General features: G+C 62.0%; 180 protein-coding genes. 99 read left to right on the top strand and 81 right to left on the bottom strand.

Annotation, left to right across the window (positions count from 1 at the left end; genetic code table 11):
- Positions 1–160: 160 nt before the first annotated feature.
- From HX814_RS31620 to HX814_RS11280, 3 genes are all read right to left on the bottom strand, one after another.
- A complete protein-coding gene (locus HX814_RS31620; RefSeq protein WP_043224664.1) occupies positions 161–1,861 on the bottom strand; it encodes an aspartate:alanine exchanger family transporter in 1,701 nt (566 codons plus the stop codon).
- Between the two features lie 69 nt (positions 1,862–1,930).
- Positions 1,931–3,361, bottom strand: coding sequence for a glutamate decarboxylase (locus tag HX814_RS11285; protein WP_008436222.1), 1,431 nt, complete (start codon positions 3,359–3,361; stop codon positions 1,931–1,933).
- Between the two features lie 189 nt (positions 3,362–3,550).
- A complete protein-coding gene (locus HX814_RS11280) occupies positions 3,551–4,573 on the bottom strand; it encodes an AraC family transcriptional regulator (protein WP_177009401.1) in 1,023 nt (340 codons plus the stop codon).
- Between the two features lie 168 nt (positions 4,574–4,741).
- On the opposite strand from HX814_RS11280, the gene efeU reads away from it, so the two are divergent.
- From efeU to efeO (HX814_RS11260), 4 genes are read left to right on the top strand one after another with little or no spacing between them, the layout of a single operon-like run.
- Positions 4,742–5,590, top strand: a complete 849-nt coding sequence (gene efeU / locus HX814_RS11275; RefSeq protein WP_003218412.1) for an iron uptake transporter permease EfeU — start codon at positions 4,742–4,744, stop codon at positions 5,588–5,590.
- A gap of 10 nt (positions 5,591–5,600) precedes the next feature.
- The gene (efeO, locus tag HX814_RS11270) at positions 5,601–6,803 is read left to right on the top strand and encodes an iron uptake system protein EfeO (RefSeq protein ID WP_102604984.1); all 1,203 of its coding nucleotides are present in this window, start codon (positions 5,601–5,603) and stop codon (positions 6,801–6,803) included.
- 14 nt (positions 6,804–6,817) lie between these two features.
- Positions 6,818–8,125 (top strand): iron uptake transporter deferrochelatase/peroxidase subunit, encoded by a 1,308-nt coding sequence (gene efeB, locus HX814_RS11265; protein WP_177009402.1) that lies wholly within the window; start codon positions 6,818–6,820, stop codon positions 8,123–8,125.
- 27 nt (positions 8,126–8,152) lie between these two features.
- A complete protein-coding gene (gene efeO / locus HX814_RS11260) occupies positions 8,153–8,971 on the top strand; it encodes an iron uptake system protein EfeO (RefSeq protein ID WP_003218415.1) in 819 nt (272 codons plus the stop codon).
- A gap of 47 nt (positions 8,972–9,018) precedes the next feature.
- On the opposite strand, the gene HX814_RS11255 is transcribed toward efeO (HX814_RS11260), so the two are convergent.
- From HX814_RS11255 to HX814_RS11215, 9 genes are read right to left on the bottom strand one after another with little or no spacing between them, the layout of a single operon-like run.
- Entirely contained in the window at positions 9,019–10,428 is a 1,410-nt protein-coding gene (locus HX814_RS11255; RefSeq protein WP_177009403.1) for an isochorismate synthase, read from the bottom strand.
- Positions 10,421–10,735, bottom strand: coding sequence for an isochorismate lyase (locus HX814_RS11250; RefSeq protein ID WP_003218417.1), 315 nt, complete (start codon positions 10,733–10,735; stop codon positions 10,421–10,423). The genes HX814_RS11255 and HX814_RS11250 overlap by 8 nt, the downstream gene beginning before the upstream one ends.
- A 12-nt stretch (positions 10,736–10,747) precedes the next feature.
- Entirely contained in the window at positions 10,748–11,527 is a 780-nt protein-coding gene (locus HX814_RS11245; protein WP_003218418.1) for a thioesterase II family protein, read from the bottom strand.
- A complete protein-coding gene (locus tag HX814_RS11240) occupies positions 11,524–12,612 on the bottom strand; it encodes a saccharopine dehydrogenase NADP-binding domain-containing protein (protein WP_177009404.1) in 1,089 nt (362 codons plus the stop codon). Before HX814_RS11240 ends, HX814_RS11245 begins: the two co-directional genes overlap by 4 nt.
- On the bottom strand, positions 12,609–18,032 hold the full coding sequence (locus tag HX814_RS11235) for a non-ribosomal peptide synthetase (RefSeq protein ID WP_177009405.1): 5,424 nt from the start codon (positions 18,030–18,032) through the stop codon (positions 12,609–12,611). The genes HX814_RS11240 and HX814_RS11235 overlap by 4 nt, the downstream gene beginning before the upstream one ends.
- Positions 18,029–21,436, bottom strand: a complete 3,408-nt coding sequence (locus HX814_RS11230; protein ID WP_008436209.1) for a non-ribosomal peptide synthetase — start codon at positions 21,434–21,436, stop codon at positions 18,029–18,031. The genes HX814_RS11235 and HX814_RS11230 overlap by 4 nt, the downstream gene beginning before the upstream one ends.
- On the bottom strand, positions 21,426–23,183 hold the full coding sequence (locus HX814_RS11225; protein WP_003218423.1) for an ABC transporter ATP-binding protein: 1,758 nt from the start codon (positions 23,181–23,183) through the stop codon (positions 21,426–21,428). Before HX814_RS11225 ends, HX814_RS11230 begins: the two co-directional genes overlap by 11 nt.
- Positions 23,180–24,928: an ABC transporter ATP-binding protein gene (locus tag HX814_RS11220; RefSeq protein ID WP_003218426.1), complete on the bottom strand. Its 1,749-nt coding sequence runs from the start codon at positions 24,926–24,928 to the stop codon at positions 23,180–23,182. The genes HX814_RS11225 and HX814_RS11220 overlap by 4 nt, the downstream gene beginning before the upstream one ends.
- On the bottom strand, positions 24,921–26,573 hold the full coding sequence (locus tag HX814_RS11215; protein ID WP_003218428.1) for a (2,3-dihydroxybenzoyl)adenylate synthase: 1,653 nt from the start codon (positions 26,571–26,573) through the stop codon (positions 24,921–24,923). Before HX814_RS11215 ends, HX814_RS11220 begins: the two co-directional genes overlap by 8 nt.
- A 352-nt stretch (positions 26,574–26,925) precedes the next feature.
- Here HX814_RS11215 and HX814_RS11210 point away from each other — a divergent pair, with 352 nt between their 5' ends.
- From HX814_RS11210 to HX814_RS11175, 8 genes are all read left to right on the top strand, one after another.
- The gene (locus HX814_RS11210; protein ID WP_003218429.1) at positions 26,926–27,828 is read left to right on the top strand and encodes an AraC family transcriptional regulator; all 903 of its coding nucleotides are present in this window, start codon (positions 26,926–26,928) and stop codon (positions 27,826–27,828) included.
- Positions 27,829–27,961: 133 nt separating this feature from the next.
- Positions 27,962–30,190: a TonB-dependent siderophore receptor gene (locus tag HX814_RS11205; RefSeq protein ID WP_003218431.1), complete on the top strand. Its 2,229-nt coding sequence runs from the start codon at positions 27,962–27,964 to the stop codon at positions 30,188–30,190.
- Positions 30,191–30,195: 5 nt separating this feature from the next.
- Positions 30,196–31,047 carry a PepSY domain-containing protein gene (locus tag HX814_RS11200; protein WP_003218433.1) on the top strand — a complete coding sequence of 284 codons (852 nt, stop codon included), beginning with the start codon at positions 30,196–30,198 and terminating at the stop codon, positions 31,045–31,047.
- A complete protein-coding gene (locus HX814_RS11195) occupies positions 31,044–32,159 on the top strand; it encodes an ABC transporter substrate-binding protein (protein ID WP_003218435.1) in 1,116 nt (371 codons plus the stop codon). The genes HX814_RS11200 and HX814_RS11195 overlap by 4 nt, the downstream gene beginning before the upstream one ends.
- Positions 32,156–33,223 carry an iron ABC transporter permease gene (locus HX814_RS11190; protein WP_023658859.1) on the top strand — a complete coding sequence of 356 codons (1,068 nt, stop codon included), beginning with the start codon at positions 32,156–32,158 and terminating at the stop codon, positions 33,221–33,223. Before HX814_RS11195 ends, HX814_RS11190 begins: the two co-directional genes overlap by 4 nt.
- Before the next feature lie 26 nt (positions 33,224–33,249).
- The gene (locus HX814_RS11185; RefSeq protein ID WP_003218440.1) at positions 33,250–34,029 is read left to right on the top strand and encodes an ABC transporter ATP-binding protein; all 780 of its coding nucleotides are present in this window, start codon (positions 33,250–33,252) and stop codon (positions 34,027–34,029) included.
- A 3-nt stretch (positions 34,030–34,032) separates the two neighbouring features.
- Positions 34,033–35,253, top strand: coding sequence for an MFS transporter (locus HX814_RS11180; protein ID WP_003218442.1), 1,221 nt, complete (start codon positions 34,033–34,035; stop codon positions 35,251–35,253).
- 107 nt (positions 35,254–35,360) lie between these two features.
- On the top strand, positions 35,361–35,804 hold the full coding sequence (locus tag HX814_RS11175) for a hypothetical protein (RefSeq protein ID WP_008436193.1): 444 nt from the start codon (positions 35,361–35,363) through the stop codon (positions 35,802–35,804).
- Positions 35,805–35,822: 18 nt separating this feature from the next.
- Here the strand turns inward: HX814_RS11175 and pssA are convergent, their stop codons facing one another.
- Positions 35,823–37,166 carry a CDP-diacylglycerol--serine O-phosphatidyltransferase gene (pssA, locus tag HX814_RS11170; protein ID WP_177009406.1) on the bottom strand — a complete coding sequence of 448 codons (1,344 nt, stop codon included), beginning with the start codon at positions 37,164–37,166 and terminating at the stop codon, positions 35,823–35,825.
- Between the two features lie 125 nt (positions 37,167–37,291).
- On the opposite strand from pssA, the gene HX814_RS11165 reads away from it, so the two are divergent.
- Both HX814_RS11165 and HX814_RS11160 read left to right on the top strand, forming a co-directional pair.
- Positions 37,292–37,843: a TetR/AcrR family transcriptional regulator gene (locus tag HX814_RS11165; protein WP_177009407.1), complete on the top strand. Its 552-nt coding sequence runs from the start codon at positions 37,292–37,294 to the stop codon at positions 37,841–37,843.
- A 32-nt stretch (positions 37,844–37,875) separates the two neighbouring features.
- Entirely contained in the window at positions 37,876–38,355 is a 480-nt protein-coding gene (locus HX814_RS11160) for a nuclear transport factor 2 family protein (RefSeq protein WP_177009408.1), read from the top strand.
- A 126-nt stretch (positions 38,356–38,481) separates the two neighbouring features.
- On the opposite strand, the gene HX814_RS11155 is transcribed toward HX814_RS11160, so the two are convergent.
- Complete coding sequence (locus HX814_RS11155) at positions 38,482–39,642, bottom strand: PQQ-dependent sugar dehydrogenase (protein ID WP_177009409.1); 1,161 nt, start codon at positions 39,640–39,642, stop codon at positions 38,482–38,484.
- A 30-nt stretch (positions 39,643–39,672) separates the two neighbouring features.
- Positions 39,673–39,993, bottom strand: coding sequence for a hypothetical protein (locus tag HX814_RS11150; RefSeq protein WP_177009410.1), 321 nt, complete (start codon positions 39,991–39,993; stop codon positions 39,673–39,675).
- A 196-nt stretch (positions 39,994–40,189) separates the two neighbouring features.
- Between HX814_RS11150 and HX814_RS11145 the strand changes: the two genes are divergently transcribed.
- On the top strand, positions 40,190–41,038 hold the full coding sequence (locus tag HX814_RS11145) for a Ku protein (protein WP_003218456.1): 849 nt from the start codon (positions 40,190–40,192) through the stop codon (positions 41,036–41,038).
- An 11-nt stretch (positions 41,039–41,049) separates the two neighbouring features.
- Complete coding sequence (gene ligD / locus HX814_RS11140) at positions 41,050–43,548, top strand: DNA ligase D (RefSeq protein ID WP_008436179.1); 2,499 nt, start codon at positions 41,050–41,052, stop codon at positions 43,546–43,548.
- Positions 43,549–43,566: 18 nt separating this feature from the next.
- Here the strand turns inward: ligD and lpxO are convergent, their stop codons facing one another.
- Positions 43,567–44,466, bottom strand: a complete 900-nt coding sequence (lpxO, locus tag HX814_RS11135; RefSeq protein ID WP_008436177.1) for a lipid A hydroxylase LpxO — start codon at positions 44,464–44,466, stop codon at positions 43,567–43,569.
- 262 nt (positions 44,467–44,728) lie between these two features.
- Positions 44,729–46,069, bottom strand: coding sequence for an LPS O-antigen chain length determinant protein WzzB (locus HX814_RS11130; protein WP_087692674.1), 1,341 nt, complete (start codon positions 46,067–46,069; stop codon positions 44,729–44,731).
- 401 nt (positions 46,070–46,470) lie between these two features.
- On the opposite strand from HX814_RS11130, the gene HX814_RS11125 reads away from it, so the two are divergent.
- From HX814_RS11125 to HX814_RS11110, 4 genes are all read left to right on the top strand, one after another.
- Complete coding sequence (locus HX814_RS11125) at positions 46,471–46,857, top strand: TIGR03067 domain-containing protein (RefSeq protein ID WP_177009474.1); 387 nt, start codon at positions 46,471–46,473, stop codon at positions 46,855–46,857.
- A 541-nt stretch (positions 46,858–47,398) separates the two neighbouring features.
- The gene (locus HX814_RS11120; RefSeq protein WP_087692676.1) at positions 47,399–48,637 is read left to right on the top strand and encodes an MFS transporter; all 1,239 of its coding nucleotides are present in this window, start codon (positions 47,399–47,401) and stop codon (positions 48,635–48,637) included.
- A gap of 162 nt (positions 48,638–48,799) precedes the next feature.
- Positions 48,800–50,389 (top strand): ABC-F family ATPase, encoded by a 1,590-nt coding sequence (locus HX814_RS11115; RefSeq protein ID WP_008436174.1) that lies wholly within the window; start codon positions 48,800–48,802, stop codon positions 50,387–50,389.
- A gap of 347 nt (positions 50,390–50,736) precedes the next feature.
- A complete protein-coding gene (locus HX814_RS11110; protein WP_102369155.1) occupies positions 50,737–51,921 on the top strand; it encodes an MFS transporter in 1,185 nt (394 codons plus the stop codon).
- On the opposite strand, the gene HX814_RS11105 is transcribed toward HX814_RS11110, so the two are convergent.
- Both HX814_RS11105 and HX814_RS11100 read right to left on the bottom strand, forming a co-directional pair.
- Positions 51,915–52,952, bottom strand: a complete 1,038-nt coding sequence (locus HX814_RS11105; RefSeq protein ID WP_008436172.1) for a dienelactone hydrolase — start codon at positions 52,950–52,952, stop codon at positions 51,915–51,917. The genes HX814_RS11110 and HX814_RS11105 overlap by 7 nt on opposite strands.
- A gap of 227 nt (positions 52,953–53,179) precedes the next feature.
- A complete protein-coding gene (locus HX814_RS11100; protein WP_177015418.1) occupies positions 53,180–53,791 on the bottom strand; it encodes an FMN-dependent NADH-azoreductase in 612 nt (203 codons plus the stop codon).
- 125 nt (positions 53,792–53,916) lie between these two features.
- On the opposite strand from HX814_RS11100, the gene HX814_RS11095 reads away from it, so the two are divergent.
- Both HX814_RS11095 and HX814_RS11090 read left to right on the top strand, forming a co-directional pair.
- Positions 53,917–54,825: a LysR substrate-binding domain-containing protein gene (locus HX814_RS11095; RefSeq protein WP_003215364.1), complete on the top strand. Its 909-nt coding sequence runs from the start codon at positions 53,917–53,919 to the stop codon at positions 54,823–54,825.
- Positions 54,822–55,184, top strand: a complete 363-nt coding sequence (locus tag HX814_RS11090; RefSeq protein WP_177009412.1) for an MmcQ/YjbR family DNA-binding protein — start codon at positions 54,822–54,824, stop codon at positions 55,182–55,184. Before HX814_RS11095 ends, HX814_RS11090 begins: the two co-directional genes overlap by 4 nt.
- Here HX814_RS11090 and HX814_RS11085 read toward each other — a convergent pair.
- Positions 55,167–55,550: a DUF1294 domain-containing protein gene (locus tag HX814_RS11085; RefSeq protein WP_003215359.1), complete on the bottom strand. Its 384-nt coding sequence runs from the start codon at positions 55,548–55,550 to the stop codon at positions 55,167–55,169. The two genes, HX814_RS11090 and HX814_RS11085, sit on opposite strands and share 18 nt — an antisense overlap.
- Entirely contained in the window at positions 55,547–56,377 is an 831-nt protein-coding gene (locus tag HX814_RS11080) for an undecaprenyl-diphosphate phosphatase (protein WP_003215357.1), read from the bottom strand. The genes HX814_RS11085 and HX814_RS11080 overlap by 4 nt, the downstream gene beginning before the upstream one ends.
- A gap of 229 nt (positions 56,378–56,606) precedes the next feature.
- Here HX814_RS11080 and HX814_RS11075 point away from each other — a divergent pair, with 229 nt between their 5' ends.
- From HX814_RS11075 to HX814_RS11060, 4 genes are all read left to right on the top strand, one after another.
- Entirely contained in the window at positions 56,607–58,241 is a 1,635-nt protein-coding gene (locus tag HX814_RS11075; RefSeq protein ID WP_177009413.1) for a methyl-accepting chemotaxis protein, read from the top strand.
- Positions 58,242–58,432: 191 nt separating this feature from the next.
- On the top strand, positions 58,433–58,996 hold the full coding sequence (gene pnuC / locus HX814_RS11070) for a nicotinamide riboside transporter PnuC (protein ID WP_003215352.1): 564 nt from the start codon (positions 58,433–58,435) through the stop codon (positions 58,994–58,996).
- A complete protein-coding gene (locus tag HX814_RS11065; protein WP_177009475.1) occupies positions 58,993–59,514 on the top strand; it encodes an AAA family ATPase in 522 nt (173 codons plus the stop codon). Before pnuC ends, HX814_RS11065 begins: the two co-directional genes overlap by 4 nt.
- A gap of 141 nt (positions 59,515–59,655) precedes the next feature.
- Positions 59,656–61,173, top strand: coding sequence for an FAD-dependent oxidoreductase (locus HX814_RS11060; RefSeq protein ID WP_177009414.1), 1,518 nt, complete (start codon positions 59,656–59,658; stop codon positions 61,171–61,173).
- On the opposite strand, the gene ggt is transcribed toward HX814_RS11060, so the two are convergent.
- Positions 61,170–62,894, bottom strand: coding sequence for a gamma-glutamyltransferase (gene ggt, locus HX814_RS11055; protein ID WP_003215346.1), 1,725 nt, complete (start codon positions 62,892–62,894; stop codon positions 61,170–61,172). The genes HX814_RS11060 and ggt overlap by 4 nt on opposite strands.
- 153 nt (positions 62,895–63,047) lie before the next feature.
- Here ggt and HX814_RS11050 point away from each other — a divergent pair, with 153 nt between their 5' ends.
- Entirely contained in the window at positions 63,048–63,704 is a 657-nt protein-coding gene (locus tag HX814_RS11050; RefSeq protein WP_003215344.1) for a TetR/AcrR family transcriptional regulator, read from the top strand.
- Between the two features lie 121 nt (positions 63,705–63,825).
- Here HX814_RS11050 and HX814_RS11045 read toward each other — a convergent pair whose 3' ends face one another.
- From HX814_RS11045 to HX814_RS11030, 4 genes are all read right to left on the bottom strand, one after another.
- Positions 63,826–67,362: a molybdopterin cofactor-binding domain-containing protein gene (locus tag HX814_RS11045; RefSeq protein ID WP_177009415.1), complete on the bottom strand. Its 3,537-nt coding sequence runs from the start codon at positions 67,360–67,362 to the stop codon at positions 63,826–63,828.
- Positions 67,363–67,378: 16 nt separating this feature from the next.
- A complete protein-coding gene (locus HX814_RS11040) occupies positions 67,379–67,855 on the bottom strand; it encodes a (2Fe-2S)-binding protein (protein ID WP_008436149.1) in 477 nt (158 codons plus the stop codon).
- A gap of 256 nt (positions 67,856–68,111) precedes the next feature.
- A complete protein-coding gene (locus HX814_RS11035) occupies positions 68,112–68,546 on the bottom strand; it encodes a MarR family winged helix-turn-helix transcriptional regulator (RefSeq protein ID WP_003215338.1) in 435 nt (144 codons plus the stop codon).
- Between the two features lie 189 nt (positions 68,547–68,735).
- A complete protein-coding gene (locus tag HX814_RS11030; protein WP_003215335.1) occupies positions 68,736–69,788 on the bottom strand; it encodes a 2,5-dihydroxypyridine 5,6-dioxygenase in 1,053 nt (350 codons plus the stop codon).
- Positions 69,789–70,096: 308 nt separating this feature from the next.
- Between HX814_RS11030 and HX814_RS11025 the strand changes: the two genes are divergently transcribed.
- From HX814_RS11025 to HX814_RS10955, 15 genes are all read left to right on the top strand, one after another.
- Positions 70,097–71,230, top strand: coding sequence for an FAD-dependent monooxygenase (locus HX814_RS11025; RefSeq protein ID WP_003215332.1), 1,134 nt, complete (start codon positions 70,097–70,099; stop codon positions 71,228–71,230).
- Positions 71,227–72,036, top strand: a complete 810-nt coding sequence (locus HX814_RS11020) for an alpha/beta fold hydrolase (protein ID WP_177009416.1) — start codon at positions 71,227–71,229, stop codon at positions 72,034–72,036. Before HX814_RS11025 ends, HX814_RS11020 begins: the two co-directional genes overlap by 4 nt.
- 11 nt (positions 72,037–72,047) lie before the next feature.
- The gene (locus HX814_RS11015; protein WP_177009417.1) at positions 72,048–72,800 is read left to right on the top strand and encodes an Asp/Glu racemase; all 753 of its coding nucleotides are present in this window, start codon (positions 72,048–72,050) and stop codon (positions 72,798–72,800) included.
- Positions 72,801–72,938: 138 nt separating this feature from the next.
- The gene (locus HX814_RS11010; RefSeq protein WP_003215327.1) at positions 72,939–73,571 is read left to right on the top strand and encodes an N-carbamoylsarcosine amidohydrolase; all 633 of its coding nucleotides are present in this window, start codon (positions 72,939–72,941) and stop codon (positions 73,569–73,571) included.
- Between the two features lie 223 nt (positions 73,572–73,794).
- Positions 73,795–75,105 carry an MFS transporter gene (locus HX814_RS11005; RefSeq protein WP_010169608.1) on the top strand — a complete coding sequence of 437 codons (1,311 nt, stop codon included), beginning with the start codon at positions 73,795–73,797 and terminating at the stop codon, positions 75,103–75,105.
- A gap of 27 nt (positions 75,106–75,132) precedes the next feature.
- Positions 75,133–76,215 carry a nucleoside hydrolase gene (locus tag HX814_RS11000; RefSeq protein WP_008436139.1) on the top strand — a complete coding sequence of 361 codons (1,083 nt, stop codon included), beginning with the start codon at positions 75,133–75,135 and terminating at the stop codon, positions 76,213–76,215.
- Positions 76,216–76,286: 71 nt separating this feature from the next.
- Positions 76,287–77,570, top strand: coding sequence for a glycosyltransferase (locus tag HX814_RS10995; protein WP_177009418.1), 1,284 nt, complete (start codon positions 76,287–76,289; stop codon positions 77,568–77,570).
- A gap of 71 nt (positions 77,571–77,641) precedes the next feature.
- A complete protein-coding gene (locus tag HX814_RS10990; RefSeq protein WP_003215319.1) occupies positions 77,642–78,547 on the top strand; it encodes an AraC family transcriptional regulator in 906 nt (301 codons plus the stop codon).
- Positions 78,548–78,883: 336 nt separating this feature from the next.
- Positions 78,884–80,194, top strand: coding sequence for a sugar ABC transporter substrate-binding protein (locus HX814_RS10985; protein WP_003215317.1), 1,311 nt, complete (start codon positions 78,884–78,886; stop codon positions 80,192–80,194).
- 178 nt (positions 80,195–80,372) lie between these two features.
- Entirely contained in the window at positions 80,373–81,299 is a 927-nt protein-coding gene (locus HX814_RS10980; RefSeq protein WP_003215314.1) for a carbohydrate ABC transporter permease, read from the top strand.
- Between the two features lie 10 nt (positions 81,300–81,309).
- On the top strand, positions 81,310–82,140 hold the full coding sequence (locus HX814_RS10975) for a carbohydrate ABC transporter permease (protein ID WP_003215312.1): 831 nt from the start codon (positions 81,310–81,312) through the stop codon (positions 82,138–82,140).
- Positions 82,141–82,177: 37 nt separating this feature from the next.
- Positions 82,178–83,281 (top strand): ABC transporter ATP-binding protein, encoded by a 1,104-nt coding sequence (locus tag HX814_RS10970; RefSeq protein WP_102606106.1) that lies wholly within the window; start codon positions 82,178–82,180, stop codon positions 83,279–83,281.
- 18 nt (positions 83,282–83,299) lie between these two features.
- Positions 83,300–84,781, top strand: a complete 1,482-nt coding sequence (locus tag HX814_RS10965; protein WP_177009419.1) for a mannitol dehydrogenase family protein — start codon at positions 83,300–83,302, stop codon at positions 84,779–84,781.
- Between the two features lie 146 nt (positions 84,782–84,927).
- Complete coding sequence (gene xylB, locus HX814_RS10960; RefSeq protein WP_177009420.1) at positions 84,928–86,409, top strand: xylulokinase; 1,482 nt, start codon at positions 84,928–84,930, stop codon at positions 86,407–86,409.
- A 12-nt stretch (positions 86,410–86,421) separates the two neighbouring features.
- The gene (locus tag HX814_RS10955) at positions 86,422–87,360 is read left to right on the top strand and encodes a carbohydrate kinase (RefSeq protein ID WP_177009421.1); all 939 of its coding nucleotides are present in this window, start codon (positions 86,422–86,424) and stop codon (positions 87,358–87,360) included.
- Between the two features lie 643 nt (positions 87,361–88,003).
- Here HX814_RS10955 and aqpZ read toward each other — a convergent pair.
- Positions 88,004–88,696 (bottom strand): aquaporin Z, encoded by a 693-nt coding sequence (gene aqpZ, locus HX814_RS10950; protein WP_008436121.1) that lies wholly within the window; start codon positions 88,694–88,696, stop codon positions 88,004–88,006.
- Positions 88,697–88,808: 112 nt separating this feature from the next.
- Positions 88,809–90,050 (bottom strand): hypothetical protein, encoded by a 1,242-nt coding sequence (locus tag HX814_RS10945; protein WP_008436119.1) that lies wholly within the window; start codon positions 90,048–90,050, stop codon positions 88,809–88,811.
- Positions 90,051–90,380: 330 nt separating this feature from the next.
- Here HX814_RS10945 and HX814_RS10940 point away from each other — a divergent pair, with 330 nt between their 5' ends.
- Together HX814_RS10940 and HX814_RS10935 are read left to right on the top strand one after the other, a co-directional pair.
- Positions 90,381–90,641, top strand: coding sequence for a DUF2790 domain-containing protein (locus HX814_RS10940; RefSeq protein ID WP_008436118.1), 261 nt, complete (start codon positions 90,381–90,383; stop codon positions 90,639–90,641).
- 153 nt (positions 90,642–90,794) lie between these two features.
- Entirely contained in the window at positions 90,795–91,193 is a 399-nt protein-coding gene (locus HX814_RS10935) for a hypothetical protein (RefSeq protein WP_102369172.1), read from the top strand.
- An 11-nt stretch (positions 91,194–91,204) separates the two neighbouring features.
- Here the strand turns inward: HX814_RS10935 and HX814_RS10930 are convergent, their stop codons facing one another.
- Both HX814_RS10930 and ilvA read right to left on the bottom strand, forming a co-directional pair.
- Positions 91,205–91,480, bottom strand: a complete 276-nt coding sequence (locus tag HX814_RS10930; protein WP_063029815.1) for a DUF1652 domain-containing protein — start codon at positions 91,478–91,480, stop codon at positions 91,205–91,207.
- 512 nt (positions 91,481–91,992) lie between these two features.
- Positions 91,993–93,012, bottom strand: a complete 1,020-nt coding sequence (gene ilvA / locus HX814_RS10925; protein ID WP_177009422.1) for a threonine ammonia-lyase, biosynthetic — start codon at positions 93,010–93,012, stop codon at positions 91,993–91,995.
- Positions 93,013–93,270: 258 nt separating this feature from the next.
- Here ilvA and HX814_RS10920 point away from each other — a divergent pair, with 258 nt between their 5' ends.
- Both HX814_RS10920 and map read left to right on the top strand, forming a co-directional pair.
- A complete protein-coding gene (locus HX814_RS10920; RefSeq protein ID WP_017475587.1) occupies positions 93,271–93,474 on the top strand; it encodes a ParD-like family protein in 204 nt (67 codons plus the stop codon).
- On the top strand, positions 93,471–94,226 hold the full coding sequence (gene map / locus HX814_RS10915; RefSeq protein ID WP_102369174.1) for a type I methionyl aminopeptidase: 756 nt from the start codon (positions 93,471–93,473) through the stop codon (positions 94,224–94,226). Before HX814_RS10920 ends, map begins: the two co-directional genes overlap by 4 nt.
- 135 nt (positions 94,227–94,361) lie before the next feature.
- Here the strand turns inward: map and HX814_RS10910 are convergent, their stop codons facing one another.
- Together HX814_RS10910 and HX814_RS10905 are read right to left on the bottom strand one after the other, a co-directional pair.
- On the bottom strand, positions 94,362–95,303 hold the full coding sequence (locus HX814_RS10910; protein WP_177009423.1) for a magnesium transporter CorA family protein: 942 nt from the start codon (positions 95,301–95,303) through the stop codon (positions 94,362–94,364).
- Between the two features lie 6 nt (positions 95,304–95,309).
- Positions 95,310–96,896 carry a RimK family protein gene (locus HX814_RS10905; protein WP_003215278.1) on the bottom strand — a complete coding sequence of 529 codons (1,587 nt, stop codon included), beginning with the start codon at positions 96,894–96,896 and terminating at the stop codon, positions 95,310–95,312.
- Positions 96,897–96,990: 94 nt separating this feature from the next.
- Here HX814_RS10905 and HX814_RS10900 point away from each other — a divergent pair, with 94 nt between their 5' ends.
- Complete coding sequence (locus HX814_RS10900) at positions 96,991–98,091, top strand: GNAT family N-acetyltransferase/peptidase C39 family protein (protein ID WP_177009424.1); 1,101 nt, start codon at positions 96,991–96,993, stop codon at positions 98,089–98,091.
- On the opposite strand, the gene sfnG is transcribed toward HX814_RS10900, so the two are convergent.
- The gene (sfnG, locus tag HX814_RS10895) at positions 98,075–99,166 is read right to left on the bottom strand and encodes a dimethylsulfone monooxygenase SfnG (RefSeq protein WP_177009425.1); all 1,092 of its coding nucleotides are present in this window, start codon (positions 99,164–99,166) and stop codon (positions 98,075–98,077) included. The genes HX814_RS10900 and sfnG overlap by 17 nt on opposite strands.
- Before the next feature lie 263 nt (positions 99,167–99,429).
- Here sfnG and HX814_RS10890 point away from each other — a divergent pair, with 263 nt between their 5' ends.
- Entirely contained in the window at positions 99,430–100,665 is a 1,236-nt protein-coding gene (locus HX814_RS10890; protein WP_177009426.1) for an acyl-CoA dehydrogenase family protein, read from the top strand.
- Here HX814_RS10890 and HX814_RS10885 read toward each other — a convergent pair.
- Both HX814_RS10885 and HX814_RS10880 read right to left on the bottom strand, forming a co-directional pair.
- A complete protein-coding gene (locus tag HX814_RS10885) occupies positions 100,662–101,447 on the bottom strand; it encodes a sulfite exporter TauE/SafE family protein (RefSeq protein ID WP_008430805.1) in 786 nt (261 codons plus the stop codon). The two genes, HX814_RS10890 and HX814_RS10885, sit on opposite strands and share 4 nt — an antisense overlap.
- Before the next feature lie 82 nt (positions 101,448–101,529).
- A complete protein-coding gene (locus HX814_RS10880; protein ID WP_087692698.1) occupies positions 101,530–102,309 on the bottom strand; it encodes a class I SAM-dependent methyltransferase in 780 nt (259 codons plus the stop codon).
- Positions 102,310–102,446: 137 nt separating this feature from the next.
- Here HX814_RS10880 and HX814_RS10875 point away from each other — a divergent pair, with 137 nt between their 5' ends.
- The 5 genes from HX814_RS10875 to HX814_RS10855 all read left to right on the top strand — a co-directional run bounded on the left by HX814_RS10875 (position 102,447) and on the right by HX814_RS10855 (position 106,256).
- Complete coding sequence (locus HX814_RS10875; protein WP_003215266.1) at positions 102,447–102,968, top strand: DUF3455 domain-containing protein; 522 nt, start codon at positions 102,447–102,449, stop codon at positions 102,966–102,968.
- A gap of 70 nt (positions 102,969–103,038) precedes the next feature.
- Positions 103,039–103,566: a sigma-70 family RNA polymerase sigma factor gene (locus HX814_RS10870; protein ID WP_177009427.1), complete on the top strand. Its 528-nt coding sequence runs from the start codon at positions 103,039–103,041 to the stop codon at positions 103,564–103,566.
- Positions 103,563–104,246: an anti-sigma factor domain-containing protein gene (locus HX814_RS10865; RefSeq protein WP_177009428.1), complete on the top strand. Its 684-nt coding sequence runs from the start codon at positions 103,563–103,565 to the stop codon at positions 104,244–104,246. The genes HX814_RS10870 and HX814_RS10865 overlap by 4 nt, the downstream gene beginning before the upstream one ends.
- A 114-nt stretch (positions 104,247–104,360) precedes the next feature.
- Complete coding sequence (locus HX814_RS10860) at positions 104,361–105,614, top strand: chloride channel protein (protein ID WP_177015417.1); 1,254 nt, start codon at positions 104,361–104,363, stop codon at positions 105,612–105,614.
- An 87-nt stretch (positions 105,615–105,701) separates the two neighbouring features.
- Complete coding sequence (locus HX814_RS10855; RefSeq protein WP_008430812.1) at positions 105,702–106,256, top strand: UPF0149 family protein; 555 nt, start codon at positions 105,702–105,704, stop codon at positions 106,254–106,256.
- 135 nt (positions 106,257–106,391) lie between these two features.
- Here HX814_RS10855 and HX814_RS10850 read toward each other — a convergent pair whose 3' ends face one another.
- Positions 106,392–107,021 (bottom strand): lytic polysaccharide monooxygenase auxiliary activity family 9 protein, encoded by a 630-nt coding sequence (locus tag HX814_RS10850; RefSeq protein WP_102605856.1) that lies wholly within the window; start codon positions 107,019–107,021, stop codon positions 106,392–106,394.
- A 212-nt stretch (positions 107,022–107,233) separates the two neighbouring features.
- Positions 107,234–107,587 carry a DUF1428 domain-containing protein gene (locus HX814_RS10845; protein ID WP_177009430.1) on the bottom strand — a complete coding sequence of 118 codons (354 nt, stop codon included), beginning with the start codon at positions 107,585–107,587 and terminating at the stop codon, positions 107,234–107,236.
- Positions 107,588–107,830: 243 nt separating this feature from the next.
- Between HX814_RS10845 and aroA the strand changes: the two genes are divergently transcribed.
- Both aroA and HX814_RS10835 read left to right on the top strand, forming a co-directional pair.
- Positions 107,831–109,087 carry a 3-phosphoshikimate 1-carboxyvinyltransferase gene (gene aroA / locus HX814_RS10840; protein WP_177009431.1) on the top strand — a complete coding sequence of 419 codons (1,257 nt, stop codon included), beginning with the start codon at positions 107,831–107,833 and terminating at the stop codon, positions 109,085–109,087.
- A gap of 32 nt (positions 109,088–109,119) precedes the next feature.
- Complete coding sequence (locus tag HX814_RS10835) at positions 109,120–109,509, top strand: hypothetical protein (RefSeq protein ID WP_177009432.1); 390 nt, start codon at positions 109,120–109,122, stop codon at positions 109,507–109,509.
- 528 nt (positions 109,510–110,037) lie between these two features.
- On the opposite strand, the gene HX814_RS10830 is transcribed toward HX814_RS10835, so the two are convergent.
- The 3 genes from HX814_RS10830 to HX814_RS10820 all read right to left on the bottom strand — a co-directional run bounded on the left by HX814_RS10830 (position 110,038) and on the right by HX814_RS10820 (position 111,067).
- Positions 110,038–110,256, bottom strand: a complete 219-nt coding sequence (locus HX814_RS10830; protein ID WP_177009433.1) for a hypothetical protein — start codon at positions 110,254–110,256, stop codon at positions 110,038–110,040.
- A gap of 122 nt (positions 110,257–110,378) precedes the next feature.
- A complete protein-coding gene (locus HX814_RS10825; RefSeq protein ID WP_177009434.1) occupies positions 110,379–110,783 on the bottom strand; it encodes a tautomerase family protein in 405 nt (134 codons plus the stop codon).
- 5 nt (positions 110,784–110,788) lie between these two features.
- Positions 110,789–111,067, bottom strand: coding sequence for a carboxymuconolactone decarboxylase family protein (locus tag HX814_RS10820; protein WP_008436391.1), 279 nt, complete (start codon positions 111,065–111,067; stop codon positions 110,789–110,791).
- Positions 111,068–111,174: 107 nt separating this feature from the next.
- Between HX814_RS10820 and HX814_RS10815 the strand changes: the two genes are divergently transcribed.
- Complete coding sequence (locus HX814_RS10815; RefSeq protein ID WP_177009435.1) at positions 111,175–112,032, top strand: LysR substrate-binding domain-containing protein; 858 nt, start codon at positions 111,175–111,177, stop codon at positions 112,030–112,032.
- On the opposite strand, the gene HX814_RS10810 is transcribed toward HX814_RS10815, so the two are convergent.
- Positions 112,029–112,634, bottom strand: coding sequence for an NAD(P)H-dependent oxidoreductase (locus HX814_RS10810; RefSeq protein WP_177009436.1), 606 nt, complete (start codon positions 112,632–112,634; stop codon positions 112,029–112,031). The two genes, HX814_RS10815 and HX814_RS10810, sit on opposite strands and share 4 nt — an antisense overlap.
- 92 nt (positions 112,635–112,726) lie before the next feature.
- Here HX814_RS10810 and HX814_RS10805 point away from each other — a divergent pair, with 92 nt between their 5' ends.
- On the top strand, positions 112,727–113,329 hold the full coding sequence (locus HX814_RS10805) for a TetR/AcrR family transcriptional regulator (protein ID WP_032899501.1): 603 nt from the start codon (positions 112,727–112,729) through the stop codon (positions 113,327–113,329).
- Here HX814_RS10805 and HX814_RS10800 read toward each other — a convergent pair.
- Positions 113,326–114,000, bottom strand: coding sequence for a GNAT family N-acetyltransferase (locus HX814_RS10800; protein ID WP_003215223.1), 675 nt, complete (start codon positions 113,998–114,000; stop codon positions 113,326–113,328). The two genes, HX814_RS10805 and HX814_RS10800, sit on opposite strands and share 4 nt — an antisense overlap.
- 236 nt (positions 114,001–114,236) lie before the next feature.
- Positions 114,237–115,127, bottom strand: a complete 891-nt coding sequence (locus tag HX814_RS10795) for a LysR family transcriptional regulator (RefSeq protein WP_003215222.1) — start codon at positions 115,125–115,127, stop codon at positions 114,237–114,239.
- A gap of 111 nt (positions 115,128–115,238) precedes the next feature.
- On the opposite strand from HX814_RS10795, the gene HX814_RS10790 reads away from it, so the two are divergent.
- The 7 genes from HX814_RS10790 to HX814_RS10760 all read left to right on the top strand — a co-directional run bounded on the left by HX814_RS10790 (position 115,239) and on the right by HX814_RS10760 (position 123,221).
- Entirely contained in the window at positions 115,239–116,465 is a 1,227-nt protein-coding gene (locus tag HX814_RS10790) for an MFS transporter (protein WP_177009437.1), read from the top strand.
- 46 nt (positions 116,466–116,511) lie between these two features.
- Positions 116,512–117,222, top strand: a complete 711-nt coding sequence (locus HX814_RS10785; protein ID WP_008436372.1) for a FadR/GntR family transcriptional regulator — start codon at positions 116,512–116,514, stop codon at positions 117,220–117,222.
- 106 nt (positions 117,223–117,328) lie between these two features.
- Positions 117,329–118,522, top strand: a complete 1,194-nt coding sequence (gene lhgO / locus HX814_RS10780) for an L-2-hydroxyglutarate oxidase (protein ID WP_003215216.1) — start codon at positions 117,329–117,331, stop codon at positions 118,520–118,522.
- 58 nt (positions 118,523–118,580) lie between these two features.
- Positions 118,581–119,906, top strand: coding sequence for an MFS transporter (locus HX814_RS10775; RefSeq protein WP_008436370.1), 1,326 nt, complete (start codon positions 118,581–118,583; stop codon positions 119,904–119,906).
- A gap of 81 nt (positions 119,907–119,987) precedes the next feature.
- Positions 119,988–120,845 (top strand): CAP domain-containing protein, encoded by an 858-nt coding sequence (locus HX814_RS10770; protein WP_003215212.1) that lies wholly within the window; start codon positions 119,988–119,990, stop codon positions 120,843–120,845.
- A 139-nt stretch (positions 120,846–120,984) separates the two neighbouring features.
- Positions 120,985–121,404 carry an organic hydroperoxide resistance protein gene (locus HX814_RS10765; protein WP_087695064.1) on the top strand — a complete coding sequence of 140 codons (420 nt, stop codon included), beginning with the start codon at positions 120,985–120,987 and terminating at the stop codon, positions 121,402–121,404.
- 140 nt (positions 121,405–121,544) lie between these two features.
- A complete protein-coding gene (locus HX814_RS10760) occupies positions 121,545–123,221 on the top strand; it encodes an ATP-binding protein (RefSeq protein WP_177009438.1) in 1,677 nt (558 codons plus the stop codon).
- A 3-nt stretch (positions 123,222–123,224) separates the two neighbouring features.
- Here the strand turns inward: HX814_RS10760 and HX814_RS10755 are convergent, their stop codons facing one another.
- Entirely contained in the window at positions 123,225–124,352 is a 1,128-nt protein-coding gene (locus HX814_RS10755) for a sensor domain-containing diguanylate cyclase (RefSeq protein ID WP_177009439.1), read from the bottom strand.
- Between the two features lie 150 nt (positions 124,353–124,502).
- Between HX814_RS10755 and HX814_RS10750 the strand changes: the two genes are divergently transcribed.
- The 3 genes from HX814_RS10750 to HX814_RS10740 all read left to right on the top strand — a co-directional run bounded on the left by HX814_RS10750 (position 124,503) and on the right by HX814_RS10740 (position 126,713).
- On the top strand, positions 124,503–125,030 hold the full coding sequence (locus HX814_RS10750) for a GNAT family N-acetyltransferase (RefSeq protein ID WP_177009440.1): 528 nt from the start codon (positions 124,503–124,505) through the stop codon (positions 125,028–125,030).
- A 133-nt stretch (positions 125,031–125,163) separates the two neighbouring features.
- A complete protein-coding gene (locus HX814_RS10745) occupies positions 125,164–126,204 on the top strand; it encodes an alpha/beta fold hydrolase (RefSeq protein WP_003215199.1) in 1,041 nt (346 codons plus the stop codon).
- Entirely contained in the window at positions 126,204–126,713 is a 510-nt protein-coding gene (locus tag HX814_RS10740; RefSeq protein ID WP_003215197.1) for a cytochrome P460 family protein, read from the top strand. The genes HX814_RS10745 and HX814_RS10740 overlap by 1 nt, the downstream gene beginning before the upstream one ends.
- Here HX814_RS10740 and HX814_RS10735 read toward each other — a convergent pair.
- The 4 genes from HX814_RS10735 to HX814_RS10720 form a co-directional block, all read right to left on the bottom strand.
- The gene (locus HX814_RS10735; RefSeq protein ID WP_003215195.1) at positions 126,694–126,927 is read right to left on the bottom strand and encodes a molybdopterin-binding protein; all 234 of its coding nucleotides are present in this window, start codon (positions 126,925–126,927) and stop codon (positions 126,694–126,696) included. The two genes, HX814_RS10740 and HX814_RS10735, sit on opposite strands and share 20 nt — an antisense overlap.
- 164 nt (positions 126,928–127,091) lie before the next feature.
- On the bottom strand, positions 127,092–128,501 hold the full coding sequence (locus HX814_RS10730; protein WP_177009441.1) for an OprD family outer membrane porin: 1,410 nt from the start codon (positions 128,499–128,501) through the stop codon (positions 127,092–127,094).
- A 204-nt stretch (positions 128,502–128,705) separates the two neighbouring features.
- Positions 128,706–130,115, bottom strand: coding sequence for an amino acid permease (locus HX814_RS10725; protein ID WP_003215190.1), 1,410 nt, complete (start codon positions 130,113–130,115; stop codon positions 128,706–128,708).
- Between the two features lie 77 nt (positions 130,116–130,192).
- A complete protein-coding gene (locus HX814_RS10720) occupies positions 130,193–131,227 on the bottom strand; it encodes a histone deacetylase family protein (RefSeq protein WP_177009442.1) in 1,035 nt (344 codons plus the stop codon).
- A 118-nt stretch (positions 131,228–131,345) separates the two neighbouring features.
- Here HX814_RS10720 and HX814_RS10715 point away from each other — a divergent pair, with 118 nt between their 5' ends.
- Positions 131,346–131,846 carry an Lrp/AsnC family transcriptional regulator gene (locus HX814_RS10715; RefSeq protein WP_008436349.1) on the top strand — a complete coding sequence of 167 codons (501 nt, stop codon included), beginning with the start codon at positions 131,346–131,348 and terminating at the stop codon, positions 131,844–131,846.
- Between the two features lie 140 nt (positions 131,847–131,986).
- Here the strand turns inward: HX814_RS10715 and HX814_RS10710 are convergent, their stop codons facing one another.
- Positions 131,987–133,024, bottom strand: coding sequence for an alpha/beta fold hydrolase (locus tag HX814_RS10710; RefSeq protein ID WP_177009443.1), 1,038 nt, complete (start codon positions 133,022–133,024; stop codon positions 131,987–131,989).
- 153 nt (positions 133,025–133,177) lie between these two features.
- Here HX814_RS10710 and HX814_RS10705 point away from each other — a divergent pair, with 153 nt between their 5' ends.
- A complete protein-coding gene (locus HX814_RS10705; protein WP_102604928.1) occupies positions 133,178–134,809 on the top strand; it encodes a sensor domain-containing diguanylate cyclase in 1,632 nt (543 codons plus the stop codon).
- A 119-nt stretch (positions 134,810–134,928) separates the two neighbouring features.
- On the opposite strand, the gene HX814_RS10700 is transcribed toward HX814_RS10705, so the two are convergent.
- Positions 134,929–135,126 carry a hypothetical protein gene (locus tag HX814_RS10700; RefSeq protein WP_177009444.1) on the bottom strand — a complete coding sequence of 66 codons (198 nt, stop codon included), beginning with the start codon at positions 135,124–135,126 and terminating at the stop codon, positions 134,929–134,931.
- On the opposite strand from HX814_RS10700, the gene HX814_RS10695 reads away from it, so the two are divergent.
- The gene (locus tag HX814_RS10695; protein ID WP_177009445.1) at positions 135,125–135,745 is read left to right on the top strand and encodes a LysE family translocator; all 621 of its coding nucleotides are present in this window, start codon (positions 135,125–135,127) and stop codon (positions 135,743–135,745) included. The two genes, HX814_RS10700 and HX814_RS10695, sit on opposite strands and share 2 nt — an antisense overlap.
- A gap of 2 nt (positions 135,746–135,747) precedes the next feature.
- Here HX814_RS10695 and HX814_RS10690 read toward each other — a convergent pair whose 3' ends face one another.
- Positions 135,748–136,452 carry a CerR family C-terminal domain-containing protein gene (locus HX814_RS10690; protein WP_177009446.1) on the bottom strand — a complete coding sequence of 235 codons (705 nt, stop codon included), beginning with the start codon at positions 136,450–136,452 and terminating at the stop codon, positions 135,748–135,750.
- 99 nt (positions 136,453–136,551) lie between these two features.
- Between HX814_RS10690 and HX814_RS10685 the strand changes: the two genes are divergently transcribed.
- From HX814_RS10685 to HX814_RS10675, 3 genes are read left to right on the top strand one after another with little or no spacing between them, the layout of a single operon-like run.
- The gene (locus HX814_RS10685; protein ID WP_008436342.1) at positions 136,552–137,664 is read left to right on the top strand and encodes an HlyD family secretion protein; all 1,113 of its coding nucleotides are present in this window, start codon (positions 136,552–136,554) and stop codon (positions 137,662–137,664) included.
- Positions 137,657–139,237, top strand: coding sequence for a DHA2 family efflux MFS transporter permease subunit (locus tag HX814_RS10680; RefSeq protein WP_003215162.1), 1,581 nt, complete (start codon positions 137,657–137,659; stop codon positions 139,235–139,237). Before HX814_RS10685 ends, HX814_RS10680 begins: the two co-directional genes overlap by 8 nt.
- Complete coding sequence (locus HX814_RS10675; protein ID WP_008436338.1) at positions 139,234–140,655, top strand: efflux transporter outer membrane subunit; 1,422 nt, start codon at positions 139,234–139,236, stop codon at positions 140,653–140,655. Before HX814_RS10680 ends, HX814_RS10675 begins: the two co-directional genes overlap by 4 nt.
- 155 nt (positions 140,656–140,810) lie before the next feature.
- Here HX814_RS10675 and HX814_RS10670 read toward each other — a convergent pair whose 3' ends face one another.
- From HX814_RS10670 to HX814_RS10660, 3 genes are all read right to left on the bottom strand, one after another.
- Positions 140,811–143,006, bottom strand: a complete 2,196-nt coding sequence (locus tag HX814_RS10670) for an OsmC domain/YcaO domain-containing protein (protein ID WP_177009447.1) — start codon at positions 143,004–143,006, stop codon at positions 140,811–140,813.
- A gap of 101 nt (positions 143,007–143,107) precedes the next feature.
- Entirely contained in the window at positions 143,108–143,902 is a 795-nt protein-coding gene (locus HX814_RS10665; protein WP_177009448.1) for an alpha/beta fold hydrolase, read from the bottom strand.
- 128 nt (positions 143,903–144,030) lie between these two features.
- Positions 144,031–144,915, bottom strand: coding sequence for a LysR family transcriptional regulator (locus tag HX814_RS10660; RefSeq protein ID WP_177009449.1), 885 nt, complete (start codon positions 144,913–144,915; stop codon positions 144,031–144,033).
- Between the two features lie 112 nt (positions 144,916–145,027).
- On the opposite strand from HX814_RS10660, the gene argC reads away from it, so the two are divergent.
- A complete protein-coding gene (gene argC / locus HX814_RS10655; protein ID WP_177009450.1) occupies positions 145,028–145,960 on the top strand; it encodes an N-acetyl-gamma-glutamyl-phosphate reductase in 933 nt (310 codons plus the stop codon).
- Here the strand turns inward: argC and HX814_RS10650 are convergent.
- The gene (locus HX814_RS10650; RefSeq protein WP_003215148.1) at positions 145,944–147,074 is read right to left on the bottom strand and encodes an epoxide hydrolase family protein; all 1,131 of its coding nucleotides are present in this window, start codon (positions 147,072–147,074) and stop codon (positions 145,944–145,946) included. The two genes, argC and HX814_RS10650, sit on opposite strands and share 17 nt — an antisense overlap.
- Before the next feature lie 122 nt (positions 147,075–147,196).
- Here HX814_RS10650 and HX814_RS10645 point away from each other — a divergent pair, with 122 nt between their 5' ends.
- A complete protein-coding gene (locus HX814_RS10645; RefSeq protein WP_003215146.1) occupies positions 147,197–148,078 on the top strand; it encodes a LysR family transcriptional regulator in 882 nt (293 codons plus the stop codon).
- Positions 148,079–148,094: 16 nt separating this feature from the next.
- On the opposite strand, the gene HX814_RS10640 is transcribed toward HX814_RS10645, so the two are convergent.
- Positions 148,095–148,463, bottom strand: a complete 369-nt coding sequence (locus HX814_RS10640) for a hypothetical protein (protein ID WP_008436319.1) — start codon at positions 148,461–148,463, stop codon at positions 148,095–148,097.
- Between the two features lie 121 nt (positions 148,464–148,584).
- Between HX814_RS10640 and HX814_RS10635 the strand changes: the two genes are divergently transcribed.
- Positions 148,585–149,121, top strand: coding sequence for an AAA family ATPase (locus tag HX814_RS10635; protein WP_134326741.1), 537 nt, complete (start codon positions 148,585–148,587; stop codon positions 149,119–149,121).
- A gap of 158 nt (positions 149,122–149,279) precedes the next feature.
- Here HX814_RS10635 and HX814_RS10630 read toward each other — a convergent pair whose 3' ends face one another.
- Positions 149,280–149,843 carry a recombinase family protein gene (locus HX814_RS10630; protein ID WP_177009451.1) on the bottom strand — a complete coding sequence of 188 codons (564 nt, stop codon included), beginning with the start codon at positions 149,841–149,843 and terminating at the stop codon, positions 149,280–149,282.
- A gap of 315 nt (positions 149,844–150,158) precedes the next feature.
- Here HX814_RS10630 and HX814_RS10625 point away from each other — a divergent pair, with 315 nt between their 5' ends.
- Positions 150,159–151,226 (top strand): fatty acid desaturase, encoded by a 1,068-nt coding sequence (locus HX814_RS10625; protein ID WP_177009452.1) that lies wholly within the window; start codon positions 150,159–150,161, stop codon positions 151,224–151,226.
- 71 nt (positions 151,227–151,297) lie between these two features.
- Positions 151,298–152,443 carry an EstA family serine hydrolase gene (locus HX814_RS10620; protein WP_008436310.1) on the top strand — a complete coding sequence of 382 codons (1,146 nt, stop codon included), beginning with the start codon at positions 151,298–151,300 and terminating at the stop codon, positions 152,441–152,443.
- 177 nt (positions 152,444–152,620) lie between these two features.
- On the opposite strand, the gene HX814_RS10615 is transcribed toward HX814_RS10620, so the two are convergent.
- Entirely contained in the window at positions 152,621–153,187 is a 567-nt protein-coding gene (locus HX814_RS10615; protein WP_177009453.1) for a hypothetical protein, read from the bottom strand.
- A 241-nt stretch (positions 153,188–153,428) separates the two neighbouring features.
- On the opposite strand from HX814_RS10615, the gene HX814_RS10610 reads away from it, so the two are divergent.
- Positions 153,429–154,049, top strand: a complete 621-nt coding sequence (locus tag HX814_RS10610; RefSeq protein ID WP_177009454.1) for a LysE family translocator — start codon at positions 153,429–153,431, stop codon at positions 154,047–154,049.
- Positions 154,050–154,119: 70 nt separating this feature from the next.
- Positions 154,120–155,283: a GGDEF domain-containing protein gene (locus HX814_RS10605; RefSeq protein ID WP_177009455.1), complete on the top strand. Its 1,164-nt coding sequence runs from the start codon at positions 154,120–154,122 to the stop codon at positions 155,281–155,283.
- 13 nt (positions 155,284–155,296) lie between these two features.
- Here the strand turns inward: HX814_RS10605 and HX814_RS10600 are convergent, their stop codons facing one another.
- Complete coding sequence (locus HX814_RS10600) at positions 155,297–155,776, bottom strand: VOC family protein (protein ID WP_087695027.1); 480 nt, start codon at positions 155,774–155,776, stop codon at positions 155,297–155,299.
- A 96-nt stretch (positions 155,777–155,872) separates the two neighbouring features.
- Here HX814_RS10600 and HX814_RS10595 point away from each other — a divergent pair, with 96 nt between their 5' ends.
- Entirely contained in the window at positions 155,873–156,841 is a 969-nt protein-coding gene (locus HX814_RS10595) for an alpha/beta hydrolase (RefSeq protein ID WP_177009456.1), read from the top strand.
- A gap of 292 nt (positions 156,842–157,133) precedes the next feature.
- A complete protein-coding gene (gene dapA, locus HX814_RS10590; RefSeq protein ID WP_177009457.1) occupies positions 157,134–157,997 on the top strand; it encodes a 4-hydroxy-tetrahydrodipicolinate synthase in 864 nt (287 codons plus the stop codon).
- 165 nt (positions 157,998–158,162) lie between these two features.
- Here the strand turns inward: dapA and HX814_RS10585 are convergent, their stop codons facing one another.
- The gene (locus HX814_RS10585) at positions 158,163–158,849 is read right to left on the bottom strand and encodes a GntR family transcriptional regulator (protein WP_177009458.1); all 687 of its coding nucleotides are present in this window, start codon (positions 158,847–158,849) and stop codon (positions 158,163–158,165) included.
- Positions 158,850–158,851: 2 nt separating this feature from the next.
- Complete coding sequence (gene atzF, locus HX814_RS10580; RefSeq protein WP_177009459.1) at positions 158,852–160,651, bottom strand: allophanate hydrolase; 1,800 nt, start codon at positions 160,649–160,651, stop codon at positions 158,852–158,854.
- Positions 160,652–160,915: 264 nt separating this feature from the next.
- Here atzF and HX814_RS10575 point away from each other — a divergent pair, with 264 nt between their 5' ends.
- Together HX814_RS10575 and HX814_RS10570 are read left to right on the top strand one after the other, a co-directional pair.
- Entirely contained in the window at positions 160,916–162,292 is a 1,377-nt protein-coding gene (locus HX814_RS10575) for a cystathionine beta-synthase (protein ID WP_003215116.1), read from the top strand.
- Positions 162,289–163,455 carry a cystathionine gamma-synthase gene (locus HX814_RS10570; RefSeq protein WP_177009460.1) on the top strand — a complete coding sequence of 389 codons (1,167 nt, stop codon included), beginning with the start codon at positions 162,289–162,291 and terminating at the stop codon, positions 163,453–163,455. Before HX814_RS10575 ends, HX814_RS10570 begins: the two co-directional genes overlap by 4 nt.
- Positions 163,456–163,497: 42 nt before the next feature.
- Here the strand turns inward: HX814_RS10570 and iolG are convergent, their stop codons facing one another.
- Both iolG and HX814_RS10560 read right to left on the bottom strand, forming a co-directional pair.
- Positions 163,498–164,502: an inositol 2-dehydrogenase gene (gene iolG, locus HX814_RS10565; RefSeq protein WP_003215113.1), complete on the bottom strand. Its 1,005-nt coding sequence runs from the start codon at positions 164,500–164,502 to the stop codon at positions 163,498–163,500.
- A 36-nt stretch (positions 164,503–164,538) separates the two neighbouring features.
- The gene (locus tag HX814_RS10560; RefSeq protein WP_003215111.1) at positions 164,539–165,564 is read right to left on the bottom strand and encodes a LacI family DNA-binding transcriptional regulator; all 1,026 of its coding nucleotides are present in this window, start codon (positions 165,562–165,564) and stop codon (positions 164,539–164,541) included.
- 123 nt (positions 165,565–165,687) lie between these two features.
- On the opposite strand from HX814_RS10560, the gene HX814_RS10555 reads away from it, so the two are divergent.
- Genes HX814_RS10555 through HX814_RS10545 form a run of 3 tightly spaced genes read left to right on the top strand, consistent with a single transcriptional unit; the run spans position 165,688 to position 168,647 of the window.
- Positions 165,688–166,533, top strand: a complete 846-nt coding sequence (locus HX814_RS10555; RefSeq protein WP_063029668.1) for an SDR family oxidoreductase — start codon at positions 165,688–165,690, stop codon at positions 166,531–166,533.
- The gene (locus HX814_RS10550) at positions 166,533–167,675 is read left to right on the top strand and encodes a phytanoyl-CoA dioxygenase family protein (RefSeq protein WP_003215107.1); all 1,143 of its coding nucleotides are present in this window, start codon (positions 166,533–166,535) and stop codon (positions 167,673–167,675) included. Before HX814_RS10555 ends, HX814_RS10550 begins: the two co-directional genes overlap by 1 nt.
- 48 nt (positions 167,676–167,723) lie before the next feature.
- The gene (locus tag HX814_RS10545) at positions 167,724–168,647 is read left to right on the top strand and encodes a sugar ABC transporter substrate-binding protein (protein WP_008436286.1); all 924 of its coding nucleotides are present in this window, start codon (positions 167,724–167,726) and stop codon (positions 168,645–168,647) included.
- On the opposite strand, the gene HX814_RS10540 is transcribed toward HX814_RS10545, so the two are convergent.
- Together HX814_RS10540 and HX814_RS10535 are read right to left on the bottom strand one after the other, a co-directional pair.
- The gene (locus HX814_RS10540) at positions 168,637–169,059 is read right to left on the bottom strand and encodes an MAPEG family protein (protein ID WP_003215104.1); all 423 of its coding nucleotides are present in this window, start codon (positions 169,057–169,059) and stop codon (positions 168,637–168,639) included. The two genes, HX814_RS10545 and HX814_RS10540, sit on opposite strands and share 11 nt — an antisense overlap.
- Positions 169,059–169,376 carry a DUF2834 domain-containing protein gene (locus HX814_RS10535; RefSeq protein ID WP_003215101.1) on the bottom strand — a complete coding sequence of 106 codons (318 nt, stop codon included), beginning with the start codon at positions 169,374–169,376 and terminating at the stop codon, positions 169,059–169,061. Before HX814_RS10535 ends, HX814_RS10540 begins: the two co-directional genes overlap by 1 nt.
- Before the next feature lie 116 nt (positions 169,377–169,492).
- On the opposite strand from HX814_RS10535, the gene HX814_RS10530 reads away from it, so the two are divergent.
- The gene (locus tag HX814_RS10530) at positions 169,493–170,302 is read left to right on the top strand and encodes a helix-turn-helix domain-containing protein (RefSeq protein ID WP_174717786.1); all 810 of its coding nucleotides are present in this window, start codon (positions 169,493–169,495) and stop codon (positions 170,300–170,302) included.
- 18 nt (positions 170,303–170,320) lie between these two features.
- Here HX814_RS10530 and HX814_RS10525 read toward each other — a convergent pair whose 3' ends face one another.
- Complete coding sequence (locus tag HX814_RS10525; RefSeq protein WP_003215097.1) at positions 170,321–170,737, bottom strand: hypothetical protein; 417 nt, start codon at positions 170,735–170,737, stop codon at positions 170,321–170,323.
- Between the two features lie 288 nt (positions 170,738–171,025).
- Between HX814_RS10525 and HX814_RS10520 the strand changes: the two genes are divergently transcribed.
- Positions 171,026–171,391, top strand: coding sequence for a hypothetical protein (locus HX814_RS10520; RefSeq protein ID WP_177009461.1), 366 nt, complete (start codon positions 171,026–171,028; stop codon positions 171,389–171,391).
- A 6-nt stretch (positions 171,392–171,397) separates the two neighbouring features.
- Here HX814_RS10520 and HX814_RS10515 read toward each other — a convergent pair whose 3' ends face one another.
- The gene (locus HX814_RS10515) at positions 171,398–172,132 is read right to left on the bottom strand and encodes a CPBP family intramembrane glutamic endopeptidase (protein ID WP_177009462.1); all 735 of its coding nucleotides are present in this window, start codon (positions 172,130–172,132) and stop codon (positions 171,398–171,400) included.
- A gap of 6 nt (positions 172,133–172,138) precedes the next feature.
- Positions 172,139–172,609 carry a RidA family protein gene (locus tag HX814_RS10510; protein ID WP_177009463.1) on the bottom strand — a complete coding sequence of 157 codons (471 nt, stop codon included), beginning with the start codon at positions 172,607–172,609 and terminating at the stop codon, positions 172,139–172,141.
- Between the two features lie 255 nt (positions 172,610–172,864).
- Between HX814_RS10510 and HX814_RS10505 the strand changes: the two genes are divergently transcribed.
- Positions 172,865–173,296 (top strand): nuclear transport factor 2 family protein, encoded by a 432-nt coding sequence (locus HX814_RS10505; protein WP_177009464.1) that lies wholly within the window; start codon positions 172,865–172,867, stop codon positions 173,294–173,296.
- A 138-nt stretch (positions 173,297–173,434) separates the two neighbouring features.
- Here the strand turns inward: HX814_RS10505 and HX814_RS10500 are convergent, their stop codons facing one another.
- A complete protein-coding gene (locus HX814_RS10500) occupies positions 173,435–174,763 on the bottom strand; it encodes a PLP-dependent aminotransferase family protein (RefSeq protein WP_177015416.1) in 1,329 nt (442 codons plus the stop codon).
- A gap of 91 nt (positions 174,764–174,854) precedes the next feature.
- Here HX814_RS10500 and HX814_RS10495 point away from each other — a divergent pair, with 91 nt between their 5' ends.
- The gene (locus HX814_RS10495; RefSeq protein WP_102369215.1) at positions 174,855–175,745 is read left to right on the top strand and encodes a DMT family transporter; all 891 of its coding nucleotides are present in this window, start codon (positions 174,855–174,857) and stop codon (positions 175,743–175,745) included.
- A 3-nt stretch (positions 175,746–175,748) separates the two neighbouring features.
- Here HX814_RS10495 and HX814_RS10490 read toward each other — a convergent pair whose 3' ends face one another.
- Positions 175,749–176,303 carry a YceI family protein gene (locus HX814_RS10490; RefSeq protein ID WP_177009466.1) on the bottom strand — a complete coding sequence of 185 codons (555 nt, stop codon included), beginning with the start codon at positions 176,301–176,303 and terminating at the stop codon, positions 175,749–175,751.
- A gap of 118 nt (positions 176,304–176,421) precedes the next feature.
- Between HX814_RS10490 and HX814_RS10485 the strand changes: the two genes are divergently transcribed.
- Together HX814_RS10485 and yghX are read left to right on the top strand one after the other, a co-directional pair.
- Positions 176,422–176,916, top strand: coding sequence for a PaaI family thioesterase (locus HX814_RS10485; protein ID WP_087695007.1), 495 nt, complete (start codon positions 176,422–176,424; stop codon positions 176,914–176,916).
- Positions 176,917–176,960: 44 nt separating this feature from the next.
- Entirely contained in the window at positions 176,961–177,848 is an 888-nt protein-coding gene (gene yghX, locus HX814_RS10480) for a YghX family hydrolase (RefSeq protein WP_003215079.1), read from the top strand.
- 140 nt (positions 177,849–177,988) lie between these two features.
- Here the strand turns inward: yghX and HX814_RS10475 are convergent, their stop codons facing one another.
- Positions 177,989–179,173: a DUF2252 family protein gene (locus HX814_RS10475; protein WP_102369218.1), complete on the bottom strand. Its 1,185-nt coding sequence runs from the start codon at positions 179,171–179,173 to the stop codon at positions 177,989–177,991.
- A gap of 224 nt (positions 179,174–179,397) precedes the next feature.
- Here HX814_RS10475 and HX814_RS10470 point away from each other — a divergent pair, with 224 nt between their 5' ends.
- The 3 genes from HX814_RS10470 (at position 179,398) to HX814_RS10460 (ending at position 182,807) form a co-directional block, all read left to right on the top strand.
- A complete protein-coding gene (locus HX814_RS10470; RefSeq protein WP_087695004.1) occupies positions 179,398–180,660 on the top strand; it encodes an aspartate aminotransferase family protein in 1,263 nt (420 codons plus the stop codon).
- Positions 180,657–182,159, top strand: coding sequence for an APC family permease (locus HX814_RS10465; protein ID WP_177009467.1), 1,503 nt, complete (start codon positions 180,657–180,659; stop codon positions 182,157–182,159). Before HX814_RS10470 ends, HX814_RS10465 begins: the two co-directional genes overlap by 4 nt.
- Before the next feature lie 72 nt (positions 182,160–182,231).
- Entirely contained in the window at positions 182,232–182,807 is a 576-nt protein-coding gene (locus tag HX814_RS10460; protein WP_177015415.1) for a DUF1349 domain-containing protein, read from the top strand.
- Here the strand turns inward: HX814_RS10460 and HX814_RS10455 are convergent, their stop codons facing one another.
- On the bottom strand, positions 182,808–183,701 hold the full coding sequence (locus tag HX814_RS10455) for a LysR family transcriptional regulator (RefSeq protein WP_087694998.1): 894 nt from the start codon (positions 183,699–183,701) through the stop codon (positions 182,808–182,810). It lies immediately after the preceding gene.
- Between the two features lie 191 nt (positions 183,702–183,892).
- Complete coding sequence (locus HX814_RS10450; RefSeq protein WP_177009468.1) at positions 183,893–184,768, bottom strand: LysR family transcriptional regulator; 876 nt, start codon at positions 184,766–184,768, stop codon at positions 183,893–183,895.
- A 133-nt stretch (positions 184,769–184,901) separates the two neighbouring features.
- Between HX814_RS10450 and ampC the strand changes: the two genes are divergently transcribed.
- Positions 184,902–186,056: a class C beta-lactamase gene (ampC, locus tag HX814_RS10445; protein ID WP_177009469.1), complete on the top strand. Its 1,155-nt coding sequence runs from the start codon at positions 184,902–184,904 to the stop codon at positions 186,054–186,056.
- A gap of 74 nt (positions 186,057–186,130) precedes the next feature.
- Here ampC and dctM read toward each other — a convergent pair whose 3' ends face one another.
- From dctM to HX814_RS10405, 8 genes are all read right to left on the bottom strand, one after another.
- A complete protein-coding gene (gene dctM / locus HX814_RS10440; protein WP_177009470.1) occupies positions 186,131–187,411 on the bottom strand; it encodes a C4-dicarboxylate TRAP transporter large permease protein DctM in 1,281 nt (426 codons plus the stop codon).
- Positions 187,411–188,043: a TRAP transporter small permease gene (locus tag HX814_RS10435; RefSeq protein ID WP_003215060.1), complete on the bottom strand. Its 633-nt coding sequence runs from the start codon at positions 188,041–188,043 to the stop codon at positions 187,411–187,413. Before HX814_RS10435 ends, dctM begins: the two co-directional genes overlap by 1 nt.
- A 190-nt stretch (positions 188,044–188,233) precedes the next feature.
- Complete coding sequence (dctP, locus tag HX814_RS10430) at positions 188,234–189,217, bottom strand: C4-dicarboxylate TRAP substrate-binding protein DctP (RefSeq protein WP_003215057.1); 984 nt, start codon at positions 189,215–189,217, stop codon at positions 188,234–188,236.
- A 222-nt stretch (positions 189,218–189,439) separates the two neighbouring features.
- A complete protein-coding gene (locus tag HX814_RS10425; protein WP_003215055.1) occupies positions 189,440–190,255 on the bottom strand; it encodes a CoA ester lyase in 816 nt (271 codons plus the stop codon).
- 14 nt (positions 190,256–190,269) lie between these two features.
- A complete protein-coding gene (locus HX814_RS10420) occupies positions 190,270–191,466 on the bottom strand; it encodes a CaiB/BaiF CoA-transferase family protein (RefSeq protein WP_087694990.1) in 1,197 nt (398 codons plus the stop codon).
- Positions 191,467–191,475: 9 nt separating this feature from the next.
- Complete coding sequence (locus tag HX814_RS10415; RefSeq protein ID WP_177009471.1) at positions 191,476–192,825, bottom strand: MmgE/PrpD family protein; 1,350 nt, start codon at positions 192,823–192,825, stop codon at positions 191,476–191,478.
- 10 nt (positions 192,826–192,835) lie between these two features.
- Positions 192,836–193,999, bottom strand: a complete 1,164-nt coding sequence (locus HX814_RS10410) for an acyl-CoA dehydrogenase family protein (protein ID WP_003215048.1) — start codon at positions 193,997–193,999, stop codon at positions 192,836–192,838.
- Positions 194,000–194,030: 31 nt separating this feature from the next.
- Positions 194,031–194,849 (bottom strand): MaoC family dehydratase N-terminal domain-containing protein, encoded by an 819-nt coding sequence (locus tag HX814_RS10405; protein ID WP_177009472.1) that lies wholly within the window; start codon positions 194,847–194,849, stop codon positions 194,031–194,033.
- Between the two features lie 202 nt (positions 194,850–195,051).
- Between HX814_RS10405 and HX814_RS10400 the strand changes: the two genes are divergently transcribed.
- Together HX814_RS10400 and HX814_RS10395 are read left to right on the top strand one after the other, a co-directional pair.
- A complete protein-coding gene (locus tag HX814_RS10400) occupies positions 195,052–195,963 on the top strand; it encodes a LysR family transcriptional regulator (protein ID WP_008436234.1) in 912 nt (303 codons plus the stop codon).
- 34 nt (positions 195,964–195,997) lie between these two features.
- Positions 195,998–196,483, top strand: coding sequence for a GFA family protein (locus HX814_RS10395; RefSeq protein WP_177009473.1), 486 nt, complete (start codon positions 195,998–196,000; stop codon positions 196,481–196,483).
- Positions 196,484–196,549: the final 66 nt, after the last annotated feature.

Below are 196,549 nucleotides of genomic sequence, written 5' to 3'. Positions count from 1 at the left end.
GAACCGGGCCGGAGTGCGGGCATGCCGAGCCTAGGCGAGGCACCGAGTGGTGGGGCAAAGACCTTTTGGTTACTTTTGGGGCGTTTGCCAAAAGTGACCCGCTGTAAGAGCGGAACCATAAGTGGCCGTTACCGCAGCAACGGATATGTACCCAATACAGCTACCGCGCAAGCACCATGGCAAAATACCCAAACACCGTGAGCAAAATCCCCGACACCGCATACGCCACCGGAAACCCAATCCACGGCACCGTACTATCAATTTCCTTGGCCGCCTCCCGCGCCGGCCCCGAGTGACTCCGCGCCCCCGCAACACCGCCCATGAGAATCGCCGGGTTGATCTTGAACACATGAAAACCCACAGCCCAAACAATAAACGGTGGAATCGTACAAGCCACGAACCCAAGCAAAAAGATCTTCAACGCAATGATCGCGCTAATCTGCGAAACCAAGTTAGCCCCCGCATTCACCCCCACAATCGCGACAAAGAATATCAACCCCATGTCCTCCAGAATGTTGCGCGCCGCATTCGGGGTATTCCCAAAAAAACGCACCCGCGACACCAGCGACGAGACGATAATCCCCGATACCAGCAACCCGCCCGCATTGCCCAGCCCCACCGCCGCACCGAACGCCGGCACCTGAATCAGCCCGATCAACAACCCCAGCACCATACCCAGCGACAGCGTCAGCAAATCCGTCGCCGTACTCGCCCGCCCCGCCTTGCCCAGCAACGCCGTGGCCTTGTCGATGGCACTGCGCAAGCCAATCAAGTGCATCACATCCAGGCGCTGCAACCGCGTTTCCAGCCCCACCGGAATCGGCGCACCACCCCGCTCAATCCCCACCAACTGCACCTGCCCGGCAATCGGCGACTGGCTGAATTCCTTGAGCGCCCTGCCCACGGCATCCTTGTGGGTCACCAGAATCACCGCCTCATCCAGCGGTATATTCAACGCCCGGGCATCCGGTACTTCCGGCCCGATCAGGCCCATGTGATCGGTCAGCGCATCCAGGCTGCCGCCCAGGGCGATCACATCGCCCAGCTGCAACACCAGCGTCGGATCAGCCCCCAGCAACTCTTCACCACGCTCGACGTTCTCGATCTGGTACAACGCAAAGCGCTGGCGAAACTGCGCGATGCTCTGCCCCACCAGCTCCGGGTTCACCAGGCGATAGGCCCGCAGGTCAAACGGCCGATACCCACTGAGCCCGGCATCGTCGACGTTCGGCACACCGTGCTCCACCTCGAATGCCTTGGCCGCCTTGCGCGCATCCACACCCCACCAGCGCGGCAGATACTTGCAGATCAGGATGATGCCGACCGTGCCCCAGATATAGGTGATGCCGTAAGACAGCGCGATCATCGCGGTGGCCGCCGCCGCCGTGGTGCCCGGTGGCAGCGGCACCACGCCCGAGGTAATCGCCTGTTCGGCGGAGCCAATCGCCGCCGACATGGTTTGCGAACCGGCAAGAATCCCGCCCGCCGCGCCCACCGGCAGGGATAACAGCCGCACGCCGAGCACCACGATACCCAGCCCGAGGAACGAGGACAGGATCGCCAGGAAGGTGAATTTCAGGCCATCACCCTTGAGACTGTTGATGAACGAAGGCCCGACCCGCAGCCCGACGCCGTACATGAACAGGTAATAAAACAGGCTCTTGGTAAAGTTATCGAGTTCGAAATGCACGCCGTAGTAAGACGCCCACGTCGCAATCGCGCAGCCGATCACGATGGCCCCGGCCACCGCGCCCAGGCCATAACCCTTGATGGTGCCGCGCCCGACCCAGACGGACAGGCCAACCACCAGGAACAGCAGGATGTAGGGGTTGTCGTGCAGGAAAGTAAAGAAGGCAGTCACGATGATTCGTACCTGGCGATGCAACGCTAAAGGCACCGGGCCTCGAGGCCCGGTGAGTGTTCAGTGCGTTCAGTCGAGGTTCGGGGTGTCGGCCGGGATGACCGGGTCGGCGATGGCGCCATGGCTGAAGCTGGGGCCTGCGTCGGAATGCTCCACCGGGTTTTTCTGCAGGTGGGCAACGGCCTTGCGCAGGTCTTCCAGCAGCAACGCCACCAGGTCACGGCTCACGCCATGCCGTACCAGGATGCGCTGTACCACGACGTTCTGCCGATCGGACGGCAACGGGTATGACGCGATCTGCCAGCCGCGCATGCGCACGCGCTCCGACAGGTCGTAAAGGCTGAAGCCGTGGTCGACGCCGTCCTTGAGCTTGTAGCAGACCGCCGGCAGCCCATCCTTGCCGTCGTACACCAGTTCCAGCGGGGCAAACTTGGTGATTTCCGAGGCCAGCCATTGCGCCGTGTCGGAGCACGCTTGTTGAATCCGCGTGTAGCCGTCGCGCCCCAGCCGCAGGAAGTTGTAGTACTGGGCAATGATTTCCCCGCCGGGCCGGCTGAAGTTCAGGGCAAAGGTCGCCATGTTGCCGCCCAGGTAGTCGACGTAGAAGATCAACTCTTCCGGCAGGTCTTCGGTGGAGCGCCAGATAACCCAGCCGACGCCCAGCGGCGCCAGGCCGTACTTGTGGCCGGAAGCGTTGATGGACTTGACGCGCTCGATCACAAAATCCCATTGCAGCTCTTGCTGGATGAACGGGGCGATAAACCCGCCGCTCGCCGCGTCGACATGGATCGGGATATCCAGGCCGAGGTCACGTTGCATCGAGTCCAGCTCGGCCGCCAGGGCTGCGACCGGTTCGTAGATCCCGGTGAAGGTCACGCCCAGGGTCGCGACGACACCGATGGTGTTTTCGTCGCAATATTCCCGCAGGTCGGCCGGGCGCAGGCCCAATGCGTCACCGCGCAACGGCACTTCGCGAATTTCCACATCGAAATAACGGGCGAATTTTTTCCAGCAGATCTGCACCGGGCCGCACACGAAATTCGGTTTGTCGGTGGGCAGCCCCGCCGCTTCCCGGCGTTTCTTCCAGCTCCACTTCAGTGCCAGGCCGCCAAGCATCGCCGCTTCGCTGGAACCGGTGGTGGAGCAACCCACGGTTTGCCACGATTTCGGCGCGTGCCACAGGTCGGCAATGATGTGCACGCAACGGTTTTCGATCTCGGCCGTCTGCGGGTACTCATCCTTGTCGATCATGTTTTTGTCGAGGGCATCGGCCATCAACTGCTGCACTTCGGGCTCGACCCAGGTGGTGCAGAAAGTCGCCAGGTTTTGCCGGGAATTGCCGTCCAGCAGCAGTTCGTCGCGCACCAGGTTGTAGGCGGCCGACGGCGTGGTCGAGTGGTCCGGGAGGCGGTATTTGGGCAGTTTGTGCTGGGCGGAGCCACTCGAATAGACGTCTTCGATGGCTTGGTCCTGGGTCTCTACGGTTCTGTGAAGTGCCATGAAATCCTGCTCTTGAATGAGGGAAATGGCGTAGACGTTGATCGCGACAAATGCCGATCAGGCTGCGTCAGGAAACGAACGATGGAGCGGTGGCGCCGAATATCACACGCACGGCGGCGCAGGAAAGTGACCCAGATCATTAAAGGCGTGGATAAGCAGGCAAACGTGCCGGGGGTGCCTGGCAGTGACCTACTGGCTCAGTGCTTCGTTCAATATCAGGCTGCGATAGTGCCCGGGGTTGGAGCCCGACCACTTGCGAAACGCCTTGTAGAACGAGCTGGCATCGGCAAACCCCAGGCGGGTGGCGATCTCGGCAAAGCTGATGTCGGAATCGGCCAGCCAGACGATCGCCAGCTCTTTGCGCACGCTGTCCTTGAGGCCCTGGTAGGTCTGCCCTTCTTCCGTCAGGCGCCGGCGCAGGGTCGAGGCCGAGATGCACAGGGATGCGGCCAGGCCTTCGGTTTCCGGCCAGGTGTCGGCGGGCATGTGCCGCAGGTCGGTCTTGATGCGGGTGGCAAGGCTGTCCGGGTCGCGGTATTTGACCAGGATGTTGGCGGGCGCATGGGCCAGGAAGCGCTTGAGCTCCTCCGGGCTGCGCTTGATCGGCAGGTCGAGGCAGTCGGCGGAATAGATCATCCGGGTACGCGGCCGGTCAAAGCGCAAGTTGTCGGAAAACATCACCTGGTAATCGTCGCAGAAGTCCGGCTGCGGGCAACGCAGTTCAATCGCCAGGATCGGGATCCGGCGCCCCGCCAGCCAGCAGGCGACGCCGTGGACGATCATCCAGTAGGCGAAATAGGTGAAGGCGCGCCTGGGTGCGGGCTCCGGCTCCAACAGTACGATTTCCGCCAGGCTCTGCTGGCGCACCAGTTGCGCCGGCATGCGCTCGAGCATCAGCGACAGGAACCCCAGGCCGGTTTCCAGCGCAGTGGCCAGGCTCGGTTGTGCCATGGAGGCCCGGCAGAGGAACTCCAGGCTGCCGGATTTGAGCTTGCGCGGGTCCATGCCAAAGAATTCATCGTCCATTCGCCGTGCCAGCAAGCGCCATAAGCGTGCGTAAGCGGTTGCCGGGACGCGTGCGGTTGGCTGGCCCAGCAGTGCTGGATCAATCCCGACCTTGGTCAACACTTCATCGCTCGCCACACCCGGCGCACAGCTCTGCAACAGGGCTTCGCGGACCAGTTGGATGGAAATCGTGTCTTTTTCCGACATGGGGAATGGCGCAATCCGGTGGCTGGGACGATGCCGCGCATTCTAGTGTCGGATGCGGTTTGCCACCACCGTTCAGTCAAGGTTCAGTAAAGGTCAATATTCCCTGTTTAGTAATGAGTATCATTATGTTACAACTTAGCATCCTATCTAGTGACGATTCGGTGCCGAATGCTTGTTCCCTTTTTAATCATGCTGCGCGAAGGCATAGAAGCCGCCTTGATCGTTGGCATTATTGCCAGCTATCTCAAGCAAACTGGCCGTGGCCAGTACATGCCCGCAGTGTGGATCGGCGTATTTCTGGCAGCGGCCCTCGCGCTGCTGGTCGGCGGTGGCCTGGAACTGGTGAGTGCCGAATTCCCGCAGAAACAACAGGAACTGTTCGAAGGCATCGTCGGCCTGGTGGCCGTGGGCATTCTCAGCTCCATGGTGTTCTGGATGCGCAAGGTCGCGCGCTCCATCAAGCATTCCCTGCATGAATCCCTCGATCATGCCCTGGCCGGCTCCAAACACCAGGTCACCGCACTGATTGCCATGGTGTTTTTCGCCGTGGCCCGTGAAGGCCTGGAAACCGTGTTCTTCCTGCTGGCCGTGTTCCAGCAAAGCGAAGGTCCGGGCGCGCCGATTGGCGCCCTGCTCGGCCTGATCCTGGCGATCATCGTCGGCTTCCTGATCTACACCGGCAGCATGCGCCTGAACCTCGGTGCGTTCTTCCGCTGGACCGGCCTGTTCATCCTGGTGGTGGCCGCCGGCATCCTCGCCAACTCGGTACAAGCCCTGCACGAAGCCGGGGTATGGAACCACCTGCAAACCGTACTGTTCGATTTCAGCGCGACGCTGCCGATGGATGGCCCGCTGGGCTCGGTGCTGGCCGGCATGTTCGGCTATCAGGACGCCCCGACCATCAGCACCCTCGGTGCCTACCTGATTTACTTGGTGGTGGCCCTGGTGATGTTCTTCCTGCCGGCGCCGCCGAGCAAGCCGGCTACCCGCACAACCTCTTCCGTTTCCAGCCAGTAAGGACCGCCTCTTGTCCAACCAAACCCCTCAACCGGCTCCGCCCTCCCGCGCCTTGCGCTGGGCGGTGGGCGGCTCGGTGGTCGTGATGATCGCCGCCGGTGGCCTGTTCTACTACGCCTCGCAACTGGCCGCCTCCAAGCGCCAGGCCAACCACAATGAAATCGCGGTGACGATCCACGCCCATAGCTGCGAACCGAATGCGCTGACGGTACCGGCCGGACGCGCCAGCTTCCGCATCATCAACCGCTCGGACCGTGCCGTGGAGTGGGAAATCCTCGACGGCGTGCTGGTGGTCGAAGAGCGCGAAAACATCGCCCCCGGCCTGAGCCAGGTGATCAACGCCAACCTGCTGCCCGGCGACTACCAGATCACCTGCGGCCTGCTGAGCAACCCGCGTGGCACCTTGAAGGTGACACCGACTGCCGAGTCTGACGCCCAAGCCAAGGCCAAGCCGTCGATGGTCGCGTTTATCGGCCCGCTGTCGGAATTCCGCGTGTACCTGAGCAGCCAGGGTAGCGCCCTGGTCAAGGCCGTTACCGCGCTGGACCAAGCCATCGAAGCCGGCGACCTCGCCCAGGCCCAGGCGCTTTACGTACCGGCCCGCGAGGCTTACCAGCGCCTGGCCCCGGCTTCGCAACGCCTGGCGGAACTGGACAACGCGATCAACGCCCGCGCCGACTACTTTGAAAAGCGCGAGCAGGACCCGGCCTTCAGCGGCTTCCACCGTCTCGAATACGGCCTGTTCCAGCAACGCAATCTCGACGGCCTGGCGCCGATTGCCCAGCGCCTGGTCACCGACGTCACCAGCCTCAAGCAACAGCTGCTGGCCCAGTCGCTGCCGCCGGAGCAACTGGTGAGCATCGTGGTGCGCAACCTCAACAGCCTGGCCGACGTACGTGCCGCCAGCGGTGAGGAAGAACGCTACAGCCATACCGACCTCAACGGCTTCGCCGCCAACCTGGACGCCGCCCGCAAAGTGGTCGACCTGATGCGCCCGCTGCTGACCAAATCTGCCGCGCAATTGCTGCCGGGGATCGACAGCGCGATCAACGCCCTCGATGCCGAACTCAACGGTTTGAAAGTCGATGGCCGCTACGCCTCGTATGACAGCGTTACCGCCGATCAGCGCAAGCAGATCGCCGACAAGGCCAAGGCTCTGGCCGTTGCACTCGATGGAATCGACCCCGCCCTTGGCCTTTCCGGCCTGAAGTGAAGACGACCGTAGACATGAGTGATTCAGAACAATTTTCCGCCCAGCGTCGTCGTGTATTGCTGGGTATGGCCGCCACTGGCGCGGCCATTGCCGGCAGCAGCCTGAGCTGCCCGGCAATGGCTGCCAACGCGGCGGCACAGGTGACCACCGCGCCAAGCAGTGAAAAGACCCAGGACCACCACGATTTCCATGGCAAGCACCAGACCGGCATCGTCACTCCGCGCCCGGCCTGCGGCATGTTGGTGTCATTCGACGTGTTGGCCAGCGACCGCGAGGACCTGGAGCGGCTGTTCCGCACCCTGAACGAGCGCATCGCATTCCTGATGACCGGCGGCACCGTGGTGCAAGTCGACCCGAAACTGCCCCCCACCGACTCCGGCATCCTCGGCCCGGTGGTGACACCGGACAACCTGACCATCACCGTATCGGTGGGCGAGTCGCTGTTCGACGAACGCTTCGGCCTGGCCGCGGCCAAGCCCAAGCGCCTGATCCGCATGGTCGGTTTCCCCAACGATGCACTGGAACCGGCGCAGTGCCACGGCGACCTGAGCCTGCAGTTCAGCTCCAACACCCCGGACACCAATATCCACGCCCTGCGCGATATCGTGAAAAACCTGCCGGACCTGCTGCTGGTGCGCTGGAAGCAGGAAGGCAGCGTGCCGCCCCAGGCCCCTGCCCGCCCCGGCGAGCCGGCGCAAAGCGCGCGCAACTTCCTCGGTTTTCGCGACGGTTCGGCCAACCCGAACTCCAACGACAACAAGGCGATGGATCAGATTGTGTGGGTCCAGCCAGGCAGCGACGAACCGGCCTGGGCCGCCAATGGCAGCTACCAGGCGGTGCGGATCATCCGCAACTTCGTCGAACGCTGGGACCGCACCCCGCTGCAAGAGCAAGAAAGCATCATTGGCCGGATCAAGACCAGTGGCGCGCCCATGGACGGCCAGAAAGAAACCCAGGTCCCGGACTACAGCAAGGACCCGGAAGGCAAGTTGACCAAGCTCGATGCCCACATCCGCCTGGCCAACCCGCGTACTGCACAGACCCAGGTCAACCTGATCCTGCGCCGGCCGTTCAACTACTCCAACGGCGTCAACAAAAACGGTCAGCTGGACATGGGGCTGTTGTTCATCTGCTACCAGGCTGACCTGGAGAAAGGCTTTATCAGCGTGCAAACCCGGCTCAACGGCGAGCCTCTGGAGGAATACCTGAAGCCGGTTGGCGGCGGTTACTTCTTCACCTTGCCAGGCGTCACCGGGGCCCAGGATTTCATCGGGCGCACGCTGCTTGATGCGACACATCCACAAACCACTGCCAAAACCTAAAACAAACCCCAGAGCGGAAATCGTCCCATGAAGAAGTCGTCTCTCGCATTGTCGTTGTTAATGAGCCTTTCGCCGCTGGCCGCCTTCGCCGCCACCGCGCCGCTGGACCTGGTAGGGCCGGTGTCGGACTACAAGATTTACGTCACCGAAGAAATCGGCGAGCTGGTCACCCAGACCCAGGCGTTCACCGACGCCGTGAAAAAAGGCGACCTGGCGACCGCCAAGAAGCTGTACGCGCCAACCCGCGTGCACTATGAGTCGATCGAGCCGATCGCCGAACTGTTCAGCGACCTCGACGCCTCCATCGACTCCCGTGTGGACGACCACGAGAAAGGCGTGAAAGCCGAAGACTTCACCGGCTTCCACCGCATCGAGTACAGCCTGTTCTCCGAGAACACCACCAAAGGCCTCGACGCCCTGGCGGACAAGCTCAACAGCGACGTACTGGACCTGAAAACCCGCGTGGACGGCCTGACCTTCCCGCCGGAAAAAGTCGTGGGTGGTGCTGCTGCCCTGCTGGAAGAAGTGGCCGCGACGAAGATCTCCGGTGAAGAAGATCGCTACAGCCACACCGACCTGTATGACTTCCAGGGCAACATCGACGGCGCGAAGAAAATCGTCGACCTGTTCCGTCCGCAGATCGAGAAGCAGGACAAGGCCTTCGTCGCCAAAGTCGACAAGAACTTCGCCACCGTGGACAAGATCCTGGCCAAGTACAAAACCAAGGATGGCGGTTTCGAGACCTACGACAAGGTCAAGGAAGCCGACCGCAAAGCCCTGGTTGGCCCGGTCAATACCCTGGCGGAAGACCTGTCCACACTGCGTGGCAAGCTTGGCTTGAACTGATCCAGACGCTGCATGCTCTCGCCCGGCCTGCCGGGCGAGAGCCTTCCTCAGGCTGACGCCACCTGCACTCCGTCCGAAGGCCGCAAGGCATCGCGGATAGTCCGCAGCTTCAAGCACGTTTCCTCGTACTCACTCCCGGGATCCGACTCGGCGACAATGCCGCAGCCGGCGAACAGGTGCGCCTCACAGCCTCTGATCAACGCCGAGCGCAACGCCACGGCAAATTCACCATCACCCTGCGCATTCATCCAGCCCACTGGCGCTGCGTACCAGCCACGGTCGAGCTGCTCGTGCTCTCGGATATAGGCCATCGCCTCACGTCGCGGCAAGCCACCCACCGCCGGCGTCGGGTGCAGGGCCTGCACCAGTTGCAGCAATTGCACCTGGGGATGCAAGCGGCCCATCACCGGCGTCAACAGGTGCTGCACGTTGGCCAGCCGGTGCAACTGCGGCTGGCTGGCAATGTCGAGCATCGCGCAATAGGGCTGCAATGCTTCGCGCAGGGTTTGAACCACCAGGGTGTGTTCGTGGCGGTCCTTGGGGCTGTCCATCAAGGCCTGGCCAAGTTCGGCATCGTGCTGCTCGTGACGACCACGCGGGCAAGTACCGGCCAACGCCACCGTGTTCAGCGTGCCACGAGTCACCCGCACCAGCCGCTCCGGCGTTGCGCCGAGAAAGCAGCTGTCACCACGGCTGAACGCAAACAGGTACGCCTGGGGATAGGCCGCCTTGAGGTTTTCCAGCAGCGGGCCACAGGGGATCGTCCGTGAGGTGGTCAACCGCACTTCGCGGGCCAGCACCACCTTGCGCAGGTCGCCGGCGTTGATGCGCTGCACGGCCGTCGCCACGGTGTCTTGCCATTGCTGCGCGCTGATGGTGTTTTCGTCGCTCGGTGTGCCGAGGGGAATCTCCTGGCGTGGCGCACTGGCGTAGCGGGACAGAAGCAACGTCCACTGGGTTTCCAGGCTCTGGGCGCAACGCACCGCGTCCGCCCCGGGCTCCAGCCACTGGCTGAAGATCACATGATGTTGCTCGGCTTCCCGCAGCAGCAGGATGCGCGGCAGCACCAGGGAGGTGGCGGCGAATGACTGCCATTTGAGCGAGCGTGGGCCCTTCGGGTCAAACGCAAAGCCGCCACACAGCAACGGCTGGCGCGGCCCCACCTGATGGGCCTGGCTGAGCAACGCCTGCCACGCCAGGGCACTGGCGTTGAAGCGGTCATCGGCCCCGGGGCTGATTTCCTCGGTACAACCAAAGCCGGCCATGGCCAGTGCGCCCCGGTCACTTGACCAGAACAGGCTTTGCCCGAGTACCTGGCGGTTGGCGGCAAATAACTGCAGCGGGTCCAGGCGCTCCGAGGCAAGGCTGAACACCACCAGCACTGCGCCGCCCTTCTCGCGCGCCAGGCGTTCGCCCTCGGTCAGCGCCTGAAGCAATCCCGGCAGACGTTCACTCATGCTCCGCTCCTTGATGCTGCTGGCGCCAGTGGCGCACTTGCTGGTCGATATTCCATTGGATGATCTGCGCAAACAGCGGGACCACGAACATCGGGTCCAACCCTTCGCGCTCGGCCCAGCGGCGGCGATGGGGCAGCATGGCGGCCACCCGCTCGGGGGCGGCGATGCTGGCTTCGTCAGGCTTGAACTGCGCCGCAGCTTTCACATAGGCCAACCGCTGGCCGAGAGCGCGGATGATCTGTTCGTCCAACGTGTCGATACCCAGGCGGACGTCTTCCAGCCCGCTGCACTGCTCAGGTGTTTTCATAGGATTCTCCGGTCATGGGGTCGACGGCCAGCACTGCCACGCCGGTTCGGCGGGGCTGCCCAGCAACAGTTCCAGGTGCTCGATCAGGTCGGCCTGGCTGTCGCGCAGGTAAAAATGCCCGCCGTTGAAGGTTCGAAAGTCGGTGACCTGGCGCGTCACTTCCGACCAGGCATGGGCTTCCTCCCGATCGACTTCGCGGTCGGTGCTGCCCAGGCATACGCTCACGGGCACGTCCAGCAGCTCGCTGATATCGCCGCAGTAGTTTTCGATCAGGCGGTAATCATTGCGCAATGCGGGCAGGTAAAGTGCCTGCATCTCGGGTTCGTCCAGGGGTGATGGCGCACCACCCGACAGGCGCCGCACATCCGCCAGCAGACCGGCATCCGGGCCTTGGTGCAATTGGCTGTGACGTTGCCGGTGAGGGGCCGGATGGGCGGAGACGATCAGCCGTTGCAGGTCCTTGCCCTGGCGGTTCAGGCGCCGCGTCACCTCATAGGCCAGCGCCGCACCCATGCTGTGGCCGAACAGCACCAGCGGCCGGTCGGACAGGTCCCACAGCGCCCGGGTAATAGTGCCCGCCATCCATTCCAGGCTGCCGGGCCAGGTTTCACTCAGGCGCTCTTCGCGGCCGGGGTATTGCACGCTGACCAGTTCGATGTCAGCCGGCAACAGTGCCTGCCAACCGCTGAAAAATCCCGCGCTGCCGCCGGCGTGGGGCAGGCAGACCAATCGGCAACGCGGCGTTTGATGCTGCGGGTAACGTCGCAGCCATGGGCTGGGGATTTTCTTCATAACACGCCCTCCTCCAGTTCAGTGGTGACGTGGATCCGGGTCTGCGGCAACCAGCGCAGCACCTGGCGCAAGCAGTCATCGGCGTCCATCACCTGGGCAGCGTAGTGCGTGCCTTCGGGCAGTTTGGCCAGTTGCAGGGCGCAGATTGCCGCCACTGTGCCGGTCAACGCCGAGCCGTCGGCGGCACGCAACCAGGCGGTGGCCTGCTGCGGTTCGCCGTGTTGCAGGCCTGCCATTTCGACTGCGAGCAACTGGTAAGGCGTGCGCCCTGCCAGGTCCAGCGCACTGGCCTGTACCAGGACGGCAATGTTCTCTGCCGTGTGTCGCAGAGCCGGTGGCGAGCCCTGAATGCGCCCGAGTGCGGCCCGCAGGTGGCCGCCGTCGAACAGGTTGTAGGCCTGGGCTTCGCGCACCCGCAAGTCAGTAAACAAGCGCTGTTGCTCAGTGGTTAGATACGGGTGGGCCGTTACGGGACCGCCCACCAGCCAGGGCCGCTCGAAGTGTTCATCGACGAGTACGGCGGACTTGATTGCACGGCCATCGCACCAGCCCATCGAGGCCTGGCCATAGCCGTTGCCGAGGCTCAATAGAAAGTCCTCGGCCGCCGTTGTCGACAACCGCCCAAGTCCGACGGCATAGCAATGCACGGCATCGACGCGCTCGAACGACGCCGCAAGCACCTTGGGAAACAACCCCGACAGCCCGGGCAACATGCCGGCTGATAACACCACACGACGACCCGGCGGCAACTGAGCGGGCAGCAGCTGATGCAGCGGATCATCGCCGCCGACATCGATGTAATCGGCGCCACTGGCCAAAGCGGCCAGCGCCACCCGGTCGAGCACCTGGTAGCTGGGGCCCGCGCAATTGATCAGCAGGTCGCAGCCGCTGCAAAACGCCGCCAGGCTTTGGGCGTCCCACAGGTCCACTTCACGGATCTCGGCCTGCCCGTTCAACTCGCCGTCGTTAAAACGCTGCCCTTGCCCAGGGTCGCGACCGCCCAGGCGCAAGCGGCAATGACCGACCAGCACCCGCGCAACCTGCCGACCGACATGCCCATAGCCGCCTACAATCCCGACTCTCACGCCGCCACCTGCGCCAGCCGTTCGAACGCGCGGGCCACGGCTTCGACCTGGGGGCTCTGCATGCAGCTGAAGTGGTCGCCCGGCACGTCCACCACCTGCAATTCGCCAAGGCACAGGGCTTGCCAGTATTGGCTCATGTCGCGGTGCATGCCGGGCAGTACCTGGACTTCACCGCACTGGCGGATAAACACCATGTCACCGTCGTAAGGCGTGGCTTGATGCAAGGCGACGGCGGCCAGGCTGTGGCGCAGCACCTGCAATTGCTCGCGCAGCCAGTCCAGGTCGCTCAGTTGCGAGCCGGCGTGGCGCATCGCGTCTGCAATTGCCTGCAAGCGCTCATCTGCCGACTTGGATGCCAGGGCCCGCAGGCAGGCCAGGGCCGTGGCGCAGTCGGGCTCATCTCGCAGCGCCAGCAATGCACCTTGGGGCACGCGGCCCGGGGTTTGGCGCAGCACCTTCGCAATCGCCCGCTCCATTGCCTGTTCATCTACCGGGTAACCCAGGGTGTGCGGGTCGGCCTGCATCACGCGGGCAAACACGTACTCCGCCAGCAGGTCATCCTCGATCATGAACGGCACGCGGTAGCTGCTGATCACTGTCAGTTGCAGCACCTCGATGTCCCTCGCCGCGAGGCATGACGCCAGCTCCGTCGCCAGCAACCCGCCGAGGCAATAACCGACGATGCTCACCTGGCGCCGGCCTTCGGCGTGCAAGGTGTCGGCATAACGCTCGGCCAGTTCACGAATCGCCGTAGCCGGTGCCAGAGCCAGGTAACCCGGTACATCATTGAGCACCAGTCCCTCCAGTGGTGCTTCTTCCCCGAGTGCAGCAAACAGCGCGCGATACGGTGCCAGGGTGCCGCTGCCATCATGGACAAAGATCCGCGCCGGGCCTTGCGCCTCCTCACGAATCCGCACCAGCGGCGACAGGCTCTCGCTGCCCTGCCCCCGCAGGTAATCCGCCAGGGCCGCAACGGTGGGCTGGTTGATCAACTGGCGCAGCAAATCCCCCCAGGGCACGTTACGGGCCTGGGGCAGGCTTTCCCGCAGGCGACCAACCACCTGCGCCACCAGCAATGAATCACCGCCCAACTCAAAGAAGCCCTGTTCACGGCCCACATTGGGCACCCGCAACAGGGTTTGCCAGACCTCTGCGATACTGCGCTCCAGCGCATCCAGCGGTGCAGCCCCGCTGTTGGCCTGTTGCGTGGCCTGGGCCATGCCGAGGTTGGCCAACGCCTGGCGGTCGACTTTGCCGTTGGCCGTCAGCGGCATTTCATCCAGTACCCGCCACTCGGTGGGTACCATGTAATCCGGCAGGCGCTGGCCCAGATGCGCGCGCAACGCCTCCGGCTCAAGGGTCTGGCGCTCGGTCTTGAAGCGCGTGATGAACAGGTGCTGGCCGATCTGTGACATCGCATCGTCAGCTGCCGGCATGCACAGCGGCGTCTGCGCGCCGGCTTCCTGTAACAGTTGCTGCCACTGCTCGCGGCGGATGAACGTGGTGTCCTGCTCGGCGCGGAAATCCTCGAACGCGGTCAGGCCCTCCTTGAACTCCATGGACGCCATGATCTGGTAGGTGTCGCGGGTGGCTTCGATAAAGATCAGCCAGCCGCCGGGGGCGAGCATTTCCCGCAGCCGGGCGAGTACCTGGCTGGCATGCCGCGAGTTGTGCAGCACGTTGGCACACAGAATCACATCCAGGGAGTTGGCGGCGATGCCTTGGGCCCAGTGGTCGAGGTTCAGGTCAAACAGCCCGTAGCTGACCCACGGAAACTCGACGAAATGCTCCCGCGCTTCGTTGAGGAAAAACTGCGACAGGTCGGTGAACTGGTAGTCCACCGCCAAGCCGTCCAGGGCCGGAATCAGGTCGGCACTGGTGCCGCCCACGCCTGCGCCGATTTCCAGCAACTGCAGACGCCAGCCCGCCGGTTGCAGTGCGGCGATTTCCTGCACCGCCGCACACACCGCCTGGTTCAGGTACTGGCTGATCAGGTTCTTGCGATAGGCGCCTTCGGCGGTGTCGGTACGGCCTTCGGGAAACAGCAAGTGCAACGGGTCGAGCCGGTCGCTCATCAGGGCAGGCAATTGCTCCTGGCTTTCCCGCAGGTAGCGCAGCACTTCACCGCCCCAGCCCACACTCGGTTCCAGCGCCTCGATGCGCTGCCACAGCTGACGGTATTCAGCACCCGAGACCCGCAGTGACGAATAGGCGCCGGTGCCTGGGTTGCGGTCTACCAGTTGTTCGCGATGCAGCGCTTGCAGCCAGCGGCGGATCAGCCGTTCGTTGCGTGGCGCCACTTCGCACAGGCTCATGATCTGGGCCAGGTCGTGCTCGACGCCCGGTTGATCAAACAGCCCCGGGCGTTGCAGGGCCAGGCCCATGGAGAGCAACGCGGCACGCTCGACGCAATCGGACATCTGCGTAATCAGCGCTTCCGTCAGTTGGCCTTTCACGCCGTTGGCCGCCGCCAAGGCGTTGGGTGCCAACCGGGTCGGCCAAGGCAATGGAGTATCACGCAAAGTCCCGCGCACGCAGGCCTGCAAACGCCGCTCGAACGCGCCCTCGCCCGCAGCGACCACCACGGCCGATTCGACATGAGGATGACTGAGCAAGGCACTTTCGACTTCCGCCAACTCGATGCGATGCCCGCGAACCTTGACCTGGAAATCCTCACGGCCAAGGAACTCAATCAACCCGCTTTCAAGGTAGCGCCCCAGGTCGCCGGTGCGGTACAGCCGCTCGCCGCTGTGGGCATGCTCGATAAAACGCTCGGCGGTTTTCTCCGCGTCCCCCAGGTACCCCATCGCCAACCCCGTGCCGGCGATGAACAGCTCACCGGCAACGCCTTGCGGGCGATCGCGGCCTTGTTCGTCGAGCACCATGAAGCGTTGATTGGCCAGCGGCGCGCCGTAGGGAATGCTGCGCCATTGTGCGTCCACCTCGGTGATTGGATAGGCAATCGACCAGATCGCCGCTTCTGTGGCGCCGCCCAGGCTGATCAGTTGGAGCTCAGGCAACAACGCAGCGATTTCGGCGGGCAGGTTCAGCGGGATCCAGTCGCCGGACAGCAAGGCCAGGCGCAGGCTCTGAGGTGCCGCGGCCGGCACGGCTTGCAGGTAATGGGCAAGCATCTGCAACTGCGCGGGCACCGAGTTCCACAGGGTCACACCGTGCTCGCGGGCGCATTCGGCCCAGTGGGACGGGTCGGCGCGGCGTCCGGCGTCGGGCAACACCAGGGCGCCACCTACGGCCAGCAGGCCGAAGATGTCGTACACCGAGAGGTCGAAGCCCAGGCTGGCCAAGGCGAGTACCCGGTCTTCGGCGCCGATGGCGAAGCGCTGATTGATATCCACCACCGTGTTGAGGGCCGCCTGGTGACTGATCATCACACCCTTCGGAATCCCGGTGGAGCCGGAGGTGTAGATCACGTAGGCAAGTTGTTGCGGTGTCACCTGCGGCGCCGGCAGTTCACGTCCGGCACTGGCTGCGGCCTGATCAACGGGTATGCACTGGGTCACCTGGGCGGGCCAGGCCACGTCCTCGCTCAACCACGACTGGCTGAGCACCCGGCTGACCTCGGCGTTCTCAAGAATCAACGCGCGCCGCGCCATCGGCTGATTAGTGTCCAGCGGCAGGTACGCCGCGCCGGCCCGCAAGATCCCGAGTACACCGACCACCTGGTCGATGCCTTTTTCCATGCATACCGCGACCCGCTCGCCGGGCTGGCAACCGCCATCCAGTAACTGCTCGGCAATCGCCTCGGCACGGGCGGCGAGTTGCGCGTAAGTGAGCTGTCGCGCGCCCTGGATCAGGGCGACACGTTGGGGTTGCGCCCGGGCCTGGCGAAAGAACGGTTCATGCAGCAAGCCTGGGGGAATCGGCTGCGCCGTCTGGTTGATCAACTCCCGCACCAGTCGCTGGGGTGCCGGCAGTTCAAGGCAATCGTCCAGGGTCCAGGCCGAAGGCTCCCGCGCCAAGCGCTTGAGCAGACGTTCGAAGGTGTCGAACATCGCTTCCAGCATGGCCTCATTGAACACGCCCTGGCGAATGTCCCAATTGATGAACAGGCCGTTGTCGCGCTCGCTGACCTGGCAATCAATCAACACTTGCGGGGTCTGGCTGATGCCGTGCACCAGTTCTGCGCCGGGCATAAATGCCCCGCCGCCACTTTCGCCACCGGCGCCCAGGGTGCTGGTGAAGGCATAGGGCATCAAGGCCGCATCACGGCCTTTGCGCCGCGCCAGTTCGCGCAGTACTTCAATGCCGGAACACAGGCGGTGGTCCATGTCTTGCCACAGTCGCTCCTGCAACTGCTGGCTGCGTTCACCAAAGCTGCCGCCTTGCAGGGTCTGGACTTCCAGCAATTCCACCGAGCTGAAATCCCCCACCAGCCGATCGACCTGCGGGTGCAGCGACAGGCGATTGAGCAAGGTCAGGCTCAAGCAGAAATGCCCCTTGCGGCTCCAGCGCCCCAGGGTTTCGGCATAGCAGGAAAGAATCGCCGCCGACGCACCCACGCCGGCCGCCGCTGCATTCAGGCGCAGGGCGTTGAAATCCCGGGCCTCCAGGTTCAGGGCGCGGCGCTCGAAACGCGGTCCGCTGGGAGCGCCCTGCATGGGCAATTCCGGAGCACCGGGCAGGCTGTCGACCCGCGCCCACCAGTACTGGCGGTCACGCTGGTAACGCGGCTGTTCCCGCAACCGGCGCTCGCCCAGTACGTAGTCGCGAAAACTGATGGGCGCCGCCGGCGGCAAGGCTTCGCCACGATAGACCTGCTGCAACTCGGCCAACAGCATGCGCACGCTCTGGTAGTCGCACACCAGCAGATCCACTGAGAGATGCAGGCGCGCATGTTCACGGCCCTGGCTGACGCACAACTCGATCAGCGGCCACTGCTGGGGCGACGCCAGGCGAATTTCCATGCGTTCGCGCAGAGCGGCCAGTGCACGGCCGTCGTCTTCGCGCAGGTCATGCCGGGCGATCAGGTAATGCGGCACCTGGGGCAGGATTTGTTGGTAGCCGTCTTCCAGCACCACCGCCCGCAGCATGTCGTGACGCGCAATCAGATGGTTCCATGCCTGCTCCAGGCGCGCCGGGTCCAGTTCCCTGAGTTCAAATTCCAGGTAACCGTGGCACGCCACCCCGCCGTAGCTGAATGCCTGGGTGCGGCCCATCAGGTAAGCGGCCTGCACGTCGGTCAGCGGAAACGGTTCGCTGCGGGCAGCCAGGTCGGCCGAGACGGTGGGCATCACCGGTTCCATCAATTGCTGCAACAACGCGTCCTTGTGTTCGCGCAATTGTTGCAGGCGGCCTTCATCCATCACCCCGGCGGGCGCCCGGTAGCGCAGGCGGCCCTGCTCTTCCCAGAGTTCCACACCCAGTGCTTCGAGGTCCTGTTGCAGTTGCTGCAGTGTCATAGCGCACCCTCCACCATTGCGTTCCGGTTGACGTGGTCCTGTTCTCGTCGGGCGACAAGCCATTGGGCCTGGCGGGCGACGGTGGCCGCGTTGAAAAAGTCCTTCAGCGACAGTTCGACGTCGAACTGTCGGGCGATACGTTCGATCAGGCGAGCGGCCAACAGACTGTTGCCGCCGAGGGCGAAAAAGCCCTGGTTGCGTCCCACCAGGGGAATGTCGAGCAATTCGCGCCAGAGCCCGGCCAACAGTTGTTCGGCTTCGCCTTGAGGCGCGTCTTCATGCTCGGGTCTGGCGCCCTGGCGTTGCTCCTGCACCAGCCACAGCAGTGCGGCGCGGTCGACCTTGCCGTTGGCGCTCAGGGGCAGTTCGGTGAGGTTCAGCCAGTGGTCCGGCAACATGTGTTCCGGCAACCATTGGCAGAGCCACTGGCGCATGGCTTCGGCATCCGGCAGCGCGTCGCCCATCAGGGTTGCTGCCAACTGCGGGTTGGCCCCGGGCAACACCAGGGTGACGGCACGACTGACGGCCGGATGGCGTTCCAGGGCCACGTCGATCTCACTGAGTTCGATGCGGAAGCCACGGACCTTGACCTGCTGGTCCATACGCCCGAGAAATTCGAGGCTGCCGTCGGGCCAATAACGGCCCTGATCGCCGGTGCGGTACCAGCGTTGCCCGGCGTGCTCGACGAAGCGTTGGGCGCTGAGATGCGGCAGGCCACGATAGCCCTGGGCAACCCCGGCGCCGCCGATCCACAACTCCCCCGCCACCCAGTCCGGGCAATCGCGGCCCTGGCTGTCGACGACTCGAAAGCTTTGGTTATCCAGGGGTTTGCCGTAGGGAATCGAGAGCCAGTGAGCCGGCACTTCGTCGACGTCCTGGACGTTGGACCAGATGGCCGCTTCAGTGGCGCCGCCGAGAGCGGCGAACCGGGCGCTTTCGCCGGCTGCCAATCGCAGGCGGCGTGGCAGGTCCAGCCCGACCCAGTCACCCGAGACCATCGCCAGGCGTAATCCGCTCAGGGCATTCGGCTCGCGGGCCTTGAGGGTCAGCATGTCGAGCAACGCCGGTACCGAGTTCCACAGGGTCACGCGCTGCTGGCGGATCAGCCGCAACCATTCGGACGGCTCCTTGCGCCGCGCATCCGCTGGCAGCACCACGGCGCCACCGACACTCAGCAGGCCAAACAGGTCGTACACCGACAGGTCGAAATCGAGGGCGGAAACCCCGAGCACACGGTCATCCGCGCCCACCTGATAACGCCGGTTGATCGCGGCGACGGTGTTCAGCGCCGCCTGGTGGGAAACCTCGACGCCCTTGGGTTCGCCGGTAGTGCCAGAGGTAAAAATCACATAGGCCAGTGCGTCCGGCGCCACCTCGATCGGTTGTTTCAGGGCCCTGGCCGAACGCGCCTGGGCCAGGTCCACCACTTGCAAGTCCGCCAGCCATACACCGCGATCACGGTGGGCCGTATCGGTGATCACCACCTTGGCTCCGGCGCGTTGATAGATCATGTCGCGACGGGCTGCCGGCTGTTCGATACCCACCGGCACGTACACCGCGCCCGCCGCCAATATGCCGAGCACCGCAACGATTTGCGCCTGGCCTTTGGGCAAGGTGATCGCCACCGTATCACCCGGTTCAATCCCCCACTGGCGCAGGGCACCTGCCACTTGCAGGGCCTGGGCCGCCAGCTCGGCGTAACTCAACTCAGCGTCCTCGGTGATCAATGCCACCCGCTGCGGGTGCACCTGCGCCTGTTGGAAAAAGCCATCGTGCAGCAAGCCTTTGTCATAGGCCCAGGGCGTGTGGTTGACCGCTGCACGGACCTCTTGCTGGCCTTGGGGCAACGGCAGCGGCGCGGGTTGGCGCCAGTCACCGGTACACAGCCACGCCAGCAGGTCGCCATAGGCGGTGAACATTTCGTCCAGCAGGCCTTCGGGGAACAGCGCATCTACCCCGTCCCAGTTGAGCAACAGGCCATCGGGCAGCGGATAGCTCTGGTGGTCAAGCCACACTTGGGGCGTTTGCGACAAGGCCCAGCCCGGTTCGCCCAGGTGCTGCCGGCAAGTGGCGTCGACAAACGCTTCGCCAAGGTTGCAGGCAAACACTACGGGGGCGCCGCCTTGCCGGGTGCGGGACAACTCACGCAGCACTTCCACACCAGGCCAGGCGCTGTGGGCGATGTCGCGGTGCAGTTGGCGTTGCAGGGCTTGCGCCTGCTGCGCGAAAGAACCCGCCTGGCGCTGGTCGATCTCCAGCAGCACCAGGTTGGAAAAATCCGCCAGCAGATGCGGGACGCAGGGGTGCAGCTCCTGGCGGTTGAACAGCGGCACGTTCAACAGGAAATGCTGGCTGGCGCTCCAGCGGCCCAGCACTTGGGTATAGGCGCAGCACAGCACGCTGGCCAGGGTCAGGCCGTGTTGGCGGGCCTGGTCTTCCAGGGCTCGCAACTGCGCGCGGCCGAGGCGCATCGCCAGGCGACGAAAACGCGGCGGCCCGAGGGATTGCGGCTCGTGTGCCAAGGGGAGTTGCGGGCCGTCGGGCAGGTCATCCAGACGTTGCAGCCAGTAGTCCCGCGCGCCGGCATCGCTGGTTCGGGTGGCGCCCAGGTAGTGGGCAAAATCCCATTCCAGACGTGGCAGCTGCGCCTCTTGCCCGCTGTAGATCAGCGCCAGATCCCGCAGCAGTACGCTGATACTCAGGACGTCCGCCACCAGCAAATCGATGTTCAGGTGCACCCGGCTGCGGCCGTCGGGCAAGCGGCTGAGTTGCACATCAAACACCTCGCCCTGGCGCACATCCAGGCATCGGTGGGCCAGGCGCTCACGCAAGGCCAACTCATCCGGCCGTTCATGCACGGTCAACCCAGGCCACGGGCTGGTCGGCAGCACGCGCTGGCAAGTGGCGTTCGGGAAACAGGCGCGCAGCATGGGATGGCGGTGAGTCAGGCGCATCACCGCGCTTTCCAGGCGTTGAGCGTCGACCTGATACCCGTCCAGCTCCTGATACAGGTGACAGCCAACGCCCCCCAGCGGCATGGCCGGGTCGCGACCAAACCAATAAGCCTGCTGCAACGGTGTGAGGGCGAAATCGTTGTCGGCGGCGACGGGCTTGAGGTGCGTCGCCTGCCCGCGACGGCGGTCGATCAGCAACCACCAGGCCTCAAGGGTCGGCTGCTCAATCAGTTCGGCAAAGCTCACCTGCACACCTTCGCGGGCGAGCAAGGCCGGCAGGCGCATCATGCTCACCGAGTCCAGGCCCTGCTCGATCAGCGAGGCATCGGGCTCCAGGTCCTGGGGGGCATAGTCGAGCAACTGCGCGACACCGGCGCACAGCGCCTCGGGGCTGTGTGCGAGGCCGCCGGGTGCAGGATGAACGCATGCCAGTGATGGGTTATCGGTCATGGGGGACGGTCCTTTGGGGAACGGTAGGGTCTGGGCGCAAGCGCCAGCGATTGATCGCTTCGCGCTCGTGGAACAACTCGCGGTAACGGCCGGGCGTGGCCATCAACGCGTCATGGCGGCCGACCTGGGCCAACTGGCCGTGGTCGAGCAGCAGAATCTGGTCGGCATGGGGCGCCAAGGTCGGTTTGTGGGTGACCAGCACCACCGTGTGCCGGCGGGCCAGTTGCAACAGGGTCCGATTGACCCGCGCCTCGCTGATGGCATCGAGGGCGGCGGTCGGCTCGTCCAGCAGGATCAGCGACGCGTCCTTGAGCAACACCCGCGACAACGCCAGGCATTGGCGCTCGCCGCCGGACAGGCTGACGCCCTGCTCGCCCAGCACGGTGTGCCAGCCCTGGGGCAGGCGCTCGGCGAGGCGGTCGAGGCCGGTGGCGCGGGCGGCGTGCTGCCATTGCTCTTCGCTGGCGTCGGGGCGGCCCAGCAGCAGGTTGTCCAGCAGGCTGCCCGGCAACAGCGGGCTGTCCTGGAACATCAAAGCGACCTGGGTATCTCGGGCCAGGGCCGACAGTTGCCGCAGGTCGACACCGCCGAGGTGAATCGCGCCACTGCTTACATCGCTGAAGCGCGCCAGCAGGCGCAACAGGCTGGACTTGCCGGAGCCGGACGCCCCCACCACCAGGTTCAGCGAACGCTCCTGCAACGTGAAGTCGATGCCTTGCAAGATCGCCTGGCCCTGGCGGACCAGTCCTACGTCCCGCACTTGCACGTCGTAACCCAGGGCAGGTTGGGGTTCGAGAGGCTCAGGCAACCCCGGCATCTGCAGCAGGTGGCGCAGGCGATTCAAGCCGTGGCGGGTCTGGCGCAACGTGGTACCGAGGTTGACCAGCGCGCCCATTGGCTCCACCAGGCAGGTGGCGAGAATCGCCAGCGCCAGGAACTTCGCCGCATCGAGGGTGCCACCCAACACGGCATACAGGCCGCATAACAGGATGGCGCTGTAGCCGGCCTGCAACACCACCGCCAAACCCAGCGCGGCGGGAAAAGTGCGCCAGTGGGCGTGACGCTGTGCCTGTTGCTGCTGGGCCAGGGCCTCGGTGAGCAGGTCGAAACCTTGCTCGGTGCGCCCGCTGGAGCGCAGCAACGGTTGCTGGCGCAGAAACTCCATCACCCGGGCCGCCGCTTCATTGGCTGCGGCTTCGCTCAGTGCTTCAGCTTGCCCGCCCCAGCGCACGCCCCAGTGGTACACCAGCACCAGCAACGGCAACGCGGCCAGTGCCGCCAACGCCATGGAGCGGTCGTAGAAAAACAGCGCCAGCAGGAGTGCCAAAGGCGTCAACAGCGCATTGGCCATTGGCTGCAAAAGGTGCGCCGGGGTGCTCATGATTTGCAGCACGGTGTGAGTCACCAGGCGATTCAGTTCAGCGCTGCGCCGCTCCACAAACCATTCCAGCGGCAGTTGCACCAGCTTGTCACCAATGCGTCGGTTCAACGCCTGGGCTGCTTCGGCACCGGCGCGATAGCCCGCCAGCTGGGCATACCGGCGCAGCCAGAGGCACAACAAGGCCATGCCGGTGAAACCGATGGCCCAGGCCCAAGGCGTGGTGTTGCCGAACCACTGGGCAAAGGCCATCGGCAACAACGCCAACGCTGCGCCCTGGGCCAACGCACTCAACGCCATCGCCATCAGCGCACGCCGCAACAAGCCGGCTTCACGGGGTTGCAGGCTGCGTAACAGCGCGCGAATCATGCCCGTGCCCTCTTCAGTGCGGCCGCCGAAAACTGCTCAGCGGCCCACAGCCCGGCGTAAGTGCCCTGCTGGTCCAGCAAGCCGTGATGCGTACCGCGCTCGACAATCCGCCCGCCTTGCAGCACGACGATCTGGTCGGCGTCCTGGATGCTGCTCAAGCGGTGGGCGATTACCAGCACCGTGCGGGCACGGGCCAGGCGAGACAGCGCCTGCTGGATCGCGGCTTCGGATTCAGGATCACTGGCGGCGGTGGCTTCATCGAGAATCAGGATCGGCGCTTCACTGAGCATCGCCCGGGCAATGCCCAGGCGTTGCACTTCACCGCCGGACAGTTGCACGCCGGCTCCGAGGACGGTGTGATACCCCTGGGGCAGCGCGAGGATGCGCTGGTGAATCTGCGCGGCCCGGGCGGCGGCTTCCACCTCGATTTGCGTGGCGTCGGGGCGCGCCAGGCGCAGGTTGTCGAGGACGCTGGTGCGCAGCAGGCGCACATCCTGGAACACAAAGGCGACCTGGCGATACAAGGTGGCGCTGTGCATGTCCCGCAGGTCGACGTCGCCGATGCGGATCGCCCCGGCACTCACATCGGCAAAGCGCGCAAGCAAAGTGGCTAGGGTGGATTTGCCGGCGCCCGAGTCGCCCACCAATGCGGTCAGCGTGCCGGGCGGTAGATCCAGGTCAATGTCATGCAGCACCTGCGTGCCGTCGGGGTAGCGAAAGTCCACGCCTTCAAAGCTCACCTGGCGGCCCTTGGGCTCGCGGGATTCGCGAGGTTGCGTCAACGTCGCGCTGTTGAGCACGGTGGCGATACGGCTGGCGGCCATGCGGCCCTGCACCAGTGCATCCGCACCATGCCCGACGGCCGCGACCGGCGCTGCCAGGGCCGGCCCCAGCAGCAGGAACGGCAGCAGTTGCACCGGCATCAGCCAACCGCCAGCCACCAGCGACGCACCGCCCAACAGCACCAGGGCCAGCACCAGCAACGGCGAAAGCAGCACCTCGACACTCGCCCCAAGCCCGGCCCAGCGTTGGGCCCAGCAGGAAAAGAAACTGGCGAAACGTTCCACCGCACCGAAGAACTTTGACTGCACCCGATCGGCCCGGCCGAATGACTTGACCATGGCGATGCTCTGCACAAACTGCTGGGTGGCCAGGGACAGGTTGCCCAGCGCGGCGCCCAGTGCCTTCTGGTCATCCCGATAAGCCTGGGAGCGCAAGGCTCGCAGTCGCCACAGCGCCAGCGCTGGAGGCAGCAGCACCACAACGGTCATCGGCACACTTACCGTCAGCAGGTACAACAGGCACGCCAGGGGCGCCACCAATGCGGCGGCGAGGTTGTTTGGCAAGTGCGCCACCAGTTGATGCAGCGCACCTACGTCGTCGAGCAAAACACGGTCGACTTTTTGCCCACCACGGGCGCTGAACCAAGCCAGCGGAACCCGCGCCAAATGCGCGGCCAGCCGTTGGCGAACCTGGCGTTGCAGGTCGCTGTCGGCCAGGTGGGTCATCTGCAAGGCGGCAGCCAGCCCGAGCATGCGCAACAGCAAAGCGCCCGCACCGGCCAACAACCACCAGAACCCATCGTGCAGATCGAGTTTTCCGTCCAGCAACGACGGCGCCAACTCCGCCACCGCGATCAACGGCAGCAGGCCGATCAGGGTCGCCAGGGCTTGCAGCAGCATGGCGCAGATCAACCGGCCACGTACAGGCGCGAGCAGTTCACGCAGCGAGTCTTGATCAGCCACGGGCGGCGCTTCCCTCAGGTTGTTTTGCCCCGAAATACAGCTGCTGGATAGCCTCCCGCAGGTGCTTGCGGCTGACCTTGCCCACGCCGGTTTGCGGGAAACCGGGGATAAATTCGAAGCGGTCCGGCAGCTTGAAGGCCGCCAACCCTTGCTCACGCAGATGGCGCAGCAGTTCCGGCGGGCGCGGTGCCGTGCCACGGGGAATCACGAAGGCGCAGGTGCGTTCGCCGAGGTAGGCGTCCGGCATCGCCACCAAGGCCACATCGGCGACGGCAGGATGGCTGAGCAGGAGGTTTTCGACTTCTTCGGCGGCGATCTTTTCGCCGCCACGGTTGATCACGTCCTTGTCGCGACCTTCGACCATCAGGTAGCCGTCGTCGGTGAGCATTACCCGGTCGCCGGTGCGGTAGAAACCGTCAGTGGTAAACGCCTGGGCGTTGTGCGCAGGGTGGCGGTAGTAACCGCGAATCGTGTACGGACCACGGGTCAGCAATTGGCCGACCTGGCCCTGTATCACGTCCTGTTCGTTGTCGTCCACCACCCGGATTTCGTCGCCCGGGGACATGGGTTTGCCCTGGGTGTGCAGGACTCGTTGCGGTGGGTCGTTGGGGTCGGTATAGCAAATCAGCCCCTCGGCCATGCCGAACACTTGCTGCAAGCGGCAGCCGAGGGTGGGTTCCACGCGGCGGGCAGCCTCGAAGCTCAGTTTGGCGCCGCCGACTTGCAGCAGTTGCAATCCTGGCAGGCCCTGCCCGCGCGCCTGGGCGGCATCCAGCCAGACCAGCACCAGTGGCGGCACCAGCGCGGTATGGGTCACGCGTTCATGCTCGATCAGGGCGAAGCAGGTTTCGGCGCTTGGCGAGCCGCTCAGCACCACACGGCCGCCCATCAGCAAGGTGCCCATGAACCCCGGGCAGCACATGGGAAAGTTATGGGCCATGGGCAGCGCGGCGAGGTACACCGTGGCGTCGGTCAGGCCGCAACGTTCGGCGCTGGTCCGCACGTTGTAGAGGTATTCATTGTGGCGACGCGGGATCAGTTTCGGCACGCCGGTGGAGCCACCGGACAACTGGAAACACGCGACGGCATCCGCGGGCGGCGCAGAAAAGGTTGGCTGCGGGTCGTCCAGATAAAGGTCTTCGAGCGCGATGAATTCTTCAGCCTCACCGGCCACGATCACCCACGCAAGGTCGCCATGGGCCGCCTTCAAGCCACGGGCCATGCCCCGATAATCAAAACCTGCCGTGACGTCAGCGCAGAGGTATGCCCTGGCCTGGGCAAACTCGCAGAAGCGGCCGATTTCCAGATGACGATGGGCCGGTAACGCAAAGATTGGCCGTACGCCGAGGCGATACAGGGCGAAGCACACTTCGACAAAACCCACGCAGTTCGGCAGTTGCACCACTACGTTGTCCCCTGCCACCAACCCCAGCCGGGAGAACCCGCCGGCCAGTTGATCGACCCGTTGATCCAGTTGGCGATAGCTCACCCGCAGCGTTCCATCGGTGATCGCTTCACGCTCGCCAAAGGTGCGGGCGGCGTTGCGCAGCAGGTCGCCAAAGGTCTCGTCGCGCCAATAGCCTGCGTCGCGATAGCGTTGGGCAAACGCTTCGGGCCAATCGGGGCAGTCGTCAATGATAGTCATGGGGTCTCCAGAGTTTTTTTCGGCAATAAGGGGCCGATGCCGTGAACAAAAGGCCTGCGGGGCAAGGGTGAAAAGGGCTAGGGAGAATGGGTCATTGAGCGGTTCATCCATGAGTCGCCAAGGGCTGCGGAAATGAGAGTGATTATTAATAGGCAAAAGCCGCAGCACGGCAACCGGCAGGACATTCGTTTGCGCGGCTTTTTCTTTTGATTGCGCTACAGCGTGAGTTTCTGCGGCCTGCAGCGATGAGGCGTGGTCCGGGCTTTCGGCTAAAGGATAATCATTCTTAATTACAGGTAAGAAATTTCCTGCTAGCGTATGCCCCTCTTTTCCGGTTCACAGGGAGTCCGCCATGCTCAGCCCACACGCTGCGCCGCTACCGACCCAAAGGGATTTCACCCTCAATTTTCCCAACACTTTGAACACGGGTGCCGCCACCGTCGTGCCGGAAATCACCCTGTCCGCCGGGACTGTGTTGATGGACAGCCAGATGTGGATGCAAGAGCCGCTGTGGCAAGGTTTGAAGATCATCCTGGTGCTCAGCGGCCAGCTCAATTGCCGGGTCGAAGGCCAGCAGGAAGTGGAGATTCGCGGGCCGACCCTGTGCGCCGTGGCCAACCAGGGTGAACATTGTGGCGATCACCTGTTCGCCAGTGGTGTGCCGGTGCGCTACACCACCGTGCAGCTGGATTTCCCGTCGATCCGCAGCGTCGGCCTTGAGCCTGAGCGCCTGCTGGATAAACGCGGCGGCGGGCCGATGATGTTCTGCCAGCCCGCGAGCAAACCGTTGCTCGCCCTTGCCCAACAGATTTTCACCTGCCCGTTGCAGGGCCCTGCCCGCTCCTTCTATCTGGGCGGCAAGGCCCTGGAGCTGACAGCGCTGGGGGTGGAGGGAATTCTCGCGCAAACCGAGTCGCGCCCGGTGCAGGACGCCCATTGCAACTCAGCGGACATCGAACGCATTCATGCCGCCCGCGACCTGTTGCTCGGTTCGTTGCAGGCTTCGCCGTCATTGGCCGAGCTGTCTCGCGCAGTCGGCCTCAACCCGCGCAAATTGACCGCGGGCTTTCGTCAGGTATTCGGCACCAGTGTCTATGTGTACTTGCAGGAACAGCGCCTGGCCGAAGCCTATCGCCTGCTCGCCAGCGGTGAGACCAATGTGTCCAGCGCCGCGTACCGCGTGGGTTACAGCCCGGCGCATTTCTCCACGGCGTTTCGCAAGCGTTTCGGGGTTTCGCCCAAGGCGTTGCGCTGACGGGTTGTGAAAGTTCCGCCCTGCCCCGCAAACGAAAGAAATGATCGCTCGACCCAAAGCAATAGCCCTGCGTCACAACGCCTGGATGAGATACGTTTGCATTCGCATTGAACACCTCATCATGGAGTGAAGCATGGGCACCCGCGTTCTGTACCGAGACACCCCAGGTTTGCCAATCGATACCGCAGTCCCGCACTTGAAAACCAGTCGCAAGCCCTTGGCAACCCTGATCCATGGCGTTGCCCTGGGCCTGTCGCTGACCCAGATGAACCTTGTGCAGGCCGCCGAGGCGGACACCGATCACGCCCTGGTGCTCGACAGCAGCGTGGTCACCGGGACCCAAGCCGACAGCCCCACCGGACAACAGGCCGGCTACGTGGCCAAGCGTAGCCTCAGCGGGACCAAGACCGACACCGCGCTCAATGAAATCCCCCAGTCGATCTCCGTAGTGACCCGCGACCAGATGGACGCGCAGCAAGTGCAATCGGTGAGCGAAGCGTTGCGCTACACGGCCGGCGTGCAGGCCAACACTACCGCCGCCAGCCAGCGCTTCGACAACCTCTCGATTCGCGGCTTCGACGTGACCAGCACCGGCATGTTGCGCGACGGCTTACGTGGCACCACCACCCAGGCCTGGCCAAAAGCCGAAGCCTATGGCCTGGAACGCATCGACGTGCTCAAGGGCCCGGCCTCGGTGTTGTTCGGCCAGAACGCACCGGGCGGTGTGGTCAACCAGATCAGCAAGCGGCCACTGGACCAGTCGTTCCATGAAGTGCAGCTCCAGGGCGGCAGTTTCGACCGCGCCCAGGGCCAGTTCGACTTCAGCGGGCCACTGGATGACCAGAGGCAATTCCTCTATCGGCTGGTGGGCCTGGAGCGCAGCAGCGGCACCCAGTTCGATCACATCAAGGACGACAAAACCTTCATCGCGCCGTCGTTTACCTGGCGGCCGAACGACGACACCAGCCTGACCGTACTGGCCGATTACTCGGAGGATGAATTCGGCGCGCCCCGGGTGTTCCTGCCGACGGTGGGCACGCTCAAGCCGAACCCGAATGGCAAGGTCAAACACAACGTCTTTCTCGACGAACCCGGCCTGGACAACGGCCGCACGCAATACTCGCTGGGCTACCTGTTGGAGCACCGGATCAACGATGTGTGGAGCCTGAATTCCAGCGCACGTTATGGCCACGTCAACCTGCTGACCAACACCGCCAGCGGCATGTCCCTGGCGCCGGACCTGCGCACCTTGAACCGGTCGGCCTACCGCTTCCGCATCGTCGGCGACGTGTACTCCCTGGACAACAATGCCCAGGCCCGCTGGAACCTTGGCGAGGTGCAGATGGTGTCGCTGCTGGGGGTCGATTACCGGCGCACCCGTGAAGACTATTACCTCAACGGCGGCGCGGCATCGTCGATCGACATCTACAACCCGGTGCACGGGGGTGTGTTCGCGCCGAACACCCCGTTCGCCAGCACCTTGCAGCGCGCCGACCAGACCGGGCTCTACGCCCAGCAGCAGATGACGTTCAACGACCGTTGGGTACTGACCGTCGGCGGTCGCCAGGATCATTCGAGTGCGCGCACCGACAACCGCCTGACCGACACCGGGCAGAAGCAGGACGACAACAAGTTCACCTACCGTGCAGGCCTCGTTTACCTGGCCGACAACGGCCTGTCGCCGTACATCAGCTACGCCACCTCGTTCGACCCGGTGCTCGGCACTGATTTCTACGGCACCAGCTTCAAACCGAGCACCGCCAAGCAGTCGGAAGTCGGCATCAAGTACCAGCCGCCCGGGATCGACAGCTACATCACCCTGTCGCTGTTCGACCTGACCCAGCAGAACGTCAAGACCACCGACCCGAGCAACCCGCTGAACAGCGTGCAGACCGGTGAGGTCAACGTGCGCGGCGTGGAGCTGGAAGGCAAGGCCAGCCTCGCCAAGGGCCTGGACCTGCTGGCAACCCTGACCTACAACGACGCCGAAGTCAGCAAGAGCAACAACCCGCTGGAAAAAGGCAACCGCCCCACCGACACCCCGGAAAAAATGGCGTCGTTGTGGGCTGACTACACCCTGCCCTTTGGCCCGCTCACCGGGCTCGGATTTGGCGTCGGCGTACGCTATATCGGTTCCACCGAGGCCGATGCTGCCAACACTGTGAGCGTGCCCTCCTACACCTTGCTCGACGCGGCGGTGCACTACGATTTCGACAAGCTGATCCCGGCGGCCAAGGGCCTGCGCCTGGCGGTGAATGCCACCAACCTGACCGACAAGCACTATTACGAAGGCTGCTCCCTCTCCAGCTGCAGTGCCGGGTATGACCGCAGTGTCATCGCCAGCCTGCGCTATCGCTGGTAACTGCCATGCGTGGGTGGTGGCTTCGTGTGCATCGATGGCTGGCGCTGAGCGTCGGCCTGCTGCTGGCGCTGATTGGCTTGAGCGGTGCGCTGCTGGAACTCAAGGGGCCGATCCTGCGCTGGGAGGTCGGCAGCCAGGCCTTGGACCTGGCTCCGGTTGAACACGGCGCACTGCTGGATGACGCGCAGTGGATCAGCGCGGCACTGGGTGCCTACCCGCAATTTCAGAAAGTCTTTGGCGCCGCAAAACCGCGCCAGGGTTTCCTGGAATCGGACAACGCGATCGTCTTCGGAGCCCTGGAGGATCGGCCCGGCATCGGCATTGCGATGATCGATCCCTACAGTGCCGAGCCACGGGCATTTTTTGTGTTCGATGACCTGTGGCTGGCGAAGCTGGTGGCGCTGCACCGGGCACTGCTGTTGCCGCCGCCCATTGGCGCCGTCGCCCTGTTTGCCTGTGGCCTGGTGCTGCTGGGCTCGGTGGGCAGCGGCCTGTACCTGTGGTGGCCGGGGCGGCGCAGCTGGTGGAAAGCCGCCAGCTTGCGCCCGGGCAGCCAGGGCCTGCGCCGCCTGCGGGAATGGCACAACGTCGCAGCCGCCTGGCTGTGCCTGCCGTTGGCGGTGATTGCCGGCAGCGGCGCCTGGCTGGCCCGGCCCGACTGGTTCTTCGCCAACCCCGCCGCGATCAAACCGCTGTTCTCCGCCGCCCACGGCCACCTGTTGCTCGGGTTGCCCGGCGCGGCCCTGGCCTTTCTTTGCGGCCTGGCATTGCCGCTGCTCTATCTCACCGGGCTGTTGTTGTGGTGGCGCAAACGCGTCCGCCACGTGCGCCCAACTGTTCAAGGAAATTGTTCATGAAACACCCTCTGTTGTTGCAACGCGGCCTGCTGCTCGGTCTTGGCCTGTTAATGAGCGGCCTGGCCTGCGCCCACACCGTCACCGACCTGGCGGGGCGCAAGGTCGACGTACCGGACAAGGTCTCGCATATCCTGCTGGGTGAAGGCCGGATGATCTACTCGCTGTCGCTCCTTGAAGGCAAGAACCCGTTTACCCGCATCGCCGGCTGGCAAGGGGATTTTCGCGGCCTGGACGTGCAGGGTTACGCCGCGTTCCAGAAGCACTTTCCCGAAGCCGACAACGTACCGTTGGTAGGCGGCACCTCCGCCGAAACCTTCAGTGTGGAAAAGGCCCTGGCGGTACACCCGGACCTGGCGATCATGGCCTTGAGCGGGGGCCATGGCCCGAGCCCCGACAGCGAGGCGGTCAAGCAGCTGGAAGCGGCCGGCGTGGCGGTGATTTTCGTCGACTTCAGCGACCATCCGCTGAGCAACACGGTGCCGAGCATGCGCCTGCTGGGCAAGGCTCTGGACCGTAATCAACAAGCCGAGGACTACATCGCGTTTTACCAGGCCTCGCTGGCCAAGGTCACCGATACCCTGGCCAAGGCCGGGACGGTAAAACGGCCGAAGATCTTCATCGACATGCTCGCCGGCCTGCAGGATTGCTGTGGTTCGCCGGGCACCGGCAACTTCGGGGAAATGATCAAGCTCGCGGGTGGCCGGAACATCGCCGACGGGCGCATTCCCGGCCCGATCGGCACATTGAACGTCGAATACATTCTGTCCAGCGATCCGGATGTGTACGTCGCCACCGGCGTATTCGGCCACGGCCAGGGCGGTGTGACCCTCGGCTATTCGGCCACGCCGCAGCAGGCCAACGACAGCCTCAAGCAAGTGTCCCAGCGCGCGCCGCTGAATGAACTGCGGGCGGTACGTGAAGGCAACGTGCATGGCCTCTGGCATATTTTCTATGACTCGCCGGAACACTTGATCGCAGTGCAGGCCCTGGCCAAGTGGCTGCATCCTGAGTTGTTCGCCGACCTGGATCCGGAACAGACCCGAGCCGAATTGTACCGGCGCTTTATGCCAATTCCGGCCAGCGGCGTATTCACCACGAGCCTTGTGCCGTGACGCAGGTGCAAGCCTGTGCGAGCGCCGATGGCGCAGGTGAGCGCTATCGCCACCGCCATGGACGACGGGTATTGCTGTTGTCGGCGCTGGCGTTGGCATTGGTGGTTTCCCTGGCGGTGGACATCACCACCGGGCCTTCCGGCATGAGCCTGACGCGCCTGTTGCAAGTGCTGTGGGACCCGGCTTCGATGCCGCGGGTGGAGGCGGTGATCGTATGGAATGTGCGCCTGCCTTACGCGTTGATGGCGGTACTGGTGGGCGCGGCACTGGCCCTGGCCGGCGCCGAAATGCAGACGGTGCTGGATAACCCGCTGGCCAGCCCGTTCACCCTCGGCGTTTCCGCCGCCGCCGCCTTCGGTGCAGCCCTGGCCATTGTGCTCGGGATGGGCATTCCTGGCGTGCCGGCGCAGTACCTGATTTCGGCCAACGCCTTTCTGTTCGCACTGGCATCGGTGGCATTGCTGTATCTGTTGGCACGCTGGCGTGGGTTTGGTGTGGAGAGCCTGGTGCTGTTCGGGATTGCCCTGGTGTTTGCGTTCAATGCGCTGGTGGCACTGCTGCAGTTTGTGGCGAGCCAGGACAGCCTTCAGCAACTGGTGTTCTGGACCCTGGGCAGCCTGGCCCGGGCGTCCTGGGAAAAGCTCGCGATCCTCGCTGCGGCGTTGCTGCTGTGCCTGCCGTTTTCCCTGCGTCAGAGTTGGGCGTTGACTGCCCTGACCCTGGGCGAGGAACGCGCCCGCAGTTTCGGGATTGATGTCGGCCGCCTGCGGGTGCTGTCGTTGCTGCGCATCAGCCTGCTGTCGGCGCTGGCGGTTTCGTTTGTCGGCACAATCGGTTTTATCGGGCTGATTGCTCCGCATATCGCGCGGCTGTTGGTGGGTGAAGATCACCGCTTGTTCCTGCCAGCGAGCGTGCTCAGCGGTGGCTTGATCCTGTCGATGGCGTCGATTGCCAGCAAGGCATTGATGCCCGGCGTGTTGATTCCGGTGGGGATTGTCACCGCACTGGTGGGAATTCCGTTTTTCATGGCGATTGTGATGCGTAACCGCCGAGGTGCTCTGTGACCGGATTAAGCACACAAGCATTGAGCATGCACTACGGCAGTCGCAGCGTGCTGCAGGACATTCATCTGCCGGCGTTGCTGCCCGGCACCATCACCGCGCTGATCGGCCCCAACGCTGCCGGCAAGTCGACCTTGTTGCGTGGCATCGCCGGACTGCACAAGGCGCACGGCCAGATCTGGCTGGAGGGTGTCGATCTCAATCGCCTGCCGCAAGTCGAGCGCGCGCAACAAGTGGTGTACCTGCCTCAGAGCCTGCCGGAGCGTACGCGCCTGTGCGCCTTCGAAGCGGTACTGAGTGCGGCCATGGCCGGCCATCGCGGCGCGGGTTTTGCGCCTGGGCGGCCGAGCCCGACGGTGCTCAAGGGCGTGGAAAAAATCCTCGCCGACCTCGACCTGACCGCCCTCGCCGACCGCCCGATCGATGCACTTTCCGGTGGCCAGCGCCAACTGGTGGGCCTGGCCCAGGCCCTGGTGCGCCAGCCTCGGGTGTTGCTGCTGGACGAACCCACCAGCGCCCTGGACCTGTATCACCAGTGCCAGGTGGTGGAAGCCATCACCCAGGCCACCCGCGAACGCAACCTGATCACCCTGGTGGTGGTGCACGACATCAACCTCGCCCTGGGCTTCAGTGATCAGGTGGTGGTGTTGCACAACGGTCAGTTGGCCGCTGCCGGGCCACCGCAAGTGGTGATCAATCAGGCGTTGCTGAAAAACGTCTATGGTGTGAGTGGCCGCCTGGAACAGGTGCATGGCCGCCCGCTGGTGATGGTGGATGCACGACTGCCCTTTTCTCCTGCCCTTGGATAACCGATGAACAGCTCCCAAGACGCTGCACTCGCGACTTTGCACACTGACCGCCCATTCAACCTGAGGCCGCTGCTGTTGGCCAACATGGCCTGCACCATGGCGATGATGGCATTTGTCTCGCTGATTGGCCCGATCGCTCGGGTGCTTGGCCTGGCCACCTGGCAGGCAGGTGCGGCGGTCACCGTGTCCGGGGTGATCTGGATGCTTCTGGCTCGTCCATGGGGCCAGGCCAGTGACCGACTGGGCCGGCGCCGTGTGCTGCTGCTGGGCACCGGTGGTTTCACCCTGGCCTACTGGGCGCTGTGCGTGTTTATCGATGCGTCCCTGCAACTGCTGCCATCGGCCATGTTGGCGTTTATCGGGCTGATTCTGGGTCGTGGCCTGATCGGCGTGTTCTACGCTGCGATACCGGTGGGCGGCTATGCGCTGGTGGCCGACAACATTGAGCCTGAGCACCGCGCCAAGGCCATGGCTTCCCTGGGCGCCGCCAACGCCTGCGGCCTGGTGCTGGGCCCGGCGATTGCTGCGCTGTTGGCGCGTCACAGCCTGAGCCTGCCGTTTTATGCGATGGCGGTGTTACCGCTGTTGGGATTCTTGTTGCTGCTGGCCAAATTGCCGCGCCAGGAGCTGCACCTCAAGCAGCCGCCCAAGCCGGTCAACCTCTCGGACCCACGCCTGCGTCGACCGTTGGTGGTGGCGTTTGTCGCGATGCTGTGTGTGTCGATCGCGCAGATAACCGTGGGTTTTTTCGCGTTGGATCGCTTGAAGATGAACCCGGCCGATGCGGCACAAACTGCCGGTATCGCCCTGACCATGGTCGGGCTGGCGTTGATCTGTTCGCAACTGGTAGTGCGCAAACTGGAGTGGCCGCCGCTGCGGATGATTCGCATCGGTGCGGTGGTGTCAGCCCTGGGATTTGCCGGCAGCATGTTCGCTGATACGGCCTGGATCCTGTGGCTGTGCTTTTTTGTGTCCGCGGCCGGCATGGGCTGGATCTTCCCGTCTTTCGCGGCGCTGGCGGCGAATGCGGTGGATGCGTCGGAGCAAGGCGCCACGGCAGGTTCGGTGGGTGCGGCCCAAGGCCTGGGCGTGGTGGTCGGGCCGTTGGCCGGGACCTTGATCTACGCGATCGAACCTCGCCTGCCCTACTTGGTGGCGGCGGCGCTGCTGCTATTGATCGCGTGCTGGCCGGCGGCACGGCAACCAGGTAACACCCCAGGTTGAGCTACCTGTTATTTCTGACAGTAGACGTCCATCCCTGAAAAGCCTCTGATAAAGCGCGTGGCCACAGCATTAGCTGAGGCCACCTACCTTTTCTGGAGACAAGCACCATGAGCGACGACCTGAATGACTTGACGACATTTACTGACAGAAATTGGAATGGCTGGCACCCGGACCGCCCAGACACCGCAAAGCTTGAGCCACGGACGCCTGGGAACGATCACGAGTTCTACCTCACCAATGCATCCGATGCGGTTCATGAGATGGGTATCTCCAAGTCCTACTCATTCATAAAGGGCACTGAATACACAGTGATCTTTGAATACCGGACCCTATCGGAAACGGACATCATCGTGTTGGCGGGAGGCTTGGAGCAAGCATACGGGCCACATCCACCGTCTCCCGGCTGGACGCGCCTGACTGTCCCTCTTCCGTACGTGAAAGAGGACGGAGGCACTCACCCAATCTCAATCAGACTCTGGTCAAGAAGTGCAGGCAGCGAACCCCATCGCTACGACTTGGACAACATTCTTGTCAGGTCGATTCCGGATTAACCTGCAAGGTCACGGGCCCTACAAAATCCGATACAGCAAACGCTCGATCCGCACCCGGCTGACCCGGCGCAAGAACTTGCCGACGGCCGCCGGGTACTCCACCAGGGTTTCCAGCTGCTGGTAGCGTTCAATACGCGAGGTGTGCTGGAAAATCTCGGCAAGCTCGGTGCGCCGTGGCCCTACCCACTCACCCTTGGGATCATCGATCAGCAAGGCGTTTTCCAGGTCGAGGCGAAACGCTCGTGGGTTGATGTTGTTGCCGGTCAGCAAGGTGTAGCGCTGGTCGACCCACATGCCCTTGAGGTGGTAGGTGTTGTCGCCGTCGCGCCACAGGTGCAGGTTCAGCTGGCCGCTGTCGATCATGCGCTGGTGGCGCTTGGCGAAGCGACGCAGGCTTATTTCGTAGAGATACGGTAGCGCGGCGATGACCTTGAACGGCTCGCTCGGCGGGATGTAGAAGTCGTTGGCAGTCTTGTCGCCAACAATGATGTCAATCTTCACCCCGCGGGCCAGGGCGCGGTTGATTTCCCGGGTCACCGGCAGCGGCAGGTTGAAGTACGGCGTACAGATAGTCAGCTGGTGCTGGGCGCTGGCAATCAGCTCGCAGATCACCCGGCTCAGGGGGTTGTTCTTGCACACGCCCAGCAACGGACTGACCGTCAGGCTGCCGTTGGGCAACTGCCCCGCCGTGGTGTCATACACCGCGTGTTTCAGGCGGCTGCGCAGGTCGCCGATGTCGTTGCGCAGGCTGCGGGTGGTCGGCGGGTTGGGCAGGTCCAGGCGATGCACCGCCTTGGCGGCCACCAGGCCGTGCTCCACCAGGTGCTGCATCGAGTCGGCCAGCGCCTTGTTGTGGATCAGGTGATAACGGTCATAGCGGTACTTGTCGAACTTGTGCAGGTACACGTTATTCAGGCTGGCGCCGCTGTACAGCACGCTGTCATCGATCACGAAGCCCTTGAGGTGCAGCACGCCGAACAGTTCGCGGGTTTGCACCGGCACCCCATACACCGGCACTTCGGTGCTGTGGGACTCGGTCATGGCCTGGTACCAGGCGCTGTTGCCCGGCTGCTTGCCGGCGCCGATCAAACCACGCTGGGCCCGCAGCGAGTCGACCACCACCACGATATCCAGCCCGGGCCGGGCGGCCTTGGCAGCATGCAGCGCGTCGTAGATCTCTTGTCCCGCCTCATCCTGCTGCAGGTATAACGCCACGATGTAGATGCGCTGGATGGCCTGGGAAATTTTCTCCAGCAGGCAACGGCGGTACTCGGCGGCGCCGGACAGCACCTCGATCGCGTCGGGCGTGAGGGGAAAACCGCGCAGCTTGGGCAACAGGGAGCGTTTGAATAACGACGGCATAGGGCTCGCAATGGGTCGAATCCGAAGGACTCCAGAGCTTACACCATGGGCTGGCTCAGGTCTTCCCGCCCAGGGTTAAAAATAATTAATTGACCAAGGAGAACGATCGTTCTACTGTAATCTCCATGAACGATATCACTCGCGACATTATCCTCGACGTCACCGAAAAGTTGATCTACCGAAATGGCATCGCTGCCACCGGCATGGATCTTCTGGTGAAAACCGCCGGCGTCTCCAGAAAGAGCGTTTACCGCTACTTCGCCAACAAGGACGAACTGGTGATTGCCGCCCTGCAACGCCGCGACGAGCGCTGGATGCAGTGGCTGCGCAACGAAGTTGAACACCACTCCACCACAGGCGAGCGCCTGCTGGGTGTGTTCAGCGCGTTGAAAACCTGGTTCGGCTCCGATGACTTTCGCGGCTGCGCCTTCATCAACACCAGCGGCGAGACCGGCGACCCGCAAGACCCGGTCCGCCTGCTGGCCAAGGCCCATAAACAGAAACTGTTCGAGTACGCCCTTGAACTGTGTCAAGCACATGGCACCCCCGACCCGGAACGCCAGGCCGCGCACCTGCTGATCCTGATTGATGGCGCCATTACCGTTGCCCTGGTGATGGGCGACACCACCGCTGCCGATAATGCGCAATCCATGGCGCGAACCCTATTGCAACTTTGACCTGACTTTTAAACCTGTTAAGGAGCCGTCCCATGTCATCCAACTCAGAAATACGCCCGCCGTTGCCGCCGTTTACCCGTGAGTCGGCGATTGAGAAAGTTCGCCTGGCCGAAGACGGCTGGAACTCCCGGGACCCGCAACGGGTGTCCCTGGCCTATACCCTGGATACCCAATGGCGCAACCGTGCCGAGTTCGCCCACAACCGCGAAGAGGCCAAGGCCTTCCTGACCCGCAAATGGGCCAAAGAGCTGGAATATCGGTTGATCAAGGAGTTGTGGGCGTTTTCCGGCAACCGCATTGCGGTGCGCTATGCCTATGAATGGCATGACGACTCCGGCAACTGGTTCCGCTCCTACGGCAACGAGAACTGGGAGTTTGACGAGAACGGCTTGATGGCGAACCGGTTTGCCTGCATCAACGACATGCCGATCAAGGAAAGCGAGCGCAAGTTCCACTGGCCGCTGGGGCGGCGTCCGGATGAGCATCCGGGGTTGTCGGAGCTTGGGTTGTAGGCTCGACGCTACACAACTGTGGGAGCGGGCTTGCTCGCGAAGGCAATGGCTCAGCCAACATGTCCAGCGACTGACCCACCGCTTTCGCGAGCAAGCCCGCTCCCACAGTGGTATTTGCCGTATCCGTCAGTCCTGGTTCAAACCCACCCGATACAACACGCCGTTATCTTCATCCGTGAGCACATACAGGTAACCATCCGGGCCCTGGCGCACATCGCGGATCCGCGCTTTCAGGCCACCCAGCAGTCGCTCTTCGTGGATGACCTTGTCCCCATCGAACTGCAAGCGAATCAACTCCTGGCTGACCAATGCCCCGATAAACACGTTGTGCTGCCAGGCCTTGAACCGGTCAGCGTCGTAGAACGCCATGCCGCTCACACCCGGGGATTTTTCCCAGACGTGGTGCGGTGCAACGGTGCCTTCGACTGTCTTGCCCTTGGCCTCGGGAATCGGCGTCAGGGAATAGTTGATGCCATGGGTCGCCAGCGGCCAGCCGTAGTTTTTCCCTCGTTCAATGATATTGATCTCATCCCCGCCGCGCGGGCCATGTTCGTTTTCCCAGAGTGTGCCGCTCCACGGGTTGAGTGCCGCACCCTGGGGGTTACGCTGGCCGTAGGACCAGATTTCCGGCCTCACGCCCTCCTGGCCGACAAAGGGGTTGTCTTCCGGTATACGACCGTCCGGGAAGATCCGCACCACTTTGCCTTGCAGCTTGTCGAGGTCCTGGGCGGTGGGGCGGTCGTTGTTTTCCCCGAGGGTCACGAACAGGTAACCATCGCGGTCAAACACCAGCCGCGAGCCGAAGTGGTTGCCCGTGGACAGCTTGGGCTCCTGACGCAGGATCACCTTGAAGTCTTGCAGGCCGCTCAGGTCATCGCTCAAGCGCCCACGCCCGACTGCGGTGCCTGCAGTGCCATTCGTGCCGCCGCCCTCGGCGTAGGACAGGTACACCAGGCGGTCCTCCTTGAAGTCCGGTGACAGCACCACGTCCAGCAGGCCGCCCTGCCCTTTGGCAAACACCTTCGGCACGCCACTCAGGGGCGCGGACAGTTTGCCGTCCGGGCTGACAAACCGCAGGTTGCCGGGACGTTCGGTGACCAGGAAGCCTTGCTTGTCCGGCAGGAACGCCACCGCCCACGGGTGATCGAGGCCCTTGGCAATCGGGGTGACGGTGATACTCCCTTGCTCGCTGGGAAACTGTTGGGGGGCGGCCGCCGAGACAGGCAGCGCCAGGGGCAGCAAGGCAGCGGCGCAGAAGGTGGCTAGAAGGGTTTTGCGTAACAGCATACGGTGGGTTTCCTTGTCGTCTTTACACACTCAATCGCCGCGATTGCCATTGGCGTCACGGGTGGGAGTCTTGGGCTGGATAGCCGGCGGGGTCTGCGCGCCGTCACGGCGCTGGACGCTGTTGCCGATACCGCCGTTTTGCAGGGTCGGCGGCCGCTGTGCCGGCGGAATATAGGTGCCTCGCGCTGCCGGCGCGTTGGGCTGGGTGCCCTGCATGCTGTTGGGATTGGCCTGGTGGATGGGGCCGTTGTAGGGGTTGTTGCTGCTGCCGGGCAGGTTTTGCGCCTGTGCCAACGAACTCAAGGCCAGGCCCAACGCCAATACGGCAAGGTTGCGCAAACGGGTGTTCATGACAAAGCCTCTCTGGGCGCAAGTAATACGTGCTTTCGATAACACGCTACGCCTTGGGTTCGGCTTTGGTAACTAAATAGTTTCTCATCAGGTGTAACACGATCTGTCTGAAACCCTGGTGCCAGCCGGCTGGCCAGGGAAACTTTTGCCGAATCCGCCCTGTCACCTGAAGACCACACACTTCAGGAATACCGACATGCCACGGGCTATCTGGAAAGGCGCAATCAGTTTTGGCTTGGTGCACATCCCCGTGTCACTGGTCTCGGCCACGTCCTCCCAGGGCGTCGACTTCGACTGGCTGGACAAACGCAGCATGGACCCGGTGGGTTACAAGCGCATCAACAAGACCACCGGCAAGGAAGTCACCAAGGAGAATATCGTCAAGGGCGTGGCCTACGAGAAAGGTCGCTACGTGATCCTCAGCGAAGACGAAATCCGCTCGGCCCACCCCAAGTCCACCCAGACCATCGAAATCATCGCGTTTGTGGCCAGCGACCAGATCCCGTTGCAGAACATCGACACGCCCTACTTCCTGGCCCCCGACAAGCGCGGCGGCAAGGTGTATGCCCTGCTGCGCGAAACCCTGAAGAAAACCCGCAAGGTCGCCCTGGCCAACGTGGTGCTGCACACCAAGCAGCACCTGGCGGCACTGATGCCGCTGGAGTCGGCGCTGGTGCTGGTGATGCTGCGCTGGCCTGCCGAAGTGCGTGGCCTGGACGAGTTGGAATTGGGCAGCGACGTGACCAAACCGACATTGGCCAAGGGCGAACTCGACATGGCCAAGCGTCTGGTGGAAGACATGAGTGCCGACTGGCAGCCGGACGAATACCGCGACAGCTTCCAGGAAAAGATCATGGCGCTGGTGGCGAAGAAGGCCAAGGCCGGCAAGATCGAAGACGTGGAATCCAGCGAAGGTGTCGACGAGCGCAAATCTGCGGACGTGATCGACCTGACGGAGTTGCTCAAGCGCAGCCTGGCCGGCAAGCCCGCGACCAAGGCTGCAGCCAAGAAACCTGCCGCGAAAAAGACCAGCAAGGCTTCATGAGGTAGACCGCCATGGCCAAGCCCCTGAGTGAATACAACGCCAAGCGCGACTTCGACGTGACCGCCGAACCCGCCGGCAGTGCGCCTCGCGCCAGGAACCGGGCGCATGCCCTGTCATTCGTGATTCAAAAGCACGATGCGCGCAACCTGCATTATGACTTTCGCCTGGAGCTCGACGGCGTCCTCAAAAGCTGGGCGGTGCCCAAGGGCCCAAGCCTCGACCCGAGCCAGAAGCGCCTCGCGGTGCATGTGGAAGATCATCCATTGGGCTACGGCAGTTTCGAGGGCAGCATTCCGGCAGGCCAATACGGCGCTGGCGATGTGATCGTGTGGGATCGCGGTGTATGGCAGCCCCACGATGACCCGCACAAGGCCTACGCGGCCGGCAAGCTGAAGTTCAGCCTGATCGGCGAAAAACTGGCAGGCGACTGGACGCTGGTGCGCACCCGACTCAAGGGCAGCGGCGACAAGGAGCAGTGGTTGTTGATCAAGGAGAACGATCAGCAGGCACGCCCGGTGGCTGACTACGATGTGGTTCAGGCTGAACCGAAAAGCGTGCTGAGCGACGCAACGGTGGGGGCTGCGAAAAAGCCCGCAGCGCCGAAGAAAGCCCGGCGCAAGCCCTCAACCGACCTGCCCGATCAACTCGCGCCACAGCTGGCGACACTGGTGGACCGTGCACCGGAAGGCGATTGGGTGTACGAGATCAAATTCGACGGCTATCGCATCCTCGCGCGGATTCGCGATGGCGAAGTTCGGCTGTTCACCCGCAATGGCCATGACTGGACCGATCGCCTGCCACGCCAGGCCAAGGCCCTGGAAGCCCTGAAGCTCAAGGACAGTTGGCTCGACGGTGAGGTGGTCAGCCTGAACGCCGACGGGCTGCCGGATTTCCAGGCGCTGCAAAACGCCTTTGATATCGGCCGCAGCCTGGACATTGTCTATTACCTGTTCGATGCGCCGTTCCTGGACGGCCGCGACCAGCGCGAAGCCGCTGTCGAAGAGCGCCGCACCGCGCTGAAGGACGCGGTTAGCCGCAGCAAGAGCAAGCTGCTGCGCTTCTCCGAGTCCTTTGCTGCCAACCAGCGGGATATCTTCGAAAGTGCCTGCGACCTGGCGCTGGAGGGCGTGATCGGCAAACGTGCCGGCAGCCCCTACGTTTCCAGGCGCAGCCCGGACTGGATCAAGCTCAAGTGCCGGCTGCGCCAGGAATTCGTGATCGTAGGGTTCACCCGCCCGCAAGGTTCGCGCAGCGGGTTTGGCGCGCTGTTGCTGGCGGTCAATGATGACAGCGACCTGGTGTATGCCGGGCGCGTAGGTACCGGATTCGATCAGGCCGCGCTGAAAAAGATCAGTGCACAGTTGAAGGCGCTGGAACGCCAGACTTCACCGCTGGCCAAGCCCCTGACCAGTGCCCAGGCACGCGGCGTGCACTGGGTCGAGCCGCAGCTGGTGGGCGAAGTGCAATTTGCCGAATGGACCCGAGAAGGTGTGGTGCGCCAGGCGGCGTTTGTCGGGCTGCGCACCGACAAGCCGGCGGAGCAGATTGTGCATGAGCAGCCGCGGACGGCCAAATCGCTGAAGGAAAAACCCCGTAAAAAGACGGCGGGCACCGGCGCCGTGGCTGGGGTCAGGATTACCCATCCGGACCGAGTCATCGATGCCCAGAGCGCTACACAGAAACTGCAACTGGCACAGTTCTATGAGGGCATCAGCGAATGGCTCCTGCCCTTTCTGCGCAACCGGCCGGTGTCCTTGCTCAGGGCACCGGAAGGCATTGCCGGCGAACAGTTTTTCCAGAAGCACTCCGAGCGCCTGGCGATCCCGAATATCAAGCAACTGGACCAGGCCCTGGACCCGGGCCATGCGCGGCTGATGGAAATCGACAGCCCGGCCGCGCTCATCGGTGCCGTGCAGATGGGTACCGTCGAGTTGCATACCTGGGGCGCTACCGCTGACAAGATTGAAACCCCGGACCTCTTTGTGCTCGACCTCGACCCAGACCCGGCACTGCCGTGGAAAAGCATGCTTGAAGCGGCGCAACTGACCTTGTCGGTACTCGATGAACTGGGGCTTGAAGCGTTCGTCAAGACCAGCGGCGGCAAAGGCCTGCACCTGGTGGTGCCGCTGGCGCGCCGCGATGGCTGGGACTCGGTAAAAGCCTTCGCCAAGGCCATCGCCCAGTTCATGACGCTGCAGTTGCCTGAACGCTTTACCGCGACTTCGGGCCCGAAGAATCGCGTGGGCAAGATCTTCATCGACTACCTGCGCAACGCCCGGGGCGCCAGCACGGTAGCCGCCTACTCGGTGCGGGCGCGGCCCGGCCTGCCGGTATCGGTACCGGTGAGTCGTGATGAGTTGAAGAGTTTGCACAGCGCCCAACAATGGACGGTGGCTAACCTGCACGAGCGTTTGCAGGGTTTGAAGAAGGACCCGTGGGCGGGTTATGCCAATCGGCAGAAGATCAGCAAGAAGATGTGGGAGAAGCTGGGAGCGCATCCGCCAGGCTGATGCGCTCCGCAGCCCGGTTCAGATGAGGATGAAGATCGCGGCCAGGCCGGCAAAGATCGCCCACTTTTCCAGGTAGTAACGGGTGCGGTTGCGTTTCTTCAACTCCTTGCCCCGCAGGCGAATCTTGTACAGGCGGGTAAACGCACGGTTCAGGCCGCCGGTCTTGTCACCGGCATCGTTGGGCGAACCGGCCGCAGCCATCACATTGCGGCTGAACCAACGGTTGAACGCGGCCGCCCAGCGGTACTTCATCGGCCGTTCGATATCGCAGAACAGAATGATCCGGTTCTGCTCGGTGGTGTTTTCGGCGTAGTGGATAAAGGTCTCGTCAAACATCACCGGTTCACCGTCGCGCCAGTAGTAGTTTTCACCGTCCACGTTGATGTAGCAGCCCGGAGAGTTGGGCGTGTCCAGGCCCAGGTGGTAACGGTAGGAACCGGCATACGGGTCACGATGGCGTACCAGCTTTGAGCCCGGTGGCAGCTCGGCAAACATCGCGGCCTTGATCGAGCCGATGCTTTGCACCAGCTCGGTGGTGCGCGGGCACAGCTTCATCGCCGAAGGATGGCTGTCGCCGTACCACTTCAAATAGAAACGCTTCCAGCCCGACTTGAAGAACGAATTGAAACCCACGTCATTGTACTGGTCGGAGCGCTTGATCTCGCCTGCGCGCAGCAGGTTCTGACCTTCCTCGCGGATCTCTTGCCAATGCTCCTGAAGCGGGCTCAGGTCGGGAAAGTCGCTGGGGGACAGGTACGGTCGGCTGGGCAGTTTGGAAAAGAGGTAGAGAAAGCAGTTCACCGGAGCCAGGAAGGTCGAGTGATCACTGAGCTGGCGCCCCAGCTTGTGGCGCACCCGGCCACGCAGGTGGACATACGCAATAGAGGCAACGTAGAGAGCAACAATGATGAGTTTCAAGGTATTCGTCACAAGTCAGAAGAGAACAGGCTGCTCCCGCGTGCCCACAACGGCCGAGGATTGAAGATGCAGCACCTGAAATCACAATTCACAAAACCGGCAACACGAACGGCTGGGTGACAATCCGGTCGTGGCCATTGGCAGCTATTTTAGCCACACTTTGTAACCAAAGGTTAATCAAGATTTGTGAAAAGGTGTCCAGTGAGTGTGCCAGGAAGAGCAGCAGCGGGCTTGCCGGGCGGCCTGCCCGCTACTGAAGGCGTCAGCTTTTCGGTTCGTCATCCTTGCGTGTACGCAGAGAAAGCCGATATTCATCCAACTCCGAGTAGGGTACGGCTTCGCGTCGTGCCAGCAGATGGCGGCCCAGCGCAATCAGTACACCCACGGTCAACCCTGCCAGCAGGCTCAGTATCATAACCAGGGCTTTCTTGGGCTTGATCGGGCTCAGTGGCTCTTGGGCACGACGGTCAATGGTTACCAGCTTGAGGCCACTCATGTCGATATTGAGGCCTCGCAAACGCGCGACTTCCGCTCGTAACGGTTCAACATCCTGCAAGAAAATGTCTTCATTCCCGCGATTTTTCAGCACCTCCACTTCACGGTTGACCTCCAGCATCTGCAACTCTTTGCCAATCTGTGCAATGCGGCTGTTGGTAAAGTCGTCGCTGGTACGCGCCTGCAACGCGGCACGTTCCGCCTCAAGCGCCTCTGTACCGAGGAAGTACAGCGGGATTTTCTGGTTGTTGACCTCGGTGCGCATTACTTGATTCGAGCCGCTACGCGAGGCATCTGCCATGGACGAAGGAGTGGTCGGGGTCTTGATGCCCATCGACTTGGCGATGGAAATGGCCTCCGCCAGCTCTGCCAGCCGGTCCGTGCGCTCCATTTTCATCTGTAAGCGCAGGGCACCCAGTTCGTCCTCCAGCTTGGCCCGTTTGAGCCTGTCGGCTTCAAGCAGCTTGGCAATCTTCGATTCCTTATCGGTTTCGTAATTGGAGCGCGCCGCGTCGATTTTGCCCTTGAGTTCGTTCAAGCGGTTATTGACGATCACTTTAAGGTCAGCACCGACCTGGGCACGTTCCGAATCAATTGCGTAGTCTACAAAGCCGTTGAGAATCGCTACCCCGTCGATGTCTGCCGGGTATTCCAGCTCAAGCTTGATATAGCTGCTCAGGGAGTCGGACTTCTTGGGATCGGGCAGGCTCAGGTTGATGGAGTTTCGATTGAATTCTTCGAAACTCTGCTCGAGGCTTTGCCCGGTTTTCTGGAACGCCTTGAACAGGTCCTCATGGGACTTGAAAAACCCCAGACGCGCTTCGTATGAGTCCAGTTGCGCCCCCACTTTGTTCAGGGCGTCGGCCGGCGGCAACTTATAGACTTCGGAGCGGTTCAGAGCATCCAGCTCATTGATGGCAGCCGGGCGCAGCACACTGCTGACCTGATACTCCCGCGGGGCCAGAAAAGCGTAGCCCGCCCCCAGCACCCCCGCCAGAATCGTACACCCCAGCACCAACTTCTTTTGCCGCCAGATACCATGACACAGTTCAAACAGATCAATTTCGTCCGATGCCGCATGAGCGTGGAGCCGAGGAGTTTTATTCAAAACTGATGCACCTTAAAAAGTCGACAGTCAGCGGTCACACATATTCATCAAATACTGAATGGCCGCTTGAAAATCAGGGACAACGCCCTGTACACAAGACACGAACGGTCTACCGATGGTCATCGGACCACCTCGATCATGGAAAAATCCCACATCACCGTAGATTGTTTTCGTTCAGATTACGCAGGAGCCCCTACCCTGGTGCTGAGCGTAGACGAACTTGCAAAGAACCGTTTCCGAATCAACGCACAAAATGGCGCTAAATACCCGTGAATACTGGGAAAATTCGTACGCAACAAAGAGAAACCAGACAATTCTCACAAAATCGATTCAGCTTATCCGTCAGGCATCTACGCACCAAGGTATTGACTGCTCGTTTTTTAACCAAAAAAGGAATTTATATGACACCTGCTTCAAATACGGATTTCCAGGCGCTCCAGGGCGCATGGGAACAAACGGCGCTGGAAGACAATGGTGTGCTCAATCCCACGGATGAACACAGCGCGCCAGGCGCGATCACGACAATCTCGGGCGATCAATTCCAGGTGGTGACGGTCGACGGCGAGGTTTTACTGGCAGGCAGCTTCACGCTCGATGCCAGCACGGCACCCAAAAGCATTACCTGGGTTGACTCGATGGGAGAGGATGCCGGCAAGCAGTTACCCGCGAGTTACCGGCTGGAAGGTGATCACTTCGTGTTTATTGCGGCAGATGAAGGCATGCCCCGCCCTACCCGCTTCAGTACCGGCCCAGGGCAAACCATGCGCACGTTCGTGCGCAAACCCTGACACGGATATACATCCGTTCCTGCGACATGGTTTTCACATGGCCTTCACGTGTTGACCTATAGGGTGAAGGCTACCTACTCCAGTGAACACCTTGGCCCGTCTACCCCACGGGCCTTTTTTTGCCTGCACGGCAGCCAATCAGCACGGGCGCTTGATGGCGGTGAGGGTGTAGCACGGGGCAGTTGAGCGGGCTGGTTTTGATACCTGGGCTGACAGCATATCCATTGCGTCTCCAATATGTTCCGGTCATTGCGACAAAAGAAGTCCGCCCTACACCGAAAGCCTCGCCATCCTTGAACCGGTAAAGAGCCTTCACTGTAGGGCGAACGGACGGAAAATAAGCCAGGCTTATTGGATGTTCAACTGTTAACAATAAAAAGCCCTGAAAAAGCCTCGATCAGCGCTATTTTTCGATGCAAATGGCCCCACTTTGTAAATGTTTTTGCTTGTATTGCCATACGAGTGCAACGCCACCTTCAGAAACTATACCTTCACGCCATGGGTCACTACTGCTACCGACCTCTTGCCTGAAGACCGTGCCATGGCCACTCGCTCTGACCTGCGCAACACCCTGTCCCTGGACAGCCTGAACTTCTTCCTGGCGGACGTGCGTGACGGACTGGGGCCGTACCTGGCGATTTATCTGCTGGCCGTGCACCACTGGGACCCCGCCAGCATCGGCGTAGTCATGACCCTGGCCGGCATCGCGGCCCTGCTGACCCAGACGCCGGCCGGCGCATTGATTGACCGAACCCGCAGCAAACGGGCAGTGATCGTGATCGCCGCGCTGCTGGTGACTGCCAGTTGCCTGCTCCTGCCCTTCGTCAGCTCCTTCAGCCTGGTGGCGCTGACCCAGGCGGCCAGTGCAGCGGCGGCCTCGGTGTTTGCGCCGGCCATCTCGGCGATTTCCCTCGGGATCACCGGGCCGCGCGCTTTTACCCGGCGCACCGGCCGCAATGAAACCTTCAACCACGCCGGCAACGCGGTGGCGGCCCTCCTCGCCGGTGGATTTGCCTACCTGTTCGGCCCGGTGGCGGTGTTCTATCTGATGGCAGTCATGGCTGCGGCGAGTGTCATCGCGGTCAGCTGCGTGTCAGCCCAGGCAATCGACCACGAAGTCGCACGGGGTTTCGACCCTGCGCATGGCACCGGCCATGAACAACCGTCGGGGTTGGCCGTGCTTCTGGCGAACAGGCCCTTGATGCTGTTTGCCATCTGCTGCGCGCTGTTTCACCTGGCCAATGCGGCCATGCTGCCGCTGGTCAGCCAGAAGCTGTCGCAGATCAACCTGCAGATGGCCACGCCGCTGACCTCGGCCTGCATCGTCGCGGCCCAGTTGGTGATGGTGCCGGTGGCCTGGCTGGTGGGCGTGAAGGCCGACGTGTGGGGGCGCAAGCCGTTGCTGCTCGCCGGTTTCATGATCCTGCCGCTGCGGGGCGTGTTGTATACGCTGTCCAGTGATCCTTATTGGCTGGTGGCAGTGCAGATGCTTGACGGGGTCGGCGCCGGGGTGTTCGGCGCGCTGTTTCCGGTGATCGTCAAAGACCTCACCCAGGGCACCGGACGCTTCAATGTCAGCCTGGGCGCGCTGTCCACGGCATTCGGCCTCGGGGCGGCCTTGAGCAGCAGCCTGGCAGGTTTTGTCGTGCAGTGGGCGGGTTACAACGCCGCGTTCCTGACCCTGGCCGGCGTGGCGGCCGTCGCATTGGGGCTGGTGTGGGTGGCAATGCCGGAGACTCGGGCGAATCCATCCGTGCAGCGCCATACAACTCCCGCCTGACATATGCGACAATGCGCGCCAAATTCCAACATGCACCCATTTTTCTGCTCAGCGACTGGGCCCCAAGCCTTGATGTCGCTGCCGACGTATGCCCGTTGGCCTGGGCCACAAAATGGGCCCGGCTCAAATTAGCGCACTCCAAGCTATTGATAGGTAAAGTAATTGATCTCCACAGCTAACATCACCATGCAGTTCGGCGCCAAGCCGCTATTTGAGAACGTTTCGGTCAAGTTCGGCGCAGGCAACCGTTATGGCCTGATCGGTGCCAACGGTTGCGGCAAGTCGACTTTCATGAAAATCCTCGGTGGCGACCTCGACCCGTCGGGCGGCCAGGTCATGCTGGAGCCGAACGTGCGCCTGGGTAAACTGCGCCAGGACCAGTTCGCCTACGAAGAATTCACCGTACTCGACACCGTGATCATGGGTCACGAAGAGCTGTGGAAGGTCAAGGCCGAGCGCGACCGCATCTACTCGCTGCCGGAAATGACCGAAGACGACGGCATGGCCGTGGCCGAGCTGGAAACCGACTTCGCCGAGATGGACGGCTACACCGCCGAATCCCGCGCCGGTGAGTTGTTGCTGGGCCTGGGTATCGGCATCGAGCAGCACAACGGCCCGATGAGTGAAGTGTCACCAGGCTGGAAGCTGCGTGTATTGCTGGCCCAGGCGCTGTTTTCCGATCCGGAAGTGTTGCTGCTCGACGAGCCGACCAACCACCTGGACATCAACACCATCCGCTGGCTGGAAAACATCCTGACCCAGCGTAACAGCCTGATGATCATCATCTCTCACGACCGTCACTTCCTGAACAGCGTCTGCACCCACATGGCCGACCTGGACTACGGCGAGCTGCGCCTGTTCCCGGGCAACTACGACGAATACATGACCGTGGCGACCCAGTCCCGCGAGCAGTTGCTGTCGGACAACGCCAAGAAGAAAGCGCAGATCTCCGAGCTGCAATCCTTCGTCAGCCGCTTCTCGGCCAACGCCTCGAAAGCCAAGCAGGCCACTTCCCGTGCCAAGGCGATCGACAAGATCCAGCTGGCCGAAGTCAAGCCATCGAGCCGCGTCAGCCCGTTCATCCGCTTCGACCAGACCAAGAAGCTGCACCGCCAGGCGGTCATCGTCGATCGCATGGCCAAGGGCTTTGACGGCAAGACGCTGTTCAAGGACTTCAGCTTCCAGGTTGAAGCCGGCGAGCGCGTGGCGATCATTGGCCCGAACGGTATCGGCAAGACCACCCTGCTGCGTACCCTGGTCAACGAACTGACCCCGGATGCCGGTACGGTCAAGTGGACCGACGCGGCTGAACTGGGCTATTACGCCCAGGACCATGCTTCGGACTTCGAAGACGAGTCCAACCTGTTCGACTGGATGGGCCGCTGGACCAAGGAAGGCGAGCAAGTGGTTCGCGGTACCCTGGGCCGCATGCTGTTCTCCAACGACGAGATCCTGAAGTCGGTGAAGGTGATTTCCGGTGGCGAGCAAGGTCGCATGCTGTTCGGCAAGCTGATCCTGCAAAAGCCGAACGTGCTGATCATGGACGAGCCGACCAACCACTTGGACATGGAGTCCATCGAGGCGCTGAACCTGGCGTTGGAGAACTACCCGGGTACGCTGATCTTTGTCAGCCATGACCGGGAGTTTGTGTCGTCCCTGGCCACCCGCATCATCGAGCTGAGCCCGAGTGGGGTGATCGACTTCAGCGGGACTTATGACGATTACCTGCGTAGTCAGGGTGTGGTTTTCTAAGAGCCGCCGGTAGTTTGAAATGCGAAAGCCCCGTCCAGTGTGATGGGGCTTTTTTTTGGGGTATGGCTCTGCTTTTCTGTGGGAGCCGTCGAGCTTTAGCGAGGCCGCGATAGCGGTGTGCCAGGCAACATCTTTATTGACCATGCCGCCGCCTTCGCAGCCTCGCTAAAGCTCGACAGCTCCCACACTTTACCCCGTCCGCTTTAGTCGTCCCGGGCCAGGGAGGCCCCATGGATCCAAAGCCGGATAGGCACGGGCCGCAATATCATCAAATATAGTTAGCCTGCTTCCTTTTACCCCAAGCCCTTGCCATGATGCCCTCACCGCCCGCCCGCGAACGAGTCCCCATGCCTGCCACACAGCCTGCCACCCCCAGCTCCTTGTCGATCACCCTGCAGATCGTTTCCATCGTTTTCTACACGTTTATCGCGTTTATCTGTATCGGCCTGCCGATTGCCGTCATCCCCGGCTATGTCCACGGTGAGCTGGGTTTCAGCGCGGTGGTCGCCGGGATAACCATCGGCTCGCAATACCTGGCCACGCTGCTCAGCCGCCCCATGGCGGGGCGCATGTCGGACAACGTGGGCACCAAGCGCGCTATCGTGCTGGGCCTGAGCGGGATTCTGCTGAGCGGGGTGCTGACGTTCATCGCCACGCTGGTGCAAAGCCTGCCGTTGCTGAGCCTCGGCATATTGATTGTCGGCCGGCTGTTACTCGGCGTCGCGCAGGGCCTGATCGGCGTCGGCACCATCAGTTGGTGCATGGGCGCGGTCGGTGCCGAACATACGGCACGATCGATCTCGTGGAACGGCATCGCCTCCTACGGCGCGATTGCCATTGGTGCACCGCTTGGGGTGGTGATGGTTGCCGACTACGGCTACACCAGCCTCGGAATCGCCCTCACGGCACTTTCCGCCCTGGGCCTGCTGCTGATTCGCAACAAACCTTCGGTGCCCGTGGTGCGCGGCGAGCGGCTGCCCTTCTGGGCGGTATTCGGGCGTATCGCGCCGTTCGGCGCCAGCCTGTGTCTGGCATCGATTGGCTACGGCACCCTCACCACGTTTATCACCCTCTACTACTTGAGCCGTGGCTGGACGGGCGCAGCCTGGTGCCTGACGGTATTTGGCGTGTGTTTCATCCTGTCACGGCTGGTGTTTATCTCCGCCATCAACCGCTTCGGCGGCTTCACCGCGGCGATTGCCTGCATGACCATCGAAACCCTGGGCCTGACGCTGCTGTGGCTGGCACCGTCCACCGGCGTGGCCTTGATCGGCGCCGGGCTGACCGGCTTTGGTTTGTCGCTGGTGTACCCGGCGCTGGGCGTGGAGGCGATCAAGCAGGTGCCCAACAGCAGCCGGGGCGCCGGGTTGAGTGCATATGCGGTGTTTTTTGACCTGGCGCTGGCCATTGCCGGGCCGGTGATGGGTGCGGTGGCGCTGAACCTGGGCTACTCGTGGATCTTCTTCTGCGCCGCCCTGCTTTCCATCAGCGGCCTGGGCCTGACGTTACTGCTCAAGCGCCGCGCTTACTGATCAGCCGTCTGCAAGCCCGCCCGGGTGGATTGCCCGAGGGTGTGATTAAAGAACCGCCCGGCCTCGGAAATCAGGTCGCGGTGGATGCTTTCACGGTCAACCCCGTCGGCATCGGTGCACATGGCGGGCATCGCGGCCAGTTGGCTCTCGTCGCAAGGCGCCATGAACACAAAGTGCCCTGCCCCGGCCAGCAGCTTGAAGTCCGGCGGCTCCGGCAGTTTGCGCGCCAGGGCCTCGGCGTTCTTGTCCACGGCCACCAGCTTGTCGCCGTCGCCGCTGTAGAGCAGCACCGGTACATGCACGTCCGCCAGGGTGTGGCGGCCAAACATCAGGCTCAACGGCGCCATCAACATCAAGGCATGGATGCGCGGGTCGGCCTGCGGTTGCAGGTCGTCGCGGTCGACGATCAACTCGCCCTTGGTGGTGCAGGCGTCGCGATCTTCCGGGCGTTGCTGGCAGTAGCGGCGCAGGCGGTCGAGGTCCGGCTTGGCGCCGGCGAGGATCAGCGCGGTTTCGCCACCGGCCGAATAACCGATGACGCCTACCTGGTCGACGTTGACGAATGGCGACAGCATCGGGTCGCCGAGGGTGGCGGTGATCGCTTCGGAAATCTGGATCGGGCGCCCGTACAGGTTGCTCAAGGTGCCCAGCCGGCTGTGATCCTTGTAGTTGTCGCCAGGGTGCAGCACCGCCACCACCACAAACCCCTTGCGCGCCAGGGAGGTGGCGAGGTCGTGCAGGGCCAGGGGCGTGCCGGTATTGCCGTGGGACAGCATCAGCATTGGAAAGCGGCCGATGGCGATTTTCGAGTCTTCAGTGGCGGCGATGTGATAAGCGCCCACCTGGGTGGTGTGTTCCAGGCCGGTGGACGGGTAGAACGCGACGGCTTTCATCGGCTGCAGATCCAGCGGGTCGAGAAAAGTCATGCGGTGGAAGCCCACACTCCAATGGGGGTGCGGCGCGGGCGCGGCTTGCACTGAAATCAGGCCGCCGAGCAGGGAGAGAACCAAGACTGCACAAAGACGCATCATGGGGATGTCCACCTTTGTTGCGTAAGCCCGCGTAGCTGTTGAAGTATCCATGGTTCAGGCGCTCGGACTGGCAGGGTTTACCCATGCGTGCATAACCTGGGCCAAAGTAGTGACAGCGGGTAAACGAAAAAACTCCGTACTCCGATCGCTTTTCAGGCGAGCAGAATACAGAGTTTAGGCGCCTCGAATCAGATTGATATCGAGGAACAGCAAAATTTACACAAGTCTTACGCTGCAGCGAACAATTGTTCGCTGATCACTGCGTTGGCGTCGCTGATCGCCTTGCTGCGCACTTCATCGCCATAGCCCAGGCCGTGGGCGCGGACGATTTCGATGTCGGTGATGCCGAGGAAGCCCAGCAGTACTTTCAGGTAGTCTTCGTGAGCCACACCGGTCGGCTGGCCAACGTGCAGGCCGCCGGAGGTCGACACGATGATGACTTTCTTGCCACCGGCCAGGCCTTCAGGACCGTTTTCGGTGTAGCGGAATGTCTGGCCGGCGACGGCGATACGGTCGATCCAAGCCTTGAGTTGGGTCGGGATGGTGAAGTTGTACATCGGCGCAGCCAGGACGATGGCGTCGGCCGCGAGGAATTCGGCGAGGGTGTTGGCGCTCAGCTCGGCTTCATGTTTCTGTACGGCATCACGCAGCTCGGCAGCGGTGCCCAGTGCACCCAGGGTCACGCCGGAAAAGTGGTTGATGCCTTCGCTGGCCAGGTCACGGTAGGTCACTTCAACGCCTGGCTCGGCCGCCTGCCAGGTCTTGACGACACCTGCGCTCAACTGACGGGAAACCGAGTTGTCGCCGAGGATGCTGGAATCGATATGCAACAGTTTCATGGTTAATCTCCAAGTAGGCATCGCCAAGGGCGACGGAATGGAAATAAGCCTACAGATGAAACCAATCAGCGATTAGTCAGGCAATATGCGATTATTCGTCCCACTGACAGGACAGTAGGCCCACCATGCAAGATCTGAATGACCTCTACTACTTCGCCAAGGTGGTGGAAGCCGGCGGTTTCGCCGCTGCCGGACGGCTGCTGGGGATTCCCAAGTCGCGGCTGTCGCGGCGCATTGCCGAGCTGGAAGAACGCCTCGGCGCCCGCTTGCTGCAACGTACCACCCGCCAACTGACCCTCACTGCCGTGGGTGAACGCTACCTGCGCCACTGCCAGGCAATGCTGCTGGAGGCGGAAATGGCCGACGAGGCAGTGGCCAGCATGTCCAGCGAACCCCGCGGTCGGCTGCGGGTCAGCAGCCCCGTGGGCCTGGCTCACCAATTCCTGCAGACCGTGGTGGCGGAGTTTCTCACCGCCAACCCGCTGGTGCAGTTGGAGATGAACCTGGTCAACCGCCGCGTCGACCTGGTGGCCGAAGGCATTGATGTGGCCTTGCGCGTGCGCGAGCTTGGGGATGAAGACCCGCTGCTGGTAACCAAGCGCCTGCGCCAGGCCCAGACCGCGATTGTCGCCAGCCCCGACTTTGTGCGTGAGCGGCAGATCGACACCCTGGAAGACCTCAAGCAACTGCCGGTGCTGGGCGCCCTGGAAGCAGACCGCATGGTGCACTTCCGCATGCTCAGCCCGGAGGGCAGCAGCCACGACCTGGTGATGGAAGCGCGGCTGGGGATCGATGATTTCCTGGTACGCAAGGCCTGCGCCCTCGCCGGCCTGGGGTTTACCGTGCTGCCGATGATGTATTGCGAGGAGGAATTGGCCAACGGCCAATTGGTGCAGCTCTTGCCGCAATGGTCATTGCCGGGTGGCTGGTTGCAGGCGGTGTACCCACATCGGCGCGGCGTGTTGCCGGCCGTGCGGGCCTGGATCGACCACCTGGATAACGCCTTCAAAGGTTGCGGAGACCGTTTGCTATGAGAATGACCGAAGAACAAGTCGCCACGTTTTGCCTGGGCTTGCCCGGCGCGCGGGAAGATTACAAATGGGGCGGCGTGCGGGTGTTTTCGATTGCCGGCAACAAGATGTTTGCCTTGCAGAACCTGCGGGGCGACTCGCTGGCGTTCAAGGTCGACAAGGAGCTGTTCCTGGGCCATGTGGATCGCCCCGGCATCCACCCGGCGCCGTACCTGGCGCGGGCGCAGTGGATCATCATGGAAACGCCCTACCCGCTGGGCGCCGAGGAACTGCGTGGCCTGTTGCAGCGCTCCCACCGGTTGGTGGTGAGCAAGCTGCCCAAGCGCACGCAGGTCGGCTTGTTGCTAGAAGATCGAGAGTAGCGTGCCACCCAGGAACAGCTGATCAATCCAGAACACCTGGTGCAGCAACACGATCAGCCAGAACACCACCTGATAAGACACCTTGCGCGTCTTGTGGCGGAACACCTGCTGGGCAATCAACGCCCCCGGCCAACCGCCTGCCAGCTCCACCGCGTGCAGGACGTTTTCCGGGGTGCGCCAGCTGTCTTCGCGAGCCTTGCGCTTGTCGCTCCAGTACAACAGGAACGCCACCACGCTGACCACGCCATAGGCCACCAGCGGGATCAGCGAAACCCCGCGGTACCCCAGCAGCGCCGCACCAAACAGCGGCGCGGCGCACAACAGTGCAAACACCAACGCCTTGAAGCGCGGATGCTGGATGATCATGGCTTGACGGCCGACCAGTCGATCCAGCCGAACTGCCAGGTGGCCAGGATCACCAGGCCGAAGGCGATCCGGTACCAGGCGAACGCCGCGTAGCTGTGGCTGGCGATGAACTTGAGCAGCGCCTTGACCGCGATCATCGCGAAGATGAACGAGGTGACAAAGCCGATGGCAAACACCGGCAGGTCATCCGGCTGGAACAGGTGACGGTACTTGTAGCCCGAATACACCGCTGCGCCGACCATGGTCGGCATCGCCAGGAAGAACGAGAACTCGGTGGCGGTCTTGCGTGACAGGCCGAACAACAGGCCGCCAATGATGGTAGCGCCCGAGCGCGAGGTGCCCGGGATCATGGCCAGGCACTGGGCGAAGCCGACTTTGATCGCGTCCTTCCAGGTGATGTCGTCGACGGTTTCGGCGTGCACTTCATGCTGGCGGCGCTCGGCCCACAACATGATGACGCCGCCCACCACCAACGCCGCCGCAACGGTGATCGGGTTGAACAGGTAGTGTTTGATCAGGTCGGCGAAAATCACCCCCAGTACCACCGCCGGCAATACGGCAATGATCAGGTTGACGGTGAAACGCTGGGCATTGCGCTGGGTCGGCAAGCCAATGACCACGTCGAGGATCTTGCGTCGAAACTCCCACACCACCGCCAGGATCGCGCCCAGCTGAATGATGATATTGAACGCTTCAAAGCGTTCGCCACCGAAGTTGATCAAGTCGGCCACGATAATCTGGTGCCCGGTACTGGAGATCGGCAAAAACTCCGTCAGCCCCTCTACAACGCCGAGTATCAGTGCCTGTACGGCGGTCCAAAGATCCATCGATTCCCCCAAAGGTCATGCCCACGGCATGCCTCGTTGATATTTTTTAGACGTTCACTAACGAAGAGTGCGCTGCAAGCACAGCGCAAATAATCAAGGCCGAACTGCGAAAATTCCGTGAAAAATCAGGCAGGACTCAGGTTTTTTGATTCTGGGCCGAAAGCCTATCAGACAAGCCGGAAATGTCGATGCAGCACCCAAAATTATAAGAACACGGAGTGACAGGACCATGAACAGTTTGCGCAATATGTCTATCAGCCGGCGCCTCTGGCTGATCCTGATCGTCGCCGTGCTGATGCTGCTAACCCTCGGCCTGCTTATGCTCAAGCAGATTCATGGCGACCTGTACCAGGCCAAGAGTGAGCAGACCCAGCGCGTGGTGCAAACCGCCAGCGGGATCCTGACTTATTATCACAGCCTCGAAACCAGCGGCGTCCTGAGCCGTGAAGCGGCGCAGAAGCAAGCCTTGAGCGCGGTACGTGGCCTGCGTTACGGAAAGGACGACTACTTCTGGATCAACGACCTCACCCCCGTGATGATCATGCACGCGGCCAACCCCAAGCTCGACGGCCAGAACCTGTCGGCCATCCGTGATCCGGACGGCTTTGCGGTGTTCAACGAGTTCGTGATCCTGGCCAAGGCCAAGGGCGCGGGGATGGTGAATTACCGCTGGCCCAAGCCCGGCGCCGATGCGCCGGTGGCCAAGACCTCCTATATACAGCTGTTTGAACCCTGGGGCTGGATCATCGGTTCCGGCGTGTATGTCGATGACGTGCAAGGCGAGTTCCGCGGCCAGGTGTGGAAAGCCTCGGTGGTTGGCCTGGTGATCGCGCTGATCATGGCCCTGCTGGTGGTGCTGATCGCCCGCAGCATCGTGCGCCCGTTGCAGCAGGCAGTGAATGCGATGGCCAATATCGCCAGTGGCGAAAGCGACCTGACCCGCACCCTCGACACCCATGGCCAGGATGAAGTCACTCAATTGTCGCGGCACTTCAACAGCTTTACCGCCAAGCTGCGGCAGGTAGTAGGCCAGTTGCAGACCTGCGCCAACGCCTTGGGCCAGTCGTCCACCGAGCTGGGCAGCAACGCCAGCGATGCCCATGACCGCAGCCAACAGCAATCGCAGCAGATGGAACTGGTGGCGACGGCGATCAATGAAGTCACCTATGGCGTACAGGACGTGGCCAAAAATGCCGAGCATGCCGCCAGCGAAATGCGCGATGCCCAGGTGCAGGCCGAACAGGGCCAGCTCAATATCGATGGCAGCCTGCAACGGATCGACCAGCTCTCCGGCACCATCAGCCAGGCCGTGGAGGTGATCCGGACGCTGTCGACTGAAAGCACGCAGATTGGCGGCGTGCTGGAAGTGATCCGCTCGATTGCCGACCAGACCAACTTGCTGGCCCTCAACGCCGCCATCGAAGCGGCCCGCGCCGGGGAGCAAGGCCGTGGTTTTGCGGTGGTGGCCGACGAAGTACGGCTGCTGGCCCAGCGCACGCAAAAATCCACGGCAGAGATCCAGGCGATGATCGAGCGCCTGCAAGGCCATTCGGAGGCAGCGGTCAAGGTCATCAGTGACAGCCACCAGGCCTCGCAACTGACCATTGAACAAGCAGGCCAGGCGGGCGCGAGCCTGACTGCCATCGGCCAGGCGCTGCGTAATCTCAACGGGCTGAACGCCTCGATTGCCAGTGCCACGTTGCAGCAGGCGCATGTGGTGGAAGACATCAACCAGAACGTCACCCAGGCAGCCGGCTTGTCCCACAGCACCGCGCTGGCGGCGCAGCAGTCCAGCGTCGCGAGCGCGCACTTGAAAGGCCTGAGCGAACAACTCGACAGCCTTCTGCGCCAGTTCAAGGTCTGACGCCGATGATCGTTCCCACGCTCTGCGTGGGAACGCATCCTGTGACGCTCTGCGTCACCGTTGCGCAGAGCCGGGACGCGGAGCGTCCGGAACTGCATTCCCACGCAGAGCGTGGGAACGATCTATCGTCGCACCGCCGCTCCCACATTGGTTACAATCAGCGCCCTCTTCGACTCCCCCAAGGAACCGCCATGTCCGGGCTTGAACTGTTTGCCGCCGCCCTGGGGGTGATCGCTGTCTGGTTGACGGTTAAACAGAACCCGTGGTGCTGGCCCATCGGCCTGGTGATGGTGCTGCTGTACACCTGGATCTTCTTCGATGTGAAGCTCTACTCCGACATGCTCCTGCAAGTGATCTACGCCGCCCTGCAACTCTACGGCTGGTGGCAGTGGACCCGCGCCGGTGAGGTCAAGCAAGGCCGGCAAGTCACCAGCCTGGGCCTGCAACCGATCCTGCAAGGCCTGGCTGTGGGTGCTGTGGGCAGCCTGTTGCTGGGCGCAGCCATGGCCCACTGGACCGACGCCGCCCAACCCTGGCTGGACGCGGCCCTGACCGGCTTCAGCCTGGTGGCGCAGATGTGGATGGCGCAAAAACGCGTGCAGTGCTGGCCGTTGTGGATCACCGTGGATGTGATCTTCGTCGGGCTGTTCCTCTACAAAGGCCTGTACCTCACCGCCGCGCTCTACGCCTTGTTCACCGTGATCGCCGTGCAGGGCTGGCGTGAATGGCGCGCCGACCCGGCGTTGCACGCATGAAGGTGGTGGTACTGGCCGGCCCGGAATCCAGCGGTAAAAGCTGGCTGGCCGCCCAGTTGCAGGCACATTTTGGCGGGGTAATGGTGGGCGAATACGTGCGTTATTTCATCGACCACCACCAGCGCGATACCACCCTGGCGGATATCCCGGAGATCGCCCGGGGCCAGTTGGCCTGGGAAGATGCCGCCCGCGCCGCGCAGCCGGCGTTGCTGATCCTCGACACCAACCTGCTGACCAACAAGCTGTGGAGCCAGACCCTGTTTGGCGACTACCCGGCGTGGCTCGACAGCGAACTGCTCGCCCGCCACTACGACCTGCACCTGCTGCTGTCGCCGGAAGACGTGGAGTGGACCGCCGATGGCCAGCGCTGCCAGCCGGAGTTTGCCGATCGCCTGGCGTTTTTTCAGGCCAGTCGTGACTGGCTGGAGCAACATCATCTACCGCTACGGGTCATCCGTGGGGATTGGCAAGCACGCCAGGACCAGGCCTTTTCAGCTGTGGAACAACTGCTGGATTGACCGGCGGGGACGGTTTTCATGCACCGCTCGTTACGCATGGCCCACTTTCAACGCTCTGGCACGCAGGGCTGAAGACCGGTTATCGGGTCAACGCAGTCCTCTACCCGGGGCACAGGTCAATCCTTAAAAGGAGATTGGCCTATGAACATGCGCATCGTTGCCCGCTTGATCAACTTGCCCGAAGACCGTGGCGTTCGTGTTGAAACCGCCGCCCATCACATCCTGCTGGTGCGTTCGGGTAGCGAGGTTCGTGCCTATCAGGCGGATTGCCCCCACGCCGGGGCGCCCCTGGAGCAAGGCGTGGTCTGTGACGGGAGGATCATTTGCCCGTGGCACAAGGCGGCCTTCCGGGTGGATGACGGCCAGGTCTGCGAGCCGCCCGCGCTGTTGCAGCTCAAGCAGTACCCGGTGGAGATTCACGACGGCGTGGTCAGTGTGGGCGACGAGGCACTGCCCTCGCCCGCTGCCCCGCACACCAACGATTCGCGCTGCTTTATCGTGATTGGCGCCGGTGCAGCCGGTTCGGCGGCCGTGGCCACGCTGCGCCGCAAGGGTTTCAGCGGCCGGTTGTTGTGGATCGACCAGGAACAGGACCCCGCCTACGACCGCACCGCCCTGAGCAAATTCGTCATCTGCGGCGAGATGCCGCCGCAGGAAACACCGCCCTTGCTGGACGAGGCCACCTGCCACGCGTCGCGGATCCACGGCGAAGTGCGCCATCTCGACCCTCAAGCCAAGCGCCTCGAGCTTGCGGACGGTCGCCATTTCGACTACGACGCCGCACTGCTGGCCACCGGCGGCGAAGCCAGGCCGCTGGATGTTCCGGGCACCGTACTCAACAACGTGTTCGTGTTGCGCTCCCGGGACGATGCGGCGCGTATCGTCAAGGCGGCTCAACCGGGCACATGTGCAGTGATCATCGGCGACAGTTTTATCGGCCTGGAAGCCGCGTCCGCCTTACGCAAGCGCGGGTTGACGGTGCAGGTGGTGGGCCGTCACGAGATTCCGCTGGCGGCCCAACTGGGCAAGCGCATCGGTGCCTCACTGCGCCAATTGCATGAAGCCAACGGCGTGATATTCCACACCGCCAGCGAGCCTGCACGCCTGGAAGGCCACATGGACGTGACGACGGTGGTGCTGAAAAACGGCCACAGATTGGCCGCAGACCTCGTACTGATAGGCGTCGGCGTCACGCCTGCCACGGGGTTTGTCGAGGGGCTGGAAAAAGCCGAGGACCAGTCGCTCAAAACCGATGCCGGTTTGTCCGTCGCGCCCGGACTATGGGCGGCGGGCGATATGGTGACCTTTCCATGGAACGGCCAACCCGTGCGCATCGAACACTGGCGTGTGGCGCAGCAACTCGGGGTGCTGGCGGCGCGCAATATGCTGGGCGCACAACAGGTGTTTGCCGATGTGCCATTCTTCTGGACGTATCACTTCGGCAAGACCTTTGAACTGCTGGGCCACCCCCGCCACTGGAATCAGCTCCACGTGGAAGGCGACCTGCAGCGCCACGACTTCATCGCCCTGCTCTGCCAGGGCGACGAAGTGGAAGCGGTAGTTGCCTGTGAACATCAGCGGGCCATGGCGCTGCTCTCGCAACGCCTGAAGCACCCGCTGAAGAAGGCCGAGGTGCTGGAGCTGATCCGCGGGCTTTAGTAGCCCAGCGACAACCCGGTATTGCGCCGAGGGTCGTTGGCCCCATAGAAACGGTTATTGCCAACCGGCTTGCCGTCCAGGGACGGCGCGCCTACCAGGATCGCCGCCAGGTGGTTGGCGTCCTGCGGGCCGGCAAACTTGTGGCCCCAGCCTTCGAGGATTTTCTGGGTGTCGGGGCTCAGGGCAAAGCGTTCGATATTGGTCGCCTCAGGCAGCCATTGCTGGTGGAAACGCGGGGCGTCCACGGCTTCCTGGATGTTCATCTTGTAGTCGATCACGTTGAGGATGGTCAGCAAGGTGGCCGTGATGATACGGCTGCCACCCGGCGTACCCACCACCATCACCGCCTTGCCATCCTTGGTGACGATGGTCGGGCTCATGGACGACAGCGGCGTCTTGCCCGGAGCAATGGCGTTGGCTTCGCCCTGCACCAGGCCGTACATGTTCGGCACGCCGATCTTGGAGGTGAAGTCGTCCATTTCGTCGTTAAGGATCACCCCGGTCTTGCTCGCCATCACGCCCGCGCCGAACCAGTCGTTGAGGGTGTAGGTCACCGAGACCGCGTTGCCCCACTTGTCGACGATGGAGTAGTGGGTGGTGTTATTGCCTTCGTGGGGCGAAACGCCCGGCTTGATGTCCTGGGAGATCCCGGCTTTCTGCGGGTCGATGGCGGCGCGCAGTTTGGCGGCGTAATCCTTGTCCAGCAGGTGCTCGACCGGGTTCTGCACGAAGTCCGGGTCGCCGAGGTAGCTGTTGCGGTCGACGTACGCGTGGCGCATGGCTTCGATCTGGTAGTGCAGGCCCTGGGCCGAGTGATAGCCGAGGTCGGCCATCGGGTAGCCTTCGAGGATGTTCATGATTTCGCAGATGACCACCCCGCCCGAGCTCGGTGGTGGTGCGGACACCACGTGGTAGCCACGGTAGTCACACTCGATGGGCGCCAGTTCGCGGGTCTTGTATTTGTCCAGGTCGGCTTGGGTGATGATGCCTTTGCCCGATTGGCTGGAATCCACAATCGCCTTGGCTACCCAGCCTTTGTAGAAGCCATCGGTGCCCTTGGCGGAGATTTCCCGCAGGGTTTTCGCCAGGTCTTTCTGCACCAGCTTCTGGCCCACCAGCATCGGCTCGCCTCCGTGCAGGAAGATGCCGCGCAGGTCTTTGTCTTTCTTGAATTCGTCAGTAGCGGTGTGCAGCAGGTCGACATCGCCCTGCTCCAGGGCAAAACCGTCTTCGGCCAGCTTGATCGCCGGGGCGATGACCTGGGCGCGCTTGAGGGTGCCGTATTTGCTCAGCGCCAGTTCCATGCCCGACACAGTGCCGGGAACGCCGACCGCCAGGTGGCCCTTGGAGCTGAGGTCCGGGACCACGTTGCCGTCCTTGTCCAGGTACATGTCGGCGGTCGCGGCCAGCGGGGCTTTTTCGCGGAAGTCGAGGAAGGTCTTGCGGCCGTCGGCCAGTTGCACGGTCATGAACCCACCGCCGCCCAGGTTGCCGGCCGCCGGGTACACCACGGCCAGGGCGTAGCCCACCGCCACCGCCGCATCCACGGCGTTGCCGCCGGCCTTGAGCACATCCACGCCCACATGGGTCGCCAGATGCTGGGCGGTGACCACCATGCCATTTTCGCCAGCCACCGGGGCCTGGGAGGCCGCCTGCACGCCGCTGACAGTCAGCACCAGCGCGGTGGCAATCAAAGTTCGGGTAAACGGTTGGTATTTCATCCCTGGCTACTCTGTTTATTAGAAGAACTCGAAAGTAATACGTTTCCGATCCAAGCCCCAGCGTTATGCCGCGTTTGTGACAGAGCCTGTCGGTAACGGAATAATGCCCATGCTATATTCCGGGCCTTTACGCCGCGCAGTAGAGGCTTTTCGATGGTGATCAAGAAGACCGGTATCCGCGCCCAGCAAGCCGACCAGACCCGCGCGCGGATTCTCCAGGCGGCGGTCAAGGTCTTCACCCGCGACGGCTATTCCGGCGGGCGTGTGGAAAGCATTTCCCGCGAGGCCGACTCCAACGACCGCATGCTGTATTACTACTTCGGCAGCAAGGAGCACCTGTTTGTGTGTGTGCTGGAGCACACCTATGAACAGTTCAACAAGGCCGAAAGCAAGCTCAAGCTCGACCTGACTGCACCGGTGCAAGCGTTGCAGGCGCTGGTGGGGTTTATCTGGAATTACTACGTCAAGCATCCCGAGTTTGTGGCGATCCTGAGCATCGAGAACCTGCACCAGGGCAAGCATGCGAAGCAGTCGGGTGAACTGCGGCGGTTGTCCGGGGAGGCGGTTGGGGTGTTGCGGCCGATCATTGAGGCGGGCCAGGCCCAAGGGCTGTTTCGTGAAGATGTGGACATCAAGCATGTGTACTTGATGATTGCTTCGTTGTGCTACTTCTATAACTCCAACCAGCACACGCTGAGTTCGTTTTTGGGGGAGGATTTGGCGGATAAGACCCAGCAGCGGGATTGGCTGGGGTTTATCAGTGATCTGGTGTTGCGCGGGGTATGCGTGACACCGCCCATCCAACGGTAGAACCTGGATCTAAATGTGGGAGCGGGCTTGCTCGCGAATGCGGTGTATCAGTCAATATATTTGGCGACTGACGAACCGCTTTCGCGAGCAAGCCCGCTCCCACATTTTTTGACCGTGTGAATCAATGGGTACCGGGATTGGCTCGCAGGTGTGCCACGGTTTGCTCCAGGCCTTCCCACTGCGGTGCATGGGGTGCGAAGCGCCCGCGCAGGTAGGCGGCCAACTCCGCCACTTGGGTGTTCGACAAACTGTCCTTGAACGCCGGCATGTAACCCAGATCCCGGGTAGCCGGGGTGCTGATGCCCTGCAAAATCACCTTGATCAGGTTGTCCGGTTGATCGCTGTGCACATTGGTATTGGTCGCCAGTGACGGGCTGACGCCGAACAGCTTCGGGCCCTGTCCGTCGGCATGGCAGGCCTTGCATGAACCTTCGAATACCCGTCGCCCATTGGCATTGGGCACCGTCGCAGCTGCCACCACCTGCGCTTCGGCGGCGCCGCTGTCGTTCAGCGAAGCCAGGTACACCGCCATCGCGCGGATGTCGGTCTTGGGCAGTTTCGCCAGTTCAGTCACGACCGGTCCCATCGGCCCAGTTGCCACGCCATGGGCATCGGAATAACCAGTGCTCAGGTAGCTGAACAATTGGTCTTCGGTCCACGGCGTCGGCGCCTTGGACAAGCCATTCAAGGCCGGCGCTTCCCAACCGTCCACCCTGCCGCCCGCGAGGAACGCCTTGCCGCCCTTCTCCGCCCCCATCAGGTTGCGCGGCGAATGGCACGCCGCGCAGTGCCCCAAACCGTTGACCAGGTAAGCGCCACGATTCCATTGCTCGCTGCGCTGGGGCTGCACGCTGATTTCCCCACGGCGCAGGAACAGCGCATTCCAGCCGGCCATCAACGGCCGGATATTGAATGGAAAACTCATCGCGTTCGGCACCGGTGCCTGGCTCACCGGCGCCTGGGACATCAGGTAGGCATACAGCGCCTGCATGTCGGCATCGTTGATATTGCGAAACGCCGTATAGGGAAACGCCGGGTACAGGTTGCGCCCGTCGCGGCCAATGCCGTCGCGCATCGCCCGCTCGAACGCCGGGTAGGACCAGTTGCCAATCCCGGTTTTCTCATCCGGGGTGATGTTGCTGCTGTAAAGGGTGCCGAACGGCGTATGCATCGCCAGCCCGCCGGCATTGGTGGCACCGCCCGGTGCCGTGTGGCACACCGCGCAATCCCCCACGGCGGCCAGCAAGCGCCCGCGCTCCAGGATGGCCTTGGACCAGGTGCCTGCACTGGGCGGTGCAATCGGGGCAATTTCGCTGTGAAACGGCCACGCGGTAGCAGCCATGCCCAGCACCGCGCCAAAGGCGGCGAACAATGAGCCGAACAACCATTTGCGGCGCTTTTCCGGGGCCTTCGCCGGCTCGCCCAGTGTGCCTGCATTCAGCGCCGCCAATACCCGCTCGGGAGTAATCGGCAGCTCGCGAAAACGGATGCCGGTGGCGTCATAGATCGCATTGGCAATCGCCGCCGCGCTGGGCACCGAGGCCGACTCACCGGCGCCCATCGGGGGCTGGTCCTGGCGCGGCATCATCAGTACGTCGATCTGCGGCACTTCCGGGAAGGTCAGGATCGGATAACCGCCCCACTCCTTGCTCGCCACGGTCGACTCTTCAAAGGTCACGCGTTCCTTGAGCACACGGCTGGTGGACTGGATCACATTGCCGTGGATCTGATGCTGCACCCCTGCGGGGTTGATCATCATCCCCGAGTCATGCCCGATCACCACCCGCGTCACCGAGACATCGCCGGTCTGCTTGTCGATGGCCACGTCCGCGACCCAGGCCGCCCACGCCGCGCCGAAGCCGGGAAACTTGCTGTGGATGTAGCGCGCGTAGGCAAAGCCCCGACCACGCAGCAGGTGGTCCTCATTCGCGGTTTGCATCGGCGCGGTACGCGGTGCCCAGTTGGCGCGTTCGGCGGTGGATTTCACCAGGTCGATGGCGCGCTCGTCCTTCAGGTAACGCAGGCGGTACTCCACCGGGTCGACCCCGGCGGCAAACGCCAGTTCGTCGATATAGGATTCATGGGCGAAGGTGTTGGGCAACGCCGACACACCGCGCATCCACGAGGCGCGAACGATCGGCGCCATGTCGTTGATGGTGACGCGCATGTTCGCGATGTCGTAGGGCGGGATCGAGGTGCGGTCGCCCATCTCGAACATCGCCGCCACCGGCTCGACCCGGCCGGTCAACAGCAGCGCCAGGGTGGGCGCGCCGTTGGACGGGTAGCTGGTTTCAAAGTCATAGGCGGCGATGCTGCCGTCGGCGTTCAGGCCGCCGTCGACATCCATCAATTGCGCGGTGCCCTTGGGCTCCCACAGGTGCTCCTGTTCGCGGGTCAGTTGCACCCGCACCGGCTTGCCCACCGCACGCGACAGCAGCAAGGCGTCGGCGCATACATCATCGGCGCAGTTGCGGCCGTAGCAGCCGGCGGCCTCCATGCGAATCACGTCGATGGACGCTTCCGGGCATTCCAGCAACCAGGCCAGGTCGGCCCGCAGCAGGTGCGGGTTCTGGCTGCCCGACCAGACGCGGCTGCCACCGGGCTGATAATCCGCCACGCCACAGGACGGGCCGATGGAGCCGTGCATCTGGTATGGCCACAGGTAGGTGCGCGGCATGCGCTGGCTGGCGGCGGCCAGGGCTGCGTCGACGTTGCCCTGGTCGAGCACGGTGCGGCGTACCCGCGGGTTGTCGCGGATTGCCTGCTCCACATCGCTCATGTCCGGCAGTGGGTGGTTCCAGGGTTTCCAGTGCACCTGCAGTTCCTGGGCGGCCTTGATTGCCTGCTCTTCGCGCAAGGCCACCACGCCGACAAAATCACGGATCACCACCACCGCAACAATGCCCGGGATATGGGCGATGGAAGACTCGTCGACCTTCAGCAGGCTGTTGCCGACAAAGTCACCGCAATCCAGGCCCGCATACGGTGGGCGGATCACCCGACCGTGGAGCATGTCCGGCACGCGCATGTCGTGCACGTACGTCAGTTCGCCGGTGGCCTTGCCCGGGATATCCACCCGGGCTGCGCCCTTGCCCACCAGGCGGTAATCGGCGGTGGCCTTGAGCGGTGCATCGCCGCTGATGCGCAGTTGGTCATGCTCGCCCGTCACCAGTTCGCCATAAGTGATGGTGCGCCCGTCTTCGCCGCGGATAACGCCTGCGTCGACCTTGAGACTTTGAGCATTTACGGACCAGCGTTGCGCCGCCCGCGCCAGCAGGAAACGCCGGGCTTCGGCGGCGGCATTGCGCAGCGGAATCGCGGAGATCTGCAAGGTTGCGCTGGCAATGGTCGCGCCCTGGTTCGGCGCACGCTCGGTGTCGCCCAGCACCATGCGCACCTGGTCCATGGTCAGGTCCAGTTCTTCAGCGACGATCTGCGCCAGGGAGGTGCGAATGCCGGTGCCCAGGTCCACGTGCCCGTTGAAGGCGTACACCAGCCCATCATCGTTCACTGCGATAAACAGCCCCAGCTCCTTGGGCTTGACCGTCGGTGTGCCGCCTTTGGCCACCGGCCCCGAAGGTGGCAGCACATCGTCGACGATCAGCAGGACGCCGGCCTTGGCCAGCCATTGGTCGCGGGAAGGGATTGCGTCAGTCATGGTCATCGATCCACGTTCAAGGCGTTTGGCGGGCGGCACGCAGCACCGCGCGGAGGATTTCGATATGGGTGCCACAGCGGCAGAGGTTGCCAGACAGTTCGCTGCGCACCTCGGCTTCGCTGGGGTTGGGATTGCGGTCGAGCAAGGCCTTGGCGGTCATGATCATGCCGTTGAGGCAGTAGCCGCACTGGGCGGCCTGTTCATCGATGAAGGCCTGCTGCACCGGGTGCGGGGTCTGGCGGGTGCCGAGGCCTTCGAGGGTGACGATGTTGCGGCCCACGGCACCCGACAGGGGGAAGACGCAGGAGCGTGCAGCCACGCCGTCGATGATCACCGTGCAGGCGCCGCACTCCCCCAGGCCGCAGCCGTATTTGGGGCCGTTGAGTTGCAGGTCATTGCGCAGGATCAACAACAGCGGGGTGTCGGCCATTGCGCTGACCTCGCTGGTGTGGCCGTTGACCTCAAGCGTTACCGTGATGTTCTGGCTGGTCATTCGCTTCGCCCGTTGGATTTGGTGAAGTGTCCACTACATAAAACAGTCAAAAAAAAGCGTCGCGTACCTGGGGTCTCGCGACACACTTGACGGGTGAAGTGGTTACTACATCAACGTAGAGCAAAAACGGTGCCAGAAGATGGATGAATACCTGTGGCGAGGGAGCTTGCTCCCGCTGGGTTGCGAAGCGACCCTAGAAGATGGGCCTGCTGCGCAGTCCAGCGGGAGCAAGCTCCCTCACCACAGGGGATCGGGGTCAGGTTTGGGGGTCTTCGATCATTTTACGTAGCAGGAAGAGTACGGCGACGCGTTCGGCGGGGTTTAGGTTGCTCAGGGTCAGTTCGGTGATGGTGGCGGCGCAGGGCACGGTTTGCTGCACCAGGGCGGCGCCGGAGTCGGATAGGTTGACCACGACTTTGCGTTTGTCCTGCGGGTCGGGTTCGAGGGTGATCAGTTCGCGGGCCTTGAGGCGTTCGACGATGCCACGGATGGTCGCCTGGTCGACGGCGGTGGCCTTGACCAGTTCGGTGAGCGAACTTGCACCGTGATCGCGCAGGGCGCACAGGGTGACGAACTGCACGGCGGTGAGCTGCGAGTCGCCGACGTTCTGCTGGAAGATCGCCAGGTGACGCTGGTAGGCCTTGCGCAGCAGGTGGCCGACTTGTTCGGAGAAAACGTAGGAATCAGGCACGGCGGGCTCGGGAAGGCGGTGGTCGATGGGGTGGCATGATGGCGGGGTTGTGGAAATGACTCAAGGATCTCATTGCCGGAACGCGGTTGAAATGTGGGAGCGGGCTTGCTCGCGAATGCGGTGTGTCAGGTGGCGCATGTGTGACTGACGTACCGCATTCGCGAGCAAGCCCGCTCCCACATTGGATGTTTAGTGGGCCAGGGAGGCCTTGGGGGCTACGACGTCGCCGGCGATGACTACGGCCTCATCATCGAGGTAGACGTCGCAATTGCGCAGCGGGATGTCCATGTGGCACGGCGTCTTGCGGGTGCCGCCGACTTCGGTGTTCGGGCCGGTGGAGAACAGGAAGTTGCCGTAGAACGCGCGGGCGTCCATGCACATGCCGTCGTTCTTGTCGTGCAGGCCCATGGCCGTCCATTGCGCCCGTGGCTGCAGGCCCCAGCCGATGTGGGAGATGCCATATACCTCGGGGTCGTTGAAGTATTTCATGTAGTCGCGCAGGTATTCGGCCTCGAAACCACCGTGGATTCTGGTGATGAAGCCCTTCTCGATCTCCAGGGTGATTTTCTCCCGGGTGTAGGTCTTGAACGGCAGCAGGATGTCGCCGATATCCAGCACCAGCACGCCCTCTGCAGTTTCCTCATTGGGCCAGGAGAACAGGAAGCCGCTCGGCCAGTGGTCCCAGCGTCCCGGTTCGTCGGCAAAGCCGTATTCGGTGACGGACGGGTATTGCCCCAGCGCCGCCCGGAAATCACTGCCGGCGCGGGATTTGACGTGGATCGAGCGGGCTTTTTTCAGCAGTTCTTCAGCGGCCAGCACGCGCACTTTGTCCTCTTCGGTCGGCAGCATGCGCGCCAGCACTTCCGGGGGTTCCACCGCCAGCAGGATGCGCGTGCCGGTCTTTAGGATCTGTTCCTGCTCCGGCGAGTGCAACAGCATCATGGTGTCGACGATCAGGTCTGCCGCTTCCAGCGCCCGCTGCGCCGCGATATTACCGGTCAGGGCGGTGTCGCCACAGTAGGCGGTCATGTCATTGCCCATCGCCCGGGGATGGTTGAACGACGGCAACTCCACCGCATACACCTTGGCCCCCAGGCGCTGCGCCGCGTCCATCGCGGCGCGCACGGTGCGCGGGTCGGAGTAATGGCTCTTGAGCACGGCGACGCTCTGGGTCGGGTCGACCTTCGAGAGCTTCAACACGTGCTCAAACATCTGGGTCAGTTCGCAATCACTTACCGGCATTTCCTGTCTCCTCAGCTGCTGCACCAAGATCTTGCAGGGCGCTTCACTCTAGTGCGTTTTTATAGCGTATACGCCAATTAATCACGATAAGAACTGATTTCAGCATGGACTGCAAGCACCACGCCAAAACGTTACGAACCCACACAAACCCCGTGATATATGGAGATAACAGGTTACAGGGGATCGATATGGCCAAAAAAACAATTTTTCAGGCGTGGGCTTTTCATTTGAAAAAATGAGCGTATACACTTTAAAAACCTTGCGGACAGACGCCGCCGGCCATTATTCGAAAAAGAGGACCACGCCCCATGGGAAGCACACAAAAAATCGCAATCGTCGGCGCCGGCCTTGGCGGTGCCGCCGCTGCCACCCTGCTGCAACAGGCAGGGTTCGACGTGGACATCTACGAGCAGGCGCCGGAGTTTTCCCGCCTGGGTGCCGGGATCCACATGGGCCCCAACATCATGAAAATCTTCCGCCGCATGGGCATCGAAAAACAGCTGGACCTGATGGGTTCGCACCCCGAGCACTGGTTCAGCCGCGATGGTGAAACCGGCGACTACCTGTCACGCATTCCCCTGACTGGCTACGGCGCGTCCTACATCACCGTGCACCGCGGCGATCTGCACGCGCTGCAGATGTCCACCCTCAAGCCCGGCACCCTGCACTTCAACAAGCGCCTGGAAACCCTTGAAGAAACCGATACCCAGGTGCGCCTGACTTTCGCCGACGGCGAGGTAACCTACGCCGACATCGTGATCGGTGCCGACGGCATCAACTCGCGCATTCGTGAAGAGCTGCTGGGTGCCGAAAAACCGCTGTACAGCGGCTGGGTCGCGCACCGTGCGCTGATCCGTGGCGACCAGTTGGCCAAGTACGACCTGAAGTTCGAAGACTGCATCAAGTGGTGGACCGAGGACCGGCACATGATGGTCTACTACACCACCGGCAAGCGCGACGAGTACTACTACGTCACCGGCGTGCCGCACCCGGAATGGGACTTCCAGGGCGCCTTCGTCGACAGCAGCCGGGAGGAGATGTTCGACGCCTTCAAGGGCTACCACCCGACCGTCCAGGCCCTGATCGAATCCACCGAAAGCGTGACCAAATGGCCGTTGCGCAACCGCAACCCGCTGCCGTTGTGGAGCCGTGGTCGCCTGGTATTGCTGGGCGATGCCTGCCACCCGATGAAACCCCATATGGCTCAGGGCGCCGGCATGGCCATCGAAGACGCCGCGATGCTGACGCGCTGCCTGCAGGAAACAGGGATCGGCGACTACCGCACCGCGTTCGAGCTGTATGAAGCCAACCGCAAGGAACGCGCGTCCCGGGTGCAGGCCGTGTCCAACGCCAACACCTGGCTGCGCACCCAGGAAGATCCGGACTGGGTCTACGGCTACGACCTCTACGCCCAGCAATTGAAATCGGGGGTGGCGGCGTGAGCAGCTTTCTCTATGGCGGCAACGTCCAGGCCAATGGTATCCGCCAGCATTACCTGCGTTACGGCGGCAAGGGCCCGGCACTGATCCTGATTCCCGGCATCACCAGCCCGGCGATTACCTGGGGTTTTGTCGCCGAACGCCTGGGTTTGCACTTCGACACCTACGTGCTGGACGTGCGCGGTCGCGGCCTGTCGTCCACCGGCCCGGAGCTGGACTACAGCGCCGACACCTGCGCCGATGACATTGGCGCGTTTGCCGACGCCCTGAAGCTCGACAGCTATCACCTGGTCGGCCACTCCATGGGCGCGCGGTTTGCCGTACGCAGTGCGGTGCGCCATCCACAAGGTGTCAACCGCATGGTGTTGATCGACCCGCCGATGTCCGGCCCGGGTCGCCGCGAATACCCAAGTAAACTGCCGTGGTACGTCGATTCGATTCGTCAATCCCAGGTCGGCATGGATGCAGAGGCGATGCGCGCCTTCTGCGCCACCTGGACCGACGAACAACTGCAACTGCGCGCCGAATGGCTGCACACCTGCTACGAGCCGGCGATCGTGCGTGCGTTCAATGACTTCCATACCGTCGACTTTCATCAGGACCTGCCGCACCTGGGGGCTCCTGCCCTGCTGATTGTTGCCGGACGCGGCGGTGTAATTCAGGCCGAAGATGTCGCGGAAGTCCGACAGTTACAGCCGACCCTACAGGTCGCCCATGTGCCAAATGCAGGACACATGATCCCCTGGGACGACCTTGAAGGCTTTTTCGCTGCCTTCGGCGACTTCCTCGGCCAGCCCCTGATTGCATAACGGAGACCATCATGCTCAAGCCTTATCGCATCGGCCAGATTGTGCCGAGCTCCAACACCACCATGGAAACCGAGATCCCGGCGATGCTTAACGCGCGCCAGGCGATCCGCCCGGAACGTTTCACCTTTCACTCCAGCCGCATGCGCATGAAGCAAGTGCGCAAGGAAGAACTGGCGGCCATGGACGGTGAGTCCGACCGTTGCGCCATCGAACTGTCCGACGCCAAGGTCGACGTGCTGGGCTACGCCTGCCTGGTAGCGATCATGGCCATGGGGCTGGGTTACCACCGCAAGTCCGAGCAACGCCTGCGCAAGGCCACCGCCGACAACGACGCCAACGCCCCGGTGATCACCAGCGCCGGCGCCCTGATCGAAGGCTTGAAAGTCATGGGCGCCAAACGCATCGCCATTGTTGCGCCGTACATGAAACCGCTGACCGAACTGGTGGTGAACTACATCCGCGAAGAAGGCTTTGAAGTGGTGGACTGGCGCGCCCTGGAAATCCCCGACAACCTTGCAGTGGCCCGCCACGACCCGGCCAACCTGCCGGCGATTGTTGCCGGGATGAACCTGGAAGGTGTCGACGTAATCGTGCTGTCGGCCTGCGTACAAATGCAGTCGCTGCCCGTGGTCGCGAAGGTCGAAACCCAGACCGGCCTGCCGGTACTCACCGCCGCCATCGCCACCACCTACGCCATGCTCAAGGCCCTGGACCTGGAACCCATCGTCCCCGGCGCCGGCGCCCTCCTGTCGGGAGCCTACTAAAAACGCTTTTGTGGCGAGGGAGCTTGCTCCCGCTGGGGTGCGAAGCGCCCCCAAAAAAACAGGCCTGCTACGCAGCCCAACGGGAGCAAGCTCCCTCGCCACAGGGTATGTGCACTGTCCATTACCGAGGACTGAAAGATGAGCGAACAATCCGCCGACGCCAACTACCAGGGCGTCTGGGGTAACCGAATCGGCTTCGGCAAAAAATCCGCCCTGCTGATGATCGACTTCATGCAAGGCTATACCACCGAAGGCGCGCCACTGTTTGCCCCCGAAGTGCGCATCGCCGTGGCCGAAAGCGTCGAGCTGCTGGCCTGCGCCAGGCGTCACGGGATCAGCGTGGTGCACACCAATATCCGTTACCATCCGGGCCATTTCGCCGACGGCGGTATCTGGGTAAAAAAGGCCCCGGTGATGAAAGACATGGTCGAGGGTAACCCCCTCGCCGCCTTCTGCACCGAAGTGCTGCCCCTGGCCAATGAAGTGGTCATCACCAAACAATACGCCAGCGCGTTTTTCGGCAGCAGCCTGGCCCCGATGCTGCACGCCCAGGGCATCGACACCGTGGTGCTCGCCGGCTGTTCCACCAGCGGCTGCATCCGGGCCACCGCAGTGGATGCGGTGCAACACGGGTTTCGTACCATCGTCGTGCGCGAATGCGTCGGCGACCGCCACCCGGCGCCCCATGAAGCCAACTTGTTCGATATCGACAGCAAGTACGGCGACGTGGTGAGCAAGCAGGAGGCGATGAGCAAGTTCAAGGAGCAATAACGCGTCAACAGGAACCACGACAAAGAGCGTGGTCCGGAAAAAACTGAGCGCCCACGCTGGAATGCAGTCGAATGTGGGAGCAAGCCCGCTCCCACACTTGATCACCTCCAACAGGGCCACCTCAGTCTTCTGTCACTGCCTTTGGAAGTCGCTTTCACAGCACTCCGAAGTGCTGAAAAAGCGGCCGTATAAAAACCATAAGTCACCGCCAGGAGACACCCCAATGCCCATTGCGAATGCAGCGCCCGCGACTACGGTCGCCGATCCGGTCCACACGCTCTACCACAAGATCACCTGGAAGCTGATTCCGTTCCTGTGTTTCTGCTACCTCGCGGCCTACCTGGACCGCATCAATATCGGCTTCGCCAAACTGCAGATGCTCGACCAGCTGCACTTCAGCGAAACCGCGTTCGGCCTCGGTGCCGGGCTGTTCTTTGTCGGCTATATCATCTTCGAAGTCCCCAGCAACCTGATCCTGGAAAAGGTCGGGGCGAAGATCTGGATCGCCCGCATCATGATCACCTGGGGCCTGCTGTCGGCCTGCACCATGCTGGTCACCTCCACCACCCAGTTCTACATCCTGCGGTTCCTGCTGGGTGCGGCCGAAGCCGGGTTTCTGCCGGGCGTGCTGTATTACCTGACCACCTGGTTTCCCACCCATCGCCGGGGGCGGATCATCGCCCTGTTCATGATCGGCCTGCCGCTGTCCAGCGTGATCGGCGGCCCGTTGTCGGGCTGGATCATGGGCCACTTCGACAACATGGCCGGCCTGCGCGGCTGGCAGTGGCTGTTCCTGATCGAAGCGGTGCCCAGCGTGCTGCTCGGTGTGTGGACCTTCTGGGCGCTGCCCAATACCTATCAGCAAGCCAAGTGGCTGTCGCCCGAAGAAAAAACCCTGCTGGAAAGCGAACTGCGCAAGGACGACGCCGACGGTGCCGGCAGCAAACACAGCTTCCGCGACGGCTTCTTCAACCTCAAGGTGTGGATGCTCGGCGGTATCGATTTCTCGATCCTGCTCAGTGCCTATGCCATGGGGTTCTGGATGCCCACATTCATCCGCAACGCCGGGATTACCGACACTTTCCACATCGGCATCCTCACGGCCCTGCCCAGCGTGGCGGCCCTCTTGGGCATGCTGCTGATCGGCGCCAGCTCCGACAAACACCGCGAACGCCGCTGGCACATCATCGTGCCGTTCTTCATCGGCGCGGCGGCGATGGCTACCAGCACGTTCTTCACCCATAACGTGGTCGCCACCGTGGCGCTGTTTGCGATTGCCTCGGCGGCGATCATCGGTGCGGTGCCGGTGTTTTTCAGCCTGCCGGCGACCTTCCTGAAAGGCACCGCAGCGGCCACCGGCTTTGCCCTGGCCTGCTCGCTGGCGAACATCGCGGGCCTGGTGAGCAACTCGTTGATGGGCGTGGCGATTGACGTCACCGGCAGCAGCGCGGGGGCCTTGTGGTTTTTTGCCGGCTGCCTGATTCTCAGCAGCTTCCTGGTGATCGCCTTGCCGGCGAAGCTGGTAAACCGCTAACAACAACAATTTTTCGGGTGAGTCTCCATGCAAGGTTTCATCAAGCGCTGTGCCCTGCTTGTCGCCGTGGGCCTGTGTGCCGGTACGGCGCAGGCCGCAGAAAAGGTCATCTTCGACACCGACTTCAACGTGCTCAACGATGACGGCCAGGCCTTTATCATGCTCGCCCAGCTGCACGGGCAAAAACGCATCGACCTGCTGGGCATGACCCTGGTCAGCGGCAACGCCTGGGTCGACCAGGAACAGGTCGACGCCCTCAAGGCGGTGGAACGCATGGGTGTGGAGAAGGAAGTCGGCGTGTATTCCGGCGCCGCCTACCCGCTGCTGCATGACTACGCCACCTATGAGGCGGAAAAAGCCCTGTTCGGTTCCGGCTGGCCGGGTGCGTTCAAGAACCCGCGGCCAACCAGTGCCTCACAACTGGTCGCGCCACCGGACGGCCTGGCGACCCACACCAGGCTGCGCAAGGAAACCGCCGCCCAGTTCATCGTCGACAGCGTACGGGCCAACCCCCACGAGGTAACGATCCTGGCGGTCGGCCCGCTGACCAACATTGCCCTGGCGATTCGCTCGGCCCCGGACATCGTGCCGCTGATCAAGCGCATCGTGTACATGGGCGGCGCGCTGGAGATTCCGGGCAACACCACGCCGGCGGCGGAGTTCAACTGGTGGTTCGACCCGGAGGCGGCGAAGATCGTGTTGCGCTCGCCCATCGAACACGTGATTTTTCCCAACGATGTCTGTGAGAAAGTCACCTTCGACAAGTCGGTGTATGAGCGGGTGATCGCACACAAAGGCCCGATTGCCGACCTGTACAAGCACGAGTTCGGGCCACTGTTCGCCAAGGACCCGGCTTACCACAGCTTCACCTGGGACAGCCTGCCGGCACTGTTTCTCGTGAACCCCGGGATCGTCACCGAATCCCGCGAGCTGTGGGTGGACGTGGATGCCACCTTCGGCGCCGACTATGGCCGGGCACTGGGCTACAAGAAAGGCGCGCCGGTCGGCACGCAAAAGGCCAAGGTGGTCTTCGCGGTGGACCAGAAGCAGTTCTGGGACGGTTATGTAGGGTTGGTGACACTGCCGACGCCGGTCAACATCTTCCGCTGAGTGCGCCGGAACTTGAGGGGCTGTGGTTTAATTGCGCGCCGTTGCCCAGCCCTTCAAGGAATCCGTTGTCGATGAATCAGCCCGCCACCAAAGTCCTGGTCATTGGCTACGTCTGGCCAGAGCCTCGCTCCTCGGCGGCCAGCGGGCACATGATGCAGATTCTGGAGAGTTTCCTGGCCCAAGGCTGGGACATCACCTTCAGCAGCCCGGCGGTCACCGGCGAACACAAGGCCGACCTGCCCGCCCTGGGCATTCGCGAATGTGCGATCGAGTTGAATAACAGCAGTTTCGACGCGTTTATCCAGCAATTGGCTCCGGATATCGTGCTGTTCGACCGTTTCATGATGGAAGAACAGTTCGGCTGGCGCGTGGAAAAATCCTGCCCGAATGCTCTTCGGGTGCTGGAAGCATCCGACCTGCAAAGCCTGCGGGACGCCCGCCACCAGCGCCTCAAGGATTTCCTGAAGGCGCACCCCGAAGCTGATGACTTCGACGCGCTGTTCAGCCGGGACCTGGCCGCCGAATTCGATGACATGGCCGATACCGACCTGGCCAAGCGCGAGATCGCCGCGATCTACCGCTGCGACATCAGCCTGATGATCTCCGACGTGGAAATCCAGTTGCTGACCGAACACTTCAAGGTGCCCGCTGCCCTGCTCCACTGGTGCCCGCTGATGCTGGCGCCGCCCACCGAAGCCTTTGCCCCCTTTGAGGACCGTGCCCACTTCCTGAGCATCGGCAATTTCCGCCATGCGCCGAACTGGGATGCGGTGTTGTGGATGAAGAACAGTGTGTGGCCGCTGATCCGCCAGCAACTGCCCGGCGCTCAACTCCACGTGTACGGCGCCTATACGCCACCCAAGGCCACCGCGCTGCACAACCCGGCCCAGGGCTTCCACGTGATGAATTGGGCCGAGGATGCATTGCAGGTCATGAGCGCTGCGCGTATCTGCCTGGCGCCACTGCGCTTTGGTGCCGGGATCAAGGGCAAGCTGGCCGACGCGATGCTCTGCGGCACACCCAGCGTTACCACACCGATTGGCGCCGAAGCCATGGGCGAACCGTGGCCCGGCGTGGTCGAACACAGCGCCAGTGCACTGGCGGCTGCGGCGGTTGCGTTGTATCAAGACCCGCCACGCTGGACCCAGGCCCAGGAAGATGGCCGGCAGTTACTGGCCCGCCGTTACGCCCACGACCTCCACGGCCCGGCCCTGGTGGAGCGCCTGGAGCAGTGCCGCCGCCAGTTGGCCGAGCACCGTCGGAACAATTTCACCGGCAGCATGCTGCGCCACCACCTGCACAAAAGTACCCAGTACATGGCGCAGTGGATCGAGGCGAAAAACCGTACGCTGTAGACACAGACGCTGGCGAGGTGGCGCGCAAGGGGGCATTATCCTTTTCGCAACCACAATAAAGCGACTGCAGCATGACCCGAGCAGCGAGAATCACCGATCCTTCCTACGAGCTGATGGACGATCACAACGGTCTGTCCATCATCTATCGCCAACACGGCTTCCCGTGCCCGTTGGTGCGCTGGCATTTCCACAAGGAATACGAGCTGCACCTGATCGTTGCCAGCTCCGGCAAGGTGTTTATCGGCGACTACATCGGCAACTTCTACCCGGAAAGCCTGTTCCTCACCGGCCCCAACCTGCCCCACAACTGGATCAGCCAGGTGGCCGAGGACGAAGTGGTGCCCAAGCGCGACATGCTGGTGAACTTCACCGACGAGCTGTTCGACGGCGGCAGCCATGTCTTTGCCGAGCTCAAGACCCTGGCGCCACTGCTGGAACGGGCGCAATACGGCATCGAATTTCGCTGCAAGAAAACCATCGCCCAGGCCATGACCCTGATGCAGCGCATCGAGGACGCCCAAGGCATGGCGCGCCTGGGGCACTTCTTCATCCTGATGGAAGTGCTGAGTGCCTGCGAGGACTACCAACTGCTCTCCGGCGTGACCACGCCGCAACTGGCGGATGAACACAGCATCGACCGCACCAACCGCGCGGTGGACTACATTTTTGCCCACTACGCGCGGGAGCTGTCCCTGGAAGAGGTGGCCGAATACCTCGGCATGAAACCCACCTATTTCTCCCGCGTGTTCAAACAAGCCACCGGCCGCACCTTCATCGAATTCGTCAACCGCCTGCGTATCAGCAAGTCCTGCGAGCTGCTGGCCGATGGCGACAAAGCCGTGACCGATGTGTGCTTCGAGTCAGGCTTCAACAACATCTCCAATTTCAACCGCCGCTTCCAGCAGCTCAAGGGCATGACCCCCTCGCACTACCGGCGCCTGGCGGTGCAGCGCTTGACCGAGCAGAACCTGGCCTGAAAACGCGCGTTCCTGTGGGAACCCGCTTGTGTGGGAGCGGGCTTGCTCGCGAATGCAGTGTGTCAGGCAGCGCAAATGTCGGCTGATTCACCGCCTTCGCGAGCAAGCCCGCTCCCACATTTGCATCGCGCTCACGCAGGAAGCCGATCGCTCCCAGCGAATCGTTTCAGCAATTTTCCGCTGCAGTGCAAAAAAGTATCAGTAAAAGTGCTCCCAAGGATTTGTCAGCACGTCAATTGAAGGCTGTAATCAACGCACACTCTTCCAGCTGTCGTGGAAGACACAACAACAATAACTGTCCTTCTGCAGCCCCTGGGCGCAGAAATGGAGTGCGCGATGAAGTTCACAGCCAAAGCTCTGCTTGCCTGCACCTGCATGACCCTCAGCGCCGTCAGTCTTGGCGCGCAAACCCTGACCATTGCCACCGTCAACAACAGCGACATGATCCGCATGCAAAAGCTCTCGAAAACCTTCGAGACCGAGCATCCGGAGATCAAGCTGAACTGGGTGGTACTCGAAGAAAACGTCTTGCGCCAACGCCTCACCACCGACATCGCCACCCAGGGCGGACAGTTCGACGTGTTGACCATCGGCATGTACGAAGCTGCACTCTGGGGCGCCAAAGGCTGGCTGGAACCGATGAAGGACCTGCCTGCTTCCTACGACCTGGACGACGTTTTCCCTTCCGTGCGTGACGGTCTTTCCGTCAAGGGCTCGCTGTACGCCCTGCCGTTCTACGCCGAAAGCTCCATCACCTACTACCGCACCGACCTGTTCAAGGACGCCGGGCTGACCATGCCCGAGCACCCGACCTGGACCCAGATCGGCGAATTCGCCGCCAAACTCACCAACAAGGACAAGGAACAGTACGGCCTGTGCCTGCGCGGCAAAGCCGGTTGGGGCGAGAACATGGCGCTGATCACCACCCTGGCCAACGGCTACGGTGCACGCTGGTTCGATGAGAAGTGGCAGCCGGAATTCAACGGGCCTGAGTGGAAAGACGCACTGAACTTCTACGTCGACAACATGAAGAAATCCGGCCCGCCGGGCGCTTCCAGCAACGGTTTCAACGAAAACCTGGCGCTGTTCAACAGCGGCAAGTGTGCGATCTGGGTCGACGCCAGCGTCGCCGGCTCGTTCGTGACCGACAAGACCCAAAGCAAAGTGGCTGACCACGTCGGCTTCACCTTTGCCCCGCACGAGAAGACCGACAAAGGTACTTCGTGGCTGTACTCCTGGTCCCTGGGGATTCCAACCAGTTCCAAAGCCAAGGACGCTGCCAAGGTGTTCACCACCTGGGCCACTTCCAAGGAATACAGCCAGTTGGTCGCCAAGACCGACGGGATTGCCAACGTACCGCCAGGTACCCGCAAATCGACCTACAGCGACGAATACATGAAGGCCGCGCCGTTTGCCAAGGTGACGCTGGAATCGCTGAAAGTCGCCGACCCGAAAGACCCGTCGGCCAAGCCGGTGCCGTATGTGGGCATCCAGCTGGTGACCATTCCTGAATTCCAGGCGATTGGTACCCAGGTCGGCAAGTTCTTCTCCAGCGCACTGACCGGTGGCTCCACTGCCGAAAAAGCCCTGGCGGATGCACAGACCTTCACCGAACGCGAAATGAAGCGGGCCGGTTATCCCAAGTAAAGCGGTCTCACCACACTGAATGTGGGAACCCGCTTTATGTAGGAGCCGGGCTTGCCCGCGATGCAGACAACTCGGTCTGTCAGTTTCACCGAGGCGCTCTCATCGCAGGCAAGCCAGCTCCCACATTTGACCGCACTCCGACCCGCATTCCGCATGTACCTGACTGGTCCTGATCACCATGAATACCACCACTGCCCAAGTGCAAACCGCTACGCCGGACAAGCCGCGTAAAAGCCGCCTGATCAACCCCGGCTGGTTCCTCGTCAGCCCCTCGGTGGCCTTGTTGCTGCTGTGGATGATCGTGCCGCTGGGCATGACCCTGTACTTCTCGCTGATTCGCTACAACCTGCTCTACCCCGGCGAAAACCAATTCGTGGGGCTGGAGAACTTCACCTACTTCATCACCGACTCGGGCTTCCTGCCCGGCGCCACCAACACCCTGTTGCTGGTGGGCAGCGTCTTGCTGATCAGCGTGGTGTTTGGCGTATTGATCAGCGCGCTGCTGGAAGCCAGCGAGTTCTTCGGTCGCGGCCTGGTGCGGGTGTTGCTGATTTCACCGTTCTTCATCATGCCCACCGTCGGTGCGCTGATCTGGAAGAACCTGATTTTCCATCCGGTGTCGGGGATCCTCGCCTACGTGTGGAAGCTGTTCGGCGCCCAGCCGGTGGACTGGCTGGCCCATTACCCGTTGCTGTCGATCATTATCATCGTGTCCTGGCAGTGGCTGCCCTTCGCGATCCTGCTGCTGATGACCGCCATGCAGTCCCTCGACCAGGAACAGAAGGAAGCCGCCCGCCTCGACGGTGCCGGCGCCATCGCGATCTTCTGGCACCTGACCCTGCCGCACCTGGCACGTCCGATTGCCGTGGTGGTGATGATCGAAACGATCTTCCTGCTCTCGGTGTTCGCCGAAATCTTCACCACCACCAACGGTGGCCCCGGCTACGCCTCGACCAACCTCGCCTACCTGATCTACAACCAGGCGCTGGTGCAGTTCGACGTGGGCATGGCCTCGGCCGGCGGCTTGATTGCCGTGGTCATCGCCAATATCGCGGCGATCATCCTGGTGCGGATGATCGGCAAAAACCTGACTGACAAGCCTTGAGGGCCGCGCCATGACGCTTCAACAATCCCGCCGCCTGCAAAGCGTGCTGCTCGGCACCCTGGCCTGGGCCATCGCGATCCTGATTTTCTTCCCGATCTTCTGGATGGTGCTGACCAGCTTCAAGACCGAAATCGACGCGTTCGCCACGCCGCCGCAGTTCATCTTCACGCCGACGCTGGAGAACTACCTGCACATCAACGAGCGCAGCAACTACTTCAGCTACGCCTGGAACTCGGTACTGATTTCCTTCAGCGCCACCGCCCTGTGCCTGCTGATCTCGGTACCGGCCGCCTACTCCATGGCGTTCTACGAGACCAAGCGCACCAAGGGCACGCTGCTGTGGATGCTCTCCACCAAGATGCTGCCGCCGGTGGGCGTACTGATGCCGATCTACCTGCTGGCCAAGAGCTTCGGCCTGCTGGATACGCGCATTGCGCTGATCATCATCTACACCCTGATCAACCTGCCGATCGTGGTCTGGATGGTTTACACCTACTTTAAGGACATCCCCAAGGACATCCTCGAAGCCGCCCGCCTGGACGGCGCCACCCTGTGGCAGGAAATGGTCCGGGTGCTGCTGCCGATCGCCAAGGGCGGCCTGGCCTCCACGGTGCTGCTGTCGCTGATCCTGTGCTGGAACGAGGCGTTCTGGTCGCTGAACCTGACCTCGTCCAACGCCGCGCCGCTCACTGCATTGATCGCCTCCTACTCCAGCCCCGAAGGCTTGTTCTGGGCCAAATTGTCTGCCGTGTCGACCCTGGCCTGTGCGCCGATCCTGATCTTTGGCTGGATCAGCCAGAAACAGCTGGTCCGCGGTCTGTCCTTCGGCGCCGTGAAGTAACGGCTCCTTCAAAAATATTTAGAAGCGGAGGCCCATCATGGCCAACCTGAAAATCAAGAATCTGCAAAAAGGCTTCGAAGGCTTCTCCATCATCAAGGGCATCGACCTTGAGGTGAACGACAAGGAATTCGTGGTGTTCGTCGGCCCGTCGGGCTGCGGTAAATCCACCCTGCTGCGCCTGATTGCCGGCCTGGAAGAAGTCACCGAAGGCACCATCGAGCTGGATGGCCGCGACATCACCGAGGTCACCCCGGCCAAGCGCGACCTGGCGATGGTGTTCCAGACCTACGCCCTGTACCCGCACATGAGCGTGCGCAAGAACATGTCGTTTGCCCTGGACCTGGCCGGCGTCGACAAGAAGATTGTCGAGAGCAAGGTCAACGAAGCAGCACGTATCCTGGAGCTGGGCCCTTTGCTTGAGCGCAAGCCAAAGCAGTTGTCCGGCGGCCAGCGCCAGCGTGTCGCCATTGGCCGTGCGATTGTGCGTAACCCGAAGATCTTCCTGTTCGACGAACCCCTGTCCAACCTCGATGCCGCCCTGCGGGTGCAGATGCGCCTGGAGCTGTCGCGCCTGCATAAAGAGCTGCAAGCCACGATGATCTACGTGACCCACGACCAGGTCGAAGCCATGACCCTGGCCGACAAGGTTGTCGTACTCAACAGCGGCCGCGTGGAACAGGTGGGCTCGCCGCTGGAGCTGTATCACCAGCCGGCCAATCTGTTTGTGGCAGGCTTTTTGGGCACGCCGAAAATGGGTTTCCTCAAGGGCAAGGTCACTCGCGTTGACCCACAGAGCTGCGAAGTCGAACTGGACGCCGGCGGCCGCATCAGCCTGCCCCTGAGCAGCGCGAGCTTGAGCGTCGGCAGCGCCGTGACCCTGGGCATTCGCCCGGAGCACCTGGAAATCGCCGCGCCGGGGCAAGCCACCCTGACCGTCACCGCCGACGTCGGCGAGCGCCTCGGCAGCGACACCTTCTGCCACGTGATTACCGCCAGCAAGGAGCCGTTGACCCTGCGGATCCGTGGCGACATGGCCAGCCAGTATGGCGAGACCCTGCAGCTGTACCTGGACCCGACCCAATGCCATCTGTTCGACGCTGAGGGTGTTGCCGTGGCCCGCCCACTGCGCGCCGCCGCCTGATTTCGCGAGAATTTCCCGATGAAACTGAACAAGCAAAACCTCACGCAACTGGCGCCCGAAGTGCAACTGCCGGCCTATGCGATTGCCAATACCAGCCAGGGCATCGCGCACATCGGCGTTGGCGGGTTTCACCGCGCCCACCAGGCGTATTACACCGATGCCTTGATGAATACCGGCGTGGGCCTGGACTGGAGCATTTGCGGCGTGGGCCTGCGGGCTGAAGACCGCAAGGCCCGGGACGACCTGGCCGGCCAGGACTACCTGTTCACCCTGTATGAACTGGGCGACACCGACGACACCGAAGTGCGCGTGATCGGCTCCATCAGCGACATGCTGCTGGCCGAAGACGGTGCCCAGGCGTTGATCGACAAGCTGGCCAGCCCGCAGATTCGCATCGTCTCGCTGACCATCACCGAAGGCGGCTACTGCATCGACGACAGCAACGGCGAGTTCATGGCCCACCTGCCGCAGATCCAGCATGACCTGGCCAACCCGGGCTCGCCGAAAACCGTGTTCGGGTTTATCTGCGCGGCGTTGACCCAGCGCCGGGCCGCCGGGGTGCCGGCATTTACCGTGATGTCCTGCGATAACCTGCCCCACAACGGCGCTGTGACTCGCAAGGCGTTGCTGGCCTTCGCCGCGCTGCATGACGCTGGCCTGCACGAGTGGATCAAGGCCAACGTGAGCTTTCCGAATGCGATGGTCGACCGCATCACGCCAATGACCAGCACCGCGCACCGCCTGCAACTGCATGACGATCACGGCATCGACGACGCCTGGCCGGTGGTCTGCGAGCCGTTTGTGCAATGGGTGCTGGAAGACAAGTTCGTCAACGGCCGCCCCGCGTGGGAGACGGTGGGCGTGCAGTTCACCGACGACGTGACACCGTATGAAGAGATGAAGATCGGCCTGCTCAACGGCAGCCACCTGGCATTGACGTACCTGGGCTTCCTGAAGGGCTATCGCTTCGTCCACGAGACCATGAACGACCCGTTGTTCGTGGCCTACATGCGCGCCTACATGGACCTGGACGTCACGCCCAACCTGGCGCCGGTTCCGGGTATCGACCTGACCGAATACAAGCAGACCCTGGTGGACCGCTTTTCCAACCAGGCGATTGCCGACCAGCTGGAGCGCGTGTGTTCCGATGGTTCGTCGAAGTTTCCCAAGTTCACCGTACCGACCATCAACCGCCTGATTGCCGATGGTCGCGAGACCGAGCGTGCTGCGCTGGTGGTGGCGGCCTGGGCGTTGTACTTGAAAGGCGTGGATGAGAATGGGGTGATCTACCGGATTCCAGACCCTCGCGCCGAGTTTTGCCAGGGGCTGGTGACGGAAGATGCGTTGATCAGCAAGCGGCTGCTGGGGGTGGAAGAGATTTTTGGTACGGCTATTCCCAACTCGCCCGAGTTTGTGGCAGCGTTTGAGCGGTGTTTCGAGAGCCTGCAGGATGTGGGTGTGAGCAAAACGCTGGAGCGGCTGCTCGCCAATCTCAACTGACGGAACCGAATCAAAGTGTGGGAGCGGGCTTGCTCGCGAAAGCGGTGGATCAGTCAGTATTTGCATTAACTGACACACCCTATTCGCGAGCAAGCCCGCTCCCACATTGACCGAGTTCTCCATAACAATAGGCTGAGCGACCTACCATGACCCAGCAAAACCTCTACCTCGGCATCGACTGCGGCACCCAGGGCACCAAGGCCATCGTGCTGGACGCCAGCAGCGGCAAAGTCCTGGGCCTGGGCGCCGCCAGCCACACGCTGATCAGCGGTGCCAACGGCCGCCGCGAACAGCACACCCAGGAGTGGCTGGACGCGTTTACCGAAGCCACTCACCGCGCCTTGCAACAGGCCGGGGTTGACGGCCAGGACATCCTCGCCATCGGCGTTTCCGGCCAGCAACACGGCCTGGTATTGCTGGATGACCAAGGCCAGGTGCTGCGCCCGGCCAAACTGTGGTGCGACACCGAAACCGCGCCGGAAAATGATCGCCTGCTGCAACACCTGGGCGGTGAAAGCGGCTCCCTGGAACGCCTCGGCGTGGCCATCGCGCCGGGCTACACCGTGTCCAAGCTGCTGTGGACCCGCGAACAGCACCCGGAGGTGTTCGCACGGATCGCGCATATCCTGCTGCCCCACGACTACCTCAACTACTGGCTCACCGGCCGCGCCTGCGCCGAATACGGCGATGCCTCCGGCACCGGCTATTTCAACGTGCGCACCCGTGAATGGGACCTGGCACTGTTGCGCCACATCGATCCCGACGGGCGCCTGGAAGCTGCGCTGCCCGAATTGATCGAGGCCAACCAGCCAGTGGGCGCCATCCTGCCAGCCATCGCCGAGCGCCTGGGCATCAACCCGAACGCCCGGGTGTCCAGCGGCGGCGGCGACAACATGATGGGCGCCATCGGCACCGGCAATATCGCCCCCGGCGTGATCACCATGAGCCTGGGCTCATCCGGTACCGTGTACGCCTTTGCCGATCAGGCCAATGTCAGCCCGCAGGCGTCGGTGGCGACTTTCTGTTCATCCAGCGGCGGCTGGCTGCCGTTGATCTGCACCATGAACCTGACCAACGCCACTGGGGTCATCCGCGAGCTGTTCGACCTGGACCTGGCGGCGTTCAACGCGTTGGTGGCCGAGGCACCGATCGGAGCCGACGGCGTGAGCATGCTGCCGTTCCTCAACGGCGAGCGGGTGCCCGCCCTGCCCCACGCCACCGGCAGCCTGCACGGCCTGACCATGACCAACCTGACTCGCGCCAACCTGTGCCGCGCCGTGGTCGAAGGCACCACCTTCGGCCTGCGCTACGGCCTCGACCTGTTGCGCCAGACCGGCCTGCAAAGCCAGAGTATCCGCCTGATCGGCGGCGGCTCGAAAAGCCCGGTGTGGCGGCAGATGGTCGCGGATATCATGAACACCGAAGTGATCTGCACCGAACAAAGCGAAGCCGCGGCCCTGGGCGCGGCGATCCAGGCGGCGTGGTGCCAGTCCGGTGAAAGCCTGGCGCAGCTGTGCCAGCGTTGCGTCAGCGTCGACGCGGCCAGCCGCACGCTGCCCCACGCCGACAGCGTCAGCGCCTACCAGCAGGCTTATGAGCGTTATCAACAGCACGTGGCATCCCTTTAAGAGCGAACGAATATGTATTTGGTATGTGGCGAAGCGCTGTTTGATTTTTTCAGCGAGGACGATGCCAGCGGCAAGGCATCCAGGGTCAATTACAAGGCGATTGCCGGCGGCTCGCCGTTCAACGTCGCGGTAGGTTTGCGTCGACTGGGAATCGACGCGGGCTTTTTCGCCGGGATCTCCGACGACTATCTGGGCCGGCGCCTGTTGCAGGTGCTCAAGGACGAAGGCGTGGGCGAGGATTACCTCGTGGAATTCTCAGCGCCCACCACCCTGGCAATGGTCGCAGTGGGTGCCAATGGCTCACCGCAATACAGCTTTCGCGGTGAAGGTTGCGCCGACCGCCAGTTGCAACTTGAGCATCTACCGGCGTTGGGCGACGAAGTGCGTGGCGTACACATCGGCTCGTTCTCACTGGTGGTGCAGCCGATTGCCGACACGTTGCTGGCCCTGGTACGCCGGGAAAGCGGCAAGCGCCTGATCAGCCTCGACCCCAACGTACGCCTGAACCCGGAGCCGAACATCGAGCTGTGGCGCGCCCGTGTGGCCGAGCTGGTCAAGCATGCCGACCTGATCAAGGTCAGTGACGAAGACCTGCACCTGCTCTACCCCGGCCAGGCTCCGGAAAGCATTCTGCAAGGCTGGTTGCAACACCGTTGCCAACTGGTGTTCCTGACCCGTGGCGGCGACGGCGCGACGGTGTTCAGCCGCCAGCACGGCAGTTGGTCGGCGCCGGCGGCCAAGGTCGTCATGGCGGACACGGTAGGGGCTGGCGATACGTTCCAAGCCGCGTTGATTGCCTGGCTGACCGAGCAGCGACTGGACTCGGTGGAGGGCCTGCAACAGCTGACCCGGGAGCAGATCAGCAGCATGCTCACCTTCGCCATCCGCGCTGCCGCACTCACCTGCAGCAAGACCGGGCCGGACCTGCCCTACCGCCAGCAATTGAACTAGCCCAGCCTGCCCCCGCGCGCTGCGGGGGCAACTCATTTACTCCTTTCTCCTTTCCTCCACAACCTGTCAACTTTGACAGTTGTCAGTCGTGGTTTTCGGGTCAAGACTCCGGTTACGCCTCAATCTCAAGGAAGTGGCGCCAACATCATTGTGTTGCCGGGAGATTTTATGAAAAACATCAAGATTGGCTTGTTCGTAGGGATAGTGTTGGCCACGTCGGTTGCTCGCGCAACGCCACTGGATACCACGACAGACCTGGAGTCTATTGCATGGGAACATGTGTCCTTTGTGTCTATAGCACCCTATGCCCCATTGAAAACTTTGAGCCCAGAAAAGAGCGCCACTCAACCCGGATTCCCTACGGGTTTCTGTAACGGCACCTCGGCAAATGGGATCAGTTGCCGCACGGGAGCGGGAAAAGCTGTCGGACATACACGCATAGGGGTCAATTTGCACTATTGAAGTGGCCAGCATGAGCCGGATACTTGGTTTGCGCAGCACGGGATCGTGTTGGCCACGTTGGTTCCAGGCGCAACGCCCGTCGACACAAAGGCAATTCTGGAAGATGTGAGGAGACCCAGTTGGACAGCTATACGCTGGAGGGTTTCAGCGGTAATGCGCAGGTACGCATGAGCTGGTAGGCTCACGCTTCCCTAGCGCGGGTAACCGCCCGGGCAACGATGGCGCCCACCACCGCCCCCACTATCGGTGCCGCCCAGAATAGCCACAACTGCATCAGGTATTCCCCGCCGGCAAACAATGCTGGCCCGGTGCTGCGCGCCGGGTTGACCGAGGTGTTGGTGACGGGGATGGCCACCAGGTGAATCAGCGTCAGGGTCAGGCCAATGGCAATCGGCGCAAACCCGACAGCCGAACCCGGGCCGGTGACACGCATGATGATGAACACAAAAAAGAACGTCCCCACCGCCTCGACCACCAACGCGGCCAGCAGGCTGTAATGCCCGGGGCTCAATTGGCCATAGCCGTTGGCGGCGAAAGCGCCCACTTCAAACCCCGGACGACCACTGGCGATCAGCGCCAACACGGCGGCGGCGACAATCGCACCGGCGACTTGGGCAATGATGTACGGCACCACGTCAACGCCCGGCATCCGGCGCCCCACCCATAGGCCGATGGTCACCGCCGGGTTGAAGTGTGCACCAGAAATACTGCCCACCGCGTAGGCCATCGTCAGCACCGTCAAGCCAAAGGCCAGGGCGACACCGGCGAAGCCGATCCCGAGTTCCGGAAACGCCGCGGCCAGTATCGCGCTGCCGCACCCGCAGAAGGTCAACCAGAACGTCCCAAGAAACTCTGCTGCGATTTTCTTTTGCAAACCAACTCCACCCAATGCCAACGCCATCCGATTGATGGGCCTGGCGGCGACGGTAGCAAAAGCGATTAACTTGGCTGTATCAGACTTGTCCGGTAAACCGGTGAGCCTTTTTCTATGGCAGCGTTGCAACGACTGCATCGTCGGTGCCCGTGCTGTCTTCAGCACCGCCTGCCACATAAGTGCCGTTTGGGGATATCGCCGTCAGACCGCTTTCCTGACCGCCGCCGAACTGTGGAATGGCCACGGTTCCCGTCGCAGAAGTCCAGGTGGCGGCCTGGTGATGCTCGCCGGCATTTTCGCTGGTCAGTGCCACGACGTCGTTATCACTCAAATCCACGAAGCCTATATGTGTGCCGCCTGCCAACGGCGGAATCAACTGAGTGCTGCCCGACGAAGGCGTCCAGAAGGCCAACAGATGATGGCCATTGCTGTCTTGGTACGACACAACGGCATGCCCGTTATTGTTCAACCGCAAACCGGTGATTCGAGATGCCCCCGATACACCGCTGATGCTGCTCAACTGAACCGGCGTGGCGCTTGGATTGGGCCAGTAGACGGCTTGGGGCACATCCGGCGCCGAGAAGTGGCAAGTGCCCAGCAACTGCACTGCATTGTTTACGCTGCTTACGCTGCAGCCCGTGCTACCGGCAGGTGTGGTCAAGGGCGTCGTGACCAAGGTGCCCAGTAGCCCGGTTTTCTGCACGACTTTGGCGACGGTGTTGCCAGACGCAGGATTCGGGCAGTCGAGCGCAACGGTGGGCACACCGTTTATAGGCGTGTTGTTGATGTCGGCGGGAAAGCAGTTGTCGTGCAGGGCGGACACTTGAAGCGGGGCTGTACTCCCGGAAAACCACAACACTGCCGTTGCGTCACCGGTACCGCTTAAGCTCGCCCCGGCCAATACATCGCTCTGGTTGAAGGCACTAATGACAGTGCGCGCCTCAGGCAGTAATCCAGTGCCCAATACCGAGACGGCTTGCAACGCCACCGGCGCAGCGCCCGGCGTAGCGCTGTTCCAGATGACGGCGGTGGCTCGATTGTCTGCCATTTTGCATGAGCCCGCTATTTGTCCGTTATTGTCTATAGCCACGGCGGTGCAGCCTTGGCCACTCACCAATGGCGGTAGCGGAACTTCAGTGCCTGCCGTGGACGCGACCCACGCCACGGATGGCCCCGAAGTAGTGCCCGGGGTACAGGTACCCACCACAACGCCCGAGTTGTTGACCGCCAAGGAAACACATTGCTTCCCGGCAGCCGTGCCTTCACCGACGAATGTTGCTGCGCTGACAGCGCCTGTATAGGCAGTTGCACCCGCCATCGCGAGAACCAGCGTGCGGTTGATCAAATTGTTCATGGCTATTCTTTCCTTGGAGGCCAGTTTGATGGCCGGCGGGTGAGACGTTTCAAGCGCCGGGGCAACCTAGTTATGGCACAGTTCCCAGGACAGACAACTGTCAGAGTTGACAGGTTGTGAGGTGATAAAAAAAGGCGTAATAGATGCTTCCCTCACGCAGCCCACGCCCCCATGAAGATGAAGCTTTTGTCAGTAAAGCCTCACTTAATCGATGGTTAATCCCCCGGGAAGACAGTTGATTCGACCGCACTCGCACGGCTCCAACCGTTGCCCAGGGCGGCCGCGGCTCATCACGTTGTTGAGCCTGCGAACGACTTGCGGAGAAACACCATGAAACTGCGTACGTTAATGCTCGGTGCTGCACTGGCCCTGACGGCTGTAACGGGGATGGCGCAGGCTGACACCGCACCCGTCGTCACGCCTTATCACTACGGCGAGAAGATGGATGTGCAGAAGGTGCTTGCCATGCATGAAACCGATACCAATGAATGCAAGGTGATCAAGGCCGATATCAAGTTCGTGGACAGTCAAGGGAAAGTCCAGGACGTGGGCTATCGCAAACTGTCGGAAGCCTGTGATTTCCAGAATTGAACCGATCGGCTTTTTTGTAGGAGCGAGCTTGCTCGCGAAAGACTCCAGCGAAACGCGGGCATCCTGAATGTACGCGGGCCTTGCGTTCTTCGCGAGCAAGCTCGCTCCTACAGGGGTATCCTTGAGCGCTCGTTACGGCTGAAAGGATTCGCCATGCAAGTGCACTTCCGTCCCCTCGCTACCTTCACTGCCCTGCTGTGCTTTGCCCTCGCGCTGATCTGGGGTTTGCGCCCGGACCTGCTCCTGTGGGTGTGGAGTGTTGAATACTCCAGTGCCACCGGCCTGGTCGCCCGACGCAACGCCGCGCTGTTCCTGGCCATTGGCATCATGTTTTACCGCGCCCGCCATTCCCCACCTGATGCGACACGGCATGCCATGACCTCCGGCTTTGCGATCGGCTGTTTTGTGCTGGCGATGTTGGGGATCAGCGAATGGATCAGCGGCCATGCGGGCCCGGGGATTTTGCTGGCGGTGATCACGGAAACGGCGTTGGGCCTGGCGTTTCTCCAGGCCCGCAAGTCTTCACTGATTGAAGCTCAACCGTCCGTTTAATAGACGTCCGTTTAATAGAAAGGACGCGCACCGGCTCGTTTGAGGGCCGGGGCATGGGTGTGGGTGTGCTTGAGGTCTTCACGCAACTCGGTAATCAAATTGCAGATCGCCCGACTGCTGTCGAGCTTGTTCGCGCAAATGCCGGTGACCACCAAGTCGACCCGGTCATGGTCGATCTCGTGATAAACCTTCACCGTCAGCGAGGCGTCTGGCGCCTTGGTGACTTCACAGCGCTTAGGCAGAAAACTTCCTTCAATAATGCCGCGTAATTCCAGATCCGAAAGCATGGCCGACCTCTCCTTTTATGAGATTGCCAATCGATTGTTATCAATATTCTTTATTCGTACGGCTGGCGAACGCGGTGACACGCTCGCCGTTTGCGCCTGACCAGCCCTAGCAGACGGCTTTGCTTACCCAGCGTACTAGGCTCGCTCGAAATGCGTTGGATCCTTTCCTCATAAGCGACGACATTACTTATATAAGTTACGTGGCAGACCGCCATCAACCCTCCCGTTTGAGGTATGAACCGTCGTGCTTGTAGCTCATTCAGAGTTGTAACAGGATCTTATAAAGCATTAAACGTGCCGCCATACGCACTGCCCTGCGCCCCAGACAAATCGGGGCTTTCGGACAAAATTACGTGCCGTCGATTCATGCGTCTTGCAATGAGCCTCCCTTGGCATCATGCAAATTGAAAGACCGCTCGCTATAAGTGCCCGCAACAAACTTTTTGACGCCTTCATAACCACTATCCAAACGGATGAATGTAACTAAATTAAACAGTCTTTAGGTTAAACGTTTAACCTGTCTGAGCAGCCACTCGTTCAGCAACATGCCGCAAACTATCGAAGTTGATATTGGCCCCGGAGTTGATCGCCACCCATGTTTGCCCCTGGAGGCCAGTCTTCCCGACATACTTGCGGATACCGGCGACAGCCAGGGCACCTGAAGGCTCAGTGATCGAGCGCGTATCGTCGTAGATCAGCTTGATGGCACTGCACAGTTCGTCATTGCTGACGGTGATCACTTCATCCACATGGTGCCGGCAGATTTCAAAACCATAGGCGCCGATCTGGGCCACGGCCGTGCCATCGGCAAAGCTGTCGACACTCGGCAACACCACCCGGCTCCCAGCGCGCAAGGCTGCCAGCAGGCAACTGGAGCCTTCGGGCTCGACGCCGATGATGCGCACTTCGGGCCGCAGGTATTTCACGTAGGCCGCGATACCGGCGATCAACCCGCCGCCGCCCACCGGGACGAAGATCGCGTCCAGCGGGCCCTGCTGCTGACGCAGCACTTCCATCCCCACTGTGCCCTGCCCGGCAATCACGTCCGGGTCGTCGAACGGCGAAACAAACGTACTGCCGGTGGCCTCGGCCAATTGCAACGCATGGGCCAAGGCGAACGGAAAGCTGGCCCCATGCAACACCGCCTCGCCGCCTCGGGAGCGTACGCCCAACACTTTCAGATCCGGGGTGCTGCACGGCATGACAATCGTCGCCTTGATCCCCAACTCCCGCGCCGCCAATGCCACGCCCTGGGCATGGTTGCCCGCCGACGCGGTGATGACGCCCCGGGCCTTTTGCTCGGCGCTGAGTTGCACCAACTTGTTGTACGCGCCACGGATCTTGAAGGAAAAGGTCGGTTGCAAGTCTTCGCGCTTGAGCAGGATCTGATTACCCAGCAGCGCCGAAAGCGCCGGCGCTGCCTGCAATGGCGTGCGCACCGCCAGGTCGTAGACCGGGGCGGCCAGGATCTTCTTCACGTAGTGCTCAAGCAATCCCGAATCTTGGGGCTGGCTCGCCGGGCGGGTACTCATGGATGTCTCCTGGGTGTTTACAAGGCCCTGGAGACGGAAAAACAAAACCCGCCTCTAGGGCGGGTTTGGGTGCAGCCGTGTGCTATCCCGCCAAATGAGGAATGGCGGTAATAATGCTTGGCTGGCAACGAAAGGTTTGAAATGTCATGAATCAAAATTAACCGGCGCCATCCGGCAAGTCAATGGCGAAACGCCAGGCTTTACGCGAAGCATACGAAACGTATACGCTTTGTATATCAACCCTGCACAGTGAAGCTTATGGGCATCGTCAAGATCACCGACCAATTGCACGAACAACTCCGTCTGGCCAGCGCCACCATGGACCGTTCCATCAACGCCCAGGCCGAGTTCTGGATCAAGATCGGCCTGCTCGCCGAGCTCAATCCGCACCTGGCCTATAACGACCTGATCAACAAGCTGTTGCTGGACAAACCCGACCTGATCCGGGGGCGCGCGCAATGATCAAGACGGCGGAACAACTCGCGGTGATGCGCGAATCCGGTCGCCTGTTGGCCCAGGTGTTTACCATGCTTGACGGCTTTGTCGCCGCCGGCCAGTCGACCCTGGAGATCGACAGCGCCGTCGAAGCTTTCATCCGCAACGACCTGCAATCGCGGCCGGCGAGCCTGGGCCAGTACGACTACCCCTTCTGCATCAACACCTCGATCAACGAGGTGGTGTGCCATGGCATGCCGAGCGCCAAAGCAGTGCTCAAGGATGGCGACATCGTCAATATCGACATCACCCTGGAAAAAGGCGGTTTCATTGCCGACTCCAGCAAGATGTACATGATCGGCAACGTCGCGCCCAAGGCCCGGCGCCTGGTGGAAATGACGTTTGAGGCCATGTGGGCCGGGATCCGCCAGGTCAAACCCGGCGCGCGCCTGGGGGATATCGGCTACGCCATCCAGAGCCATGCCCAGAACAACGGCTACAGCGTGGTGCGTGAATATTGCGGGCATGGCATTGGCCGCGAGATGCACGAGGACCCGCAGGTCCTGCACTTCGGCCGCCCCGGTACCGGGCTCGAACTGCGTGAAGGCATGGTGTTTACCATTGAGCCGATGCTCAACCAGGGCAGCGCCAAGGTGCGCAGCTTGAAGGATGGCTGGACGGTGGTGACGCGGGACAACAGCTTGTCGGCGCAGTGGGAACATACGGTGGCGGTGACGCGGGATGGGTTTGAGGTGCTGACGTTGCAGCCGGACGTCTGAATGGCGCACATCCCCTGTGGGAGCGGGCTTGCTCGCGAAAGCGGTGTGACAGTCGCCATCTACAGTGACTGATCCACCGCTTTCGCGAGCAAGCCCGCTCCCACATTTAGACCTCAGTGATATTCAGGATTTTAGTCATACTGCCTTGTCACCACTCCCCGCAATCCGCTTCAACCCCAGCACCATCAACCCCGCCCCGAGTCCCATCGCGGCCATGAACAATGGGTACGAAATCCACCACGGCGTACCCGCCGTCATCATACTGAACTCCGACATCCCGCCCACGCTGGCGATCAGGTTCAACGGCAGGAACACCACGTTGATCAGCGTCAGCTTGCGCAGCAGGTTGTTCATGCTGTTGTTCATCAGGTTGCCCCGGGCGTCGATCAGCCCGGAGAACACGTTGGAGTAAATCTCCGCCTGCTTGTAGCACTGGTTGTTCTCGATAATCAGGTCATCGATCAGGCCCAGTGTTTCAGCGCTGAAATGTTCCTTTTCCCCATGGTTGCGCAGGCGCGTCAGCACCGCGCCGTTGCTGTGCAGGGCGTTGATGTAATAGATCAGGCTTTCGCTGAGGTTGAACATCTGCATCAGGTGGCGATTGCTCATCGATGCATTGAACTGCTGCTGCAGTTCCCGGGCGACCATCTTGATCACCTTGAGGTGGCCCAGGTAGTGATGGATGTTGTTGAGCAGCAAGTCCAGCAACACATCCAGCGGCGTGCGCAATGGCCGGCGCGCACCCAGCCCGGAGAGCTGGCTGTCGTCGGTGGCGATCACCAGGAGTTGGTCCCCGGAAAACAACAGGCCGCAGGACGACACTTCAAACACCAGGTTGCCGCCGCCGGAATAGTTCTCCGGGCGCTTCCAGATCAGGAACAGGTTATCGGGGTGGAACTCGATGCGCGACACTTCGTCCGGGTCCAGCGCCGAGGCCAGGGCATGTTCATCGAGCTTGTAGCAGTCGCGCAGGTACTTGCGCTCGTGGGGGTCCGGATTGCTGAACAGCAGGATATTCCCGCTATCGCCCAGGGTGTTGTAAAGCTTGCCCTCGGATAACTCAAAGCGCTGGATCATCGCGCGTCACCACACCTGGCCTTGACGCTTCAACTCCAGGCGTCGCACGAACTCTTCCAGTACCAGGGAATACAAGTCGTCTTGCAGGTAGGCATCTTCGATGCCGGCGTCCATGTTGGGGTTGTCGTTGACCTCGATCACCACCACCTTGTCGCCGGATTGCTTGAGGTCGACGCCGTACAGGCCGTCGCCGATCAGGTTGGCGGTTTTTACCGCCAGTTCCACCACCGCCTTGGGGGCTTCGTGAACCGCCAGGGTGCGGCACTCGCCGTTGATGTCCTGGCCGATGGCCTTGTGGTTGTAGATCTGCCAATGCCCCTTGGACATGAAGTACTGGCAGGCAAAGATCGGTTTGCGGTTGAGGACGCCGATGCGCCAGTCGTACTCGGTGTAGAAAAATTCCTGGGCCAGCAGCAACACGGAATGCTCGAACAGTTCGGCGGTGGCGGTCAGCAGCGCTTGCTGGCTTTCGACCTTGATCACGCCGCGGGAGAAACACCCGTCGGGGATCTTCAGCACCAGCGGGAAGCCGAGGCGCTCACCCACCCGTTCGAAATCTTCGGGTCGCTCCTTGTAGAGAATTTCGGTGGCGGGCATGCCCAGTTGATGGCTTTTCAGCAGGTCCGTGAGGTAGACCTTGTTGGTACAGCGCAGGATCGAGGCCGGGTCGTCCATCACCACCAGCCCTTCGCTTTCGGCCTTTTTCGCGAAGCGGTAGGTGTGGTTGTCGACACTGGTGGTCTCGCGGATCAGCAGGGCGTCGTATTCGGCCAGGCGGGCGTAGTCCTTGCGTTCGATCAGTTCCACGTCGATGCCGAGCCCCTTGCCGACCCGGACGAAATTTTCCAGGGCGCGGGCGTTGGACGGCGGCAGTTGTTCCTGCGGGTCGTGCAGGATCGCCAGGTCATAGCGGGCCAGACGGCGGGAGCGCGGTTGACGCCAGATCTTGCGGCTGAAGTTGTCCAGGGCATTCGCGAATTGGTCTTCCTGGTCATCACGCAACTTGTGCAATACGCCAGACTTGATGCCTTCGATGTGCCAGCCGTTATTCTTGCGAAACTCAACTAACAGGATCGGACAGGGAAACGCTTCAAACAATTGGCGGGCCAGATCCTGCAAGGGTTCAATATTGGTCCGGCCAAAGTAAAGTGTCAGGGTAAAGCCTTCGGTGTTGCTGTAGAGATGATGACTCAAGGCTTTATCGAGGGTTTTATCCAGGTCATCCAGGGCCAGGCCGTACAGGGACTTTTTCGTCAGTTCGCTGATGGTGCGCACCGACGGAATCACCTTGTGCCCCCGCGCCTCGGCCAGCAGCGAGCAGTAATAGCCGTGCCCCAGGTACTTGTAGCTGCGGCACAGGTTGATCACCTGCACGCGCTTGCCCGTCTCGTTTTCCCGGGTTTGCTCAAGGTATTCCTGGGCGGTGACGATGTCTTCGCTGGGGAAGTACGAGGCCCAGTCTTCCTTGCGCTCGACAATGATTACGACTTGACTTGCACTCTTGGGAGGGCTGGAAAAATAACCGTTGGAAGTTATTGTCGCCGCCACTGTTTGCTCGGATACTTCACGCCAATGACCTTGTACCGCTGACATATTGATTGATCCGCTTTAGAGAACTAGACCTTTTCTATTAAGCACGATCTTTTAGAGAAGTCCCGTTTCGTTACGCAACTTTTACGGCGGTCACATGGCTCTTTCCTTTCGCGTTGCAACACCCGATGACGTGCCTGCATTGGTGGCATTGGAACAGCACTGTTTCACCACGGACCGGCTCTCCACCCGCAGTTTCCAGTGGATGGTCAGTCGCGCCCACGGGCAACTGCTGGTGGCAGAAAAACACGGCGAATTGCTGGGCTACGCCCTGGTGTTGTTCCACCGTGGCACCTCGCTGGCGCGCCTGTACTCCATCGCCATCGCCGAGTCTTCCCGGGGCCTGGGCCTGGGCAAACAACTGCTGACGCGCATCGAAGCCTGTGCGGTGGAGCATGACTGCGCCTACCTGCGCCTGGAAGTGCGTACCGACAACCCCGGCGCCATCGCCCTGTATGAGCGCAACGGCTACCGGCGCTTTGCCCTGGTCAACGACTACTACGAAGACCACGCCCCGGCCCTGCGCCTGGAGAAACGCATCCTCCAGCACCAGGACGCGCGCGCCTTGAGCGTGCCCTACTACCAGCAAACCACCGACTTCACCTGCGGCGCCGCCAGCCTGCTGATGGCCATGGGTGCCCTGGAACCTGCGCGGGTGGCCCAGCGCCGGGAAGAACTGCAGATCTGGCGCGAGGCAACCACCGTGTTCATGACCGCCGGCCATGGCGGCTGCAGCCCCCAGGGTTTGGCGCTGGCCGCCTGGCGCCGGGGCTTTCGGGTGCGCATGCAGGTCAATGTCAGCGGGCCGTTGTTTCTCGACGGGGTACGTGATCAGCATAAAAAAGACGTCATGCGTTTGGTGCATGACGCCTTCGAGGAAGAGTTGGCCTTGAGCGACGTTGAGCAAGTGCTCGGCGGCCCGCTGGATTTACCCCAGGTGCTGCGCGACGGCGGCCAGCCGCTGGTGTTGATCAGCAGCTACCGGCTGACCCGCTCCAAGTCGCCCCACTGGGTAATCGTCACCGACTGCGACGAAGACTTCGTGTACCTGCACGACCCGGACGTGGATCACAGCCAGCACCGCCAGCCCATGGACTGCCAGCATCTGCCGGTCAGCCATGGGGAGTTCGAGCGAATGTGCCGGTTCGGCAATAACAAATTGCGGGCAGCGGTGGTGGTGTTCAGGCGACTTGCTTGATCCCGGCCTTGGCTTCCAGTTCGCGCACCAGCGGTAATACACGCTTGCCGAAGTATTCCACTTCTTCCTGAAAGTGCAGGAAGCCGGCCAGTACCAGGTCCACGCCGACCGCCTTCAAGTCGACGATGCGCTCGGCAATCTGCTGCGGGGTGCCGATCAGGTTGGTCTTGAAGCCGTCGTTGTATTGCACCAGATCCTCGAAGGTCGACTTGGCCCAGTTGCCCTCACCTTCCGGTGACGCCTTGCCCGCCTGTTTCGCCGCATCGCCAAACGCGTTGACGGCTTCCGGGTCGGCCTGTTCGATGATTTGCGCGAGCACGGCGCGGGCTTCTTCCTCGGTGTCGCGAGCGATCACAAACGCATTCACACCGACTTTCACCGAATGGTTATTGGCCGCCGCCTTGGCGCGAATGTCATCGACCTGGGCCTTGATGCCTTCCGGGGTATTGCCGTTGGTGAAGTACCAGTCCGACACCCGTGCCGCCATGTCCCGCGCGGCCCGCGAACTGCCACCCTGGAAGATTTCCGGGTGGGGCTCGCCCAGTGGCTTGGGCTTGAGGCTGTAGTTGTCGAAGCGGTAGAAATCACCCCGGAAGGTGAAGTTGTCCTGGGTCCAGATGCCTTTCAGGGCGCGGATGAATTCCTCGGAACGGCGATAACGCTCGTCGTGCTCCAGCCAGTGTTCGCCGATGGCCTGGAACTCGCCCTTGAACCAGCCGCTGACGATATTGACGGCAACGCGGCCGTTAGTGAGTTGGTCGATGGTTGCCAGTTGCTTGGCCGCCAGCGCAGGTTGCCAGGGGCCTGGCAGGATTGCCGCGATCACCTTGAGCTTGGTGGTGGCCGCCAGCAACGCGTGGCTGAACGCGACCGACTCATGCTGGTATTCGGCGCCATAACCGGCGGTGAAACGAATCTGTGTCAGGGCGTATTCAAAGCCGGCTTCTTCAGCCAACTGCGCCAGCTTGCGGTTGTAGTCGATGCCCCAGTGGGTGCGCTGTTCGATCTTGCTGACCACCAGCCCCCCGCTGACGTTGGGCACCCAGTAGGCAAATTTGACGGCTTGCTGACTCATTGGACTGTACCTCGCGGATTGGCATGTACGAGGTGTGGAGCAGCAACTGTGCCAGTGGGCGTGAGAGGCCCGCACTACCGGCCTTCGAGCGCGGAAACAGGCGAAAAGCAGCCTGTTCCGAGCTGTCATGGATTGCAGCGGTTTGTCGTTTTGCTGTTGCAGGAACAACAGTTGAATCGTCACCCGTCCCGTAAATACGTGCCTTCGCGCCCGGCATGGACCGTGCAATAGCTCACCTATCTCACTGCCCAGGAACCGTCCCCATGACCGAACATCACGTGATCAATCCACTGTCCACCGGCGTCGATTATCACGCCCTGGCCGAACGCTTCCGGCCGATTTTCCAGCGCATCGCCGAGGGTGCCGTAGAGCGCGAACAAACCCGCGCCCTGCCCTACGAGCCGATCCAATGGCTCAAGCAAGCCGGCTTTGGCGCCGTGCGCGTCCCGGTGGAATACGGCGGTGGCGGCGCCTCCCTGCCCCAGCTATTCGAACTGCTGATCGAACTGGCCGAAGCCGACTCCAACGTGCCCCAGGCCCTGCGCGGGCACTTCGCGTTTGCCGAAGACCGCCTGAATGCCGCACCCGGCGCGGCGCGAGACCTCTGGTTCAAACGCTTTGTCGACGGTGACATCGTGGGCTGCGCCTGGACCGAAATTGGCAGCGTGGCCATCGGCGATGTCGTCACTAAAGTCAGCCCCGACGGCGACAAATGGAAACTCAACGGTGAAAAGTTCTACAGCACCGGCAGCCTGTTTTCCGACTGGATCGACGTCTACGCCCAACGCAGCGACACCGGCGGCGATGTGATTGCCGCCACCCGCACCCGCCAGCCCGGCGTGGTGCAAAGCGATGACTGGGACGGCTTTGGCCAACGCACCACCGGCAGCGGCACCTCGCGTTTTACCGATGCGGTGGTGGAGGCGGAAAACGTCATCGACTTTGCCACGCGCTTCAAATACCAGACTGCGTTCTATCAGTTGGTGCTGCTCGCCACCCTTGCCGGCATCGGCCGCGCGGCCCTCAAGGATGTGGCGCATCAGGTGCGCAGCCGCAAACGGATCTACAGCCATGGCAATGCCGCCCATGTGAGCCAGGACTCGCAGATTCAGCAGGTGGTGGGTGAAGTTGCAGCGCTGGTGTATGCGGCCGAAGCCAGCGCATTGAAAGCCGCAGTTCCAGCTCAGCGGGCTTATGTGGCGCGGTTCGGTGGGGACGATGCCGTGGAGCGCGAAGCCAATGTGGCCGCCGAAATCGAATCAGCTACGGCGCAGGTGGTGGTCTCGGAACTGATCCAGCGCGCCACCACTGAACTGTTCAACGCACTGGGGGCTTCGGATGTGCGCCAGGGCAAAGCCCTCGACCGGCACTGGCGCAACGCCCGCACCGTGTCGTCCCACAACCCGGTGATCTACAAGGCGCGGATTGTCGGCGACTGGGTGATCAACCGCACCGAGCCGCCGTTTGTGTGGCAGATCGGCAATGGGCCGGCGCGTTAAAACGCCAGCTTGAAGCCGATCATCACCAGCATGAACGCCAGGCAAGGACGCAATATCCCGTCCGGGACCTTGCCGGCCATGTGGCTGCCGACATAAATCCCCGGCAGCGAGCCCAGCAACAGGAAGCCCAGCAGGGTCCAGTCCATGTTGCCCATGCTGGCGTGGCCGAGGCCGGCGACCAGGGTCAGCGGCACGGCGTGGGCGATTTCGGTACCCACCAGGCGCTTGGTGGCCAGGAACGGGTACAGGATAAACAGCGCCACGGTACCCAGGGCACCGGCGCCGATGGAGGTCAGGGCCACCATGGTGCCGAGGACAGCGCCGGTGATGATGGTCAGCGCATTGAGGTTACGCGGCGCCATCTTGTAGTCGTCGCCGGCATGCCGCTGGGCAAAGGCCAACAGCTTGTTCTTGAACAGGATCGCCGTGGCCGTCAGCAGCAAGACCACGCCCAGGGACTGCTTGATCACCGCGTTCAAGGCGGCGGGGTCGGTGTCCAGGCTCTTGAGAAACCACAAGGTCAGCAACACGGCGGGCACGCTGCCCAGGGTCAGCCAGCCGGTGATGGTCCAGTCGATGTTGCGATTCTTGCTGTGAACCAGCACCCCGCCGGACTTGGTGATGGCGGCGTACAACAGGTCGGTGCCCACGGCGGTGGCCGGGTTGATGCCGAACCAGAGCAGGATCGGCGTCATCAACGAGCCCCCGCCTACACCGGTCATTCCCACGATAAATCCAACAATCAGGCCAGCAATCGAGAAACCAAAATTACCTACATCCATTACCACTACCTGCGGCCTTATAAAATTCTGGCCGCAGCATAGCGATTTTTCTTATAACTACTTATATCAAAACGATCTGACTTTATGCCTTTCTGGTCAGCCGCTGGCTGCGATAAGCCTGGGTCTGGTACGGAAACGCAACCGTCTCACGGCCGCGCAAGGCCGGATGCGTGTTGATCAGCGACTGCAACTGCTCAGTGACCTGCGCCTTTTCTGCCGGTGGCAATGCGGCGATAAAGCTCACGGAAAGGAAGCGGTCCATGATCACTTCCTGGGGGCTGCCGACATGGCTGTAGGGGAAGCAGGTCATTTCGGGGGCGGAAAAATACTCGCCGGTAAAGGCCTCGCGCCAACGTCCGGTATGAAAGCGCGGTGTGTCGCCCTCGTAGGGCGTGATGATTTCGGTGATGGCCGCGACCCAGTCCACCGACTCATCCCGCACATTCCAGATCAACCCAAGGCGACCGTCCGGCTTGAGCACCCGGTGAATTTCCGCCAGGGCCGCTTCCGTGGAAAACCAATGGAACGCCTGGGCACACACCAGGGCATCAGCGGTGGCCGCCTCCAGGGGGATGGCTTCAGCGGTGCCCGACAGCAGGCGCACCTGGGGCAGCAGTTTGTGCAACTGCGCCCCCATTGCCTCCACCGGCTCCACTGCGATCAACGTCGGCGCCACGGTGCTGAGCAAGCGGGTGAACTTGCCGGTGCCGGCGCCCAGGTCGATGACCGTGGAGTGGGGATTGATCTGCAGGGCGTCGGTGAGCCAACCCGTGAGTTGCCGTGGATAGTCCGGCCGGCCTTGGGCGTACGTGACGGCCTGAGTAGAGAAACCCTGTTGAGCAGACTTGTGAACACCGGTCATCGTCAATCTCTCCTCTGGTAGTGCGGGGGCCCACAGTGTGCGCCCTTGAAGATTTATTTTCTAATCGCTGCATCCGTTTGCGCGTGCCGTGGGTAGTACAGGTAGCAGCGCCTTGCTGCCCTTATGGAGAGACACCGATGAACGCCAAAGCCCTGTTCTGCGTGACCTGCCTGTTCGCCGCTGCACCGACTGCCTTTGCCCAGACCGGTTTACCCGACAGCATCAAGGTGCCGGACGGCCACAAGGTGACCATGGAAACCACCGGAGTCGGCGAAATCACCTACGAATGCCGGGACAAGGCCAATGCTGCCGGCCAGACCGAATGGTTTTTCGTCGGTCCCAAGGCGGTGCTCAATGACCGCAGCGGCCAGCAGGTCGGTAGCTACTTCGGCCCGCCGGCCACCTGGCAGGCCAAGGATGGTTCGAAAGTCACCGGCACCCAGTTGGCCGTGGCGCCGTCCAGCCCTGGCAACCTGCCTTATCAACTGGTCAAGGCCAACCCCGCCGAAGGCAAGGGCGCGATGAGTGGCGTCGCGTATATCCAGCGGGTGGCCCTCAAGGGCGGCGTGGCGCCAGGCACGGAATGCACGGCGGCCAACAAGGGCAAGCAGGAAGTGGTCAAATACCAGGCCGACTACATCTTCTGGGCGGCCAACTGACCAGATTCGTCTACGCTGCTGCCAAAGCGCCCCGGGCTCACCGCCGGGGCCTCCACCTGGAAACCTGTCTTTGCCTGAAGCCGATTTTGACTATCAAGCCTGCCTGCTGGCCTGCGCCCGTGGCGAACAACCGGCCTTGCGCCGGCTGTATCAACAGGAAAGCAGCCGGCTGCTGGGGGTCGCGTTGCGCATCGTGCGTGACAAGGCGGTGGCCGAAGATATCGTGCATGACGCCTTCATCAAGATCTGGAACGGCGCGGCCAGTTTTGACCCGCACAGAGGCTCGGCCCGCGGCTGGGTATACAGCGTGACCCGGCACCTGGCGCTAAATGCCGTACGCAGCAATGGACGCGAAGTGCCCCTCAGCGAAGAGCATGAAAGCGCAGCGCCCACCAACACCTTCGACTATCAGGCGCACTCGGGACGAATCTACAGCTGCCTCGAACAACTCGACCCGGCCCGCCGCAACTGCATCCTGCATGCGTATGTAGATGGTTATTCCCACAGCGAAATCGCGCACAAACTCGGCACCCCGCTGGGTACCGTGAAAGCGTGGATCAAACGCAGCCTCGCGGCATTGCGTGAGTGCATGGCATGAACAGCATCGACGAACTGGCCAGCGAATATGTGCTGGGCACCTTGCCCACCGGGCAACGCACCGAGGTGGAACAGCGCCTGGCCACCGATGCCGACTTGCGTGCGGCAGTGGACGCCTGGGAACAGCGCCTGCTGCCACTGACTGGACAGGCAGCCCCGGCAACGCCTTCGGTGTATTTATGGCGACGCATCGAGCGCAGCCTGGGGCATTCAGCCACCCGGGACTCGCCGGTCTCATGGTGGAACAGGCTGGCGTTGTGGCGCGGACTGGCCGGTGCCGGCATAGCGGCGAGCCTGGTATTGGCGACACTGCTGTTGACCCGTACGGCCGCCATCAACCCGACCGCTTATGTAGTGGTGCTGGTAGCCCCGCAAAACCAGGCGCCGGGCTGGGTAATCCAGGCGAGCAATACCCAGGAAATCCAGCTGATTCCCCTGGGCATCATGGAAGTACCGGCAGACAAGACGCTGCAGTTCTGGACCAAGGGCGAAGACTGGCAAGGCCCGGTGTCGCTGGGATTGGTCAAGCCTGGGCAGACCTTGTCTGTGCCACTGGACAAACTCCCGCCACTGGCGCCGAACCAGCTGTTTGAGCTGACCCTGGAAAATCCCGGCGGGTCGAAAACCGGCAAGCCGACAGGTCCGATTCAGGCAATTGGCCGGGCCGTTAAAGTAATCTGAACGTAATGCAATGTTGTGGAAGGCCAGTTCGCGCATATGCATTACATCTCGGGGCTATCGCGTCACCATTGCGCTATAGAATCGGGCTCGGAAACCCGGCTCCCTGGACCCTTCATGCCCTCAAAAACCCGTTCGCTGCTGATTCTCGCACTCGTCGTCATCTTCACCGGCATCGGCGCCGGCCTGGGCGGCATGCTCCTCGCCTTGCTGCTGCACGGCATTCAGCATCTGGCCTACGGCTACAGCCTCGACAGCCTGATCAGCCATGAAACCTTTTTGCTCGGCGTCACCGCCGCCGCGCCCGAACGCCGGGTGCTGGTGCTGATCACCTGTGGCCTGGTGGCCGGTGCGGGTTGGTGGTTGATCTACCGCTATGGCCGCCCGTTGGTGAGCATCAAGCAAGCGGTCTCCGCCCAGGCACCGATCATGCCGCCCAAAACCACCCTCGCCCACGCCGTGCTGCAAATCATCACTGTGGCCCTCGGCTCGCCATTGGGCCGTGAAGTGGCGCCACGGGAAGTCGGCGCGCTGGCCGCCACCTGGTTGTCACAACGGGCGCGACTGGCGCCGGACATGCACCGACTGATCGTCGCCTGCGGTGCGGGCGCCGGGCTGGCGGCGGTGTACAACGTGCCGTTGGGCGGCGCGGTGTTTGTGCTCGAAGTGTTGGTGGGTGTGTTCAGTTGGCCGGCGGCAGTGATTGCGTTAGCCACCTCGGCCATCGGTGCATCGGTGGCCTGGATTGGCTTGGGCGCAGAGGCGCAATACGTGGTGCCGCACTTTGTGCTCAGCCCTGGCTTGATCGCCTGGGCGCTGGCCTGCGGGCCGGTGTTTGGCCTGGCCGCCTACGGATTCAACCGGCTGACCGGCGCGGCCCGCAGCAACGCCGCCCGTGGCTGGCGGTTGCCGGTACTGTCGTTGATCAACTTCACGATCATCGGGGGCCTGGCGATTTTCCTGCCGCAGATCCTCGGCAACGGCAAGGGCCCGGCGCAACTGGGCTTTGACAATGAGCTGACCATCGGCCTTGCCGCGGTGCTGCTGGTGGTCAAGGTACTGATCACGGCGAGCAGCCTGCGCGCCGGTGCCGAAGGCGGTTTGCTGACCCCGGCGCTGGCCAACGGCGCCCTGCTCGCCATCATCCTCGGCGGCGCCTGGAGCCTGCTGTGGCCCGGCGTGCCGCTGGGGGCGTTCGCGATCATCGGTGCGGCGGCGTTCCTGGCATCGAGCATGAGCATGCCGTTGACGGCAATCGTGCTGGTGGCGGAATTCACCCGCATCGACCATGACTTCCTGGTGCCGATCATTCTCGCGGTGGCAGGTTCGATGTGCATGAGCAAGCTGTGCGTCCTGTGGGAAAAGCGTTGAAGAAGCTGGATTAAAACCCCGACACGCGCCATCCTCCGCGCTTTAAGCCGCCCCATCAGCGGCGTTCCACGCACAAAGGATATGCCCATGCACGACCAACCCCTCGCCCCCGCCGATTTCGAGTTCATCGACGACACCCTGCTCAAGTACGGCGACGACCATTCGGTGCTGAACCTGGCCGAGCTCGACGGTTACTTCACCGCCCTGGTTTCAAGCCCCGCGCAGGTGGAGGTTGCCGAATGGTTCCCCGGTATCTTTGGTGGGCAGAACCCGGATTGGGAAAGCCCGGAAGAAGCTGGCCAGTTCCTTGAACTGTGCGTGCGCCATATGAACGCCATTGCCACGCAACTGGCGACCGACGCCCAGGGTTTCAAGGCACGTTTCGAGGAAACCGAGCATCAGGACCAGCCACTGACCCTGGCGGAAGAATGGTGCTTTGGTTATATCCGTGGCGCCGCTATCGGCAACTGGCCAGAGCTGCCTGCCGAACAGGCCGGGCAACTGGAAAAGATTTCCTGGTGCGCCGAGCAGGACAACTTTGAACTGCCGGCAGACCTGGATGTAAATGCCCATCAGCAACGGGTAGCCGCTATCGAACCGGCCGCCCGTGCGTTGCACGACTACTGGTTGGCCCAGCGCTGAACGCAACACCTGTGGCGAGGGAGCTTGCTCCCGCTGGGGTGCGAAGCGCCCCCGATTTTTAGGGCTGCTCCGCAGCCCAGCGGGAGCAAGCTCCCTCGCCACATTTTTTTGTTTTGCCTCCGGGTTCAGTTGCCGCTAGTTGAAATCGACGTCAAACGCCTGATAGAACGCATTGCCGGTGTTGGCCACGATCCACATCAACACCAGCACATGCCGGCCCTTCTTGCCCTTGGGCAACGTCACCTGATGTTCAACCTTGGCCTTCAGTTCGGCCGAGTGCTGGTAATACGGCACCTGGGTATAGAAGTCCTCGAAGAAAGGCTTGGCCTCCAGTTGCGCGCGGCTGATGCGCTGCCTGGGATCCCAACCGTCCCGGGTGATCAACCAGCGATAGCCACGGGTCACGTGCGCGGCGGTGTAATCCCATTGCACCTTGAACACCTGGCCGGCTTCAACATTCAACAACGGCCAGTTAAACGGAGTGTTGAGCTTTTTAGCCATTTCTTCGTCGGTGAAGTTCACGCAGTCACGGGCATCGGTCTTGCCGCCGCTGAGGATGTGCCCGTCGGCGGGCGGCGTGACGCTTTGATCGTCGGTTTCGTAAGGCGCCGGAAACGGCCCGGCGTTGAGGGCCGGGAAGTTCTTGCCGCCTTCCATTTCGTTGACTTGCCAGTTTTCCAGCAGGCCACGCTCTACCGCCACCGAGCCACGACTGGCGGGTGTCACGACGCGACCATGCCTGAGTTGAGTCTGGGGTTTGTTCATTTCAGTCACTCCTTGATTGAAGACTTCCCCTCATGGGAAGCGCCTTGAACTTAGCCCACCTCGCCGGGTTGTCTACACGACGTTTCTGTCAGACAAATCGCGTCAAGTCCTTGTTTTGCAGAGTTTTCGCACTGGTCTTGCACCAGAGTTATCGTCGGTCCTACCCTGCGACAGGCGATCGGACTACAGCCGCCGTCCATGAACGCCTGGCCTCAGGTGTTGAGGATCATCTCAAATCCGCCATAGATCATCCGTTGCCCATCAAACGGCATCGGATTGACGTCTGCCTTCAGGCGCGGGTCTTCCATCACCTTGCTCATCCCGGCGTCACGCACCTGCCGCGACGGCCAGACGATCCAGGAAAACACCACGGTTTCATCCTCCTTGAGCTTGACCGCCATGGGAAACGAGGTCACCTGCCCCTGGGGCACGTCATCGCCCCAGCATTCGATGATATTCAGCGCACCGTATTCCTTGAACACCACGGCGGCGGCCTTGGCGTGCTGGATGAATTGTTCGCGTTTAGCGGTGGGCACCGCGATCACACAGCCATCTACGTAAGACATGATCACTCTCCTGATTCGACGGGTTGTTGTGCCTGTAGTCGATCCATCAGGCGCTCAATCGACATCAACGTGGGAAATGTCGACCAGTGGTGGTTTCACGATTGCGAGCGTATGGCGACTTGAATGGCCGCATGGCGCCATAACCCGCGACTGTCAACGATCCACGCTCGACAACGGTAGCGTGTTTGGCCGATTATTCGTGTCCGCCAAACGCCACCCGCCTTGAAGCAGGAGCCTTGTACCTTGAGTTCGCAGAAAACCGTGACCGTTACACCGCCCAACTTTCCATTGAACGGCAAGGTAGCGCCCCCCGGCTCCAAATCCATTACCAACCGTGCCTTGCTGCTGGCGGCCCTGGCCAAGGGCACCAGTCGCTTGAGCGGCGCGCTGAAAAGCGATGACACTCGCCACATGTCGGTGGCCCTGCGGCAGATGGGCGTGGTGATCGATGAACCGGACGACACCACGTTCGTCGTCACCAGCCTGGGCAAGCTGCAATTGCCGGCGCAGCCGTTGTTTCTCGGCAACGCCGGCACCGCGATGCGCTTTCTCACCGCCGCCGTGGCCACCGTACAAGGCACCGTGGTGCTGGATGGCGACGCCTACATGCAAAAGCGTCCGATCGGCCCGCTGCTCGCGACCCTCGGCCAGAATGGCATCAAGGTCGACAGCCCTACCGGTTGCCCACCCGTGACCGTCCATGGCACTGGCCGCGTGCAAGCCAAGCGTTTCGAGATCGACGGCGGCCTGTCGAGCCAGTACGTGTCGGCGCTGCTGATGCTGGCGGCGTGCGGCGAAGCACCGATTGAAGTAGCGCTGACCGGCAAGGACATCGGCGCCCGTGGCTATGTCGACCTGACCCTGGACTGCATGCGCGCCTTCGGTGCCCAGGTGGACATCGTCGATGAAAGCACCTGGCGCGTGGCCCCGACCGGCTACACCGCCCACGACTACCTGATCGAGCCTGACGCTTCCGCCGCCACCTATTTGTGGGCCGCCGAAGTGCTGACCGGTGGCCGCATCGACCTCGGTGTCGCCCCGCAGGATTTCACCCAGCCCGATGCCAAGGCCCAGGCAGTGATCGCGCAGTTCCCGCACATGCAACCGGTGGTTGTCGGTTCGCAGATGCAGGACGCAATCCCCACCCTCGCCGTGCTCGCCGCGTTCAACAACACACCGGTACGTTTCACGGAACTGGCCAACCTGCGGGTCAAGGAATGTGATCGGGTGCAGGCCCTGCATGACGGTCTGAATGAAATCCGTCCGGGCCTGGCGACCATTGAAGGTGATGACTTGCTGGTAGCCAGCGATCCGGCCCTGGCGGGCACCACGTGCAACGCGCTGATCGACACCCACGCCGACCACCGCATCGCGATGTGCTTTGCCTTGGCTGGCTTGAAGGTCTCGGGGATCAGGATCCAGGACCCGGACTGCGTCGGCAAGACCTATCCCGAGTACTGGAAAGAGCTGGAAAGCCTTGGGGTTCATCTGACCTGGTAAGCCAACGGCGCCGGAAACGGGAGGGAGACTGCATGACGATTCGCCAACCCTGCCCACCCGGCGTCTGCGACTGCAATCGTGAGCAACTGCTCGACCTTCCCGGCGCCGATGTGCGCATCCTGCAACTGACCCGCCAGGAAGAAAAACGCCTGCTCGAACGCCTCGAAAACCTGCAAAGCCTGCCCGACCTTGAGCGCATGCAACAGCTGATGTACCAGCAACTGGGCATTCGCGTGCATATCGCGCCGGGTCATACGGAAGTGAAGACGATGCGCGGGATTCAGATCGTTATCGATGACTTGCCGGGGTTGTGTCGCAAGACCCGGCAGTCGATTCCGGCGGCGATTCGCAAGGGCATGGAGAAGCGCCCGGAGATTGCGTATCGATTGCTGGATGCTCATGACTTGTTTCGCGAGGGTTGAGGGCAGCCTTCCATTTGCGGCGATTTTCTCGCTTGAGTCTGCGGGCCTGTTGGTATTCGAGGCGAGCCTGGGCCATCTCCTGAGTACGCGGGGGCCGAAAACCGGCTTTGTAGCGCTTGCGTTCATGACGAAGCAGGACGAGTTCTGCGCGCATTTGGCGGTGGCGTTTAGTGTTCAGGAGGTAGAGGCCTAGAAGCGAGAACAAAAGCCCTGTCGAGAAAGTAAAAAGATCTGGTGTGTAGCTGATAGTGAACATCACCGCAGAAAAGCTCAGCACACAACAGCCAACCATTATCCAGACTCCCCACGCTCGCCCTCGCACAACAAGAGCATTTCCCACCGACAAGATCACTGACATTACGCCCATATCAAGACCCGAGTAATTGCGGTAACCAGAAATCCGATGTAGATAGGTGCTGCCCAAAAGCGCGCTCGCCATAACAAGCGCAAGAAGCGCGCAAAAAAAAGCACCAATAAAAACCGGGCCATACCGAGCCAGAAAGGCCTGACGTGAATGCCTCAATTCCATCATTCAAACTCTTCGTATAGGCCGATGGCCAATGTCCCGATATTCCCGGAGACGCCGCTGCCTATGACACTCATGGTTGCACCCACTCCTGCCCCCGCAATCGCCGGGTCAGCATCGATCGCGGCAAACAACCGGCCGAGGTCGATACTGCCTTCGATCCGTTCGCGGGTGGTGCGATAGGCAGCTGGAAAACCGTCCTTCAAGACGCTGGAAGTCATTCCTTTACTCCTGGATTCCACGAGAGCGCAAAGAGTAAGACTGAGCCGCCTGAAAGGTTGTCAGAAAGGTCCTCCTTTCCAGACTGACATTTCCCGATCACCTCTCCATACCTTGTGGGCAATCATTCCAATTGGAAAAGTACGCCCGTGCTACAATTCCCTCTTCCCCCCGCAAACGACCACTCATCCGCCGCCGTCGTCGTAATCACCACCATCACATCCTCAGGGCTCAGCCCAATCGCAGCCTCCAGCCGCTCCACCAACACCTGGTAAAACCGCCGTTTGGTCTCGGTATCACGAGGTTTACCGCCCGTGATCGCGATGAGTACATAGTCGTGGCTGCGCGGGCCGCCCAAATAGTTGGGGTCGATGATCATCTCGCCAATTTCGTGCTGGTGGATCACGTGGAAGCGATCCGCGTCAGGAATCTTGAAGCTTTCAACCAGAGCGTCATGCAATCCCTGTGAAAGTGCTTGCAGATACTCAGGGGATTTCCCGCGGTGCAGGGAGATTCGGGCGTAAGGCATGGTGGTTACTCCGCAGGATGGATGGCTGCCAACAGGTTCAGCGCCGACGCCGCTGTCGGCCAGCCGGAGTAAAACGCCAGGTGAGTGATGACTTCACCCAGTTCCTCGACGCTCAAGCCATTGCCAACCGCCCGCTGCAAGTGAAACGGTAGTTGCTCCAGACGGTACATCGCCACCAGTGCCGCCACGGTGATCAGGCTGCGCTCCCTGGGCGACAGGCCCTCGCGCTCCCAGATATCGGCGAACAGCACGTCGCGGGTCAGCTCGGTAAATTTGTTGCTCATGGACGCTCGCTCCGACAATTCAGTTGACGGGCAAAAACTAGCAAGCCAGGATCATTCCGAATATCAGATTTAATAGCATCCACCATCCCGTTTTAATGGACCATTCAATGCGCCGCCCCACCTTCGACCTTGATGTACTGCGCACCTTCGTCACCGGCGTCGAGCTGAACAGCTTTGCCAAGGCGGCGGATCGCCTGGGCCGTTCGACTTCAGCCGTCAGCGCGCAATTAAAGAAACTCGAAGAACAGGTCGGCACGCCGGTGCTGAGCAAATCCGGGCGCGGGCTGGTGCTGACGCCGGTGGGTGAAGCGCTGCTCGGCCACGCCAGGCGGTTGCTGGACCTCAATGACACTGTCTTCAGCAGCCTTAACGAAACCCAAACCGCAGGCACTTTGCGCCTCGGTTTGCAGGAGGATTTCGGCGAGCATGTGCTCAGTGACATCCTGCGGCGCTTCGCCAGGCTTTATCCGATGATCAGCCTTGAAGTGCGGATAGGCCGCAATGCCGAGCTGTTGACCCTGATCGACAGCGCGAGCCTGGACCTGGCGCTGACCTGGGAAACCGGTCAGACATCGTCCTGCCGCACCCGCCTGGGGCAAACACCCATGCACTGGATCGGGCCCCGGGACAAACCCCAACTACCGCGCGCCGAGGACGCGCCGCTGCCGCTGGTGATGTTCGAGGCACCCTGCGTATTGCGCAGCGCCGCCACCGAAGCCCTGGACCGCGCCGGCATTGCCTGGCGCATTGCCTTGACCAGCCCCAGCGTGGGTGGGATCTGGGCGGCGGTCGATGCCGGGTTGGGTGTGACCTTGCGCACCCGTATCGGTTTGCCTGCGCACCTGCGTGTACTCGACGGTCTGCCGCCGGTGCCGTCCCTTGGCTATGAATTGCATTGCAGCCATCCAGCGCCAGGCGCTGCGGTCGCACAGCTGGCAGCGCTCATACAGAGCAGCCTGGTTTAGGCGGTTTCGAAGGGTTGCAGGGTGACGAACAGTTGTCGCCCCAACTTCGTCGCCGTCTCCAGATGCTGTTCGGCAGCGCCGCTTTCCGAGTCCAGCAGCAGCTCGGATGTCAGCACTTTCGCACCGCAGTAATCAAAGATCCCATGGTCGATTTGCGTGCGCATGGCGTCGGCATAGCCGTGGCGTTCAAACACCCCTTCGTCCGCCCCGCCAACGCCCAGTAAGTGCACCTGCAAGTGGCCGAGTTTTTTCACCACCTTCGTCTCAAGGCTGTAGTCGATCGCCCAACCGTTGACGAATACCCGGTCGATCCAGCCCTTGAGCAAGGCCGGCATCGACCACCAGAAGATCGGGAACACCAGCACCAAGGCATCGGCGCGGTCGAGTCGGGCCTGTTCGGCCAGTACGTCGGCCGGCGGCGTGGCGCGGGTGCGGTGCACTTTATGGTCGGCGGCGTTGTAGCGTGGGTCGAAACCTTCGGCGGCGAGGTCGGCGATCTCGAAGGTGTGCCCTGCGTCTGTGATGCCGGCAGCGGCCTGTTTGGCGAGGCTGTGGGTGAGGGATTGTGGGTCGTGATGGGCAACGACGATCAGCGCGTGCATGGCAATGACTCCTTCGGGGGGTGGCGATGAGCAGGCAAATTGAGTAGGCTTGAGCTAAGTTACCGTTGGTAAGTTACTTTTGGTATATAAGCATGTCAAGCGATCAATCCCCTGCCCCTCGCCGTCGCCTGTCCCGGGATGACCGGTTGCGCCAGTTGCTCGACGTGGCCTGGCAACTGGTGCGCGAAGAAGGCACCGACGCGCTGACCCTCGGGCATCTGGCCGAGTTGGCCGGCGTTACAAAGCCGGTTGTGTATGATCATTTCGGCGATCGCGCGGGGCTGCTGGCCGCGCTGTATGAAGATTTCGACGCGCGGCAGAACCAGGTATTTGCCGCTGCAATCGAGGCCAGCGAACCCACCCTAGATGATCGCGCCCGGGTGATTGCCTCGTGCTATGTCGACTGTGTGTTGTTGCAGGGGCGGGAAATTCCGGGAGTGATTGCGGCCCTGGCCGGCAGCCCGGAACTGGAAACCATCAAGCGCGAGTACGACGTGATTTTCCTCGGCAAGTGTCGCGATGCCCTCGCCCCCTTTGCCGTGGACGGTGTGATTGGCCAGCCCGGTTTACGCGCAATGCTGGGCGCGGCGGACGCCTTGTCCCATGCTGCGGCCAGCGGGGAGATCAGCCCGCTGGAGGCGCAAGAGGAGCTGTTTGCGAGCATCAAGTCGATGGTGAGTCGAGGCGCGCGTTAGCCCAGCCTTGCATGTACAAACATCCGAGCCTTGTGGGTCATCTGGTCGAAGTGACGATCACGCTGTTTTTCGGCATCGACCATCGCCCGCTTGCCGTGCTTTTGCAGGAGGTAGGTGTGGATCTGCCGCACCTCCAGCGAGCTGTAGATCGACGCCACATCCAGCAACCCCATCAAGCCGTCAGTGCTGTAGTCGCGGGTGTTCATCAACACCTGGGTACCGCGCACACCGCGCAGTTGAAAGCCCATGGACTCGAACGCCGGGACCTTCTCCACTGCGCAGGTCAGTTCGGCATGCGGGTAGCGGGCCAGCATGTCCTGCATCATCGCCCGCGCCACGCCTTTGCGCCGATGGCTGGCGTGCACCGCCATGTAAGCCACGCCGCACGCCTCGGGATCGTCCTTCACCGGCAGGTACAGCAGGAAGCCGATCACCTGCTCCTGCGCGTCCAGCGCGACGATCAATTCCACCGCAATGCCCTTGGACCCGCCCAGCGCTTCCAGGTACAGGTGCACCTCGTAGCCGATGGCGTACTGGTAGACGTTGTACAGCAGGTTGCTTGGCGGGATGGCGACCATGCTGATGTCCGTCAGGTAGTCGACCACCATCTGCAGGATCTGCGCGTTGATCGGCTCGGGGCATGGGGTTTCGTAATGGGTAAGGCTGAACATTTGAATTCCTGGTGTTTCATTTTAAGGCCCGGCGGATTGTACCTGCTGAAGGGCCGCCGTGGACCCGCAAGCACCCATTGTGGCGAGGGAGCTTGCTCCCGCTGGGCTGCGTAGCAGCCCCATTAAGCGCACCGCGTTCTTTTCGCGGGAAACAGGATGCAGGTTTTGGGGCCGCTTCGCAGCCCAGCGGGAGCAAGCTCCCTCGCCACAGGGGGGGCTGGATGTCCGGCCTCGGCTCATTGCGCACATACCTCCCGCAGGCAACCGCGCAGCCAGCGATGGGCCAGGTCGGCGTCCAGGCGCGGGTGCCAGAGCATCGAGACGGTGAAGTCCGGGAACACGAACGGCAGCGCAAAGCGGTAGAGGTCGCTGTGCAGGTTGGCGGTATGCCGCTCCGGCACGCTGGCGATCAGGTCGGTGCTGCGGGCCAGGGCCAGGGCGGTCGAGAAGCCGGCGACGATGGTCACCACGTCCCGGGTCAGCCCGAGCGCTTCAAGGGCTTGATGGATCTGGCCTTGATCACGGCCACGCCGGGACACGTAGATGTGCTGGCCTTCGGCGAAGCGCTGCGGCGTGACTTCGCCCTGGCTGAGCGGATGGCCCTTGCGCACCACGCCGATAAACCGGTCGCGGAACAGCGCCTGGGTCAGCACCTCGGGGCTGGCGCTGCTGTCGACCACGCCGGTTTCCAGGTCGACACTGCCATCGCGCAGCGGCGTGCTGCCTTTGTCCGGCTTGTGCACGAAGCGCAACCGCACGCCAGGCGCTTCCCGGGCGATCCGCGTCAACAGCGCCGGGCCGAAGTTTTCAACAAACCCGTCGCTGGTGCGCAAAGTGAAGGTACGTACCAGCTGGCTCACATCCAGCGTCGCAGCGGGTCGCAACACCGCTTCGGCGTCCTGCACCAACTGGCTGACCTGTTCGCGCAACGCCAGAGCGCGCGGCGTAGGTACCAGGCCGCGGCCGGCACGGACCAATAACGGATCGCCGGTGGTTTCCCGCAGTCGCGCCAGCGCCCGGCTCATTGCCGACGGGCTCAGGCGCAAGCGTTGAGCGGCACGGGCGACGCTGCCTTCGGCGAGCAACACATCCAGGGTGACCAGCAGATTGAAATCAGGTGTCGACACGGCAAACCTCATAGGGCGTTTGGCGCACGTATAAAGTGCAAATGCTGCGCCTTCCGCCATGTTAGGTGACGGCGTAGATTTCTGACAGCGGTCAAACCCTGGAGCCTCTTGATGAAATCACCTGCACCCCGTGGCGCTCTCGTCGCCCTGTCACTGTCCATGTTGCTGGCGTCCTTGGGCACCAGCATCGCCAACGTCGGCCTGCCGAGCTTGGTGCAGGCGTTTGATGCATCGTTCCAGGCGGCGCAGTGGGTGGTGCTCGCCTACTTGCTGGCGATTACCGCGGTGATCGTCAGCGTCGGGCGACTGGGCGACCTGATGGGCCGCAGCCGCCTGCTCTTGGCCGGGTTGTTGCTTTTCACCGTTGCCTCGGCCCTGTGCGGCATGGCTCCGTCCCTCGGGCTGTTGATTGCGGCCCGCGCCCTGCAAGGCCTGGGCGCGGCGGTCATGATGGCGATGACCATGGCGCTGGTGGGCGGCACCGTGACCAAGGAACGCACCGGCCGCGCCATGGGGTTGCTGGGCACGATGTCGGCCATGGGTACCGCGCTGGGGCCAAGCCTTGGCGGGGTGTTGATCGCGGGGTTTGGCTGGCGCGCGCTGTTTTTCATCACCGTGCCGCTGGGTTTGCTGACATTTGCCCTCGCCCGGCGCTATCTGCGCGTCGACCGCCATGGGCTACAGCCCGCGCAATCCGGGTTCAGTTTCTTGTCGACTTTACGGGATTCAACGCTAAGCGCTGGCCTGGCCATGAGCGCGCTGGTATCGGCGGTGATGATGGCGACCTTGGTGGTCGGGCCCTTCTACCTGACCCACGGTGCAGGCCTCGACCCTGCCTGGATGGGCCTGACAATGGCAGTCGGGCCCTGCGTTTCGGCATTGACGGGCATCCCTGCGGGACGTTTGACCGACCGTTTCGGCTGCGGCCCGATGACCATCGCCGGGCTGCTGGCGATGCTGGCGGGGTGCCTGCTGCTCTCCCTGGCGCCGCTGAACCTTGGGGTTGCCGGGTACATCGCCCCGCTGATCATCCTCACCCTCGGCTACGCCCAGTTTCAAGCCGCCAACAACACCGCCGTGATGAGCGACGTACTGGCAGACCGCCGTGGCGTGATCGCCGGCTTGCTTAATCTGTCGCGCAATCTGGGCCTGATCGCCGGGGCTTCGGCCTTGGGCGCAGTGTTTTCGCAGGTTTCAGGTGACCTCGCCACAGCCACTCCCGGCGATGTGGGAAGTGGGATGCAAGCCACGTTCGGTGTGGCGTTGGCACTGATTGGTGCAGGCCTTTTCCTGGCCCTGCGCACCCGCCTCGACACCACAGCTGCCTTGACAAGATAAAATCGTAACGACTATTGTCTGACAACCTGATTACCAAGGTTTTCCCATGCTTGAGCTCCAGCGCCCTGATTCGCTCGTTATGCGCGTTGTCAGCGCCATTCGTGCAGAAATCGATTCCGGCCAACTGGCGCCCGAAGCGCGCCTGCCCACCGAACAGCAACTGGCTGAACAACTCAATGTCAGCCGTTCGGTGGTGCGCGAAGCGATTGCCCAGCTCAAGGCCGACGGCGTACTGACTGCGCGGCGTGGCCTGGGCTCATTTATCTCGCAAACCCCGGCCGGCACCGTGTTCCGCTTCCCGGAAAAAAACGGTCGCCGCCCGGACCTGGCGCAAATGTTCGAAGTACGCCTGTGGATCGAAACCCAGGCCGCCTCGATTGCTGCCCAACGCCGCGACGCCGCCGACCTGCAGCGCATGAAGACCGCCCTGCAGGAAATGCACGACAAACGCGCCGACTTCGACGCCGCCGCCCTGGCCGATGTGGAATTCCACCGCGCCATCGCCGAGGCCAGCAAGAACGACTATTTCGTGGCCTTCCATGACTTCCTCAGAAGCCAACTGGCCAGCGCCCGCAAGACCGCCTGGGAAAACTCCGCCACCCGCTTTGTCAGCGGCTCGGCCGATGCCACCCAGGAACACACCGCGCTCTACCAGGCCATCGTCGACGGTGATGCCCAAGGCGCCGCCGCCTGTGCCGAGGCTCACTTGCGCGCCGCAGCAAGGCGCCTGCATCTGGAACTGCCCGCTATCAATTGACCGATCCGAACCCGTTTAAAGCGTGCCGATGGCGCGCTGTTTTTTTAACAAAACCATTAGTCTGACAACCTGATAAGCAGACTGAAATGCGTAGGTACTTAAAATAATGATTTATGACTTTTGCATCATCGGCGGCGGCATCGTCGGTTTGGCCACCGCGATGGAGTTGCTCAAGCGCCAGCCCAACGCCTCGCTGGTGATCCTGGAAAAGGAAAGCCTGTTGGCCAAACACCAGACCGGCCATAACAGCGGCGTGATCCATGCCGGCATCTACTACGCCCCGGGCAGCCTCAAGGCCGACTTGTGCAAACGTGGCGCCGAAGCGACCAAGCAGTTCTGCACCGAGCACGGGATCAAGTTCGAGGTGTGCGGCAAGTTGCTGGTGGCTTCGACTGATCTGGAAGTACAACGGATGGAAGCGCTGTACGCCCGCTCGCAGCTCAACGGCATGAAAGTCGAACGCCTGGACGCCGACCAGTTGCGCCAGCGCGAACCGAACATCGTCGGGCTGGGCGGGCTGTTTCTCGACGCCACCGGCATTGTCGATTACCGCGAAGTCTGCGAAACCATGGCCCGGGTAATTCGTCGCGCCGGCGGGGAAATCTGCCTGGAACGCACCGTCACTGCGATCGTCGAGGACACCGACAAAGTCACCGTCAGCACCCGGGGCGAAAGCTGGCAGGCCAGGCATCTGGTGGTGTGTGCAGGTTTGCAATCGGACCGCCTGGCCGTGATGGCCGGCGTCAAGATCGACCACCAGATCATCCCGTTCCGTGGCGAATACTTCCGCTTGCCGGAATCGAAGAACACCATCGTCAACCACCTGATCTACCCGATTCCCGACCCGGAGCTGCCCTTCCTCGGCGTGCACCTGACCCGCATGATCGACGGCAGCGTCACCGTTGGCCCGAATGCCGTACTCGGCCTGGGTCGCGAGAACTACCGCAAATTCTCGGTGAACTGGCGCGACGTGGCGCAGTACGCGAGCTTCCCGGGCTTCTGGAAAACCATCTGGCAGAACCTCGGTTCGGGCAGCGTCGAGATGAAGAACTCGCTGTTCAAGTCCGGCTACCTGGAGCAGTGCCGCAAGTACTGCCCATCGCTCAACATCGAAGACCTGCTGCCTTATGAAGCCGGCATCCGCGCCCAGGCCGTGATGCGCGACGGCACCCTGGTGCACGACTTCCTGTTCGCCCAGACCCCGCGAATGCTCCACGTGTGCAATGCGCCCTCACCCGCTGCCACCTCCGCGATTCCCATCGGCTCGATGATCGCCGACCGCATGTTCAAGCCCCACTGACGCACCGCACCACGCCTCACTTTGACAATAAATATAATGACTCATAAGGAAGTACAGAATGACGGCTACAGCCCGCACCCCGGACGTTGAAACCCCCGAGCAAACCAGGAAACGCCTGCGCAAAGTCGCGGCCGCGACGATCTTCGGTTCGATGCTGGAGTGGTATGACTTTTACCTGTACGCCACCATGGCGGCGATTGTGTTCTCGAAGATTTTCTTCGATAACAGCGACCCGAAAGCCGCCACGCTGATGGCGTTTTCCACCTTTGCCATCGGCTTCATCGCGCGCCCGTTCGGCGGCATTCTGTTTGGCTACCTGGGCGACAAGTTCGGGCGTAAACAAGTGCTGGTGCTGACCTTCTGCATGATGGGCGTGTGCACCACACTGATCGGGCTGATCCCCAGCTACGCCTCCATCGGCATCTGGGCGCCGATCGTGCTGGTGTTTATCCGCATCATCCAGGGCCTGGGGGCCGGTGCCGAACTGTCCGGCGCGGCGGTTACCTCCTACGAGCACGCCTCAGAAGGCAAGCGCGGCAGCCAGGGTGCATGGCCGGCGCTCGGGCTGAACCTGGGCTTGCTGCTGTCTTCGCTGACCGTGTACCTGCTGACCATCAACGGCAATGAATTCCTGCTGGCCGGCGGCTGGCGGATTCCGTTCATTTGCAGCATCGCGCTGGTGGGTGTGGGCCTGTGGGTGCGCAACAGCATCCCGGAAACCCCGGAATTCAAGGAACTGAGCAAGGAAACCGCAAAGGCCAAGGCGTCGCCGCTCAAGGCGCTGTTCAAGAACGACCTCAAGGGCCTGGCCGTGGTGTTCTTCGTGGCGATTGGCTACAACGCGCTGAGCTACATCTTCAAGACCTTTTCCCTGGCTTACCTCACCCAGTTCAAGGGTGTCGATGTGCACGTCACGTCGCTGTCGGTGACCATTGCCAGCCTGATCGCCATCGTCGCCGTGCCATGCTTCGGCTGGTTGTGCGACAAGTGGAGCAGCAAGACCGTGCTGATGCTCGGCGGCCTGCTGTCGCTGCTGTTTGCCTACCCGTTCCTTGCGCTGCTCAATACCGGTGAAAGCCTGATGATCTATGTCGCCATTGGCGTGGGCACCGGCATCCTCGCGCCGATGATGTTTGCGCCGCAGGGTTCGTTCCTGAGCCGCCAGTTCCCGACCCAGACCCGCTCCTCGGGCTTTGGCACCGGGCGGGAAATCGGCACCGCGATCGCAGGTGGCCTGGCGCCATTAGGGGCGTTGTCGATGGTGGCGGCGTCGGCCACTCACTCCACTGATGGCGTTGTGATAATCCTCGCGATCTCGTCCCTGCTGGTGGTGGTGTTCGCCTTGTGCGATCAGGGCCGTAAACACTCGGCATTCAAGAACTGAGGCAAAAAGTTCGGACCAACGGGTGCATGGATGCCCCTTCATCGCGCATCATGGGCACTTTCAAGCTCAAGGGAAACGTCCATGCGCGTTCTGTCATTGATGATGGGTCTTACGACGCTGGCCGCCAGTCTGGTGTTTACCGCCCAGGCGCAGGCGGGTGAAGAAAGCCTGTTGGTCGACTCGATCAATCAATACCGCAGCCAGGTCCAGCGCTGCGGCAACCAGGGTTCCCAGGAATTGCCACCGCTGGCCAGCGACACGCGGCTGGTGTTGCCGGTCAACAGTGTCGGCGACTTGCAGCAGGCGCTGGCGCGGGCGGCGTACCCGATGGTCAACGTCCAGGCCATCAGCCTGTCCGGGCCCAGGAACGCCGAAGCCGCGATGAAAGCCGTGCGCGAAAGTTTTTGCCGGGTGGTGCTCGACCCGCAGTTCATTGATATCGGCGTGAGCAACAGCGGCCAGGACTGGCGCATCGTGCTGGCCCGCCCGCTGCTGACCAGCGGCCTGGGCGAGACCCAGACCGAAGGCAAGAAGGTGCTCGACCTGATCAACACCGCCCGCCAGCAACCACGCCAATGTGGCGCCCAGGCCTTTGCCGCCACCACACCCCTGAGCTGGAACGAAGCACTCGCCAACGCCGCCGCCGGCCACGCGCGCAACATGGCCAACGGCAACTTCTTCGATCACCTGGACCACGATGGCCGCACCCCGGGTGACCGGGCTGAACTGGCAGGCTACATCGGCCAGCAGATCGGCGAGAACATCGCCGCCGGCATGGACACCCCACGCAAGGTGGTCGACGGCTGGCTGGCCAGCCCCGGGCACTGTGCCAACCTGATGAACCCGCAGTTCCGCGAAATGGGCGCCGCCTACGCCATGGACCCGAAAAGTGATGCCGGCATCTACTGGACCGGTTTGTTTGGCGTGCAGCAGCAATAACGGTTTGTATCCCAACGTATCTTCCCGGCGAGGCGACACACTGCGAGGTGCAGGGCCCCGGCGATGACACATTGCGGATACGCCGGCGCGGTTTCCTGTGCACACCGGCCCACCCCGGGCCACTTGCGAGGAAACCGTCATGTCCCAGAACAGCACCGTGCTCTACACCGGCAGAACCCACACCACCGGCGGGCGTGAAGGCGCGTCCCACAGCGATGACCTGCACCTGGACATCAAGCTGTCGCCGCCCGGCTCCAAGGCGCCCGGCACCAACCCCGAGCAACTGTTTGGTGCCGGCTGGTCCGCCTGCTTTATCGGCGCAATGGGCAAAGCCGCACAAACCCTTCACATCCGCCTGCCCGCCGACACGGCGGTGAGTGCCGAAGTGGACCTGGTGAACAGCCCGGAAGATGGCTATTACCTGCAAGCGCGCCTGCGGGTCAGCCTGCCGGGTATCGAACACTCGGCGGCGCAGGCACTGGTGGACCGTGCCCACCAGACGTGCCCGTATTCCAAGGCCACCCGCGGCAATATCGCGGTAACGATTACGGTGGCCTGAAGGGAGCTCAGCGAAGCATTATCCGGCCGAGACACTAAAGTGCCATCTAGTGGATAATCCCGCTGAACTGGCTGAGTCCCGGGATGTCTGTAGCTTGGCATCCCTACCTCAGCGAACCGTGGCAAGAAGGCGTTCACCGAATGACAAACTGGCTGCAAGGCGGCGGCGAAATGGCCGAACGGGTCCGGCATCACAACTGGGCCAATACGCCATTGGGGCCTTTGGAACACTGGCCGGACGTACTGAAGACCACCGTCGCCCTGTGCCTTGCCTCCAGTTTCCCCCAGGCGATCGTCTGGGGGCCTGCGCTGATCACGCTTTACAACGACGGGTTTATCCCGATTCTCGGCGACAAGCCTGATGCCCTCGGGCGGCCATTCAACGAGATCTGGCAGGAAGCCTGGCCCCAGATCAGTCCGATCGCGGATGCCGCCTTCGCAGGTGAAGCCACCTTTATCGAAAACTTCCCGCTGACGATCGAACGCGGCGGCGCGCCGGAGCAGGCGTACTTCACCTTCTGCTACAGCCCGATCCGCGACGTACAGGGCAAGGTGGTCGGCATGCTCGACACCGTGACCGAAACCACCGCCACCGTGGTTTTGTCCCAGCGCCTGGCCGAGCTGAATGCAAGCCTGGAGCAGCGCGTCACCGAAAGGACCACCCTGCTGACCCAGACCGAAGCCGCCTTGCGTCAATCGCAAAAGCTTGAAGCCATCGGCCAGTTGACCGGTGGCGTGGCCCACGACTTCAACAACCTGCTGACCATCATTCGCTCATCCGTCGACTTCCTGCGGATGCCGAGCCTGTCCGAAGAGCGTCGCCAGCGCTACATGAGCGCGGTCACCGACACCGTGGACCGGGCCGGCAAATTGACCAGCCAGTTGCTCGCATTTGCCCGGCGCCAGCCGCTGAACCCGGAAGTGTTCGATGCAGGCCTGCGGGTGAAAAACATCGGCGAGATGCTCGAGACGGTGACTGGCGCGCGGATTCATGTGCACGTCGAACTGCCCGGGCAGCCGTGCTACATCCGCGCCGACTCCAGCCAGTTTGAAACCGCCCTGATCAACATCGCCCTCAACGCCCGGGACGCGATGAACGGCCAGGGCAGCTTGACCCTGCGATTGGACGCCGATCAAGCACTGCCGAGCATCCGTGGTGACGCCGGTTCACGCCAGGCGTTCATCGCCATTTCACTCACCGACACCGGCAGCGGGATTCCCGGGGAGACGTTCGAGCGCATCTTCGAACCCTTCTTCACCACCAAGGAAGTCGGCAAGGGCACCGGCCTGGGACTGTCCCAGGTGTTCGGCTTCGCCAAGCAATCGGGCGGCAACGTCGATGTGGCCAGCCAGGTTGGCCAGGGCACGGTGTTTACCCTGTACTTGCCGCAAGTGGTACCTGAAGAGAGCTTCCAACGTGACACCCCGGACACCTGCGGGCTGATCACCGAATGCGCCCAGCGCCATATCCTGGTGGTGGAAGACAACCTGGAAGTGGGCCGCTTTGCCAATCAGATCCTCCAGGACCTCGGCTACCAGACCACCTGGGCAACCAATGCCGAACAGGCGCTGGAACTGGCCGGCGCAGACGCGTTGGGGTTCGATGCGGTGTTTTCCGACGTGGTGATGCCCGGCATCACCGGGGTGGCCCTGGCCAGGGAACTGCGACGCCGCCGGCCCGGCCTGCCGGTGGTACTGACCTCGGGCTACAGCGAGGAACTGGCGGAAAGCGGCTATGAAGGCCTGGTGTTCCTGCCCAAGCCCTACTCGGCCGACCAGGTCTCACAGGTGCTGGCCAAGGCGCTGCTCAAGGGCTGAGGCCTATTCCGCGACGGCCACCTGGTTACGCCCGAGGGCCTTGGCGCGGTACAGCGCCTTGTCTGCGGTGTTCATCAGGCCGTGCAGGTCCTGGTCCACCGCGCGAGCCCAGGCCACGCCGAGGCTTGCGGTCAACCCCTTGACCGGCTCGCTGGTCAGCCCGGCAATGGCCTTGATCAACTGCTCGGCGATGTCCCGCCCGGTCTCCAGCGACGTATCCGGCAGCAACACCGCAAACTCCTCGCCCCCCAGCCGCCCGTACACATCGGCCTGGCGAAACGACGCGCTGATCACCCCGCCGATCTGGCGCAGCACCTGGTCCCCGGCCTGGTGGCCGTAGGTGTCATTGATGTCCTTGAAGTGGTCCATGTCCATCATCAGCGCGCACAACGGCTGCTGGTTATGCCGGCACTGTTCGTAGAGCAACTGCGCATGCTCGAAAAACGCCCGGCGGTTCATCAGGCCGGTGAGTTCGTCGGTTTGCGCGGCGCGGGCGGAGATGTTGTGGGCTCGTTCCATTTGCCGGGTCAGGCGAAAGGCTTTTTCCAGGGCATCCGACAGCTTGCGCGTGGCGCCACCGACAAACGAAGAGAACACCAGCACCGCCAGGGCCATGCCGACTTGCATCGACGACGGTTGAAACAGCAGCCACAGGGTGCACGGCAGCAGCACCAGGCCCATGGAGACCAGGGTCATGTAGCGATAGGCCGAATAACACGAGACTGCGCTGACCGACATGCCCACGGTGAACAACATCACCAGGGCCTGGGACAGGCGGTCGTCGGTGGGCATCAGGGCGAATGCGCCGATGCCCCAGACCCCGGCCGACAACATCAGCGTTACCCAGTAGCGCCGCTCCCAGCGCGCGGGGGTGCGTTCACTGTTGGGGCAGCGAAACCAGTCCATGAACATCCACACCCGCAGCAACGACGTCCCCGCCAATACCACCAGCCAGACCAGCATTACCCGGTGATCAAAACGTTCCCAGCACAGCCAGCACAGCATGGCGGCCGCCATATAACTGCCGAACACTGCAGAGAATGACTGGCGAAACAGCTGGTGCAATCGATCTGTTCGTACCTGCTCCTCGATGAAGCAATCCTGGTCCTGCCCACGCCCAAGGCCATTCATTTGGTCCGCCTGATCTTACTGCCGCGACAAAGTGCCATTGTGGCATCCTGCCAGTAGCCCTAACAACTGAATCAAGCGTGCTAGAGCGCCGAAAGCAGGATAAATATAGGTGAACACCTTCTCGCTCGCTCCAAGGATCAGAGTCCACCCATGAATACCCACCCGATTACCACCGAACGCCTGATTCTCAGGCCCGCAGCGGCCGACGATGTGGCCAGTGTATTTGCCATTTATGGCGATCCCGAGACCAACCGCTACAACCCGGCGGGCCCCTTGACGGACCTGGGCCAAGCCGAGGCCGCCCTGGCTCGCTGGCTGCTGCACTGGGCAGAACATGGTTTCGGCCAATGGGCGATTGCCACACAAGAGGCGCCGGACCGCGTGATCGGCTTTGGTGGCATCACCTTGTACCCCTACAACGACGTTGAGCGGATCAACCTGGGCTACCGCTTTGCGGTCAGCGCCTGGGGCCAGGGCTTTGCAACCGAGATTGCCAGGGCGGCGTTGCAGTTTGCCTTTGTCGAACTGGACCAGCCGCAGGTGTACGGCGTGGTGCGTCCGGCGCATACAGCGTCGATCAAGGTGCTGGAGAAAATCGGCATGCAGTACATCGATGAGCTGGACGATGTACCCGGTCAGGCGCCGAGCCTGGTGTATGTGGCCCGGCGGGCCCTCTGACCTTTGTATCGCAGTGTGTCCAAACACCGCTGCGATACAAAACCTTTAACCCAACCGCTTTCTCGAAACAGACGGGATACACAACTACGTTCAACTGTGAGCCAGGCACACCACCCGCCGCCGGAGACTCACCATGCACACACAGTTGAACACCCCACCCCGCCGCCTGATGGGCGCGTCGCTGCTGGCCTTTGCGCTGTTGCAGTTCGGTGCCCTCGGCGTCGCCAGTGCACAGGACGCGCAAGCACCGGCGGCGGCCAGCGCAACTGCCCACAGCGCGCTCGGCCCGTTGAAGCATGTGAAAGCCGGCTTGCTGGATGTGGCCTACGCCGAAGTCGGCCCGGCCGATGGCCCGGTGGTGATCCTGCTGCATGGCTGGCCCTACGACATTGACAGCTACTCCGAGGTAGCGCCGCTGCTGGCTGCCCAGGGCTACCGGGTGCTGGTGCCTTACGCCCGCGGCTATGGCGATACCCATTTCCTGTCGGCAAAGACCCTGCGCAACGGCCAGCCGGCCGCCCTCGCCGTCGACCTGATCGACTTCATGGACGCGCTGAAGATCAAGCAGGCCGTGCTCGGCGGCTATGACTGGGGGGCGCGCACCGCCGACATCGTCTCGGCGTTGTGGCCTGAGCGGGTCAAGGCGCTGGTATCGGTCAGCGGCTACCTGATCGGCAACCAGGCCGCGGGCAAGAACCCATTGCCGCCCAAGGCCGAGTTGCAATGGTGGTACCAGTTCTACTTCGCCACCGATCGCGGCGCCGCCGGCTATGCGAAAAACACCCACGACTTTGCCAAGTTGATCTGGCAGATCGCCTCGCCAAAATGGGCATTCGACGACGCCACCTTCGACCGCAGCGCCAAGGGCCTGGACAACCCCGACCACGTCGCCGTATCTATCTTCAACTACCGCTGGCGCCTGGGGCTGGTGCAGGGCGAGAAAAAATACGCTGCGCTGGAACAGAAACTGGCCACTGCACCCTCCATCAACGTACCCACCATCACCATGGAAGGCGACGCCAACGGCGCGCCGCACCCGGCCGCAGAGGACTATGCCAAACGCTTTACCGGCAAGTACGAATACCGGCTGATCAGCGGCGGCATCGGCCACAACCTGCCGCAGGAAGCACCGCAAGCCTTTGCCAAGGCTGTGATCGATGCGGACCACCTGTGATGAAGCGCCTGCATCTTGCTGCACTCGTCGCTGCAACAGCTGCCGTGGTGGCCACCGCTACCGGGTTCGCCTTTGGCGGCCCGGCTACCAGCGAGCCTTCGCCGATCTACGGCGTGACCATTCCCGACGGCTACCGTCAATGGGAGCTGATCGCGCCGGCCCAGGAAGCCGACCCGCTGAATGAACTGCGGGTGGTGCTGGGCAATAAAGTGGCGCTCAAGGCGTACCGCGACGGCACGCTGCCCTTCCCCGACGGCACCGTGCTGGCGAAACTGGCCTGGAAGCACGTGCAATCGCCCGAGTTCAAGACCGCGTCGATTCCCGGCGCGGCGACCACCGTGCAGTTCATGGTCAAGGACTCGAAGAAATACGCAGCGACCGGAGGCTGGGGCTTTGGACGGTTCATCAATGGCAAGCCGGTAGACCAGGCGCAGCATGAGACGTGCTTTGCCTGCCATCAGGCGCTGGTGAAGAACCACGATTATGTGTTCACCCGGCTGGCGCCTTAGCGCAATAGCCCTTTTCAACAACAAACGCCGTGGCGCTCACGCCCGGCTTCAGGCCCAACTCGGCCACCGCGTCGCGGGTCACGATGGAAAACACCTTCGAACCGCCCGCCAACTGCTCGCCGCCGGGCAGGGTCAACACCACTTCGGCATTGACCGCGCCGTGCTGGACCTGGCTGACCTGGCCTTTGGATACGTTGCGTGCACTGACTTTCATGGAAACGGTTCTTGTCTTGACTTGTAGGTTGGGAATTGCCGCGCATGGTTAAACGTTGCCTTGTGTAAAAACAACTGTAGCGCCCTGCTCTGGCTGGAACCCCACGCCAATAAAGAAGGCCGCCCAATGGGCGGCCTTCATCTGGAGCAGTTACCGACGACTGATTAAAACAGCGCGTAGGTGTAGTTGAAGATCAGGCGAGTCTGATCCTGGTCGGCGGTGCCGGTGTTATGGCCGTGGTAGCTGCCGGTACGGAACGTAGTACCGAAGCCTTTCAGCGGGCCTTCCTGCACGACGTAATCAAGACGGAAATCGGTTTCGCGTTCCGACTGATCGCTGCCACCGGCAACCTTGGCCTTGATGTCGCTGCCGTTCAGGTAGGCAATCGAGGCTTTCAGGCCCGGCACCAGGGTTCTGAAGTCATACAGGTACTGACCGAAATTGACCTGCTCGCCCGCACGGGAGAACTGGCCAACCACCGCGTCGGTGAACAGGTAGAAGTCGGAACCGGCCGCGCCTTGGGCGGTTGGATCGGCGATGCTGCCCTGGTTGACCCAGACGAAGCCACCGTCATCACTCACGCCGATATGGCCGAGCATCAACTGGCTGCCGCCCAACTGATAGGTGAAGGCAGCACTGTAGGTTTTGTTGTCGACTTCACCGGCGTGCTTGGCATAGCCGCCGTTGTTGTTGAACGCATAGCCGGCCGAACCGTTTTTGCCGTCGCTGGTGCTGTCGAAATAACGCAGGTCGGTCTTGAACGACTGGTCATTGCCCAATGGCAATACGTGGACCAGGCCAAAATAGTTCTGTTTGTAGAAGTCTTCCAGGTTGGCGTAGTAGTACTGCAACGTCAGGTTTTTAGCGAAGACGTTGTCAGAAGAACCAAACGGCTGGTAGTCGACACCACCGAAACGGAAGCTGTCGCTGTCGCGAGTGGCACCGGCCACGCTCAAGCCCGTGGAGTTGCTCGATGCACGACCTTCAGCCTTGTTCAGCTCGCCGCCGGTGAAGGTGACGTTGGGAATGTCCTTGGAGGTCAGGATGCCGCCGTCAAAGGTTTGCGGCGCGGCACGGCTGTCGTTCGACACCAGGATCGGCAGGATCGGGGCCAGGCCACCGCCCACGTGCAATTCAGTCTGGGAAATACGGAATTTAACGTTGCCGGCTGCGCGACCGAAGCTGTCAGCAGGCTCGGTGCCGTTGTTCTTCACCGGGAAGAAGCTGTTGCCGTTACCCGACAGGCCATTGCCCGCTGCGTGGCCATCGCCACCGTCCAGACGCAACGCGCCGAAAGCCATCACGTCGAAACCTACGCCGACGGTGCCCTGGGTGTAACCGGATTTATAGTCGAAACGCAGTACTTGAGCCGCTTCCCGCAGGTCGTTCGCCGTGCCGGAGTGAACGTCGGCGTTGTAGTACATGGTGCGCGAACTGATCGAAGAATGACTGTCTTCGAGGAAGCCGCTATGGCCGTCACCCGTGCCGAGTGAGCCAAGACCAAAGCCGTCTGCGCTGGCGTGTTGTGCAAGGACAGCCGCCGTGATGGCCAACGCTAATGTAGAGAGTTTCATTTACTGCGCCCCTGTGAACATTATTTTTTTACTGTCCTTCGAGCGAATACCGTTGCGGCCCTGCAAACGCTGCGGATTGTGGCATGGGGCTGATGGCGCAGAATGTGAAATTTTTGTCATGTACCGATGAAAAAACCGTCATGAAAAGGCCGTACAAGCCGGCCTTTTTCGAGGGTTGAATGGCCTGCGGTTGTACGACAACCGCTACTGCGCCGTGCGCTGATCAGGCTGGAGTCGGTGGCGAAAATGCGAGAAATGGTAGGCAACCGCCAGCCACATAAACCATGCAGGCATCACGCAAAGGGCCAGGCGGGTATCTGGGCGAAGTGCCAGCAGGCAAAGTACGAACGCCATGAAGCCAAGTGAAACCCACGCCAACGGCACGCCACCGGGCATTTTGTAGAGGGATTTTTCATGTAGCTCAGGGCACTTTTTCCGATAGGCGATGTAGGACGCCAGGATGGTCGACCAGGTAAAGATCACCAGGATCGCCGAAACAGTGGAGACGATGGTAAAGGCCGTCATCACTTCCGGGACTATAAACAGCAGCAACAAGCCCAGCAGCATCAGGAAGGTGGTAAACGCCAGGCTGATAAACGGCACGCTGTTTTTCGACAGTCGTCGGAATATCCCGGGTGCGTCTCCCAGGTCCGCCAGGCCGAACAACATGCGACTCGCCGAAAACACCCCGCTGTTGGCCGAAGAAGCCGCTGAGGTCAGTACCACGAAATTCACAATCCCGGCGGCGGCGGGAAAGCCGGCTACCAGGAACAGCTCGACAAAGGGGCTCTTGCTGGGGGACACCTGCTCCCAGGATGTCACCGCAATGATGCAGGCCAAGGCCAGCACGTAGAACAGGATGATCCGCAGCGGAATCGAGTTGATTGCCTTGGGCAGTGTCTTCTCCGGCGAACGGGTTTCGGCCGCCGCCGTGCCGATCAACTCGGTACCGGCAAACGAGAAGATCGCCATCTGGAACCCGGCAAAGAAGCCGAACACGCCATTGGGAAACGCCGCCTGTTTATCCAGCAAATGATTCAGGGAAGCCGTGACGCCGGTGGGCGACACAAACGAGCTGGCAATCAACACCACGCTCACACTGATCAGGGTCACCACGGCGATGATCTTGATGATCGCAAACCAGAACTCCACCTCGCCGAACAGCCGCACCGTCAGCACATTCAAGGCAAACAGGGTCAGCAGCATTGCAATCGCCGGTATCCAGGCCGGCACGTGCGGGAACCAATACTGGAAAAAGCCCCCGACCACCACCGCATCCCCCACCACCGCCACGCTCCAGCTCAGCCAGTACGACCAGCCAAGAAAAAACGCCGCACGCGGCCCCAGGTAGGCACCGGCAAAGTCGGCGAAGCTCTTGAAGTTCAGGTTGGACAGCAGCAGCTCACCCATGGCGCGCATCACGAAATACACAAACAGCCCGATGATCATGTAGATCAGGATGATCGAGGTGCCGGACAGCGCGATGATCTTGCCCGACCCCATGAACAGGCCGGTGCCGATCGCACCGCCCATGGCCATCAGTTGGATATGGCGGTTGTTGAGGGTGCGTTGCAAAGCGGGCTTTTCAATCAGCCCGGGCACGGTTGTTTTCATCACAAAACCTCTTGTTATGTTTTTGAGTTTTGGCAGAAAAAAGTCAGGCGTTGTTTATTGTTGGAATGGCATCGGGGTCAGGCGTGTTTGTTCTCGAAACCGTGCAGCACGTTGACCGCGTTGATGCCGATTTCATCGACCATGTAGCCGCCTTCCATCACAAACAGCGTGGGCACGCCGACGCTGGCGATGATCTCGCCGATGCCGAGGAAGTCGCGGCTTTCCAGCAGGAAATGACTGATGGGATCGTCCTTGAAGGTGTCGACGCCGAGGGAAATCACCAGCACTTGCGGCGAGAACTTTCTGAGTTGATTGCAGGCGTCGAGCAACGCTTCTTTGTAGGTGCTCCACCCGGTGTTTTTCGCCAGCGGGTAGTTCAGGTTGAACCCCTCGCCCGCCCCGGCACCGCGCTCGGCACTGAAGCCCGAATAGTAGGGATACGACACGGACGGATCGCCATGCAGCGAGACGAACATCACGTCGCTGCGGTCGTAGAAAATGTTCTGCGTGCCGTTGCCGTGATGGAAATCCACGTCCAGCACCGCGACCCGTTTGGCGCCTTGGGTGATCGCCTGTTGCGCGGCAATGGCTGCGTTATTCAGGTAGCAATAACCGCCCATGTATTCCCGCGCCGCATGGTGGCCCGGTGGCCGGCACAGGGCGAAGGCGCTGTCGTGGCCTTCATCAATCAATGCCAGGCCGGTGAGTGCGATATCGGCGCTGGTCTTCACCGCTTCCCAGGTGGTGCTGGTAATCGGTGAACCGGCATCCATCGCGAAAAACCCGAGCTTGCCGTCGATGAATTCCGGCACCTGCTCATTGGCCAGGTCCCGCACCGGCCACACCAGCGGCAAGGCGTCATGGGCACGGCCAATCGCCGTCCATTCGGCCCAGGCGGTTTCCAGGAAGGACACGTAGCGTTCGCTGTGGGCATTGACGTAACAGGCCCGGTCGAAGGTGCGCGGGACGATGATATCGCCCAGGCCCACGTGCTTGACCCGGTCACGCACCGTGTCGGCGCGGCTGGGTTGTTCGAAGGACGGCTTGAGCACGCCATCCTTGAGTTCGGTGCCATGGTGCAAACGATGAGAGTCGCTGAAAACAGTCAACATGAAAGACATCCACCCGTGAAAGACAGGTGATTATTTTGTTCTGGCTGCGGTGGGCTTTCTTTGCTTTTACGTGCGCCGATGCTAGCGTAATCGGGATTTTTTACCCCAAAGAGCCGCCATGAAGAAAAATAAAACCAGACAGGTCGCACTTGACGACACCGATCTCGCCATCCTCGCCTTGCTGCAGGAAGACGCGAGTATTTCCAACGCCGAACTCAGCGAGCGCCTGTCACTGAGCCTCACCCCATGCTGGCGACGGCGCAAGCGGCTGGAGGAAGAAGGCGTGATCAAGGACTACCAGGCCAACCTCGATCGCAAGATGCTGGGCCTGGAGATCATGGCGTTTGTGCATGTGCGGTTTGCCGTGCATTCCGACCATACGCCAGAGGACTTTGAGGCCGTGATCAAGGAACTGCCGCAGGTGCAGTCCTGCCACAAGATCACCGGGGATGCGGATTATCTGCTGCAGGTGCTGGCGGAGGATCTGGACGCCTACAGCGATTTTGTGGAGAGCGTGTTGCGGCGGCAGTTGGGGATTGCGTCGATTCAGTCGAGCCTGGCGTTGCGGGAGGTGAAGGCGACAAGTCGGGTGGCGATTCCGGGGCGGGTGGGGAAGTGATCCGATGCAAATACCATTGTGGCGAGGGAGCTTGCTCCCGTTGGACTGCGTAGCGGTCCTGTCGTTGGAGGCGCTTCGCACCCCCAGCGGGAGCAAGCTCCCTCGCCACAGGCTGTGTGTTGTCCGAAGACATCTGACGGCTAGCGCAGTGACTGCTGCAGAAACTCACTGATCAAGCTGAGGACCTGCTGCTGGATCTGCGGCTTGGGACGAGCACCCTTGGCATCCAGGCAGATAAAGCCTTCGCCGGGGTCGCTCTGTTCAATCCGCTCCACCGCGCCCGGCTTGCAGATGGGCAGGAAGCTGAAGTGCGTGGCGTCGCTGATTTCCACGTAGCGCGAAGTCTTCTGCGGCAGGCGCTTGGCCAAGTCGGCCGACTCGAGTGCGGCGGGCAATTCCGGCGACGGCGTGCCCGCCGCAATCACTAGCGTGGGGCGGTTCAGCGCCGCGAGGCTGGCATCGCTGAAGCCGCGGGCGAATCCCAGGTCCAGGGAAACAATGGCCGCCACGCGCGGGTCGCTCAAGTCACCGGCCAGTCGCTGCCTCGCCTGCTCGGTGCGACCAACCTCAAGTTGTTCGTAGGCCTTGCAAGGGGCAATTTCCGGATGCAACTTGCAGTCCTCGGTAAAGCGCTGCGGATCAAAGCGGGCACCGCCGACTTCGAGTGCGGTCCAGCCACCGAGGGAGTGCCCGACGACGGCGATCTTGCGTTGGGCCACCGCGCCGAAGCGTTTCGGCTGGGCAATCACGGCATCAATCACCCGATGGATATCCAGGGGCCGTTTCCACAGCTCGGAAGCGGCCGGCTGTGTGCGGTCCTTGCTGGTGGTGCCGGGGTGGTTGGGCGAGGCGACGATGTAACCCTGCCCGGCCAACGCGCTGGCGAGCCAGGACTGGTTGATCCAGTTGCCGAAGATGCCGTGGGAGATCACCACCAACGGATGCTCGCCGGCGGCCGGTGCGGCGTCCTTCAAGGCCGGCGCGCCGTAGAAAACCGGATTGTCGGCGATCAGTTGTGGCGTGCCGGTGGCATCGGTCGGGTACCACACCGCCACCTGCAACGGCCTGCCGTGTTCAGCGTCGGGAATCACAATTTCCTGGAAGCCGGTCCTCACCTCACTGGCCTGAGCCAGCCCGGTGACAACCATCAACAACAGCGCAGCACACAGCGTTTTCATCCTTGAGTTCCCTAAGTGGCTAAGCGCCATATTCTGGCATGCCCGTCATGGGAAAGCAGGTGGGAAATCAATGCGCGTATAAACCTTCAGGCTATGGCAACTATCCGAATGGTACGACTACCATGTAGTCACACTCCTTTCAGATAGCCCCCAATGATCAAAGCCAGCCTGCGTAGTCACCTGACCCTCTGGTTTGCCGGTTTGTCGCTGCTCACCCTGGTGAGCGTAGGGTTCTACGTTGGGCACATCGCTACCGAGCAACTGAAACTGGCCAGTGGCAATGCCTTGTTGAGCACTGCCCGCTCCACCGCCGCGCTATTGGCGGTGCAGCTGCGTGAACGCCAGCTCGAAGTGTCGCTGCTCAGCCGCGCACCGCTGTTCAGACGGGGCAACCTGGACGATCCGGACATCTTGACCTCCATGGAACAGCGCACGCAGTCCCGCGCCGAGTACGCATGGATGGGCGTCGCCGACACCGACGGGCGTGTGCGCCAGGCGGTGAATGGGCTGCTGGTCAACCAATCCGTAACGGCACGGCCCTGGTTCCAGGCCGGTTTGCAGGGCAACTACACCGGCGATCCCCACGAGGCGGTACTGCTTGCCAAGCTGCTGCCAGGCTCCAACGGTGAGCCCTGGCGCTTCATCGACTTTGCCGCACCGATTCGCAATGCCGGGGGCCAGGTGATCGGCGTACTGGGGGCTCACGCCCACTGGACATGGGTGACACAAATTGTCGAAGCGGCCAAAGGCAATACGCCGGACATCGAGGCGCTGATCATCGACAACGACGGCAAGGTGCTCTACCCGGAACAACTGGCCGGCCAGCAACTGCCCCAGGACCGCCTGGCCAATGACACCGGCTGGTCGGTCGACAACGGCTACGTGACCAGCGCCGTGGCGGTGCCCAGCCCGTCGAATTCCAGCCTGACCTGGTACATCGTGATGCGCCAGCCGCTGGAAATCGCCCTGCACCCTGCCCGCGTATTGCTCTACAAACTGCTGCTGTTGGGCGTCATTGCCGCGGTGATTTTCGGCTTCGTGGCGTATTACCTGGCGTCGTACCTCAGCCGGCCCATCGAAGAACTCGCGCGTTCAGCCAAGCAGGTCCAAAACCAACAGCCTGGCGCGTATTTCCCTCAAGACCATTTCGTACTGGAAATCGCCCAGCTCGGGCGCTCCATCAAGGGCATGACCCAATCGCTGCTTGGCAAAGAGCGCGAGCTGCAGGACACCAATGCGTCCCTGGAAGCCACCGTCGCCCAGCGTACTGCCGCCCTCACCCAGGCCAATGCCGAGCTGTTGAACCTGGCCAGCCATGACGCCCTGACCGGCGTCTACAACCGTCGGCGCTTCGATGAAAAGCTGGCGGAGTACAGCCTGTTGTTCCAGCGCAGCGGGCGCGCGTTTGCGTTGCTGCTGATCGACGTCGATCATTTCAAGCGGATCAACGATACCCATGGGCATGCCGTCGGGGACGATGTACTGCGCCAGCTCGCGCAGTTGATTCAGGACGCCACCCGCGCCACCGACTTCGTCGCCCGTTACGGCGGTGAAGAGTTTGCGGTGCTGTTGCCGGGAGTCGAAGCGCCGGACAGCCCGGACGTGTTGGCCGAGAAGATTCGCGCGGCAATTGCCGGAGCGCATTTCGAGACCGTTGGGCAGGTCACGGTGAGTATTGGCGTCGGGCTCGTTGAAGCTTCGGACAGCGACACCACAGTGCTGATCAAGCGTGCGGATCAGCAGTTGTATCGGGCCAAGTCGTCGGGGCGTAATCGCGTGGCGTGACGGTGTAGTGCGTCATGAGCCTTTCCAGAAAGCCACAACGCTCTTGATTAAATATCGACAGCCGCGCGCCCATGACCGTAACCTGCCCCACGAACAATGAATACAACGTATGCAGGTCATCAATGGCTGAGGTGCTGGACCGTTTCGACCAATGGCTGGCTCGGTGCGGCAAGCGTTAGGTTCATCTGGACTCGGGAGATGACGATTTCCAGGGCTTTATCATCGATGCTGAACAGGTCGCGGCAACCATCGAGCTGGCGCGTTTCGCCGGTATCAACGCCAGTCTTGAGAGTTTCTGATTTCAGGTAAATATCCATGTCCATCACCGACAACCTGCTCGCCTTCACCTTCGCCGCCACGCTGCTCACGTTGACGCCCGGACTGGACACGGCCCTGGTATTGCGCACTGCAACGGTGGAGGGCAAGCAACAAGCCTTGCGCGCCACCCTGGGTATCAATGCCGGCTGCCTGCTGTGGGGTGCAGCGGTGGCCTTTGGGCTGGGCGCGTTGATTGCCGTGTCCGAGGTGGCCTTCAACGTCTTGAAGTACTGCGGCGCGGCTTACCTGGCGTGGCTGGGCTTGAACATGCTGGTGCGTCCGCGCAGTTCGCTGGCGTCCGTCGAGGCCGATGGAAAACCCGGTGCCAACTGGTTCCTGAAAGGCATGATGGGCAACGTGCTCAACCCCAAGATCGGGATTTTCTACGTGTCTTTCCTGCCGCAGTTCATTCCCCAGGGGCATTCGCTGGTGGCGTGGACGTTCGGGCTGGTGAGCATCCACGTGGTGATCAGCCTGGCCTGGTCACTGATACTGATCGGTGCCACGCAGCCATTGGCCGGTGTGCTGCGGCGTGAAAAGGTGATCAAGTGGATGGACCGCACCACCGGCATGATATTCGTGCTGTTCGCGGCCCGGCTGGCCTTCAGCAAGCGCTGAAGTCAGCGCCGGTCCCGATGCCGTACCAGGCCTTCCAGGGTAAACCGCGCCTGCATCAGCACCACATCCCGCACCAGCTCCATTTCCTTCTGGCTCACTTCGGTCCAGTTCAAGGCGGAGAGCAGCTTGGGTTTCTGCACCCGAAACGCCAGGCCCTGGGTGAACAGCGCCATCGAGTGGATCACCGTGCGTTCGTCGTCAACGGCAAGGCCGGCAACGCGCGCGATCAGCAGGCGGATCACGTTGGCGATGCGCGCCTTGAAGCGTTCCTCGAACGCCATGGTCGCGCTTTCAGGGCAGAGCCCGGCCTGATGGCGATCAAGAAACGCCCGCCACGCGGTGGTCTGGGGACTGTCCTGGATCGTTGAAACCACCGCGCCGAGAATGCCCAGTGAGGCGTCGATCAACCTCTGATCGTCGACCCCGGGATCGGCCAGCGCACCTTCCGCAGCTTCAACGGTAGGCGCCATCTTCTGCCACAACAGCGTGATCAAGTGCTCGACGCATTCCAGGTACACGCCTTCCTTGCCATCGAAGTAGTACTGGATCGCGGGCGCATTGACGCCGGCAGCATTCGCGATGTCTCGCGTGGACGCGCCGTCGTAGCCACGCTCGCCAAATACCTCGACAGCCGCCTCGATAATGCGTGCGCGGGTTTCTTCACCCCGCTGATAACCCCCTTCGGCGGCCGGTTTGTGTCGTGCCATGTGCCACTCCATTTTTTTAACGTAACCAAAATATACCAGTTGACAAAAATTCGCGAAAAAACGAATTTATTCCAACTGATATAAAACTGGAGTGACTTGATGTCCGCAGCACCTCCCTCTCCTCAGGTCATTCCTGAAACCACCGTCAACGGCCAACGTGGCAAAGCCCGACGGATTCTACTGTCACTCGCCGGCGTGGCGCTGTTGGCCGGGCTGGCGTGGGGCGCCTGGTGGTGGCTCACCGGGCGCTTTATCGAGACCACCGACGACGCCTATCTGCAAGCCGACAGCATCAGCGTGGCGCCGAAAATCAACGGCTACGTCGCCGAGGTGCTGGTGGCCGACAACCAGAACGTGAAGCGTGGCGACGTGCTGGTGCGCCTGGATGCGCGCAAATACCAGGCAGTGAGTGACGAAGCCTCGGCGACGATTGCGGCCCGCGAGGCCGACTTTGCCAAGGCCCAGGCCGACCTCGTGCAACAGGACTCGACCATCGCCGAAGCCCGCGCCCAACTACAAGGCGCCCAGGCCGACGCCCAGCACGCGCAAACCGAAGTCGCACGTTATGCGCCGCTGGCGCGTTCCGGGGCCGAGCCGGAAGAACGCCTGGCGCAGCTCAACAACCAGCTCGCCCAGGCCCGCAGCACCGTGGCCGCCAAGCAGGCCGCGTTGCGCTCCAGCCAGACCCGCTACGGCACCCTCGAAGCCCAGCTCAAGCAAGCCCAGGCGCAACTCGGCGTGGCCAAGGCCAGCGAAGCCCAGAGCCAGCTGGATGTGGACGACGCGGTGATTCGCAGCCCGCTCGATGGCCGCGTCGCTGATCGCGGTGTACGCGTCGGCCAATACGTGCAGCCGGGCACACGCTTGTTGACCGTGGTGCCGGTGAGCGCGATCTACCTGACCGCCAACTACAAGGAAACCCAGATCGGCGAGATGCGCGCCGGGCAGACCGTCACCGTGCATGTGGACGCACTGCCAGGCCATGATATTCAGGGCCATATCGACAGCCTGTCCCCCGGCACCGGCGCACAGTTCGCGTTGCTGCCGCCGTCCAACGCCACCGGCAACTTCACCAAGATCGTGCAGCGCGTGCCGGTGCGGATTTCCCTGGATGTACCGGATGACGACGTGCGCCAGGCACTGGTGCCCGGCTTGTCCGCCACCGTGGAAGTCGACACCCGCACCCACAAGGCAGACGCCAACCATGGCTGAAGCCATCTTGACCGAAGTGCCCGCGGACAAACCGCGCAACGCTTCGCTGACCGACTGGATCGCAGTCGCCGCCGGCTCGCTGGGCGCCTTGCTGGCGACCCTGGACATCTCGATCACCAACTCGGCGCTGCCGCAGATCCAGGGCCAGATCGGCGCGACCGGTACCGAGGGCACGTGGATCGCCACCGGTTACCTGATGTCGGAAATCGTCATGATTCCCCTCGCCGCCTGGCTGACCCGGGTATTCGGCCTGCGCCGGTTCCTGATCGGCACCGCGTTGATGTTCACGTTTTTCTCGATGTTCTGCGGGCTCTCCTCAAGCCTCGGCGCGATGATCGCCGGGCGTATCGGCCAGGGTTTTGCCGGCGGCGCGATGATCCCGACCGCGCAGACCATCGTGCGCACCCGCCTGCCTGCCCATCAGTTGGCAATCGGCACCACGATGTTCGGCATGACGGTGATCCTCGGTCCGCTGCTGGGCCCGGTGATTGGCGGCTGGCTCACGGAAAATATCAACTGGCGCTGGTGCTTCTTCATCAACCTGCCCGTCAGCATCACCTTGATCACCTTGCTGATCACCGGCCTGCCCAGCGACCGCATGAACCTCCAGCAATTCATCAAGGCCGACTGGCTGGGCATCATTGGCCTGGCCATGGGCCTGAGTTCACTCACCGTGGTGCTGGAAGAAGGCCAGCGCGAACACTGGTTCGATTCGCAGTTGATCATCTGGTTGAGCATCACGATGGTGATCGGCTTCTTCCTGATTGCCGTCGGGCAAGTCCGCTCGAGTACGCCGATCCTGCGCCTGCAACTGGTGCTCAACCGCAGCTTCGGCAGCGTGCTGCTGATCGCCACGGCGGTCGGCGCCGGGCTCTATGGCACGGCGTACCTGGTGCCGCAGTTCCTCGGCATCCTGTCGGGCTATAACGCGCAACAGTCGGGTTCGATCATGTTGCTGTCGGGGATTCCGGCGTTCCTGCTGATGCCGATCCTGCCGCGAATGCTTGGCCGCCTGGACCTGCGGATGATGGTCGGCGTGGGTTTGTTGATGTACTGGGCCAGCTGTTTTCTCGACACCCAGCTCACCGCCCAGAGTGTCGGCCATGATTTCTACTGGTCGCAGATCCTGCGGGGCTTTGGGCAGATCCTGGTGATGATGCCCCTCAGCCAACTGTCGATGCGCTCGGTGGAAACCCGCGATGCGGGTGACGCGGCCGGGCTCTACAACATGTCACGCAACCTCGGCGGCACCTTGGGGCTGGCGCTGCTCGGCGTACTGATGGACCGGCGCAGCCACTTCCACGACGACATGTTGCGCGAAGGCATCCAGGCCAACACCCAGTTGACCCAGGATCAAATGGCGAGCGATACCGCCAGCTACCTGGCGCAAACCGGCGACCCGTCCACCGCCTCGCTGCAGGCCCTCAGTCATCTGGCCAACGACATCGCCCAACAAGCGGCGGTGATGGCCTACAACGACGCGTTCTACGTGCTGGGACTCGCCATGCTGGCGTGCCTTCCCCTGATCTTCATCCTGAAAAAGCGCGCGGCGCAGGCAGGCCAACGAACATGATTTATCGCTCACTTCCCTTGCTCTTCACCGTCGGCCTGCTGACGGCGTGTACCGTGGGGCCGGACTACCAGGGCGCGCCGGATGCCGCGCCAAAGACCCTCGCGGCCGGGCGCTTGCCCCACGCCGACATAGGCCTGCCGCGCACACCCGCGGTCGCCCAGTGGTGGCAAGCCCTGGGCGATCCGCAGCTCAACCAATTGGTGGCCCAGGCCCTGCAAAACAGTCCGGACATGGCGACCGCCCAGGCGCGCCTCAAGCAATCGCGAGCCAGCCTGAGTGGCGCCAACGCCAACGCCCTGCCCAAGATCACCGGCGATGCAGCGATGCTGAAGCTGCGCTCCCCCGACACCTCGGCGCTGGGTGGCAGCAGTGGCGGTGGTCGCGGGCCATTGAGCCTTTACCTCGCCGGCTTTGATGCCAGTTGGGAGGCCGACCTGTTCGGCGGCACCCGGCGTGCAATCGAGGCGGCCCAGGCGGAAAACGACGCCTCGCAGGCGCAACTGGCCGATGCCCAGGTGCAACTGGCAGCCGAGGTGGTGCAGACCTATGCCGACGTGCGTGACCAGCAGGCGCGACTGGCACTGGTGGACGCCAGTGTCGAGATTGAGGAACAGGCGCTGGACCTGACCCAGCAGCGACGCAGCCGTGGCGTGGCCTCGCAGTTACAGCTGGAGCAGGTCCTGACACAGGCCGAAAACACCCGGGCCCAACGCCTGCCGCTGCAAGCGTCAATCGTCGAGGCGATTGACCAGTTGAACCTGCTCTGCGGCCTGGAACCGGGCGAGCTGGACGCGAGCCTCAACACTCCCCGCGCCCTGCCCGCTATCCCTAGCCAGGTGCCATTTGCCGACCCGGCGGCGATCCTGAAAGCACGCCCGGATATCCGGGTGGCCGAGCGCCAACTGGCTTCCAGCAACGCGCAGATCGGCGAGAAAACCGCCGACTGGTTTCCCAAGCTCAGCCTGATGGGCGACTTGTCGTTCTCGGCGGCCGATCCCGGGCACCTGGCGCGCAAGGACAGCGGCACCTGGCTGCTGTTGCCGCGGCTGACCTGGAACGCATTGGATTTCGGCCGGGTGGCGGCCAGTGTCAAAGGTGCGCAAGCCGGGCGCGACGAGGCCCTGGCCCATTACAAAAGCGTGGTGTTGAGTGCGTTGCGTGATGCGGATGTGGCCCTGGCGCGGTATGGCAACCAGCGGCAGAACGTGGTGCTGCTGCGTAACGTGGAATCTTCGGCGGTACGGGCTGCGGACCTGACGCGCCAGCGTTATAAGGCAGGTACGGCGAGCACGCTGGATTGGCTGGACGCGGAACGTACGCGGTACCAGGCGCAGGAAAGCCGGATTTCCGGGGATGCGCTGTTGCTCAAGGACTTTGCGTCATTGCACAAGGCGCTGGGGTTGGGATGGACGTTGTGACAAATAACCCGAGTGACCACTGACCTGTGGCGAGGGGGCTTGTCCCCCGTTGGGCTGCGCAGCGGCCCCAAAAAAGAGGGACTGCTACGCAGTCCAACGGGGGACAAGCCCCCTCGCCACAACAAGCCCTCTCACCACAGGTACGGTGTCAGCTTTTAATTGGCCGTATTGGCCCGCGCCGCGTGCAGCTTCTTGTAGCTGTCGATCAACCGCAGGTGCCGGTCCAGCCCTTCCAGCTTCATGCTCGTCGGCGTCAAACCATAGAACCGCACACTGCCATTCACCGACCCAATCGCCGCGTCCATCCGCTCGTTGCCAAACATCCGGCGGAAATTCACTTCGTAGTCCGCCAGTTCCAGGTCTTCGTCCAGCTCCATCTCCAGCACCGCATTCACGGCCTGATAGAACAAGCCGCGCTCGACGGTGTTGTCGTTGTACTGCTGGAACATCTCCACCAGTTCCTTGGCTTCTTCAAACTGCTGCAGGGCCAGATAAATCAGCAGCTTCAGTTCCAGGATGGTCAGTTGACCCCACGCCGTATTGTCATCGAACTCGATGCCGATCAAGGTGGTGATGTCGGTGTAGTCGTCCAGCTCGCTTTCCACCAGACGCTCAACCAACCCCTTCAATTCCGCTTCGTCGAGACGATGCAGGTTCAGGATGTCCTCGCGGAAAAACAGCGCCTTGTTGGTGTTGTCCCAGATCAGGTCGTCGATCGGGTAGATCTCCGAATAGTCGGGCACCAGGATGCGGCAGGCGGTCGCGCCGATGTGCTCGTACACCGCCATGTAGACTTCCTTGCCCATGCCTTCGAGGATGCCGAACAAGGTGGCGGCTTCCTCGGCATTGGAGTTTTCACCCTGGCCGGAGAAGTCCCATTCGACGAACTCGTAATCCGACTTCGAGCTGAAGAAGCGCCACGACACCACGCCGCTGGAGTCGATGAAGTGCTCGACAAAGTTGTTCGGTTCGGTTACCGCATGGCCTTCAAACGTCGGCTGCGGCAGATCGTTCAGGCCTTCAAAGCTGCGGCCTTGCAGCAGTTCGGTGAGGCTGCGTTCCAACGCCACTTCCAGGCTTGGGTGCGCGCCGAACGAGGCGAATACGCCGCCGGTGCGTGGGTTCATCAACGTCACGCACATCACCGGGAATTCACCGCCCAGGGACGCATCCTTCACCAGTACCGGAAAGCCCTGGGCTTCCAGGCCCTGGATACCGGCCAGGATACCGGGGAATTTCGCCAGCACTTCCTGCGGTACATCCGGCAGCGCGAATTCACCTTCGATGATTTCGCGTTTTACCGCGCGTTCGAAGATTTCCGACAGGCACTGCACTTGCGCTTCAGCCAGGGTGTTACCGGCACTCATGCCGTTGCTGAGGTACAGGTTCTCGATCAGGTTGGACGGGAAATACACCACCTCGCCATCGGACTGGCGCACGAACGGCAGCGAAACAATGCCGCGTTCTTCGTTGCCGGAGTTGGTGTCATAGAGGTGTGAGCCGCGCAGCTCGCCGTCACGGTTGTAGATGTGCAGGCAATGCGCGTCGAGAATCTGCGGCGGCAGTTCGTCCTTGCGGCCCGGCTTGAACCAGCGCTCGTCCGGGTAATGCACAAACGCCGCGTTGGCGATGTCTTCACCCCAGAACTGGTCGTTGTAGAAGAAGTTACAGTTCAGCCGCTCGATAAACTCGCCCAATGCCGACGCCAATGCGCCTTCCTTGGTCGCGCCCTTGCCGTTGGTAAAGCACATCGGCGAGTGCGCATCGCGGATATGCAGCGACCACACGTTGGGCACGATATTGCGCCACGAAGCGATCTCGATCTTCATGCCCAGGCCCGCCAGAATGGCCGACATGTTGGCGATGGTTGTTTCCAGCGGCAGGTCCTTGCCCGCGATGTAGGTGCCCGCGTCGGACGCCGCGCTCGGCATCAGCAATGCCTGGGCATCGGCATCCAGGTTTTCCACTTCCTCGATCACAAACTCCGGCCCGGCCTGCACGACTTTTTTCACGGTGCAGCGGTCGATGGAACGCAGGATGCCCTGGCGGTCTTTATCGGAGATGTCCGCTGGCAATTCGACCTGGATCTTGAAGATCTGGTTGTAGCGGTTTTCCGGGTCGACAATGTTGTTCTGGGACAGGCGAATATTGTCGGTAGGGATGTTGCGGGTTTCGCAGTACAACTTCACAAAGTAAGCCGCACACAACGCCGACGACGCCAGGAAGTAATCGAACGGACCGGGGGCCGAGCCATCGCCCTTGTAGCGAATAGGCTGGTCGGCCACCACGGTGAAGTCGTCGAACTTGGCTTCAAGTCGAAGGTTGTCGAGAAAATTGACCTTGATTTCCATGCGGGATTACCAGAATAGCGAGCAAATTATGGCCGCCATTATCCGGGTTTCGAGGCGTAAGTCTTGTGCTTTCGGGCCTGGCCGATCGTTGGCGATGGGTATCAGCCGTGTTGAAAGTGCGCAATCTGCTGCCACATCGCGATCGGGTTGGAGTACATCGGGAAGTGCCCGCACCGGGCAATCGGCGCCAACCGCACGCCTTGCGCCTGGATATGCGCCAGGTACGACAAATGGGCATTCTGCTCGCCGTACATGAACATGCGCGGGCATTCCAGGCCGAGGAACTTGCCCATCAAGTCGGCGTTATCCGACAGTTCGACCATCGACTGGAAGATCCCCCGCACCGCCCCGGCACGCACCTTGTGCCGCAGGCTCGCCGAATACAGCGCGCTGGCGTAGGCCGGTGCCTGCCGGGTGCGCTCGATAAAGGCGCTGAAAAACGCCTCGGGATCGTCCGCCGGGTAGTCGACGATCTGCCGGCTGAGAAAGCAGTCTTCCGGGGCGATATTGCCTTCGATATCGACAAAGCTCAGCACCCGGCCCGGCAACCGGTGCGCTAACATCAGCGCGGTAAGCCCGCCCATGGAGTGGCCTACCAGATGGAAGCGCTCGAAGTTGAAATGCTCCAGCACCTGCAAGGCGGTTTGCAGCAGGAACGGGATGGAGATCTTCGACAGGTCATCGCAATGGCTCTCACCGCAACCCGGGGCGTCATAAGCCAAAAATGGATGACCGTCGAAGGCAGGTTGCTGGACGATGTCGGCGTAATCTTCCTTGGTCGAGCCAAAGCCATGCAGGAACACGATTGGCGCCAGGGTACCCGCGCGGTGGATCGCGGCGATGTTCAACGGTACATCGTCGACGACGATGGGGAGTTGTGTGTGGGTGAATGGCATGGTGAAGACTCCCTGAAAAACCGATTGGCGGCTCAAAAGCCGTTAACTTCAACGGTATTCAGGTTTCTGTAAATTCCTGATTCGGGAAGGTATTCATAGGCTGATCGTATGAGTCGTTCCATAACGCCCTACCCCGCACTCAATCCCCACAATACGTCCAACACATGTTGCGTAGGCCGCTCAACCTCCCCGGCGCGATGGGCGATCCCCAGTTGCCGCCACAGCAACGGTTGCAACGGCCGCATCGCAATCCGGGTGTCGTGAAAGGGCGTGGACGCTTCATGGGGCAACAACGTGGCCCCGTAACCGGCGGCCACCAGGCTTTTGATTGCGTCGTTGTAATTCAGCTGAATACGCGCCGTCGGCTGGTAGCCGTCATTGGCAAACCACTCCGAGGTCAGGCGCGAAAGCCGGGTGGTGCCGTCATTCAGTATCAATGGTTGTGCGGCCAGCCAGGCGGGGGTCACCACTTCCGGGCATTCCCGGCGCGCCGGCAAAAACGCCATGACCGGGTCGCGCCGCCAGGGCTCGATCCGCAAGCCCTTCACCGGTGCCTGGGGCAGCGCCACCAGGCCGATCTCCAGGGCGCCCTCGGCCAGCTTCTTCAATGTGTCCTGCGACGTGAGCACCGCCACCTGCACATCAATGGCGGGATGATGTTGGCTCAAGGTTTCCAGGGCTTGCGGCAGCAACTGTGCGATGGCTCCGGTTGAGGCTCCCAGACGCACCCGCCCCGCCAGCCCCTGCACCTGTCGCTCCACGTCTTCAAGCGCCTGCTCGGCATCCGCCAACAAGCGGCGCGCGCGCTCCACCAGGGTTTCGCCAATCGCTGAAGGCTGCACCCGCCCACGGGTACGCGATAGCAGCTTGCCGCCCACTCGCGCCTCCAGGTCGGCGATATGCAGGCTGACGGTGGGTGGCGCCAGGTTGAGCATGCGGGCGGCCTCGGCGAACGAACCGAGGTCGGCAATCGCCACCAACGTACGCAGGCGGTCCAGGCTGATTTCGCGCATGGGTCAATCCTCGTTCATAAAATCTGAACTTCATCGTTTGGAAATTCAACTTTTCCTATCCTAGCGGCTGGCCGAAGATTGGAACACCTGATTTCCTATCCGAGTGCATCCCATGGCAAATCCTCTTGTATTCATCGACGGCGACCAAGGCACCACCGGGCTGCAGATCCATCAACGCCTGCGCGACCGCACCGATCTGCAACTGATCACCCTCAGCCCTGAACACCGCAAGGATCCGCAGCAGCGCGCCGAGATGATCAACGCCTGCGACATCGCGATTCTCTGCCTGCCCGACGACGCCGCACGGGACGCCGTCGCCAGCATCCACAATCCGGCCGTGCGGGTGATCGACGCGAGTTCGGCACACCGCACTCATCCCGACTGGACCTACGGTTTCGCCGAGATGAACCCGCAACAGGCGCAACGCATTGCCACGGCGCAGCGGGTGAGCAATCCCGGTTGCTATCCCACCGGCGCGATTGGTCTGTTGCGCCCGTTGCTTGAGGCCGGGCTGCTGCCCGGGGACTACCCGACGACCATTCATGCCGTCTCGGGCTATTCCGGCAAGGGCCGCGCCGGGGTGCAGGACCATGAGGGCGCCGACGCCTCACAGGCGCCCGCGTTCCTGGTGTATGGGCTGGGACTGGCACACAAGCATGTGCCGGAGATTCAGCAGCAAAGCGGGCTGACGCAGCCGCCGCTGTTCGTGCCGGCCTACGGGACTTTTCGCCAGGGGATCGTATTGACCATCCCCCTGCAACTTCGGTTATTGGCGCCGGGTGTGAATGGCTCGCGGTTGCATGACTGTTTGACTCAGCACTACCGCGATACGAATCACGTCCAGGTGCTGTCGATGCAGGCCGCCAAGGAGCTGACCTACCTTGACCCTCAAGCGCTGAACGGCACGGACGATGTGCGCCTGATCGTGTGTGAAAACCACGAGACGGGCCAGGTCCTGCTGGCGGCGATATTCGACAACCTCGGCAAGGGCGCCGCAGGTGCCGCCGTGCAGAACCTGGATTTGATGATCAAGCCGAGACCGTAGCGATAAAGGCGCGCAGGTCCGCCAGCATCAACGCCGGCTGCTCCCAGGCCGCGAAGTGACCACCGGCGGGCATCTCGCTCCAGTGCACGATGTTGAAGGTCTTTTCGGCAAATGAGCGCGGCGGCGGCACGAACACCGGATCACGAAAGGCGGCAAATCCGGTCGGCACCTGGATGCGGGTGCCGACCGGGAATTTTGACGATCCCTCAAGGCGCTTGCCGTGATACATCCACGTCGCGGTGACCATGGAAGATGGCGCGAGATACAACATGATGTTGGTCAGCAGTTGCTCCTCGGTAAAGGTGCCCCAGAGATCCGGGCTGCCATCGGCGGTAGTGGGCAGATCGGCCCATGTGCCGATTTTTTCGAGGATCCATCCCGCGGCCCCCACAGGGCTGTCGGCCAGCGCGACACCCAGGGTCTGCGGGCGGGTTTCCTGCTGGTGGTTGTAGCCGGTTTCCCAGTCGATCAGCACGTCACGCCGGGCGACGAAAGCCTCCTCCTCCGGCGTGGTCGCAACGGTGCCCTGGGCCAGCAGGTCGGCCATGTTCAGGTGAATCCCCAGTAACGCCTCGGGCCGATCGTGGGCCATCCAACCGGCGATGCCCGAACCCCAGTCACCGCCCTGAACGATGAAGCGGGTTGGCCCGAACAGCCGGGCCATCAGCCCATGCATGAGTTCGCCCGCCCGACGTGGGCCAATCACTCCGGTGATCGGCCTGGAGAATGCAAACCCCGGAAGCGACGGCACGATCACATCGTGTCCGTCAGCCGCCAGCGGTTCCAGCAGCGCCTCGAATTCCAGGTACGAACCTGGCCAGCCATGGAGCAGCAGGATCGGCGGCCTGGAACCGTCGCCCCGCACATGGACGAAGTGCAGGTGCTCGCCCTCAATCTCGGTGATGAAGTTGGGCAGTTGGTTGAGGTGTTTTTCGACCCGGCGCCAATCATAGGATTCCAGCCAGTAAGCGACCAGGCGCTGAAGGTCGCGCACGCCAACGCCCGACTTCCACCCTCCCAAATCGGGAAGCCGGGTCCAATCGTAGGCGGCGACTTTGTCGCGGATGGCCACAAGACGTTCGTCGGGGACATTGATGGTGTAGGGCAAGATCATGGGATTCTCCTGGTGAGTTTCCGTATTACATTGCTTTACGCAATACTGAACCCGACAAAAACCGATGTGAACCCCATTACGCCGCTCAAGGCCTTTGCGAAAAACGCACAAGTGAGTTTCCCGTGGACATAACGGACGAACTGGAAATCTTTACCCTCGTGGCCGAGACCGCGAGTTTCTCGGCGGCCGCGCGTCGCTTGAACCTTGCGCCCTCCTCCATCGCGCGGGTGCTGGACCGCATGGAGGCCCGGCTGGGCGTACGCCTGTTGCTGCGAACCACGCGCTCACTGACCGTGACCCCGGAGGGTGCCGCCTACCTGTCGTGCGCCCGGCGGATCCTCACGGACCTGCGGGAAACCGAACAGCAGATTACCGACCAGAGTTCACCCCGCGGGCGCCTGCGGGTCAGCAGTTCGCTGCTGTATGGCAGGACCTTCGTGATCCCGTTGTTGGGCGAGTTCATTCAGCGTTACCCGGACATCCTGGTGGACATCAACCTGACCGACACCGTGGTCGACATCGCCGCCGGGCAAGCCGACGTCGCAGTGCGATTGGGCCCGCTGCCCGACAGCAGCCTGACGTCCCGCCGGCTGGGCGCCACCCACAAGGTCATCATTGCTGCGCCGAGCTATCTGGCACGACGCGGCACGCCGCAGGTGCCGGAAGACCTGCTGGATCACGACTGCATCGGTTTCAACTTCAAGCGTGCGGCGCCCACCTGGCCGTTTCGCAAGGATGGCCACGACTATTCACTGACGATCAAGGGCCATGTCGAAACCAATAACGGTGACACCCAGGGCCAATTGGCGGCCGAGGGCATCGGCATCGCGCGGGTCTGCGCCGAGACCGTGGCGGACGCCATTCAGGCGGGTCGGCTGGTGCCGCTGCTGGAGGCATTCAATCCAGGCGATGGCGAAGAGATCCATGCCGTGTTCCTCGGCGGTACCCACACGCCGGCGCGGGTCCGGTGTTTTGTCGACTACCTGGTTGAGCGGTTCCAGTAGGCGCGAAATTGCATGATTACTCGGCAACGAGTTCGACGTAGCTCGACTCCCCGCCTCCCGTCGCGCCCGACAACCAGCCCCAGACGAAGGCCAGGGTGGTACGCCCGGCGTCATCCACGCCTAGCGTGCCCCGGGACCAGCCGGCAAGAATCTCGCCCTCGGTGGTCAGGCACTGGTACAGCAACTCGATGGTATCGGGGCCTGTGGCGCGCCCGACTTGATTGCCCATGCGAATCCGGCCGCCCTGGTAGGTGCCCCATATGGCGTTTTCATCGACGTGGTAATGAAACACGGTGCCTGTACCGGACACACCATGGGTGTTGCCCGCGACGATAAACCGGCGGTTGTCCAGGCGTTCGCTGATTTGGCAAAAGGCATTTGGCATTGACAGGCGCTTCCTTGGTCGAGAGGGTCCATTCCGGGGCGCCCAACCTACCTCATATGGCTTTTGTCGGTCATGTAAAACCTGCACAATTGTGGGCTTTCCCGCGACAGGACGTCCCTTCATGCAACGCATCGTGATTCTCGGTAATGCGGGCAGCGGAAAATCCACCCTCGCCCGCGCCCTCGGACAACGCCTGGGCCTGCCCGTGGTGCACCTGGACACCCTGTTCTGGTCGCCCGGCTGGGTCGAGCCCGACGCCGAGCAGTTCCGTACCCGCGTGCGCGACGCCGTTGCCGCCGATGGCTGGGTGTGTGAAGGCAACTATGCGCGGCGCACGTTCGACCTGCGCCTGCCCCGTGCCGATTTGATCATCTGGCTCGACACGCCACGGCTCACCTGCTTTACCCGGGTGATCCTGCGCAGTGCGCTGAACCGCCCGCGCCCGGATATTCCCGCCGGCTGTACCGAGAAACTCGACCGGGAGTTCCTGACATTCCTGAAGTACGTGTGGACGTTTGATCGCGGCCACCGGCCAGGTATCGAGGCGGTGCGGTTGGCGGCAGGCCCGTCGGTGCCCGTGGTGCACCTGCGCGGTGGCCGGCAGATCGCCGAGTTTTTCGAGCGCTTGCCCGCAGCATCTGAAGGCTGCCTTGAATAAATGGAGCAGGAGCGTTGGCCGCGATAGTGGGTCGTCTTGCCAGTGAAGAAATCAATGATGGCAAGACTTCCACCGCTTTCGCGCCATGCCGTCCTACAGGTTTTTTCAACTGTAGGATCTTGTTGGTAGCCGCTCCCTCGTGCGACCTGTAGAAGCCCCTATCTGGATCTCAAGTACCGATAGAGCGTCTGCCGACTGATTTCAAAATCACGCGCCAACTTGGATTTACTTTCTCCAGCAGCGGCCCGGTCAATCAAGTTTACAACCTGATTGTCAGACAGTTTTTTCTTGCGACCTCTATAAGTCCCACGATTCTTTGCACTGGCAATTCCCGCCGCCTGTCTTTCCCTCATCGCAGCGCGCTCGAACTCTGCAATCAGCTCCATTACCGCAATGATCGACTCCACGACTTCAAGACAGTCATGCCGGAAAACCAGGTTTTCGTTCAAACACTCCAACGTGACCTGCTTTTCAATCAACCGGCGAATGATGGCGCACAGCTGCTCCGTGCTTGAAGTCAGCGCTGCCATGCTGTCCACCACCACGGTATCCCCGCACTGCAGGTAGCGGAGTAGCCTTTCCAGGCCTGCAGGATTCGCGGCATTTTCTGCCGGCTCATCGCAAAACACGGCATCAAATACATCGTCGCTTGTTATTTTCTCTGCGCCACCCTCGGGCTCTTTTAGAGCGCGCCGGACATATTTGATGCGATGCAATCTCATGGTGCCTCCTTGGCAATACTTGTACAGCGTCATTTTATACTTGTACAAACTGTAACTAAATCATCAATTCCTTACACCGCACTTGTAACACTGAACCCACCCAAAATACACAGTTGCAAAGAGTTGAACTTCCCTTATCATTTTGAAGCATGGAATTCTAACAAGCTTTTCGCAAAAAAGTCGATTTCGTATTCCTTGAATGCCCCGTGCAATTCAAGCAACCCATATGAGTATCTACTGTTTTACAGCTCAAATAATTGACATGACCGGCTTGACGCGGCTGTTAATTTCTCGATGCAATCAGAGGATGAATGGATGAAAGTCTTGGAAGGCGCCATCGAAATTGATCGCCCAACTACCGATCAGGAAAAGATTGATAAGGTAACCCGCAGTATTACCGATCATGGGAACTACCTGCGAAAGCGTTATCCGATCCTGCAGCACCAGGATGCTCTGGGCGCGAGTGTCATGGCGTTTTCCCTGATAGGGATGGTCATTACGGGAGGGCTCTATCTAAAGGGTTTTATCCCCGCATGGATGTGTATTCTGGTCAATGCGCTGCTGACTTCGTTCATTCATGAAATCGAACATGACCTGATTCATCGCCTTTATTTTAGAAAACAGCCGCTGGCCCATAATGCCATGATGCTCTTCTGCTGGCTGGCACGCCCGGGTATGCCCAGCCCGTGGCTAAGACGCAGTCTGCACTTTCATCACCATAAGGAGTCCGGAACTGATTCTGATGTTGAAGCCTGGATCACCACGAGCGGCAGTCCTTGGGGAATACTGCGATTACTGAAACTGGTGGACGGATTTGTATTTGGTTTTCTAAATGCGGTGTTTGCCCCGGGATGGCGGCAAAAGGTAAAATTGTTAGGCAAGATCATTCGGCTCAATACACCATTCGGGCTTCTGTATTGGGGGTGCTGGTATGTGTTCCTCGGCTACCACCTGTATGTCTGGCTTGGGTCAATTACCGGGATAGAGGTTCACAGCTCTGCTACGACGCTGGAACTAATGGATATCGTCAATAGTGCAGTGGTTATTCTTATAGCGCCCAATATGATACGGCAGCTCTGCCTGTTCTTTATAAGTTCAAATATGCACTATTACGGCGATGTTGCCCCGCGTAACGCATTACAACAAACCCAGGTGATGAACCCTTGGTGGCTGTGGCCGTTCCAGTTGTTCTGTTTTAACTTTGGCAGCACTCACAGCATCCATCACTTCGTGGTGAGAGACCCGTTTTATCTGCGTCAGATGACGGCACCTTATGCTCATAAAGTCATGGCCCAGGCCGGTGTCAGGTTCAATGACTTCGGCACCTACAAACGAGCCAATCGCTTTTCCATGGAGCACTCCCAAACTCGGTCTCGTGGGTGAATTCCTCCACAACCATTATCGGTGTTCGGCAAGTATCAAGGGCCACACTTCAAATACGAGGACGTTGAGGTATGAAAGCGCAAGGGATATGTGCGAAGCAGTTTGAAGCGGTCAAGCAGGCCTTCGAGGACATGTTCGATGATCCGCAGGAACGTGGGGCCGGCCTGTGCGTGCAGGTAGGCGCAGAGATCGTTGTCGACCTGTGGGCCGGCATGGCAGACCAGGCGGGCACGAAACCCTGGACCCGCGATACGCTGGCCAATACCTTCTGCGTAATAAAACCCTATGTCGCGGTGGCCGTCCTGATGTTGGTTGAGGCGGGCAAGCTGGAGCTGGATGCACCCGTGGCCCGTTACTGGCCCGAGTTCGCCCGGAGCGGGAAAGCAAAGGTCACCCTGCGCCAGGTGATGAACCATACCGCAGGCCTGCCGGCGCTGCGGGGGCCCGACCATAACCCCATGATGTATGACTGGGAGCACATGCTGCGACTGCTGGAGGCCGAGCCGCTGTGGTGGGAACCGGGAACAGACCTGGGCTACGGCACCACCACGTTTGGCTGGATCCTCGGCGAGTTGATTCGCCGGGTGGACGGACGAGATCCCTGTGTGTTTATCCACGAAGAGATTCTCGATCCCCATGAGTTGGACGTGCACCTTGGCGTGAACGAAGAACACTTTCACCGTATCGCGCGTTTCGACAGTGCCACGGGACGAGTCGGTGACCCTTACTCGCAGGCGTTGCGAACCGTGGTGAAAAACGAGCCGTCGCATATCGCGACGCTCGCCTTCACCAACCCCGGAATGGTGCCCAGACGAACCAGTGACCCTCGCTGGTGGGCCTACCGGCAACCCGCCGTGTGTGGACACGGTTCGGCTCACGGCCTGGCCGGTTTCTACAGTGCATTGATGGCAGGAAACTTTATCGGTCCCGAGCTGCTTACTGAATTCAGCCGTGAGCACAGTCATGGCATGGATCGAGTATGGATGCGCCCCATGCGTTATGGATTGGGTTGCATGCTCGAGCAGCAACGCGACCCGACGGCTTCCCATGCAATGGGCCCGAACACCTTTGGCCATATCGGGCTTGGTGGCCCGATCAGTTTCGCTGATCCCGAAAAACAAGTGAGCTTCGGTTTTGTCACCACGACTTCGGGCAGCCATTCGATGATTGATCCACGCCCACGCCGACTTTCATCCCTTGTCTATGCGGCGCTTTGAGAGGCAAGGGGCGGATCTGTTCATCTGAGGCTTTCAAGGGGGGCGCAATACTGCCGAATGCAACGCAGCAAGTTTGTGGCAAGACACAAGTGGCTGATGGCAAACCGAAACCTTCCCCTCCCGGCCAACAATGAGTCATTGGCTTATTAACGAAGGCTGGTACAACGACGACATGATTTATTTATAAATAAATTCATATGCCTCGATATAAGAACCTATCTTGTTTGAATGAGCAGTCACCCACACTGCATTCATGCCTGTCTTTCTTTGATCGTTGAATTCCGACTGAGTGGTACAAAGCGCAACCCAGCGCTCAGTCTTTAAATCCTTAATCCGCAGACCCGCCTCACAACGACTGAACTTTCCAACGTAGGGCCCCGGAGTCACCAGCTCGTAAGGTGACGCATACTGAACAATGTCGCCGGGCAACAGGTACGTAACGACGTCATAACTGTGCAAGGACAAAATCAGACCCACGCAAAAGCCACCAAAAAAAGATTCTCCAACACGGTTCGGGTTTCTTACAGCCGGACGATAGTAGGTGGCCCTTGCAGCAAAAAAGAGTCCAACCAGACAACCAATGACTATATAGGTCGTCCACTCGGGAATCGATGGCATTAAAACCGTTCGCATTACAATGCGACCGGCCCAGAGCGTATAAGCAATCCATGCTCCAAATAACAGACACACCACCAACAACAAGGTTCTTTTCTTTGATTTGTTTTCAAATGAAGGATATTCCATTCCCTGCCTACTCTATTTTTAATTCCCGAGAAAAGCGCTTCGTGCTTCACGCCAACTTCCTTTACCCGATTGGCATGCCGGACATATTAACGATATGAGCGTCATGGTGACCGATCTATTTACCCACGACTCACAGACATGGCCAGAGCGCCATCGGTTCTACCCATTAGCGCAAATTGTTCAACCGCCTCACATCCCTTATCCTCGTGGCCTTACCTGCCAGCGCCCGCCGGAGCCCCCCATGGACCTCGCCACCCTCACCCTCTTCCTCCCGGCCTGCTTCGCCCTGAACATGGCGCCAGGCCCGAACAACCTGCTGTCCGTGAGCAACTCCACCCGCTACGGCTACCGCACTTCGTGCCTGGCAGGCGTCGGGCGACTGCTGGCCTTTGCCGGGATGATCGCCCTCGCGTCCGCCGGGCTGGCGGTGGTGCTGCAAACCTCGGAGTTGCTGTTCTACGGGATCAAGATCCTGGGGGCGGCGTATCTATTTTATCTGGCGTATCAACTGTGGCGGTCCAATCCGCACGCGGAGGCTGAGTCGACGGCGCCCAAGGCGGGCTTGTGGGCCTTGGCGCGACAGGAGTTCCTGGTGGCCGCCGGCAATCCCAAGGCAATCCTGATTTTTACCGCCTTCCTGCCGCAATTCGTCGACCCGGCACGTCCGATCACGCCGCAATTTGCCCTGCTGGGAGCGATGTTCCTGGCGCTGGAATGGTTCGCCATCAGCGCCTACGCCTATATGGGTTTGCATATGCGCCGCTGGTTCGCGCAGCCTCGGGGCAAGCGGATTTTCAACCGCTGCTGTGCGGGGTTGTTGTCGGCCGCCGCGACGGTATTGCTGATGGCGCGCAGGGCCTGAGCACTGCGAAAAACCGGCGAAAACGCTTACAATCGCCGTCTCACCGCAACTCAGGCAGGCCAGTTCGCCCATGGCGCTCGACCCCATCACCATACTGGTCCTCACCATCGCCCTGGCAGGCGCCGCCGCGCTGTACCTGGCCGTCGAGTGGCGCAATGTCCGCGAGCCATCGCTGCTGTACTGGACTGCCGGTTTCGCCATCATCAGCGTGGGCAGCACCCTGGCGCTGTTGCGGGCCAGCGGCCTGCTGTTGATCGGCATCTGGTTCGCCAACGGGTTGCTGATCACCGCCCACTGGCTGTTCCTGCTGGGCGTTGCGCGTTTCACCCAGGTGCGCCTGTCTCGCGCCTGGTACCTGATGTTCGTGGCCTGGTTTGCCATGCTGCTGTTGCCGGAAGGACAGTCGTGGTCCAGGGCCATGCTGCTGGCCAACTCGCTGCTGGTTGCCCTGCCGACCCTGCGGGCCAGTTTCCTGTTGCGCCCCCATGGCCGTTCACTCAGCGTGGGCGCGGTGCAACTGCGCTATGTGCTGCTGGCCCACGGGCTGTTCTATCTGGCCAAGTCGCTGGTGGCGATCGTGCCGGGGACACTGATCGACCTGACGGCGTTTCGTGGCGAGATCATTCAGGTGTCGCTGGTGGAAGGCGCCATGGCGATCATGCTGATTGCATTGTCGATGACCGGCACCGAGCGCTACCGCCGTGAGGAACAGATTGCACGGTTGGCCGCCCGCGACCCGTTGACCGCGCTGTACAACCGCCGCGCCCTTGAAATGCGCGCGCCGAGCCTGCTGAGCGAGGTCTCGCAGGCCCGGCCAGGTGCCCTGCTGTTGATCGACATCGACAATTTCAAGCTGATCAACGACCTGTACGGCCATACCGCGGGCGACCGGCTGCTGGTGGCCCTGAGCGAGATGATTCGCGCGCAGTTGCCCGAACATTCGCTGGCGGCGCGGTTGGGTGGCGACGAGTTCGTGATCCTGCTTAATGACACCTCGAACGCGCGCATTGTCGCGCTGGGCAGCGCCCTGCGCGAACAGTTTCATCAGGCTGCCTCGCAGGCGTTCGCCACGCCCGAAGCGGTGACATTGAGCATCGGCGCCAGCCTGTTCGACACGCCGCCCGCCAGCCTCGCGGCCTTGATCGAACAAGGCGACGCGGCGCTGTATGAATCCAAGCGCGGTGGACGCAACCGTATTCGTCTGGTGGACCGGACTGCGGTGGGCGCCGATTGACTCAATCGGTGCATCAACCTTTGAGCGCCGCCTCAATCCCCGCTATATCAATCCTGGTCATCCCCATCATCGCGTCAAACGCCCGCTTGGCCGCTGCCGGGTCGGGGTGGGTGATCGCCGCACTCAGTACACGCGGGGTAATCTGCCATCTCACCCCCCATTTATCCTGGCACCAGCCGCAGACGTTTTCCTGGCCGCCATGGCTGACAATCGCGTGCCACAAGCGGTCGGTTTCCGCCTGGTCGTCGGTGGCCACCTGGAACGAAAACGCCTCGTTGTGCTGCACGCCGGAGCCGCCGTTCAGCCCCAGGCAAGGAATACCCATGACGGTGAATTCCACGGTCAACACATCGCCCTGTTTGCCCGCCGGATAATCCCCGGGGGCGTGATGGACCGCGGTCACTGCGCTGTCCGGGAAGGTCCTGGCGTAGAAGTTGGCAGCGTCCAGTGCACTGCCGTCGTACCAAAGGCACACCGTGTTTTTGCTGAGCATGAGTGTTCTCCAGCGTGGAGGTTCGGACTTGCAGTGTAGTACCGCTACCGACAAGAATGCGTTCGCGTCCTGACATGAACCCAAACGGTGCAGAGAATGAGTAATGGTGTAAGGATCGACCCGCGAATCATCCCGGCTCCGCGGTCCATCAGCCCCGAGGCCCAGGCGATGCTGCAACGCATGGTGAACGCCGATGGCGTGCCGCTGAACAGCCTGTACACCCTGCCCGCACCCGATGACCACGCTGGCTGGCGCCGCATGCAGGCCGCAGTTGCCCAACAGTACGCGGCGTCCCAGGCGGGACAGACGGCAGACCACGTTGAGACATTCACCGTGGAAGACGCCACGGTGTACCGGGCGACGCCGGCATACGGGGCCGAGTTCGCCTATATCGACCTGCACGGCGGCGCCCTGGTGTTCGGCGGCGGCGAAAACGTCCGCCTCGCCGCCGGCAAGCACGCCGACCTGCACAACCTGACCTGCTACGGCGTGGACTACCGCATGCCGCCTGACCATCCGTACCCGGCGGCACTCGATGACTGTATGGCCACCTACCGGCATGTGCTGAAGCACCACACCCCGGACAAGATCGTGATCGGCGGACGCTCGGCCGGAGGCAACCTCGCCGCTGCCATGGTGCTGCGCGCCCGCGACGAAGGCTTGCCGCTGCCGGCCGCGCTGGTATTGCTGTCACCTGAAGTGGACCTGACCGAATCGGGCGACAGCTTCCAGGTCAACCGCACCGTCGACGTGGTGTTGCCCAACCCGCTGATGAGCACCAACCTGCTGTACGCCGCTGGCGCGGATTTGTCTCACCCGTACCTGTCGCCGCTGTTCGGGGATTTCGCACCAGGCTTCCCGCCGACGTTCGTGCAAAGCGGCACCCGCGACCTGTTCCTGTCCAACGCCGTACGCCTGCACCGGGCGCTGCGCCAGGCCGAGGTACCGGTGGAACTGCACATCTTTGAAGCAATGCCCCACGGCGGTTTCATGGGCGCGCCGGAAGACGCAGAACTGTCGGCAGAGCAGGTGCGTTTCGTGCGCCACTGGTTGAACCGCGACTGATCGCCGTGAGTTGACACACCCTGTAATAATCCATAAAGATAAGCGCCTTCTTCAGGGTGTGTCCTCAATGTCTGCAACGACCTTCAACTTTTCCGTCATTGGCTTGATTGCCAAGGCGCAAGGTTGCGTTGCGCACGCCCTCAAATCGAAGAAACAGTCGCTCATGTGACCGGGGCGCGCTGTCCCGTCAGATGAGCTGACAGGACATTGAGCGCGAAGGCCCCCTCCTCTTGCTTACTTCCCTCTGCCCTTCTGACGGTGACGAAATCGGTCAACCATCAGGAGAAAGCGCATGTCATCGTTTCAAGGTATCTGGGTTCCCGTCGTTACACCGTTTCATAACGGCGTTATCGACTTCATCGGCTTGCGCCGCCTGGTCTGCCATCTGCTGGAACAAGGCGTGGCCGGGATCATGGTCTGTACCACCACCGGCGAAGCCGCAGCACTGAGCCGCCGTGAGCAGTTGGCGATGCTGGATGCCGTACTGGAACTGGTACCGCCGCAGCAGGTGGTGATGGGCCTGGCGGGGTATAACCAGATTGAGCTGCTGCAGTTCCAGAGTGAAATCCAGCAACGCGCGGTGGCCGGTTTGCTGGTACCGCCGCCGAGCTACATCCGCCCGTCCCAGGCGGGCCTTGAAGCGTTCTTCCGCACCGTGGCCGATGCGTCCAGTGTGCCGATCATTCTGTATGACATTCCCTACCGCACCGGTATCGCCTTCGAACAGGCGACGTTGCTGAACATCGTCGCCCATGAACGGATCGTCGCGATCAAGGATTGTGGCGGCAACCTGGCCAATACCCTGGCGCTGCTGGCCAGCGGGAATGTGGATGTGTTGTGTGGCGAGGATGTGCAGATATTCAACGCGCTGTGCCTGGGAGCGACCGGCGCGATTGCCGCGTCGGCGCATGTGCGTACCGCGGATTTTGTGGCGCTGCATCGACAGGTTCGCGACAACCGGTTGCTGGCGGCTCGCGAGACGTTTTTCGGGCTGCTGCCGTTGATTCACACACTGTTCGTGGAGCCCAATCCGGCGCCGGTGAAGGCCGCGCTGGCGATGGAGGGTTTGATCGGCAGTGAGTTGCGGGCGCCGATGTTGGGGGCGAGTGAGACGGTGACAAATCGGTTGCAGCACGTATTAGGCGTGCGGCAATAACCCGTGGCGAGGGAGCTTGCTCCCGCTGGGCTGCGCAGCAGCCCCAATTCAGGCACCGCGTTTTCGCCAGGTAAAATGGGGTGACCGGTTTTGGGGGCGCTTCGCACCCCAGCGGGAGCAAGCTCCCTCGCCACAGGGGGCGGGCTGACTCGTCGATACGAGGGCTTATCCTCTCGCCACCGCCAACCGATGCAACGTGATCTTGCGCACCTCCTGCTTGCTCACCTCGATGTGAGTCTTGAGCAGTTGCTGCGCCAGATCGCGGTGCCGTGCCGAGATCGCATCGAGGATGCTTGCATGTTCCTCATAGGTCGCTGCAATACGTGATTGCTGAGTGAAATCCAGCCGCCGAATGATGCGGATTTTCTCGGTTATCTCGTAATGCATGCGCGCCATTTCAGCGTTGCCCGTGGCCTGCACCAACCCGCAGTGGAACTCCTCATCCAGCGCGCAGACGACCTGTGCGTCATCCAGCCGGGCACTTTCGTCCACCCGCCAGATCGCTTCAAGCCGTTCAAGCCCCTGCTCCGTCATGCCACACAAGCGGCTGACAGCGGCCAACTCCAGCACGATTCTTACGTCGTAAAGCTCTTCGAAATAGTTGAAGTCGAACGGCCGCACCTGCCAGCCACTCCTGAAAAACACCTCCAGGTACCCTTCCCGCTCCAGCCGATACAGCGCCTGGCGCACCGGCGTACGGCTGGCCTGCATGCGCTCGGCCACGTCACCCTCACTGAAGCGGTCACCCGGCAACAAACGAAAGTCGAAGATGTCGTCCTTCACCTGCTGGTAAACCCGTTCCGCCAGGCTGTCCGGCCGTTCGCTGGGCTTTCTCATGGTCGAGAGCTGCATGGCTATTTCCTGCTCGCCATGTAGGCGCGCCAGCCGCCGAATTCGGTGATGTCAGTAGCGCCTGCCAGGGCCCAGGGCTCGCAGATAAAACCCTTCACGCTGCGCCCGTCCGCCAGGGTGAGGTTGCCGATGCCCAGCGGCGCAGGGATCTCGGCGACGAACTCACCAAAGCGGGCGACAGGCATGTCCCACAGCTCGACGATGATCGAGCGGCCCGAGTCATCCCTGGCCAGCCCCGGCTTGGGCGGAACCGTGCCCGGCAGTGCATGCAGGCGGTAGTTGCTCGCCGTCAGGGTTTGCTCCACCAGCACGGCGTTGCGGCTGGTCAGCTGGAAGTTCAGCGGCATCCCGGTGAGATGCGCCCCAACCACCGCCACCCGCACGCTGCCGGGCGCCTGCCCCGCCGGTGCCGGTTGCGGCAGATTGCGTTGGGTAGCGCCCAGCGGAAGATCAAGGCCGGCCTGCCAACGCTTGCCCAGATGCGCCAGGGCGGCGTCGTGCCAGGCCGGCGCGATAAGGGTGATGCCGCACGGCAGGCCGTCGCTGCGCAGCCCGGCGGGCACGGCCAGTGCCGACAGGTCGGCCAGGTTGGTGAAGTTGGTGTAGAAGCCAAACTGCGAGTTGTAGAGCACCGGCTCCACGGCCATTTCCGCCAGGGTGCGGATCGTCGGTGAGGTCGGCACCAGCAAGGCGTCGAAACCGGCCAGGCTGTCGTTGATGCGTCGGCTCAGTTCGGCGCGCAGGTATTCGGCTTTATAGGCATCGCAGGCGCTGTACTGGTGGCCGTTTTCCACGATGCCACGCACCACCGGGTTGATCGCTTCGGCGTTGCTGGCGAGCATGCCTTCCAGTGCCACCGTGCGCTCCGCAACCCAGGAGCCGTAATAGAGCTGCTCGGCGAGTTGCTGAAACGGGCTGAAATCCACCGCCGTGATTTCGGCGCCGAGGGACTGGAACCTGAGCAGCGCCTGTTCAAATACGGCCTGGTTCTGCGCGTCGCCAAAAAACTCCAGGCTGGCCGGAACCGCCAGCTTGATCGTGGCGCTGACCGCTACAGGAGCATTGTTGGGATTGACGCGTGAATAGGCGTCGCTGGCGTCGTAAGCAGCAGCGAGGCCCGCAACCGTCTCGGCATCTTCAACCGTCAGAGCAAACACCGAAATACAGTCCACGGTACGACAGGCCGGCACCAGTCCCGTGTTGGACAAGCGCCCCTTGGTCGGCTTCAACCCGACGATATTGTTGAAGCCCGCCGGCACCCGCCCGGAACCGGCGGTGTCGGTGCCCAGGGAAAACGCCACCAGCCCGCGGGCAACCACCGAGGCCGAACCCGAGCTGGAACCGCCGCTGACATAGTCCGGGTTAAAACTGTTGCCCACCGCGCCGTAGGGCGAGCGTGTACCGACCAGGCCGGTGGCGAACTGATCGAGGTTGGTCTTGCCCATCAGGATCGCCCCGGCCGCCCGCAACCGCGCCACCACCGAGGCATCCGCCGCGGCGGTATAGGCAAACTCAGGACACGCCGCCGTGGTTTCCCAACCCGCCGCATCGATGTTGTCCTTGATGGCAAACGGCACGCCATACAACGGCAACTGGTCGATATCGCCGTCGACCGCCGCAAGCCGCCCGGCCAACTGCGCCAACTGGTCACGCAATTGCTGCGGTTGCACCTGGCTGATCCAGGCGTTGTCCTCGGCGGGGAACGTGCTCGCCAGGGTCAACAGGATGTCGGGAGTCAGCGCCTGGGTGCGGTAGGCAGCTTGCCATTCACCCAGGGTCCAGCCGAGTTGTTCGTTGCGCATTGAGGATTCCATCTTGTATCCAAGTTTGGATTTCTTTTAGCAAACCCTGGGCCAATCAGCTGCATGCCAATGAATACGTGAGGTTGACAGAAAACCCGCCGATGGATCGCCTCCAGCCGTGCTCCGTCATGAAGCAGCAATGCGCCAAAAAAAGACATTCTGGCGGCCGCGCGGTTGCGAGCGGCCCGATACCGGCCTATGTTCGAAACCATGTTGTAAACGCTGCTGTCCATCCCATACGCCCTTCCGTAGCCAGGTGACGACATGCCCACCGCTTCCCGCCCCGCCGTGCTCGAACTGATTGGCAATACCCCGCTGGTGCGGGTCAGCCGCTTCGATACCGGCCCGTGCACGCTGTTCCTCAAGCTTGAATCCCAGAACCCCGGCGGCTCCATCAAGGACCGCATTGGCCTGGCCATGATCGACGCCGCCGAGCGCGATGGCCGCCTGCGCCCCGGCGGCACCATCATCGAAGCCACCGCCGGCAATACCGGCCTCGGCCTGGCCCTGGTGGGACGCGCCAAAGGCTACCGGGTGGTGCTGGTGGTACCGGACAAGATGTCCACCGAGAAAGTCTTGCACCTGAAAGCCATGGGCGCCGAGGTGCACATCACCCGCTCGGATGTCGGCAAGGGCCATCCCGAGTATTACCAGGATGTGGCGGCGCGACTGGCCAAGGACATTCCCGATTCGTTCTTCGCCGACCAGTTCAACAACCCGGCCAACCCCCTGGCCCATGAGACCAGCACCGCCCCGGAAATCTGGGCCCAGACCCAACATGACCTGGATGCCATCGTGGTTGGCGTTGGCTCGGCCGGCACCCTCACCGGCCTGACGCGCTTCTTCAAGCGCGTGCAACCTGACCTGGCCATGGTGCTGGCCGACCCGGTCGGCTCGGTGATGGCCGAGTACAGCCGCAGCGGCACCATGACCGAGCCCGGCTCGTGGGCCGTGGAAGGTATCGGCGAAGACTTCATCCCCTCGATCGCCGACCTCTCCAGCGTGCGCCACGCCTATTCCATCAGCGACGAAGAAAGCTTCGACCACGCCCGCCAACTGCTGCGGGCCGAAGGCATTCTCGGTGGCTCCTCCACCGGCACCCTGCTGGCCGCCGCCCTGCGTTATTGCCGCGAACAGACCGAGCCCAAGCGCGTGGTCACCTTCGTCTGCGACACCGGCACGCGCTACCTGTCGAAGGTCTACAACGACCAATGGATGAACGACGCCGGCCTGCTGCAATACAAACACTACGGCGACCTGCGCGACCTGATCGCCCGTCGTTTCGAGGATGGCCGGGTGATCAGCGTCGGCCCCGACGACAGCCTGCTCACCGCCTTCCAGCGCATGCGCCTGGCCGACGTCTCACAGCTGCCGGTGCTGGTGGATGGCAAGCAACTGGTGGGGGTGCTCGACGAGTCGGATGTATTGCTCGGCCTGCATCAGAACGCCGCGCACTTTTCCATGACCGTGGGCAGCGCCATGACCAACGCCCTTCACACCCTCGCACCCAGCGCCAGCCTTGCGCAATTGCAGGCCGAGCTGGATCGCGGGCTGGTGGCAATCATTGCCGACGCCTCGGGCTTTCACGGCCTGATCACCCGCGTCGACCTGCTCAATCACCTACGGAGATCCCTTGCATGACCCAGCACGATAAAAGCGCCTTCGCCACCCGCGTGATCCATGCCGGGCAATCCCCGGACCCGACCACCGGGGCGCTGATGCCGCCGATCTACGCCAACTCCACCTACCTGCAAGACAGCCCCGGCGTTCACAAAGGCTTTGACTACGGACGCTCCCACAACCCGACGCGCTTTGCCCTGGAACGCTGCGTGGCCGACCTTGAAGGCGGCACCCAGGCGTTCGCGTTCGCCTCCGGGCTGGCGGCGATTTCCACCGTGCTGGAACTGCTCGACGCCGGTTCCCACGTGGTTTCCGGCAATGATTTGTACGGCGGCACCTTCCGCCTGTTCGACAAAGTGCGCCAGCGCAGCGCCGGGCATCGCTTCAGCTTCGTCGACCTGACCGACCTGTCGGCTTTCGAAGCCGCGTTGCAGGACGATACGCGGATGGTCTGGGTCGAAACCCCGAGCAACCCGCTGCTGAGCCTGACCGACCTCAGCGCCATCTCCCGCATCTGCAAGGCCCGGGGCATCCTCTGCGTGGCCGACAACACCTTTGCCAGCCCCTGGATCCAGCGCCCGCTGGAGTTGGGTTTCGACATCGTGGTGCACTCCACCACCAAGTACCTCAACGGCCACTCGGATGTGATCGGCGGCATTGCGGTGGTGGGCCAGAATCCTGAACTGGCCGAGCGCCTGGGCTTCCTGCAAAACTCCGTGGGCGCGATTGCCGGGCCGTTCGACGCATTCCTGACCTTGCGCGGGGTAAAGACCCTGGCGCTGCGCATGGAGCGCCATTGCAGCAATGCGCTGGAACTGGCGACGTGGCTGGAGCAACAGCCGCAAGTGGCGCGGGTTTATTACCCAGGCCTGGCATCACACCCGCAGCATGAGCTGGCACGCCGGCAGATGCGCGGGTTTGGCGGGATGATTTCGGTGGACCTGAAAAGCGACCTGGCAGGAGCGACACGCTTCCTGGAAAACGTGAAGATCTTTGCGTTGGCTGAAAGCCTGGGGGGCGTTGAAAGTTTGATCGAACACCCGGCGATTATGACCCATGCGAGCATTCCGGCAGCGACGCGGGCGCAGTTGGGGATTGGTGACGGGTTGGTGCGGTTGTCGGTGGGGGTTGAGGACGTGGAAGACTTGCGGGCGGATCTGGCGCAGGCGTTGGCAAAAATCTAACGCGCAATCTGCCGGAGCGAGCATGCCCGCTCCGGCAACACCTTAAATAGCGTAATTGACCTCAACCATTCGCCCGGTCTTGATGGACTCCAGCGCACAGTCCGCCAAGTGCAACGCATACAGCCCATCGCGCATGTTGGTGGGCAGCGCGCGCCCCGCGCTCAGTGCCTGGATAAACTGGCCCAACTCATTGCGGTAGGCATCCGCATAACGCTCCAGGAAGAAATGCTGCAACGGCTCCAACGCCTCGGTGTGCTCGTGGTTCCAATGGCGCAAGGTGCTGGGTCGATGGTTATCCGTGAGCAGCACCCCCTTGGCCCCGGATACCTCAAGTCGCTGGTCATACCCGTAGACCGCCTCCCGACAGCAGTTGATATGGCACTGTTTCCCGGATGCGGTGCGCAGCAGCACCATCACGCTGTCGAAGTCGTCAATCTGCGCCAGGCTCGGATCTACCAGCCGGCTGGCTATCGCGCCGACTTCAATGGGCTCTTCACCCAGCAGGTGCCGCGCCATGTCGAAGTCATGAATGGTCATGTCCCGCAGGATGCCGCCGGAATGTGCCAGGTAATCCCGTGGCGCCAACCCCGGGTCGCGGCTGGTGATGATCACCTGCCGCACAGCACCAATTTGCCCCGCGTCGATGGCCTGGCGCAGGCGCAGCGTGTCGGGATCGAAGCGGCGGTTGAAGCCCAGCATGACTTTGCCGCCCTCGCGCTCCACAGCTTGCGCCGCCGCCCGCGCCTTGGCGAAATTCAGGTCAATGGGCTTCTCGCACAGCACGGCCTTGCCCTGGGACACGGCCGCCAGCAGCAAATCGATATGAGTGTCGGTGGGTGTGCCAATCACCACCGCGTCGATATCGTCCCGACTTAGCACTGCTGCGCAGTCATAGGCCGCCTCGCAACCCAGCTGCGCAGCCAAGCCATCGACGCCCTCCCGCCAGGGGTCGGCGACCACCACCAGAGTGGCATCAGGATGGGCCGCGACATTGGCCGCGTGAATGTTGGCGATGCGCCCTGCACCAAGGACAGCGATACGTAGCATGGTCGAACTCCTGGGATTGTTATTGGGTGTGGAGATTCAGTCCGGCAGGTTGAACGGTGTGACGATCTGTACCTGTGACGGCGCAATCGGCCCAGCCTTCCACAGCCGATGAAATTGCAGGATGTGCAGAAACACATGGCGCGCATCGATCTGCAGGTTGTGATCGATAATCGCGGCGACTTTTTCTTCAGCCAACAGCTGGCGATTCTCTTCGTCGAGGTCGTGAGCAATAAACACGTCCAACGGGCGATCCAGAGCCGCAAAGGCGTCGACAATTGCCCGGTTGCCACCGCCGACGCTGTACACCGCCTTCAGTTCGGGATGCTGCTTCAACGCATCGGTGACCCGGGCAAACGTTCGGTCATACACGCCGTACCCACCGCTGATATCCAGTACCCGCAGGTGCGTCGCACGGCCGCGCAGCCACATGCGAAAACCCATTTCGCGTTCTTCCTCGCCCCGGAACAATTCACTGCCAATCACCACCGCCACTTCCTGGGGTTGGGGTGACAGCCAGCGGGACAGAAGGTACGCGGCGGTTTGTCCGGCGGTGCGGTTATCCATGCCTACGTAGCCGATGCGCTCGCTGTGGGGCAGATCGGTGACCAGGGTCACCACCGGAATACCTGCGGCCGCCAGGTGCTTGACCGCCAGATTCACCGCCGGCTCGTCCGCGGCCTTGAGCACCACACCCTGGCTGCCGGTCTCGAGGCAGCGCAGCAATTGGTCGTGCATCGCCTGAGGCTCGATCTCTTCGAACACATGAAACCGCGGGGCGATACGAAACGGTGCCAGGCTGCCCAGTTGGGCGGTGATGGCGGCCTGCACCGCCGCACTGAAGCGCTTGGGCGTGTGCATGATCACATCGACATGAAAGGTACGGCCTACTGCCAGGCCATTTTTTTCCTGGGATTCCAGCTCATCCAGAGCCTGTTCGATACGCCGCCGGGTTTGGGCGTGCACGCTGCCGCGCTCATGCAAGACGCGATCGACTGTCGCCTTGCTGACGCCCGCCTGGGTGGCCAGTTGCTTGATGGAAAAGTGTTTAGCGCGTTCGAGCATGCTGTTGGACCTGAGGTCTTTTTGAGGTCTTTTTGAGACTCTTTGAGGTGACCGCAATGCTAGTCTCAGTTTTGCCCGGCGTCGAGCCCGGCCTTCAAAACAACAAAAACCCAGGAGACCCCGATGCCTTCAACCGACCTCAGCCATACCTTCAAAGGCCAATACTTTGTCGTCACCGGCAGCACCCAGGGATTGGGGGCTGCCGTCGCCCATACCCTGGCGCGGCGCGGTGCTGCCGGCCTGATCATCTGCGGACGCCGTCCGGACCAGGGCCAGGAGCAAGTACGGCAGTTGGCAGCGCTCGATTGCCGCGCGGTGTTTGTCCAGGCGGACCTGGAACAGATTGGCGACTGCCGCGCCGTGATCGAGGCGGCCCGTGCCCACTTCGGCACCCTCCACGGGCTGATCAACTGCGCCGGGATGTCGGATCGCGGCACCATTCTCGACACCTCCCCCGAACTGTTTGACCGACTGTTTGCGGTCAATGTGAGGGCGCCGTTTTTCCTGATGCAGGAAGCCTTGAAGCTGATGATCAGCCAGAGGGTTGAAGGTGCAGTGGTCAATATCCAGAGTGTCACCGGCCACGGCGGGCAATCGTTCTTGAGTGCCTACGCGGCGTCCAAGGGCGCTCTCGCGATTCTGACCAAAAACGTGGCGTTCAGCGCCCTGCGCAACCGGATTCGGGTCAACGGCTTGAACATCGGCTGGATGGACACACCTCACGAGGATGAAATCCAGCGGCACTACCACGGTGCCGGGGATGGCTGGTTGGAGGCCGCCGAAGCCGCGCAGCCCTTCGGCCGCCTGCTCAAACCTGAAGAGGTGGCCCAGAGCGTGGCATTTCTATTGTCACGCGAGTCGGGAATGATGACCGGCACGGTGATCGACCTGGAGCAAGGCGTCATCGGCTGTGGCGACGGCGGCACCCCACGCCCCGATCAGGCCCTGAGCCTGGTGGAGGGTGCGTGATGCCTGCCTTTGTCAGCGCCGATGCGGTGCAACTGGAAGATTTTCACTCGATCTGTGCCCAGCAGGCTGCTGCCGAGGACTACCCGCACTGCGCCGAAGTGTGCAGCAACATCCCGATCTATCAGGCCCAGGCACTGCGCAACGGCGATCGTCACGCCGTGCTGGACGAACTGCATCGCCTGTTCAGCCAGGGGCCGGGAGTGATGGTGGTGCGCCAGGGCTACGCCGACCTGGACGTGGTCGACCGTCACAGCCAGGTATTCGAAGCGATCTTTGCCCAAGAGGCTGCGCAAGGTGTGGCCGCCGACCACTTCGCCAAGGCCGGCAGTAACGGACGTATCTGGAACTCATTACAGAAGGCCGCACTGCAGTCGCCGGCATCCTTTGTCGAATATTACGCCAACCCACTGCTGGGGTTGATCGCACAAGCCTGGCTCGGCCCGGGCTACCAAGTCACGGCCCAGGTCAACGTGGTGCACCCCGGTGGCCAAGCCCAGCAACCGCACCGTGATTATCACCTCGGGTTCCAGACCATCGACGTGGTGGAGCGCTTTCCGTTGCCCCTGCACACGCTGTCCCAATACCTCACGCTGCAAGGGGCCGTGGCCCACAGCGACATGCCCCTGGAAACCGGCCCGACCCAACTGCTGCCGTTTTCCCAGCAATACCCACTGGGCTACCTGGCCTGGAGGCGCACTGAATTCATCGAGTACTTCCAGCAGCATGCCGTGCAATTGCCGCTGAACAAAGGTGACCTGCTGTTCTTCAACCCGGCCCTGTTTCACGCCGCTGGCACCAATCGCACACCGGACCGCCAGCGCATGGCCAACCTGCTGCAAATCTCCTCGGCGTTCGGCAAAACGATGGAGGCTGTGGACCGCGACCGGATGATGCTGGCGCTGTACCCCTGCCTGTTGGAGCGCCTGGCGGACAACGTCATGGATGGCGAGGCGCTGCACGCGGTGATCGCCTGCACCGCCGATGGCTATTCCTTTCCCACCAACCTGGATACCGACCCACCCTTACAGGGCCTGGCTCCGCAAACCGGGCAGCAACTGATGTTGCAGGCACTGAACGAACGCTGGCCCTGCGAGACCTTTGCCGAACGCGTTGCGCAACTACACGCCAAACGCCAAGGCTGAGGAATGTTTTCAACGTCTTTCAAAACAACAAAAAAACGGACTGACACCATGAAAAAACAGCTGCTGACCTTGCTCCTGACCCTCATCGTTACCCCGCTAGCCCTCGCCGAGACACGCATCGGCGTCAGCATCGCCCAGGTGGACGACGTGTTCCTCGCCCAGATGCGTGACTACATGGCGGCCCACGCCAGGGACCTCACTGACGTGACCCTGCAATTCGAAGACGCCCAAGGCGATGTGGTGCGCCAACTGAACCAGGTGCAGAGCTTTTCTGCCCAAGGCATGGACGCGATTATCGTCAACGCGGTCGACACCGCCGCTACCCAGAAAATGACTGTGAATGCCCAGCAGGCGGGTATCCCGCTGGTGTACGTCAACCGTCGCCCGGACATCCCCGGCTTACCGGCCGGGGTGGGTTATGTCGGCTCGGACGAGATCAAAGCGGGCGAGATTCAGATGCGCTACCTCGCGGAAAAAATGAACGGCAAGGGCAACCTCGCAATCATGCTCGGCTTGCTCTCCAACAACGCCACCCACAACCGCACACAGGGCGTGAAAAACGTACTGAAGGATTACCCCAACATCCATATCGTCGAAGAACAAAGCGCCGACTGGCAGCGCAGCAAGGCCATGGACCTGATGAACAACTGGATCGTCTCGGGCAAGAAAATCGACGCCGTGGCGGCCAATGCCGATGAAATGGCTATCGGTGCCGCGATGGCGATTACCCAGGCCGGTATGCACCCTGGCAAGGACATCCTGGTGGGCGGCAGCGACGGCGGACCCGCCGGCCTGGATGCGATCAAAAAAGATCTATTGGTAGTCACGGCCTATCAGGACAACAAGGGCCAGGCCGTCGGCTCGATTGACCTGGCGCTGAAGATGATCAGGAAGCAGCCCTACACGGCGGAGCTGACCATTCCCTATCAACAGATCACCAAGGACAACTATCAGGCCTTTCTCACCCCTTGATTGTTATCAGCCCAGCGCCAAGCAGACCGGCCAGCCCCGACAAACAGAGCACTCCCACTCCATAAGCGAGGGTGCGCCAGGGCTGGCGGCCGCTCAGATACATCACCGTATGCATCACACGGGCAGCGGTGAACAGACAGAACAACCCCGCGGTAGCGGTGCCTGGCGTTTCCATCGCCAGGCACAGGCCACCCAAAATGAAGAACAACGGAATATTTTCCAGATCATTGGCCCAAGCCTTTTCGGCCCGGGAGACTTGCGGTAACTCCTGGGGATTCGCATCGCGATGGAAGAAAGCTGCATCCTCGTGGTTAGTGAATGCACGGAATCTGAGTCGAAAGAAACCCTGGTAACAGGAGATCGCCAGCATCTTCAAGAACAGCACCAGTACGCACAACGCATAAACCTCCATCACCGGCCCCCTGAAGGTTCGCGGAACCCGTTGACCACGATATACAGCAGCGGACCGATGGATACGAAAACCGCCGTTACCAGTAAATAGGGCAACACCGACGCCAGGGATTTGCCCCTGGCCCGCGCATCCCGGTACATCCATACGCCCGCCAAGGCCGCCATCAGATACAAGTCAATCACCACCTGGGCAGTATCCGGCCTCGATATCAATTCACGTCCGAACGCCATGAGCGATTGTTCGGCGATCAGCATCGTGATCAATGTGTACAGGGCAAAAGCCAACAGCCCGGCCAGGGCAATCCAGGGTCTGCGCATGTTCTCCTCCTTGGAGACAACGGTTCGGGAAGCTGCACATTAGTGATAACGTCGTTCCCCTCTCAATGACCTCGAAGGTCATCGATACCACCGACCCGCACGGCCAGAGTCAACCCATGAGCAGCCAACCTTTCCCCCGCGCCAACCCCGACACTACCGCCGGCACGCAACTGCGCGTGCTGCGTCGGCACGCCAGATTGAGCCAGCTGGAACTGGCGCTGATCACCGGGGTTTCCCAACGCCACCTGAGCTGCATCGAGACCGGGCGCGCCAAGCCGAGCCCGGGCACCTTGCATAATTTGCTGATGGCGCTGGAGGTTCCGCTGGAGCAATGCAACAGCGTGTTCCTCGCTGCCGGCTTCGCCCCGCGCTATGAGGCAACCCCGCTCTCCTCGCCCTCCATGGAGGCTATTCGCGAGGCAATCAGCCATGTGCTCCACGCGAACAATCCTGCACCGGCGATCGTGCTGGGCAGCCACTGGGAAGTGCTCGCCGCCAACGCCAGTACCCAGGTGCTGTTCGAGCTGGTGGGGATCAAACCGGAGGCGGCTGATGGGCTGAATTTGCTGGTCACCCTGCTACAGCCTGGCGGCCTGGGTGATCATTTGATCAACGCTGACGAAATCCGCACCATCGCCTGGCAACGGGCGACGCGCGAGGCGTTGGGCAACTCCGAACTTGCCAGGCTTCTGGACAGCCTGCCGGCCCCGCAAAGTACCGAAGCCTTGGTCAATGAACCGCCGCCACTGGTGCTGACACGCGTCAACTCCCGTGAAGGTGAGCTGAACTTCATGTCGACCTTCACCACCTTCGGCATGCCTCAGGACATCACGGTAACGTCGTTGCGCATCGAGCATTTGATTCCGGCGGATGCGCAGACGTGGCAGGTGATGACCGCGGCGTATGAGCGGTCATTGGTGAGGTAGAAAGCCGCGGCGGGGCCATTAGTTATTTGTCGTATTTTGCCCGCCATAGCTATTGGCGCGGCTCTTGGAGGAGGAGCCGTTGCTGTATTGGGTGTCTTGCCCGCCGTAGCTATTGGAGCGGCTCTTGGCTGAGGTGCCGTCGCTGTATTGAGTGTCTTGCCCACCATAGCTGTTGGAACGGGTCTTGGCCGAGGTGCCGTCGCCGTATTGGATATCCTGCCCGCCATAACTATTGGAGCGGCTCTTGGAGGAAGTACCATCGCTGTATTGGGTGTCTTGCCCACCGTAGCTATTGGCGCGACTCTTGGAAGAGGTGCCATTGTCGTATTCGCAATCGGACCCACCATAACTGTTCGCCCTGCACGTCTCGGCAACCGCTTGGTAAAGCGGCGCAGCCAACAAAACCGTGCCCAGCAAAACGACCTTAAGCTTCATGTTAATTCCTTGTAGAGATGGCGATACGCTATTACAGACTGGAGATTCTGAACTTAGTTTCCAACGTTCTGAAATGCGCTCGCGCGAGCCGACGTGGCAACCCTTTGCCAGCCCCGGCAACTCCTGGCCTGCGCCCTGCCCCGGCAATACCACCCAGCCCGCGCCGCACAAGGCATGCAGCACATGGCCCGGGTTTTGCTCTGTTGCTGCTACCAATAAGGGAGCGGCACCATGATAGGAAGCACGACAAGTCTGTTAGCGCTGGGACAGAAGACTTTTACACAATCCATGGAAAACGGCACCCTGCGGGCCGGGAGGATTGAAGTCACCAACGCCACGCCCGAGATCAAGACCAAGCTGGAAGCCAGCTATCAGGAGCAAGTGCGCTCGACCGCGCAAACCGTTGCCACCGCCAGGGCCAACCCTTCATGGGCGACCTTCGACGATAAAGGCAACGCCGTCGAACTGCCCGATGTTCAGTCACTCAGCAAAAGCGACGCCACCCATGTGGCCAACGGTCTTCAGTACCTGCTCGATATCGGGCGCCTGGACGGCAAGACTGTCACCGCGAAAAATGGCGACCAGTCGACCGATAACATCGCGGTATACAAAGACTGGCTCCAGGCCCACATCGGCGTTGATTTACGGGCCTGAGACGGTTCACACCATCGGCACGGCAATCAGCAAGATCGCCGTGCCATGGGTGGCCGTCGCCGCGACCACGCCGTGGCGCATCCGCACCAGCCCGCAGGCCAGGCCTTCAATCAGGGTAAAGGCCAGCACCGGCCAGCCCAGTTGCGTCACGCTCAACGCCAGAAATGAATGGCACGCGGCAAACGCCAGCCCGCTGAGCAACGCTGCGCGCAGCGGCGTAACGTGCTGTTCGAGATAGCCCTGCAGGAAGCCGCGAAACAGCACCTCTTCCAGCGCATTGGCGCAGTAGGCAAGCACCAGCATGCCCATCAGCCAGGCCCAGTAAGCCGGGATCGCCGCCGGTTCGATGCCTTGATACAGGCGCAATGGCAAGCCAATCACACAGCCGGCCACCAGCCCCACTGCCAGGCCCACAGCACGATTGCCCTTGAACAGCACCGTCAGTTGCCATAACTCCGGAGCCAGGCGCGCGAGCAGTGAAATCAGCCCAAGGGACAAGCCGCCGAGCGCAGCCAGCACGAAGGGGTTGGCCGTAAACTGGATCTGCACCTCAGTGCTCAGCGACCACATGCCCAGCGGCGTCATCGCATCGCGCATCAGCACGAACGCCAACAGCAGAATAACGATGCGCACGCCCGGCATTGTTTTCGGGGTGAGGCCGAACCACAGGCCAAACAGGATCAGCCCTGGCAGCAGATAAATCCCATAGTGAATCAGGACTGTAAAAGCGTCGGCGATCACTCGATGTCAGCCCTGCGCCACAGCGATCATGTCGACTTCCACGGCGGCACCCTTGGGCAGTTGCAGCACGCCCACCGAGGTGCGCGTGTGAGAACCGGCAGCCCCCAGGATCTCGTTCAACAGGTCCGACGCACCGTTGGCCACTTCGCTTTGCAGGTCGAAGTCATCCGCGCTGCGCACGTACACGTTGATCTTGAGGATCGCCTTGACCTTGTCCAGCGAACCCAGTGCCTGCTTGAGCAACCCCAGGCAACGCAGTGCGCTGACGCCCGCGGCAATCTGTGCGTCGGCCAGGCTGAGGCTTTCGCCGACCTTGCCGGGCAGCACGATCGTGTCGCCTACTCGCGGGATCTGGCCGCTGATGTAAACGTGATTGCCATCCCTGAGCAGCGGCGTGTAGTTGCCGCCGATCTTGAACTCGTTGAGTTGGTAACCCAGGCGCACCATGGCCGCCGCGTATTTTTGATCCGGTGTCATTTTTTTGTTTTCCTCAGTCGTTGCGAATCCACGCCATGAAGTCGCCGGCCACAGCATAGCCATGTGCCATTTCCACGGGAAGTGCCGACCGCTATTTCGCAAGTTATACGACAACCAATACTGGCAAACAGCGCTTATCTTCTAGCCAATAACAAATTTCACTTTCCTTGATCCCAGTAAATACGGCATGGTTGTACGACGACTTAAAAACACAGTCCGAGTCGTCCCGGTACCCACAACAACAAGGAAACACCCATGCAAAACGTCAAGGTTCTGATTGGTTTTCTGTGCCTGTTCAGCGGCTACGCGGCCGCCGCGCCTGCCGCAAGTGACAAGGATGTAGCCACTGCGGTCGATCATCTGACCCAGGCCATGTTGCACAAGGACATCCCGCAACTGCAGGCCCTCACCGCGAACAACCTCACCTACGGCCACTCCAGCGGCAAGGTCCAGAACAAGCAGGAATTTATCGCCGACATTGAAACCGGCAGAAGCGGTTTCAAGACCCTGGAAATGCAGAAACAGACCATCACCCTCAATGGCGACACCGCCCTGGTGCGCAACCACTTTTCCGCACAGGCGGTGAACGGTGGCGTCGAGGTGCCCACCGAAATTGAAAACTTCCAGGTCTGGCAGAAGCAGAAAGGCAAATGGCTGCTGATCGGGCGCCAAGCGTACAAGTTCTGAGTCCCGCCTGGATCGTTCCCACGCTCTGCGTGGGAATGCATCCGGTGACGCTCTGCGTCACTATCGCGCAAATCTACAGCGGGACGCGGAGCGTCCAAGGCGGCGTTCCCACGCAGAGCGTGGGAACGATCCGGCCCCCTAGCACGCCTCCACCGCCCAGCGCACTTTCACCAACGCCTCGCGCAGCACCTCCCGGTCCACCGAACCCAGCGCCACACGCAAGGCATGGGACACGTGGGCCGAGACGGCAAACGGCTCGGCGGTGGACACCGAGATATTCTCCCAGGCCAGCGCCATGGTGATCTGGTCGGCGCGGGCATCCTCCGGCAACGGCAACCACAAGAAATACGAAGACGGATGGCGGATCACAGTGAGCCCCGCCAACACCTCATCGGCCACCGCCTGGCGCGCCTGGGCGTCTTCACGCTTTTGCGCTTCCAGTTGCAGCACCGTGCCGTCATCGATCCACGCGACGGCGACGGCGGTCATCACCCCCGGGGTGTTCCAGGTGGTGGCCATGACCGTACGTTCCAGCGCCGCCATCCACTGCTGCGGAGCGGCGACAAAACCCACCCGCAGGCCGGTGGCGACGCTCTTGGACAGCCCCGACACGTAAACCGTGCGTTCCGGCGCCAGTTCGGCCACGGGCGGTGGCGCGTCCTCGGCTAAAAACGCGTAGGCAGCATCCTCGATCAGGATCAGGTCATGCCGACGGGCAATCGCCACCAGGTGCTCGCGCTGCGCCATGCTCATCACCCAGCCCAACGGGTTATGCAGGGTCGGCATGCTGTACACGGCGCGTACCGGGCGCCGGGCGCAGAGTTGTTCAAGAAAGGCCAAGTCAGGGCCCGTCGCGGTCACCGGGATCGCGACGATTTCCAGGTGCAGCGTCTCGGCCAGTACCTTGAACCCGGAATAGGTCAACGCATCCACCGCCACCACATCGCCGGGCCTGAGCAGCGACATCATGGTCACCGCCAGGCCATGCTGGGCACCGCTGACGATCAGCACCTGCTCGGCCTGCACCGTCAACCCACGACTCAGCAGATGACGCGCCACCGCTGCCCGCTCATGCAGCCGACCGGCGTGAGGCTGATAGCGCAGCAGCGCCGCCAGGTCGCCGGACAACGCCAACTGGCGCAATGCGGTGCGCAGCAGGTCGGTCTGGCCCGGCAGCGACGGGTAGTTGAAGTTGAGATCGATCATGCCCGCCGCCACCGCGATCTGCCCGACGCCCTGCCCCGGCGACAACGCGATTTCCCGCACAAAGGTTCCGCGTCCGGTTTCACCACTGACCAGGCCCATGGCCTCAAGCTCGGTGTACACCCGGCTGGCGGTGACCAGCGCCAGGCCATGGCTGGCGGCCAACTGGCGGTGCGTCGGCAACCGGGTGCCCGCCGCCAGCGCGCCCGAACGGATATCCCGGGCGAAGGTGTCCACCAATGTCTTGTAGCGGGCGCGGGGCATAGGCGATGTATCCATGACAATTTTTTGATTGTCTTGATAGTGAATCATAGGATGCGCAGGACGCAACTTATCCCTATCGAGCCCTACACCCATGGAACGAACCACCCACCTCAACACCCGGGAAAACAACGCCAGCGGCTGGATCAACGGTTTGATCGGCGTGGTGATCTTCAGCGGCTCGCTGCCGGCCACGCGCCTGGCGGTGCTGGAGTTCGATCCGGTATTCCTGACCGTCGCCCGCGCCACCATCGCCGCCCTGCTCGGCCTGTGCCTGCTGTGGCTGTTCAAGGAAAAAACCCCGGCCCGCAGTCAGTTGCTGCCCCTGGCAATCGTCGCGCTGGGCGTGGTGATCGGCTTTCCTTTGCTCACCGCACTGGCCTTGCAGTACGTCACCAGTGCCCATTCCATCGTATTTGTCGGCCTGCTGCCGTTAGCCACTGCGGTCTTCGGCGTATGGCGCGGCGGCGAGCGGCCAAAGTTGGTGTTCTGGCTGTTTTCGATCCTTGGCAGCCTGCTGGTGGTGGGCTACGCGGTTGCCCAAGGCCTGAGCGCCGCGCCCGCCGGGGATTTGCTGATGCTGTTGGCAATCCTGGTGTGCGGCCTCGGTTATGCCGAAGGGGCCAGGCTCTCACGCACCCTGGGTGGCTGGCAGGTGATCTGCTGGGCGCTGGTGATCTCGCTGCCGATTGTGGCCCCGCTGACGGCGATCCTCGCCCCGGGCACTTTCGTGAGCATCAGCCTGCCGGCCTGGCTGAGCCTGGCCTATGTGTCGCTGTTCAGCATGCTGATCGGGTTTGTGTTCTGGTACCGCGGGCTGGCCCAGGGCGGCATTGCCGCCGTCGGGCAATTGCAGTTGCTGCAACCGTTTTTCGGCCTGGCACTGGCGGCCACGCTGCTGCATGAGCAGGTGAGCCTGGGCATGCTGGGGGTGACCGTCGCGGTGATTGCGTGCGTGGCGGGGGCCAAGAAGTTCGCCCGCTAGCCATCAGCGCTCAGGCGCAACCATCTTGAACTTGATGACAATCGCATTGGACACCACGCTGTCCGCCCACTCCCCCGCGCCGATCCTGAAGTCATCGCGCTTGAGCACGAATTCGCCGTCGAACACGCCAATGCCGCTCTGCTCCTTGAGGGCCACCTTGACCTCCACCGGCCGGGTCTGGCCCTTGAGGGTCAGGTTGCCGCTGAACAGGTAACGGTTGTCGCCCAGGTCAGTGATGTGGGTCGAGGTGAAGGTGCCCACCGGGTAGGTGGTCATGTCGAACCAGCCGGGCTTGGGCAGCTCGGTGTTGGCGTCGTCGCTGCCGGCATTGATGCTCGGCAGCTGGATGGTCAGTATGGTGCTGGCGGCAGCCGGGTTTTGCGTGTCGAAATTCAGGGTCGCCGAATAGGTGCCAAACGTGCCGTACACCTCTTGGCCCATCTGGTCATAGGTGAAGCTGATGGTGCTGGCCGTCGGATTCACGTCGGTGTATTCCACGGCGTACGCGTTAGACAAGGTGGCGAAGGCAAGGAAGACCGCTGGCAATCGAGATTTCATGGGATTCTCAACCGGGAATGAACACGCTGTGCACTGCTAACAGCGTAGGCGCTGGATTTATTCACGCGCCTGGCATTAGGCTCGTGCCTCGACGGAACTCAAACAACAAGGAGCCACGATGCCCGCGCTTTCCCTGCAAGACACCACCGCCCCCGAAGGCGTCTGTTATGGCTGCGGCAGCAGCAACCCCCACGGGCTGCACATCAAGAGCCGCTGGGACGCCGACGGCATCCACGTGATCGCCGAGCACCAGCCCGACGCCCGATACAGCGGCTGGCCAGACCTGGTCTATGGCGGTCTGATCGCGATGCTGGTGGACTGCCACTCGAACTGGACCGCCATGGCCTACCACTACCGGGCCGAGCAACGCGAACCCGGCAGCCTGCCGCGTATCGACTGCGTCACCGGCAACCTGGGAATCAAATTCATCAAGCCGACACCGATGGGCGTGCCGCTGACCTTGCGCGCGAAAGTCGAAGGTGACGTGGGGCGCAAAAGCCGCGTGGTGTGCGAGGTGTACGCCGATGGCGTGCTGACGGCGATTGGCGATTCGGTCTTCGTGCGGGTGGACACCGGGCAACTGGCCGCCGCCGCCCATGGCCGGGAAGCCTGATACTGGTCTACATTCAGTCCCACCGCTAATCGAGGACGCTACCGATGACTCGTCTGACCGCCAAAGACTTCGCCCCTGAACTGCTGGAGCTTTACGACGGCTACGCCCACGGCAAGATCAACCGCCGGGAATTTCTCGACCGCGCAGCACTGTTCACCTTCGGCGGGCTGACGGCCTCGGCCCTGCTCGCCGCCCTGAGCCCCAACTACGCCCTGGCCGAGCAGGTGAAATTCACCGACCCGGAGATCGTCGCCGACTACATCACCTACCCGTCACCCAAGGGCAACGGCACGGTGCGCGGCTACCTGGTGCGCCCGGCCAAGGCCAGCGGCAAGGTGCCGGCGGTGGTGGTGGTGCATGAGAACCGGGGGTTGAACCCGTATATCGAAGACGTCGCCCGTCGGTTGGCCAAGGCCGGATTCATTGCCCTGGCGCCGGATGGCCTGACCTCGGTGGGCGGCTATCCCGGCAATGATGAGAAAGGTGTGGAGTTGCAACAGAAAGTCGATCCCGAGAAGCTGATGAACGACTTTTTCGCGGCCATCGAATGGTTGATGCACCACGATGCAAGCACCGGCAAGGTGGGCATTACCGGGTTCTGTTATGGCGGCGGCGTGACGAATGCGGCGGCGGTGGCTTATCCGGAGCTGGGTGCGGCGGTGTCGTTTTATGGGCGCCAGCCGGAAGCCAAGGATGTGCCACGGATCAAGGCACCGATCATGTTGCATTACGGTGAGCTGGATACGCGGATCAATGAGGGCTGGCCGGCGTATGAGAAAGCGTTGAAGGCGGCCGGCACGACCTATGAGGCGTTTATCTACAAGGGCGCCAATCACGGCTTCCACAACGATTCGACGCCGAGGTATGACGAGGCGGCGGCGAATCTGGCGTGGGAGCGGACGTTGGGCTGGTTCAAGAAATACCTGGTGTAACCCGCCCTCCAAAACACCACCCAACTCATGTGGGAGCGGGCTTGCTCGCGAACGCGGTGTGTCAGTCAGCAGATGTTTGACTGATCCACCGCTTTCGCGAGCAAGCCCGCTCCCACAGGGGACTTTCAGCGTTCTTGAGCTCAGTGCTCCAGCGCATACCGCCGGCAATGATTCAAATACCCTTCCTCATGGCTCCCCACCAACTGCACCACACTGGTCCACAGCCACGAAGGCGCATCCAGTTGCCTGGAGCGGTTCTCTTGCAACTGCGCCATCCAGTCCTTGCGCGTATCCCGGTCCATCTGCCGCGCATGGGCCACGCCGACCACCCGCGCCAGGTACCCGGCCGCGTGCATCGCATCGATCTCGCTCAGCTCATCCAGTTCCAGCTTCATGTCCTGGGGCAGCAGTTCGCGGATGAAAAACCCGTGATCCAGAAACCGCGTGGCCAACATCCGCTCCCCCAACGCCGGTGACAGGTGCCGCGCGCCCTCCACCACCCGCCGGCCGTTATCCCGAGGCATTTTTGCCCGGGCCGCACGCGGCGCCGCAGCGCCTACCGCTTCCTTGATGTCGAGCAGGCAGTATTCCTGATCAGACTTGTCCCCTACTCCCAGCAACACCGCATAACGCAGCAACCCAAGGGAGCTGCAACCCTTGACCCAATAGGCCGAGTCCAGCAGCTCAACCTCGGCGTCGTTGGAGCGGCCTTTGAGCGAAGTCACCAGCCGGTGGATTTCATCCGACGCGCACAACGTTTCAAGGGCTGATTTTTCCGCCCGCGACAACGACCAGAAATGCTTGCCCAGCGGAATCGTCGGCCGGGTGTTTTCAATACGTTCGCGAGCCAGATTCTTCCAGGTGCGCTCCACCGCACTGCGCATCCCGGCCTTGACCTGGGACGGGCGCGGCGGTGCCTCGTCGGGCTTGTCTTTAAACGCCTGCGCGTAGCCCACCATCATCTCTTCAAGCATGCGCGCGGTGGTCACCCCCGGCAGGTCCGAACCCCGCGCAGCGGTGGCCAGGGACAAGGCCAGGCGCACCAGGTCATGGGCCGGATTGCCGATCACCGCCTGGTCAAGGTCACGGATATGCATATCGATCCGGCCCTTGGTATCGCCCGTGGGCCCAAGGTTACCGGCGTGGCAGTCGCCGCAGATCCAGATCGCCGGCCCGTGGGGCAAGCGCCGGCCGCGCTGGCTGTGCAGCCACTCGTAAAACTGAACCGTACTGCCCCGCACATAGGCGTGGGCGGAGCGCGCCATCTTCAGGTTGCGCAGTTGCGTGAGGTGGGGCATTCGCGAAGAGGGACGCGGAATTTTCATAGAAGTACTCGTCGTGGAGATACGGTAGAGGCTGGCCCGCGACAAATGTTTCATTTTGTTTCAGAGGATTCTATTAATAAGCCACGCCAATCAATCCCACTGCAATCGGTCTTTCTATTCCTCCCGTCTCCGGGACTAGCATCGGGTCAACTCGATGCAGCGAGTCACAACCCTAACTGCACACATCCCCAAACACTGCCGCCCTAACAAAAGAGATAACGCAGATGAATGAAGTGATGAACACCGCACCCGCCAAGATCAACCTGGTCAAGGCCCGAGGCTCGCTGGTATGGGACGACCAGGGCAAGGAATACATCGACTGTACCGCCCAGGCCTGGTCGAACAATTTGGGGGCCAATGACCCCCGGGTGGTGGAAGCCGCCGTCGCGCAATTGCGCGAAATGACTCACATCCGCCCCAACTTTGGCTCACCGGCCCACACCCGGCTGGTGAAGAAGCTGCGGGAAGTCTCCCCGGGCGCCCTCAACCAGATGGGCTTTGCCCTGCATGGCAGCCTCGCCGGTGAAATGGCGATGAAACTGGCTTTCAAGAACCGCCCCGGCGCACAGAACCTGCTGGTGCTGCAGGACGGCTACCACGGCCGCTCCCTGGCCACCCTCGGCGCCAGTTGGCCACACCCGAACAATCCGTTCCTGGCGATCCAGCCACGTTTCACCCGCGTCCCCCACCCCAACCCGTACCGCACGCGCCTGGGTATGGACCCGGAAACCGAGTCGCAGCTGTGCCTTGGCCTGCTGGAAGAAACCATCCTCAAGGGCGTCGACGGTGGCGTGGCAGCAGTGATGATGGAACCGATCCAGGGCAATGGCGGGCATATCGAGTTCCCCCGCTCCTACTACAAAGGCGTGCGCGAGATCTGCGACCGCCTCGGCGTGCTGCTGATTTTTGATGAAGTGCAGACCGGTTTCGGGCGCATGGGCACGATGTTCGCTGCGGACTATTACGACGTGCTGCCCGACATCATCGTGTTCGGCAAAGGCGTCGGCGGCGGCTTCCCGCTGGCCGGGATCCTCGCCGATGACAAGCTCAAGTGGTTCGACGAAGGTGAAGAAGCCCTGACCTTCGGCCACTTCCCGGTCTCGCTGGCCGCCGGCTACGCCACGGTGGAAGCGATCGTCGCCGACAACCTCTGCGAAAAGGCCCGCGACTCCGGCGACTACATCACCGCCCGCCTCAAGGACATGCAAACCCGCCACCCGCTGATCGGCGACGTGCGCTGCCCCGGGCTGATGGCGTCCATCGAGCTGGTCAAGGACCGCACCACCAAGGAACCGGCCTGCCGGGAATCCCAGGAGGTGTATCGCCTTGGGGTGGAGCGCGGCGTATTGTTTGGCGAAAGCCGCTACGCCGGGCTGGGTAACCTGATCAAGGTCAAGCCTCCGCTGGATATCGAACGCCCGTTGCTGGCCAAGGCCCTCGATGTGCTGGACGAGGTGATCGGCATCATCGAGGAGCAACGGCCATGAGCACATTCGTTGAAAACACCGTGACCGCCCCGCCGAATGCCCAGGCCCCGCTGTCCAGCGACGACGCCGACCTGGCCAGCCTCGGCTACGAGCAAAAGATGCACCGCACCATGAGTTCGTTCACCTCTTTTGCCCTGGCCTTTTCCATGGTCTCGATCAACACCGGGGTGGTCACGCTGTTCGCCGATCCGTTCAACCGCGTCGGCGGTATCGGCATCCTTTTGTGGCTGCTGGTGATCCCGCTGGTGTGCTGCATCGTCATGGTCTACTGCCACCTGGCCGGGCGCATTCCGCTTACCGGCTACGCCTACCAATGGTCCAGCCGGTTGGCGGGCAATCACTTCGGCTGGTTTACCGGCTGGGTCGCGTTCACCTCGTTTGTCGCCGGTACAGCCGCCACCTCGGCGGCCATCGGCACGGTGTTCGCGCCGGAGATCTGGGCCAACCCGACACAGGGCCAGATCCAGGGCCTGAGCATCGGTGCCACGCTGGTGGTAGGCCTGCTGAACATCTGCGGGATTCGCCTGGCCACGCGGATCAACGACATCGGCGCGATCATCGAAATCATCGGCACGGTGCTGCTGGCGATTGCGTTGTTCTTCGGGGTGTTTTTCTTCTTCGAGCACACCCAGGGCGTGGCGATCCTGACCTCGGCACAACCGGTGAGCGGCGGCACCCTCAGCTTCACCACCTTCGCCCTCGCCACCTTGCTGCCGGTCTCGGTGCTGCTGGGTTGGGAAGGCGCCGCCGACCTGTCCGAAGAAACCAAGGACCCACGCCGCGCCGCGCCCCGGGCGATGCTGCGAGCGGTGCTGGTGTCCAGTGTGCTGGGCTTCGTGGTGTTCGCCTTGCTGAGCATTGCGATTCCGGGGTCGGTCAGCGAGCTGCTCAGCCACAGCGAAAACCCGGTGATCAATATCGTGCGCCTGCAACTGGGCAACGCCGCCGGCGTGGGCATGATCGTGATCGCCTTCGCCTCGATCCTCGCCTGCCTCATCGCCAACATGGCGGTGGCCACGCGCATGACCTTCGCCCTGTCCCGGGACAACATGCTGCCGGGCTCCAAGGTGCTGGCGAAGATCAACCCGCACTTCGGTACGCCGGTCGCCGCCATCGTGCTGATCACCGCCATCGCCGTGCTGCTGAACCTGGCGAGCGGCGGGTTTGTCACGGCGATCTACTCGATGGTCGGCCTGACCTACTACTGCACCTACCTGCTGACGCTGATTGCCGCGTACCTGGCCTATAAAAATGGCCGGATGCCGGGGGCGCCTGCGGGTGTGTTCAGCCTGGGCAAGTGGTTGTTGCCGATGATCGTCCTCGGCGGCCTGTGGGCCATCGCGGTGATCCTGACCCTGAGCGTGCCCGAAGAAAGCCACACCGGCGCCATCACCACCGGGGTTACACTCGGGGTCGGCGTGCTGTGGTGGTTGTTTTCGCTGCGCACGCGCCTTAACAATGGCACCGCCGGGCCGAGCGGCAAATTGCTCGACCACTAGCCGCTGATTGCAGCCAAACAACAAAACCCCGGGCGCCGGGGTTTTGTCTTGTCACCTCCAAGGAGCTTCCCGATGTTTGAACAGGCCAGCTGGCTCAATCAACCCCAGCAATGGAGCCGAGAAGGCCAGCGCCTCAAGGTGCGCACCGATGCCAGCACCGATTTCTGGCGAGAAACCCACTATGGTTTTGTGCGCGACAACGGGCATTTCCTGTTTGTTGAAACCGACGGCGACTTTACCGCCCAAGTCAAAATCCACAGTGAGTTTACCCACCTGTATGACCAGGCCGGGTTGATGGTGCGGGTGGATGAAGCCCATTGGGTGAAGATCGGTGCGGAACTGTCCGACGGTGCGACGCTGTTGAGCAGCGTATTGACCGATGGTGTGTCGGACTGGGCCACCGGTGTGTTCCCGGGTGATCCCGAGGCGTTCTGGATTCGCGCCACCGTGGCCAAGGGCGTGCTGCGCGTGCAGGTGTCGGTGGATGGTGTGAGCTGGCCATTGGTGCGCCTGGCGCCGTTCCCCGTGGCTGCGTCGTATCAGGTGGGGCCTTATTGCTGCACGCCGGAACGTGGCGGGCTGGAGGTGGAGTTTTCCGAGCTTCAGGTAAGTGCGCCCAACGGCAAATCCCTGCACGACCTGTCCTGACTAACCCCGGCTGCTCGCCACTTCCATTGCCAACTCGGCAAAGTTGCGCGCCGCCACACTCGGTTGTGGCGGCAAGGCGACCGCCACTTCACACATCGGCATATCGCTGATCACCGGGAAGGCCAGGCCGGGCCGTGCATAAAAACGTGCGGTGGACAGCGCGGTGATACTGATCCCGCGCTCCGACGCCACCGCCTGCAACTCGGTCTCCACCGTCGAAGCTTCATGGACGATCCGCGCCGGCTGGCCATCGCGGTACGCGTCGGCGGTCCAGAAACTGCGCCACACGCCCACTCCCGGTGCAGCAATGATCGGCTCATCCAGTACGTCGTAGATGCTCACGCTGCTCTCCCCGGCCAACCGGTGGCTGGACGCCAGGCACGCCACGCAGGGTTCGGTCACCAGGGTGTGCAACTCGATGTCCGGCAGGCCCAGTGGCGGGCGCAGCACCGACACGTCCATGCCCTCGTCGATCCCGGCATGGGGCGAGCCGAAGTCATACTCGCGCACCACCAGTTCGATCTCCGGGTAGCGCCTGGCGAACACGCTGAGGATTTGCGGCATCAAGTCCACACCCGCGCCGATCAGGAAGCCGATATTCAATGAGCCGCGTACGCCGCGTGCATGTTCGTGGGCGGTGCGTACCAGGCGGCTTACGCCATTGACGATTTCCCGCGCCTCTACCAGCAAGGCCAGGCCGGCTTCGGTCAGTGCCACGTTGCGGGTGTTGCGTTGGAACAGTTGTACGTCCAGCAGCGCCTCAAACTGGCGGATGGTCTGGGACAGCGCCGGTTGCGAGACATGCAGGCGGGTCGCGGCGCGCACGAAGCTGAGCTCCTCGGCCACCACCACGAAGGCCTTGAGTTGACGGATGTCTACGCCGGAAGTTTGCATTGCAGCCTCTTATGATCAATGGGCAGACCGAGTGGGAGAATAACCTGTGGCGAGGGAGCTTGCTCCCGCTGGGTTGCACAGCGCCCCTGAAACCATCCGCCGCGTTCTTGCTGAACTAACACCGTCGCTTCTTTGGGGCCGCTACGCAGCCCAGCGGGAGCAAGCTCCCTCGCCACAGCGTCGACCCAACCTCAGTGCATGACCACTTCACGCAACCAGGTCTTGAACGCCAGCATCGCCGGCGTCTCGGCCCGTGACTGCAAGCGCGTCAGCCAATAACTGCCGGTGGTGATGCCGATCTCGAACGGCTGGCGAATCACGTCCGTCGCCAACTGCCGGCTGAACATCATCGCCGGCGCCAGGGCCACCCCCGCCCCTTGCAGCGCCGCCTCCATCATCGCCAGGGACGAGTCGAAAACGATACTGCGCGGCACCAGCGTGTCGGCTGGCAATCCCGCGGCCTGGAACCATTGCGTCCACTCATCCGCACGATATGAGCGCAGCAGCGTGTGCTTCAACAGGTCCGCCGGAGTCTGCAATTGCCGAGCAAGTTGCGGCACGCACAGCACCGTCAGCGGCGCCTCCAGCAATTGGCACGCCTCGGTGCCGTGCCACGCGCCGGAACCAAACCGGATTGCGTAATCCAGGCCTTCGGCCGCCACGTCGACGCGGTTGTTGTTGGTGGACAGGCGCAAGTCGATAAACGGGTAGCGCGCCTGGAAATCCGCAAGCCGCGGCAACAGCCAGCCCACCGCAAAGGTGCCCACCGCGCCTACCGTCAATACTTCGCGGTAATGCCCACCTTCAAACTGGCCTAAGGTTTGAGCTATCCGGTCGAAGGATTCGCGCAACACCGGCAGCAGGGTCTCGCCCTCGCTGGTGAGCATCAGGCCCCGGGGCAGGCGTTTGAACAGCGTGACATTGAGCTGCGCCTCCAGGCTTTTCACCTGGTGACTGACCGCCGCCTGGGTGACGCACAATTCAATCGCCGCCCGGGTAAAACTCAAATGCCGCGCAGACGCCTCGAAGGCTCGCAGCGCGTTGAGTGGCAAATGGGAACGGAGCATGGCTTGACCCTAATTTTTCTAATGGCTGTTGCGAGATATCATCGTTTGCCGCGGGATCACAAACTGCCTAGATTTGCGGCGCCTGCGCAGGCAACGGTATTCACCCGATCACCTTCATGGAAGTCACGTCATCATGTACACATCCCTTTTTCCAACCGTGCGCAACACCGCGATATTCGCCTTATTGCTCGGCGCAGGCAACTGCATGGCGGCTACCGACATGCGCCAGGTCGTGGACAGTACGGTCCAGCCCCTGATGCAGCAACAGGACATCGCCGGCCTGTCGGTGGCGATCGTACAGAACGGCAAGGCGCAATACTTTAACTACGGCGTCGCCAACAAGGAGAGCAAGCAGCCCGTCACCGAAAACACCCTGTTTGAAATCGGCTCGGTGAGCAAGACCTTCACCGCCACCCTCGCCGGCTATGCCCTGGCCAACGGCAAGCTGAAGCTGTCGGACCCGGCCAGCCAATACCTGCCGGCATTGCGCGGCGACACGTTTGACCACATCAGCCTGCTCAACCTCGGCACCTACACCGCAGGTGGCTTGCCCCTGCAATTCCCCGATGAGTCCGATAACGCCGGCAAGATGATCAGCTACTACCAGCACTGGAAACCGGACTTCGCTCCCGGCACCCAACGCCTGTATTCCAACCCGAGCATCGGCTTGTTTGGCCACCTGGCAGCGCAAAGCCTGGGCCAGCCGTTTGACCGGTTGATGGCGCAGACCTTGCTGCCGAAACTCGGCCTCAAGCACACCTTTATCAGCGTACCCAAGTCACAAATGAACCTGTACGCCCAGGGTTACGACAAGTCCGGCAAACCGGTGCGCGTCGGGCCTGGCGCCCTGGACGCCGAGGCCTATGGCATCAAGACCAGCACCTCGGACCTGATTCAGTACGTTGAAGTGAACATGCACCCGGCGAAGCTGGAGAAGCCGCTGCAACAGGCGATTGCCGCAACCCACACCGGCTACTACACGGTGGATGGCATGACCCAGGGCCTCGGCTGGGAGATGTCCCCCTACCCAATCACGCTGGATGCATTGACGGAAGGCAACTCGGCACAAATGGCCTTTCAGCCCCACAAGGTCAACTGGCTGACACCACCGCAAGCGCCCCATGCCGACACGCTGGTGAACAAGACTGGCGCCACCGGTGGTTTTGGCGCCTACGTGGCGTACGTGCCGAGCAAAGGCCTGGGGGTGGTGATCCTGGCGAACAAGAACTACCCGAATGCCGAACGGGTGAAAGTGGCCCATGCGATCTTGAGTGCGATGGATAAATAAATCCCTGCACACCTCAAATGTGGGAGCGGGCAAGCCCGCTCCCACATTGTTTTGTGGCGTGATTCTAGTTGGGTTTACATCCCCAGCCAATGCGGCAAGGCCAGCGATATGAACGGCAGGTAAGTCACCATGATCAGGAACACCAGCAGGATCATCAGCCACGGCAACGCCGCGCGGATGGTCTGCCCCAGCGTCAGCCCTGTCACTGCCGAGGTCACAAACAGGTTCAACCCCACCGGCGGATGCACCAGGCCAATCTCCATGTTGACCACCATCACAATTCCCAGGTGAATCGGGTCGATCCCCAGCTTCATCGCAATCGGGAAAAAGATCGGCGCCAGGATCAGCACGATCGCCGACGGCTCCATAAAGCTGCCCGCCACCAGCAACACCACGTTGACCATGATCAGGAAACCAATCGGCGTCAGGCCCTCGGAGATCACCCACGCGGTGATTTCCTGGGGAATCTGCTCCGTGGTCAGCACGTGAGCGAAGAGCATGGCGTTGGCGATGATAAACATCAGCATGATCGCCAGGCGCCCGGACTCCATCAGCACCTTGGGGCAATCCCTGATCTTCATGTCCTTGTAGATGAACAGCGCGACAAACGCCGAGTACACCGCCGCCACCGCCGCCGCTTCGGTCGGGGTGAACATGCCGCTGTAGATCCCGCCCAGGATGATCACCAGCAGCAACAGGCCCCAGAATGCCCGGCGGGCGCAGGTCAGCCACTCGCGAAAGGTCGCCCGTGGCTGGGCCGGCAGTTTCTTGATGCGCGCGACGATGTAGATCGCGACCATCAACATCAAGCCCAGCAGCAGGCCCGGAATCACCCCGGCCATGAACAGCTTGCCCACCGAGGTTTCCGTGGCGGCCGAGTACACCACCATCACGATCGACGGCGGAATCAGGATGCCCAGGGTACCGGCGTTGCAGATGATCCCGGCGCCGAATTCCTTCGGGTAGCCCGAGCGCACCATGCCCGCCACGGCAATCGAACCCACCGCCGCCACTGTCGCGGGCGAGGAGCCCGACAGTGCGGCAAACAGCATGCATGCCAGCACCGCCGCAATCGCCAGCCCGCCGCGGATATGCCCGACGCAGGCGTTGGCAAAGTCGATCAGCCGCTGCGCCACGCCACCGGTGGTCATGAACGCACCCGACAACAGGAAGAACGGAATCGCCAGGAAGGTATAGGCGTCCGAGGTTTCAAACAGCTTGATTGCCAGGGAACTCACCGAGTCCGGGCTGAACATCAGGATCGACACCGCGCCCGACAACCCCAGGGAAATCGCGATGGGCACACCGAGGAACATGAACACGAACAGCAGCAAAAACAGACACAGAACGGCCATCAGTGACGCTCCTCATGGCTGCCGGCCAACTTGCTGGCTTCACCGGCTTCGTCGGCCAGGCCCAGCCCGGTTTGGCGGTGGGTGAAGATGCGGTAGAAAATTTCCAGGTAGCGGATGAACACCAGGGCAAAGCCGATGGGCACGATCACCACGATGTCGTCGACGTCGATGCCGAACTTGTCGAGGTCTTCGGCGCCGATGTGCGCGGTGGTGACCGCACTCAGCCATTTGTAGCTGGCAACCATGAACAACCCGGCGTAGGCCAGGCAGCACAGGCAAGCCAGCATGCCCAGCAGGCGCTGCACCCGGCGCGGCGTCAGCTTGACCAGCGCGTCCACGCCCAAGTGGCCGGCGGTGCGCACGCCGTAGGAGATGCCGAAGAAAATCAGCCAGCCGAACATGGCCTTGGTCAGCGCCACGCTCCAGGTCATGTCCTGGGCCCAGCCCATGGTGTGGTCACCCAGGGCGTTGAAGAAACCGCTGCTCCACGCCCACTTGTCGGCGAGGGCAAAGAACAGGGTGTAGATGTTGTTGAGCATGACGTAGACAAAAGTCACCAGGGTCATGGCGGCCAGCAGGATGGCGATAAAGCCTTCCTCCAGGTGCTCCCAGACGCGCCTTAGCGTTTGCATGGCAAAACCTCGCGAAGCGGAGATAGGTGTGTGCAAGGCTTGGAGGCGGGAACCGGATCAAAATGTGGGAGCGGGCTTGCTCGCGAATGCAGTCTTTCAGTTGATGCATTCGGTGACTGATACACCGCATTCGCGAGCAAGTCGAATCGTCGCACCGCCGCTCCCACATTTGATCTCGGTGCTCTCCAAATTACTGGTTCGACGCGTCGGCCGCCTTGATCAGGTCAGCGCCGATTTCACCTTCGAACTTCTGCCACACCGGGCGCATGGCTTCGCGCCAGAGCTGGCGTTGCTCCGGTGTCAGCTCGATGATTTCGCTGGTCTTGGCGTCGATGATCTTCTGCTTGGCCGACTGGTTCAGCGCCTCGGCCTGCTTGTTCACCTCGACGGTGACTTCAACCATGACCTGGTCCAGGGTGGTGCGCACATCCGGCGGCAGGCCGTTCCAGAACTTGGCATTGGTGATCACCATGTAGTCGATCAGCCCATGGTTGGATTCGGTGAAGTACTTCTGCACTTCGTTGACCTTCTGGCTTTCATAGTTCGACCAGGTGTTCTCGGTGCCGTTGACGGTGCCGGTCTGCAAGCCCTGGTACACCTCGGCAAAACTCATCTTGCGAGGGTTGGCGCGGATCGCCTTGAACTGCTCCTCCAGGACGCTGGAGGCCTGCACGCGGAACTTCAGGCCACGGGCATCCTTGGGCTCACGCAATGCCTTGTTCGCCGACAGTTGCTTGAGGCCGTTGTGCCAATAGGCCAGGCCGAGGATGTTCTTGTCTTGCATCGAGGTCAGCAACGCCTTGCCCTGGGCCGCCTGGAAACGGTCGACCGCCGCCAGGTCGTTGAACAGGAACGGCAGGTCGTAGATCTGTACTTGCTTGGTGTACTGCTCAAACTTGGCCAGGGACGGCGCCAGCATCTGCACGTCGCCCAGCAGCAGCGCTTCCATTTCCTTGCCGTCGCCGAACAGCGAGGAGTTGGGGTACACCTCGACTTTCACCCGGCCGGGCAGGCGTTCTTCAGCGAGCTTCTTGAACAGCAAGGCGCCCTGGCCTTTGGGGGTGTTTTCCGCGACGACGTGGGCGAACTTGATCACGATGGGGTCGGCCGCCTGGGCCAGGCCCGCGGCAAACAAGGTGGCGGCGCAGAACAGCGCCCGAGAAAGCTTGAGCATGGAAAATCACCTTCTTATTGTTGTGTTATAGGGCAAGGTGCCTGATGTCACGCGTATAGAGAATTTCGAATTTTAGATACCTGCGTTCGGCGTGGACGAACGCCGATTTTGCAAACGACAGAGATCCAATGTGGGAGCGGGCTTGCTCGCGAAAGCGGTGTGCCAGTCACCGGATGCACTGGCTGACCCACCGCTTTCGCGAGCAAGCCCGCTCCCACATTTCTACGGTTGCGCGGCTAATAATCGTTGGGCCCGCAGCAACACCGGTGCATCCACCATCTGCCCGTCCAGCTGATACGCCCCGGCCCCATGGGCACCGGCGTCCACCACCCGTTTGGCCCAGGCCAGATCCTCGGCACTGGGGGCCAACGCCTGGTGAATCACCGCCACCTGCTTGGGATGGATACACAGCGCGCCGGCAAAGCCCATTTCATAGGCATGCCGAATCGAACGGCGCAGGCCTTCGGGGTCGTCGATGGCCGGGTGCACGCCGTCCAGCGGCGCCACCAGCCCGGCGGCGCGGGAATGCACGATCAAGGCAAGGCGAGCCTGGTCGAGGGCAAATTGCGCGGCCGGGGAGCCGCTGCTCAGGTTCAAGTCCAGCGCCAGGTCCAGGCCACCAAACGACAGGCGCTCCACCAGCGGCGCATGGGCGATTTCCGCCACCGCCAGCAAACCCCGCGCACTCTCGATAATCGGCCAGATAGCCTTGCCCGTTGCAGCCACCACGGCCACCTGGGCCGCACTTTCAACCTTGGGCAGCAACACCCCCGCGACCCCGGCGTGGGCCTGACAGAACGCCACATCGGCAAAATGCTCGGGATGCTCCGGCGCGTTGATCCGCACCCACACCCGCGCCGCCGGCGTCGCCTGCAAAAACACCCCGAGGTTGTCCCGGGCCTGACGCTTGAGCGGCTCTTCCACCGCGTCTTCAAAATCCACAATCACCGCATCGGCGCCACTGGCCAGGGCCTTGGCAAAACGTTCCGGTCGGCTGCCCGGTACAAACAGCGCAGAGCGCACAAGAGAGGTTGGCATCGTTCGATTCCTTGTCAGATAACGCCGCGGATACGCAGGCCGTCGATGGCTTCAGCGGAGTAACCCAGCTGGTCGAGAATCCCCTGGCTGTGCTGCCCCAGCCCCGGCACCGCATCCATCCGCGGGGTGAACGCGGCATTGCGTGCCGGTGGCAGCAACGACGGCAACTTGCCCGCCGGGCTGTCGACTTCACGCCAACTGTCCCGAGCCTTGAGCTGCGGGTGGTCCCACACCCCTTGCATGTCGTTGACTCGTGCACTGGCGATTTGCGCGTCTTCCAGGCGCTGGATCACGCCCTCGGCGCTCATCTGCGCAAAACGGTCGACGATGATCTGGCGCAGCACGTCGCGGTTTTCCGAACGCTTGAAGTTGGCCGAGAAACGCTCGTCGGTGGCCAATTCCGGGGTGAGCAGCACCTTGTCGCAGAACGCCGCCCATTCCCGCTCATTCTGCAACCCGAGCATCACCGTGCCGCCGTCGCCGGTGGGAAACGGCCCGTAGGGGTAGATCGTCGAATGCGCCGCACCCGCGCGCGGTGGCTGGGGCGCGCCGTCGAACGCGTAATACATCGGGTAGCCCATCCACTCCACCAGGCTTTCCAGCATGCTGACGTCGATGCGACTGCCCTGCCCGGTCTTGCCCCGCAGCAGCAGCGCCGAGAGGATGCCGCTGTAGGCGTACATCCCGGCCGAGATATCGGCGATGGAGCAGCCGGCCTTGGCCATCTGGTCTTCACCCGGGCCACCGGTGACCGAGAGAAAGCCGCCTTCGCTCTGGATCAGCAGGTCGTAGGCCTTTTTCTTTTCATACGGGCCACCCTCGCCATAGCCGGAGATGTCGCAGACGATCAGCCGCGGGAAGCGCTCATGCAGCGCCTCGAATGACAATCCCATACGCGCGGCCGCGCCCGGTGCGAGGTTCTGCACCAGCACATCGGCATCGGCCAGCAGGGTTTCCAGGATGTCCCCGGCATCGTCGTGCTTGAGGTCCAGGGTCAGGCTTTCCTTGGAACGGTTGGTCCACACGAAATGCGAGGCCAGACCGCGCACGCGCTCGTCATAGCCCCGGGCAAAGTCGCCGGCGCCGGGACGTTCGATCTTGATCACCCGCGCGCCCAGGTCGGCCAACTGGCGGGTGCAGAACGGTGCGGCAATCGCGTGTTCCAGGCTGACAACGGTGATGCCGTCCAGCGGTCGTTGATTAGCGGTCATGACAGTTCCTTAAAGCCAGTGAGCCAGGGACGCGGCGTTGCGCAGGTCCCAGACTTTTTCGATCAGCCCGGTGGTTTGCGCGGGTGTGCGGGCACCGCTGAATTGGGTCAGGCGCTGGAACTTGTCGGCCAGCTCCGAGCGGTTCAGGGTGTTGCCCGGGTCGCCCTTGGGTTCGTCGATGGCGCCGTGCAGGGTGCGACCATCGGCGGTGGTCACGATCACCCGGCCCAGCCAGCGCTGCGGATAGGCACCGTCGACTTCGGTGTCGAGGGTCATGGAGACCTTGTCGCGAATCGCCGCCACGTCCCCGTCGCTCAGCGCCAGCTCGTGAAACTCGGTCAGCCCGGCCTTGCCATGCACGGCAATCAACCCCAGCACGGTGCCCATGGAGAACTTGGCCTGGTGCACGGTCTGCGGCAGCGTCACCCGGCCCAAAACGTCGATGGCGCCCTGGTGAACGCGGGTTTCCACATGGGCGATCTGCTCATGGCCCAGCCCTTCGCGCTGCATCAGATCCAGCAGCGCATCGGCGGCCGGATGGGTATGCCGGCATGAAGCATGGAACTTGAACGACGTTTCCAGCAGCGCCCAGCGACTGCCGAGGCGATCCGACAATTTGCCTGGGTCGGCGTCGGTGGACATACCCGCCGCCATCCCCTGATCACCTTCCAGAATATTGCGCGCACCGGTCAGCCCGTCCGCCGTCAGGTAAGCCGCCAGCAAACCATCGGCAGCGGCCTTGGCAGTGTGCAGTTGCTTGGAGTCGGCGGCATCTCGCAGGAACTCCCACAGCCCGGCCGCCTGAGTGCCGGCACTGCCCAGCAGGTTGATGAATTGCTCTTGGTTGAAGTCGAGCAATTTGCCCACGGCCACCGCCGCCGCGAGGGTGCCGACGGTGGCCGTGGTGTGGAAGATCCGGTAGTGGGAGCGGCCCATGAATTCGCCGATGCGAATCCCGGCTTCGTAACCGGCCACCGAGGCCAGCAGCAGTTCGCGACCGGACTTGCCGAGGTCTTGCGCCGCCGCCAATGCCGCCGGAAACACCACGGTCGCCGGGTGCAATACCGAGCTGTTGTGCAGGTCATCCTGCTCCACCAGGTGCGACGACGCGCCATTCACCAGCGCGGCGAAATAGGCACTGCTGCTGCCGCCGTTGACGATGATCTGCGCCGGGCCATCAGCCGGGCCCATCCTGCGGGCATAGCGTTCGAACAGCGGGATCGGATGCGCGCCCTTGCTGGCCAGCGCCGAGGCGAGCCAGTCGAGGAACAGGTCTTCGGTGCGGGCGAGTACGGCGTCCGGCAATTGTGCGTAATTCAACTCGGCGAGGAACCGGCACAGCGCTTGGGTATGGCTCATGGTCGGGCCCTCAGAAACTGCGTGGCAGTTCGAGCAGATGCTCGGCCACGTAGGACAGGATCAGGTTGGTGGAGATCGGCGCGACCTGGTACAGGCGGGTCTCGCGGAACTTGCGCTCCACGTCGTATTCGCAGGCAAACCCGAAGCCGCCGTGGGTTTGCAGGCAGGCGTTGGCCGCCTCCCAGGAAGCCTTGGCCGCGAGGTACTTGGCCATGTTCGCGCTGGCCCCGGCATTGGCGCCGCTGTCGTATTCCTCACAGGCACGCCAGCGCATCAAGTCGGCCGCTTCGATCTCGATATGGGCTTCGGCAATCGGGAACTGCACGCCCTGGTTCTGTCCGATGGGCCGACCAAATACCACGCGGTCGCGGGCATAGGCGCTGGCTTTCTCGATAAACCAGCGGCCATCGCCGATGCACTCGGCGGCAATCAGCGTGCGTTCGGCGTTGAGGCCGTCGAGGATGTAGCGGAAGCCCTTGCCCTCCTCGCCAATCAGGCTGTCCAGCGGCAATTCCAGGTTGTCGAAGAACAGTTCGTTGGTCTCGTGGTTGACCATGTTGGCGATGGGCTGCACGGTCAGGCCGTTGCCGATGGCTTCCCGCAAGTCCACCAGGAAGATCGACATGCCTTCGGATTTTTTCTTCACCTCGGCCAACGGCGTGGTGCGGGCCAGCAGGATCATCAGGTCGGAATGCTGCACCCGCGAGATCCAGACTTTCTGCCCGTTGATCACGTACTTGTCGCCGCGCTTGACGGCGGTGGTCTTGATTTTCGTGGTGTCGGTGCCGGTGGTGGGCTCGGTCACGGCCATCGACTGCAGGCGCAATTCGCCGCTGGCGAGCTTGGGCAGGTAGAAGCTTTTCTGTGCTTCGCTGCCGTGACGCAGCAAGGTGAACATGTTGTACATCTGGCCGTGGACGGTGCCGGAGTTGCCGCCGCAGCGGTTCACTTCCTCCAGGATCACCGAGGCTTCCGCCAGCCCCAGGCCGGAGCCACCGTATTCTTCGGGGATCATTGCCGACAGCCAGCCGGCGTCGGTCAAGGCTTTGACGAAGGCTTCCGGGAAGCCCTTTTCTTCATCGACCTTGCGCCAGTAGGCAGCGTCGAATTCGGCGCAGAGTGCGCGCACCCCTTCGCGGATGGCATTCAGTTCTTCGTTGTCATTCGGGTTCATTAACGGCTCTCCGCCTGTTGTTCTTGGAGGTTTATTCGAAATGCAGTTCGGCGCGCTGGGCCAGGCCGTCGGCGTTGCCCGCCCACAGTTCCGCGACGCCCGGCGCGGTGACGTGCCCGCCCACTTCAAAGGCTTGCGGGGCAATCAACGGGCGCACGCCGCGATACGAGAAACGGCGCAACGTGGCCGCGGGGTTGGCGCGGCAAAATGCGCGCAGGCTCAAGGTGGCGATCAGCGGACCGTGCACCACCAGCCCCGAATAACCTTCGGTGCCGGTGACATAGGGGTAGTCGTAATGAATGCGATGGCCGTTGAAGGTCACGGCGCTATAGCGGAACAACAGGGTTGGCGTCGGGTCGACCGCTTCGCGCCAGGCGCCTTCGGGGAGCGCGTCACCACTGCCCTGCTTGGGCGGCGTGGGTTCGCGGTAGACGATGTCCTGTTCTTCGCGCAGGGCCAGGCGGCCGTCCTGGGAATAGTCGTGGCGCACGGTGACGAACAACAACGAGCCGGTGCGACCGGTTTTTTCTTCCACCTGGGTGATGGTCGAAACGCGGGTGGCGGCCTCACCGGCACGCAATGCATGGAAGAACTCGATGCGCCCGCCGGCCCACATGCGGTTGCGATTATCGGCCGGCGGCAGGAAGCCGCCACGGGCCGGATGACCGTCGCCGCCCAGGGCGGACTCGGGCAGCGGGTCCTGGAAAAAGCACCATTGCCACAAGGGCGGAACCGGCTCGCCATCTGCCGGTGCCGCTTCGCCAAAGGTGGCGGCGATGCGTTTGAGCAGGTTGTGGCTCAAGTGGTCGTGGGCTGTTTCGCTACGGCCGATCCAGTCTGTGGCGCTCATCGGGTGCATGTCCTCGGGCAGGGAATCTGAACCGGATCATGCTGGGCCCTGGCCGTTCTGAGAATTTGCATTTCAATAAAGCAGCGTTCGGCTATGCTGAACGCCATCGCCCATAAAAAGATCTCAAGAACCCGGATGATCAATGTGGGAGCTGGCTTGCCTGCTCCCACATGGGTTCTTCGTCGCTGCCCCGGAGCCTTGCATGCACTTTGATCTGGCTGACTTACGCCTGTTTATCCATATCGCCGAATCCCCCAGCCTGACCCAGGGCGCCAAGCGCGCGTTCCTTTCGCCGGCCGCCGCCAGTGCGCGGATAAAGGCCCTGGAGGGCCAACTCGACACCCGCCTGTTGTACCGCGACAGCCGTGGTGTGGAAATTACCCCGGCGGGCGAACGACTGCTGCACCATGCGCGGCTGATCATGCGCCAGGTGGATTACCTGAAAAGCGAGTTCACCCAATACGGCATCGACTCGGCCGGGCATATCCGCATTTTTGCCAACACCACCGCCGTGACCGAGTTTCTCCCGGAGGTGCTGGCCGGCTTCCTGTCCCAGCGCCCCGGCGTGACGGTGGACCTGCAGGAGCGGCTGTCACGGGACATCGTGCGGGGCGTGCTGGATGGCACCAGCGACATGGGGATTATTGCCGGGCCTGTGGAAGCATCGGGTTTGCAGGTGCTGCACTTCAGCACCGACCACCTGGTGCTAACGGTACCGGTGGGGCATCCGCTGGCGGGCCTGCCTTCGGTGACGCTGGAGCAAACCCTGGCTTATCAGCATATCGGCTTGCATGACGGCAGCACGTTGCTGAGTTTCCTGCGTGAGCATGTGGAGCGGCTGGGCAAGCACTTGTCGTTGCGCATTCAAATGTCGAGCTTCGAGGCGATCTGCCGGATGGTTGAGGCGGGCGTGGGGATCGGCATCATTCCCGAGTCGGCCGCCGTGCGGCACAGCCGGACCATGCAACTGGTGACGGTGAAGCTGGATGAGGTTTGGGCAGTGCGTGAGCGCAGTATTCTGGTGCGGGAACTGGAGGCGTTGCCGGGGACGATTCGGGCGTTGATCGCGACCTTGATGCCCGAGATGGAACCGCCCCGGCTGCCGGGCGCCTAAGCTAACGTTGCCCTTTTGCGAAGGAGATCTGGTCATGCAGCTTGAAGGTTCCTGCCATTGCGGCGCGGTTTCGTTCAGTCTTGAGAGTGCGCATCCCTACCCTTATCAGCGGTGTTATTGCTCGATTTGTCGCAAGACCCAGGGGGGTGGCGGGTATGCGATCAACCTTGGGGGGGATGCCAGGAGCCTCAAGGTGCGGGGGCGCAAGTTGATTTCGATTTATCACGCGCGGATGAAAGGGCCGGGGGATAGCCGGGCGCATGCGAGTACGGCTGAGCGGCATTTTTGTTCGCAGTGTGGGTCGGGGTTGTGGTTGTTCAGTCCGCAGTGGCCGGAGTTGATTCATCCGTTTGCTTCGGCGATTGATACGCCGTTGCCGGTGCCGCCGGAGCATACGCATTTGATGCTGGGGTCGAAGGCGCCGTGGGTTGAGGTGAGTGTTCGCGCGGGGGACCTGGAGTTTGAGGAGTATCCAGAGGAGTCGATTGCCGAGTGGCATGAGCGGTTGGGGCTCGGCTGATGGGTGTATATCCGTTATTTAGGTAAAGGCCGCCTATGGTTCCGCTCTTACAGCGGCTCACTTTTG

This window comes from Pseudomonas sp. C8002 (assembly GCF_013385765.1).
Taxonomy (GTDB): domain Bacteria; phylum Pseudomonadota; class Gammaproteobacteria; order Pseudomonadales; family Pseudomonadaceae; genus Aquipseudomonas.
The sequence above is the reverse complement of the archived record's forward strand: the minus strand, read 5'-3'. Positions and strand labels throughout refer to the sequence as shown.

Coding starts and splice junctions, on each gene's coding strand:
- HX814_RS11285 (WP_008436222.1), bottom strand. CDS start 3,361: ATGGCACTTCACAGAACCGTAGAGACCCAGGACCAAGCCATCGAAGAC.
- HX814_RS11280 (WP_177009401.1), bottom strand. CDS start 4,573: ATGTCGGAAAAAGACACGATTTCCATCCAACTGGTCCGCGAAGCCCTG.
- efeU (WP_003218412.1), top strand. CDS start 4,742: ATGCTTGTTCCCTTTTTAATCATGCTGCGCGAAGGCATAGAAGCCGCC.
- efeB (WP_177009402.1), top strand. CDS start 6,818: ATGAGTGATTCAGAACAATTTTCCGCCCAGCGTCGTCGTGTATTGCTG.
- efeO (WP_003218415.1), top strand. CDS start 8,153: ATGAAGAAGTCGTCTCTCGCATTGTCGTTGTTAATGAGCCTTTCGCCG.
- HX814_RS11255 (WP_177009403.1), bottom strand. CDS start 10,428: ATGAGTGAACGTCTGCCGGGATTGCTTCAGGCGCTGACCGAGGGCGAA.
- HX814_RS11250 (WP_003218417.1), bottom strand. CDS start 10,735: ATGAAAACACCTGAGCAGTGCAGCGGGCTGGAAGACGTCCGCCTGGGT.
- HX814_RS11245 (WP_003218418.1), bottom strand. CDS start 11,527: ATGAAGAAAATCCCCAGCCCATGGCTGCGACGTTACCCGCAGCATCAA.
- HX814_RS11235 (WP_177009405.1), bottom strand. CDS start 18,032: ATGACACTGCAGCAACTGCAACAGGACCTCGAAGCACTGGGTGTGGAA.
- HX814_RS11230 (WP_008436209.1), bottom strand. CDS start 21,436: ATGACCGATAACCCATCACTGGCATGCGTTCATCCTGCACCCGGCGGC.
- HX814_RS11225 (WP_003218423.1), bottom strand. CDS start 23,183: ATGATTCGCGCGCTGTTACGCAGCCTGCAACCCCGTGAAGCCGGCTTG.
- HX814_RS11215 (WP_003218428.1), bottom strand. CDS start 26,573: ATGACTATCATTGACGACTGCCCCGATTGGCCCGAAGCGTTTGCCCAA.
- HX814_RS11210 (WP_003218429.1), top strand. CDS start 26,926: ATGCTCAGCCCACACGCTGCGCCGCTACCGACCCAAAGGGATTTCACC.
- HX814_RS11205 (WP_003218431.1), top strand. CDS start 27,962: ATGGGCACCCGCGTTCTGTACCGAGACACCCCAGGTTTGCCAATCGAT.
- HX814_RS11200 (WP_003218433.1), top strand. CDS start 30,196: ATGCGTGGGTGGTGGCTTCGTGTGCATCGATGGCTGGCGCTGAGCGTC.
- HX814_RS11195 (WP_003218435.1), top strand. CDS start 31,044: ATGAAACACCCTCTGTTGTTGCAACGCGGCCTGCTGCTCGGTCTTGGC.
- HX814_RS11185 (WP_003218440.1), top strand. CDS start 33,250: ATGCACTACGGCAGTCGCAGCGTGCTGCAGGACATTCATCTGCCGGCG.
- HX814_RS11180 (WP_003218442.1), top strand. CDS start 34,033: ATGAACAGCTCCCAAGACGCTGCACTCGCGACTTTGCACACTGACCGC.
- HX814_RS11175 (WP_008436193.1), top strand. CDS start 35,361: ATGAGCGACGACCTGAATGACTTGACGACATTTACTGACAGAAATTGG.
- pssA (WP_177009406.1), bottom strand. CDS start 37,166: ATGCCGTCGTTATTCAAACGCTCCCTGTTGCCCAAGCTGCGCGGTTTT.
- HX814_RS11165 (WP_177009407.1), top strand. CDS start 37,292: ATGAACGATATCACTCGCGACATTATCCTCGACGTCACCGAAAAGTTG.
- HX814_RS11160 (WP_177009408.1), top strand. CDS start 37,876: ATGTCATCCAACTCAGAAATACGCCCGCCGTTGCCGCCGTTTACCCGT.
- HX814_RS11155 (WP_177009409.1), bottom strand. CDS start 39,642: ATGCTGTTACGCAAAACCCTTCTAGCCACCTTCTGCGCCGCTGCCTTG.
- HX814_RS11150 (WP_177009410.1), bottom strand. CDS start 39,993: ATGAACACCCGTTTGCGCAACCTTGCCGTATTGGCGTTGGGCCTGGCC.
- HX814_RS11145 (WP_003218456.1), top strand. CDS start 40,190: ATGCCACGGGCTATCTGGAAAGGCGCAATCAGTTTTGGCTTGGTGCAC.
- ligD (WP_008436179.1), top strand. CDS start 41,050: ATGGCCAAGCCCCTGAGTGAATACAACGCCAAGCGCGACTTCGACGTG.
- HX814_RS11125 (WP_177009474.1), top strand. CDS start 46,471: ATGACACCTGCTTCAAATACGGATTTCCAGGCGCTCCAGGGCGCATGG.
- HX814_RS11120 (WP_087692676.1), top strand. CDS start 47,399: ATGGCCACTCGCTCTGACCTGCGCAACACCCTGTCCCTGGACAGCCTG.
- HX814_RS11110 (WP_102369155.1), top strand. CDS start 50,737: ATGCCTGCCACACAGCCTGCCACCCCCAGCTCCTTGTCGATCACCCTG.
- HX814_RS11105 (WP_008436172.1), bottom strand. CDS start 52,952: ATGATGCGTCTTTGTGCAGTCTTGGTTCTCTCCCTGCTCGGCGGCCTG.
- HX814_RS11100 (WP_177015418.1), bottom strand. CDS start 53,791: ATGAAACTGTTGCATATCGATTCCAGCATCCTCGGCGACAACTCGGTT.
- HX814_RS11095 (WP_003215364.1), top strand. CDS start 53,917: ATGCAAGATCTGAATGACCTCTACTACTTCGCCAAGGTGGTGGAAGCC.
- HX814_RS11090 (WP_177009412.1), top strand. CDS start 54,822: ATGAGAATGACCGAAGAACAAGTCGCCACGTTTTGCCTGGGCTTGCCC.
- HX814_RS11085 (WP_003215359.1), bottom strand. CDS start 55,550: ATGATCATCCAGCATCCGCGCTTCAAGGCGTTGGTGTTTGCACTGTTG.
- HX814_RS11080 (WP_003215357.1), bottom strand. CDS start 56,377: ATGGATCTTTGGACCGCCGTACAGGCACTGATACTCGGCGTTGTAGAG.
- HX814_RS11075 (WP_177009413.1), top strand. CDS start 56,607: ATGAACAGTTTGCGCAATATGTCTATCAGCCGGCGCCTCTGGCTGATC.
- pnuC (WP_003215352.1), top strand. CDS start 58,433: ATGTCCGGGCTTGAACTGTTTGCCGCCGCCCTGGGGGTGATCGCTGTC.
- HX814_RS11065 (WP_177009475.1), top strand. CDS start 58,993: ATGAAGGTGGTGGTACTGGCCGGCCCGGAATCCAGCGGTAAAAGCTGG.
- HX814_RS11060 (WP_177009414.1), top strand. CDS start 59,656: ATGAACATGCGCATCGTTGCCCGCTTGATCAACTTGCCCGAAGACCGT.
- ggt (WP_003215346.1), bottom strand. CDS start 62,894: ATGAAATACCAACCGTTTACCCGAACTTTGATTGCCACCGCGCTGGTG.
- HX814_RS11050 (WP_003215344.1), top strand. CDS start 63,048: ATGGTGATCAAGAAGACCGGTATCCGCGCCCAGCAAGCCGACCAGACC.
- HX814_RS11045 (WP_177009415.1), bottom strand. CDS start 67,362: ATGACTGACGCAATCCCTTCCCGCGACCAATGGCTGGCCAAGGCCGGC.
- HX814_RS11040 (WP_008436149.1), bottom strand. CDS start 67,855: ATGACCAGCCAGAACATCACGGTAACGCTTGAGGTCAACGGCCACACC.
- HX814_RS11030 (WP_003215335.1), bottom strand. CDS start 69,788: ATGCCGGTAAGTGATTGCGAACTGACCCAGATGTTTGAGCACGTGTTG.
- HX814_RS11025 (WP_003215332.1), top strand. CDS start 70,097: ATGGGAAGCACACAAAAAATCGCAATCGTCGGCGCCGGCCTTGGCGGT.
- HX814_RS11015 (WP_177009417.1), top strand. CDS start 72,048: ATGCTCAAGCCTTATCGCATCGGCCAGATTGTGCCGAGCTCCAACACC.
- HX814_RS11010 (WP_003215327.1), top strand. CDS start 72,939: ATGAGCGAACAATCCGCCGACGCCAACTACCAGGGCGTCTGGGGTAAC.
- HX814_RS11005 (WP_010169608.1), top strand. CDS start 73,795: ATGCCCATTGCGAATGCAGCGCCCGCGACTACGGTCGCCGATCCGGTC.
- HX814_RS11000 (WP_008436139.1), top strand. CDS start 75,133: ATGCAAGGTTTCATCAAGCGCTGTGCCCTGCTTGTCGCCGTGGGCCTG.
- HX814_RS10995 (WP_177009418.1), top strand. CDS start 76,287: ATGAATCAGCCCGCCACCAAAGTCCTGGTCATTGGCTACGTCTGGCCA.
- HX814_RS10990 (WP_003215319.1), top strand. CDS start 77,642: ATGACCCGAGCAGCGAGAATCACCGATCCTTCCTACGAGCTGATGGAC.
- HX814_RS10985 (WP_003215317.1), top strand. CDS start 78,884: ATGAAGTTCACAGCCAAAGCTCTGCTTGCCTGCACCTGCATGACCCTC.
- HX814_RS10980 (WP_003215314.1), top strand. CDS start 80,373: ATGAATACCACCACTGCCCAAGTGCAAACCGCTACGCCGGACAAGCCG.
- HX814_RS10975 (WP_003215312.1), top strand. CDS start 81,310: ATGACGCTTCAACAATCCCGCCGCCTGCAAAGCGTGCTGCTCGGCACC.
- HX814_RS10970 (WP_102606106.1), top strand. CDS start 82,178: ATGGCCAACCTGAAAATCAAGAATCTGCAAAAAGGCTTCGAAGGCTTC.
- HX814_RS10965 (WP_177009419.1), top strand. CDS start 83,300: ATGAAACTGAACAAGCAAAACCTCACGCAACTGGCGCCCGAAGTGCAA.
- xylB (WP_177009420.1), top strand. CDS start 84,928: ATGACCCAGCAAAACCTCTACCTCGGCATCGACTGCGGCACCCAGGGC.
- HX814_RS10955 (WP_177009421.1), top strand. CDS start 86,422: ATGTATTTGGTATGTGGCGAAGCGCTGTTTGATTTTTTCAGCGAGGAC.
- HX814_RS10945 (WP_008436119.1), bottom strand. CDS start 90,050: ATGAACAATTTGATCAACCGCACGCTGGTTCTCGCGATGGCGGGTGCA.
- HX814_RS10940 (WP_008436118.1), top strand. CDS start 90,381: ATGAAACTGCGTACGTTAATGCTCGGTGCTGCACTGGCCCTGACGGCT.
- HX814_RS10935 (WP_102369172.1), top strand. CDS start 90,795: ATGCAAGTGCACTTCCGTCCCCTCGCTACCTTCACTGCCCTGCTGTGC.
- HX814_RS10930 (WP_063029815.1), bottom strand. CDS start 91,480: ATGCTTTCGGATCTGGAATTACGCGGCATTATTGAAGGAAGTTTTCTG.
- ilvA (WP_177009422.1), bottom strand. CDS start 93,012: ATGAGTACCCGCCCGGCGAGCCAGCCCCAAGATTCGGGATTGCTTGAG.
- HX814_RS10920 (WP_017475587.1), top strand. CDS start 93,271: ATGGGCATCGTCAAGATCACCGACCAATTGCACGAACAACTCCGTCTG.
- map (WP_102369174.1), top strand. CDS start 93,471: ATGATCAAGACGGCGGAACAACTCGCGGTGATGCGCGAATCCGGTCGC.
- HX814_RS10910 (WP_177009423.1), bottom strand. CDS start 95,303: ATGATCCAGCGCTTTGAGTTATCCGAGGGCAAGCTTTACAACACCCTG.
- HX814_RS10905 (WP_003215278.1), bottom strand. CDS start 96,896: ATGTCAGCGGTACAAGGTCATTGGCGTGAAGTATCCGAGCAAACAGTG.
- HX814_RS10900 (WP_177009424.1), top strand. CDS start 96,991: ATGGCTCTTTCCTTTCGCGTTGCAACACCCGATGACGTGCCTGCATTG.
- sfnG (WP_177009425.1), bottom strand. CDS start 99,166: ATGAGTCAGCAAGCCGTCAAATTTGCCTACTGGGTGCCCAACGTCAGC.
- HX814_RS10890 (WP_177009426.1), top strand. CDS start 99,430: ATGACCGAACATCACGTGATCAATCCACTGTCCACCGGCGTCGATTAT.
- HX814_RS10885 (WP_008430805.1), bottom strand. CDS start 101,447: ATGGATGTAGGTAATTTTGGTTTCTCGATTGCTGGCCTGATTGTTGGA.
- HX814_RS10880 (WP_087692698.1), bottom strand. CDS start 102,309: ATGACCGGTGTTCACAAGTCTGCTCAACAGGGTTTCTCTACTCAGGCC.
- HX814_RS10875 (WP_003215266.1), top strand. CDS start 102,447: ATGAACGCCAAAGCCCTGTTCTGCGTGACCTGCCTGTTCGCCGCTGCA.
- HX814_RS10865 (WP_177009428.1), top strand. CDS start 103,563: ATGAACAGCATCGACGAACTGGCCAGCGAATATGTGCTGGGCACCTTG.
- HX814_RS10860 (WP_177015417.1), top strand. CDS start 104,361: ATGCCCTCAAAAACCCGTTCGCTGCTGATTCTCGCACTCGTCGTCATC.
- HX814_RS10855 (WP_008430812.1), top strand. CDS start 105,702: ATGCACGACCAACCCCTCGCCCCCGCCGATTTCGAGTTCATCGACGAC.
- HX814_RS10850 (WP_102605856.1), bottom strand. CDS start 107,021: ATGAACAAACCCCAGACTCAACTCAGGCATGGTCGCGTCGTGACACCC.
- HX814_RS10845 (WP_177009430.1), bottom strand. CDS start 107,587: ATGTCTTACGTAGATGGCTGTGTGATCGCGGTGCCCACCGCTAAACGC.
- HX814_RS10835 (WP_177009432.1), top strand. CDS start 109,120: ATGACGATTCGCCAACCCTGCCCACCCGGCGTCTGCGACTGCAATCGT.
- HX814_RS10830 (WP_177009433.1), bottom strand. CDS start 110,256: ATGACTTCCAGCGTCTTGAAGGACGGTTTTCCAGCTGCCTATCGCACC.
- HX814_RS10825 (WP_177009434.1), bottom strand. CDS start 110,783: ATGCCTTACGCCCGAATCTCCCTGCACCGCGGGAAATCCCCTGAGTAT.
- HX814_RS10820 (WP_008436391.1), bottom strand. CDS start 111,067: ATGAGCAACAAATTTACCGAGCTGACCCGCGACGTGCTGTTCGCCGAT.
- HX814_RS10815 (WP_177009435.1), top strand. CDS start 111,175: ATGCGCCGCCCCACCTTCGACCTTGATGTACTGCGCACCTTCGTCACC.
- HX814_RS10810 (WP_177009436.1), bottom strand. CDS start 112,634: ATGCACGCGCTGATCGTCGTTGCCCATCACGACCCACAATCCCTCACC.
- HX814_RS10805 (WP_032899501.1), top strand. CDS start 112,727: ATGTCAAGCGATCAATCCCCTGCCCCTCGCCGTCGCCTGTCCCGGGAT.
- HX814_RS10800 (WP_003215223.1), bottom strand. CDS start 114,000: ATGTTCAGCCTTACCCATTACGAAACCCCATGCCCCGAGCCGATCAAC.
- HX814_RS10790 (WP_177009437.1), top strand. CDS start 115,239: ATGAAATCACCTGCACCCCGTGGCGCTCTCGTCGCCCTGTCACTGTCC.
- HX814_RS10785 (WP_008436372.1), top strand. CDS start 116,512: ATGCTTGAGCTCCAGCGCCCTGATTCGCTCGTTATGCGCGTTGTCAGC.
- lhgO (WP_003215216.1), top strand. CDS start 117,329: ATGATTTATGACTTTTGCATCATCGGCGGCGGCATCGTCGGTTTGGCC.
- HX814_RS10775 (WP_008436370.1), top strand. CDS start 118,581: ATGACGGCTACAGCCCGCACCCCGGACGTTGAAACCCCCGAGCAAACC.
- HX814_RS10770 (WP_003215212.1), top strand. CDS start 119,988: ATGCGCGTTCTGTCATTGATGATGGGTCTTACGACGCTGGCCGCCAGT.
- HX814_RS10765 (WP_087695064.1), top strand. CDS start 120,985: ATGTCCCAGAACAGCACCGTGCTCTACACCGGCAGAACCCACACCACC.
- HX814_RS10760 (WP_177009438.1), top strand. CDS start 121,545: ATGACAAACTGGCTGCAAGGCGGCGGCGAAATGGCCGAACGGGTCCGG.
- HX814_RS10755 (WP_177009439.1), bottom strand. CDS start 124,352: ATGAATGGCCTTGGGCGTGGGCAGGACCAGGATTGCTTCATCGAGGAG.
- HX814_RS10750 (WP_177009440.1), top strand. CDS start 124,503: ATGAATACCCACCCGATTACCACCGAACGCCTGATTCTCAGGCCCGCA.
- HX814_RS10745 (WP_003215199.1), top strand. CDS start 125,164: ATGCACACACAGTTGAACACCCCACCCCGCCGCCTGATGGGCGCGTCG.
- HX814_RS10740 (WP_003215197.1), top strand. CDS start 126,204: ATGAAGCGCCTGCATCTTGCTGCACTCGTCGCTGCAACAGCTGCCGTG.
- HX814_RS10735 (WP_003215195.1), bottom strand. CDS start 126,927: ATGAAAGTCAGTGCACGCAACGTATCCAAAGGCCAGGTCAGCCAGGTC.
- HX814_RS10730 (WP_177009441.1), bottom strand. CDS start 128,501: ATGAAACTCTCTACATTAGCGTTGGCCATCACGGCGGCTGTCCTTGCA.
- HX814_RS10725 (WP_003215190.1), bottom strand. CDS start 130,115: ATGAAAACAACCGTGCCCGGGCTGATTGAAAAGCCCGCTTTGCAACGC.
- HX814_RS10720 (WP_177009442.1), bottom strand. CDS start 131,227: ATGTTGACTGTTTTCAGCGACTCTCATCGTTTGCACCATGGCACCGAA.
- HX814_RS10715 (WP_008436349.1), top strand. CDS start 131,346: ATGAAGAAAAATAAAACCAGACAGGTCGCACTTGACGACACCGATCTC.
- HX814_RS10710 (WP_177009443.1), bottom strand. CDS start 133,024: ATGAAAACGCTGTGTGCTGCGCTGTTGTTGATGGTTGTCACCGGGCTG.
- HX814_RS10705 (WP_102604928.1), top strand. CDS start 133,178: ATGATCAAAGCCAGCCTGCGTAGTCACCTGACCCTCTGGTTTGCCGGT.
- HX814_RS10695 (WP_177009445.1), top strand. CDS start 135,125: ATGTCCATCACCGACAACCTGCTCGCCTTCACCTTCGCCGCCACGCTG.
- HX814_RS10700 (WP_177009444.1), bottom strand. CDS start 135,126: ATGGATATTTACCTGAAATCAGAAACTCTCAAGACTGGCGTTGATACC.
- HX814_RS10690 (WP_177009446.1), bottom strand. CDS start 136,452: ATGGCACGACACAAACCGGCCGCCGAAGGGGGTTATCAGCGGGGTGAA.
- HX814_RS10685 (WP_008436342.1), top strand. CDS start 136,552: ATGTCCGCAGCACCTCCCTCTCCTCAGGTCATTCCTGAAACCACCGTC.
- HX814_RS10680 (WP_003215162.1), top strand. CDS start 137,657: ATGGCTGAAGCCATCTTGACCGAAGTGCCCGCGGACAAACCGCGCAAC.
- HX814_RS10675 (WP_008436338.1), top strand. CDS start 139,234: ATGATTTATCGCTCACTTCCCTTGCTCTTCACCGTCGGCCTGCTGACG.
- HX814_RS10670 (WP_177009447.1), bottom strand. CDS start 143,006: ATGGAAATCAAGGTCAATTTTCTCGACAACCTTCGACTTGAAGCCAAG.
- HX814_RS10665 (WP_177009448.1), bottom strand. CDS start 143,902: ATGCCATTCACCCACACACAACTCCCCATCGTCGTCGACGATGTACCG.
- HX814_RS10660 (WP_177009449.1), bottom strand. CDS start 144,915: ATGCGCGAAATCAGCCTGGACCGCCTGCGTACGTTGGTGGCGATTGCC.
- argC (WP_177009450.1), top strand. CDS start 145,028: ATGGCAAATCCTCTTGTATTCATCGACGGCGACCAAGGCACCACCGGG.
- HX814_RS10650 (WP_003215148.1), bottom strand. CDS start 147,074: ATGATCTTGCCCTACACCATCAATGTCCCCGACGAACGTCTTGTGGCC.
- HX814_RS10640 (WP_008436319.1), bottom strand. CDS start 148,463: ATGCCAAATGCCTTTTGCCAAATCAGCGAACGCCTGGACAACCGCCGG.
- HX814_RS10635 (WP_134326741.1), top strand. CDS start 148,585: ATGCAACGCATCGTGATTCTCGGTAATGCGGGCAGCGGAAAATCCACC.
- HX814_RS10630 (WP_177009451.1), bottom strand. CDS start 149,843: ATGAGATTGCATCGCATCAAATATGTCCGGCGCGCTCTAAAAGAGCCC.
- HX814_RS10625 (WP_177009452.1), top strand. CDS start 150,159: ATGAAAGTCTTGGAAGGCGCCATCGAAATTGATCGCCCAACTACCGAT.
- HX814_RS10620 (WP_008436310.1), top strand. CDS start 151,298: ATGAAAGCGCAAGGGATATGTGCGAAGCAGTTTGAAGCGGTCAAGCAG.
- HX814_RS10615 (WP_177009453.1), bottom strand. CDS start 153,187: ATGGAATATCCTTCATTTGAAAACAAATCAAAGAAAAGAACCTTGTTG.
- HX814_RS10610 (WP_177009454.1), top strand. CDS start 153,429: ATGGACCTCGCCACCCTCACCCTCTTCCTCCCGGCCTGCTTCGCCCTG.
- HX814_RS10605 (WP_177009455.1), top strand. CDS start 154,120: ATGGCGCTCGACCCCATCACCATACTGGTCCTCACCATCGCCCTGGCA.
- HX814_RS10600 (WP_087695027.1), bottom strand. CDS start 155,776: ATGCTCAGCAAAAACACGGTGTGCCTTTGGTACGACGGCAGTGCACTG.
- HX814_RS10595 (WP_177009456.1), top strand. CDS start 155,873: ATGAGTAATGGTGTAAGGATCGACCCGCGAATCATCCCGGCTCCGCGG.
- dapA (WP_177009457.1), top strand. CDS start 157,134: ATGTCATCGTTTCAAGGTATCTGGGTTCCCGTCGTTACACCGTTTCAT.
- HX814_RS10585 (WP_177009458.1), bottom strand. CDS start 158,849: ATGCAGCTCTCGACCATGAGAAAGCCCAGCGAACGGCCGGACAGCCTG.
- atzF (WP_177009459.1), bottom strand. CDS start 160,651: ATGCGCAACGAACAACTCGGCTGGACCCTGGGTGAATGGCAAGCTGCC.
- HX814_RS10575 (WP_003215116.1), top strand. CDS start 160,916: ATGCCCACCGCTTCCCGCCCCGCCGTGCTCGAACTGATTGGCAATACC.
- HX814_RS10570 (WP_177009460.1), top strand. CDS start 162,289: ATGACCCAGCACGATAAAAGCGCCTTCGCCACCCGCGTGATCCATGCC.
- iolG (WP_003215113.1), bottom strand. CDS start 164,502: ATGCTACGTATCGCTGTCCTTGGTGCAGGGCGCATCGCCAACATTCAC.
- HX814_RS10560 (WP_003215111.1), bottom strand. CDS start 165,564: ATGCTCGAACGCGCTAAACACTTTTCCATCAAGCAACTGGCCACCCAG.
- HX814_RS10555 (WP_063029668.1), top strand. CDS start 165,688: ATGCCTTCAACCGACCTCAGCCATACCTTCAAAGGCCAATACTTTGTC.
- HX814_RS10550 (WP_003215107.1), top strand. CDS start 166,533: ATGCCTGCCTTTGTCAGCGCCGATGCGGTGCAACTGGAAGATTTTCAC.
- HX814_RS10545 (WP_008436286.1), top strand. CDS start 167,724: ATGAAAAAACAGCTGCTGACCTTGCTCCTGACCCTCATCGTTACCCCG.
- HX814_RS10540 (WP_003215104.1), bottom strand. CDS start 169,059: ATGGAGGTTTATGCGTTGTGCGTACTGGTGCTGTTCTTGAAGATGCTG.
- HX814_RS10535 (WP_003215101.1), bottom strand. CDS start 169,376: ATGCGCAGACCCTGGATTGCCCTGGCCGGGCTGTTGGCTTTTGCCCTG.
- HX814_RS10530 (WP_174717786.1), top strand. CDS start 169,493: ATGAGCAGCCAACCTTTCCCCCGCGCCAACCCCGACACTACCGCCGGC.
- HX814_RS10525 (WP_003215097.1), bottom strand. CDS start 170,737: ATGAAGCTTAAGGTCGTTTTGCTGGGCACGGTTTTGTTGGCTGCGCCG.
- HX814_RS10520 (WP_177009461.1), top strand. CDS start 171,026: ATGGAAAACGGCACCCTGCGGGCCGGGAGGATTGAAGTCACCAACGCC.
- HX814_RS10510 (WP_177009463.1), bottom strand. CDS start 172,609: ATGACACCGGATCAAAAATACGCGGCGGCCATGGTGCGCCTGGGTTAC.
- HX814_RS10505 (WP_177009464.1), top strand. CDS start 172,865: ATGCAAAACGTCAAGGTTCTGATTGGTTTTCTGTGCCTGTTCAGCGGC.
- HX814_RS10500 (WP_177015416.1), bottom strand. CDS start 174,763: ATGCCCCGCGCCCGCTACAAGACATTGGTGGACACCTTCGCCCGGGAT.
- HX814_RS10495 (WP_102369215.1), top strand. CDS start 174,855: ATGGAACGAACCACCCACCTCAACACCCGGGAAAACAACGCCAGCGGC.
- HX814_RS10490 (WP_177009466.1), bottom strand. CDS start 176,303: ATGAAATCTCGATTGCCAGCGGTCTTCCTTGCCTTCGCCACCTTGTCT.
- HX814_RS10485 (WP_087695007.1), top strand. CDS start 176,422: ATGCCCGCGCTTTCCCTGCAAGACACCACCGCCCCCGAAGGCGTCTGT.
- yghX (WP_003215079.1), top strand. CDS start 176,961: ATGACTCGTCTGACCGCCAAAGACTTCGCCCCTGAACTGCTGGAGCTT.
- HX814_RS10475 (WP_102369218.1), bottom strand. CDS start 179,173: ATGAAAATTCCGCGTCCCTCTTCGCGAATGCCCCACCTCACGCAACTG.
- HX814_RS10470 (WP_087695004.1), top strand. CDS start 179,398: ATGAATGAAGTGATGAACACCGCACCCGCCAAGATCAACCTGGTCAAG.
- HX814_RS10465 (WP_177009467.1), top strand. CDS start 180,657: ATGAGCACATTCGTTGAAAACACCGTGACCGCCCCGCCGAATGCCCAG.
- HX814_RS10460 (WP_177015415.1), top strand. CDS start 182,232: ATGTTTGAACAGGCCAGCTGGCTCAATCAACCCCAGCAATGGAGCCGA.
- HX814_RS10455 (WP_087694998.1), bottom strand. CDS start 183,701: ATGCAAACTTCCGGCGTAGACATCCGTCAACTCAAGGCCTTCGTGGTG.
- HX814_RS10450 (WP_177009468.1), bottom strand. CDS start 184,768: ATGCTCCGTTCCCATTTGCCACTCAACGCGCTGCGAGCCTTCGAGGCG.
- ampC (WP_177009469.1), top strand. CDS start 184,902: ATGTACACATCCCTTTTTCCAACCGTGCGCAACACCGCGATATTCGCC.
- dctM (WP_177009470.1), bottom strand. CDS start 187,411: ATGGCCGTTCTGTGTCTGTTTTTGCTGCTGTTCGTGTTCATGTTCCTC.
- HX814_RS10435 (WP_003215060.1), bottom strand. CDS start 188,043: ATGCAAACGCTAAGGCGCGTCTGGGAGCACCTGGAGGAAGGCTTTATC.
- dctP (WP_003215057.1), bottom strand. CDS start 189,217: ATGCTCAAGCTTTCTCGGGCGCTGTTCTGCGCCGCCACCTTGTTTGCC.
- HX814_RS10425 (WP_003215055.1), bottom strand. CDS start 190,255: ATGCCAACCTCTCTTGTGCGCTCTGCGCTGTTTGTACCGGGCAGCCGA.
- HX814_RS10420 (WP_087694990.1), bottom strand. CDS start 191,466: ATGACCGCTAATCAACGACCGCTGGACGGCATCACCGTTGTCAGCCTG.
- HX814_RS10415 (WP_177009471.1), bottom strand. CDS start 192,825: ATGAGCCATACCCAAGCGCTGTGCCGGTTCCTCGCCGAGTTGAATTAC.
- HX814_RS10410 (WP_003215048.1), bottom strand. CDS start 193,999: ATGAACCCGAATGACAACGAAGAACTGAATGCCATCCGCGAAGGGGTG.
- HX814_RS10405 (WP_177009472.1), bottom strand. CDS start 194,849: ATGAGCGCCACAGACTGGATCGGCCGTAGCGAAACAGCCCACGACCAC.
- HX814_RS10400 (WP_008436234.1), top strand. CDS start 195,052: ATGCACTTTGATCTGGCTGACTTACGCCTGTTTATCCATATCGCCGAA.
- HX814_RS10395 (WP_177009473.1), top strand. CDS start 195,998: ATGCAGCTTGAAGGTTCCTGCCATTGCGGCGCGGTTTCGTTCAGTCTT.